Source organism: Caballeronia sp. LZ043 (genome assembly GCF_031451075.1).
GTDB lineage: Bacteria > Pseudomonadota > Gammaproteobacteria > Burkholderiales > Burkholderiaceae > Caballeronia.
On sequence record NZ_JARUXT010000003.1, the window covers coordinates 1,265,316 to 1,492,593 of the forward strand.

At 64.9% G+C, this 227,278-nt stretch carries 206 protein-coding genes and 1 pseudogene (1 of these 207 running past the window's edge); 81 read left to right on the plus strand and 126 right to left on the minus strand.

The genetic code is table 11. The annotated features are described in order from the left end of the window. Window positions 1-191: 191 nt before the first annotated feature. The 7 genes from QCE64_RS25845 to hutG are packed head-to-tail and all read left to right on the plus strand — an operon-like array spanning window position 192 to window position 5,986. Window positions 192-947, plus strand: coding sequence for an IclR family transcriptional regulator (locus tag QCE64_RS25845; protein WP_309933791.1), 756 nt, complete (start codon window positions 192-194; stop codon window positions 945-947). Window positions 948-989: 42 nt separating this feature from the next. Beyond that, complete coding sequence (locus QCE64_RS25850) at window positions 990-1,760, plus strand: transporter substrate-binding domain-containing protein (protein ID WP_309924496.1); 771 nt, start codon at window positions 990-992, stop codon at window positions 1,758-1,760. Between the two features lie 17 nt (window positions 1,761-1,777). Next, the gene (locus QCE64_RS25855) at window positions 1,778-2,446 is read left to right on the plus strand and encodes an amino acid ABC transporter permease (protein WP_309817295.1); all 669 of its coding nucleotides are present in this window, start codon (window positions 1,778-1,780) and stop codon (window positions 2,444-2,446) included. Then, a complete protein-coding gene (locus tag QCE64_RS25860) occupies window positions 2,443-3,207 on the plus strand; it encodes an amino acid ABC transporter ATP-binding protein (protein WP_310006967.1) in 765 nt (254 codons plus the stop codon). Before QCE64_RS25855 ends, QCE64_RS25860 begins: the two co-directional genes overlap by 4 nt. Beyond that, the gene (locus tag QCE64_RS25865; protein ID WP_309924500.1) at window positions 3,204-3,752 is read left to right on the plus strand and encodes a HutD family protein; all 549 of its coding nucleotides are present in this window, start codon (window positions 3,204-3,206) and stop codon (window positions 3,750-3,752) included. The genes QCE64_RS25860 and QCE64_RS25865 overlap by 4 nt, the downstream gene beginning before the upstream one ends. Further along, window positions 3,749-5,149, plus strand: coding sequence for a formimidoylglutamate deiminase (locus QCE64_RS25870; protein ID WP_310006969.1), 1,401 nt, complete (start codon window positions 3,749-3,751; stop codon window positions 5,147-5,149). Before QCE64_RS25865 ends, QCE64_RS25870 begins: the two co-directional genes overlap by 4 nt. A 27-nt stretch (window positions 5,150-5,176) precedes the next feature. Beyond that, window positions 5,177-5,986 carry an N-formylglutamate deformylase gene (gene hutG / locus QCE64_RS25875; RefSeq protein WP_309924505.1) on the plus strand — a complete coding sequence of 270 codons (810 nt, stop codon included), beginning with the start codon at window positions 5,177-5,179 and terminating at the stop codon, window positions 5,984-5,986. Window positions 5,987-6,001: 15 nt separating this feature from the next. Here hutG and QCE64_RS25880 read toward each other — a convergent pair whose 3' ends face one another. Further along, window positions 6,002-6,874: a LysR substrate-binding domain-containing protein gene (locus QCE64_RS25880; RefSeq protein ID WP_309924508.1), complete on the minus strand. Its 873-nt coding sequence runs from the start codon at window positions 6,872-6,874 to the stop codon at window positions 6,002-6,004. A 97-nt stretch (window positions 6,875-6,971) separates the two neighbouring features. Here QCE64_RS25880 and QCE64_RS25885 point away from each other — a divergent pair, with 97 nt between their 5' ends. Then, entirely contained in the window at window positions 6,972-8,168 is a 1,197-nt protein-coding gene (locus QCE64_RS25885; RefSeq protein WP_404987467.1) for a YbfB/YjiJ family MFS transporter, read from the plus strand. 6 nt (window positions 8,169-8,174) lie between these two features. Here QCE64_RS25885 and QCE64_RS25890 read toward each other — a convergent pair whose 3' ends face one another. Next, on the minus strand, window positions 8,175-9,368 hold the full coding sequence (locus QCE64_RS25890) for a GGDEF domain-containing protein (RefSeq protein ID WP_310006973.1): 1,194 nt from the start codon (window positions 9,366-9,368) through the stop codon (window positions 8,175-8,177). 343 nt (window positions 9,369-9,711) lie between these two features. On the opposite strand from QCE64_RS25890, the gene QCE64_RS25895 reads away from it, so the two are divergent. Beyond that, a complete protein-coding gene (locus tag QCE64_RS25895; RefSeq protein ID WP_309817314.1) occupies window positions 9,712-9,966 on the plus strand; it encodes a hypothetical protein in 255 nt (84 codons plus the stop codon). Window positions 9,967-10,026: 60 nt separating this feature from the next. Here the strand turns inward: QCE64_RS25895 and QCE64_RS25900 are convergent, their stop codons facing one another. Then, window positions 10,027-11,016, minus strand: a complete 990-nt coding sequence (locus tag QCE64_RS25900) for a molybdopterin-dependent oxidoreductase (RefSeq protein ID WP_310006975.1) — start codon at window positions 11,014-11,016, stop codon at window positions 10,027-10,029. Between the two features lie 140 nt (window positions 11,017-11,156). Between QCE64_RS25900 and QCE64_RS25905 the strand changes: the two genes are divergently transcribed. Beyond that, a complete protein-coding gene (locus tag QCE64_RS25905; RefSeq protein WP_310006977.1) occupies window positions 11,157-11,294 on the plus strand; it encodes a hypothetical protein in 138 nt (45 codons plus the stop codon). A gap of 2 nt (window positions 11,295-11,296) precedes the next feature. Here the strand turns inward: QCE64_RS25905 and QCE64_RS25910 are convergent, their stop codons facing one another. The 3 genes from QCE64_RS25910 to QCE64_RS25920 form a co-directional block, all read right to left on the minus strand. After that, entirely contained in the window at window positions 11,297-12,055 is a 759-nt protein-coding gene (locus tag QCE64_RS25910; protein WP_310006979.1) for an SDR family oxidoreductase, read from the minus strand. Between the two features lie 117 nt (window positions 12,056-12,172). Then, complete coding sequence (locus QCE64_RS25915) at window positions 12,173-14,926, minus strand: ATP-dependent Clp protease ATP-binding subunit (protein ID WP_310006981.1); 2,754 nt, start codon at window positions 14,924-14,926, stop codon at window positions 12,173-12,175. Window positions 14,927-15,095: 169 nt separating this feature from the next. Next, window positions 15,096-15,932: a helix-turn-helix transcriptional regulator gene (locus QCE64_RS25920; protein WP_309924522.1), complete on the minus strand. Its 837-nt coding sequence runs from the start codon at window positions 15,930-15,932 to the stop codon at window positions 15,096-15,098. A 92-nt stretch (window positions 15,933-16,024) separates the two neighbouring features. Between QCE64_RS25920 and QCE64_RS25925 the strand changes: the two genes are divergently transcribed. The 3 genes from QCE64_RS25925 (at window position 16,025) to QCE64_RS25935 (ending at window position 18,154) form a co-directional block, all read left to right on the plus strand. Then, the gene (locus QCE64_RS25925) at window positions 16,025-16,924 is read left to right on the plus strand and encodes an SDR family oxidoreductase (RefSeq protein WP_310006983.1); all 900 of its coding nucleotides are present in this window, start codon (window positions 16,025-16,027) and stop codon (window positions 16,922-16,924) included. Window positions 16,925-16,990: 66 nt separating this feature from the next. Then, window positions 16,991-17,689, plus strand: coding sequence for an SDR family NAD(P)-dependent oxidoreductase (locus QCE64_RS25930; protein WP_309924527.1), 699 nt, complete (start codon window positions 16,991-16,993; stop codon window positions 17,687-17,689). A gap of 207 nt (window positions 17,690-17,896) precedes the next feature. Then, the gene (locus QCE64_RS25935; RefSeq protein WP_309924530.1) at window positions 17,897-18,154 is read left to right on the plus strand and encodes a hypothetical protein; all 258 of its coding nucleotides are present in this window, start codon (window positions 17,897-17,899) and stop codon (window positions 18,152-18,154) included. Between the two features lie 84 nt (window positions 18,155-18,238). Here QCE64_RS25935 and QCE64_RS25940 read toward each other — a convergent pair whose 3' ends face one another. Next, complete coding sequence (locus QCE64_RS25940) at window positions 18,239-19,177, minus strand: AraC family transcriptional regulator (RefSeq protein ID WP_309924532.1); 939 nt, start codon at window positions 19,175-19,177, stop codon at window positions 18,239-18,241. Window positions 19,178-19,275: 98 nt separating this feature from the next. On the opposite strand from QCE64_RS25940, the gene QCE64_RS25945 reads away from it, so the two are divergent. Next, on the plus strand, window positions 19,276-20,019 hold the full coding sequence (locus QCE64_RS25945; protein WP_309924534.1) for an SDR family oxidoreductase: 744 nt from the start codon (window positions 19,276-19,278) through the stop codon (window positions 20,017-20,019). A 27-nt stretch (window positions 20,020-20,046) separates the two neighbouring features. Here the strand turns inward: QCE64_RS25945 and QCE64_RS25950 are convergent, their stop codons facing one another. The 4 genes and pseudogenes from QCE64_RS25950 to QCE64_RS25965 form a co-directional block, all read right to left on the minus strand. Next, window positions 20,047-21,942, minus strand: a complete 1,896-nt coding sequence (locus tag QCE64_RS25950) for a hypothetical protein (protein WP_309933810.1) — start codon at window positions 21,940-21,942, stop codon at window positions 20,047-20,049. A gap of 98 nt (window positions 21,943-22,040) precedes the next feature. Beyond that, a complete protein-coding gene (locus QCE64_RS25955) occupies window positions 22,041-22,835 on the minus strand; it encodes a hypothetical protein (protein ID WP_310006985.1) in 795 nt (264 codons plus the stop codon). A gap of 60 nt (window positions 22,836-22,895) precedes the next feature. Then, window positions 22,896-23,168 carry a hypothetical protein gene (locus QCE64_RS25960; RefSeq protein WP_310006986.1) on the minus strand — a complete coding sequence of 91 codons (273 nt, stop codon included), beginning with the start codon at window positions 23,166-23,168 and terminating at the stop codon, window positions 22,896-22,898. Next, window positions 23,144-23,399, minus strand: a pseudogene (locus QCE64_RS25965) (helix-turn-helix domain-containing protein); the annotation flags it as partial. The pseudogene QCE64_RS25965 and the gene QCE64_RS25960, both read right to left, overlap by 25 nt. A 198-nt stretch (window positions 23,400-23,597) precedes the next feature. Between QCE64_RS25965 and QCE64_RS25970 the strand changes: the two are divergent. Beyond that, window positions 23,598-24,968 carry a DUF308 domain-containing protein gene (locus QCE64_RS25970; RefSeq protein WP_309924541.1) on the plus strand — a complete coding sequence of 457 codons (1,371 nt, stop codon included), beginning with the start codon at window positions 23,598-23,600 and terminating at the stop codon, window positions 24,966-24,968. 13 nt (window positions 24,969-24,981) lie between these two features. Here QCE64_RS25970 and QCE64_RS25975 read toward each other — a convergent pair whose 3' ends face one another. The 3 genes from QCE64_RS25975 to QCE64_RS25985 form a co-directional block, all read right to left on the minus strand. Beyond that, a complete protein-coding gene (locus QCE64_RS25975) occupies window positions 24,982-26,187 on the minus strand; it encodes an NYN domain-containing protein (RefSeq protein WP_310006988.1) in 1,206 nt (401 codons plus the stop codon). A 77-nt stretch (window positions 26,188-26,264) separates the two neighbouring features. Beyond that, complete coding sequence (locus tag QCE64_RS25980) at window positions 26,265-26,654, minus strand: cupin domain-containing protein (RefSeq protein ID WP_310006990.1); 390 nt, start codon at window positions 26,652-26,654, stop codon at window positions 26,265-26,267. A gap of 95 nt (window positions 26,655-26,749) precedes the next feature. Continuing rightward, window positions 26,750-27,589, minus strand: a complete 840-nt coding sequence (locus QCE64_RS25985) for an AraC family transcriptional regulator (RefSeq protein ID WP_309933816.1) — start codon at window positions 27,587-27,589, stop codon at window positions 26,750-26,752. 147 nt (window positions 27,590-27,736) lie between these two features. Here QCE64_RS25985 and QCE64_RS25990 point away from each other — a divergent pair, with 147 nt between their 5' ends. Continuing rightward, window positions 27,737-29,899, plus strand: a complete 2,163-nt coding sequence (locus QCE64_RS25990) for a hypothetical protein (protein ID WP_404987439.1) — start codon at window positions 27,737-27,739, stop codon at window positions 29,897-29,899. 9 nt (window positions 29,900-29,908) lie between these two features. Here the strand turns inward: QCE64_RS25990 and QCE64_RS37990 are convergent, their stop codons facing one another. The 13 genes from QCE64_RS37990 to QCE64_RS26050 form a co-directional block, all read right to left on the minus strand. Continuing rightward, on the minus strand, window positions 29,909-30,103 hold the full coding sequence (locus tag QCE64_RS37990) for a hypothetical protein (protein ID WP_404987440.1): 195 nt from the start codon (window positions 30,101-30,103) through the stop codon (window positions 29,909-29,911). Between the two features lie 32 nt (window positions 30,104-30,135). Then, window positions 30,136-30,315 carry a hypothetical protein gene (locus tag QCE64_RS37995; protein ID WP_404987441.1) on the minus strand — a complete coding sequence of 60 codons (180 nt, stop codon included), beginning with the start codon at window positions 30,313-30,315 and terminating at the stop codon, window positions 30,136-30,138. A gap of 7 nt (window positions 30,316-30,322) precedes the next feature. Next, window positions 30,323-31,972 carry a DNA-binding protein gene (locus tag QCE64_RS26000; protein ID WP_310006992.1) on the minus strand — a complete coding sequence of 550 codons (1,650 nt, stop codon included), beginning with the start codon at window positions 31,970-31,972 and terminating at the stop codon, window positions 30,323-30,325. A 233-nt stretch (window positions 31,973-32,205) separates the two neighbouring features. Further along, entirely contained in the window at window positions 32,206-32,526 is a 321-nt protein-coding gene (locus QCE64_RS26005) for a DUF4148 domain-containing protein (protein ID WP_309924578.1), read from the minus strand. 193 nt (window positions 32,527-32,719) lie between these two features. After that, a complete protein-coding gene (locus QCE64_RS26010) occupies window positions 32,720-33,100 on the minus strand; it encodes a VOC family protein (RefSeq protein ID WP_309924585.1) in 381 nt (126 codons plus the stop codon). Between the two features lie 52 nt (window positions 33,101-33,152). Beyond that, on the minus strand, window positions 33,153-34,004 hold the full coding sequence (locus QCE64_RS26015; protein ID WP_309924593.1) for an amidohydrolase family protein: 852 nt from the start codon (window positions 34,002-34,004) through the stop codon (window positions 33,153-33,155). Window positions 34,005-34,027: 23 nt separating this feature from the next. Next, window positions 34,028-35,677: a class I adenylate-forming enzyme family protein gene (locus tag QCE64_RS26020; protein ID WP_309924601.1), complete on the minus strand. Its 1,650-nt coding sequence runs from the start codon at window positions 35,675-35,677 to the stop codon at window positions 34,028-34,030. Window positions 35,678-35,745: 68 nt separating this feature from the next. Further along, window positions 35,746-36,834, minus strand: coding sequence for an ABC transporter ATP-binding protein (locus QCE64_RS26025; RefSeq protein WP_310006994.1), 1,089 nt, complete (start codon window positions 36,832-36,834; stop codon window positions 35,746-35,748). Window positions 36,835-36,868: 34 nt separating this feature from the next. After that, window positions 36,869-38,458: an NAD(P)/FAD-dependent oxidoreductase gene (locus QCE64_RS26030; protein WP_310006995.1), complete on the minus strand. Its 1,590-nt coding sequence runs from the start codon at window positions 38,456-38,458 to the stop codon at window positions 36,869-36,871. A 17-nt stretch (window positions 38,459-38,475) separates the two neighbouring features. Continuing rightward, complete coding sequence (locus QCE64_RS26035) at window positions 38,476-39,327, minus strand: ABC transporter permease (RefSeq protein WP_309924644.1); 852 nt, start codon at window positions 39,325-39,327, stop codon at window positions 38,476-38,478. After that, window positions 39,324-40,157 (minus strand): ABC transporter permease, encoded by an 834-nt coding sequence (locus tag QCE64_RS26040; RefSeq protein ID WP_309924655.1) that lies wholly within the window; start codon window positions 40,155-40,157, stop codon window positions 39,324-39,326. The genes QCE64_RS26035 and QCE64_RS26040 overlap by 4 nt, the downstream gene beginning before the upstream one ends. 16 nt (window positions 40,158-40,173) lie before the next feature. Next, a complete protein-coding gene (locus QCE64_RS26045; RefSeq protein ID WP_310006997.1) occupies window positions 40,174-41,253 on the minus strand; it encodes an ABC transporter substrate-binding protein in 1,080 nt (359 codons plus the stop codon). A gap of 36 nt (window positions 41,254-41,289) precedes the next feature. Further along, window positions 41,290-42,783 (minus strand): aldehyde dehydrogenase, encoded by a 1,494-nt coding sequence (locus QCE64_RS26050; RefSeq protein WP_310006999.1) that lies wholly within the window; start codon window positions 42,781-42,783, stop codon window positions 41,290-41,292. 142 nt (window positions 42,784-42,925) lie between these two features. On the opposite strand from QCE64_RS26050, the gene QCE64_RS26055 reads away from it, so the two are divergent. Then, window positions 42,926-43,822, plus strand: coding sequence for a LysR substrate-binding domain-containing protein (locus QCE64_RS26055; RefSeq protein ID WP_309924683.1), 897 nt, complete (start codon window positions 42,926-42,928; stop codon window positions 43,820-43,822). Window positions 43,823-43,840: 18 nt separating this feature from the next. Here QCE64_RS26055 and QCE64_RS26060 read toward each other — a convergent pair whose 3' ends face one another. The 3 genes from QCE64_RS26060 to QCE64_RS26070 are packed head-to-tail and all read right to left on the minus strand — an operon-like array spanning window position 43,841 to window position 46,718. Continuing rightward, window positions 43,841-45,106, minus strand: coding sequence for a patatin-like phospholipase family protein (locus QCE64_RS26060; protein WP_309924691.1), 1,266 nt, complete (start codon window positions 45,104-45,106; stop codon window positions 43,841-43,843). 27 nt (window positions 45,107-45,133) lie between these two features. Continuing rightward, window positions 45,134-45,916, minus strand: coding sequence for a 3-hydroxybutyrate dehydrogenase (locus tag QCE64_RS26065; protein ID WP_309817389.1), 783 nt, complete (start codon window positions 45,914-45,916; stop codon window positions 45,134-45,136). 25 nt (window positions 45,917-45,941) lie between these two features. After that, entirely contained in the window at window positions 45,942-46,718 is a 777-nt protein-coding gene (locus QCE64_RS26070) for an acetoacetate decarboxylase (RefSeq protein ID WP_310007002.1), read from the minus strand. Window positions 46,719-47,053: 335 nt separating this feature from the next. Here QCE64_RS26070 and QCE64_RS26075 point away from each other — a divergent pair, with 335 nt between their 5' ends. Beyond that, window positions 47,054-47,236, plus strand: a complete 183-nt coding sequence (locus QCE64_RS26075; protein WP_309817394.1) for a hypothetical protein — start codon at window positions 47,054-47,056, stop codon at window positions 47,234-47,236. A 70-nt stretch (window positions 47,237-47,306) separates the two neighbouring features. Here QCE64_RS26075 and QCE64_RS26080 read toward each other — a convergent pair whose 3' ends face one another. From QCE64_RS26080 to QCE64_RS26090, 3 genes are all read right to left on the minus strand, one after another. Next, window positions 47,307-47,864, minus strand: coding sequence for a hypothetical protein (locus tag QCE64_RS26080; protein WP_310007004.1), 558 nt, complete (start codon window positions 47,862-47,864; stop codon window positions 47,307-47,309). A gap of 11 nt (window positions 47,865-47,875) precedes the next feature. Next, window positions 47,876-48,727, minus strand: a complete 852-nt coding sequence (locus tag QCE64_RS26085; RefSeq protein ID WP_309933832.1) for an oxidoreductase — start codon at window positions 48,725-48,727, stop codon at window positions 47,876-47,878. 130 nt (window positions 48,728-48,857) lie between these two features. Continuing rightward, window positions 48,858-49,472, minus strand: coding sequence for a hypothetical protein (locus tag QCE64_RS26090; RefSeq protein WP_309933833.1), 615 nt, complete (start codon window positions 49,470-49,472; stop codon window positions 48,858-48,860). A 430-nt stretch (window positions 49,473-49,902) separates the two neighbouring features. Here QCE64_RS26090 and QCE64_RS26095 point away from each other — a divergent pair, with 430 nt between their 5' ends. Further along, window positions 49,903-51,066, plus strand: coding sequence for a porin (locus QCE64_RS26095; RefSeq protein ID WP_309924736.1), 1,164 nt, complete (start codon window positions 49,903-49,905; stop codon window positions 51,064-51,066). A gap of 53 nt (window positions 51,067-51,119) precedes the next feature. Here QCE64_RS26095 and QCE64_RS26100 read toward each other — a convergent pair whose 3' ends face one another. Beyond that, window positions 51,120-51,755 carry a TetR/AcrR family transcriptional regulator gene (locus QCE64_RS26100; RefSeq protein ID WP_309817410.1) on the minus strand — a complete coding sequence of 212 codons (636 nt, stop codon included), beginning with the start codon at window positions 51,753-51,755 and terminating at the stop codon, window positions 51,120-51,122. An 86-nt stretch (window positions 51,756-51,841) separates the two neighbouring features. Between QCE64_RS26100 and QCE64_RS26105 the strand changes: the two genes are divergently transcribed. Beyond that, window positions 51,842-52,960, plus strand: a complete 1,119-nt coding sequence (locus tag QCE64_RS26105) for an MBL fold metallo-hydrolase (RefSeq protein ID WP_309924743.1) — start codon at window positions 51,842-51,844, stop codon at window positions 52,958-52,960. Between the two features lies 1 nt (window position 52,961). On the opposite strand, the gene QCE64_RS26110 is transcribed toward QCE64_RS26105, so the two are convergent. Together QCE64_RS26110 and QCE64_RS26115 are read right to left on the minus strand one after the other, a co-directional pair. Further along, a complete protein-coding gene (locus tag QCE64_RS26110) occupies window positions 52,962-53,570 on the minus strand; it encodes a TetR/AcrR family transcriptional regulator (protein ID WP_309933834.1) in 609 nt (202 codons plus the stop codon). A 14-nt stretch (window positions 53,571-53,584) separates the two neighbouring features. Continuing rightward, window positions 53,585-54,289, minus strand: a complete 705-nt coding sequence (locus QCE64_RS26115; RefSeq protein WP_310007006.1) for a glutathione S-transferase family protein — start codon at window positions 54,287-54,289, stop codon at window positions 53,585-53,587. 150 nt (window positions 54,290-54,439) lie between these two features. On the opposite strand from QCE64_RS26115, the gene QCE64_RS26120 reads away from it, so the two are divergent. Then, complete coding sequence (locus QCE64_RS26120) at window positions 54,440-54,898, plus strand: MEKHLA domain-containing protein (protein ID WP_310007008.1); 459 nt, start codon at window positions 54,440-54,442, stop codon at window positions 54,896-54,898. Window positions 54,899-54,904: 6 nt separating this feature from the next. On the opposite strand, the gene QCE64_RS26125 is transcribed toward QCE64_RS26120, so the two are convergent. Then, window positions 54,905-55,765 (minus strand): NmrA family NAD(P)-binding protein, encoded by an 861-nt coding sequence (locus tag QCE64_RS26125; protein WP_310007010.1) that lies wholly within the window; start codon window positions 55,763-55,765, stop codon window positions 54,905-54,907. Between the two features lie 175 nt (window positions 55,766-55,940). Here QCE64_RS26125 and QCE64_RS26130 point away from each other — a divergent pair, with 175 nt between their 5' ends. Continuing rightward, window positions 55,941-58,676, plus strand: a complete 2,736-nt coding sequence (locus tag QCE64_RS26130; protein ID WP_310007012.1) for an MGH1-like glycoside hydrolase domain-containing protein — start codon at window positions 55,941-55,943, stop codon at window positions 58,674-58,676. A 4-nt stretch (window positions 58,677-58,680) separates the two neighbouring features. Here QCE64_RS26130 and QCE64_RS26135 read toward each other — a convergent pair whose 3' ends face one another. The 6 genes from QCE64_RS26135 to QCE64_RS26160 all read right to left on the minus strand — a co-directional run bounded on the left by QCE64_RS26135 (window position 58,681) and on the right by QCE64_RS26160 (window position 68,413). Then, on the minus strand, window positions 58,681-60,138 hold the full coding sequence (locus QCE64_RS26135) for an NAD-dependent succinate-semialdehyde dehydrogenase (RefSeq protein WP_309924767.1): 1,458 nt from the start codon (window positions 60,136-60,138) through the stop codon (window positions 58,681-58,683). A gap of 108 nt (window positions 60,139-60,246) precedes the next feature. Next, entirely contained in the window at window positions 60,247-61,890 is a 1,644-nt protein-coding gene (locus QCE64_RS26140; protein ID WP_310007385.1) for a cation acetate symporter, read from the minus strand. A gap of 23 nt (window positions 61,891-61,913) precedes the next feature. Beyond that, a complete protein-coding gene (locus QCE64_RS26145) occupies window positions 61,914-62,219 on the minus strand; it encodes a DUF485 domain-containing protein (RefSeq protein WP_309924770.1) in 306 nt (101 codons plus the stop codon). 304 nt (window positions 62,220-62,523) lie between these two features. Beyond that, a complete protein-coding gene (locus QCE64_RS26150; protein WP_310007013.1) occupies window positions 62,524-63,471 on the minus strand; it encodes an ornithine cyclodeaminase family protein in 948 nt (315 codons plus the stop codon). 44 nt (window positions 63,472-63,515) lie between these two features. Next, on the minus strand, window positions 63,516-64,964 hold the full coding sequence (locus QCE64_RS26155; RefSeq protein ID WP_309924778.1) for a TIGR00366 family protein: 1,449 nt from the start codon (window positions 64,962-64,964) through the stop codon (window positions 63,516-63,518). Between the two features lie 59 nt (window positions 64,965-65,023). After that, window positions 65,024-68,413 (minus strand): molybdopterin-dependent oxidoreductase, encoded by a 3,390-nt coding sequence (locus tag QCE64_RS26160; RefSeq protein ID WP_310007016.1) that lies wholly within the window; start codon window positions 68,411-68,413, stop codon window positions 65,024-65,026. Between the two features lie 122 nt (window positions 68,414-68,535). Here QCE64_RS26160 and QCE64_RS26165 point away from each other — a divergent pair, with 122 nt between their 5' ends. The 7 genes from QCE64_RS26165 (at window position 68,536) to QCE64_RS26195 (ending at window position 79,187) form a co-directional block, all read left to right on the plus strand. After that, entirely contained in the window at window positions 68,536-69,444 is a 909-nt protein-coding gene (locus QCE64_RS26165) for a LysR family transcriptional regulator (RefSeq protein ID WP_310007018.1), read from the plus strand. Between the two features lie 379 nt (window positions 69,445-69,823). Next, window positions 69,824-71,065: an efflux RND transporter periplasmic adaptor subunit gene (locus tag QCE64_RS26170; protein WP_310007020.1), complete on the plus strand. Its 1,242-nt coding sequence runs from the start codon at window positions 69,824-69,826 to the stop codon at window positions 71,063-71,065. Window positions 71,066-71,098: 33 nt separating this feature from the next. Further along, window positions 71,099-74,260, plus strand: a complete 3,162-nt coding sequence (locus QCE64_RS26175) for a multidrug efflux RND transporter permease subunit (protein ID WP_309933848.1) — start codon at window positions 71,099-71,101, stop codon at window positions 74,258-74,260. A 1-nt stretch (window position 74,261) separates the two neighbouring features. Continuing rightward, a complete protein-coding gene (locus QCE64_RS26180; protein ID WP_310007022.1) occupies window positions 74,262-75,725 on the plus strand; it encodes an efflux transporter outer membrane subunit in 1,464 nt (487 codons plus the stop codon). After that, window positions 75,722-77,002 carry a paraquat-inducible protein A gene (locus QCE64_RS26185; RefSeq protein WP_310007024.1) on the plus strand — a complete coding sequence of 427 codons (1,281 nt, stop codon included), beginning with the start codon at window positions 75,722-75,724 and terminating at the stop codon, window positions 77,000-77,002. Before QCE64_RS26180 ends, QCE64_RS26185 begins: the two co-directional genes overlap by 4 nt. Beyond that, window positions 76,999-78,603 carry an MlaD family protein gene (locus tag QCE64_RS26190; RefSeq protein ID WP_310007025.1) on the plus strand — a complete coding sequence of 535 codons (1,605 nt, stop codon included), beginning with the start codon at window positions 76,999-77,001 and terminating at the stop codon, window positions 78,601-78,603. The genes QCE64_RS26185 and QCE64_RS26190 overlap by 4 nt, the downstream gene beginning before the upstream one ends. Next, window positions 78,600-79,187 (plus strand): PqiC family protein, encoded by a 588-nt coding sequence (locus tag QCE64_RS26195; RefSeq protein WP_309924800.1) that lies wholly within the window; start codon window positions 78,600-78,602, stop codon window positions 79,185-79,187. The genes QCE64_RS26190 and QCE64_RS26195 overlap by 4 nt, the downstream gene beginning before the upstream one ends. Here the strand turns inward: QCE64_RS26195 and QCE64_RS26200 are convergent. From QCE64_RS26200 to QCE64_RS26210, 3 genes are all read right to left on the minus strand, one after another. After that, window positions 79,181-79,660, minus strand: a complete 480-nt coding sequence (locus tag QCE64_RS26200; protein WP_309817462.1) for a hypothetical protein — start codon at window positions 79,658-79,660, stop codon at window positions 79,181-79,183. The two genes, QCE64_RS26195 and QCE64_RS26200, sit on opposite strands and share 7 nt — an antisense overlap. Before the next feature lie 124 nt (window positions 79,661-79,784). Further along, the gene (locus tag QCE64_RS26205) at window positions 79,785-81,017 is read right to left on the minus strand and encodes a Zn-dependent hydrolase (protein WP_310007027.1); all 1,233 of its coding nucleotides are present in this window, start codon (window positions 81,015-81,017) and stop codon (window positions 79,785-79,787) included. Next, window positions 81,017-82,315, minus strand: coding sequence for an L-fuconate dehydratase (locus QCE64_RS26210; RefSeq protein ID WP_310007029.1), 1,299 nt, complete (start codon window positions 82,313-82,315; stop codon window positions 81,017-81,019). Before QCE64_RS26210 ends, QCE64_RS26205 begins: the two co-directional genes overlap by 1 nt. A gap of 195 nt (window positions 82,316-82,510) precedes the next feature. On the opposite strand from QCE64_RS26210, the gene QCE64_RS26215 reads away from it, so the two are divergent. The 4 genes from QCE64_RS26215 to QCE64_RS26230 are packed head-to-tail and all read left to right on the plus strand — an operon-like array spanning window position 82,511 to window position 86,893. Then, window positions 82,511-83,272 carry a GntR family transcriptional regulator gene (locus tag QCE64_RS26215; protein ID WP_310007031.1) on the plus strand — a complete coding sequence of 254 codons (762 nt, stop codon included), beginning with the start codon at window positions 82,511-82,513 and terminating at the stop codon, window positions 83,270-83,272. A 58-nt stretch (window positions 83,273-83,330) separates the two neighbouring features. Further along, window positions 83,331-84,845, plus strand: a complete 1,515-nt coding sequence (locus tag QCE64_RS26220) for a sugar ABC transporter ATP-binding protein (RefSeq protein ID WP_309924805.1) — start codon at window positions 83,331-83,333, stop codon at window positions 84,843-84,845. A gap of 18 nt (window positions 84,846-84,863) precedes the next feature. Then, window positions 84,864-85,892, plus strand: coding sequence for an ABC transporter permease (locus QCE64_RS26225; RefSeq protein ID WP_310007033.1), 1,029 nt, complete (start codon window positions 84,864-84,866; stop codon window positions 85,890-85,892). Between the two features lie 59 nt (window positions 85,893-85,951). Beyond that, entirely contained in the window at window positions 85,952-86,893 is a 942-nt protein-coding gene (locus tag QCE64_RS26230; RefSeq protein ID WP_309933858.1) for an ABC transporter substrate-binding protein, read from the plus strand. 156 nt (window positions 86,894-87,049) lie between these two features. Here the strand turns inward: QCE64_RS26230 and aspT are convergent, their stop codons facing one another. The 3 genes from aspT to QCE64_RS26245 all read right to left on the minus strand — a co-directional run bounded on the left by aspT (window position 87,050) and on the right by QCE64_RS26245 (window position 91,017). Next, entirely contained in the window at window positions 87,050-88,750 is a 1,701-nt protein-coding gene (aspT, locus tag QCE64_RS26235) for an aspartate-alanine antiporter (RefSeq protein ID WP_310007035.1), read from the minus strand. Between the two features lie 136 nt (window positions 88,751-88,886). Then, window positions 88,887-89,651 carry a hypothetical protein gene (locus tag QCE64_RS26240; RefSeq protein ID WP_309924811.1) on the minus strand — a complete coding sequence of 255 codons (765 nt, stop codon included), beginning with the start codon at window positions 89,649-89,651 and terminating at the stop codon, window positions 88,887-88,889. Between the two features lie 556 nt (window positions 89,652-90,207). Then, window positions 90,208-91,017 carry a PAS domain-containing protein gene (locus QCE64_RS26245; RefSeq protein ID WP_310007037.1) on the minus strand — a complete coding sequence of 270 codons (810 nt, stop codon included), beginning with the start codon at window positions 91,015-91,017 and terminating at the stop codon, window positions 90,208-90,210. Window positions 91,018-91,368: 351 nt separating this feature from the next. Between QCE64_RS26245 and QCE64_RS26250 the strand changes: the two genes are divergently transcribed. Next, a complete protein-coding gene (locus QCE64_RS26250; protein ID WP_310007039.1) occupies window positions 91,369-92,526 on the plus strand; it encodes an acyltransferase in 1,158 nt (385 codons plus the stop codon). Window positions 92,527-92,548: 22 nt separating this feature from the next. Here QCE64_RS26250 and garD read toward each other — a convergent pair whose 3' ends face one another. Further along, window positions 92,549-94,141, minus strand: a complete 1,593-nt coding sequence (garD, locus tag QCE64_RS26255) for a galactarate dehydratase (protein ID WP_309933863.1) — start codon at window positions 94,139-94,141, stop codon at window positions 92,549-92,551. Window positions 94,142-94,331: 190 nt separating this feature from the next. Between garD and kdgD the strand changes: the two genes are divergently transcribed. Beyond that, entirely contained in the window at window positions 94,332-95,249 is a 918-nt protein-coding gene (kdgD, locus tag QCE64_RS26260; protein ID WP_309924816.1) for a 5-dehydro-4-deoxyglucarate dehydratase, read from the plus strand. Between the two features lie 142 nt (window positions 95,250-95,391). After that, window positions 95,392-96,744 carry an MFS transporter gene (locus QCE64_RS26265; protein WP_309933865.1) on the plus strand — a complete coding sequence of 451 codons (1,353 nt, stop codon included), beginning with the start codon at window positions 95,392-95,394 and terminating at the stop codon, window positions 96,742-96,744. 54 nt (window positions 96,745-96,798) lie between these two features. Here QCE64_RS26265 and QCE64_RS26270 read toward each other — a convergent pair whose 3' ends face one another. Beyond that, window positions 96,799-97,131, minus strand: coding sequence for a DUF2322 family protein (locus tag QCE64_RS26270; RefSeq protein WP_309925312.1), 333 nt, complete (start codon window positions 97,129-97,131; stop codon window positions 96,799-96,801). Window positions 97,132-97,199: 68 nt separating this feature from the next. Beyond that, a complete protein-coding gene (locus QCE64_RS26275) occupies window positions 97,200-97,676 on the minus strand; it encodes a hypothetical protein (RefSeq protein ID WP_309924819.1) in 477 nt (158 codons plus the stop codon). Between the two features lie 131 nt (window positions 97,677-97,807). Here QCE64_RS26275 and QCE64_RS26280 point away from each other — a divergent pair, with 131 nt between their 5' ends. Continuing rightward, window positions 97,808-98,332: a hemerythrin domain-containing protein gene (locus tag QCE64_RS26280; RefSeq protein WP_404987470.1), complete on the plus strand. Its 525-nt coding sequence runs from the start codon at window positions 97,808-97,810 to the stop codon at window positions 98,330-98,332. Window positions 98,333-98,378: 46 nt separating this feature from the next. Here the strand turns inward: QCE64_RS26280 and QCE64_RS26285 are convergent, their stop codons facing one another. Beyond that, window positions 98,379-98,576 carry a DUF2934 domain-containing protein gene (locus QCE64_RS26285; RefSeq protein WP_309924821.1) on the minus strand — a complete coding sequence of 66 codons (198 nt, stop codon included), beginning with the start codon at window positions 98,574-98,576 and terminating at the stop codon, window positions 98,379-98,381. A gap of 170 nt (window positions 98,577-98,746) precedes the next feature. Between QCE64_RS26285 and QCE64_RS26290 the strand changes: the two genes are divergently transcribed. The 6 genes from QCE64_RS26290 to QCE64_RS26315 all read left to right on the plus strand — a co-directional run bounded on the left by QCE64_RS26290 (window position 98,747) and on the right by QCE64_RS26315 (window position 104,504). Further along, window positions 98,747-99,166, plus strand: coding sequence for a DUF3597 domain-containing protein (locus QCE64_RS26290; protein WP_310007041.1), 420 nt, complete (start codon window positions 98,747-98,749; stop codon window positions 99,164-99,166). Window positions 99,167-99,271: 105 nt separating this feature from the next. Further along, a complete protein-coding gene (locus tag QCE64_RS26295) occupies window positions 99,272-101,551 on the plus strand; it encodes an FdhF/YdeP family oxidoreductase (protein WP_310007043.1) in 2,280 nt (759 codons plus the stop codon). A 14-nt stretch (window positions 101,552-101,565) separates the two neighbouring features. Further along, on the plus strand, window positions 101,566-102,624 hold the full coding sequence (locus QCE64_RS26300; protein WP_310007045.1) for an FUSC family protein: 1,059 nt from the start codon (window positions 101,566-101,568) through the stop codon (window positions 102,622-102,624). A 54-nt stretch (window positions 102,625-102,678) separates the two neighbouring features. Continuing rightward, window positions 102,679-103,347, plus strand: a complete 669-nt coding sequence (locus tag QCE64_RS26305; protein ID WP_309924827.1) for an HAD family hydrolase — start codon at window positions 102,679-102,681, stop codon at window positions 103,345-103,347. A 78-nt stretch (window positions 103,348-103,425) separates the two neighbouring features. Then, on the plus strand, window positions 103,426-103,890 hold the full coding sequence (locus tag QCE64_RS26310; protein ID WP_309924832.1) for a GNAT family N-acetyltransferase: 465 nt from the start codon (window positions 103,426-103,428) through the stop codon (window positions 103,888-103,890). Further along, complete coding sequence (locus QCE64_RS26315) at window positions 103,887-104,504, plus strand: NAD(P)H-dependent oxidoreductase (protein WP_310007047.1); 618 nt, start codon at window positions 103,887-103,889, stop codon at window positions 104,502-104,504. Before QCE64_RS26310 ends, QCE64_RS26315 begins: the two co-directional genes overlap by 4 nt. 2 nt (window positions 104,505-104,506) lie before the next feature. On the opposite strand, the gene QCE64_RS26320 is transcribed toward QCE64_RS26315, so the two are convergent. Next, window positions 104,507-105,973: a PLP-dependent aminotransferase family protein gene (locus tag QCE64_RS26320; protein WP_310007049.1), complete on the minus strand. Its 1,467-nt coding sequence runs from the start codon at window positions 105,971-105,973 to the stop codon at window positions 104,507-104,509. A gap of 103 nt (window positions 105,974-106,076) precedes the next feature. Between QCE64_RS26320 and QCE64_RS26325 the strand changes: the two genes are divergently transcribed. After that, on the plus strand, window positions 106,077-106,844 hold the full coding sequence (locus QCE64_RS26325; RefSeq protein ID WP_309924842.1) for an NAD(P)H-binding protein: 768 nt from the start codon (window positions 106,077-106,079) through the stop codon (window positions 106,842-106,844). A gap of 5 nt (window positions 106,845-106,849) precedes the next feature. Here the strand turns inward: QCE64_RS26325 and QCE64_RS26330 are convergent, their stop codons facing one another. Then, entirely contained in the window at window positions 106,850-107,956 is a 1,107-nt protein-coding gene (locus tag QCE64_RS26330; RefSeq protein WP_309933879.1) for a porin, read from the minus strand. Window positions 107,957-108,354: 398 nt separating this feature from the next. Then, window positions 108,355-108,579 carry a hypothetical protein gene (locus tag QCE64_RS26335; protein ID WP_310007051.1) on the minus strand — a complete coding sequence of 75 codons (225 nt, stop codon included), beginning with the start codon at window positions 108,577-108,579 and terminating at the stop codon, window positions 108,355-108,357. A gap of 425 nt (window positions 108,580-109,004) precedes the next feature. Between QCE64_RS26335 and QCE64_RS26340 the strand changes: the two genes are divergently transcribed. Together QCE64_RS26340 and QCE64_RS26345 are read left to right on the plus strand one after the other, a co-directional pair. Continuing rightward, window positions 109,005-109,196: a hypothetical protein gene (locus QCE64_RS26340; RefSeq protein WP_310007053.1), complete on the plus strand. Its 192-nt coding sequence runs from the start codon at window positions 109,005-109,007 to the stop codon at window positions 109,194-109,196. A 162-nt stretch (window positions 109,197-109,358) separates the two neighbouring features. After that, window positions 109,359-109,544: a LuxR C-terminal-related transcriptional regulator gene (locus QCE64_RS26345; protein ID WP_310007055.1), complete on the plus strand. Its 186-nt coding sequence runs from the start codon at window positions 109,359-109,361 to the stop codon at window positions 109,542-109,544. A 27-nt stretch (window positions 109,545-109,571) separates the two neighbouring features. Here QCE64_RS26345 and QCE64_RS26350 read toward each other — a convergent pair whose 3' ends face one another. Further along, window positions 109,572-110,318: an SDR family oxidoreductase gene (locus QCE64_RS26350; protein ID WP_310007057.1), complete on the minus strand. Its 747-nt coding sequence runs from the start codon at window positions 110,316-110,318 to the stop codon at window positions 109,572-109,574. Window positions 110,319-110,335: 17 nt separating this feature from the next. Next, window positions 110,336-111,082, minus strand: a complete 747-nt coding sequence (locus tag QCE64_RS26355) for a glucose 1-dehydrogenase (RefSeq protein WP_309924857.1) — start codon at window positions 111,080-111,082, stop codon at window positions 110,336-110,338. A gap of 157 nt (window positions 111,083-111,239) precedes the next feature. On the opposite strand from QCE64_RS26355, the gene QCE64_RS26360 reads away from it, so the two are divergent. Beyond that, window positions 111,240-112,139 carry a LysR family transcriptional regulator gene (locus QCE64_RS26360; protein WP_310007059.1) on the plus strand — a complete coding sequence of 300 codons (900 nt, stop codon included), beginning with the start codon at window positions 111,240-111,242 and terminating at the stop codon, window positions 112,137-112,139. A gap of 30 nt (window positions 112,140-112,169) precedes the next feature. Here the strand turns inward: QCE64_RS26360 and QCE64_RS26365 are convergent, their stop codons facing one another. Further along, window positions 112,170-113,084, minus strand: coding sequence for a LysR substrate-binding domain-containing protein (locus QCE64_RS26365; protein ID WP_310007061.1), 915 nt, complete (start codon window positions 113,082-113,084; stop codon window positions 112,170-112,172). A gap of 119 nt (window positions 113,085-113,203) precedes the next feature. Here QCE64_RS26365 and QCE64_RS26370 point away from each other — a divergent pair, with 119 nt between their 5' ends. The 3 genes from QCE64_RS26370 to QCE64_RS26380 are packed head-to-tail and all read left to right on the plus strand — an operon-like array spanning window position 113,204 to window position 116,153. Beyond that, entirely contained in the window at window positions 113,204-113,947 is a 744-nt protein-coding gene (locus tag QCE64_RS26370) for an SDR family NAD(P)-dependent oxidoreductase (protein WP_310007063.1), read from the plus strand. 18 nt (window positions 113,948-113,965) lie between these two features. Beyond that, entirely contained in the window at window positions 113,966-114,775 is an 810-nt protein-coding gene (locus QCE64_RS26375; RefSeq protein ID WP_309924866.1) for a TIM barrel protein, read from the plus strand. Between the two features lie 28 nt (window positions 114,776-114,803). Next, window positions 114,804-116,153: an MFS transporter gene (locus QCE64_RS26380; protein ID WP_309933892.1), complete on the plus strand. Its 1,350-nt coding sequence runs from the start codon at window positions 114,804-114,806 to the stop codon at window positions 116,151-116,153. Between the two features lie 94 nt (window positions 116,154-116,247). Here QCE64_RS26380 and QCE64_RS26385 read toward each other — a convergent pair whose 3' ends face one another. The 5 genes from QCE64_RS26385 to QCE64_RS26405 form a co-directional block, all read right to left on the minus strand. Beyond that, the gene (locus QCE64_RS26385; RefSeq protein WP_310007065.1) at window positions 116,248-117,534 is read right to left on the minus strand and encodes a hypothetical protein; all 1,287 of its coding nucleotides are present in this window, start codon (window positions 117,532-117,534) and stop codon (window positions 116,248-116,250) included. Window positions 117,535-117,643: 109 nt separating this feature from the next. Next, entirely contained in the window at window positions 117,644-118,183 is a 540-nt protein-coding gene (locus QCE64_RS26390) for a hypothetical protein (protein WP_309924875.1), read from the minus strand. 22 nt (window positions 118,184-118,205) lie between these two features. Then, window positions 118,206-119,135 carry a CsgG/HfaB family protein gene (locus QCE64_RS26395; protein ID WP_309924878.1) on the minus strand — a complete coding sequence of 310 codons (930 nt, stop codon included), beginning with the start codon at window positions 119,133-119,135 and terminating at the stop codon, window positions 118,206-118,208. A gap of 16 nt (window positions 119,136-119,151) precedes the next feature. Further along, complete coding sequence (locus tag QCE64_RS26400; RefSeq protein ID WP_309924881.1) at window positions 119,152-119,589, minus strand: curli assembly protein CsgF; 438 nt, start codon at window positions 119,587-119,589, stop codon at window positions 119,152-119,154. A 33-nt stretch (window positions 119,590-119,622) separates the two neighbouring features. Next, entirely contained in the window at window positions 119,623-120,216 is a 594-nt protein-coding gene (locus QCE64_RS26405; RefSeq protein ID WP_309924882.1) for a CsgE family curli-type amyloid fiber assembly protein, read from the minus strand. A 357-nt stretch (window positions 120,217-120,573) separates the two neighbouring features. On the opposite strand from QCE64_RS26405, the gene QCE64_RS26410 reads away from it, so the two are divergent. Together QCE64_RS26410 and QCE64_RS26415 are read left to right on the plus strand one after the other, a co-directional pair. Further along, a complete protein-coding gene (locus QCE64_RS26410) occupies window positions 120,574-120,792 on the plus strand; it encodes a hypothetical protein (RefSeq protein ID WP_309924884.1) in 219 nt (72 codons plus the stop codon). Between the two features lie 241 nt (window positions 120,793-121,033). After that, window positions 121,034-122,515 carry a SulP family inorganic anion transporter gene (locus QCE64_RS26415; RefSeq protein ID WP_309924886.1) on the plus strand — a complete coding sequence of 494 codons (1,482 nt, stop codon included), beginning with the start codon at window positions 121,034-121,036 and terminating at the stop codon, window positions 122,513-122,515. A 51-nt stretch (window positions 122,516-122,566) separates the two neighbouring features. Here QCE64_RS26415 and QCE64_RS26420 read toward each other — a convergent pair whose 3' ends face one another. Next, complete coding sequence (locus QCE64_RS26420) at window positions 122,567-124,534, minus strand: alkaline phosphatase PhoX (RefSeq protein ID WP_310007068.1); 1,968 nt, start codon at window positions 124,532-124,534, stop codon at window positions 122,567-122,569. 490 nt (window positions 124,535-125,024) lie between these two features. Between QCE64_RS26420 and QCE64_RS26425 the strand changes: the two genes are divergently transcribed. Then, the gene (locus QCE64_RS26425) at window positions 125,025-125,288 is read left to right on the plus strand and encodes a DUF4148 domain-containing protein (RefSeq protein WP_309924893.1); all 264 of its coding nucleotides are present in this window, start codon (window positions 125,025-125,027) and stop codon (window positions 125,286-125,288) included. Window positions 125,289-125,294: 6 nt separating this feature from the next. Here QCE64_RS26425 and QCE64_RS26430 read toward each other — a convergent pair whose 3' ends face one another. The 7 genes from QCE64_RS26430 to QCE64_RS26460 all read right to left on the minus strand — a co-directional run bounded on the left by QCE64_RS26430 (window position 125,295) and on the right by QCE64_RS26460 (window position 136,004). Continuing rightward, window positions 125,295-126,704, minus strand: a complete 1,410-nt coding sequence (locus tag QCE64_RS26430; protein ID WP_310007069.1) for a heavy metal sensor histidine kinase — start codon at window positions 126,702-126,704, stop codon at window positions 125,295-125,297. After that, window positions 126,701-127,378, minus strand: a complete 678-nt coding sequence (gene irlR / locus QCE64_RS26435) for a heavy metal response regulator transcription factor IrlR (protein ID WP_309924897.1) — start codon at window positions 127,376-127,378, stop codon at window positions 126,701-126,703. The genes QCE64_RS26430 and irlR overlap by 4 nt, the downstream gene beginning before the upstream one ends. Next, window positions 127,378-130,617, minus strand: coding sequence for a CusA/CzcA family heavy metal efflux RND transporter (locus tag QCE64_RS26440; RefSeq protein ID WP_310007070.1), 3,240 nt, complete (start codon window positions 130,615-130,617; stop codon window positions 127,378-127,380). The genes irlR and QCE64_RS26440 overlap by 1 nt, the downstream gene beginning before the upstream one ends. A 6-nt stretch (window positions 130,618-130,623) precedes the next feature. Next, the gene (locus tag QCE64_RS26445) at window positions 130,624-132,078 is read right to left on the minus strand and encodes an efflux RND transporter periplasmic adaptor subunit (protein WP_310007072.1); all 1,455 of its coding nucleotides are present in this window, start codon (window positions 132,076-132,078) and stop codon (window positions 130,624-130,626) included. Between the two features lie 10 nt (window positions 132,079-132,088). Next, complete coding sequence (locus QCE64_RS26450) at window positions 132,089-133,348, minus strand: TolC family protein (RefSeq protein WP_309925315.1); 1,260 nt, start codon at window positions 133,346-133,348, stop codon at window positions 132,089-132,091. 177 nt (window positions 133,349-133,525) lie between these two features. Further along, on the minus strand, window positions 133,526-133,786 hold the full coding sequence (locus tag QCE64_RS26455) for a DUF4148 domain-containing protein (RefSeq protein ID WP_309817561.1): 261 nt from the start codon (window positions 133,784-133,786) through the stop codon (window positions 133,526-133,528). 25 nt (window positions 133,787-133,811) lie between these two features. Then, window positions 133,812-136,004, minus strand: coding sequence for a heavy metal translocating P-type ATPase (locus QCE64_RS26460; RefSeq protein WP_310007074.1), 2,193 nt, complete (start codon window positions 136,002-136,004; stop codon window positions 133,812-133,814). Between the two features lie 72 nt (window positions 136,005-136,076). On the opposite strand from QCE64_RS26460, the gene cadR reads away from it, so the two are divergent. Then, on the plus strand, window positions 136,077-136,508 hold the full coding sequence (gene cadR / locus QCE64_RS26465; RefSeq protein ID WP_309817566.1) for a Cd(II)/Pb(II)-responsive transcriptional regulator: 432 nt from the start codon (window positions 136,077-136,079) through the stop codon (window positions 136,506-136,508). An 18-nt stretch (window positions 136,509-136,526) separates the two neighbouring features. On the opposite strand, the gene QCE64_RS26470 is transcribed toward cadR, so the two are convergent. The 3 genes from QCE64_RS26470 to QCE64_RS26480 are packed head-to-tail and all read right to left on the minus strand — an operon-like array spanning window position 136,527 to window position 140,449. Further along, on the minus strand, window positions 136,527-137,558 hold the full coding sequence (locus tag QCE64_RS26470; protein ID WP_309924906.1) for an alpha/beta hydrolase: 1,032 nt from the start codon (window positions 137,556-137,558) through the stop codon (window positions 136,527-136,529). A 39-nt stretch (window positions 137,559-137,597) separates the two neighbouring features. Next, entirely contained in the window at window positions 137,598-139,103 is a 1,506-nt protein-coding gene (locus QCE64_RS26475) for a M81 family metallopeptidase (RefSeq protein ID WP_310007076.1), read from the minus strand. A gap of 32 nt (window positions 139,104-139,135) precedes the next feature. After that, window positions 139,136-140,449: an MFS transporter gene (locus QCE64_RS26480; protein WP_309933910.1), complete on the minus strand. Its 1,314-nt coding sequence runs from the start codon at window positions 140,447-140,449 to the stop codon at window positions 139,136-139,138. Window positions 140,450-140,585: 136 nt separating this feature from the next. On the opposite strand from QCE64_RS26480, the gene QCE64_RS26485 reads away from it, so the two are divergent. Further along, entirely contained in the window at window positions 140,586-141,521 is a 936-nt protein-coding gene (locus QCE64_RS26485) for a LysR family transcriptional regulator (protein WP_310007078.1), read from the plus strand. A gap of 8 nt (window positions 141,522-141,529) precedes the next feature. On the opposite strand, the gene QCE64_RS26490 is transcribed toward QCE64_RS26485, so the two are convergent. The 7 genes from QCE64_RS26490 to QCE64_RS26520 form a co-directional block, all read right to left on the minus strand. Then, window positions 141,530-142,750 carry an MFS transporter gene (locus QCE64_RS26490; RefSeq protein ID WP_310007081.1) on the minus strand — a complete coding sequence of 407 codons (1,221 nt, stop codon included), beginning with the start codon at window positions 142,748-142,750 and terminating at the stop codon, window positions 141,530-141,532. Window positions 142,751-142,836: 86 nt separating this feature from the next. Next, window positions 142,837-143,463, minus strand: a complete 627-nt coding sequence (locus QCE64_RS26495; RefSeq protein WP_310007083.1) for a hypothetical protein — start codon at window positions 143,461-143,463, stop codon at window positions 142,837-142,839. An 89-nt stretch (window positions 143,464-143,552) separates the two neighbouring features. Beyond that, window positions 143,553-145,832, minus strand: a complete 2,280-nt coding sequence (locus QCE64_RS26500) for an EAL domain-containing protein (protein WP_310007085.1) — start codon at window positions 145,830-145,832, stop codon at window positions 143,553-143,555. A gap of 115 nt (window positions 145,833-145,947) precedes the next feature. Next, on the minus strand, window positions 145,948-148,062 hold the full coding sequence (locus QCE64_RS26505) for an ATP-binding protein (protein ID WP_309924921.1): 2,115 nt from the start codon (window positions 148,060-148,062) through the stop codon (window positions 145,948-145,950). 142 nt (window positions 148,063-148,204) lie between these two features. Further along, the gene (locus QCE64_RS26510) at window positions 148,205-148,843 is read right to left on the minus strand and encodes a PQQ-binding-like beta-propeller repeat protein (RefSeq protein WP_309933916.1); all 639 of its coding nucleotides are present in this window, start codon (window positions 148,841-148,843) and stop codon (window positions 148,205-148,207) included. Between the two features lie 53 nt (window positions 148,844-148,896). Then, a complete protein-coding gene (locus tag QCE64_RS26515) occupies window positions 148,897-150,117 on the minus strand; it encodes a helix-turn-helix domain-containing protein (RefSeq protein WP_310007086.1) in 1,221 nt (406 codons plus the stop codon). Window positions 150,118-150,189: 72 nt separating this feature from the next. Beyond that, complete coding sequence (locus tag QCE64_RS26520) at window positions 150,190-151,854, minus strand: PQQ-binding-like beta-propeller repeat protein (protein ID WP_309924924.1); 1,665 nt, start codon at window positions 151,852-151,854, stop codon at window positions 150,190-150,192. Window positions 151,855-152,360: 506 nt separating this feature from the next. Here QCE64_RS26520 and QCE64_RS26525 point away from each other — a divergent pair. The 5 genes from QCE64_RS26525 (at window position 152,361) to QCE64_RS26545 (ending at window position 158,424) form a co-directional block, all read left to right on the plus strand. Further along, complete coding sequence (locus tag QCE64_RS26525) at window positions 152,361-152,930, plus strand: SCO family protein (protein ID WP_310007088.1); 570 nt, start codon at window positions 152,361-152,363, stop codon at window positions 152,928-152,930. Between the two features lie 26 nt (window positions 152,931-152,956). Continuing rightward, a complete protein-coding gene (locus tag QCE64_RS26530; RefSeq protein WP_310007090.1) occupies window positions 152,957-154,921 on the plus strand; it encodes an RICIN domain-containing protein in 1,965 nt (654 codons plus the stop codon). Between the two features lie 21 nt (window positions 154,922-154,942). Next, window positions 154,943-155,356 (plus strand): hypothetical protein, encoded by a 414-nt coding sequence (locus QCE64_RS26535; protein ID WP_309924927.1) that lies wholly within the window; start codon window positions 154,943-154,945, stop codon window positions 155,354-155,356. Between the two features lie 260 nt (window positions 155,357-155,616). Then, window positions 155,617-156,591, plus strand: coding sequence for a glycosyltransferase family 2 protein (locus tag QCE64_RS26540; protein ID WP_310007092.1), 975 nt, complete (start codon window positions 155,617-155,619; stop codon window positions 156,589-156,591). Window positions 156,592-156,867: 276 nt separating this feature from the next. Then, entirely contained in the window at window positions 156,868-158,424 is a 1,557-nt protein-coding gene (locus QCE64_RS26545; RefSeq protein ID WP_309933921.1) for a methyl-accepting chemotaxis protein, read from the plus strand. Between the two features lie 64 nt (window positions 158,425-158,488). Here QCE64_RS26545 and QCE64_RS26550 read toward each other — a convergent pair whose 3' ends face one another. Beyond that, window positions 158,489-159,406 carry a LysR family transcriptional regulator gene (locus QCE64_RS26550; RefSeq protein WP_310007094.1) on the minus strand — a complete coding sequence of 306 codons (918 nt, stop codon included), beginning with the start codon at window positions 159,404-159,406 and terminating at the stop codon, window positions 158,489-158,491. Between the two features lie 105 nt (window positions 159,407-159,511). On the opposite strand from QCE64_RS26550, the gene QCE64_RS26555 reads away from it, so the two are divergent. Continuing rightward, window positions 159,512-160,612, plus strand: a complete 1,101-nt coding sequence (locus QCE64_RS26555; protein ID WP_310007096.1) for an NADH:flavin oxidoreductase/NADH oxidase — start codon at window positions 159,512-159,514, stop codon at window positions 160,610-160,612. A 12-nt stretch (window positions 160,613-160,624) separates the two neighbouring features. On the opposite strand, the gene QCE64_RS26560 is transcribed toward QCE64_RS26555, so the two are convergent. Genes QCE64_RS26560 through QCE64_RS26585 form a run of 6 tightly spaced genes read right to left on the minus strand, consistent with a single transcriptional unit; the run spans window position 160,625 to window position 166,109 of the window. Then, window positions 160,625-161,014, minus strand: a complete 390-nt coding sequence (locus QCE64_RS26560) for a hypothetical protein (RefSeq protein WP_310007098.1) — start codon at window positions 161,012-161,014, stop codon at window positions 160,625-160,627. After that, complete coding sequence (locus QCE64_RS26565; protein WP_310007100.1) at window positions 161,011-161,706, minus strand: substrate-binding domain-containing protein; 696 nt, start codon at window positions 161,704-161,706, stop codon at window positions 161,011-161,013. The genes QCE64_RS26560 and QCE64_RS26565 overlap by 4 nt, the downstream gene beginning before the upstream one ends. 8 nt (window positions 161,707-161,714) lie before the next feature. After that, complete coding sequence (gene ligK / locus QCE64_RS26570) at window positions 161,715-162,398, minus strand: 4-carboxy-4-hydroxy-2-oxoadipate aldolase/oxaloacetate decarboxylase (RefSeq protein ID WP_309817634.1); 684 nt, start codon at window positions 162,396-162,398, stop codon at window positions 161,715-161,717. Between the two features lie 2 nt (window positions 162,399-162,400). After that, window positions 162,401-163,426: an amidohydrolase family protein gene (locus tag QCE64_RS26575; protein WP_310007102.1), complete on the minus strand. Its 1,026-nt coding sequence runs from the start codon at window positions 163,424-163,426 to the stop codon at window positions 162,401-162,403. Window positions 163,427-163,444: 18 nt separating this feature from the next. Continuing rightward, window positions 163,445-164,794 (minus strand): aromatic acid/H+ symport family MFS transporter, encoded by a 1,350-nt coding sequence (locus QCE64_RS26580; protein WP_309924941.1) that lies wholly within the window; start codon window positions 164,792-164,794, stop codon window positions 163,445-163,447. 22 nt (window positions 164,795-164,816) lie between these two features. Next, window positions 164,817-166,109: a gallate dioxygenase gene (locus tag QCE64_RS26585; protein WP_309933931.1), complete on the minus strand. Its 1,293-nt coding sequence runs from the start codon at window positions 166,107-166,109 to the stop codon at window positions 164,817-164,819. Window positions 166,110-166,658: 549 nt separating this feature from the next. On the opposite strand from QCE64_RS26585, the gene QCE64_RS26590 reads away from it, so the two are divergent. Together QCE64_RS26590 and QCE64_RS26595 are read left to right on the plus strand one after the other, a co-directional pair. Then, complete coding sequence (locus QCE64_RS26590; protein ID WP_310007104.1) at window positions 166,659-167,294, plus strand: LysR substrate-binding domain-containing protein; 636 nt, start codon at window positions 166,659-166,661, stop codon at window positions 167,292-167,294. Window positions 167,295-167,786: 492 nt separating this feature from the next. Next, entirely contained in the window at window positions 167,787-168,137 is a 351-nt protein-coding gene (locus tag QCE64_RS26595; RefSeq protein ID WP_310007106.1) for a DUF4238 domain-containing protein, read from the plus strand. A gap of 432 nt (window positions 168,138-168,569) precedes the next feature. Here QCE64_RS26595 and QCE64_RS26600 read toward each other — a convergent pair whose 3' ends face one another. The 3 genes from QCE64_RS26600 to QCE64_RS26610 are packed head-to-tail and all read right to left on the minus strand — an operon-like array spanning window position 168,570 to window position 170,625. Further along, window positions 168,570-169,364 carry a shikimate dehydrogenase gene (locus QCE64_RS26600; protein WP_310007109.1) on the minus strand — a complete coding sequence of 265 codons (795 nt, stop codon included), beginning with the start codon at window positions 169,362-169,364 and terminating at the stop codon, window positions 168,570-168,572. Further along, window positions 169,357-169,791: a DUF2255 family protein gene (locus tag QCE64_RS26605; RefSeq protein WP_310007111.1), complete on the minus strand. Its 435-nt coding sequence runs from the start codon at window positions 169,789-169,791 to the stop codon at window positions 169,357-169,359. Before QCE64_RS26605 ends, QCE64_RS26600 begins: the two co-directional genes overlap by 8 nt. A 51-nt stretch (window positions 169,792-169,842) precedes the next feature. Beyond that, window positions 169,843-170,625, minus strand: coding sequence for a carboxymuconolactone decarboxylase family protein (locus tag QCE64_RS26610; protein WP_404987442.1), 783 nt, complete (start codon window positions 170,623-170,625; stop codon window positions 169,843-169,845). Window positions 170,626-170,775: 150 nt separating this feature from the next. Between QCE64_RS26610 and QCE64_RS26615 the strand changes: the two genes are divergently transcribed. The 6 genes from QCE64_RS26615 (at window position 170,776) to QCE64_RS26640 (ending at window position 177,877) form a co-directional block, all read left to right on the plus strand. Further along, window positions 170,776-171,687 (plus strand): LysR family transcriptional regulator, encoded by a 912-nt coding sequence (locus QCE64_RS26615; RefSeq protein ID WP_310007113.1) that lies wholly within the window; start codon window positions 170,776-170,778, stop codon window positions 171,685-171,687. Between the two features lie 175 nt (window positions 171,688-171,862). Beyond that, a complete protein-coding gene (locus QCE64_RS26620; RefSeq protein ID WP_310007115.1) occupies window positions 171,863-172,873 on the plus strand; it encodes an aldo/keto reductase in 1,011 nt (336 codons plus the stop codon). Window positions 172,874-172,997: 124 nt separating this feature from the next. Further along, entirely contained in the window at window positions 172,998-173,762 is a 765-nt protein-coding gene (locus QCE64_RS26625; RefSeq protein ID WP_309924951.1) for a glucose 1-dehydrogenase, read from the plus strand. Window positions 173,763-173,812: 50 nt separating this feature from the next. Then, entirely contained in the window at window positions 173,813-174,802 is a 990-nt protein-coding gene (locus QCE64_RS26630; RefSeq protein WP_310007117.1) for an aldo/keto reductase, read from the plus strand. A 666-nt stretch (window positions 174,803-175,468) separates the two neighbouring features. Beyond that, entirely contained in the window at window positions 175,469-175,816 is a 348-nt protein-coding gene (locus QCE64_RS26635; protein ID WP_310007119.1) for a hypothetical protein, read from the plus strand. A gap of 231 nt (window positions 175,817-176,047) precedes the next feature. Further along, a complete protein-coding gene (locus QCE64_RS26640) occupies window positions 176,048-177,877 on the plus strand; it encodes a hypothetical protein (RefSeq protein WP_310007121.1) in 1,830 nt (609 codons plus the stop codon). A 14-nt stretch (window positions 177,878-177,891) separates the two neighbouring features. Here the strand turns inward: QCE64_RS26640 and QCE64_RS26645 are convergent, their stop codons facing one another. From QCE64_RS26645 to QCE64_RS26695, 11 genes are all read right to left on the minus strand, one after another. Next, complete coding sequence (locus tag QCE64_RS26645) at window positions 177,892-178,164, minus strand: DUF4148 domain-containing protein (RefSeq protein WP_309924955.1); 273 nt, start codon at window positions 178,162-178,164, stop codon at window positions 177,892-177,894. 173 nt (window positions 178,165-178,337) lie between these two features. Further along, window positions 178,338-179,477: a porin gene (locus QCE64_RS26650; protein WP_309924956.1), complete on the minus strand. Its 1,140-nt coding sequence runs from the start codon at window positions 179,475-179,477 to the stop codon at window positions 178,338-178,340. Between the two features lie 213 nt (window positions 179,478-179,690). Beyond that, entirely contained in the window at window positions 179,691-180,743 is a 1,053-nt protein-coding gene (locus tag QCE64_RS26655) for a phage tail sheath C-terminal domain-containing protein (protein ID WP_309924958.1), read from the minus strand. 195 nt (window positions 180,744-180,938) lie between these two features. Next, window positions 180,939-181,706 carry a glutaredoxin domain-containing protein gene (locus tag QCE64_RS26660; RefSeq protein ID WP_309933947.1) on the minus strand — a complete coding sequence of 256 codons (768 nt, stop codon included), beginning with the start codon at window positions 181,704-181,706 and terminating at the stop codon, window positions 180,939-180,941. Between the two features lie 63 nt (window positions 181,707-181,769). Beyond that, the gene (locus tag QCE64_RS26665; protein WP_310007124.1) at window positions 181,770-182,861 is read right to left on the minus strand and encodes a TauD/TfdA family dioxygenase; all 1,092 of its coding nucleotides are present in this window, start codon (window positions 182,859-182,861) and stop codon (window positions 181,770-181,772) included. A gap of 33 nt (window positions 182,862-182,894) precedes the next feature. Beyond that, window positions 182,895-183,890 carry a DUF6282 family protein gene (locus QCE64_RS26670; RefSeq protein WP_310007126.1) on the minus strand — a complete coding sequence of 332 codons (996 nt, stop codon included), beginning with the start codon at window positions 183,888-183,890 and terminating at the stop codon, window positions 182,895-182,897. 33 nt (window positions 183,891-183,923) lie between these two features. Next, complete coding sequence (locus tag QCE64_RS26675) at window positions 183,924-184,820, minus strand: isocitrate lyase/phosphoenolpyruvate mutase family protein (protein WP_309924964.1); 897 nt, start codon at window positions 184,818-184,820, stop codon at window positions 183,924-183,926. Then, entirely contained in the window at window positions 184,817-185,656 is an 840-nt protein-coding gene (locus QCE64_RS26680; protein WP_309924966.1) for an ABC transporter permease, read from the minus strand. Before QCE64_RS26680 ends, QCE64_RS26675 begins: the two co-directional genes overlap by 4 nt. Then, window positions 185,653-186,453, minus strand: a complete 801-nt coding sequence (locus tag QCE64_RS26685) for an ABC transporter ATP-binding protein (protein ID WP_309817681.1) — start codon at window positions 186,451-186,453, stop codon at window positions 185,653-185,655. Before QCE64_RS26685 ends, QCE64_RS26680 begins: the two co-directional genes overlap by 4 nt. Window positions 186,454-186,501: 48 nt before the next feature. Continuing rightward, a complete protein-coding gene (locus tag QCE64_RS26690; protein ID WP_309924967.1) occupies window positions 186,502-187,254 on the minus strand; it encodes an ABC transporter permease in 753 nt (250 codons plus the stop codon). Next, window positions 187,251-188,210 carry an ABC transporter substrate-binding protein gene (locus tag QCE64_RS26695; protein WP_309924968.1) on the minus strand — a complete coding sequence of 320 codons (960 nt, stop codon included), beginning with the start codon at window positions 188,208-188,210 and terminating at the stop codon, window positions 187,251-187,253. The genes QCE64_RS26690 and QCE64_RS26695 overlap by 4 nt, the downstream gene beginning before the upstream one ends. 107 nt (window positions 188,211-188,317) lie before the next feature. On the opposite strand from QCE64_RS26695, the gene QCE64_RS26700 reads away from it, so the two are divergent. The 4 genes from QCE64_RS26700 to QCE64_RS26715 all read left to right on the plus strand — a co-directional run bounded on the left by QCE64_RS26700 (window position 188,318) and on the right by QCE64_RS26715 (window position 191,526). Beyond that, window positions 188,318-189,046 (plus strand): GntR family transcriptional regulator, encoded by a 729-nt coding sequence (locus QCE64_RS26700; RefSeq protein WP_309924969.1) that lies wholly within the window; start codon window positions 188,318-188,320, stop codon window positions 189,044-189,046. A gap of 68 nt (window positions 189,047-189,114) precedes the next feature. Then, window positions 189,115-190,509, plus strand: a complete 1,395-nt coding sequence (leuC, locus tag QCE64_RS26705) for a 3-isopropylmalate dehydratase large subunit (protein WP_310007129.1) — start codon at window positions 189,115-189,117, stop codon at window positions 190,507-190,509. Next, window positions 190,506-191,117: a 3-isopropylmalate dehydratase small subunit gene (gene leuD, locus QCE64_RS26710; protein ID WP_310007131.1), complete on the plus strand. Its 612-nt coding sequence runs from the start codon at window positions 190,506-190,508 to the stop codon at window positions 191,115-191,117. Before leuC ends, leuD begins: the two co-directional genes overlap by 4 nt. A gap of 22 nt (window positions 191,118-191,139) precedes the next feature. Continuing rightward, on the plus strand, window positions 191,140-191,526 hold the full coding sequence (locus tag QCE64_RS26715; RefSeq protein WP_310007133.1) for an ester cyclase: 387 nt from the start codon (window positions 191,140-191,142) through the stop codon (window positions 191,524-191,526). A 3-nt stretch (window positions 191,527-191,529) separates the two neighbouring features. On the opposite strand, the gene QCE64_RS26720 is transcribed toward QCE64_RS26715, so the two are convergent. The 8 genes from QCE64_RS26720 to QCE64_RS26755 all read right to left on the minus strand — a co-directional run bounded on the left by QCE64_RS26720 (window position 191,530) and on the right by QCE64_RS26755 (window position 199,867). Then, on the minus strand, window positions 191,530-192,300 hold the full coding sequence (locus tag QCE64_RS26720; RefSeq protein WP_310007135.1) for an ABC transporter ATP-binding protein: 771 nt from the start codon (window positions 192,298-192,300) through the stop codon (window positions 191,530-191,532). Window positions 192,301-192,311: 11 nt separating this feature from the next. After that, window positions 192,312-193,100 (minus strand): ABC transporter permease, encoded by a 789-nt coding sequence (locus tag QCE64_RS26725; RefSeq protein ID WP_309924974.1) that lies wholly within the window; start codon window positions 193,098-193,100, stop codon window positions 192,312-192,314. 10 nt (window positions 193,101-193,110) lie between these two features. After that, window positions 193,111-193,935, minus strand: a complete 825-nt coding sequence (locus tag QCE64_RS26730) for an ABC transporter permease (RefSeq protein WP_310007137.1) — start codon at window positions 193,933-193,935, stop codon at window positions 193,111-193,113. 22 nt (window positions 193,936-193,957) lie between these two features. Continuing rightward, complete coding sequence (locus tag QCE64_RS26735) at window positions 193,958-194,983, minus strand: ABC transporter substrate-binding protein (protein WP_404987472.1); 1,026 nt, start codon at window positions 194,981-194,983, stop codon at window positions 193,958-193,960. An 88-nt stretch (window positions 194,984-195,071) separates the two neighbouring features. Next, window positions 195,072-196,010 carry a TauD/TfdA family dioxygenase gene (locus tag QCE64_RS26740; protein ID WP_309933967.1) on the minus strand — a complete coding sequence of 313 codons (939 nt, stop codon included), beginning with the start codon at window positions 196,008-196,010 and terminating at the stop codon, window positions 195,072-195,074. Window positions 196,011-196,126: 116 nt separating this feature from the next. Further along, window positions 196,127-197,218, minus strand: coding sequence for a nitronate monooxygenase (locus QCE64_RS26745; protein WP_310007139.1), 1,092 nt, complete (start codon window positions 197,216-197,218; stop codon window positions 196,127-196,129). A gap of 25 nt (window positions 197,219-197,243) precedes the next feature. Then, window positions 197,244-198,158, minus strand: coding sequence for a LysR family transcriptional regulator (locus tag QCE64_RS26750; protein WP_310007387.1), 915 nt, complete (start codon window positions 198,156-198,158; stop codon window positions 197,244-197,246). Between the two features lie 197 nt (window positions 198,159-198,355). Beyond that, window positions 198,356-199,867 (minus strand): CoA-acylating methylmalonate-semialdehyde dehydrogenase, encoded by a 1,512-nt coding sequence (locus QCE64_RS26755; protein WP_309817720.1) that lies wholly within the window; start codon window positions 199,865-199,867, stop codon window positions 198,356-198,358. 111 nt (window positions 199,868-199,978) lie between these two features. Between QCE64_RS26755 and QCE64_RS26760 the strand changes: the two genes are divergently transcribed. Next, complete coding sequence (locus QCE64_RS26760; protein ID WP_309924979.1) at window positions 199,979-200,920, plus strand: LysR family transcriptional regulator; 942 nt, start codon at window positions 199,979-199,981, stop codon at window positions 200,918-200,920. A gap of 67 nt (window positions 200,921-200,987) precedes the next feature. Here QCE64_RS26760 and QCE64_RS26765 read toward each other — a convergent pair whose 3' ends face one another. Continuing rightward, window positions 200,988-201,290: a DUF4148 domain-containing protein gene (locus tag QCE64_RS26765; RefSeq protein ID WP_309924980.1), complete on the minus strand. Its 303-nt coding sequence runs from the start codon at window positions 201,288-201,290 to the stop codon at window positions 200,988-200,990. 258 nt (window positions 201,291-201,548) lie between these two features. On the opposite strand from QCE64_RS26765, the gene QCE64_RS26770 reads away from it, so the two are divergent. After that, entirely contained in the window at window positions 201,549-202,781 is a 1,233-nt protein-coding gene (locus tag QCE64_RS26770; protein ID WP_310007141.1) for an FAD-dependent oxidoreductase, read from the plus strand. Window positions 202,782-202,811: 30 nt separating this feature from the next. Here QCE64_RS26770 and QCE64_RS26775 read toward each other — a convergent pair whose 3' ends face one another. Both QCE64_RS26775 and QCE64_RS26780 read right to left on the minus strand, forming a co-directional pair. Then, complete coding sequence (locus QCE64_RS26775; protein WP_404987443.1) at window positions 202,812-203,714, minus strand: fructose bisphosphate aldolase; 903 nt, start codon at window positions 203,712-203,714, stop codon at window positions 202,812-202,814. A gap of 203 nt (window positions 203,715-203,917) precedes the next feature. Next, window positions 203,918-204,331 carry a hypothetical protein gene (locus QCE64_RS26780; RefSeq protein ID WP_309924983.1) on the minus strand — a complete coding sequence of 138 codons (414 nt, stop codon included), beginning with the start codon at window positions 204,329-204,331 and terminating at the stop codon, window positions 203,918-203,920. A gap of 311 nt (window positions 204,332-204,642) precedes the next feature. On the opposite strand from QCE64_RS26780, the gene QCE64_RS26785 reads away from it, so the two are divergent. Both QCE64_RS26785 and QCE64_RS26790 read left to right on the plus strand, forming a co-directional pair. Next, entirely contained in the window at window positions 204,643-205,815 is a 1,173-nt protein-coding gene (locus QCE64_RS26785; RefSeq protein WP_310007143.1) for a GAF domain-containing sensor histidine kinase, read from the plus strand. Window positions 205,816-205,946: 131 nt separating this feature from the next. Next, window positions 205,947-206,342: a response regulator gene (locus QCE64_RS26790; protein ID WP_310007144.1), complete on the plus strand. Its 396-nt coding sequence runs from the start codon at window positions 205,947-205,949 to the stop codon at window positions 206,340-206,342. Window positions 206,343-206,348: 6 nt separating this feature from the next. On the opposite strand, the gene QCE64_RS26795 is transcribed toward QCE64_RS26790, so the two are convergent. Together QCE64_RS26795 and QCE64_RS26800 are read right to left on the minus strand one after the other, a co-directional pair. Then, the gene (locus QCE64_RS26795; RefSeq protein ID WP_310007146.1) at window positions 206,349-207,437 is read right to left on the minus strand and encodes a catalase family protein; all 1,089 of its coding nucleotides are present in this window, start codon (window positions 207,435-207,437) and stop codon (window positions 206,349-206,351) included. An 81-nt stretch (window positions 207,438-207,518) separates the two neighbouring features. Beyond that, entirely contained in the window at window positions 207,519-208,403 is an 885-nt protein-coding gene (locus QCE64_RS26800) for an alpha/beta hydrolase (RefSeq protein WP_310007148.1), read from the minus strand. A gap of 102 nt (window positions 208,404-208,505) precedes the next feature. Between QCE64_RS26800 and QCE64_RS26805 the strand changes: the two genes are divergently transcribed. Next, the gene (locus tag QCE64_RS26805) at window positions 208,506-209,357 is read left to right on the plus strand and encodes a LysR family transcriptional regulator (RefSeq protein ID WP_309817753.1); all 852 of its coding nucleotides are present in this window, start codon (window positions 208,506-208,508) and stop codon (window positions 209,355-209,357) included. Here QCE64_RS26805 and QCE64_RS26810 read toward each other — a convergent pair. From QCE64_RS26810 to QCE64_RS26820, 3 genes are all read right to left on the minus strand, one after another. Beyond that, on the minus strand, window positions 209,335-210,396 hold the full coding sequence (locus QCE64_RS26810; RefSeq protein WP_310007150.1) for a phytoene/squalene synthase family protein: 1,062 nt from the start codon (window positions 210,394-210,396) through the stop codon (window positions 209,335-209,337). The two genes, QCE64_RS26805 and QCE64_RS26810, sit on opposite strands and share 23 nt — an antisense overlap. Before the next feature lie 1,258 nt (window positions 210,397-211,654). After that, window positions 211,655-212,581 (minus strand): UTP--glucose-1-phosphate uridylyltransferase GalU, encoded by a 927-nt coding sequence (gene galU / locus QCE64_RS26815; RefSeq protein WP_310007152.1) that lies wholly within the window; start codon window positions 212,579-212,581, stop codon window positions 211,655-211,657. Between the two features lie 77 nt (window positions 212,582-212,658). Further along, window positions 212,659-212,811 carry a hypothetical protein gene (locus QCE64_RS26820; protein ID WP_309817768.1) on the minus strand — a complete coding sequence of 51 codons (153 nt, stop codon included), beginning with the start codon at window positions 212,809-212,811 and terminating at the stop codon, window positions 212,659-212,661. A 152-nt stretch (window positions 212,812-212,963) separates the two neighbouring features. Between QCE64_RS26820 and QCE64_RS26825 the strand changes: the two genes are divergently transcribed. After that, on the plus strand, window positions 212,964-214,103 hold the full coding sequence (locus QCE64_RS26825) for an acyltransferase (RefSeq protein ID WP_310007154.1): 1,140 nt from the start codon (window positions 212,964-212,966) through the stop codon (window positions 214,101-214,103). Between the two features lies 1 nt (window position 214,104). Here the strand turns inward: QCE64_RS26825 and QCE64_RS26830 are convergent, their stop codons facing one another. The 3 genes from QCE64_RS26830 to QCE64_RS26840 are packed head-to-tail and all read right to left on the minus strand — an operon-like array spanning window position 214,105 to window position 220,301. Further along, entirely contained in the window at window positions 214,105-216,564 is a 2,460-nt protein-coding gene (locus QCE64_RS26830) for a glycosyltransferase family 4 protein (RefSeq protein WP_310007156.1), read from the minus strand. Beyond that, window positions 216,561-218,048 (minus strand): oligosaccharide flippase family protein, encoded by a 1,488-nt coding sequence (locus QCE64_RS26835; protein WP_404987473.1) that lies wholly within the window; start codon window positions 218,046-218,048, stop codon window positions 216,561-216,563. The genes QCE64_RS26830 and QCE64_RS26835 overlap by 4 nt, the downstream gene beginning before the upstream one ends. Before the next feature lie 30 nt (window positions 218,049-218,078). Continuing rightward, a complete protein-coding gene (locus QCE64_RS26840; RefSeq protein WP_404987444.1) occupies window positions 218,079-220,301 on the minus strand; it encodes a hypothetical protein in 2,223 nt (740 codons plus the stop codon). A 250-nt stretch (window positions 220,302-220,551) separates the two neighbouring features. Between QCE64_RS26840 and gmd the strand changes: the two genes are divergently transcribed. Both gmd and QCE64_RS26850 read left to right on the plus strand, forming a co-directional pair. Beyond that, window positions 220,552-221,595, plus strand: coding sequence for a GDP-mannose 4,6-dehydratase (gene gmd, locus QCE64_RS26845; RefSeq protein WP_309817780.1), 1,044 nt, complete (start codon window positions 220,552-220,554; stop codon window positions 221,593-221,595). Between the two features lie 6 nt (window positions 221,596-221,601). After that, window positions 221,602-222,519: a GDP-mannose 4,6-dehydratase gene (locus QCE64_RS26850; RefSeq protein WP_309933994.1), complete on the plus strand. Its 918-nt coding sequence runs from the start codon at window positions 221,602-221,604 to the stop codon at window positions 222,517-222,519. A 51-nt stretch (window positions 222,520-222,570) separates the two neighbouring features. On the opposite strand, the gene QCE64_RS26855 is transcribed toward QCE64_RS26850, so the two are convergent. The 4 genes in view from QCE64_RS26855 to QCE64_RS26870 are tightly spaced (at most 24 nt apart) and all read right to left on the minus strand, a layout consistent with a single transcriptional unit that may run on beyond the window. Next, entirely contained in the window at window positions 222,571-223,737 is a 1,167-nt protein-coding gene (locus tag QCE64_RS26855; RefSeq protein ID WP_310007161.1) for a glycosyltransferase family 4 protein, read from the minus strand. A gap of 24 nt (window positions 223,738-223,761) precedes the next feature. After that, window positions 223,762-224,946, minus strand: a complete 1,185-nt coding sequence (locus QCE64_RS26860) for a glycosyltransferase family 4 protein (RefSeq protein ID WP_310007163.1) — start codon at window positions 224,944-224,946, stop codon at window positions 223,762-223,764. Further along, a complete protein-coding gene (locus QCE64_RS26865) occupies window positions 224,909-226,435 on the minus strand; it encodes a glucose-6-phosphate isomerase (RefSeq protein WP_310007165.1) in 1,527 nt (508 codons plus the stop codon). Before QCE64_RS26865 ends, QCE64_RS26860 begins: the two co-directional genes overlap by 38 nt. Continuing rightward, window positions 226,432-227,278, minus strand: partial view of a glycosyltransferase gene (locus tag QCE64_RS26870; protein WP_309934002.1) — the 3' portion only. Its footprint extends 287 nt past the window's final position; 847 of the gene's 1,134 nt are visible here — the last part of the coding sequence; the start codon falls outside the window, past its right edge — the gene reads right to left on this strand; the stop codon is at window positions 226,432-226,434. Before QCE64_RS26870 ends, QCE64_RS26865 begins: the two co-directional genes overlap by 4 nt.

Below are 227,278 nucleotides of genomic sequence, written 5' to 3' on the forward strand. Positions count from 1 at the left end.
CCCCCCCCCCCCCGCGCCTGCACCCAAGGCGGGGCCCCCCCCCGCGCCCCCCCCCCCTTTCTTTTTTGCTGTCCGGATAAGCGTAAACCCTAAATCTAAATTTCCCACCCACCGAGAAACCGATTTTTGTCCAGCGGGAGCCGCATGGCATTCTCTGTCCATCGACATCGCTTCAAGCAACGACCAAAATCGTGAACAAGGAATCCAGCGTCATTGGGGCCGAGCGCCTGCTGCTCGTGCTGAGCGCACTCGCCAGCCACGGCAAGGCCATGTCCGTGAAGGACATGCTCGGCGCCACCGGTCTCGCGCAAAGCACGCTCTACCGGCAAGTCGCGCTGCTCAAGCGCTGGGGCTTCGTCTCCGAAGACGCCGGCTACTACGCGCCCGGCCCCATCAGTCTCCAGCTCGCGCTCGGCTTCGACGTCAACTCGATGCTCGTCGAAGCCAGCCGCGACAGCATGCTGCAACTCTCCCGCGCAACGCAGGAAAGCGTCGGTCTCATCGTCGCCGTGAACGACCAGGTGATCTGCCTCGAAATGATCGAGAGCACGCACTCGCTGCGCTGCTCCTTCGAGAAAGGCCGCGCCGTGCCGCTGCGTGCGGGGGCATCGGCGAAATCGCTGCTCGCCTTCATGGCCGACAAGACCCGCGCCGAAAGCCTCGAACGCCAGTTCGCCGACAACCCCGCCGCGCGCGCCGCCCTCGAAGCCGAACTCGACGCCATCCGGTCCCGCGGCTACGCGGTCAGCGACAGCGAGATCGATATCGGCGTGTGGGGCGTCAGCGCGCCCGTCTTCCGGCGTCCGACGCGCGGCAGCGGCGGCGGCGCGGCTGCGTCGATCACGCTGATGGCGCCCTCCTCGCGCGCCGCCGGCCGCGAACAGCAACTCGCCGACTGGACCGTGCGCACCGCCAACGCCATTAGCACCCAATTGCAGTCCACCTGACCGCTTCAAAACCACGACCGAACCACACCCGGAGCCCACACGATGAAACTCAAGAACCTCTTTACCGCCGCGAGCCTCGGCTTTGCGATCATGGCCGCCGTGCTGCCCGGCAGCGCCGCCGCCGAAGACTCGAAGGTGCTGAACGTCGCCACCGACGCCACCTTCCCGCCGATGGAATTCGTCGACAAGGGCCAGCGCACCGGCTTCGACATCGACATCATGAACGCGCTGGCGAAGGCAATGGGCAAGACGGTCCAGTGGACCGACATCGACTTCAAGGGGCTGATTCCGGGTCTCGTCGCGCGCCGTTTCGATGCCGCCATCTCCGGCATCTACATCACGCCGGAACGCTCGCAGGTCGTCGACTTCACGCAGTCTTACTTCGCGGGCGGCCTCTCGGCGCTGGTGAAGGCCGATTCGCCGATCAAGACCCTCGCCGATCTCAACGGCAAGAAGGTGACGGTTCAGGTGGGCACGAAGTCCGTGAACTTCCTGCGCGACAACTATCCGCAGGTGCAGCGCGTGGAAGTGGAAAAGAACCAGGAAATGTTCGATCTCGTCGGCATCGGCCGCGCGGACGCCGCCGTCACGGGCAAGCCCGCCGCATTCCAGTTCGTGCGCACCCGCCCCGGTTTCCGCGTGCTCGACAAGGAGCTGACCACGGAAGCGTATGGCATCGCCGTGCGCAAGGACGAGCCGCAACTGCGCGACCAGATGAATGCCGCGCTCGCCAAGATCAAGGCCGACGGCACCTACGACGCCATCGTCAAGAAGTGGTTCAGCACCACTGCCACGACCGCCAGCGCCAAGTAAGCCGACGGACCTGACCCATGCAACTCGACTTCACTCCCGCCTTCGCCGGCTGGGCCGACATCGCGCACGGCGCGCTGGTCACGGTGGAAGTGACCGCCGCCGCGCTCGTGCTGTCGTGCCTGCTCGGGCTTCTGATCGGCATCGGCCGGCTGGCGCCGCAGCGCCGGCTGGTCTACGGCTTCTGCACCGGCTATCTGATCTTCTTCCGCGGCACGCCGCTGCTCGTGCAGTTGTTCCTGCTGTTTTTCGGCCTGCCGCAGTTCGATATCCTGCTGCCCGCGTTCGTGTGCGGCATGCTCGGCCTCGGGCTGTATTCGGCAGCGTATGTGTCGGAGATCGTGCGCGGCGCGATTCAGTCGGTGGACCGCGGCCAGACGGAAGCGGCGCGCTCCATCGGCATGTCGTCCGGACAGGCGATGCGCGCGATCATCCTGCCGCAGGCCATCGTGCGCATGATTCCGCCGCTCGGCAACGAGTTCATCGCGCTGATCAAGAACTCGGCGCTGGTGTCGCTGCTGACCATCCACGACCTGATGCACGAAGGACAGAAGATCATCAGCGTCTCTTACCGGTCGCTGGAGGTGTATATCGTGATCGCGCTCGTCTATCTCGTGCTCACCCAGACGACCAACTACATTCTTCATCGCGTCGAGCGTCGGCTGCGCGCAGGAGGCATGGTGCAATGAACAGCGCTCAACCCATCGTCAGCATCCGCGAACTCACCAAGTCCTTCGGCACGCATCGCGTCCTGAACGGCATCGACTTCGATATCCAGCCGAGCCAGGTCGTCGTCGTGATCGGGCCGAGCGGTTCCGGCAAGAGCACCTTCCTGCGCTGCTGCAACGGCCTCGAACAGCCGGAACGCGGCACTATCGACATCTGCGGGCATCGGCTCGTCGATCACGGCACGATGCTCAAGGAGCGCCCGCTCAACGCGTTGCGCACCGAAGTCGGCATGGTGTTCCAGTCGTTCAATCTGTTCCCGCATCTTTCGGTGCTGCACAACATCACGGTCGGCCCGCGCATGCTGCGCGACATGTCGAAAGCCGATGCCGACACCGCCGCGCTCGCGCTGCTCAAGAAGGTCGGCCTCGAACACAAAGCGCATGCGATGCCCGCAAGTCTCTCGGGCGGACAGAAGCAGCGCGTCGCGATTGCCCGCGCGCTGGCCATGCAGCCGCGCGTCATGCTGTTCGACGAACCCACGTCGGCGCTCGATCCGGAACTCGTCGGCGAAGTGCTGCAAGTGATGAAGCTGCTCGCCGCCGAAGGCATGACGATGCTCGTCGTCACGCATGAAATGGGCTTTGCGAAGGAAGTGGCGGATGTCGTCGTCGTGATGGACGGCGGCGAGATCGTCGAGGCGGGTCCGCCCGCGCAGATCTTCTCGACGCCCACGCAGCCGCGCACGCGTTCGTTCCTGCAAGCCGTGCTGACGCGCGCATGAACCTCGCTCTGATACGCGGCGACGCGCTCGTCGCCTCACCCTGGAAGAACGGCGGCGGCATCACGCGCGAAGTCGCAGCGCAGGCCCAGGCGTGGCGCGCGAGTGTCGCGGATATCGACCGGCCCGGGCCCTTCTCGCGCTTCGACGGCATCGATCGTGTGCTCGTATTGCTCGACGGCGCGGGTCTCGTGCTCGGCGAACAGGTCGTCGGGCAGGCGTTGGAGCTGGCCCGGTTCGCGGGCGAAACACCCATCGACGCGCAGCTCACCGACGGCCCCGTCCGCGTGTTCAACCTGATGACGCAACGCGATGCCGCGCGCGCATCGGTGGATATCTGGCACGCGCCGGGCACGCGCGTCGTGCGCGGCGACACCGTGCTGCTGCACTGCGCGCGCGGCACGCTCGACGTGCGCGTCGGCGAGACGCATATCAGTCTGACGAAGATGGACACGCTGCGCATCGAAGACGCGCGCGCCATCGAAGTCGGGATGCAGGGCGACGGCGCGTTGCTGTGCGCGTCGCTCGAAACCCAAGTCCGATCATGAACTCATCGAACTCAATGCTTTTTGCGGCGCACGCGCTGCTGCCGGACGGCTGGCGCACCAACGTGCTGCTGGAGTGGAATGACGCGGGTACGCTCGTCGCCGTGACGCCCGACACGCGCGAGATACCCGCGAACGCGGCGCGCGCGGCAGGACCGGTCGTGCCCGGCATGCCGAACCTGCATTCGCACGCGTTCCAGCGCGCGATGGCGGGCCTCACCGAGTATCGCGCGAACCCCGCCGACAGCTTCTGGAGCTGGCGCGACCTGATGTACCGCTTCGCGCTGCGCATCACGCCCGAGACGCTCGGCGCCATTGCGCGCTGGCTCTATGTCGAGATGCTCAAGGCGGGCTACACGTCCGTTTGCGAGTTCCACTACGTGCATCACGCCGAAGACGGCACGCAGTACGCGCAACCGGCGGAACTGGCGCTGCGCGTCGTGGATGCGGCGCGCGAGACCGGCATCGGCATGACGATGCTGCCCGTGCTCTATCAGCAAGGCGGCTTCGATGCGCAGCCGCCGCGCGCCGACCAGCGCCGCTTCATCAATTCCACGGAAGGCTATCTCGACCTGCTGCGCAGCCTGCGCACGGCGCGTCCGGAAGACGGCGCGCTGCGTTACGGTGTCGCGCCGCACTCGTTGCGGGCGGTGTCGGAGGCTTCGTTGCGCGCGTTGCTCGAGGGCCTCGACGCCATGTCGCCCGGCGCGCCCGTGCATATCCATATCGCGGAGCAGACGGCGGAAGTGGACGCATCAGTGGCGGCGCTCGGCGCGCGCCCGGTGCAATGGCTGCTCGATCACTTCGACGTCAACCCACGCTGGTGTCTCGTGCATGCCACGCACGTCGATGCCGGCGAAACGCTCGCGCTCGCCCGCAGCGGCGCGATCACCGGGCTGTGCCTCACGACCGAGGCGAATCTCGGCGACGGCTTCTTCCCCGTCGCGGAATATCTCGACGCACAGGGCGCGTTCGGCGTCGGCTCGGACAGTCATATCGGCGTGGACTGGCGCGCGGAACTGCGTCTGCTCGAATACGGCCAGCGGCTCCAGCGGCGGCAGCGCAACGTGCTCGCGTCGCCGGACACGGCGCAGGTCGCGGACCGGCTGTTCCACGGCGCGCTCGAAGGCGGCGCCCGCGCAACGGGCCGCACCACCGGCAAGCTCGAAGCCGGCGCGCGCGCCGACTGGCTCGTGCTCGACGCCAATCATCCGAATCTCGCGGAACAAACGCCCGCGACGTGGCTCTCTTCCGTGGTCTTCTGCGAACATGGCGAAACGCCGGTGCGCGATGTTTTCGTCGGTGGAGAATGCGTGGTTCGCGAGCGTCGTCATCGGGACGAAGCGCGGCACTACGCGGACTATCGCCGGGCGCTCTCGCAACTGCTTGCCGACGCCTGAACGTCGGCCAACCCAGGACGCAAGCTCATGAACGATCTCTTTTCTCTCGAACGCGGCGATGCGCCGCTGCTCATCTCCATCCCGCACCTCGGCACGCAGATTCCGGACTCACTGCGCAGCCAGTACACCGACGTCGCGCTGACGGTCGCGGATACCGACTGGCATCTCGACCGCCTTTACAGCTTCGCCCGGACGCTCGGCGCGACGATTCTGGGCGCGCGCCTGTCGCGCTATGTGATCGACCTGAACCGGCCGCCGAGCGACGAAAGCCTGTATCCCGGACAGACGACGACTGGCCTGTGCCCCGACCTGACCTTTCGCGGCGAGCCGGTGTATCGCGAAGGCTGCGTGCCCGATGCCGCCGAGAAGCAGCGGCGCGTCGCGGCGTACTGGCAGCCGTATCACGACACCCTGCGCGCCGAATTGAAGCGTCTGCGCGAGCGGCATGCGAACGTGCTGCTGTGGGAAGCGCATTCCATCGCGAGCGTGCTGCCGCGTCTCTTCGACGACAAGCTGCCTGATCTCAACATCGGCACGCAGGACGGACGCACGGCGGCGGCTTCGGTGCAGCAGGAAGTGGAACGCGCGGCTGCGGCGGGTCCGTTCACGTGGATCGCCAACGGCCGCTTCAAGGGCGGCTATATCACGCGGCACTTCGGCGCGCCCCAGGACGGCGTGCACGCGGTCCAGCTGGAGATGTGCCAGTCGACCTACATGAACGAGGCCGCGCCGTTCGAGTATCGGCCCGAGGTGGCGCAACAGGTCGAGCCGGTGGTCGAGAACATGGTGAGCGGCGCGCTGCGGGCGGTGGTCGCGCTGAGCACGGCGGCCGGCTGAAAAAGCGGGCGTGATTCACGCGCCATCGAGGAGCAGGTCGCGGAGCGCGTCGAGCGCCGCTGAGTAATGGCCCTTGCGCCAGACCAGCAGCGTATCCACCTGCCCCAGTTCGCCGAGCGGATGGACATCGACGTCATCGTCGAGACGCGCCAGTTCCAGCACCGAGCGCGGCGCCACCGCGACGCCCGCGCCCGCCGCCACGCACGCGATGATCGCGTGGTACGAGGCCAGTTCCAGCACCCGCGCAGGACGGATGCCCTGCTGCTCGTACCAGCGCATCGCATAGGAGCGATAGGCGCAGCCGCGTTCGAACGCTACCAGCGTGAGGCCGGCCGGCTCCTGCGCCAGGGCTGTCGGATCCTGTCCGCGCGGCGTGACCAGCGTCAGTTCTTCGCGGAACACCGGCACGGTGTCGAACTGCCCGGCGCCGAGCGCGTCCGGTTCGATCGGCCGCGCCATCACCGCCGCATCCACGTCGAAGGTGCGCACGCTTTCGATCAGCGCGCGCGTGACGCCGGTCGCCAGTTCCAGCGTCACCTGCGGCCAGCGCCGGTGATACGCCGCGAGCACGCGCGGCAGACGGCTCGCCGCCGTGCTTTCCATCGTGCCCAGGCGCAAGCGTCCTTGCGGCCGGTTCTCGCTGATCGCATGACGCGCTTCCTCGGCCAGCGCGAGCAGGCGTTCGGCGTAGGGCAGCAAGGTCTCGCCGGCGGGCGTCAGCACGAGGCGCCGGCCATCGCGGACGAACAACTCCGTGCCGAGCGTTTCCTCCAGCTGGCGAATGCGCGTCGTCACGTTCGATTGCACGCGGTTCAGCTTGAGCGCGGCGCGCGTCACGCCGTTTTCGCGGACGACCGCCCGAAAGATGGTGAGCGCAGCCAGATCCATGATCTTTCCTGAAGATTGATTCCATCTCGATTATTCATTTTTCAAGATGGATAGGTCAAGGTAGGATCAGCAGACCCTCGCTCTGACTTTCATGCTCATGGCATCGCCGCTGCCCGTCTCGTCCGCCTCCGCTCAACCCGCCCGCGATGCCGCGCTTGCCTGCGCCGTGGTGCTGGCCGTTGCGCTGGGCGTCGGGCGCTTCGCGTTCACGCCGTTGCTGCCGCTGATGCTCCACAGCGGCGCGCTCGACATCCGGCACGGCGGCTGGCTCGCGTCGGCCAACTACGCGGGTTATCTGATCGGCGCGCTGTCCTGCGCGGCGATTCGCATCGATCACGCCCGCATGGTGCGGTTCGCGCTCGCCGCGACCATCCTGCTGACCCTCGCGATGGGCGTCGTTCATCTGTTCTGGCTCTGGACGGCGATCCGCTTCGCGGCGGGCGTCGTCAGCGCGTGGGCGTTCGTGTTTGCATCGCAATGGGGCCTGCGGCGGCTCGCGGAACTCGACGCGCACGGCTACGGCGGCGTGATCTATGCCGGGCCGGGTGTCGGGATCGTCGCAACCGGACTGCTCGGTGCAGGTGCCGCTGCGCTCGCCGTGCCGGCGCCGTGGGTGTGGGATGGCTTCGCGGTGTGCTCGGCGCTGGCCGGCCTGGCCGTCTGGAAGACCTTCACGCGGCAGGCATCGGCCGCGCATGGCCGCGCGACGCATCACGGCGGCAGCGAGACCGGCGTAGCGCGCGCCGATTCGATCGGATTGATCGGCCTTTATGGACTCGCCGGGTTCGGCTACATCATCTCGGCGACCTTCCTGCCCGTCATCGCCCGGCAAGCCTTGCCCGGTTCAGCGTGGCCCGACTTGTTCTGGCCAGCCTTCGGACTCGCGCTGATCGCCGGCGCACTGCTCGCCGCGCGCCTGCCGCTGTCTTGGGACAACCGTCTGCTGTCGGCCGGGTTGTATCTGATTCAGGCGCTGGGCATCGCGTCGGGGATCGTCTTTCCTACCGCGCTCGGATTCGGCATCGGCAGTCTGCTGCTGGGGTTTCCGTTTACCGCGATCACTTTGTTCGCGATGCGCGAGGCGCGCCGCCTGCGCGGCGATGCGGCCGCCGGATTGATGGGCTATGCCACTGCTTCGTATGGATTGGGGCAGATCGTCGGGCCGCTGGTCGCGGCGCCTATCGCCGAGCACACGGGTTCGTTCTCGGCCGCGCTGTGGATCGCGGCGGCGGCGCTGGCGGCAGGGGCTATCGGATTGGTCTGGCTGGGGACGCGTGCTTCGGCCCGGCGCTAGAAGAGATCAGCAGGCCACGCTGTCGCGCGGCGCTTGAGAACGCGCCGCGGGTTGCGCGAGTTCCACCCGGTTGCCGCCGAGCGACTTCGCCCGGTACAACGCGCGGTCGGCGATGGTCAGCAGATCGGTCAATGCAGCGCCGGCCGTGCCGCATTGCGCCAGACCGATGCTCACGGTCGCGCGGATCTCCACCCCCGCCCCGCCGGGCGTGCCCGCTTGCGCGAAACGCCGGACCACGGCTTCCGCCGTCGCGCGGGCGCGATTGCAGTCGCGTCCCGGCAGCAGCGCGGCAAATTCCTCGCCGCCGATGCGCGCAAAAATCGCCTCGGGCCCCAGCGCGTCCTGCGCGATCGACGCGAAGGTCTTGAGCACGGCGTCGCCCGTTTCATGACCGTGGCGGTCGTTGATGGCCTTGAAGTTATCGAGATCGAGCGCGATCAGGCAGACCGGCTGTCGTGCATCCGCGCGCCGGATAATGCGCATGCCTTCCTCGAAGAACCAGCGGCGGTTGCCGAGCCCCGTCAGGTAATCCGTCCGCGATTCCTTCAGCAATTCACCATGCGCCTCGTCGCGCACGAAGCGCAGCAGGGTCATCGGCAGAATGACGGAATAGAGCACGCCTTCGTACATCGTCGCCTTGGCGATCGCCGACAGCATGCCCGGCCCGAGCGACGCTGCCAGCCACGGCAGGATCAGCGCGCGTGCGGCATAGAAGAGCCCGTGAAAGCCCGCGACGAACGCCGCGATATCGCGCGACTGCAGGCGCCGGGCGCGATCGCCGCGCAGCAGTTCGCGGGCGGTCATGCCGCTGGCGAAAGCAATCGGGATGGCGCTGACGTAGTTCCACATCGGCACTTCCCAGCGCACGCCGGCGATGACCCACGCGAGCGCCACGCCGGCCAGCACGCCGATGGACAACGCCCCATGACGCCGGCCGTTCATGATGGCGACGCCGCGCAGCAGCAGCAGATAGCCCGAGACCATGATGAGGTTGCTCAGCGCCGATCCGATGGCGCCGGGCAGCGCGTGGCGCACGGCGACGGCCGCGCAGCCGGCGGCGAGCGTCGCGTAGCCGGCGGCCAGCGTGGCCAGCTCCTGCCTGCGTCCGGCATGACCGCGGCGTTCCCACAGCGTCATCCCGCAACTGGCGAGGAGCGTGCCGATGGCAAGCAGATAGATGGTAATGAGATCGACATGCATGCTGTCGCGTGCCTGATGTGCCCGAAAGACTTTTCCGTGCGACTGTTAACGGCAGGCAAACGTCAAACTTGAAGTGAATCGCTGATTCGTTCTTCACGCGGCCCGTGGGCGCGCACTGTTGGATCGGCTGCAACGCGCCACGCGCGCCCGTTCTGTCGCCGCCAACACCTCGCCGCATGACGAGACTCGTGGCGGGTACCGCCGAGTACCGCCTTTCCCTTTCTCATCAACGGCTTGCACGATCTTCACGCCCGCGAAACGTCTCCTGGCACGGCTCTCGCAATGAATGTCGCGAGCGCAACGACACGCGCTCCCCACCCAACCGGAACCCAGGAGATTCACCATGAAGATCGACAACCTCGCTGTCAGCAAAGACCTCGCCCGTGAAGAGATGGAAGCCATCGTCGGCGGCAGCGTTTTCCAGAACAACGGCGTCAACGCCAACCTCGAGGCCGGCGGCGTCTCTTTCGCGAGCCCGCAGACCAACGTCGCGCCCGTGACGCAAGTGGATGCCTCGACGCACACGGACGTCGACCTGAAGAACATCACGAAGTCGGTCTCTTCGGTGGGCAGCCTGATTCAAGGCATGAAGATCTGAAGCACGCAATCCGGCGAGCGAAGGATTCGGGGATCCTTCCCTCGCCGGACGCGGCGTCGCTCAGCGCGGCGCCGATACCACTTCCAGCGCGAGCAGATTCGATACGTAGCGGCCCGCCTTGCCATCGCCGGGAATGACGAGCCGCGCGAAACCGGTCGTCGTCAAGGGCGCACCGTTCATCTCATACGCGACGATGTCCGGCTGATTGCCGAAATCGGGCGACAGCTCGGCCAGCGACAGGATCACGCGATAACCATCGCTGCCCGTCGCGATCAGGTAGAAACCCAGCAGATCGTTCTTGATCGTCGAACTGGCCTGGATGTCCGCCGCATTCAGCAGATTCCACAGGCTCACGCCCGTGTAGGTCGTCGTGCCGACCGTGCGCGTCACCGCGGGAAGCGCCTGAAGCGCGGCGAGATCGAAGCTTGCCGGCGTCGCCACCGCGCCGGACAACTGGAACTGCGTCGTGGTCCCGCCGCCCGCGACGTGAACCGCCGACACCGCCGTGCCCACCTTGAGCGTCACAAGGTTCGACACGTAGCGGCCGCCCTTCACGTCGCCCGGCGCGGTGACGCGCAGCGGGCCGTCGGTCGAGGACAACGCGGCGCTCGTGCCGTTGATCGTCTCCGCATACACCACCTGATTGCCGCGATTGCCGAAGTCCGGGCTCAGCTCGCCCATCGCGAACAGCGCGCGGTAGTTGTCGCTGCCGGTCGCGATCACGTACTTCGCGAGCACATCGTTCTTGACCGCCGCGTTCGTCGTGATGCCGATCTGGTTCAGCATGCTCCAGAGGCTCGCTCCGGTGTACACATGCGTCTGCTGACCCGTGCCGCTGCCGAAGGACACGGTTTGAGTCGTCGCGGGCTGAGCCTGGATCTGCGCCAGTGTGAACTGGGTCTGCGTCGTGACGTCGCCGGAAACCGACAGTACGGTCTTCGGCGGCGGCGTATCGTCGTCACCGCCGCCGCAGGAAGCGGCTGCGAACGGAAGCAGGCTGAGCAGGATGAGCGGCGATGCCAGCCGCTTCAGAACAGGGGAAAGCGTCATTGTCGGTACTCCCTCCGGTCAGCGGATCGACGCCCGTCGTGCAGCGCAGTGCGCGCGATATCCCGCTCGTTATGTTTATGCGGATACAGCGGCGATCACATTCGCAGAATCGCGTGCAAAAGGCAAGACGGGGTCGTGCGATGAACGGCTCGGCGCGGCGCGCGGCCTTCATGTCTGGCGAATGGACGGAAGACTTCAAGCGCCCGGTGGAAGAAGGCGCGCGGGAGATCGCGAAGGTGGCGACCGTCCTTACCGACGGCGGACAGCCGCAGCCATGACGTCAGATCGCCATGCCGCCCGATACCTCGATGCGCTGCGCATTGATCCAGCGACTGTCCTCCGACAGCAGCGACGCGATCATCGGTCCGATGTCGTCGGGCAGGCCCGGGCGGCCGAGCGCCGTCATCTCGGTGACGCGCCGGTTGACCTCGGGGTTGTCGCGCACGATGCCGCCGCTGAAGTCGGTCTGGATCGCGCCCGGCGCCACCACGTTGACCGCGATGCGGCGTGGCGCCAGTTCCTTCGCCATGTATTTGGTGAGCACTTCCACCGCGCCTTTCAGCGAGCCATAGGCCGCGCTCTCCGGAATGATGATGCGCGTGAGGCCCGACGAGATATTGACGATCCGGCCGCCGTCGTTGATGAGCGGAAGCAGCTTCTGCGTGAGAAAGAACACGCCCTTGAAGTGGACGTCATAGAGCGCGTCGAGTTCGGCTTCCGTCGTCTTCCCGATGCTGTTGTGATGCGACGTGCCCGCATTGTTGACGAGATAGTCGAAGCGTTCGGCCTGCCATCCGGCGAGCGTGCGGCGCACATCATTCGTGAAGGCGTCGAACGCCGCGACCTTGCCGGTATCGAGTTGCAGCGCGGCCGCCTTGCTGCCCGTCTCGGCGACGAGCGCCAGCACCTTGTCCGCTTCCGCGCGATTGCTGTGATAGGTAAAGATGCAATCGACGCCGCGTCGCGCGAGATTGAGCACCGTGTTCCGACCGAGCCCGCGGCTTGCGCCGGTCACGATCGCGATCTTGCTGGCAGACATGGATGACCTCCCTGTGAAGTGAATCCACAGGATAGCCATTCGAGTGCGTTCGAATAATCCATGCAACGTTGCACGGGCTGTGCTGGCATGCGAACAATGACGCATGCCAGCATGAGATCAAGGCGTAGGCGGCGTGCCTTCGCCCGGCTGGTTGGCGAGACCGGCGCGCGTCACGTCGAACGCCAGCTTCTTCCTGCTCTCGTCATAGCGGCAGCGCACCTTCGCGCCTTCGCCGACCTCGCCGCCAAGCATTTCCCTCGCGAGCTGGTTCTCGATCGACTGACGAATCTGCCTGCGCAACTCACGCGCGCCGAACTCGGGCCGATAACCGACTTCCGCGAGATGATCGACGACGGATTCGTCGAACTCGAGCGCGATGTCCTGGCTATGCGCGAGACGTTGCACCTGATCGAGCATCAAGCGCACGATCTGCCGCACTTCGTCGCGGCCAAGGGACTTGAACAGGATGATGTCATCGATCCGGTTCAGGAACTCCGGCCTGAAGTGCTGTTGCAACACCTTCATCACGCCGCTTTGCAACGAAGCATCCGCATCCGACGCCGTGCTCGTGAAGCCCAGCACGCCGCGCTTCTGACCGGCAATCACATCGGAACCGAGATTGCTCGTCGCGATGATCAGCGTGTTGCTGAAGTCGACGACGCGGCCCTTGCCATCGGTGAGGCGTCCGTCGTCGAACACTTGCAGCAGCACGTTGTAGACATCCGGATGCGCCTTCTCGATCTCGTCGAGCAGGATCACGCTGTAAGGCCGGCGACGCACGCGCTCGGTCAGCTGGCCGCCTTCGTCATAGCCCACATAGCCCGGCGGCGAGCCGATCAGCCGCGACACCGCATGGCGCTCCATGTACTCGCTCATGTCGACGCGCAGCATCGCGTCTTCGTCGCCGAACACGACTTCCGCGAGCGCCTTCGCCAGCTCGGTCTTGCCGACGCCCGTCGGCCCGAGGAACAGGAACACGGCGATCGGCCGATTGCGCCCTTGCAAACCGGTACGCGCGCGGCGCACGGCGTCGGACACGGCCTCGACCGCTTCGTCCTGGCCGATCACGCGCTTGTGTAGACGCTCTTCCATCTGCAACAGGCGCGCGCGCTCTTCCTCGGTCAGTTGCGCGACCGGAATGCCCGTGAGCGTCGCGACGATCTCCGCGATCTGCGCGACCGTCACCGTCGACGTATTCGTGCCGACACGCTTCTTCCACGTGTCGGTGGCTTCGTCGAGTTCCTTTTGCTTCTGTTCGAGTTCGCTGTCGAGCGCATGCGCGCGGTCGAACTGCTTGCGCGATGCCGCGTAGTCCTGCTCGCGCCGCAACTGCGCGTGCTCCGCTTCCAGTTCGAGGATTTCGGCAGGACGTGAAGTGGCCGAGAGATTGACGCGCGCGGCGGCCTGATCGACGAGATCGATCGCCTTGTCGGGCAGGAAGCGTCCGGTGATGTAACGGTCCGACAACTCCGCCGCACCGACGATCGCATCGTCCTGGATGGTCACCTTGTGATGCGCTTCGAGACGGTCGCGCAGGCCGCGCAGGATGTTGATGGTCTGCGCGACGGTCGGCTCCGCCACCAGCACCGGCTGAAAGCGCCGTTCGAGCGCCGCGTCCTTCTCGATGTGCTTCTGGTACTCGGCGAGCGTGGTTGCGCCGATCAGGTTCAGCTCGCCGCGCGCCATGGCCGGCTTGAAGACATTGGCGATGTCGAGCCCGCCTTCGCCGCCGCCCTGCCCCGCGCCGACGATCGTATGCACCTCGTCGACGAACAGCAGCAGCGTGTCGCGATTCGCGCCGATTTCATCGACGACCTGCTTCACGCGCTCCTCGAACTCGCCGCGAAACTTCGCACCCGCGACCATCGAATTCACGTTCAGTTCGACGAGCCGTTTCTCGCGCAGCGACTCGGGCACGTCGCCGTTCACCATGCGCTGCGCCAGCCCCTCGACCACCGCCGTCTTGCCGACGCCCGGTTCGCCGATCAGCACCGGATTGTTCTTGCGGCGGCGCGCGAGCACTTCGACCATCGTCTCGATCTCGCGTGCGCGCCCGATCACCGGATCCAGATGTCCTTCGCGCGCGAGTGCGGTGAGGTCGCGGCTGAACTTGTCGAGATTCGGCGTACGCGAAGGCGGCGTATCGCCGCCGCGCGGCGGTGCGCCCGCGCCGACCGTCTGCGCGGTCTGCTGCCTGAGCGCCTGCGGATCGACGCCGAGCTTGCCGAGCAGTTGCCCGGCGAAGCTGTCGGGCACGTCGGCGAGACCAATCAGCAAATGCTCCGGCGCGACATAGCTGTGCCGCAGTTGCCGCGACGCGAGCAACGCGCGGTCGAGCGCGCTCTTCAGACGCGGCGACACGCCGATCATGCCGTCCGCCGGCGGCGGCGACGTGCCGTAGCAGCCTGGCGCGTTGGCATCGATATAGGCGCGGATCTGCGCGGGATCGAGCCCGAGGCTCTTCATCAGCGACTCGATCACCGCATTGTTCGCGAGTTCGTAGAGCAGGTGTTCCGTATCGACCTGTGAACATCCGGATTGCACGGCGCGCTCGGCCGCGCGCATCAGCATCTCTTTCGCGCCGTCGCTGAAATAGCGGTCGATGTTCGCGCCTTCGGCTTCGTTGCGCCGGGCGCTGGGGGTTGGCGCTGCATCGGCGGACGGGGGCGGCATGGCTGCGCCGGATGGGTCAGGCTGCTCCGGCGCGCCACCGAGAAACAGCGATTCCAACGGCGAGAGCGCACGCTGATGCCGTGTCAGCTGGGCATAGTGAAAGTCGCATACGTCGATGACATGCCGCTGCCCGTTGCGCAAGACGGCCAGCCGCACCGTGGCGGGACGCGCGGCGCAAACGTCGCACAGATGAGCCATGTTCGGTTTCCTTACATGAGGGCATGCGCCCGGCCAGGCATCGATGCAACCGCTATTCCTGATCCCTGGCCTTGCAAGTGCCGTGAACAAGATCGGGCAGTCATGGTACTGCGCAAGCCGCCCTGCATGCGGGAACGATGTTTGCAGTAGGCCGTGCCGATTGCGCGATCTACGCGGACCTTGCTTGCTCGCCCGCCGCCAGCGTCTTGATACGCCCGGCCACTTCGGCATCGAGCGGCGTATAGACGATCATGCCGAGGTCAGGCCGGCCATCGACCGCGAAGGCCGAATACTCGAGTTCGACGGGACCGAGCAGCGGATGCTGCAGGCGCTTGATGGCATGCACGTCCGAATGACCGAGCACATCGTTGTCGCGCCACAGGGCTTCGAACTCGGGACTGGCGCTGCACAGTTCATCGACGAGATCAGCGGCTTCCGACACGATCCCCGCGCGCGCCACGTCCGCCCGAAACGCGCCGACGACAAAGCGCGCGACGTTCTCCCAGTCGTGCTGCTTCGCGCGCACGGCGGGATGGCGGAACAGGAACTTCAGGATATTGCGCTGGCCCGGCGGCAATGCGCCGTAGTCGGTCAGCACAACGGCCGCCGCGCGGTTCCACGCCACCACATCCCACGTGGCTGTCTTGATGAGCGCCGGACTGGCTTCGAGCGAGTCGAGCAGGCGCTGCAAGCGCGGATTCACGCCTTCCACGCTTTGATAGCGGACTTCCGGCGGCCTGCCGAGGCCGAGCATGAACAGGTGCTCGCGTTCGGTATCGGTCAGCAACAACGCGCCGGCGATACGTTCCAGCACGTCCGGCGAAGGCGCGCCGCCGCGTCCCTGTTCGAGCCACGTGTACCAGGTGGGGCTGATGTTGGCACGCTGCGCCACCTCTTCGCGGCGCAGTCCGGGCGTACGGCGGCGGCCCGTGAAGCCGAAGCTGGCCGGATCGAGACGCGTGCGCCGGCTTCGCAGGAAATCGCCGAGTGAGCGCGGTGTGTTCAAGGGGTTAGTCGGTTTACCATGATGTCGTCACTACTTTAACGGGATAAGAAAACGCAGGATAGTGCATGGGTTCGATCAAGGAGAACCACACCATGCGAATCTTTCTGACCGGCGCGACCGGTTTCATCGGCTCGGCGCTCGTTCCCGAACTCATCGCGGCGGGTCATCGAGTCATCGGCATGACGCGTTCCGATGCCGGCGCGCAAGCCCTCAAGGATGCCGGCGCCGATGTACACCACGGCACGCTCGAAAACCCCGCCAGCCTCCGCGACGGCGCAGCCGACGCCGACGCCGTCATCCACACCGCCTTCGACCACGACTTCTCGCGCTTCGTCGAGAACTGCGAGAAGGACAAGCGCGCGATCGCCGCGCTCGGCGAAGCGCTCGCGGGCTCGGACCGGCCGCTCGTCATCACGTCGGGCACGGGGATCGGCATCGGCGAACAGGGTGGACTGGCAAGCGAGGACATCGTCAACCTGAAGCACCCGAATCCGCGCATCGCGTCGGAGATCGCGGGGCAGGCGTTGCTCGATCAGGGCATCAACGTGTCGGTTGTACGGCTGCCGCAGGTCCACGATCCATTCCGCCAAGGGCTCATCACGCCGCTCATCGGCATCGCGCGCGAGAAAGGCGTATGCGCGTATGTGGGCGACGGCGCCAATCGCTGGCCGGCGGGGCATCGTTCGGATGTCGCGCGCTTGTACCGGCTCGCCATCGAGAAGGCCGAACGCGGTGCGCGTTATCACGCGGTCGGCGAGGAAGGCGTCAGCGCGCGCGACATCATGGAGTCGCTCGGGCGCGGCATGCAGCTGCCGGTCGTATCGATCACGCCCGCCGAAGCACAGGATCACTTCGGCTGGATGGCAATGTTCATGGCCCTCGACATGCCCGCCTCCAGCGCGCAGACACAAGCTCGACTCGGCTGGCAACCCACAGGGCCGACGCTGCTGTCCGATCTCGATCAGGCGCGTTACCTGGAACAGTCTGCCTGAGCGTCGGGCGAGGAAAGTGGCTTGCGTTTATGATCGTTCGGCGCCCACCCCTTCGAGCAAACATCCATGAGCGACTTTCCTTATCGCAGTGCGCTGATCGTCGGCGCCGGAGCGGGCATCAGTGCTTCGCTCACGCGGCGCCTGCGCGCCGAGAACATTCCTGTCGTGATCGCGGCGCGCAACGTCGACAAGCTGGCCTCGCTGGTGGATGAAACCGGCGCCGTCGCCCTGCCCGCCGATGCCGCCGATGCCAGCCAGATCGACGCGCTCTTCAGCGAGACTGAAGCGCGCATCGGTGCCCCGGAGATCGTCGTGTACAACGCCAGCGGCCGCGTGCGCGGGCCGCTGGCCGAACTGGATGCGGCGGCGGTGGAACGGGCCGTCGCGGTCTCCGCGCTGGGCGCCTTCCATGTCGTGCAGCAGGCGGCGCGGCGCATGATGCCGGCCGGTCACGGCGCGATCCTGCTGACCGGCGCGACCGCCGGCGTGAAGGGCTTCGCACTGTCCGCGCCGTTCGCGATGGGCAAGTTCGCGCTACGGGGTCTTGCGCAAAGCGCCGCACGCGAACTGATGCCGAAGGGCATTCACGTCGCGCACTTCGTCATCGACGGCGGCGTGCGCGGCGCGCATCCCGAAGCCGCCGACGCGCCCGACAGCATGCTCGATCCCGATGCGATCGCACAGTCCTATATCGATGTGCTGCGTCAGCATCGCAGCGCGTGGACGTGGGAGATGGAACTGCGGCCATGGGTGGAAAAGTTCTGAGTCGGCGCTGCACCGACAGGTTTCTCTGCTTCGTCGGGCGCACGCCGACATATCCGCCGCGCCCGCAAGCTCGCCAAAACCGCGCTTTCCTTTGCTGACAAGGACTTCAACGTTCTCCACACATCGCTGGCACAGCTCTCGCACAGGTAGCTGCGAGCGCAACGAATGATGCTCAACCAACCCAACCAGCCATTCAGGAGAACCATCATGTTGAAGATCGACAACCTCGCCGTCAGCAAAGAACTCGACCGTGCCGAAATGGGCGCCATCGTCGGCGGCAGCGTGTTCCAGAACAACGCCATCAACGCCAACGGCCAGCTCGGCGGCGTGTCGTTCGCCAGCCCGCAAACCAATGTCGCGCCCGTCACGCAAGTGGATGCCTCCACGCATACGGACGTCGACCTGACCAACGTGACGAAGTCGCTCACCGCCGTCGGCAGCCTGGTTCAGGGCATGAAGCTCTGAGCATCGCTGCAACAAGAGCACGGGCACGAGATGGGACGGACTGCTCCGTCTCCTCTCCCGGAACCTTGGCCCGCCTCGCCTCGATCACGCCGAGGTTCCCGGAGAGGACTGCTGGCTTGCCGGCGGCCTCTCGTGCTGCTGTGCGTAGTGCGTCGGCGGCACGCCGACATGACGCGTGAACGCGACGCTGAACGCACTCGCCGATCCATACCCCACGCGCTCCGCCACCTTCGCGACACTGCCTTCCTTCTGGCGCAGCAGCTTCCTCGCCAGCGCCATGCGCCACGACAGCAAATATTCCATCGGCGCCACACCCACCGCACGGCTGAAGCGTTCGAAAAACGCCGAGCGCGACAGCGCCGCCGCCCGCGCCAGCTCCACGACAGTCCAGGCACGCTCGGGACGTTCGTGCATCTGCCGGATGGCCTGCGCCAGACGGGCATCGGCGAGACCGCGCACCAGCCCCGGCGATGCCGCCGTGCCCGTGGAGCGCAAGGCCTCGATCAACAGCACTTCCAGCAGGCGCGCGAGCACCATGTCGCGCGCGGGCCGCTGCGCGCGCGATTCTTCCCGGACGAGCTTGACGAGCGTAGCCAGCCGGCGCTCGCCGCGCACATGCACGAGTTCCGGCAGCAAGGAAACCAGCAGCTCCGCATCCGGCGAACCGAACACGCAATGACCCACGAGAATCTGGATATCGCGCGGAGCGGTTTCCGCGCCGATCCGGAAGCCGCCGTCGGCCAGCGCGACCGGAACGGCATCGGCTTCGTCGGCTTCGGGCGGTTCGAGACTCGACATCGTGAATTCGTCCAGTTCCGGGACCAGCACGAAGTCGTCGGTCTGCAGGGTGACGGGCTCGCGGCCGTTGGCCACGAGACGGCACGCGCCTTCGAGCACCACGCAGTAGAACGGCAAGTGCGCGTCCGAGCGCCGCACGCGCCACCGGCCACTGCCGCTCACTACCTTCGAGAACGCCGCGACCGGCTGCAACAAGGTGACGACGTCCGCGAACGGATCGATCATGGCCGGACTTCCTCGAATGAAAACTGGACGTTCGATTGTAGCAAGTCCGGCCTGGTCGACTTATCGTGAGAACTCATTCACTCACCTGCGGATTTGCCATGCCCACCGTATTGATCACCGGATGCTCATCCGGTTTCGGCCTCGAAATCGCCCGTTATTTCCTGGAGCAGGACTGGAACGTTATCGCGACGATGCGCACGCCGCGCGAAGACATCCTGCCGAAGTCCGACCGCCTGCGCGTCATCGCCCTCGACGTGACGGATCCGCACAGCATCAGCCAGGCCATCGCGAGCGCGGGGCCGATCGACGTGCTCGTCAACAACGCGGGCATCGGCTTTCTCAATGCGGTCGAAGCCACGCCAATGGCCACGGCGCGCGAGATCTTCGAGACCAACACGCTCGGCACCATCGCGATGACGCAAGCCGTGCTGCCACAGTTTCGCGAGCGCCGCTCAGGCGTGATCGTCAATGTGACCTCCACCGTGACGCTGCGGCCGCTGCATCTGCTGTCCGTCTATACGGCCAGCAAGGCGGCGGTCAACGCGTTCTCGGAATCGCTCGCGCTGGAGCTGGAACCGTTCGGCGTGCGCGTGCGGATCGTGCTGCCCGGACGGTCGCCTGAAACGAAGTTCGGCGACAACGCCCGGACGCGCATGCAAAGCGGCTTCCCCGAGCCTTACGCGAAGCTCGCGCAAACGGTGTTCGAGCGCTTCGAGAACGACCCGACCGTCACCTATTCGCGCGATGTCGCCGAGGGCGTGTGGCGCGCGGCCACGGACCCGTCGAGCCCGATGCGCATTCCCGCCGGCGCGGATGCCGTCGAATGGGCGAAGGCGGGTTGAGGCAGGCGACGTCTTGGCACGCCGCCTTTATTGGCCTGCGCCCGTGCGCCGCATGTGCATCAGCAACTCGTCGGTCGATAGGGTCGGCGGCAAATGCTCGCGGCGCTCATAGTCTGAAATGGCGGCGCTCGTGCGCGGACCGGGCCGGCCATCCGCATCGCCGCGCAGGATCTTCCTGCTGATCAGGATGCGCTGCACTTCCTGCAGGGTCTCGCGATGCGTCAGCGGCACCGGGGCGGGCGCATCCGCGCGGGGCGCCGCGAGACGGATCAGATAGCGGTTCGCCATCGAGCCCGGCTCGGTGTGGCCGACGACGAAGCCGGTCGCAGCCTGCGCGGCCTGTGGCACGGTCGGCAGCCAGCCCAGCGCGCCGCCGAGGCCCACCATCACGCCGGTCAGCGACATCGCCATCGTGAAGCCGCAGGCCCGCTTCAACGGCGCCCAGTTGCGCACGCGCTGGCGATACTCCCGGGGTACCCGCAGCCGCCATGCGTAGCTCACCAGGCTGCTGAGCAGCCAGCCGGCCGGCGAGACGATCAGCATGGCGCACAGCGCGCCAATGAGCGTCACGAAGAACGGAAGCACCGCCGACCACGGCGCATGCAGCGAGAAATGATTGAACAGGCGGGCCGCATAAAGGAACGACGCGCCCGCCGGAACCAGCGCGACGAGACTCCACGCGAGGTGCGAATGCGTGGGCGAGACCTTGTCGAGCACATTGCAGGCTGCGCGGCCGAAGGCCTCGGCGGCCGTCGGCGAGATGAACCCTTCGGCGACTCCAACGATGGCGGACGCGGGTTCCACCGGCCCTTTCCGGTCGAGCTTCGCGACCGCGCGCAGACCGGCGTCCAGCACCGGAACCGCCCGAAACGCGGCGAACAGCGCTTTGGCCTGCCGTTGCACCTGCGCTTGCCCGCGCTTGCCGGTGGCGACCGCCGCAAGCCGCGCCATTTCCGCCGACAGCAATTGATCGAACACGGGCGGCGTGACGATCGGAACGGGCACCGCGCCCGCCGCCGCCACGCGATACCGCTGCTTCAGCACAGTCAGTTCGAGCGCCACCACTTCGGCCGTGCCGTCGTACTGCACGACCCAGTTGTCGCGCTCGTCGTAGCCGGTCCGGCATAAATCGAGCGCGACGAGTGCCGGCGCGCCGGCGGACCCTCGGGCACGCAGCGACGCGGCGAGCGCATCGCCCGCCAGGCCCGTCGCGGCCGGAACGCTCCACACCGGACGGGCGACGGCCTGGACCCGCGAGACATCGGTGAAGAAGCCGTGGCCGGCGCATGAACCGCATTGCCGATGCCCCGATCCGCCACATCCGGTACAGACCACGCGTCCGCCGCCCAGGCATCGGACGCATCGCTCCCTGATGTGCTGCGAACAGGTTTCGTTGTTTCGTCCGTTCCAGCGCGTATGCGTGACGGTGCGGTTATGGCCGCCCGCGCCTCCGCATCCGCCGCAGGTGCTCTTGCCCGCGCCGCCGCAGCCGCCGCAACGAACCTGCCCGCGTCCGGCACAGGTGCCGCACTGGCGGAACACGGACCAGGCGCCGAAGTCGTGGACAGGTTGGGCCGCGTTCGACCATGCCAGCGCCTCCTTCCTCGCGGCGTCCACACGCTGCATGAACGGACCGCGAATGGCGCGGTCCCGCTGGGCTTGCTGGAAAAGCCGCTGCAAGTGAGCCTGGAAGTCACCGGTCCGGTAATCGAAATGGCCGCCCTTCACGGCGGCATTGCCCGCGCAGGACTGCGTCGTCACGCTGTGATGGAACTGCCAGGATACGAACGCCGATACTCGGTAGACATCGTTTTCTTCCGCGACGGACTGGATATCCGCCGGGTTGCAATGATTGCCGCCGAAGAGTCGCCGCAGATTGCCAAGCAGCCGCTGGCCTCGATTTCCAGATGGTTGGTCGTGCATGGTCCGATGCCGTGAAGATTGTCCGCTCCGTAGAGCGCTCCACGCATATCGGCAATTGTAAGAACCTCTTTAATTCGCGTCGGCTGCGTCGGACGGCCTCACTCGGCGGCCGCGACCGCCGTTTCAACGCCCTTCGGCCGGCGCATCACGGCAAGCCGCTTCGTGCAGGCCTGAACAAGCATCGCCAGCGCCGCCGACTCCGCGAAAGCGAGCGCCGTCGGCTGGCGCGTCAGCGAGAACGACAGCAGCAGGCAGAACGCGGCGAACGAGAAGCGGCCGAGCACCATCCCGCGCAGCAGCGAGATGACGAAGTCCGGTCCATGCGCGCGATGCGACGACACCGACAACACGATCCCCAGCAACGGAAACACCGCGAGCAGCCCGCTCCACGAGGCGCCGGCCCAGTCGGACAAGGCGGTCACCGCCAGCGTCAGCAAGGCGCCGGCGGCCATCCGTCCGATCAGGTCGCCCCGTCCGAGCGGGACGCCCGCCGCAACCGCCGCACTGTGCGGCAGGAACGACTGCCCGAAGCAGACCGCGCCCAGCGCCACCGCCGCAGCCCATACCGGCGACGCGGGCAGCATCGACAAGCCCCACGCCGAGACGAACCACGCACCCAGCCCGGCGCTCAACGCGACCGGCCAGGCGCGCGAACGGCAGGTCCACGCATAAGCGAAGTTGAAGGCTTCCGACGCGAAGATCGCGGAAAGAGAAAGGATCGCGGCGTGCGCGCCGAACGCGGGTCCATGCGCGAGCACGAGCAGCCAGAGAATGGGGCCGGCGACCACCGGCAAGCCGGCGAGCCATCCCGCAACGGACGGGCCCCACCATCTTCCCGACATCGACACGATCAACAGGAACAGCGGAACCAGCGTGAGCTTGAGCGCGAGCATCGCAAGGCCGTGCGAAGGTAAAGCCGGATCATACCTTTGCGCCTGAGCCGTGCGTGGCGCTTATCGCGGCATCGCCTGGTCGAGCACCGACGCCAGGATCATCGCGCCCGCATTGGACGGCACCGGCCGCGAGTTCGGCGCATAGACCGGATCGCCGTAGCTGCCACGCGTGACGTCGTGCCATTCGATCGTGGCGGTGGCCTTCGACTGCCGCTCGATCAGCTTCACGGCCGCAAGCCGTTCAACTGAAAGATCGTACGTGCCCCATGGATTGAGGCGATTGCCGGTGCGGCCATGGACCGTCGTGAATGCGCCTGCGAGCGGAATCCGCAACCCGGCGCGACGTCGAGCATGCTGTGCCGCGACGTGCGCAACAGCGCCTGCGCACACTCGACGCGCTTCTGCAACAGGAACTCATGCGGGCGTATGCCCGTCGCGCGCCGGAACTGCGCGGCAAAATGCATGCGCGTGAGGCCGGTGCTCGACGCGATATCGGCCCAGATGCGCGTCGACGAATTCGGCAACGCGCTTGATGCGCCATTGCGGCAACGCCGACGGCACCCGTCCTTCGGCAGCCGAGGCACGCTGAACCCTTCCGATCGAAACCGGAACCGATTGCCGCCGTCATCGAAGACGCGTTTTCCTCTGCGCATTCGCCGCGCTTGCCGCCTGCACCTTCGATGCCTTATATAAGGAGTGGCCGCGCCTGCCCTACGCGCGGCCGCCCCGTACAGGACATGAATGATCAGACGGAGGAACGCGATGGTTCGTCTCGTGATGATTCTGCTTGGCGTCGACTATCTGCGCTCCCGCTGGCGTTCGCTGCTGACGCTCGGCTTCCTCAGCATCCTGCTGGGCGGCGTCATCTTCACCGATGCGCTCGACGGCTCGCTCTACTTCCCGATCATCCCGTTCGCGCTGCTGATGCTGCTGGAAGGACTCGCGACGCTGGCCGTCGCGTGGACCGGCATGGGCGGACAGCGCACGCTGCGCTACGTCAAGGGCGCGACCTTCTGCCTGTCGGCGCTGCTCGTGCTGATTGGCGGCGAACACGGCAACTTCGCGCTCTCGCTCATCTTCGGCACGCTGTTTCTCGTCGATGGCGCGTTGCAGATCATCTCCGCGCGCGTAGTCCGGTATCGCCGCTGGCGGCTGGCAGCCGGTATCGGCGCCGTCGAGATCGCCATTGCAATCTTTTTCTATCAGCCCTATCCGGATCACTATGCGGGCACGGTGGCCTATTGCGTCGCGTTCGGACTGTTCTTCGCGGGCTGGAACATGATCCTGCTCGCATCGCGGGTGCGCGGCATGGCGGCGAACCCGGCCGCCGAAGGCGCCGTGCAGCGCGCGACGCAGAAGCCGACAAGCACGCCCTCGTTCGCGAACGCCGTCTACGACGGCCCGCCCGCGGCCGACGAAGCGGCCTTGACCGTGCATGTGTGGACGCCCGTCGGCACGGCGAAGACGCAGGCGAAACGGCAGTTGATCGTGGACCGCTACATTGCAGCCATCGACAGGAACGGCACCATCTCCACCGGCCACGCCGCGCTGGAAACGCCCGAGGGCGTGTACATCAGCCTGTATCCGGCGGTGGAGATCGATCGCTCGCCGAACGAATTCTCGCGCACGCTGCGGGCCACGCGCGAGAACGATGTCCCTGGACTCTTTCAACCCGACTACGCGACCGAATCGACGGCCTGGTGTCCTTCGACCCAGCAGGTCCGCATCCGCAATTACGATCCGCAACGGCTGGCGCGTTTCTGGGACGAGTATCGGCGCGACGCGACCTACAACCTCACTTATCGCAACTGTTCGAGCACGGTGGCGCGGGCGCTGGAGGCGGCGATCGAAGGGGCATCGGCGCGCGTGTGGGGTACGGGCGGCGGATGGCGGCCGCTGGTGCGTATCATGACGACGCCCGAGCTATGGGTGGCCGCGCAGGTGCGCAAGCGCGCCGCCACGATGGCCTGGACGCCCGGCCTCACGCTGGACTACGCGCGGGCGCTCAGCATGCTGGCGGATCCGCGTCCGTCGGGCTGGGTGAAGATGGCGCGCATCGCGCTGGCGACGATGTACCGCTCGCGGCAGCGCTGGCGCGCCGAGGAACATGCGGCGGCGCGCCACGGGTCGTGACTCGGCCCGACGCTTATTGCTCGACGGGCTTCTCTTCGGACTTGCGCGAGCGTCGCGCGCGTGACGGCGCGCGAGACGACGATTTGCGCGAAGACTTCTTGGCGGGCGCGGGTTCCTCGACGGGCGCGTCAGTCGGCGGCGCGCTGGCTTCGGGTGCTTGTGTTGCGATTGGCGCTTGCGGTGCTTGCGGCGTTTCCGCCACCGCCTGCCGCGCGGCGCTCTTGCGCGTGCGACGCGGCGCTGCCGCCTTCCTTTTCTTCGCCTTGCCTGCGCCTTCGGCCGTTTCAGCCTCGCTGACCGGAAGCGCTTCGTCCGCTTCCACCGATACGTGCGTCACCGGCGACGGCACCACCACCGGCTCCGCCTGCGTCACTGCCGGAACCTCTGCCGGACGGACATCGGCGGAAACCGCCACCGCCGAACGGAACACGAAGGCGCCGGACTTGTCGTCGCGTCCGACTTCCAGCAGCCCGCGCGATTGCGCTTCATCCAGCAGATTGCCGAAGGCCTTGAAGCCATACTGGGTTTCGCTGAAACCCGGCTTGCGGCGCTTGATCGCGCTCTTCAGCACCGATGCCCAGATCTTGCCGCTCTCGCCGCGCTCGGACGCGAGCGCCTCGAAGGTTTCGACCGTGATGGCGATTGCCTGCGATTTGCGCGCCTCCGTTTCCTGCTTCGGCTCCGATGCGCGCTTCGGCTCGCGCGTTTCGCGCGACTCGCGCCGGGCGGCCGCACGTTGCTGCTCGCGGACGAGGTCGTCGTAAAAAATGAACTCGTCGCAGTTCGCGACCAGCAGGTCCGACGTGGAATTCTTCACGCCGACGCCAATCACCTTCTTCGCGTTCTCGCGCAGCTTCGAGACGAGCGGCGAGAAGTCGGAGTCGCCGCTGACGATGACGAAGGTATCGACGTGCGACTTCGTATAGCAGAGATCGAGCGCATCGACGACCAAGCGGATATCCGCCGAATTCTTGCCCGACTGCCGTACGTGCGGAATCTCGATCAGCTCGAAACTGGCTTCGTGCATCGACGCCTTGAAGCTCTTGTAGCGATCCCAGTCGCAATACGCTTTCTTGACGACGATGCTTCCCTTCAGCAACAAGCGTTCGAGCACGGGACGGATGTCGAACTTGTCGTAATTCGCATCGCGTACGCCCAGCGCGACGTTCTCGAAATCGCAGAACACCGCCATGCTGACGCTTTCCTGAGGTCCAGCCATATGGTTCTCCGGCCTGTGCGGCACATTTTGCAATGCGCACATGATAGCTTGCCGGCGCGGTTCCAGAGGCGGGCGCGTCAGATCCAGAGGTCGTTGGGCACGGTGCGGTCGCTGGGTGCATCGCCGGTGTTCACCACGCCGCGCGGTTCGATCAGCATGATCTTCACCTCGGTCGCGGCAAACGGCTTGTGCTCCATGCCCTTCGGCACGACGCCGATTTCGCCCGCGCGCAGCGTCATCGCACCGTCCCGGAAGTCGATGCGCAGTTCGCCTTCGAGCACGATGAAGGTCTCGTCGGTATCCGCATGACGATGCCAGACGAACTCGCCTTCGAGCCGCGCGACCTTGAACTGGTAGTCGTTCATTTCGGCGATCACGCGCTGTTGCCAGAAGCCGTCGATGCGGCGCGCCTTGTCGAGCGGATCGATGGCGATGCCTTGTCCGCGTGTGGAGGGAATGGCCTGCATGATGTGACTCCGTGCTGTCGTGAATATGAACGGAGCCTACTGTGCGCGCATCCGGCGGCGAGGTCTTGAACGATCGTGCAGGCGTGCGATGCCCGTCAACGCTGCGGTGCGATGGCCCGCCAGCGCGCGGGCGGCATGCCGTAGGCGCGCGTGAACTGGCGCGTCATGTGGCTCTGGTCCGCGAAACCCGCCTGCGCGGCGACGTCGGCGAGCGGCGCGCCGGCGAGCATCAGGCGGCGCGCGAGGTCGAGCCGGCGCAGCGTCAGGTAGCGATACGGACTCGTGCCGTAGAACTTGCGGAAATCGCGCGATAACGCGAAGCGGTCGCGCCCTGTCACGCGTTCGAGTTCATCGAGTGTAATGATGCGGTCGCAATGCGCGTGCAGGAAGTCATGAGCGCGCACGGCGCTTGCGTAGTCACCGGTGTCGTCGGCGAATCGCGTGCCGGAAGCCTGCGCGAGCGCCAGCGCCAGTTCGGTGAGCGCATCGTGCCGTTCGAGCGGTTCGAGCGGTGGCAACGCGCCTTCCGTACGCTGCAAAAGGGCTTCCGTGGCGCGGGACACGCGCGGGTCGGTGGTCAGGCCGCCGTCGATGAACGGCAGCGCGCGGCCGCCCAGCACGGCCTGGATGAGCGCCGGATCGACGTACAGCATGCGATAGCGAAAACCTTCGCCGGTGCCGGCCTGGCCGTCGTGCGCTTCGTCGGGATGCAGGACCATGGTTTGTCCCGCGATGCTGTTGCGCAGGCCGCGCCGGTAATTGAAGCTCTGCACGCCGGCCAGCGTGCGGCCGATCGCGTAGGTATCGTGCCGGTGCATGCCGTACGCCTTGCCGCCGAACCAGGCTTCGATGCGCTCGATGCCCTCGCCCGGCACGGCCCGCCGCACCCAGTCCGACCGCTTGTCCTTGCCGCGTCCATCCATGTCCATTCCCATCTCAACGCTCGCGCCGATGTCCGGTCCAAATCCGAGTCGAATACTAGCCGATGCGCACCGGATCCGTGCTTCGGCGTCTCTGTCTCAAGCATCGCTTCAGCGCGCCGACAAGCAGACTGGACGCGACATCGAGCAAAGGAACACGCAATGAAACGCTTGACTCTGCTTCTGGCCTGCCTCGTGGCGAACTCTGCGCTTTCCGGCCCGCTCGCTTATACGACCTCATGGCTCGGCAACACCTGGGGCTACGGCGACGGCAAATGGATGCAGCAGGACATCCAGGCGCTGCACGTCGCCGCCGACGGCACCGTCTACACGAACTCGCCGTGGGACGAAAGCGGCGCCGAGATCGCGGCGTATCGCAACGGCGACCGCCTTGCGGTTGCCGGCGCGACGCATGGCTGGGGCGCAGCGGGCGGCCACGCCGTGACGTCCAACGGCGCGTATCTTTACGCGGCGATGTCGATCGGCAATCAGAACGGCGGCCTCACCGGCGCGGACTATCCGCCGAATGGCTATACCTGGTTCGGCATCACGCGCCGGTCGACCGGCAACATCGCGCAGGGCGCGCCGTTCGCGGGCGGCGTGGGCAACAGCGCGAATGCGTCGAAGAACAGCTTCCTGATCGTCGATACGGTACCCGCCGGCACCGATGCCGGCATTCGCGGACTGGCCGCGAACGACACCGAGCTGTTCGTCGCCGATCAGTACGCGAACCGCATCATCGTGTTCGATGCCGTGACGATGCGCCGCAAGCGTTCATTCGACGTGGCATCGCCGGGACGCATGGCGCTCGACAGCGACGGCTCGCTCTGGGTCATCGCCGGCGCGCTGACCGGGCAGCCGGCCATCGCGCACTATGCGGCGAGCGGCGCCCTGCTCGGCGGCGCGCCCGTGCTGCCGGCAGGCACGGTGCCGGCGGATATCGCGATCGCGCCATGGGGCGATCTGTATATCGCCGACATCGGCCCCGGCCAGCAGATTCTTCCGTACCGCAGGACCGCATCGGCGTTTCATGCGCTGACGCCGGTCGGCACGCTGAACGGCGTGAGTCATGCCGTGCCCGGAACCATCGAGCCGGGCCGCTTCAACTTCATCACGGGCATCGGCTTCGACGCCGCGGGCAACCTGTACGCGGGCCAGAACGGCGAAGGCCCGCGCGCGCTGAATTCGGCGTCGGTCGGTTCGGGCGCGGTCCTGCAAGCCTTCAAGGGAACCTCCCGCGCGTTGCTGTGGGAACTGGACGGCCTCGTGTTCGTCGACGGCGCCGACTTCGATCCCGGCGCGCCCGACACCATCTACACCGGTTCGAAGATCTTCACGATGGACTGGATCCAGGCGCCCGGCAAGCAGTGGAAATACGCGGCCTACACGGTGGACCGCTTCGCGTATCCCGACGATCCCGAACTGCATATCGGCCGCGACGTGCGCGGCGAGCCGATGGTGCGGCGTCTCAACGGCAACCGCCCGTATCTCTACACGCTCGATCCTTATTCGCACGAGTTGTACGTGCATCGCTTCGACGCGGCTCACGGCAAGATCGCGATTCCATCGGGCATGTTCGCGGAGAGCTTCATCTCCGGCGGCTATCCGGCGAACCAGCCGGCCTATGGTGAATGGCTGTGGCGCGACCTGAACGGCGATGGCCGGATGGACGATGGCGAATACACCGGCAATCCGTCGACGGGCAGCACGGTGGGCAACAGCTTCATCTGGGTCGATGCAGCGGGCGCGGTGTGGTTCGGCACGCCGACGAGCGGCATCCGGCAGATGCCGATACAGAGCTTCGACGCGTTCGGCAATCCGGTCTATGCGTACGCCGCGTCGAAGACTTACGCGATGCCCGCGCCGTTCACGCGCATCGGGCGCGTGCTGTATGTCGCGGCCACCGACACGATGTATGTCTCGGGCTTCACGCAGAACATCCCTTACGATGCTTCGCGCTGGAAGGAAGCCGGCCCGGTGCTCGCGCGCTACGACAACTGGAGCGGCGGCGCGCCGGTCATGACCTGGTCGATCGCGCTGCCATGGAATACCGCGAGCACGCCGCCCGTGACGACGGTCGGTCTCGCGACGGCGGGTGACTATGTGTTCGTCGCGGAGCTGTACACGCAGAAGGTCGATGTCTACGACGCGCGCACCGGAGCGGCGGTCGGCGTGATGACGCCGGGCGCCAATGTCGGCGGGACGAGCGGCTATGTGGACGTGGAACTGGGTATCAGCGCGACGCGCCGGGCCAATGGCGAATATGTCGTGCTGGTGGAAGACGACGCGCGCGCGAAGATTCTTGTGTACCGGTGGACGCCTTGAGGATGAAGGCTATGCCGAACCATGACGCGCGGCGAGCGTGGCGAGGTCGCGGCGGACCCAGTCGGCATCGGCGGCGAATTGCTCGTCGGACATGCCGGGCTGCTGGAACAGCGTCAGCAGCACTTCCGCGCCCGCGCCGTTCGGAATCACGCGCAAGGGCATGGTGATTTCGTGGCCGTCGGGCAGCGTCACCTGATGATCCATTACGCCGAACGCATTGTGCGCGGTGAAGCGGATCAGGACGTCGCCCTCGGGGCGCGTGCGCGCCAGTGATCGCCCTCGGCTTCGAGCGTCGATTGCGCGAGTCCCGAAGCCCAGGTCGGAAAGACTTCGGGACGCCAGATCGCCTCGTAGAGTTCGCGCCAGTCGCGCGCGATGGACACACTAAGCGTCGTGGCGTGCATCGTCGCGCTCATGGCCGTGTCAGCCTTCGATCTTCGACATGACCGCCGTCGCCGGATCGTAGCGATAACCCTTCTGCGCGAGCTGTTGCGACATCTTGTCTCCAATCAGCTTCTGCTGCGCCTCGCGGAACACGAGTTCATGATCGGGTTTCATGCGCTCCAGTTCCACCGCGAGACGTCGCATGAGCGCGACTTCGCCGGTGCTGCGGGCATCGATGAAGAGGATTTTTTCGTTGGCCACGTCGAGACGCTGACGCAAATCCTTGGCGTACGTGACCCACTGCTCCGCGTTGCTGCGCAGTTCGTCGTAGGACTTCGAATGCGCCTTGGCCTGTGCGGCGACCTGACGCTGCAGCGACGCCAGTTCCGACTCTTCGCCCTGCTCTCTTTCGACGAGACGCCGCGCGAGTTCGGTGGCGTTCTTCTCGGCGGTTTCGGCGCGCTCGCGCAGGGCCGTGACCTCGTTCGACACGCGCGAGAGTTCGGCGCTTTCCGTCGCCCGCTCTTCGGTGATGCGGTTGAATTGCGTGCGCGCTTCTTCGAGTTCGCCTTGCAGGCGGCTCACCTGCTCGCGCTGCGCCGAGGCTTCCTCGCCACGCGCGGACGCCGCTGCGCGTTCCGCCGTCAACGCGGCGCCCGCTTCGCTCAGTTCGGCTTCGAGGGCGGCGATGCGCTGGAGCGTTTCGCTGGCGCGCGCTTCGGCGGCTTGCAGCTGGGCGCTGGCTTCGTCGGAACGGACTTGCGACGACTGGCTGAGCGTCGCGTGGTCCTGGCGAGCCGTGTCGCGTTCCTGCGCGATACGCGTCAGTTCTTCGTCCTTGCCGGAGATGAGCGCTTGCAGGTTCGCATGCTCCTGACCGATGCGAGCAATTTCCTCGTCCTTGCCCGATACCAGCGCCTGCAGGTTCGCATGCTCCTGAGCGATGCGCGCGATTTCCTCGTCCTTGCCCGACATCAGCGCCTGCAGGTTCGCATGCTCCTGACCGATGCGCGCGATTTCCTCATCCTTGCCCGCAACAAGCGCCTGCAGGTTCGCATGCTCCTGACCAAGGCGCGCGATCTCGTCATCCTTGCCCGCGAGCATCCCGCTGAGTGTCTCGTTCGCGCGGCGCTGTTCTTCGAGCGATTCCTTCACCGCCTGCAATTGCGACTGCTCCATCGCTGCGCGCGCCTCGATCGCCTGCAAGCGCGCGCTCGCCTGCGAAAACTCTTCCTTCAGCTGCACCGCCGCTTCCTCCGAAGCACGCAGGCGGCTGTTGGCTTCCTCGGCTTCCCGTCGATAGTTCGCGGCTTCGTCGCCGGATTTCTGAATTTCGGCGAGCGCCTCGTCGCGGTCCGAAAGGGCTGTCGCGAGCCGCTGGCTCACCACGCTCAGATGCTGCCCGGACAGGCGTTCAGTTTCGTCGCGCGAGACGGTCCACAGCCGCCGCGCCACGTTGACGAGCGTTTCGGCGAGGTCGTCGGGCAGGCCGCTCGGGGCCTGCTGCGGCGGCACCTCGGGCTGACGCGCCTCGCGCCAGCGTTGCAGGCCGGCCGCGATCGCGACGATCGACGCGCCGGGCAGCTCTGCCCGGACGGTCAGCGGGGAAACCTTGCGGCCTTCTTCGGTGAGCCGAGCGGCGATGGACGCGATCTGCTCGTCGGTGATGGTGTCTACGTCGTTGGGCATATGCGCCTCGAAAATCAGTGGCGTCGCACGCAAGAGTCTGCGATGCGTTGTTACATTTGGCGAATTCGCCGCCGGAGGACATGGATGATACCGATTTTCCGTGAAGCGCTTGCGGTGCGGAACCGGTTCGGCGGTGCGCAACGCGGCTTTCTGCTGGTCCCGACATGCATCGAGCCCGGACGGCATAGGCCGCCCGGGCTCGAAGAAGAACGCCGGGATACCGCCAGGAACGCTTACGGCCTGGCGTACACCGAACCGAGGCCGATGACCGTCGTATCGCCCGAAGCGGCATTGGAGCGCGCGCCCGACACCACGCCGGTATCCGCCACCGCGCCGTATGCCGAACTGCCTTTCGCGGCGTTCAGCCGTGCTTCGGCCGCCTGGATGTTCTGCGGATATTGCGTCTGGTCGCTTGCCGGATCGTAGCCGGCCTGTTGCAGTTCGACGAGTTGCGCCCGGACTTCGGCACGCGTCAGCGGCTGGTTCGACTGCGCGAACGACAAAGCGGGAAGCGCGACAGCGGCGGCGACGATCAGCGACGAGATGAGTTTCATGACTTACCTCCAATGGATTTGTTGGGAAGAGCCTGTTGTGATCCGCTGTGTGTTTCGGATCGTTCGGGCCTGGAGGTATTTGAACTGCGGGACGTATCTGCCGTGTTTCGCCGACGGGCGGTTGTGAATCGACGTGTATCGTCGCGACGGGCGGATACAGTGAGATACAAAAGGACGGCGGCGATTCAGCCGTTCACTGCGTCGCCACCCACCAGGTAGTGCCGGCGGCGTCGCGAAAACCGCCGCGCAGATCATCGTCGTCACGCTTGCGGCCGGGCGCCTGCACGCTTTCCGCGCCCTGCCGCAGCGCGCGCTCGTAGACCGCCTGCGCATCGCGCACGTACACATGAACATGCGTTCCCGCCGACACCTGCCCGGCCGCCCCGCCGCCGATCATCACGATACTGTCGTCGATGCGCACTTCCGCGTGCATCAGCGAGCCATCGGGCCGGTCGAAGCGGCGCACGAGCGCCGCTTCGAACACCTGTTCAAGGAAGTCGATGACTTTCTCCGCCTGCTCGCACACCAGATACGGGCTCACCGACGGATACGACGCGGGTTTCCATTCGCTCATGACTGCTCCTTTCGCGCGAAGAAGAGCCGTCAGCGTAACGCAAAAACCGCCGTCACAAACCGAGATATGCCAGCGCGTTATGGCAGCGCCAGTCCTCGCGAACTTCGTCGGCCATCTCCAGCGCATCGAACTCTTCCAGCGCGCGTTCAACAGGCATCATCGGAAAGGCGGAGCCGAAGATCATGCGCTTCTTCAGCACGGTCCGGCCGTATTGCAGCAAGGCTTCATAGCCCGAATGCGCGGTGGCCAGCAGCTTCGGACGCACCGCCACCGTGCCGATCCACACGCCCGGATGCCGCCACGCCACCGCCAGCAGTTCCTGCACCCATGGCCAGCCCGGCGGCGACGCGCACACGCGCAGGCCGGGATACGCCATCATCACCCGGTCGAGCGCGGCCGGATGACCGTACATCATCGACGTATGGGTGGAAAAGTTCGCGCCGCAATGGATGTTCACCGGCACGTCCAGTTCCACGCACTTCGCATACAGCGGAAACAGCAGCGGGTCGTCGATGGCCAGCCGGTGTTCGAAGCCCTGCACATTGAGGCCGCGCAGGCCGAGCTCGCGCACGGCGGTCTCGAACTCGGCGACGGCCGTCGCGCCCGCATGCGGATCGACACCCGCGAAACCGATATAGCGCTCGCCATGCTTACGGCAGAACGCGGCCACATCCTCGTTCGATATCTTCACGCCGAACGTGCTGGTCAGGTCGCGCGCCTTGAGCACGACGTGCCGCGCCTGAAGCCGCTCGTAGATCGCGAGGTAGTCGGCGAGCGGATCGTGACACACGGTGCTGGCCGCCTGCGCCTCGGTGCCCTGATACACGCGCCGGTAATTCGACAGATGGTCCGCAGGCCCGTTGAACTGCAACACGGGCGGACGACTCGAAAAGTCCACGAACATGAGAGACTCCTGCACAAATCAGGTCACCGCCAGCGCGCTTCCTGGCGGTCGTAGGTGTTCACGAAGGGATCGGCCGTCTCGGCAATCAACCGCTTCTTGGCGATCTTCCTCGAAGGCGTGCGCGGAAAATCGCCTTCCATGTACTGGAGATAACGCGGCACCTTGAACGCCGCGAGATGCCGCGCGCAATGCTCGAACACGGCAGCGGGCGTCACCTCCGCGCGCGTGAAACCTTCGCGCAGCTTCAGATACGCCTTCACTTCCTCGCGACGCAACGGATCGGGCACGGGCACGACGGCAGCTTCGTCGATGGCGTCCATGCTGCGCAGCACGGTCTCCACTTCCGTCGCCGAGACGTTCTCGCCCGCGCGCTTGATCATCTCCTTGATGCGGCCGACGATGTAATAGAAGCCGTCGGCATCGCGCCGGAACAGGTCGCCGGTGCGGAACCAGTCGCCGTCGAAACTTTCGGCGTTGGCTTCGGGCCGCTTGTAGTAGCCCCACAAAATACCGCGTCCGCGTATCCACAATTCGCCGACTTCATCGACCTGCGCGGGGCTGCCGTCTTCCCGGCGAATCTGCAGCTCGCGGAACGGCGCGGGCAGGCCGCAGGTGCGTTCCAGCGCTTTCTCGCCCGCCCACGCCGGCACCAGCGCGCCCGTCCCGACCTCGGTCATGCCGAAGCCTTCACGCGCGATCACGCCGAAGCGCGCCTGCACTTCCTCGCGCGCCGGCCGGGTCCAGCCATAGATGCTGATGTACTTCAGGCACACGGCGGCATCGCCCGGACCGCGCGGATGCTGGCTCAATGCCGGCTCCGGAAAGATGCAGTAGTGAATGCGATAGTCGATCAGCCAGGACATGAAGCGCGTCAGGCTCATGCGCTCCGCAATGTAGGCGGTGCCGCCGAGCTTCAGCGTCATCAGGAACTGCCACAGCGGGTCCATGTAGAAGAACGGCGCCCAGATCAGCACGTTCTCGATGCCCGCGTCCGCGCCCCGGCGATGCCGCGCCGCGCCGTGGCAGTGAATCATCCAGTAGTCGTGGCTCAGCATGCAGCCCTTCGGGAAACCCGTGGTGCCGGAGGTGTACTGGAGGTTCAGCAGATCGTCGCGGGAGACATGCGCCGGCGCCGCGAAGTCCGCGCGCCCCGAAGCCAGCAGCGTTTGCCATTGCAGCAGGTCGGCGCGCGCGCCGTACGCTCCGCTCACGATCACGCGTTCCCATGCCAGCAGTCCGGGCAGTGCGTCGAAGCCTTCCAGGCGCGGGACGTATTCCTCATCGATCACGAGATACTGGACGTCGGCGTCATCGAGCACGAAGCGCATTTCATCGCGCGTGTAGGCGGTATTCACCGGCACCATCACCGCGCCGATGCGCCCGAGCGCGATCCACGTCACCGGGAACTCGGGCGCGTTCTTCAACATCAGCGCCACGTGACAGCCCTTGCGCACGCCGCGCCTGACGAGCGCATCGGCAAGCTGCGACGCCGCGCGATCGAGTTCGGCGTAGGTCATGCTGACCCCGCGCTCGAACCACACGGCCGCGGTCTTGCCGCCGTAGAGCGCGGCCTGCTCGCGCACGAACTGCCCGAGCGACTCGGGCAACGCGAGCTGTTCCTGCCGTTTTCGACGGACGAGTTCGTCCTCCACGGTCGGCGACTGTGTTGTCATCGTGTTCTCCTGAAACCCATCCTCGTAGCGCGGCGCACTGCACGCCGCGGGTCTGGCCCTGGCTGACGCTAGTCCTGCGCGATCACCTGACAATCCTCCGGCGCCCAGTCGAGCATCACCGGCGCGCCCCGCGCATGAGCCGCGCCGTGCCTGCCGCCCTGCTGCTGCACGACGATCTGCATGTCGCCCGGCAGGCGCACGTGATGGCGCACCACGCTGCCGAGCGTGATCGAATCTTCGAGCGTGCCGGCGTGGCGCGGCTCCCGTTGCGCCTCTTCGCCGGATGCGGCCGGCATCATCCGCACGCTCTCCGGACGCACCAGCAACTTGACCGCCGCGCCGCGCGACACGCCGTTCCCCCCGCGCGCCGCGCGCAGCATGCCGAGCGCGGTCGACACCACGATGTGCTCGTCGCCGCTTTCCTGCACCGTGCCCGCAATCAGGTTCGCCGTGCCGATGAAGCTCGCCGCGAACGCCGTCCGTGGCGCGCGATACAGCTCGTCGGGCGTCGCGATCTGCTCGACGCGTCCTTCGTTCATCAGCACGATGCGGTCGGACATCGAAAGCGCTTCGTCCTGATCGTGCGTCACGTTCAGCATCGTGATGCCGAGCCGCGCATGCAGCCGGCGAATCTCGAACTGCATCTGTTCGCGCAGCTTCTTGTCGAGTGCGCCGAGCGGTTCGTCGAGCAGGATCAGCGCCGGGTTATAGACGATGCAGCGCGCCAGCGACACGCGCTGCTGCTGTCCGCCCGAGAGTTCCTTCGGCTTGCGCGCGGCCAGGTCCGGCAGGCGCACCATGTCGAGCACCTCGTGCACACGGCGGCGGATCTCGTCCTTCGGCACTTTGCGCACACGCAGCGGAAACGCGATGTTGTCGAACACGGTCATGTGCGGCATCAGCGCATAGTTCTGGAACACCATACCGAGGCCGCGCGCGCTCGGCGGCGCGTTCGTGATGTCGACGCCGCGCACGAAGATCTGTCCCGACGAAGGCTTCACCATGCCCGCGATCAGATTGAGCAGCGTCGTCTTGCCCGAGCCGCTCGGTCCGAGCAGCGTGACGAATTCGCCCTGCTTCACGCTGAAGTCCAGCGGCGCGAGCGCCTGCACGTCGCCGTAGCGCCGCGAGACCTGCTTCAGTTCGATCATGTTCATCGTCGGAATCCGCTGTTCGTTGCTTCGTTGCCGCTCAATGCCGCTCGCAGCCCATCACGACCTGCGCCGCGTTGTGCCCCGGCACCCCCGTCACGCCGCCGCCGGGATGCACCGACGCGCCGCATTGGTAAAGCCCTTTGACCGGCGTCCGATAGTCCGCCGCGCCGCGCACCGGGCGTCGGAAGAAGATCTGGTCGGCGCTGAGTTCGCCGTGATGCACGTGGCCGCCCGGCAGCGCAAAGATCCGTTCGAGATCGACGGGCGACAGCACCTGTGCCGCGTCGATGCATTCGCGAATGTCAGGCGCGTACTGCGCCAGCGTATCCAGCACGATCTCGACCAGCCGCTCGCGCTGCGTGTCCCACGATCCTTCGCGCAACGCATAGGGCGCGTGCTGGCCGAAGATGCTCATCAGATGCTTGCCCTCGGGCGCGACACCCGGATCCACCACGCTCGGACTCATCACGACGAGCGGCGGATGCGGCGCGATCTCGCCATACTTGGCGGCGTCCCACGCGCGTTCGAGATACTCGACCGACGGCCCGATGCGCACCTGCGCCGGGTAATCGAAGCCGGCCGCGCGTGCGTCGAAGTCCTTGAAGACGGGCAGGCGATTCAGCGCGAGATTGACCTTGAACGCCGTGGAACGGTCGCGGATCTGTGCGACGCGCGTGCGGAATTCCGCCGGCACATGCTCCGCGCCGACCAGTTGCTGGAACAGCACCTTGGTCGCCACATTCGAGATCACGCAGCCCGCCTCGATCAGTTCGCCCGATGCAAGCCGCACGCCGGTCGCGCGCTCGCCCTTCACTTCGACCGAGGCCACCGGCGCATCGCAGCGCACTTCCATGCCGTGCGCCTTGCCCGACGCGGCAATCGCCTCCGAAATCGACCCCATGCCGCCGCGCACGAAACCGGCAGGACCGGCGGGCGTCGTGTGATCGCGGATGAAACCGCGCAGCAGCACATACGCCGATCCCGGCGAGCAGATGCTCGTGGCCGCGCCGCCGCAGGAGGCGTAGAAGCCCATCGCAGTGATCATCTCGTCGGATTCGAACCAGCGCGCGAGGTAGTCGCGCGCGGAAAGCGTCAGCACGTCGTAGAGGTCGTAGAAGCGCTCGCCCATGTCCCGGAAGCGCCACGCAAAGCCGAGCAGACGGCTTCGTGCGGCGAGCGCGCCATCGGCGGGATCGGGCGGGATTTCCCACAGCATGTCCGCCACCAGCTTGCCGAGCTTCGTCATGTGCGCGCGATACTTGCTGTAGGCGTCGGCGTCCTTCGCGCTGAAGCGCGCGATGTCCTCGAACAGACGCGGACCTTCCGCACGCACGATCAGGCTGCGCCCGCCGCCGTACAGGTGTGTCATCGGCGGCGGCACGATGATCTCGTAGCCATGCTTCGCCAGTTCCAGTTCCTCGATGATGCGCGGTTGCAGCAGCGCCATCGTGTACGACGCCACCGACACGCGATACCCCGGCCACACGGCCTCGCTGACCGCCGCGCCCCCCGCCAGCCCGCGACGCTCCAGCAGGCACACCTTGAAGCCCTTGCGCGCGAGATAAGCGCCGCAGACCAGGCCGTTGTGGCCCGCACCGATGATCACCGCGTCGTACTGGTTCGCCATGATGGTTGTCAGAGAGATTATTCGGCGGGCGCGTCGCGCCGTTGCAGGGCCATGATGCCGAGACACACGGCGAGCGAGACAAGCGTCAGCAGCGTCGATACCGCCGCCAGCACCGGCGACACTTCCCAGCGGATCGCGCTGTACATCTTGACCGGCAAGGTGGTTGTCTGCGGGCCGGAGATGAAGTACGCGACCACGACTTCATCGAAGGACAGCAGGAACGCGAACAGCACGCTCACGGCCACCGACGCACGGATCTGCGGCAACACCACCTGGAAGAAGATGCGCACGCGGCTCGCGCCCATCAGCATGGCGACCGCTTCGAGCGCCGGGTCCGCGTGCTTGAGCCCCGACCCCACCGCGATCACGACGAACGGCACCACCAGCACCGCATGCGCCAGCGCGATGCCCCACACCGTGTTGACCAGCGCCAGCATGGAAAACTGCTTGTAGATGCCGAGGCCCAGGACCACGACGGGAATCAGCATCGGCGTGATCGCGAAGGTTTCCAGCACGCGGCGGCCGGGGAAACGTCCGCGCGCCAGCGCATACGCGCCCGGCACGCCCACTGCCACGGAAATCGCCGAGGCCAGCAGCGCGACCATCACGCTCGTGAGCGCCGAGCCCCACCACGCGGGATCGGTCAGGAAGCGGTGGAACAGTTCCAGCGAGAAGGTCTTCGGCGGAAAGCTCAGTTCGTTGCCGCCGCCGAACGACACCGGCACGACCACGAGACTCGGCAGCAGCAGGAACAGATAGCCGCACCAGCCGCCGAGCGCGCCGAGCACGCGCCACATGCCGCGAAAATCACGGCGGCGCGGTTCCGGCACCGCAAAGTCCTTGCTGACACGGGCGGCGGTGGACGTCATGCGAAAGCCTCCTGGCCGCGCTGCACGCGTCCGAGCAGCGCGATCAGCACGCCGGACAGCACGAGCAGCATCATCGCGATGGACGCGGCGAGCGTCCAGTCGAGCGTCTGCCGCGTGTAGAAGTCGATCAGGTTGGCGAGCATCATGTCGCGCGGTCCGCCGAGCAGTGCGGGCGTGATGTACATGCCCATCGAGAGCGTCAGGCACATCAGCACGCCGGCGATCACGCCGGGCATCGAGAGCGGCAGCGTGATGCGCGCGAAGATCAGCCACTGGCCCGCGCCCATCATCTCCGCCGCGAACTTGAGGTTGCGGTTCTGCGCGGTGAGGCTCGTCAGGATGGGCAGCACCATGAAGGGCAGCAGATAGTTGCTCATGCCGATCACCACGCCCGTACGGTTGAACATCAGGTCCGGATGCCAGGCGTCGCCGCTGATCCATCCCGCCAGCTTTGCGATGATTCCCGCGCTGCCCAGCACCACCGTGAACGCATAGCTCTTGACGAGGATGCTGGTCCAGAACGGCAGCATCACCATCACGAGATACGGCGTGCGCTTCGACGCGGGCAGCCGCGCCAGATGCAGCGCGACGATATAGCCGAGCACGAGACTCGCCACCGTCGCGGTCACGCTGATGACGAGCGTATTGCCGAGCACGCGATGAATCAGCGGATTGCTCAGCACCTGCGCATAGCCGCGCAGGGTAAAGCCGTTCTCCCAGATGCTCGACCAGCCCACCAGACCGAGCGGCCAGAGAAAGAACACCGCGAGCAGCCCGTAGAGCGGCAGCAGCATGACGATGACGGACTTCAGGTTCAGCGAGTAGTTCATCGCGCGCGCCGGGGGCTCAGGTCAGCATCCAGGTGGTGAAGCGGTTCTGCAGCGCATCGTAGTGATCGCCCCACCACTGGTCGTTGATGACGATGCTGTTCGCATCGTGCATGTCCGGCATGCGCGCCTTCGCGGCGGCCGAGACCAGCGGCAGCGCGGCGGCCGTGTTAGGCGCAAATTCCACCAACTCGCAGAACGCCGCCTGCCGGTCCGGACGCAAACAGAACGCCACGTACTGCATCGCGGCCTGCGTGTTCTTGCCGTACTTCGGCACCGCAAGATATTCGAGGCTGTTGAGGGTTTGCTTCATCGACATCTGGATGGACGTGCCCGCGCGCTGGGCCGGCAGCACGCGGCTCAGATAGGTGTAGGTGAAGTCCAGTTCATTGCTGGCTATGAGCGTCACGGTTTCCGGCGTGGTCTCGATCCACTTGCGCACCGCCGGCTTGATGCGGTCCATCGCCTTGAAGGCGCGTTCGACGTCGAGCGGATAGAGCTTGTCGGGCGCGACGCCATCGGCGAGCAGGGCCATCTCCAGATTCTCGCTGACGCGCGGACGCAAACCGCGCCGCCCCGGATAGCTCTTCACGTCCCAGAACTCGGCGTAGGTGGTCGGCGGCTTGCCGCTGCGCTTCGGATCGAAGCCGATGCCGCCCGCATACGAATACGTGCCGACAAAATCCGCCCCGGTCTTCGTGATGAGGCCATCGGTCTTGACGATCGCCGGATCGAGCCTTTCCCACATGCCCTGGCGCGAGCCGGTGACGATCTGCGGCCCGATGCTGTCGAACACGTCCCATGAGACGTTCTTCGACTCAACCTGCACCTTCATGCGCGCGAGGTCCGCGCTGTTGACGAGCGTCACTGCAATGCCGGTCTCCTTCGTGAACGGCTCGGCGAACGCGCCGCGTATCGCGGCTTCGTAGGCGCCGCCCCAGCAGGTCACGGCGATGCTCTTCGACTGCGCGCGCACGATGGCCGGCGCGCCGAGCAGCGCGGCCCCGGCGAGCGCGCCCGCCTGTTGCAGGAATACGCGGCGCGCGGGCGCCGGGGCGTCGGCTTCGGCTTCGGGTTGCTGCGGGACTTGCGCTTTCATGTCGGTCTCCCTGAGTGGTCGGGTCGGGGCGATGCTTTATCCGGCGATCCAGATGGCCTTCCAGTCCATGTATTTGTCGAAGGCGTGCATCGACTTGTCGCGGCCGAAGCCGGATTGCTTGAAGCCACCGAACGGCGACGACATCGTGCCGCGGTCGAAGCAGTTGACCCACACCACGCCCGCCTTCAGCTGACGCGACACCTGCTGCGCGCGCGTGATGTTCGAGGTCCAGACGGCGGCGGCTAGGCCGTAGATGGTGTCGTTGGCGATGCGCACGGCTTCCTCCGGCGACTCGACGGTGATCGCCGCCAGCACCGGCCCGAAGATCTCCTCGCGCGCGATCCGCATGGTGTTGCTGACCTGGTCGAAGACGGTCGGCTCGATGAAGAAGCCGCCCGATTCCGTCCGCGCCGCGCGGCCGCCCGCGATGACCTGCGCGCCATCGGCCCGGCCGGCGTCGATATACGACATCACCGACTCGTGCTGCACCTGGCTCACGATCGCGCCCATCTTCGTGGCGGGATCGAGCGGATCGCCGGGCACGAGATCGCGCGCGATGGCCGCGACCTTCTCCAGCAGTTCATCGCGCACGGCGGCGTGGACGATCAGACGCGAGCCCGCATTGCACACCTGTCCGCTGTTGGCGAAGATGCCCGCCGCGACGGCGCGCGCGGCGGCGTCGAGGTCGGGACAGTCGTCGAGCACGATATGCGGGCTCTTGCCGCCGCATTCGAGGCCCACGCGCTTGATGTTCGACTGTCCGGAATACTGCATGAACAGCTTGCCCACAGCCGTGGAGCCGGTGAAGCCGACGGCATCGACGTCCATGTGCAGGCCGAGCGCACGCCCCGCCGTCTCGCCGTAGCCCGGCAGCACGTTGAGCACGCCGGGCGGCAAACCCGCTTCCGCCGCGAGCGCGGCAATGCGGATGGCGCTCAGCGGCGACTGCTCGGCGGGCTTCAAAATCACCGAATTGCCCGCAGCCAGCGCCGGGCCGAGCTTCCAGCTCGCCATGGACAGCGGATAGTTCCACGGCACGACCGCCGCCACCACGCCGAGCGGCTCGCGCACGATCATCGTGGTCATGTCGGGGGCGGCGGGCGCGGTTTCGCCATAGAGCTTGTCGATGGCCTCGCCGTACCACTGGATGCAGGTCGCCGAACTGACGATGTCGCCGTTATAGGCGTTCGCGATGGGCTTGCCGACATCGAGCGATTCGAGCAGCGCCAGTTCCTCGCGATGCTCCATCATCAATTGCGCGAAGCGCAGCATCACGGCCTTGCGCTCGGCGGGCGCGCGGCGCGACCAGACGCCCGTTTCGAACGCGCGCCGCGCGCTGGCGACCGCCACGTCCACGTCCTCGCTGCCGCACTCGGCAATCTCCGCGATGACCCTGCCCGTGGCCGGATTCACGGTGGCGAAGGTCTTGCCGGAGAGCGCGGACACGTATTGCCCGTCGATGAACGCCCGCCCCTCGGGCCGGAGTGACTCGGCGCGTGCGCGCCACACCGTTGCGTCGGGAATGCTCACAGCAAGGCTCCTTGAATGTCAGTTCGATTGGCTCATGCGTTCATGCGACTGAAATCAGTGTACGGTTTCAAAAGTATGAAAACCAATACATTCTGCTAAGCTTGTTCCTGCCGAAAAGTTATACCTTTTCCCGGTGCCCGCCATGCTCAAAGTGCGTCATCTCGAGATCTTCCGTGCGGTCGTGAAGGCCGGCAGCGTGTCGGCGGCCGCGCGGCTGCTGTATGTGTCGCAGCCCGCCGTGACCAAGACGCTGCGCATGCTGGAAGAAGAGATCGGGCTCACGCTCTTTCTGCGCGTGAAAGGCCGGCTGGTCTGCACGCCCGAGGCCGAGGCCATCCTGCCGGAGATCGAACGGCTGTTCGGCAGCGTGCAGTCGATTGCGGAAACGGCGCGCGAGATCCAGCAAGGACAGCGCGGCTCCATTCGCGTATCCACCGTGTCCATGCTCGCCACCACCATCGTCGCGCGGGCGGTCGGCGAGTTTCGCGAGACGCATCCGTCTGTCGAATTCGATATCCGCGCGCTGCCCACGCGGCACGTCGTCGAATACGTGAACAACAATCAGGCGGACTTCGGCATTCTCGATGTGGCCGCGCCGTCAGGCACGCTCGAAGTGGAAGAGTTTTGCAGCGCGGAGCTGCGCTGCGTGATGCGCGCCGGGCATCCGCTGGCGGATCGCAAGACCGTGACGCCGCGTCTGCTGGACGCCGAAATGCTCGCCACCTTCGGCGAGGACACGCTGACCGGCTGGCGGCTGCGCGAGGCGTTTCGCGCGCAAGGCAGGAGTTTTTCGAGCGCGTTCGTCTCGAACAGCACGCCGGTGCTGTGCGCGCTGGTGCGGGAGGCCAATGCCGTCGCGCTGGTCGATCCGTTCGCGCTGATGGGCCGCTCGTTCCCCGATCTCGTCTCGCGACGCTTTTCGCCGGCGGTGCCCGTGGAGCCTCGGTTCCTGTTCGCGCCGGGCAGGCCGAGATCGGTGATCGTCAATCAGTTCGTCGCACAGCTGAAGGAGACCGCCGCGCGCATGGCGGCGGGCTGAGGCGCACTTTCTCGTGGTTCAGGCGTCGGCCGGAATGTCGTCTTCCAGCGGCTTCGACACCGCTTTCGGCAACTCGGCCACGGCTTGCGGCGCGGCCTCGAAGCGATGCACGTCGTGCGTGACGAAACCCAGGTCGTGACTCGGAATCTCGAACCATTCCGGATGGCCGAACGACCGCCGGATATCTTCGAGTCCGCTCGCCCAGTGCTCGTCCATTGTGTCGTTGCTGAACTCGTAGTCCTTGTAGTGGCCTTCGAAGAACTTGTTCTTGTAGATCAGATGCACGATGTTCACGGCGCCGCCGTCCGCGACCTTCTGCGCCTCGCGCAGCAGCGGATGCGAACGCCGCACCTTCTCCGGCACGTGTTCGAGCAATTCCTTGATGAGCCGCGCGTGCTTCTGATTGTGCGAGACGAAATCGGTAATGGCGCGGGTGCGGCTCGAATACTGGATGTCCTTGGTGCGCTCGCTCACGTCGAGGAAATCGCCCGGCAAGGTGCCGCGCGCGCTCCACAGATCCACCTGGAACACGAGCGTGTCCTTGTGCTGGCTCTCGCGGATGATCTCCGTCAACGGCGTGTTCGAGACCAGCCCGCCGTCCCAGTAGAACTCGCCGTCTATCTCCACCGCCGGAAAACCCGGCGGCAACGCGCCCGAGGCCATGAAGTGCTCGGGCGCAAGACGCATTTTGGTGTTGTCGAAGTACACGAGATTGCCCGTGCGCACATTCACCGCGCCCACTGACACGCGCATGTTGCCGTCGTTGATGCGGTCGAAGTCGGCGAACTTCAGCAGCGTCGCGCGCAATGCCGAGGTGTCGTAATAGCTGACATTGCTCGGGAGCTTCGCCTGCGCGTCCGGAACGAGCGCCGGCACCTGCACGCGCGGCGAGAAGAAGCCGCGCTGGCCCTCGGTCAGCGCACGCGCCGCCGCCCACATGCTCGAAAACGTCCGGCCCATGTTCGCGAAGCCGAACGCGGCGGGCACGAACGCGCCCACGTGCCCGATCAGGTCCGCCGGCTGGCAGATGGTGTTCCAGAAGCCGCGCAGCGCCGCCACGCGGTGTTCAGGCGCATTGCCCGCGACGATCGCCGTATTCAGCGCGCCGATGGAAATGCCCGAGGTCCAGCTCGGCTCGACGCCCACCTCGGCCAGCCCTTCGAATACGCCCGCCTGGTAGGAACCCAGCGCGCCGCCGCCTTGCAGCACGAGACAGACCTCGTCGTAGTCCGGCAGCGCGACGTGGTTCGCCTGCGTGAGTGAGTTGCGTTGACTGCGGCGCATGGATTCTCCTTGTCGTTGTGCTCGTTTTTATTGCATGAACCAGCCGTGACTCACGACCACCGACTGCCCCGTCAGCGCGTTCGATTCGAAGCCTGCGAGGAACGCGACCGTGTTCGCGACATCGGCGACGGTGGTGAACTCGCCATCGACGGTTTCCTTCAGCATGACGTTCTTCACGACTTCTTCCTCGGAGATGCCGAGCGCCTTCGCCTGTTCGGGAATCTGCTTCTCGACGAGCGGCGTACGCACGAATCCGGGGCACACCACGTTGGCGCGCACGCCGCGCGGGCCGCCTTCCTTCGCGACGACGCGCGCCAGACCCAGCAGGCCGTGCTTCGCGGTGACATAGGCGGACTTCAGCTTCGATGCTTCATGCGAGTGCACCGAACCCATGTAGATGATCGAGCCGCCCTTGCCCGACGCGTACATGTGCTTGATGGCGGCCTTGGTCGTGAGGAACGCGCCGTCGAGGTGAATGGCGAGCATCTTCTTCCAGTCCGAGTACGCGTACTCCTCGATGGGCGCGACGATCTGGATACCCGCGTTCGACACCAGCACGTCGATGCCGCCAAGCTTGGCCACCGTGTCTTCAATGCCCGCGTTCACCGCTTCCTCACTGGTGACGTCCATGGAGACCGCGATCGCCTTGCCGCCTTCCGCGACGATGCTGTCCGCCACCTTCTGCGCGTTCGCGAGGTTCAGGTCGGCGATGACGACAGCCGCGCCGTCAGCGGCGAGCTTGCGTGCCGTCTGTTCGCCGATGCCGCTTGCAGCGCCCGTGACGAGCGCGACTTTTCCTTGCAGTGCCATGTGCCTGCTCCTTGTTCGATGAGAGTTATTGATTGACCGCGAGCTTCAGTTCGCCGGGGGCGAGATAGTCGTAGGCGACTTCGCCGATGTCCAGCGTCAGGTTCGCGATCACGTGCCGCGCGCCGACCACCTTGCGCACCGGCAGATCCGCGACCGGCGCGAGCGCGTGCGCGTTGAGTTCGAGCGCGGCGGGGCCTTCCCATGCGCCGAGCACGCTGACGTCGCGTAGGAAGAAACGCACCAGTTCGCACACGCGCGCCGTGCCGTCGACGTGCGGCAGCACTTTCAGCAGATAGTTGGGCGTGTCGGCGAGCTTCTTGCGTTCGGTTTCGGGATCGAGCGGACGATACTTGTAGCCCATCGTGCCGGTGGCAATGCGCTGCGTGCCGTAGTCGAGCGTGCCGAGCAGCGTGTCCTTGCCATCCACCGAAAGACGCGGCGACGCCAGCTTCTTCGGAAAGCCCCAGATCTCGCGGCCGCCCGCGATCGGGCCTTCATCGTCGAGATACATTGCATGGGTGTAGCTGGCCTTGGCGCCGTCCGGATCGATCACCGAGATCACCTGGCCACTCTCGGTGTAGTCGCCGAAACCGGATGAATCCGGCATGCGAATGAATTCGTAATGCACGAGGGCGCTGTCGACTTCGAGCGGCTCCGGCACCACGGCGCGCAAGGCATCGAGGTCCGTCTCGTACGAGATGATGAAGTACTCGCGATTGAGGAAGCGGAACGGCGGACGCGGATACGCCGGGTTATGCACCGGCATGGCGAAAGCGTTTCGGCGGATGTCGTCTTCTTTCACTGGATCGTCCCTGAGTTGAGAGCAGGCACGATAGTAGATGCAGAACATGACAGTTGTCGCGGACCACCGGCAGCTTGATGACCCTCAGGCCAGCAGTGCGAACCGACAAAAGTTTTGTCGCTTCAAGAGCTTATGGATACCTACTGGATGATTGCATTTTTTTGTGCAATATACTGTTGCCTGAGCGCGCGGCCATCTCCAGGCGCCGCGCGGTCGCATGAGCGCCGGATTTCATGGTTGCGGTAGTGCTTGTGGTCTTGTATTTTTCGGAACGCAACGCGGCGGGACATGCGTTGCATGCAGGTTCAGGCCATCTCCTAAAAAGCGAGTCTCCGATGAAAACGTCTTTGAAGAAGTCCCTCGTGCTCCTGGTGCTGGCGGCTTTCGCGGCGCCTACTCTGACTTACGCTGCTGCGGATTACCCGGACAACAAGCCGCGTCCCGCGTATCACAAGAAGGGACAAAAGCATAAGCACCACAAGAAGTCGTCGACGCCGCCCGCCGCGCCGGCACAGTAAAGCTTCATTTTTGTCATGGAAGCACGCACGTCCGCATCAGGACGTGCGTGCTTTTTCGTTTCTGCCGGTTTCAATCGTTCGACCTGAGCCGGGCGCGCATGGCATCGAGCCGCGCGGTGTCGATACGGCCGCGCGTCGCCATCACTTCCAGCGCCTGCAACGCCAGCGATGCGCCGTGGATCGAGGCCGCTTTGGCGTCGGCATCGAGTTCGAGGGCCGTGCAGCGTCTCGCGGCATGCGTGCGCCAGATTCTCCGCGACGCAAACAACGCCAGCACCACGCCGATGCCCGGCGCACTCACGCGCCACAGCTCTTCCTCGGGCGAGGCCGCGAACAACACGCACGGCACCGACAGCAATGCCGCCATGAGCAGCATGGCCCGCGCGAGGTCGAAGAGCATGGTCCTGCGCTGCGTCGCATGACCGACTTCATGCGCGATCACCACATTCAGCAGCGGCTCGGGCAAGGCGAGCGTGGCGGCGTCGATCTCGATGCGGTTGAACAGCGCCTCGTAGCACGGCCCGCCGCCGGGCGTCACGAAGCGCACGCGCGGCGGTGCGACGTGCAGCACGGCGGCGTCGGCGGCGATCAGCGCGCGGACATGGGCGCGGGCTTCGTGCGGGTTCATCGGCGGGTGCTTCAGCTCGGGTTGTCGGTCCAGGCGCTGCGTTCGTGCCACGTGTCGATCTCGGCCGTGAGGCGGGCAAGCTTGCCGCGCACCAGTTCGAGACCCGGACCGCCGAGCACCAGATGTCCCGGCGGCTCGGCCGCGGTCACCGCCTCGATGATTACCTGCGCGGCGCGCGCCGGATCGCCCGGCTGCCTGCCGCTGCGTTCCGCGATCGCCGCGCGCCGCGTGCCCGCGCCTTCGGCGTAGTCGTCGATGGAATGACGCGTCTGCTTCAGCGAGCGCCCCGCCCAGTCCGTACGGAACGGACCGGGCTCGACCGCCGTCACCTTGATGCCGAGCGTCTCGGTCTCGCGTGCCAAGGCCTCGCCAAGACCTTCGAGCGCGAACTTGGTCGCCGCGTAATAGCCGCTGCCCGGATTGCCGACCAGCCCGCCCACCGACGTGATATTGACGATGTGTCCCGAGCGCCGCTCGCGCATGCGCGGCAGCACGGCGCGGATCATCGCCGCCGCGCCGAAGAAGTTCGCTTCGAACATGGCGCGCACTTCGTCATCCTCGCCTTCTTCCACCGCCGCGAGATAGCCGAAGCCGGCGTTATTGACGAGCACGTCGATCCTGCCGAATGCTTCATGCGCCTGCGCGACGGCGGACTGGATTTCATCGGCACGCGTGACGTCCAGGCGCACCGCGATGGCGCGGTCCGCGGCACGCGCGACGAGATCCGCGACGCTGTCGGGGTTGCGCGCCGCGACCACCGCGCGCCAGCCTTTCTCGATGACCGCGGCGGCCAGTTCACGGCCGAAGCCGGTCGAGCAGCCGGTGATGAACCAGACAGGGGTATCGCTTGACGATGCGGACATTGCGCTTCTCCATGGGATGCGCGCGGCGCGGTCAGGGTGCGGTCATGCAAGTGCGCGCACGCGGCTTGAACGTTGAACACCTTCAACGCCATCTTGAAGGAAATGACGCAAACGTGCTGCGCGCCGAAGTTCAGCCCGCATCGCCCGAACTGATCGCGCTCTGCATGCTCTTCAGCAGCTTCGTCAGGTAACGCAGCAGACCCACCGTATCGCCGAACTCCATGAAACCGGGCTTGACGCCATCGCTGAAGAGCAGCGTGCCGTCGAGCGTGGCATCGACGATCAGGCCGGCATAAGCGGCGTGCGGCATGTATGTGTCGGCGATGGCGAAGGTATTGCCGTTCACGGCCGCGTCGCGCACCCGCATCAGGAACTGCACCTCAGGCGCGCGCGACGCCGACAGCCGATGCACATCGAAGTACTCGGCGACCGCGAGCAGCGCATTCGTGCACGGCACGATCAGCGCGAATGCAATGCGCTGGTCCGGGGTATCAAATGACGGCCATGCAAGATCTTCGTCAGGCGGCGGCGCTTTCATCGGCGTGCCGGCCTCGCTATGCGTATGAGCCTCGGGATGCGAACGCCGGCGTGCCGTCAACAGAGCCGCCTTGCTGAAGTCGGGCGGCGGCGCACCGCGCTCGATCCAGTCCGACAACAACGCGGCATAAGCATGCAGCATGGTCAATTGCCCTTCAATGAACGCGACGCCGATCCGGCATGCATCCGGGTGACTGTGCTCTGACATTTCATCTCCTCCTGATAGCCGCTGATAAAAAGCATGCGTCTGCTGTTGCAACAAGCGCGCCTGTATAAGGAGGCAAGAAAAATCGACAGTTAGTTGCCTGATAACTTCGGAATAAACGTAGCTTTGTGACAGCCATGTGGAAGAAAGACTACAAACTGCATGGGAGATATTTACCGGACACTGACGATCCGCTATATTCCGTTCGCTACAGCGTCAGTCATCGGCGGCAAGGCGCCGGGGCAACGCCATCCGCCCGCTTCCATCGGGAGCGGGACATCAGCCCCTTCGTTTGACGATCATTTTTTTCTCAAAGCACTCGACCTTCGCAGGCATGTCTTGCGAAGCCGGGAAGGTCGCGTTCGCGCGCTGAAAACGTCGCGCCGCGTACTGCCCACACCGTGTCGAGCGGACAACCTCAAGGAAAACAACAATGAAGAAGCACATCGTAGCGGCGGCCGCGCTCGGCCTGTTCACGCTGTTCGGCACGGCGGCCCATGCACAAAGCAGCGTCACGTTGTACGGCATCATCGATGCCGGCATCACCTACGCCAACAAGGTCGCCACCACGCGCGGCCATGACAGCGTCGTCAAGTACGGCGACGGCGTGGCGCAAGGCAGCCGCTGGGGCCTGCGCGGCGCGGAAGATCTGGGCGGCGGCCTGAAGGCGATCTTCGTGCTCGAGAGCGGCTTCAACAGCGGTGACGGCACGCTCGGCCAGGGCGGCGCGGAATTCGGCCGTCAGGCCTATGTGGGCATCTCGAAGAACGAGATCGGTTCGGTGACGTTCGGCCGTCAGTACTCGTTCTCCACCGACTACCTCGGCGGCAGCTATACGATGGGCAGCCAGACGCCCGCCGGCAACTACGCGTATCACATCAACGACCTCGACCAGTTGACGGCGAGCCGCATCAACAACGCGGTCAAGTTCAGCAGCGCCGACTTCCACGGCATCACGTTCGGCGCCATGTACGGCTTCTCCAACTCGACCAACTTCGCGGGCTCGCCCACGACGGGCACCGGCGCGAACGCGGTGCAGGGTTCATCGAGCGCCTACAGCTTCGGTTTGAACTACAAGCAGGGTCCGCTCGGCGTCGGTGCGGCGTACACCAACATCCGCTTCCCGAACGGTGCGACGCCGGCATTCAGCGTGAGCATCGCGAACATCAACACGACCGGCCTGCGCGACCTGGAAACCTTCGGCGTCGGCGCGCGCTACACCATCGCGGCCGCGCTGATCTGGGCGAACTGGACGCACACGAAGTTCGAGCCGATCACGGCCGGTTCCTCGACGCTGAACAACTATGAAATCGGCGGCAAGTACACGTTCACGCCGGCTTTGAGCGCGGGCCTCGGCTACACGTTCTCGGACCTCGACGGCAACTTCGACGGCCGCTGGCACCAGGTCAACGGCGTCGTGGACTACGCGCTGTCGAAGCGCACCGACGTCTATGTGATCGGCGCCTTCCAGAAGGCATCGGGCAGCAACCGGGGCGTGCCGGTGCAGGCGGAAATCGGCTCGTCGTCGTCGTTCGTCGGCAATGCGGGTGCGAATACGCAGCTCGTGACGCGTGTGGGGCTGCGTCACCGCTTCTGATCGAAGTCTGGTTCAGCGAAGCGCGATGCCCTTGCAAAAGGCATCGCGCTTTTTTATTGGTCGGACGCCGCGCGTGCGTAACGCGCGAGGAACATGTCTGCGGCGGCTTCGGCGACCTTCTTCTGCTCGTGCTTCGTCAGCGTGGGCTGGCCCATCGCCACTTGCGGCCAGAAGGCAAAGCCCTTCACGATGCCATGCAGCTGCTGACCGGCGAACACGGGGTCGGTAACGCTAAGGCGGCCATCGGCGGCGGCCTTTCTGATCCACACGGTCAGGTCCTCTTCCCGTTCGCCGATACGCGCGACGATATCGCGCGCCCGTTCCGGCGAGTGAATGCCCGCCGATATCGCCATGCGCGCCACCGACAGGAACGACTCGTCGTTCATCAGCCGCAGCTTGCGCGCGAGCAAGGCCAGCAACTGCGCGCGCAAGGGTTCGCTGCTGCTGTAGGCGGGGGCGTCGCCGGCATCGCTTTCGTCCCAGAGACGCAGCAGGATGGCCGCGAACAAGGCTTCCTTGCTCGGGAAATGGTTGTACACCGTGCGCTTCGAAACGTCCGCGCGCGCGGCGATGCGGTCCATGCTGGTGGCGTCGTAGCCGGCCGCAATGAACTCCTCGACCGCCGCGTTCATGATGGCGGCGCGCTTGCGATCCGTCAGGCGCTGGGGAATGTCGTCGTTCGAACTCATCCGTTTATTTTACACCGCACGGTTTACTTTCCTGACGAGATTAAACTACACTGTGCAGTGTACATTTTGCGTCGGATGCCATTCTCATGAGTTCCTTTACTGATCGCATCAATCGTGCCCTCGGACTGGCCGCCGCACGGCGTGGCCGCGAGATGTCGAGCGCGTCGCCGCAGCATGACGGCGCGCGCTTTCGCAACGTGAAGCCGCGTCCGTCCGAAGGAATCGGCAAGACCCTGCGCATCATGTGGAACATGCTGTTCAACAAGCCACGCAATACGGTGCCGGCGCAGGCGCCTGTCGTCGAGTCGCTCACGCGTGAACAGCTGGACGCCGCGCCGGATCGCAGCCTGTATCGGCTGGGGCATTCCACCTTGCTGTTCAAACTGCGCGGCGCGTACTGGCTCACGGATCCGGTATTCGGCGAGCGGGCGTCGCCGTTCAAGCGCGTCGGTCCGAAGCGGTTTCATGCGCCGCCCATCACGCTGGAAGATCTGCCGCCCCTGCGCGGCGTGATTCTCTCGCACGATCACTACGATCACCTCGACCGCGACACCGTGCTCGCGCTTGCCGCAAGCACCGAAGTATTTCTGACGCCGCTCGGCGTCGGCGATCGTCTGATTGAATGGGGCATCGATGCCGCGAAGGTCCGTCAGCTCGACTGGTGGCAGAGCGCGGAAATCGACGGCCTGACCCTGACCGCCACGCCCGCGCAGCATTTCTCGGGGCGCAGTCTGTTCGATGGCAACAGCACGCTGTGGGCTTCATGGGTCATCGCCGATGACGCACTGCGCGTGTTCTTCAGCGGCGACACCGGCTACTTCGAAGGCTTTCGCGCCATCGGCGAGAAGCTGGGTCCGTTCGATGTCACGTTCGTCGAAACCGGCGCCTATGACGCGCAATGGCCCTACGTGCACATGCAGCCGGAACACACGGTGCAGGCGCATATCGACTTGCGCGGACGCTGGCTCGTGCCGATCCACAACGGCACCTTCGACCTCGCGATGCATCCGTGGCAGGAGCCTTTCGAACGCGTGACCGGGCTCGCATTGGCGCGCGGCGTCGCGGTGGCTACGCCGCGCATGGGCGAGCGGCTCGATCTGGAAGCGCCGCATCGCGGCGAGCGCTGGTGGCGCGAGACGGCGGCTGAAGAACCCAATGCACCTGCATGGCGGATGTGCGCGTCGCGCACGCAGGACGCCAAGTAAGTCAGTGCTTGCGGCGCGCAGTCGCGTCCACGCCGAGCAACGCGAGCACCGGCCGCAGCGCGCCTTCGAGCAGCTTGCGCTGTGGATTGACCCGCGCGAGCACGCGCAGCCCCATCAACGAGGCGAGCAAGGTCTTCGCGAGGTCGCCGGCCTCGAGATCGCGCGGAATGGATCCGTCTTTCTGACCCGCGCGCACGCAACGCAGGAAGAACCCTTCCATGTCCTTCAGCACGCCGTTCAACGCGTGATGAAACGAATCGTCGTGCGGCGCGAGCTCCAGCGCCGAGTTGACGATCATGCAACCCCGCCGATGCGGATCGTTCACCGAGAGCTTGATGATCTCGTCGAAGAACATCGCGATGGCATCGCGCGGCGGCACGCTGTGCTCCAGGCGCTGCACCCGCGCGCGAAAGCCGCGTTCCACATAGCGTTCGAGCACGCGTTCATAGAGCGCGCGCTTGTCGCCGAAAGCGTTATAAAGACTCGCCGATGTCAGGCCCATGGCCGTGGCGAGATCACGCACCGAACTCGCCTCATAGCCGCGCGACCAGAATTGCGTCATGGCCGCATCGAGGGCGGCATCTTCATCGAACTCACGCGGACGCGGCATACGCTGGCTTCCTCTCAGGCCGTCTTCGGAAAGTTCGACGGAAACAGCGAGCGCTTCGTCTCTTCGTCGTTGACGCTCTTGAACGCGTGTGTCTTGTTGACGGCGCGCGCACGAGCGACGGCGGGACGCGCGTCGATTTGCGCGAACCAGCGCTTCAGTTCGGGATAGGGACCGAGCGGATCCTCGCTGTTCTTGAGCACCCGCGACGCGCGATCCAGCCAGCCCCACGCCGACATGTCGGCAATCGTATAAGCATTCCCGACGATGAACTCACGCCTCTTCAAGTGATCTTCGAGCACCTGATAATGCCGGTCCACTTCGCGGCGATAGCGGTTCACCGCGTAATCGAGGCCTTCGGGGGCGGCGTACTGGAAATGGACCGCCTGCCCCGAGAACGGGCCGAGGCCGCTGGCGATGAACATCAGCCATGAAAGCAGTTGCGGCCGGTCTTCCGGCGCGCCGATGAACTGACCGCTCTTCTCCGCGAGATAGAGCAGGATGGCGGTGGAATCGAACACGACAGCGCGCGTGCCGCCGGGGCCTTCCGTATCCACGATGGCCGGCACCTTGCCGTTCGGATTGATGGCGCGAAACGCGGGCAGATGCTGCTCGCCCTTGCTCGTATCGACCGGTTTCAGCGTGTAGGGAAGCCCCGACTCTTCGAGAAAGAGCGCGATTTTCGCGGGATTGGGCGTCGGGTGGAAGTAAAACTCGATCATGCCGGTCGTCTCCTGGAGTGCGCTTGATGGGTCAGCCGGCGTATTTTAGATCGACCGATATAAAACCTGCAATCCTCTGCCTCCATGCTGCGCGAATTCCTGCGAACGGGTATGGTTGCGACTTCGGCCTCAACCCTGCTTTCAAGCACAATGCAGCCCACCGATTCCAACTTCTTCACGCTTCTCAGCGAAAGCTACGCGCGCCTGCTGAACACGCCGCTGGTTGCCGACACAAGCCTGACGCCCGCCGAAGCCGCGCGCTGGCTCTATGAAGACGCGCCTTGCGGCATCCTTGCACACGACACGCAAGCGGACCCGGTCTTCGTGTACGGCAACCTGCGGGCGCAGCGGCTCTTCGGCTATACGTGGAACGAGCTGACCGCGCTGCCCTCGCGTCTTTCCGCCGAAGCGCCCGAGCGCAGCGAGCGCCAGGCATTTCTCGAACAGGTGACGCGCGATGGTTATGTCGATGGCTATCGCGGCGTGCGTGTCAAGAAATCGGGCGAGCGCTTCTACATTGAACGCGCCACGGTCTGGCAGTTGTTCGACCGCGATGGCGACTATCGCGGACAAGCGGCGATCATTCCGCAAGTCAGCGATATCGCCTGAGCTCGCTCAGACCGCGCTCAGCTTGCGAATCACCTCGACGAGCGGCGTCGTCCCCTTGACGATATTCTCGCGACGCCCTTCGAAGTCGATCCAGCCTTCGTTGAAGCCGTCGAGCATCTGCATGCGCGGCAGCGGGTGGCGCATGCCCTGACTCGTGAACAGCGCTTCCCACGTGTCGCGCAGCACGATCTCCACGCGTACCAGCTTGCCAAGCACCTCCGAGAACGCGGCGGCGATATCGACGGGACGCACGCGCGCCGGACCCTCCAGTTCCACCACGCGCACGCCTTGCCATTTCTCCTGCATGAGTTGCGCGGCGAGTCGCCCGATATCGTCGGTGGCGACCATCGGGATGGCGTGCTCGGCCGGTTGCAGGAACGAGCGCACGACGCCTTCGTCACGCGCCGAGGCCACGTCCCACGCGCAGTTCTCCATGAACCACGCCGGACGCAGGAACGTGACCGGAACCGGCTGCTGCCGCAGCGCCTCTTCCAGCAATGTGCGCTGGGTCAGCAGATTGGTCTGCGTGGCCTGCGCGCCGACGGTCGAGAGACACACGATCCGTCCCGGCCGGGCACGCGCCACGGCAGCGACGATCGTATCGATCACTTCACGCGCTTCCGGAAAACCCGGTTCCGGATCGAACTCCGAAGGCGGCAGCAGGAATACCGCTTCGGCACCCTCGAAGGCGCGGGCGAGCGCGTCGGCGTCGGTCATCGTGGCGAGCGCGATCTCGCAACCGCGCGCCGCCCACGCTGCGCCCTTCTGTTCGTCGCGCACCACCGCGCGCACCGCCTTGCCCTGCTGCAACAAGGCGTGTCCGAGCGCGCCGCCGACTTGTCCGGTAATGCCTGTGATGACGTACATGGTGTGACTCCCTGGTTCGTTTGAGATCGATGAGTCGAATGTTAAGGAACGGGATTACATGAATAAATGGCGTGGCAGTTATGAGATTGATGACGCGGCGGCATTAACCGGCACGCCAGCGCGCCGAACATGCCGGACGCGCTTATCATCGAGCTTCACTCGCCCCGGAGGTCCCATGCCGCCGCTACGCGCAATCCATCTGCTGCAAACGACGGAAGGCTCACGGCTGCACGGCACGGACCGCGAGTCATGGCGGCGCTGGGGCCCTTATCTGAGCGAGCGTCAATGGGGCACGGTGCGCGAGGACTACAGCGAATACGGCACCGCGTGGGACTTTTTCCCGCACGACCATGCGCGCAGCCGCATGTATCGCTGGGGCGAGGACGGCATCGCGGGCTTCGGCAACGACCCGCTCGACTGGTGCATCTCGCTCGCGCTATGGAACGGTCGCGATCCGATCCTCAAGGAACGGCTCTTCGGTCTGACGAACGAACAGGGCAATCACGGCGAAGACGTGAAGGAGCTGTACTTCTACGTGGACGGCACCCCCACGCATTCGTACATGAAGATGCTCTACAAGTATCCGCATGACGCGTTTCCCTATCAGGATCTGATCGACGAAAACCGGCGGCGCGGCGCCGATCAACCCGAGTACGAAGTGCTCGACACCGGCGTGTTCGACGCCGACCGTTACTTCGACGTCTGGGTCGAATATGCGAAGCACACCGCCGACGACATCGTCATGCGCGTGACCATCGAGAACCGCGCGAACGAGGCCGCCACGCTGCACGTGTTGCCCCAGTTCTGGGCGCGCAATCGCTGGGCGTGGTCGACGAGGCACGGGAAGCCGTCGCTGACCCTGCACGGCAACGCGGGCACGGACGAACATGTAGTCGCGCATCATCCGGCGCACGGCACCCTGCACGTGAGCGCCACCGCCGACGTGCCGCTCGAATGGCTCTTCTGCGAGAACGAGACGAACGTTCGGCGCATCTTCGGCATCGAGGGCGAGGGACCGTTCAAGGACGGCATCAACGACTATCTCGTCGATGGCGATACCACCGCCATCCGCCGCGACCACGGCACGCGCGCGGCCGCGCATGCGCGTCTCGAACTCGGCCCGCATCAGCGGGCGGTGATGACCCTGCGCTGGCGGCCCGCCGCGCAGGACGCGCCGCTCGATACGGATGCGCTGGTCGCGCGCCGTCAGGCGGAAGCCGACGAGTTCTACGCGACGCTGCAACACGACATCGACGACGCCGATGCGCGCCTCGTGCAACGTCAGGCGCTGGCTGGCATGTTGTGGACGAAGCAGTATTACCAGTTCGACGTCACGCGCTGGCACGACGGCGATCCCGGCCAGCCCGAGCCGCCGAAGCAGCGCCGGCACGGCCGCAATGCGGACTGGCGCCACATGTGCAACGGCGATGTCGTGTCGATGCCGGACAAGTGGGAATACCCGTGGTACGCGTCGTGGGACCTCGCGTTTCATGCGGTCGCGTTCGCGATGATCGACCCGGACTTCGCGAAGAAGCAGTTGCTGCTGCTCGTGAAGGAACGCTACATGCATCCGAACGGGCAATTGCCTGCGTATGAATGGGCGTTCGGCGACGCCAATCCGCCGGTGCATGCATGGGCCACGTGGCGCGTGTACGAACTCGACCGCGAGATGACCGGCATCGGCGATCACGCCTTTCTCGAAGTGATGTTCCACAAGCTGTTGCTCAACTTCGCGTGGTGGGTGAACCGCAAGGACGCCGATGACCGCAACATATTCCAGGGCGGCTTTCTCGGGCTGGACAACATCGGCATCTTCGACCGCTCGCAGCCGCTGCCGACCGGCGGACGCATCGATCAGGCCGACGGCACCGCGTGGATGGCCTCGTATGCCCTCGACCTCATGCAGATCGGCCTCGAACTCGCGTTGAAGAACGACGCGTACGTGGAGATCGCCGTCAAGTTCTTCGAGCATTTCCTGTATATCGCGGAGGCGGTCAGTTGCGGCGACGGCTGCATCACCGGTTTGTGGGACGGAGAAGACGAGTTCTTCTACGACGTGCTGCATCTGCCCGACGGCACGCGCGTGCCGATGCGCATCCGTTCCATCGTCGGCTTGATTCCGTTGTTTGCGGTGCACGTGCTGGAGGAAAGCGTGTATGGCGAACTGCCCGGCCTGCGCGAACGGCTTGCCTGGTTTCTCGATCACCGGCCGAATCTCGCCAGGCTGGTCTCGCGCTGGATGGAACCCGGCAAGGCCAACACGACGCTGCTGTCGCTGCTGCGCGGACATCGGATGAAGGCGCTGCTGCGGCGCACGCTCGATCCCGAGGAATTCCTTTCCGATTACGGCGTGCGCGCGCTAAGCCGCGTGCATTGCGACAAGCCGTATTTGTTCGATCGCGACAACGTGCATCTGTGCGTGCGCTATCTTCCGGCGGAATCGGATTCGCGCGTGTTCGGCGGCAATTCGAACTGGCGCGGTCCGATCTGGATGCCGGTCAACTATCTGCTGATCGAATCGCTATACGAGTTTCACCGCTATTACGGCGACGCGTTCCGCATCGAGGACCCGGCGCAACCCGGGCGCACGTGTTCGCTGAGCGAGATCGCCGATAACCTGTCGCGGCGCGTGACCACGCTGTTCCTGAAGAACGCCGAAGGCAAGCGGCCCGTCATGAGCGCCTATCCGCAGCTTCAGGCGGACCCGCGCTCACAGGATCTCGTGCTGTTCCACGAGTACTTCCATGGCGATACGGGCCGTGGCGTCGGCGCATCGCATCAGACGGGCTGGAGCGGGCTGGTGGCGCTGCTGTTGCAGCCGCGTCTGATGAAGCTGGCGCATGCGCGGCCGGAGGCGCCGGTCATGTCGGTGCGTCTGCATGAAGATCCAACGGCTGCGATGGCGCGCTAGTCCTTCAACGTTCCAGATTGCCGAAGCACACATACTTGGCTTCGAGATATTCCTCGATGCCCGATGACGCGCCCTCGCGCCCCATCCCCGATTCCTTGATGCCGCCGAACGGCGCGACCTCGTTGAACACCAGGCTGTCGTTCACGCCGACCACACCGCATTCCAGCGCCTCCATCACGCGGAATGCCCGGCTGATGTCGGCCGTGTAAAAGTAGGCCGCGAGGCCAGTGCGCGTGTCGTTGGCAAGCGTGATGACGTCGTCCTCGTCGCGAAACGGCAGCACGCTTGCCACCGGTCCGAGCACTTCGTCGCCGCACACGCGCATGTCGGGCCTGACGTCCGTGAGCACGGTCGGCCTGAAGAAGCCCGAATCGGGACGCACGCGCACGCCGCCCGCCGCGACCGTCGCGCCCATGCTCACGGCTTCACCGATCAACGCCTCGATGCGCGCAACCGCTTCCTCGCTGATGAGCGGACCGATCTGCACGCCTTCGTCGAGCCCGTCGCCCACCTTCAGCAGCGCGACCTTTGACACGAGCTTCGCCACGAAAGTCTCGTACACGTCCTCATGCACGAAGAAACGGTTCGCGCACATCGCGGCCTGGCCGGTATGACGGAAACGCGCGTCGAGCGCGCCCTTCACGGCGAGATCGATATCGGCGTCACTGAACACGATGAACGGGCAATTGGCGCCCAGTTCCAGCGACATCTTCTTGACCGTCAATGCACACTGCGACATCAACTGCTTGCCCGCTTCGATCGGTCCGGTGAACGACACCTTGCGCACGTCGGGATGCGCGAGCAGCGTGCTGCGGATCGGGTCGGCTGCGCCGGTCAGCACGGAAAGCACGCCGCGCGGCAAGCCGGCGTTCTCGCCGAGCGCGCACAGTGCAAGCGCCGAAAACGGCGTGCGGGGATCGGGATGAAGAATGACGGTGCAGCCCGCCGCAAGCGCCGCGCCGACGCGCCGCGCGACCATCGATGCCGGAAAGGTCCACGACGTGATGGCGCCGCAGATACCCACCGGCTGATGCAGCACGCGGATGCGTTGATTGCGCCGCGGTGCGGGAATGTTGTCGCCATAGATGCGGCGCGCTTCCTCGGCGAACCAGTCGAGATAATTGGCGGCCTGCGTGATCTCGGCGCGCGCCTCGTGCAGCGGCTTGCCCTGCTCGCTGCACAGGATGATGGCGAGGTCGTCGCGATGATGTTCGACCAGACGGCCCCACTCGCGCAGCACCGATGCACGCTCGCGGCTGCTCCAGTTGCGCCAGTCCTGCAAGGCCGCCTGCGCGCATTCGACAGCATGCGCCACCTGTTCCTCCGTCACCTGCGGCACCGAGCCGATGACGGTGCGCGTCGAAGGATTGGTGACCGGCACGCGCGGCAGCGCGGTCTCGTCCACCCATGCGCCGGCGATGTAGGCGGATTGCTCGAACAGACTTGGACACTGTAGTTCCATGGTGTGCTCCCATGCGTTGAGCGCTTCGTGCAAGCGTCACGAGCTTAACGCATTTTCCGGGCGCTTCCGCCCGCATCCGGCGATGGCCGGTATACGGGCGCGTGGAACTCAGTGAGACGCGCCCTCTACCGCACCGATGCCGGTTTCCGAGCGCACGGTCTGCGCGTCGAAGCCTGCCTGGTCGATGCGCGCGCGTGCCGACTTGTCCGTCACCGAGAACAGCCAGATGCCGGCAAAGCCGATGGCCATCGAGAACAGCGCCGGCGACGCATATGGAAACGGCGCGCTGGCGTAGTGAAAGACATCGACCCAGACGGCCTTGGAAAGCACCGTCAGCACGACCGCCGACAACAGCCCCATGAAGCCGCCCAGCGCCGCGCCGCGCGTCGTGCAGCCGCGCCACAGCACCGAGAGGAACAGCACCGGAAAATTGGCCGACGCCGCCACCGCGAATGCCAGCGACACCATGAACGCAATGTTCTGCTTCTCGAACACGATGCCCAGCACGACCGCGACGATGCCGAGCACGATGGTCGTCATGCGCGATACCTTGAGTTCGCTCTTGCTCGACGCCTGGCCCTTCTTGAAGACGGTCGCGTACAGATCGTGCGACACCGCCGACGCGCCCGCGAGCGTCAGCCCGGCCACCACGGCAAGGATGGTCGCGAACGCCACCGCCGAGATGAAGCCGAGAAACACGTTGCCGCCCACGGCGCTCGCCAGATGCACGGCCGCCATGTTGGTGCCGCCGAGGAGCTTGCCGCCTGCGTCCTTGAAGACCGGATTGGTGCTCACCAGCACGATCGCGCCGAAGCCGATGATGAACGTGAGAATGTAGAAATAGCCGATCCACGTCGTCGCCCAGAACACGGACTTGCGCGCTTCCTTGGCGTTGGGCACCGTGAAGAAGCGCATCAGGATGTGCGGCAGGCCCGCCGTGCCGAACATCAGCGCGATGCCGAAGGAGATCGCCGAGACAGGGTCCTTGATGAAGTTGCCTGGACCCATGATCGACGCCTTCATTGCGTGCACGTCCACGGCTTTCGCGAACAGCGCCTCCGGGCTGAAGTGGAACTTCCATAACACCATGAAGGCCATGAACGAAGCGCCCGCGAGCAGCAGGCAGGCCTTGATGATCTGCACCCACGTGGTCGCCGTCATGCCGCCGAACAGCACGTAGACCATCATCAACGCCCCGACGATCACCACCGCAATCCAGTATTCGAGCCCGAACAGCAGCTTGATGAGCTGTCCCGCGCCGACCATCTGCGCAATCAGATAGAACGCGACGACGACGAGCGTGCCCGATGCGGCGAACGCGCGGATCGGCGTCTGTTTGAAGCGGTAGGCGGCGACGTCGGCGAAGGTGAAGCGGCCCAGGTTGCGCAGCCGCTCGGCCATCAGGAAGGTGATGATCGGCCAGCCGACCAGGAAGCCGATCGAATAGATCAGGCCGTCATAGCCATTCGAATAGACCGCCGCCGAAATGCCCAGGAACGACGCCGCCGACATGAAGTCTCCGGCAATCGCAAGGCCATTCTGGAAGCCCGTGATGCCGCCGCCGGCCGTGTAGAACTCGGCGGCCGAGCGGGTTTTCTTCGCGGCCCATCTGGTGATGAAGAGCGTCGCGATCACGAACGCGATGAACATGCAGATCGCGGTCCAGTTGGTCGGCTGCTTCACGGCCTGGCCGAGATCGCCGCCGGCCGCGAACGAAACGGCGGAGGTCGCGAGGAGCAGGCCCGCGAGCATCAACGATGAAAGTCGTGACGGTGTCATGCAGCCTCCCGCTTGATCTGGTCGGTGAGTTCGTCGTAGGTGCGGTTGGCGTGGCGCACATACAGGCCCGTGATGACGACCGTGAAGACGATCACGAACAGGCCGATCGGCATGCCCCAGGTCATCACGCCCGCGCCCAACTTCGCGGACAGCAGCTCCTTGTTGAACGCGATCAGCAGCACGTAGCCGTAGTACACGATCAGCACGAACGCCGTCAGCGTCCAGCCGAGCCTCGAGCGCTTGCGCACCAGTTCGCCGTATGCAGCGCTCGCTTTGATTCTCTCGACAACCTTCAAATCCATCTGTGTCTCCTGTTCGCGCGCACGAACGCCTGCGTCCTGCGCGGCGCGCGGACGGGCGGCGATGCGATCGAGGCTGTTGCAACGGGAAAGCCCTCGTTCAGGGAGGGCAAGGGCCGCGCACGCGCATGCTTTTCAGGCGAGTGCTGCGTGAGTTGCGCTGGAGACTAAGGTAAAAGGATCCGCTTACCCGTTTCTTACGGCATGCGGAATATTCGGCCGGGGTTTACGCGAAGCGTTGCGCTTCGTCATGCCATGAAGGAGGGAGCACGACGCGGACCGTAGCCCGCGCCGTGAAGAATGCGTATCAGGCGGCCAGCGGTTCTGCGCACCGCTCATACACCAGCGCAGCAGCCGCCAGATCTTCGAGCGCGGTGCCCACCGCCTTGAACAGCGTGCGCTGCGTGTCGCCGGTGCGGCCCGGCGCTTCGCCGCGGCACAGGCGTTCGAGCGTCGGCCAGTGTTCCGGGCCGCTGACGACACCCCGTTCGAGCGGCCCGAGCAGATCGCCGGACTTCTGGAACGCCTCAGCCGTATCGACGAACACGCGCGCGCCGGCGAAGCACACGTCATCGGCTTCGCGCATGGCCGGCGTGAAGCTGCCGATCAGATCCAGATGCGAACCCGGCGCAAGCCATTCGCCTTGCACGACCGGCTGCGTCGCAAGCGTCGCGCAAGTCACGACATCGGCGCATGCCACGCTCGCGGGCAGGTCCTGCACCACGCGCGCGCCGAAGCCCAGTTCGGAAAGCCGCGCCACCAGACGCTCCGATGCCGCCGGATTCGCATCCCATACATCGACTTCGCTGATCGGCAGCACGCAGCGGTAAGCCTCCGGCACCAGACTGCCGACACGTCCCGCGCCGAGCAGCGTCATCCGCGTCGCATTCTTGCGCGCCAGGAAGCTCGCGCCCAGCGCCGAAGCGGCAGCCGTACGGCGCGACGTGATCTCGTTGCCGTCCATTTGCGCGAGCGGTGCGCCGGTGCGCGCGTCGTACAGCACATAGGTCGAATGCAGGCCCGGCAATCCAAGCGCCGCATTGCCGGGATACACGTTCACGGTCTTGATGCCGAGATAACGCCCTTCCTGCCACGCGGGCATGATGAGCACCGTACCCGCATCGCTCTCCGTTTCGATTCGGTGGTTATGCCGCAGCGGCACCGTGCAGCCTTCGACGAACATCGCCCGCAAGGCCGCGATCAGCGCGGGGAACTCCAGTGCGCCGCCCGTCGTGGCGGCATCGAACATTTTCATGACATCACTCGCTTGTCGTTTCAACTGGACAGAGCCTCAAAGACTCAGGGCATGACCGGCGCGTGATAGGTCAGCGTCGGCGCGAGCACCCACAGCATGAACACCACCAGCGGCGTATGGATCACCAGCTGCGTGAACGTGAAGCCCACCACGTCCTTCGCGCGCAGTCCGAGCACGCCGAGCAGCGGCAGCATCCAGAACGGATTGATCAGATTCGGCAGCGCCTCGGCCGCGTTATAGACCGTGACCGACCAGCCCAGATGCACCTGCAGCGCCTTGGCGGCCTCGATCACATACGGCGCCTCGATGATCCACTTGCCGCCGCCCGACGGCACGAAGAAGCCCAGCACCGCCGAGTACACGCCCATCACGGCGGGGAACGACGCCTGCGACGAAATCGCGACGAAGAAATGCGCGAGATGCTCCGAGAGCGGCAAGCCGCCCGGCGCGGCCGCCTTGGTCAGGATGAACGCGATGCCGCCATACAGAGGAAACTGGATCAGCACGCCGGCCGTCGAGGGCACCGACTTCGCCACCGCGTTCAGGAAGCGGCGCGGACGCCAGTTGAGCAGCATGCCCAGCAGGATGAACACGAAGTTGTACGTGTTGAGGTTCGAGATCGCCAGCAGCGGGTTCCTGGTCGTGAACTCATGCCCGATCCACACGAGCCCGAGCGCCACCAGCAGCACGGTCACGACAGGGCTGTATTCGAGCCACTCACCGGGACGCGTGGGCTTCTCCATCTTGAGATCGATGTCGTCGAGCGAGACGCCCAGGTCCGCCGCCGTGCGCGCACGCTCGCCGACCGGCGCCGAGAAGCCCGCGATCAGCAGCGAGGCGATCATCAGCACCGCGACCATCAGCATCGATTGCGGCAGGAAGATGGTTTCCGAGAACGGGATCACGCCAGTGATCGCGAGGAGTGTCTTCGGCAGACTGTCCGGATTGGCCTGCAACTGCGCCGCCGCCGAACTCAGGCCGAGCGCCCAGGTCGCGCCCATGCCCAGATACGCCGCCGCGCCCGCCGCGCGGTAGTCCATGCGCATGTCGGTGCGGCGCGCGAGCGCGCGCACCAGCAGGCCGCTGAACACGAGGCTGATGGCCCAGTTGAACAGCGAGGTCGCGATGCTGATGAACGCGACGAACATCACCGCGCCGCGCGCCGTCTTCGGCAGGCGCGCGAGCGCCGCGATCATCTTCGAGGCCGGCGGCGACACCGCGACCACATAGCCGGAAATCGCAACGATGGCCATTTGCATCGTGAACGGAATCAGGCTCCAGAAGCCGTCACCGAACGCAATGCCCACGCGTTGCGCCGGCGCGCCGACGGCGAGCGCGCCGATCGCGACGACGATCACCGCGACGGCGGCGAAGATATAGGCATCCGGGAACCATGCTTCGGCCCAGCGCGTGACGTTGGCCGCCATGCGTTCCATCAGGTTGCCCGGCCCCCCTTCGGGCCGTAGCGCTTTTGTCCGTGTGACCTGTTCCATTTTTCCCTCTCCCCTGTGCGCGCGTTGGCGTGTTTAAGCAAAATCAGTTGATGACGCCGTCATGCATCGACGACGAGGTCCGACAGCGGAATCGCCTGGCACGCGAAGCACATGTCGGGTTCGTCGGGCGCATGGCCCGACAGGTGATCGGTCGAACCGCGCGCGATCCGCACCGCGCAGCTTTCGCACTGGCCGACGCGGCAGCCGCTCGGCATCGCGACGCCCAGTCCCTCGGCGAAGGACAGCAGGCTGCCGTCCACCGGCGTCCATTGCGCGACCTTGCGCGAGCGCGTGAATTCGACAGTGAAGCGCTGCGCCGCGTCGACGCGCGGCGCGGACGGCGAGCGGAACGCTTCCTTGAAGATGTCGAACGCGGGCACGCCGCGCGCGATCAGGCCGTCGGTCAGCGCGGTCATCATCGGTTCCGGACCGCAGAAGTAGAAGCGCGCGCGGCGGCGGATCAGGTCGTCGCTCACGGCTGACGCGTCGAGATAACCCGCGCGGTCGTAGTCGCGGCCCGCCATGTCCACGCCCTCGCGCGGATGCGCATAGCAGTCGAACACATGCAGGCCGGGCCACGCCGCGCGCAACGCATCGATGCGCTCGCGGAACGCATGCGCCGCGCCGTGGCGGTTCGCATAGAAGAGCCACACCTCGGGCCGCCGGCTGACGGGTTCGATCGCCGCCAGCGATTCGAGATACGAGATGAACGGCGTAATGCCGATGCCGCCCGCGAACATCACCACCGGCTGACGCGAGCGCAGCGGCAGCACGAAAGTGCCGCCGGGCGCGCGCAGATCGACGCGATGCCCGATCTCCAGCGCCTCGTGAATGTGCCCCGACATCGCGCCTTGCGGCTGCTGCCGCACCGAGATGGTGTAGGTGCGCCGCGCCGGTTCGCTGGCGGCGCCGACGAGCGAATAGGCGCGCGTCGTGCCGCGTGCGCCGAGCGTCGGCACGTGTACCGTCACGTGCTGGCCCGGCTGGTAGTCCGGCAGCGTGCTTTCGTCCTTCGACGTAAACGTGACCGTGCGCACGCCTTCGGCTTCGTCGTGCAGATTCGTCACGACGAATTCGCGCCAGCCTTGCCACGCGCGCCGCGTGCGGTCGAATGACGGATCGGGTTCGATGTCGCAGGCGAGCGCGCGCATCGGCATGGAGCCGCTCAGCGGATCGTGCCGCGCCGACGACACCAGAGTGCTGAAGTTGCTGTTGATCTCGCCGAGCGCCGGAAAGCCCGGCATGCCGAGTTCGTCGCAGGCCTGCCACCAGCCGTATTCGGCGATCAGCACGTCGTCCGCGAGCGCTTCCTCCACACGCGCGACGAAGCGCGCCTTGCCCTGCGCCGTGCGCAGGATGACCCAGTCGTTCGACTCGACGCCCTTCTTCAGCGCCAGCGCGCGGCTCATCTCGACCACCGGATACGGCGCGCGCTTGCGCAGGCGCGTCACGCCGCGATGCTGGCTGTGACAGTAGTAGCCGTTCTTGGTCGAGGTCAGCACGTACGGATACGCGGCATCGCAAGCCGGAGCGGCCTGCGGCTCATGCACCGGCACGGGCGGATAGCCATGGCGCAGCAGCTTTTCCGAATACAGCTCGACCTTCAGCGTTTCCGTACGGAAGCCGCGCACGCCGTCGGGGGTGGTCTTCGCGTACTGCTGCTCGCGCTGTTCGAGCGGCGGGCGGATGCCTTCGGGATGCGCCCGCAGCGTGTCGACGTCGAGCCCGAGCGGCGCGAGCATGTGATTCCAGCCCGCCTCGATGCTGCCGCCAAAGAACGCGTCCTGCATACCGAGCCGCTTGGCAAGCTCGAACACGATGTCGTAATCGGCGCGGCTTTCGCCACGCGGCGCCACCATGCGCTGACGCAATTGCACGAGTTCCACCGCCCGCTCGTCGATCTCGAAGCCGATGCGCAAGCCCTCGCGTTCCCACGGCGTGTTCACCGGCAGGAAGATGTCGGCGTAGCGCGACGACGGCGTTTCATACAGATCGCAATGCACATGGAAATCCAGCGCGCTCAGTGCTGCGTGTGCCCGATCGGTGTCGGGCTGCGACACCAGCGGATTGGTGCCAAACGCGAACAGCGCGCGCACCTTGTACGGCTCGCCCTCGATCATCGCGCGATACATGTCGCGCGCCGTGACCCAGCCTTGCGCGGGCGGTCCGAGCGGGCGTTCGGCCAGGCCCAGCGCCTTCTCGCGCTGCTGCGGCGACAGCAACGCATACGTGCTCACCGCATTGGCCGGCTGCTTGACGAATTCGCGGTTCGCGCCGCGCTTGTCAAAGGCGCCGGTGAGCGCGTAGAGCGTGGCGATGGCGCGTTCGGTCTGCGTCGCGTTGGCCTGCTGGCCGACGCCCGACCACGCGTGATAGGCAATCCGCCGGCCTGGCGCGAGCAGTGCGGCGGCGCGCTTCAGGTCCGCCACCGCGACGCCGGTGAGCGTTTCGACATGTTCCGGCGTGTAGGCATCGAGCGCGCGCACATAGCAGGCAAAGGCCGGTTCGCATTCGACCGATGCCGCCACATACCGTCCCGCCAGAGCGAAATCGTCGGGCGAGGTGGCGGCTTCTTCGCCCAGCGCCTCCGCACGGCCGCGCGTGCCGTTCCAGATCACATAGCGGTTCTGCTGAGCGTGCGGATCGAGATCGCGTTCGCGCAGGAACAGCCCGGTATCGCGCCGCACGAGCAGCGGCGCGTTGGTCCACGCGCGCACGAAACGCTCGTCGATGCCCTGCGTCGCGACCATCTCGCGCGCAATGCCCAGCGCCAGCGCCGCATCGGTGCCGGGACGCACGCGCAGCCAGACATCGGCTTCGCGGGCGAGCGCGGTCGGACGCGGATCGGCAACGATCAGCCGCGCACCGTTGCGGCGCGCCGCCGCGATCGCGTCCGCCTGCGCGAGCCACGTGTTCGCCGGGTTCGTGCCCCACAGCATGATGACTTCCGAGTTGCGGTAATCCGCCGTCGGCATTCCGCAGCCGAACGTGAAGATGTGCGCCACGTCCTTGTGCCAGTTGCAGATCTCCGTGGCGTAGCAGATGTTCGGGCTGCCGTACGACCAGATGAAACGCTCCACCCAGTCGATGCTGTCGCTCATCGGCGTGCCGCTCGGCGTCGTCACGCCGAACGCCACGGTTTCCGCGCCGTGCTCGCGGCGCAGCGCGTCGAGTTTCGTGGCGATCTCGTCGAGCGCCTCGTCCCAGCTGATGCGCACCCAGCCCGGATCGGCGGCGCCCTTCGGCGCGGTGCGGCGCATCGGATGCAGGACGCGGTGCGGGCTGTGGACGAGTTCAGGCGCGGACTTGCCCTTCAGGCACATGGCGTGGCCGGTCGGGTGATCGCGGTCGGGGCGCACTTCCGCGAGCATGCCGCCGCGCACGACGTTGACCGTGCCGCAACGCGAGCGGCACAGCGTGCAATAGCCCTTTTGTTCCTGAACTTCCATCTCGTCTCCGGATTTCATAGTCGCGATGCTATGAAATCAAAATGCAATGAAGAATTCATATTTCCGATTCAGCGATATAGAATTTTTAGATATTGCTCGCTTTTAAAACCCGGATCGCCCCTATGCCTCGTCAAGTCACCCTGCGCCAGATCGAATATTTCGTGTCCGTGGCCGACACCGGGCAGATCTCGCGTTCCGCGAATCTGTGCAGCGTGTCGCAGTCGTCCATGACGATCGCGTTGCAGAACCTGGAGGACACCGTGGGCGTGGCGCTGCTTGCGCGCCACGCCAAGGGCGTGCGGCTGACCGAAGCGGGCGTGCGCTTCCTGCGCCATGTGCAGCAGGCCCGGCAATCGGTGGACCACGCGGTGCTCGCCGCGCAGGAGGAACCGGGGCAGATATCGGGGATGGTGCGGATCGGCGTGACCGAGACCATTTCCGCCTACCTGTTGCCGTCGATGATGGCCACGCTCACGCGCCGGTTCCGCAATCTTCAGGTGGAGGTAATCGAGCGCGAGCGGGAAGTCGTCGAGCAGCAGTTGCTCGCCGGCGATCTCGACATGGCGTTGCTGCTCGTCTCCAACACCGCGCTGCACGACGATCTCAAGGGCGAGACCATCGTGCGCTCGCCGCGCCGCCTGTGGACGCCGCCGGATCATCCGTTGCTCGACGCACAGCGCGTCACGCTCGACGACGTCGCGCGCGAGAACTACCTGCTGCTCGACATGGACGAGCACATCCAGACGGTTGCACGCTACTGGGGCAAGTTCGGCGTGGAGCCGCGCGTGCGCATGCAGAGCAAGTCGATCGAAGCGGTGCGCAGCCTCGTCGCGTTCGGCGAGGGCGTGACGATCCTGTCGGATCTCGTCTACCGGCCGTGGTCGCTGGAAGGCAACCGCATCAGCAAGCGCGACCTGAGCGTGCCCGTGCCGACCATGGATGTCGGCGCGGTCTGGCGTCGCAACGACCCGCCCGGACGGCAGGTGCGCACGCTGCTCGACGTCTTCAGGGCATGGAAGCGCGCGGACTGAGCGCGCCAAAGCCTGCAAATTCATGCGAACGCTATGGCGTTTTCAGCCGTCTTCGACTATTAGTAATTGGGTCACGCACACCGCGTCCGTTGATTGAATGGCGCGGGCATTCGAGGCATGACGCATCATGCGCCGCTCTCTTACAGGCATTCGACCGACAAGACCGGAGGCAGCCACGACCCATCACTTCCATCAGGCTCGCGCGCGCTGACGTTGCATGCTGGCCTGTCCAGCGCGTTCTCATCGCAAGGCGACACGGTCATGCACGCGCGCATGACCGCGAATGCGCTCGCCTCCGCCTGAAGCGGGCCGCCGTGGCGCATGTGTCGGATTGCGCCGCGCCGCTCAACTGTCGGCCGTCCCAGAAGGGGAGGCGCCTATGGCGTTCGTGTCGGAATGGATACTGGACTGCTGCCGGTTCGCCCCACGGTCGGGCACCGGGCAAGCCGTGCGGATGGCGTCGCTTGCCGCGTTCGTCCTGCTGGCGCTGGCCGCCTGCAGGAAGCCGCCTCCCGAAGCACAGAAGCCTCCGGTCGATGTGACCGTCGTCACGGTCGCCGCCCAGTCCACGCCTGTCGAGTTCGAGTTCACCGCGCAGACGCAGAGTTCGCGCGAGGTCGAGATCCGCGCGCGCGTGGACGGCTTTCTCGAGAAGCGCCTGTACACCGAAGGCGCGCTCGTCGCCGCCAACCAGATCATGTTCGTGATGGACAAGCGGCCATTCGAGGCCGCGCTGCAAACCGCCAAGGGCGCGCTCGCGCAGCAGCAGGCGCGGCTCTACGTGACGCAGCAGAACCTGGCGCGCGTGAAGCCGCTCGCCGCGATGAACGCACTGAGCAAGAAGGATCTCGACGACGCCCTCGGCAACGAAAAGCAGGCCGAGGCCGCCGTCATCTCGGCGAAAGGCGAAGTGCAGAGCGCCGAGCTCAACCTGAGCTACACGACCATCCGCTCGCCGCTCAAGGGCCTCTCCAGCTTCGCGCGCGTGCAGGAAGGGAGCTACGTGACGCCGACGCAATCCGGCCTGCTCACCTACGTCTATCAGCTGGATCCGATGTGGGTGAACTTCAGCATCTCGGAGAACGAGTTGCTGACGTATCGCGAGCAGATCCAGAAGGGCCTGCTGCGCTTTCCGCCCGAGAACAAGTTCGACGTGACGATCATCCAGGCAGATGGCTCCGTGTACCCGCAGACGGGCCGCATCGACTTCACGAATCCGGCCTTCAGCACCGACACCGGCACCTTCCTGGTTCGCGCGGTGTTCGCCAATCCGAAAGGCATTCTGCGACCCGGCCAGTTCGTCAAGGCGCGCGTGGCGGGCGCCGTGCGGCCGAATGCCATCCTGCTGCCGCAGCGCGCCGTGCTGCAGGGCGCGAAGAGTCATTTCGTCTGGGTGCTCGACGAGCAGTCGAAGCCGCGTCAGCGCGTGGTGGAAGTGGGCGAATGGCATGGCGACGACTGGTTCATCACGAGCGGCCTGCGCGCGGGCGAGCGCGTGATCGTGGATGGCGCGATCCGCGTGTCCGCCGATTCGCAACTGCACGTGACCGGCGCTGCAGCCGCTGCGGGCGCGTCCGCCGCCGGCGCAACGACCACCGCAGCCAGCGAGGCCGGCCAGTGATTTGATTGAAAGCTCGTCGCGCGGAAGAGGCCAATGAACATTTCCCATTACTGCATCGACCGCCCGATCTTCGCCTCGGTCATCTCGATCGTCATCACACTGGGCGGCGCGCTGTCCATGCTGGCGTTGCCGACCGCGCAGTATCCCGACATCACGCCGCCGCAGATCACCATCTCCGCGACCTATCCGGGCGCGAGCGCCGACGTGGTCGCGAACAACGTGGCCGCGCCGATCGAGCAGCAGGTCAACGGCGCGGACAACATGATCTACATGAGCTCGTCGAGCTCATCCACGGGCAACCTGACGATCAACGCGTACTTCCAGATCGGGACGAATCCGGAACTCGCGCAGGTGGACGTGCAGAACCGCGTGAACCTTGCGCTGCCGCAACTGCCGCAGTCGGTAACCTCGCAGGGCGTGCAGGTGCAGAAGAAGTCGCAGGCGTTCATGATGGTGATCGCGATCTATTCGCCCGACGAACGCTACGACGCCACCTACATTGCGAACTACGCGAACGTCTATGTGCTCGACGCGCTCAAGCGCATTCCCGGCGCGAACCAGTCGAGCATCTTCGGCACCCCCGACTACGCGATGCGCATCTGGCTCAAGCCCGACCGCATGGCGCAGCTCGGCATCACGGCCGCCGACGTGCAGCGCGCCGTCTCGAACCAGAACCAGCAGTTCGCGGTCGGCCGGCTGGGACAGTCGCCGACCGGCGCGCCCGTCGAACAGTCGTTCGCCGTGACGACCTCCGGACGCCTCACCGAGCCTTCCGAGTTCGAGAACATCATCATCCGTGCGCAGTCGGGCGGCGCGGCCATCGTGCGGCTGCGCGACGTGGGCCGCGCCGAACTCGGGCAGAAGGACTACTCCATCCGCAGCCGCTTCCAGGGCAAGCCGGCGACGGTGCTCGCCGTGTACCAGCAGCCGGGCGCCAACGCGCTCGACGTGTCGAAGCTGGTGCGCGCGCAGCTCGCCGAGATGAAGAAGACCTTCCCGGAAGGCATCGACTACCAGATCGCGATGGACACCACGGAGTTCACGCGCGCGTCCATCACCGACGTGGTGCATACCTTCTTCGAGGCGGTCGTGCTGGTGGTGATCGTCGTGTTCGTGTTCCTGCAAAGCCTGCGCGCGACGCTCATTCCGGTGCTGGCGGTACCGGTGTCGATTGTCGGCACCTTCATGGGCATGGCGGCGCTGGGCTTCTCGATCAACATGCTCACCTTGTTCGGCATGGTGCTCGCCATCGGCATCGTGGTGGACGACGCGATCGTCGTGATCGAGAACGTCGAGCGCAACATGACGGTGTTCAAGCTCGATCCGAAGACCGCCGCCAAGAAGGCCATGGACGAAGTGGCGGGACCGGTGGTCGCCATCGTGCTCGTGCTGTGCGCGGTGTTCGTGCCGGTGGCTTTCCTCGCCGGCATCACCGGGCAGATGTACAAGCAGTTCGCCATCACCATCGCGATCTCGGTGGTGATCTCGGGGCTCGTGGCGCTGACCTTGTCGCCGGCGCTCGCCGCGCTGCTGCTCAAGCCCGGGCATCACGAGAAGAAAGGCTTCTTCCGCTGGTTCGACCGTCAGTTCGAACGCATGACGCACGGCTATACGCGCGCCGTGCAGCTCGTGATCCGGCGCTTCGTGATCGGGCTGTGCATCTTCGCGGGCGTGATCGCGCTTGCCGTCGTGATGATGCGCGACATTCCCACCGCCTTCCTGCCGCCCGAGGACCAGGGTTATCTGCTGGGCGCGGTCATCATGCCGGACGCGGCCTCGCTCGACCGCACCGGCGCGGTGTCCGAGCGCGTCACCGACTACTTCATGAAGCAGCCGGCGGTGGGCAGCATTACAACGGTCGATGGCTTCAGCATTCTCGACAGCCAGAACAAGAATAATTCGTCGACCTTCTTCGTCGGCCTCAAGAGCTTCGACGATCGCTATACATCGGCCAATATCCGCACCGAGAATGCACGCGCCGTGCTGATCGACGCTTACAAGCATCTCTCGCAGATTCGCGAGGGGATCGTCGTGCCGCTGAATCCGCCGTCGATACCTGGTCTCGGCACGACCGGCGGCACCGAAATGTGGATCCAGAGCAAGGGCGATGCGCCCATCGCGCAATTCGCGGCGCTGGTGCAGGACTTCGTCGAGCGGGCGAAGCAGCGGCCGGAACTGACGGGCGTGACGTCCACGTTCAACGCATCGTCGCAGCAGTTGCTCGCGGACGTGGACCGCGACAAGGCCGAGACGCTCGGCGTGCCGGTGGAGGACGTCTACAGCGCGATGCAGACCATGTTCGGCTCGCTCTATGTGTCGCAGTTCAACCGTTCCAGCCGGCTGTGGCAGGTGATCCTGCAGGCGGAGCCGTCGTATCGCATCAAGCCCGACGATCTCACGCAGATCTTCGTGAAGAGCAAGAACGGCAACATGGTGCCGCTCAAGGCCGTGGTCAACACGCGCTATGTCACCGGCCCCGATCTCATCACGCGCTTCAACAACTTCCCGGCGGTGAAGATCACGGCGAACGCCGCGCCGGGTTATGCATCGGGTCAGGTGATCCAGGCGCTCGAAGCGGTCGCGGCGACGCTGCCCACGGATTACGGCATCGCATGGAGCGGCGAGGCGTATGAAGCGAAGCAGTCGGGCAGCAGTTCGGCGCTGGTGTTCGTGTTCGGTCTCGTGATGGTCTTCCTGATCCTCGCGGCGCAATACGAGAAGTGGAGTCTGCCGATCGGCGTGCTGATGGCGGTGCCGTTCGCGATCTTCGGCGCGCTGCTCGCGATCCTGCTGCGCGGCCTCAACAACGACGTGTACTTCCAGATCGGCCTGACGATGCTGGTTGCGCTCGCGGCGAAGAACGCCATTCTCATCTTCGAGTTCGCCGTGCTGAACCGCGAGGCGGGCAAGTCGGTGTTCGACGCCACCATGGTCGCCGCCGAAGAACGCCTGCGCCCGATCGTGATGACGTCGCTCGCGTTCATTCTCGGCTGCGTGCCGCTCGCCATCGCGACCGGCGCGTCGGCGAACAGCCGGCATTCCATCGGCACGGGCGTGATTGGCGGCATGCTCGGCGCCACGGTGATCGCCGTGTTCTTCATCCCGATGTTCTTCTTCGTGCTCGAAACGCTGTCGGAACGCTCGGAGAAGAAAAAGAAGAAGGACAGTGTGCCGCCCAAGGAACAGGGAGACTGACATGCGCCGGTTTCCCATCGCCCTGTCGGTTCTCGTCGTGACGCTGCTGCTCGGCGGCTGTCTGCTCGGGCCGGACTATTCGCGTCAGCCGGTGGAAACGCCCGCCAACTGGCGCTTCTCCTCGGGCGAAGCCGCCGACACCGCCAACACCGAATGGTGGAAGCAGTTCGAGGATCCCGTGCTCGATGAACTGATCGACACCGCGCTGGCGAACAACAAGGACGTGAAGATCGCGGCGGCGCGCATCGATCAGTTCATGGGCCAGTTCGTGACCACGCGCGCGGCATTGTTCCCGCAGGTCTCGGCGGGCGCGACGGCGGCGCGCCAGCGCGCTTCGCAGGCGGGTCCGCAGCCTCTGGCCGGCTTCGGGCCGGTCTACAACAGCTACGAGGTGTCGGTGTCCGCCGCCTGGGAACTCGACGTGTTCGGGCGCAACCGGCGGCTGACCGAGTCGGCGCGCGCGAACCTGCTGTCGAGCGTCGAAGGGCGGCGGGCAACGATCCTCTCGCTGGTGGCGTCGGTGGCTTCGTCGTATCTGAACCTGCGCAGCCTCGACAAGCAGCTTGAGATCGCCAAAGCCACGACCGACAGTCGCGCCGAATCCGTGCATGTCTTCACGCTGCGCTTCGAGGGCGGCGAAGTCTCGCAGATGGAACTCGCGCAAAGCCAGTCCGAATACGAAGCCTCGCTCGCGACGATTCCGCAGATCGAAACCTCCATCGCGCAGCAGGAGGACGCGTTGTCCGTTCTGCTCGGCGACAATCCCGGCCCGATCCTGCGCGGCCGCACGCTCGGCGAGATGCAGACGCCGGTGATTCCGGCCGGCCTGCCGTCCGACCTGCTGGAGCGCCGGCCCGATCTGCTTCAGGCCGAACAGGATCTGATCGCGGCCAATGCGCTGATCGGCGCGGCGCGCGCGCTCTACTTTCCGCAGATCTCGCTGACCGGCCTGCTCGGCACGGCGAGCGGGCAGTTCTCGTCGCTGTTCACGGGGCCGTCGCGGGTCTGGTCGTTCGCGGGGCAGATCACGCAGCCCATCTTCACGGCGGGCAACATCTCGGGACAGGTGCAATCGGCCGAAGCGCAGCAACGCGCCGCGCTGCTGACCTATCAGAAGGCGATCCAGGTTGCGTTCCAGGAAGTCGACGACGCGCTCATCGCCTCGACCAAGCTGCACGAGCAGCTTGAGATACAGGGCCGTCAGGTCACGGCGCTGTCCACCTATTCGCGTCTGGCGCGGGCGCGCTATGAAGGCGGCTACACGAGCTATATCGAAGTGCTCGATGCCGAACGCAGCCTCTTCAACGCCCAGCTCTCGCTGACGCAGACGCAGGCGGCCGCGCTCGTCTCATTCGTCACGCTGTACAAGGTGATGGGCGGCGGCTGGGTCGTCGCCGCCGACAAGCTCACGACGCAGCAAGGCGCCGCGCCGTCCGCGTCATCCACTCCGCAGACGGTGCAATGAACACGCCCGCTCCCGGCCGCGCGCTGATCGCCTGCCCCGAGTGCGATCTGCTCCAGCATGAACACGCGGTGCCGCCGGGCGGCACGCTGCGCTGCTGCCGCTGCCGCGCCGTGCTGTACCGCAGGCGCGCGCCGGGCTTCGAGCGCGCTCTCGCCTTCGCACTCGCGGCCTGCGTGCTGTGGCTCATCTCGAACGCATGTCCGATCGTGGGCCTGTCGGTGAACGGCGATCTCGTGGAGACGACGCTCATCGGCGCCGTGCGCGTGCTCTATCGCGACGGCATGTGGCCGCTCGCCGCGCTGATCTTCTTCACGACGATCCTGATGCCCGCGTTGCAGGCCATCGGCATGGTGTGGCTGGTGTTGCCGCTGTTTCTCGGGCGCGTGCCATGGCACGCGGATACGGTGTTCCGCCTGCTGCGCGTCGCGCGCGAATGGGGCATGACCGAAGTGCTGATGCTCGGCCTGCTGGTCGCGCTGGTGAAGCTCGCCCATATCGCGTCGGTGGTGACGGGGCCCGCGCTGTGGTCGCTGGCGGCGCTGATGGCCTTGCTGGTCGCGGCGGCCTCGGCCTGTGACGAACGCGCCATGTGGATGCGCATCGACGGCGCGCCGCCCGGTCTGCCCGCCGGCACGCCGCTGCGTGGACCCATCGCGGCGGCGAGCGGCATCTGCGTCTGTCACGATTGCGGCCTCTCTACCGCTGGTACGCGCAGGCACGAAAGGCTCGTTTGCCCGCGCTGCGGCGCGCATCTGCATCTGCGCAAGCCCGGCAGCCTGTCGCGCACCTGGGCGTTCCTGAGCGCGGCGGCCCTGCTCTACATCCCCGCGAACCTGCTGCCGGTGATGAACACCAGCTCGCTGTTCGGCGCGGAAAAAGACACGATCATGAGCGGCGTCGCGTATCTGTGGCACTCGGGCTCGTGGCCGCTTGCCATCGTCGTGTTCATCGCGAGCGTCGCGGTGCCGATGCTCAAGATCCTCGCCATCGGCTATCTCGCCGCCAGCGTCAATCTGCGTTCGACGCAGCGCAGCCCGCTGCGGGCGCGCATCTACCGGATCGTCGAGTTCGTCGGGCGCTGGTCAATGCTCGATATCTATGTGATCGCCGTGCTGGTCGCGCTCGTGCAGTTCAGCGCGCTCGCCACCATTGCGGCAGGGCCCGCCGCGATTGCGTTCGGCGCCGTGGTCGTGCTGACGATGTTCGCCGCCATGTCGTTCGATCCGCGCCTGATCTGGGACCCGCCGCCGGACGCGCACCCGGAGGCATCGCGATGAACACGCCGAACGACATGCCCGACGCCGAAGTCGTGCCAAGGAAGCGCTGGCGCATTCCATGGGTGTGGGTGGTGCCGGCGGTCGCGCTGTTGATCGGCGCGTGGCTGGCGGCGCAGGCCGTGCTCGAGAAAGGTCCGACCGTCACCATCACCTTCAAGAGCGGCGAAGGACTCGAGGCAGGCAAGACCAAGATCAAGTTCAAGGACGTGGACATCGGCCAGGTGAAGTCCGTCACGCTCTCGAAGGATTACACGCACGTGGTCGCAACGGCCGATCTCACGCGCGACGCCGCCAACATGCTCGTCGACGACACGCGCTTCTGGGTCGTGCGGCCGCGCGTGGCGGGCGGCTCGGTGTCGGGCATCGGCACCTTGCTGTCGGGCGCGTATATCGGCATGGATATTGGCAGGACCAAGCGCGACCGGCGCGATTATGTCGGACTGGAAACGCCGCCCGTGTTCGCGAGCGACGTACCGGGCCGTCAGTTCGTCCTGAAGGCCAGCGATCTCGGATCCGTGGATGTCGGCACGCCGGTGTTCTTCCGTCGTCTGCAAGTGGGACAGGTGACGTCGTTCGAACTCGACCGCGACGGCAGCGGCGTCACGCTGCATGTGTTCGTCAACGCGCCCTACGACCGCTATGTGAACGCCGATTCGCGCTTCTGGCAGGCGGGCGGCATCGACGTCACGCTCGGCACCGACGGCCTCAAGGTCAACACGCAGTCGCTCGTGTCGATCCTGATTGGCGGCCTCGCGTTCGAAACGCCAGCGGTCTCGCTCAGCTGGGCCGAAGCGCCCGCCGATACCGTCTTCAATCTCTTCGGCACGCGCGCCGATGCGCTGCGCGTGCAGGAACGCATCGTCGAAACGTATGTGTTCAACTTCCAGGGCTCGGTGCGCGGGCTGGCCGTGGGCGCGCCCGTGGAGTTTCGCGGCATTCAGATCGGCGAGGTGTCGGCCATCTATACGCGCTTCGACCCGGCGACGAAGCAGATCAGCATACCGGTCGAAGTGAAGCTGTATCCGGAACGCTTCACGTCGCGCTTCGCGAATGCGCCCCCGAAAAGCGGCCGCATGGTCAGCGACCCGAAGGCGCTCGCGGACTTTCTCGTCGAACGCGGGCTGCGCGGGCAGTTGCGCACGGGCAGTCTGCTGACGGGGCAGTTGTATGTAGCGATGGACTTCTTCCCCGCCGCGAAACAGGCGAGCGTCGACTGGAGCCGCACGCCGCCGGAACTGCCGACGACGCCGAGCGGCCTCGATTCATTGCAGGACTCGATCAACCGCATCATGACGCGCATCGACAAGCTGCCGATCGAGCAACTGACCGCGAGCGCACAGAAGACACTCAACGCGACGAGCCTGCTGATGCAGGGCCTCAATACCGATGTGCTGCCACAAGCCGCCGCGACGCTCAATGCCGCCCGCAGCGCGCTCGATGCCGCGCACGCGACGCTCAGCCCGGATTCCGGCTTGCAGCAGGACACGGCGGAAGCGGTCCGCGAACTGACACGCACGGCGGCATCGTTCCGCAATCTCGCCGATTATCTTCAGCAGCATCCTGAAGCGCTGCTGCGCGGCAAGCCGGAGGAGAAACCATGACGCCGCGTGTGATCGTGCTGCTGGTCGTCGCGACGATCTGCGCGGGCTGTGCTTCGCCACGCGCAAGCTTCTATCGATTGAGTCCGGATGCGGCTTCGGACACCGCAGGCGCAAGTGCGATCCAGCAGGCGGTGATTGTCGGGCCGGTGACGGTGCCGGAACTCGTCGACCGGCCGCAGATCGTCACGCGCAGCACGAACAACGAAATCTCGATCAACGAATATGCGCGCTGGGGCGAACCGCTGAAGAGCGGCATCGCGGATGCCATTGCCGGCAATCTCGGCCTGATGCTAGGCTCGGACCGTGTCGCGGTGGCGTCGCGCGCCCCGGCCGATGCGCGGGCGTGGCGCGTGCGCGTCGATATCCAGCAGTTCGAGTCCGTGCCTGGCGAGGCAGTCGTGATCGACGCGCGCTGGTCCGTGCGGCGGGACAACGACAGCGGCGCTGTCACCGACGCCAGTGGCCGGTCCTTCGTGCGCGAACCGGTGAATGGCGGCGACACCGACGCGCTGATCGCCGCGCATGACCGTGCGCTCGCCCGCGTGAGTCGCGACATTGCGACGGCCATCCGCAGCGGTCACTGAATGGTGTAGCCGCGTCCCTGCATGCACGCCGACCACGCGCGATAGTACGTCGACATCGCGCCCTGGCTTTGCGACTGGGCGTTCGCCTGCTCCGCGCGCTTCGCCTGCCGCGCACGCGCGCCGCCCGCCATCGTGCCCGCGACTGCGCCGGCGGCGGCGCCCTTGCCCGCATCGCCCGCGATGGCGCCAATGGCCGCGCCGCCCGCCGCCCCGCGCGCCGCACCGCCCAGACGCTGGCCGCCATGCCCGGCTTGCGCGCTCTGCGAGCTTTGCGCGCCAGTCGTGGCGGGATTGGCGGGATCCACGCCCGTGTTGCTCTTCGCCCAGCTATAGCAGGCGCCGTCGTCACTCTGCTGTTGCTGCGCGCTCTGCCCTTTGGCGGGATAGGCAATCGGCTTGCTTTGCGCGATGACATCGAGCGCGATCATGGCCAGCACGATCGCGCAGCACGTCCGTACGTTCCTTGCTCTCATGGCGACTCCTTGCGTGAGTGGCGGAGGCCCGATGGTCTGTCACGGTCGTGCGCGCCTGTGTGCTTGAAGTGATGTTGAACTGATAGTGCCGTGCGTCGCCCATGTCAATGGGCGACGCAGAAGGTCAGCGCGCCATGCCGCGCAGGATGTCCGCCGCCGCACGAGCGGCCACTTCGCAGCCCAGCACGAGATCCGCCTCGGACGTGTCTTCGATGAAATCGTGACTGACGCCGCCGATGCTCGGCACGAACATCATGCACGCTGGGAGATGCGGCGCGAGCACCTGCGCATCGTGCGATGCGCCGCTTGGCATGGCTTCCCAGCGCCCCGGCGCGAGCGCTTCGGCAGCCTCGGCGAGTTGCGCTTGCAGTGCTGCGTCCATCGTCACGGGATCTTCGGGCGGTTCGGTATCGAGAAACTCGACTTTTACTTTTTCCTTCGCGTTGAAGTCGCGTACCAGCGAGGCCAGCGCAGCTTTCATCGCGTGCAGACGAGCCAGGCTCGCGTCCCGGAATTGCAGAGACAGGTCAGCGCTGCCCGGCACGATGCTGAACGATCCCGGATCGAGATCGATGCGGCCGACGGTCCACACGGTATCGGCATCGGCGAGCTGACGGAACTCTTCGTCCATGCGCCCGATGAACGCCACCAGCGCAGCGCCCGCATCGCGGCGGATTGACATTGGCGTGGTGCCCGCGTGATTGCGCTGTCCGGTGAAGCGCAGCCTGAGCTCGCGAATGCCGACGATGGTTGTCACCACGCCAATCGACTTGCCATGTGCCTCCAGCCGTCCGCCCTGCTCGATATGCGGCTCGAGATAGGCTCTGTGTCGCGTCTTGTCGAGCTGTACGCGCGGCCGGCCTGCGAGTCCCGCCTGAGCGATGGCATCGCGCAGCAGCAGGCCGTCGCGATTGCGCGCGTGGTCGAGTGCATCGTCCACGGATGCGCCCACGAAACTGCGGCTGCCCAGAAAGCCCGAGAAGCTGCCTTCCTCATCCATCCACGACGCGACATCCAGCGCGAGATGACGCGTGCTTTCGCACTCAGCCAGCGCCCGCGCGATCTCCAGGCCGTAGATCACGCCGAGCGCGCCGTCGAGCCAGCCGCCGGTGGGCTGCGTGTCCGTGTGCGAACCGATCAACAGCGCCGGACCCGGATGGCGCGATTGGCCGAAGACGTTGCCGACGCCGTCGATGGTCGCGGACAGCCCCGCTTCCTCCATGCGCTGCGCCAGCCAGCCCCGCGCGTCCATGTCGACTGGCGAGAGCGCCAGCCGCACGACGCCGGTTCCCGTCGCGCCGAAGCTGCGCAAGCGTTCGAGGTCTTGGATGAGCCGCTTGCCGTTAATCTTCGGCATCAGCTTTGCCATGCGGCGCCGTCCGGATAATGATGACGCGCGAGCGACTCCGCCTTCATCTCGATGCTGTAGCCCGCACGCTGCGGCGGCATGTAGCGGCCGTTGCGGATCACGACGGGATCGAGGAAGTGCTCGTGCAGATGATCGACATATTCGAGCACCCGGTTCTCCAGCGATCCCGACACGCAGATGTAGTCGAACAGCGAGATGTGCTGCACGTATTCGCACAGGCCCACGCCGCCCGCATGCGGGCAGACGGGCACGCCGAACTTCGCCGCCATCAGCAGCACGACAAGCACTTCGTTCAGTCCGCCGAGACGGCAGCTGTCCACCTGACAGAAGTCGATGGCCTGCGCCTGCAGCAACTGCTTGAACATCACGCGGTTCTGGCAATGCTCGCCCGTCGCCACGCCGATCGAACCCAGCCGGCGACGTATCGATGCGTGGCCGAGGACGTCGTCGGGACTCGTCGGCTCTTCGATCCACCACGGGTCGAACTCCGCGAGACGGCGCATGTTCGCTACCGCCTCATCGACTTCCCAGACCTGGTTCGCGTCCATCATCAGCTTCGAACCGGGACCGATCTCTTCACGCAGGATGCGCGCACGCCGCACGTCTTCTTCCAGATTGCCGCCGACCTTCTGCTTGAAATGCGTCCAGCCCTGCGCGACGCCTTCGCGCGCGAGGCGGCGAATCTTGTCGTCGTCATAGCCGAGCCAGCCCGCCGATGTGGTGTACGCGGGATAGCCCTGTTCGAGCATTTCCTTCTCGCGCTGGCCGCGCGTCTTTTCATGGCGGCGCAGCAGCGCAATGGCTTCGTAAGGCGTGATGGCGTCCGTCACGTAGCGGAAGTCGAGGCAGCGCACGAGCTGTTCCGGCGTCATGTCCACCAGCAGCTTCCACACCGGCTTGCCTTCCGCCTTCGCCCACAGATCCCATGCGGCGTTCACGACGGCTGCGGTGGCGAGATGGATCGCGCCCTTGTCCGGACCGATCCAGCGCAACTGACTGTCCGATGTGAACTCGCGCCAGAACGCACCCATGTCCGACGTGATCTCCTCCAGCGTCTTGCCGACGATCAACGGTGCAAGCGCCTGCACCGCCGCCACGCAGATCTCGTTGCCGCGTCCGATGGTGAACGTGAGACCGTGACCGGTCAGGCCTTGCGGTGCATCGGTGGCGAGCGTGACGTAGGTGGCGGAGTAGTCCGGCGCAGCGTTCATGGCGTCGGAGCCATCGAGTGAACGCGACGTGGGGAAACGGATGTCCTGCACGGACAGGCCGGTGATCGTAGTCATCTGAATGCGCTCCTGAGCGAAGACCTGAACGAAGACGAAGCGGAAGAACCGGATTGCATCTGCGGGAAAACACCATGCGCCGTGCGCTAAAACACATGCTTTCCCAAACTGAGAGATACGCCATGACTTCGAGCATGCCTTAGCGGGTTTATACGCATTCGGCACGCGTTGACAAGGCTGCTCCGGCTTCCTAGCATGCTAGCATCTTCATCGCAAAGCAAGCATGCCGTGAGTACTTCCTCCGATACCGCGAGCGTCATCAGCAATCCCTACGATGCGTTGCACAAGATCAAGAGCGGCGACCGGGGCAGCCTCACCGACGCCGTCGAGGCCGCATTGCGCGAAGCCATCGTGACGCTGGCGCTGGAGCCCGGGCTCATGATCGACAAGCTCGCGGTCTGCGACCGCATGGGCGTGTCGCGCTTTCCGGTATCCGCCGCGCTGGCGCGCCTCGAACATGCGGGGCTCGTCGAAGTCCTGCCGCAGCGCGGCACGCGTGTGAAGCCCATCGCGCTGGAAGATATCCGTCAGCATCTGTTCATTCGCAGCGCGCTCGAAGTCGAGACCGTGCGCGGCGTTGCGAAGCTTCGTGACAGCGCAGTGCTCGATGCCCTCGCGCTCAATCTCGATCAGCAGCGCAGCACGATCGGCAACGGCCAGCGTCTTGAGTTTCATGAACTGGATCTCGCTTTCCACGAGATCCTGCTCGACGCCATCAAGCTGCCGCGCGTGAAGGAGATTGTCGCGGTGTCGCGCAGTGCGCTGGATCGCGCGCGGCAGTTGCTGGCGAGTCCGGAGCGTGTCGCGCATACGTTCGCCGAACACGAACGCATCTTCGAAGCCATTCGCAGCGGCAAGGCCGAAGCCGCGGGACGGGCCATGCATGACCATCTGGATCAGGTGGTGGCCGAGCTGCGGCGCTCGGCGGCGGAACGGCCGGACCTGTTCGCGCCGTGAGCCTGCGTGAGCGCCATCATCGACGATGCCAAACCGGAACAGGACTCGAAGCCACTCCATGACACCCCCGCTCATATCGGTCAGCAAGCTCTGCAAGCGCTTTCCCGGCGTGCGCGCGCTGCATGAGATCCAGTTCGATCTCAAGCCAGGCGAAGTCCATGCGTTGATGGGCGAGAACGGCGCAGGCAAGTCGACGCTCATGAAGATTCTCGCTGGCGTCTACACGCGCGATTCGGGCGACATGCTGCTCGACGGCCAGCCCGTGGAGTTCACGAGTCCACGCGAGGCGCAGGCGCTGGGCATCGGCATCATTCATCAGGAACTGCAACTGATGAACCACCTGAGCGTCGCGCAGAACATCTTCATCGGGCGTGAGCCGCGCAAGTGTCTGGGCTTGCTGCTCGACGAAGACAAGCTCAACGCCGCCGCGCGCGAGATCCTCGCGCGCATGCATGTGAAGCTCGATCCGCGCACCATCGTGGGCACGCTGACCGTCGCGAGTCAGCAGATGGTGGAGATTGCGAAGGCGTTGTCGTTCGATTCGCGCGTGCTCATCATGGACGAGCCGACCTCCGCGCTCAACGATGCCGAAATCGCCGAACTGTTCCGCATCATTCGTGAACTGAAGGCGCATGGCGTGGGCATCGTCTATATCTCGCACAAGATGGACGAGCTCAAGCAGATCTCCGACCGTGTCACCGTGATGCGCGACGGCGAATATGTTGCGACGGTTCACACGGCTGAGACGAGTGTGGACACGATCATCGGCATGATGGTCGGACGGACCCTCACGGATTTGACCTCGTTCCTCGGCGGCTCGGATCAGGGCGAGATTGCGCTGGAAGTGAAGCATCTGAACGCGGGGCCGCTGGTGCGCGACGTGAGCTTCACGCTGCGGCGCGGCGAGATACTCGGCTTCGCGGGCCTGATGGGCGCGGGCCGCACCGAGGTGGCGCGGGCGGTGTTCGGCGCGGATCCGGTGCAGTCCGGCGAGATTGTCGTGAAGGGCGTGCCGGCGAGCATCAAGAAGCCGAGCGATGCAGTGCGGCGCGGCATCGGCTATCTTTCGGAAGACCGCAAGCGCTTTGGCCTCGCGACGGGCATGGACGTGGAATCGAACATCGTCATGTCCAATCTCGGCAAGTTTTTAAGCGGCCGTGTGTTCCTGCGGCGCTCGAAGATCCGCAAGACCGCCGCACATTTCATTCGCCTGCTCGCGATCCGCACGCCCTCGCCCACGCAACCGGTGCGGCTGCTTTCGGGCGGCAACCAGCAGAAGATCGTCATCGCGAAGTGGCTGGAACGCGATTGCGATGTGCTGTTCTTCGACGAGCCGACACGCGGTATCGACGTCGGTGCGAAGAGCGAAATCTACAAGCTGCTGCGGTCGCTGGCGCAACAGGGCAAGGCGATCGTGATGATCTCGTCGGAACTGCCGGAAATATTGCGCATGAGCGACCGCATCGTCGTGATGTGCGAGGGGCGCATCACCGGCGAACTGTCTTCGGGCGACGCGACGCAAGAGCGGATCATGGAGCTCGCGACGCGGCGTGAATCTTTGCAAGCGGCTTGAGCCGCAAAGGTCGATCACATGACACAACCCACGGAAACCGCCGCGCTCGCCAGCGAGGGACGCGCAAGCGGCCTGCGTGCACGGGTCTTCACGCCGACGGCGCTGCAGAAGCTGCTGGCGTTCGCCAGCCTGATCCTGCTGCTGGTGTTTTTCAGCTTCGCATCGCCCGCCTTCATGCAGATGGACAACATCCTCGGCATTCTCCAGGCCACGGCGGTGAATGGTGTGCTGGCGATTGCGGCCACGTTTGTCATCATCACGGGCGGCATCGATCTGTCCGTGGGCACGCTGATGACCTTCACCGCGGTGATCTGCGGCGTGTTCCTCACTTACTGGCACATGCCGATGACCATCGGCGTGATTGCCGCCATCATCACGGGCGCGATCTGCGGCACCGTGTCCGGCACGCTGACCGCGAAGATGAAGATTCCGCCGTTCATCGCGACGCTCGGCATGATGATGCTGTTGAAGGGGCTCTCGCTGGTGGTGTCGTCGGACAAGCCGATCTACTTCACCGACACCGAGAACTTCTACATGATCTCGCAGGATTCGCTGATCGGTTACTTTCTGCCGAGCGTACCGATTCCCAATGCGGTGTTGATCCTGTTCTTTCTTGCCATCGTCAGTTCGATCACGTTGAATCGCACCGCGCTCGGACGCTATACGTTCGCGCTCGGCAGTAATGAGGAAGCCGTGCGGCTGTCCGGGGTGAATGTGGATCGCTGGAAGATCGCTATCTATGGGCTGGGCGGTGCGATATGCGGCATCGCCGGGCTGCTGATTGCGTCGCGGCTGAATTCAGCGCAGCCGGCGTTGGGGCAAGGTTATGAACTCGATGCCATTGCGGCGGTTGTGATCGGAGGGACCTCGCTTTCCGGGGGATCGGGGACGATTCTCGGGACCATCATCGGTGCGTTCATCATGAGCGTTCTCACCAATGGATTGCGCATCATGTCCGTCGCGCAGGAATGGCAGATCGTCGTGACGGGACTCATCATCATTCTCGCGGTGTATGCGGATATCTTGCGGCGCAGGAAAAGCAGTTGAACGTTATGTGCCTGTCAGACCAACAAAGGGAAACATCGAAACCAAGGAGGAGACGCATCATGCTGAAAAGAACCATCATCGGAGTGCTGGCGGGCGTGTTTGCCATGGCCGGAACGGTTGGCGTCGCGCAGGCGGACGAGCCGTATATTCCGCTTATTTCCAAAGGCTTCCAGCATCAGTTCTGGCAAGCCGTGAAGGCAGGGGCGGAGCAGTCGGCCAAGGAACAGAAGGTCAGGATCACCTTTGAAGGACCGGAAACCGAGGCTATGGTCGACAAGCAGATCGATATGCTCTCGGCTGCGCTGGCGAAGAAGCCGCAGGCTATCGGGATCGCGGCGCTGGATAGCAAGGCGGCTATTCCCTTGCTGAAGCGGGCGCAGAACAACAAGATTCCAATCATTGCGTTCGACTCGGGCGTGGATAGCGATATTCCTTTGACTACCTGCTCCACCGATAACCTGGCGGCTGCGGCGCTTGCTGCTGACAAGATGGCTGAGGCGATCGGGAATTCAGGGGAAGTCGGGGTGATCGTGCACGATCAGACCAGCCGTACGGGGATTGATCGGCGGGATGGGTTCTTGAATCAGATGAAGGCCAAGCATCCTGGGATCAAGATCGTTTCCGTGCAGTATGGCGGAGGCGATCACTTGAAATCCGCCGAAATCGCTAAAGCGATGCTTCAGGCTAATCCAAACATCAAAGGCTTGTTCGGGGCGAATGAAGGGTCGGCTGAGGGTGCGGCTATTGGCGTGAAGGAGTCGGGGAAGAAGCTCGTGCTGATCGGGTATGACTCGGGCAAAGAGCAGAAAGACGACATCATGTCCGGGTTGATGTATGGGGCGATTACGCAGAATCCAATCGGGATCGGGAAGTGTGTCGTCGATTCGGCTGTGAAGGCGATGAAGGGCGAGAAGCTGCCGAAGAAGATCGATACCGGGTTTTATTGGTACGACAAGGGGAATATGAGTGATCCGAAGATCAAGGCGGTTTTGTATGATTGAAGCTTGACGGTAGCAATCGAGCACGCGAAGCAAGCCCCTGTTACGAGGGGCTTCTTCTTAGGTCGCAGCCTGCGTTTGATACGTTCCGATCTGCCCTGCGGCGTGGGTCCCGCCCAAAGCCTAAGTTCTCCGCCCCGACAATGAGCGTGTTTCCTGTCAGCTCAGCAGCGCCACGATGACTGTCCCCCACAGCGCCAACAGTACATTCCCCACCGCATAGGCCACGCCATAGCCCAAGGTCGGTACCGCGCTTTTCGCTGCCTCCTGCACCGCTGCCAAAGCCGGCGTGGCAGTCGAAGCGCCTGCGCACACCCCGAGCATGACACCCGGATGCATCTTCATGATCTTGTGCCCGACGAATACGCCGACCAGCATGGGAATACTCGAGGTCAATACGCCTGCAAGCAGCAGCGAAAGTCCGCTCGATTGCAGTCCTTTGACGAAGTCGGGCCCGGCGTTCAAGCCTACGATGGCGACGAAGCCCGTCAATCCAATCGATTCGAACACCCACAACGTCGGCCCGGGAATACGCCCGAAGAGGCGCGGCTGCACTGAACGCAGCCAGCCACACACCAATCCGCCCAGTAGCACGCCCACGCTGAGCGACAGGCCGATCTCTACCCCGCCGACAACCAGCGCCGGGACGCCTATCAGCGCGCCGGCCACGATACCGAGCGACACCAGAACCATGTCCGTCGCATTGCTCGCGCGGTCGGCCACGCCGAGTTTGCCGACGATCGCTTCCACGCGGGACATGCTGCCCACGAGCGTGAGCACATCACCACGGTTGAGCACGGTCTCCGGCGAGATCAGCATCGGCGTGCCCGCGCGCGTGAGGCGTGATACGAATACGCCGCGTGCGGCCTGCTCCCGCGCCAACTCGCCAAGTCGGCGGCCGTCGATCGTCCTGGATGTGACCACCACATCGAGCGCTTCGGCCTCCACGTCCAGTAACTCGCGGTCGTCGATCTCACGCACGCCCGAAGCCTGCCCTGGCATGTGTTCGACCAACAAGGTGCGCCGTCCGGCGGCACTGATGATGTCGCCTGCGCGGAGCACAGTGTCGGGGGCGGCGTTCATGACTTGGCCGTCACGTCGCATCCGGTCTATGAAGAGACGCTGATCGCCCATGTTGGCTTCCGTGTCCGATATCGACGCACCCGCCAGCGGCGAACCTTCCTCAATGAAATAGGCGCGCAGCTCGAACTCCCGTCTCACGGGAATACCTTGCGCGCTGCCGCCTTGCATCTTGTCTTCGAGCTCGCGGCAGGCCGCAGGCAAGTTCACCCCGATGAGCTTGGGAGCCAGTTGACTCAGGATCCACGCCGTACCGATCACACCTATCAGATAGGTAACAGCAAAGGCGACTGGAATCTGATTGGTCAGCATCTGCCGATCGGCGTCGGACAGGTTCAGCCGTGTAATGGCGTCGGTGGCAGTACCGATGGTGGCGGACTCGGTGAGCGACCCGGCTACCACGCCCGCCGCGGTGCCGGCCTGATAACCCAGGAACTTGCTCACGATGAACGCCACCGCAAGGCCGGTCGTGGCCACGATCGCAGCCAGGAACGCTTGCTGCAGGCCGTCGCGACGCAGGCCGCGAAAGAACTGGGGGCCGGTGCGAAATCCGATGGAAAACAGAAAGAGCAGAAAGAAACATTGCTTCACTTCGCCGGAGATCCTGAACTCCAATTGGCCCACGAGCACTCCCGCCAGTAACGTGCCGGTGACCGCGCCTAACGTGAAGCTGCCGATCTTCAGTTTGCCGAGCGCATAACCGAAGCCCAGGACCAGGAAGAAAGTGACTTCGGGATGGATTCGAAGCACGTGCTGAAACCAATTGAACGCGACGCTCATCGATAGCTCCCTGACATGGCTCCGAGCCGGTTTGCAAAGCACGCAACCAGACAGTCCCGCAATTTCCAGGGGCGGCCCTCTTGCGTAGCGGCCTGTCGCACACGCGACGGGCGTCCATGCGTTTCACGAAGCGTCGTCACGGCGCGATCGACTGCAAGAGCCGTGTGAGATCGCGCGGCTCCACGCGGATGATCCCGCCCTTCGGGCTGTCGATGTCCGCGATGAGCGCAAGAGAAAGCGCGACGGTCGCGGGAAGAATGGTGATGAGCAATCCCTTTCGCAGACTGCCTTTCGCGCCGTAACCCTGAACGACACATCCGAGCAGTGCGATGATGATCATCAGATACCACGCTCCCAGCGGGATATGATTGATTCGCGCGGCCTCCGAGTAATCCTGTGAATTCAGAACATCGTTCATGCCTGCGACGACAAGCGCCCCGATTGGCGTCGGCTGCGCTTTCGCGACCTGGGTCGTGAGCGCCCAAAGTTCCGTCTCGGTATTCGCCATGTCGCGGTTGATCTTCGCCAGTTCCACCGGATCCCGCATACGGTAACTCGCGAGTCTCAGCCTCGTATAGTGAACCAAGGCGGTCTTGATCTTTCCACCGACCGCCGCATCGGCGAGATCCGCACGCGAATACTCGGTGCCGATGGCATTCGCTTCGCTTTCTTCCAGCGTCTTGCGAAGGTCGTAGCGGTTCACCGCCATCGACAGGCTGAAGCCGACCAGGAGCGCAAGCAACGTCAACGTGGATGTCTGAATGATGTTGAAGTCCTCCCGGTCCTCGGCAGGCAGCACGGCCATGCGACGCAACACGTAGGCGCCGAACGCCACCGCGCCGATGAGCATCAGGAGAAGCGCCACGAACAGGAGAGCGGGATGATCGACGAATGCGGTCATTTCATGCGCCTCTCGCGCAGGGTGCGGTCGCGGGTTCGAGTGAAGAGAAGGAATCGAGGTTCACCATGGTTCACCTTGCCTGGCCCCGTGACGACGCGCCGGCGCGACCTCCGTCGCAGCCGGCGCCGGTTTCACCTCACGGCCGTGGCGTCACGATCGGGAAGAGCGGATGGAAGGTGTCGGTCAAGGACAGCAACTCCGATATCTGCTGCGGATCACCCGGCTTTTGCCTCATGTCAATGGGCGATCGTGCCGCGCAAGCAATGCGGCCAGCACAAAGCATGCGCCCGCGAAAACATCAGAAATCTTCATCGAGCTTGAAGCATCGACCTCGGTTCACGCTCCGTTGCATGCCAGATTACTTCCAGCAGTCGATCGTTCATCGTCGCGAGTCAGTTGGGAAATTCCAGGTATCGTTCCCCGTGTGAAGCGAACGTGACCTTGATGACCGATATCGCTAACCCGCTCGATTGGCAAGGAGTTTCTATCGGAAAGCAGATAGGCAGCTGACCTTCGGGCTATTCGATAGAACCGCGCCAGTGGCGCCACGGCGCCCTCATCCCGGCAGGCTCGCCGGCTGAGCCTGCAGATGCCGCCAGATGATGATGCCGGCGGTTTGTGTGAAGGCGGCAGCGAGTTCCATATCGATCTGGTCGGGTTCACGCGGGTTCTCGAAGTACATCGCAAGCGAATTAACCAGATTGCCTTCCGATGTCTCGACCGGAAACGACCAGCAGCCGCGATAATTGAACTGTCTCGCAAGCCAGGTCCAGGGTTGCCAGCGCGGCTCGTCGATACGTAGGGAAAAGACCTTTCTGAGCAGGCAGCGGCCTTCGCCACTGCTCACCAGCGCTTCCCGCGCCTCGCTTTCGCAAAGCACATCTTGAATGTCGTTGATGAGTTGCGCGTCGCGAAACGCTGGCACGAAGTCCGTGATGCGCCGGCCGGCATCGCCCGCCTTGAGCGAGAACATGGCCTGCATCGAAGGCGTGAACCAGCGAAGCTTCAAGTCCCGGTCCAGAAACAGTGTCATCACCGCGCCGGATTGCAGCACACGGCTTTGCATCGCCATCTGCGTGACGTTCTCCTGCAGATGGAGATTCGCATTGTTGAGATCCGCATTACTTTCATTCAACTGCTCGTTGGACGCTTTCAGTTCCTCGTTCAATGCCAGCAACTCTTCACGCGATGCCTCGAGTTCTTCACGCGAGACACGCGCCTCGTTCTCCCAATCCGTACTGATAGCAAGCTCCGGATGCTGAACTGTTGCCTGGCGCTCGCACGTGACGGACTTGAGATGGGGATCCTCGTTGCGAATGAAGGAGACCGGAATCCGGTCCCACTCGTCGCCGAATGCCCGCTGCAATGGCGTAACCCGCACGCATTGAAGGGACGGAAAAGCACCCCGCGCATTGGCGATCGAGACCCTTGAGCATGTCACCTTCGACGAGCGAGTTACGCGCGAGGATCGGGAACAGCAAGCCAGGCTGGCTGACCCGATCAAGGATACTCGTGCGTCGGACAAGCGTGGGCGGAGTGTGAGCGGATGACATGACGTTCGTTCAGCAATGTCTGTATCGTTCCGCAGTTCAGATAAACCGCTTCCCCGCCTGCGCCAAGCTCGCCCCAAGTGTTGCCCGCCTCACGCTCGCCCCGGCAATTCTTCCGTATAGTTCAATTAAAAAAAGGAAGTTATTACGGTACAAGAGGGGACGCCATGCACACGCACAATCCAGCCGACAACATCGGACAACTTGCCAGACCCACGCATAACAACGATATCCGCCCTTTGACAGGCCTTCGCGGCGTCGCCGCCTTATGGGTGGTCGTGCATCACATGTTATTGCTTGCGCCGCTTCCGGCTTCGCTCGACACCCTCGTGCATCACGGTTATCTGGCGGTCGATATCTTCTTCATGCTCAGCGGCTTCGTCATGTCGTTGACGTATGAGCGCATGTTCAGAACCCGCTTGCTCGGCAGAGGCTATGCAATCTTCCTGCTCAGACGCCTGGCGCGCGTGTACCCGCTATACGTCGTCACGCTATTGGCCGTCGCCGCGCTCAATCTCGCCGGCTTCAGCCATTCCTGGTCAGGCGGATTTGCAAACTTCGTCTTCAACGTGCTGATGATTCACGGATGGGGATTCTATGACTCCATCAATTCGCCGGCATGGTCTATCAGCACGGAATTCGCCGCCTATCTCCTCTTTCCCGCGTTCACGCTTCTCGTATTGCGACAGCGGTGGCTGCGCATCGCCTCCGTGACGCTGTTCATCGCGGGCATCGCATTGATGTCATGCGTATCGCTGCATCAAGGCGCCCAGAACGGCCCGCTCGATATCGCCAACGAAGCGACCATTTTTCCGCTGCTTCGTTGCCTGTGCGAATTCGGTATCGGCATGGCGGTCTATGTCGCGGCGAGAGATCCGCGCATTGCCAAGGCGTGCTCGGGCAAGCTGGTATCGGCGTTCATCGTGATCGCGTTGCTTGCCTGCCTGCTGACGCCAGGAAGCGATCTGGTCGTGGTTCTCGCGACGCCTTTCGTCATCGTCATTGCGGCGACTTCAAGAAAGGCACCCGTCAGCAGATTCCTGGGCTCTGCTCCCGTCTTCTTTCTCGGCGAGATCTCGTACGCGATGTATCTGCTCCACTCGCAGTTCTTGCGGATCTACCGGCTCGGACCGCTGATTCTCGAACGACATCACATGCCGCATACGCTCGCGCTGCTGATCACCGTCGCCGCGTTGTTCGGCAGCCTGATTACCGCGAGCTATCTGGCCTTTCGTTATCTGGAAGTACCGGCGCGCAATGCAATTCGCAGGCTCGAAGGCAGATTGCAGCCGCGCGTTGCGAACGCGGTTGCGGTCCAGTCCTGAAGAAAGAAGCACCCGAGGAGGATCAGGTCACCGGCGCCGGATTGAAAAGCACCAAGGCGTTATGCAGCTTGAGCGCCTCGGCCTTGGTCTGCTTCTTCCCGCTGGCGACATCGAGCATCAGCCGGAACAGTTCCCAGCCCACATCCGCAATGGTGGCCTCACCGGTAGCGATGGTGCCCGCATTGACGTCCATCAGATCATGCCAGCGGCGCGCCAGGTCCGAGCGCGTCGCGACCTTCAGCACCGGCACTTCCGCAAGGCTATAAGGCGTCCCGCGCCCCGTCGTGAAGACATGCAGGTTGATGCCTGATGCCAGCTGCAAGGTCCCGCAAATAAAATCACTGGCAGGCGTCGCAGCATAGATGAGCCCCTTCTGCTTCACCTTCTCCCCGGGCGACAACACACCGGAGATCGTCGAACTCCCTGACTTCACGATGGACCCCATCGCCTTCTCGACGATGTTCGACAAGCCGCCCTTCTTGTTCCCCGGCGTCGTGTTCGCGCTCCGGTCCGCCCCACCGCGCTTCAGATAATCGTCGTACCACTGCATCTCGCGGATGATCGCCTGCGCCACTTCGCCGTTCGCCGCACGCGCCGTCAGCTGTGCCACGCCGTCGCGCACTTCGGTCACTTCCGAGAACATCACGGTTGCGCCCGCGCGCACCAGCAGATCCGTCGCGAAGCCCACCGCCGGATTCGCCGTCAGCCCGGAAAACGCATCGCTCCCGCCGCACTGCACGCCAACGACGAGATCCGCCGCCGGACACGTCTCACGACGCCGGTTGTCCAGCCGCTTCAGATGCGTCTCCGCCATGCGCATGATCGAATCGATCATCGACTGGAAGCCCACATGTTCCTCGTCCTGCAACACGACCGTGCCGCCGTTGCCGTCGAGCGTGTTGTCGCCGATATCGGCCACGTCTTCCGTCTGCGCCGAAGCCGCGGCGATGGGAATCGTGCCCGCCGGCATCAGCCGCTCCGGCTGCAGCTTCTCGCAGCCCAGGCTCACCATCATCACTTCGCCGCCGAAGTTCGGATTCAGCGCGATGTTGCGCACCGTGCGGATCGGCACCATGGCGTCCGGCGCGTCGATGGCCACGCCACACCCATAGGTGTGACCGAGGCTCACGACATCGTCGACGTTCGGGTACTTCGGCAGCAGTTCCGCCTTGATGCGCGTCACGGCGTGCTGCACGACGTCCGCCACGCACTGCACGGTGGTGGTAATGGCGAGGATGTTGCGCGTCCCGACCGACCCGTCCGCATTGCGATAACCCTCGAAGGTGAAGCCTTCGAGCGGCGATTCGTCCGGCGCCTTGATGGTGGCGATGGGCAAGTCGTGCAGTTCGGGCGGCGTCGGCATGCGCGTGACGTGCTCGTTCACCCAGCTTCCCTTCGGCAGGAACCGCGTCGCATAGCCGATCACCACGTTGTAGCGGATCACGGCATCGCCTTCCGCGAGGTCTTTCAGGGACAGCTTGTGGCCCTGCGGCACGCGTTCGCGCAGCACGAGGCCATCGGCAAACGTGGCGCCTTCGCCCAGGCCGCCGTCGTTCACGACGATCGCGACGTTGTCGTCCGGATGCACACGTATATACAGAGGGGACTGATTCATTCTGACGTTCCTTCGGCACGCAACGGGCCGCTTAGAGTTATGTCATCCTACAACATAGCCGCGTTATACGGATAAGTATTTACCCTATCCATTGATTCCATTGCAATAAATCCATTGTCGACCGCCAACCTATGTTGTACGATGACTTATAAGCTCGGCAACCGCCGGTCGCTGCTCAACGGACATTCTCATGACGACTCCGCAAGAACTGAAGCACATCGTTTCCGAAGGCCTGCTCTCCTTCCCCGTCACCGACTTTGACAGCCAGGGCAACTTCCGCGCCGACACCTACGCGCAGCGCCTCGAATGGCTGGCTCCGTACGGTGCGTCCGCGCTGTTCGTCGCGGGCGGCACGGGCGAGTTCTTCTCGCTGACGCAACCCGAATACTCGCAGATCGTGAAGACGGCCACCGAAGTGTGCCGCGGCAAGGTGCCCATCCTGGCGGGCGCGGGCGGTCCGACGCGCACGGCCATCGCCTTCGCGCAGGAAGCCGAGAAGCAAGGCGCGCAGGGCATCCTGCTGATGCCGCACTATCTGACGGAAGCCTCGCAGGACGGCATCCGCGCGCACGCGGAGGAAGTGTGCCGCGCCGTGCCGAACATGGGCGTCATCATCTACAACCGCGCCAATTCGAAGCTCAACGCGGACATGCTGGAGCAACTGGCGGAACGCTGCCCGAACCTGATCGGCTTCAAGGACGGCGTCGGCGAAATCGAGAACATGGTCACCATCCGCCGCCGTCTGGGCGAGCGCTTCTCGTACCTCGGCGGCCTGCCGACGGCTGAAGTCTACGCAGCCGCATACAAGGCGCTGGGCGTGCCGGTGTACTCGTCGGCGGTGTTCAACTTCATTCCGAAGACGGCGATGGAGTTCTACCGTGCCATCGCCGCCGACGACCACGCGACCACCGGCCGCCTGATCGACGAATTCTTCCTGCCGTACCTGAAGATCCGCAATCGCAAGGCGGGTTATGCGGTGTCGATCGTGAAGGCCGGCGCGAAGCTGGTCGGCCACGACGCGGGCCCGGTGCGCGCGCCGCTGACGGATCTGACGGGCGAGGAAATGGAGCAGCTGGACGCGCTCATCAAGAAGCTCGGCGCGCAGTAACTCCACGTTGCAGCGGAAGTACAAGCCGACAGGCGCAGCGCGGCATCGCCGGACGCTTCGCCGACGAGGGCCGCGCGAGCGGCCCTCCGTGTATCGGCACGCCTGAATCCGTGCAGTGCCCAATCGAAGCAAGGGGACGTTCATGTCGATGAGCCGCGCCGCGAATCCCGCGGACCTCATGAAGCGCAGCAAGACGCGCTATCTCATTCTGTTGCTGATCTTCGTGATCACGACCTTCAACTACGCCGACCGCGCGACCCTCTCGGTCACCGGCTCGGCGATGCGTGCCGAATTCGGCTTCGACGCGATCCGCATGGGCTATATCTTCTCGGCCTTCAGCTGGGCGTATGTGTTGTCGCAGTTGCCGGCCGGCTGGTTGCTCGACCGCTTCGGCGCGCGGCGCGTGTATGCGGCGAGCATTTTTCTGTGGTCGCTCTTCACGCTGCTGCAAAGCTCCATCGGCTTGCTGGGCAGCGCGGCGACCGCCGTCACGGCGCTGTTCACGCTGCGCTTCATGATGGGCGCGGCTGAAGCGCCCGCCTTCCCGGCCAACGCAAAAGTGGTCGCCAGCTGGTTCCCGACGAAGGAGCGCGGCACGGCATCGGCGATTTTCAACTCGGCGCAGTATTTCGCGGCCGTCGTGTTCACGCCGTTGATGGCCTGGCTCACGCACGCATTCGGCTGGCATCACGTCTATATCGTGATGGGCATCGCCGGCTTGCTGCTCGCGCTGACGTGGCTCTCCGTGATGAAGAATCCGGCGGATCATCCGCGCGTGAACCGGCAGGAATTGGAATATATCGAGGAAGGCGGCGGGCTGGTGCACGGTCACCGGCGCGGCTCGGCGGGCGGCGCGGCGCGGTCCGGGCAGATCGGCTGGCCGGTCGTCAGGCAACTGCTGACCAACCGGATGCTGCTCGGCGTCTATCTCGCGCAGTACTGCATCAACGTGCTGACGTACTTCTTCCTGACGTGGTTCCCGATCTACCTCGTCCAGGCGCGCCACATGACGATCCTGAAGGCGGGCTTCGTTGCGTCGCTGCCGGCCATCTGCGGCTTCGCGGGCGGCGTGCTCGGCGGCGTCATCTCGGATGCGCTGCTGCGCCGCGGCACGTCGCTGACGGTGGCGCGCAAGCTGCCGATCGTTGGCGGCATGCTGCTGTCGTCGTGCATCATCGGCTGCAACTACGTGGACACAGACTGGCTCGTGGTGGCGCTGATGTCGCTGGCGTTCTTCGGCAAGGGCATCGGCGCGCTGGGCTGGGCCGTGGTGGCGGATACGTCGCCGAAGGAAGCCATCGGGCTGTCGGGATCGATCTTCAACATGTTCGGCAACGTCGCCGGGATCGTGACGCCGATCGTGATCGGCTATCTCGTCGCCGAGACCGGCTCGTTCAACGGCGCGCTGGCGTTCGTCGGCATCAACGCGCTGGTGACCGTGTTCAGCTATCTCGTGATCGTGAAGGACATCAGGCGCGTGGAACTGAAGATTTAAGTCTCTTCAGGCGTCAAGCCCGTTCTGTTTGCGACAGAACGGGCTTTTGTTTTTTCAGGCCGCGTGAATCACGTCGATGCGCAACGCCTCGCCGCCTTCGACGATCGCCAGCAGACGGTCCACATTCGGATGCGCACCGGGACGGCTGCGCGCGTCCGCGGTGTGTTCGGCGAACACGGCGAGCGCGTGTTCGGCGGCACGGGCGTCGAGCGTGCCGAACGCCTGCTGCAAGTAGTGATACACCGCGAGCGAGCCCTGCTTGCCCGGCTTGTTCTCGATGCTCGCCACCACGTTGCCCGCGCCGTCCACGAGATCGATGCGCTCGATGCCGTCGATGGCGGGCAGTTGGGCGAGGTTGTCCTTGAATACGTTGCTCGGTTGGATCACGGGTTGAATCACGGGCTGAATCACGAAAGGCACTCCACGTTAGAAGTCAAAAGCCGGGGCGCCGTATCTTAGCCGATCGTCGGGCGAGCGCGCGGCATCCTGACCAGCGCGGCAATCGCGAAGCCCGCAGCGAGCGCGACGTAAGTCATCGCCAGCGAGCGTTTCGAGAGATGCACTTCGAAGCCCGGCGTCACGCGCTTCGGCACGACGTGATAGTCGACGACATACGCTATCAGCGCGCTGGCCCCGGCAGCGGCAACAATGCCCACAGGGCCGGCGCGGCGTGGACAGAGCGCCTCGAACAGCACGCCCCAGAACACTGCACTGCCCATGTGAATGCCCGCGCCGAGCGCCGTGTACTTGATGCTAAACGTCTGTTGCCGCTGTGCGTCGCGCCACAAGCAATGCGTGACGGCATTGAGCGCCGCGCTCGCGCCGTGACCCGCGCGCACCGCGCCGGTCGAAGCCGCACTCGCCGACGCAAGTCCGGCGGCCGAGCCCGAGCACAGGGCGCGGACAAGCAGTTGATCGGCGGAAACTTTCATGATTCGCTCCTCAGGTGACGAGAGGACTTGAGCATCGCGTGTTCCAAGCCATACCGCGGACCCGGGTCCGCCCTTTGCTCGATACCGGAACCCCTCAATAACCGGAGATCACCATGTCCCGAGATACCCAGATGAGTTCGAGCACGAGCGCATCGGCCAAGCCGGCGCGCAGCATCGACGCGACCAAGTTGCTCACCGAAGATCACCGCGCCGTGCAGAAATTGTTCGATGCATTCGAGAAGGCAGGCGACAACGATCTGGACGCAAAGGGCACGCTGGTCCGCCGCGCGTGCGAAGAATTAACGGTGCACGCCATGATCGAGGAAGAACTGCTCTATCCGGCCGCTCAAAAGGCGTTGCCGGAAGACGAAAGGCCGGACGTGGAAGAAGCTTATGTGGAGCACTTCCTGGTCAAGGTGCTGATCGAGAAGTTCGCCACGCTGAAGCCCGGCGATACAGGTTTCGACGCGACCTTCAAGGTGCTGAGCGAGATGGTGAATCACCACATCGAAGAAGAAGAGTCGGAGTTGTTTCCGAATCTGCGCAAGTCAGGAGCCGACCTCGAAGAACTCGGCGGCAAGATGATGAAGCGCAAGGAGGAACTCGAAGCAAAGATTCCGAAGGACGCGGGCGACAACACCATGCGCCTGCATTGATTCCGCGCTGCGCGCCGGTCCCCTTACGAGAGGACCGGCGTTGCCGTTATTTCCCCGCTGGAGAAACAGCGGCGCCTTCCGACGCCACCGCAGGCGTTACCACTGTTCCCTGCGCATCTTCCTCTTCCAGCGACGTTTTGGCCTGCTCCCAGAACTCCTCCGCACGGCCATCGGGACTTCCTTCACGCTCCCAGATTTCATAGGCGCGACGTCGAATCCGGTCCTGCTCTTTCTGATCTTCCATGACAGTCTCCCAGTGACACGATGACGAGTCCGCCTGGCGCTTGCCCGGGCGTTCCAGATGCTCACTCGCATTAGCAACCGCCGTGCCCTCGCCAGCACGATTGCGCAGGCGAATCCGGCATGACGCTTGCGCCATGACAAGCCCTATCGTCTGTTTGAACAGGAGGCGTCATGAGCATTTTCTCTTCGATCATGGGCAAGATTTTTGGGCACCACGACAGCGCAACCGCCGCGCAACCCGGCTCGGCCACGCAGCCGTCCAGCACTACTGCAGGCGCTCCTGCTGCACCTGCCACGGCGGCGCCGGCCCCGGCGCAGTCCACGCCGCCGCAGCAACCGGTCGACGTTGAAGCCGTGCTCACCCAAATGCAGTCGAGCCATAGCGAGCAACTGAACTGGCGCACGTCGATCGTGGATCTGATGAAACTGCTGGGCCTGGACAGCAGCCTTTCCGCGCGCAAGGAACTGGCCGCTGAACTGCACTACAGCGGCAACACGGAAGATTCGGCTGCCATGAACATGTGGCTGCACAAACAGGTAATGCAGAAGCTGGCCGAAAACGGCGGCAAGGTGCCCGACGACCTGAAATAAGTATTGGAGCAAGGGCGGCGCGCGTCGCCGCCCTGCTGTGCGTCCGATGAATGGAACGCTCATTGCTGTTGACTGCATCACCCGTTCCACGCTTCGGATTCCACCATGAAACCCGCCGACAAACCTTCCAGCTATCCTTTCGCCTCCGGTGGATGGGGCTCGCTCAAGGCCGTGACCCAGATCGTCACGCAGGAGAAAGTAGCCCTGAAGGACGGCCCCATTCTGCTCAAGCAGAACAAGCCCGAAGGTTTCGCCTGCGTCAGTTGTTCCTGGGCCAAGCCGGCCCATCCTCACACCTTCGAATTCTGCGAGAGCGGCGCGAAAGCCACGGCCTGGGACACGACCAAAAAGCGCATCACGCCCGACTTCTTCGCGCAGCACACGGTGACCGAACTGCTCGACTGGCACGACCACGATCTCGAGGAAGCCGGCCGGCTCACCGCACCGATGAAGTACGACCACGCCACCGACAAGTACATCGAGATCAGTTGGGAACAGGCGTTCGACGAGATCGGCCGGGAAATGTGCATGCTCGATCCGCACAGCGTCGTTTTCTACACGTCGGGCCGGGCATCGCTTGAAACGGCTTACATGTTCCAGTTGTTCGCGCGCATGTACGGCTGCAACAACCTGCCCGACAGTTCGAACATGTGTCACGAAAGCACCAGCGTGGGATTGACGGAAGCAATTGGCGTGGGCGTCGGCACCATCGTGCTGGACGACTTCGAGAAGACCGACCTCATGTTCTTCTTCGGCCAGAACGTCGGCACCAACAGTCCGCGCATGCTGCATCAGCTACAGGACGCCCGCAAGCGCGGCGTGCCGATCATCACGTTCAATCCGCTGCGCGAGCCGGGGCTCGTGTCCTTCGCGAATCCGCAGTCGCCCTTGCAGATGCTGACGCCTGCCGAGACGCGCATCAGCACCCAATACCATCAACTGAAAACCGGCGGCGACACGGCTGCGATCCTGGGTATTTGCAAGGCCGTCATCGAAGCCGACGATCGCGCCCAGGCCGAAGGCCGGCCGCGCAAGATCGATGTCGAATTCATCGAGCAGCACACGACCGGTTTCGACGATTTCGCCGCCCATGCCCGCAGCACGGAATGGCGCGATATCGAACGTGTAAGCGGCCTGCCGCGCGTCGCGCTGCTTGAAGCCGCCGACGAATACATGCACGCGCAAGCCGTGCTCGCGCACTTCGGCATGGGACTGACGCAACACCGGCTCGGCGTGCAGAACGTGCGCATGGTGTGCAACCTGCTGCTCCTGCGCGGCAATATCGGCAAGCCGGGCGCCGGTCCTTCGCCGATTCGCGGACATTCGAACGTACAGGGACAGCGCACCGTCGGCGTGACGGAGAAGCCGGAACTCGCGCCGCTGGATCAACTGGCGAAGCAGTTCTCCTTCGAGCCGCCGCGCGACAAAGGCATGAACACGGTCGAGGCGTTCGAAGCCATGCTCGAAGGCAAGGTCAGCGCGGTGCTGAATCTGGGCGGCAATCTCGTGCGCTCCGTGCCTGACCGCGACCGCACCGAACCGGCGTGGAGCAAGCTGCAACTCACGGTGAACGTGGCGACCAAGCTCAACCGCAGTCACCTCGTCAATGGTAAGAACGCGTACCTGCTGCCGTGCCTGAGCCGCATCGAAATCGATCGTCAGGCCAGCGGCGAACAAGCCGTGTCGATGGAAGACAGCACCGGCTGCATGCATGGCTCGCGCGGCGTGACCGAACCCGGCAGCGACGACACGCGCTCGGAGCCGTTCATCGTGGCGGGCATCGCGAAGGCGGCGCTCGGCGCGCGTTCGACGGTGGACTGGGATGCATGGCGCGACGATTACGCCATCGTGCGCGACGAAATCGCCACGACCTATCCCGACATCTTCCATGACTTCAATGCGCGCATGTGGCAGCCGGGCGGCTTTCATCGTCCGTTGCCGGCGCGTGAACGCGTCTGGAAGACGAAGTCCGGCAAAGCCGGTTTCCTCGTACCTGAATCGCTGGGCGAGGATCCGGACATGCCCGAGACCACCCCCGATGCGCTGCGCCTGATGACCCTGCGCAGCGACAGCCAGTTCAATACGACCATCTACAGTCTCGACGACCGCTTCAGGGGCGTGAAGGATACGCGCATGGTGATCCTGATGAGTCAGGCCGACATGGCGAAGCGCCAGTTGCAGGAGGGTCAGGAAATCACCTTGCAGACGCTCTCGAATGACGGTTTCGACCGCAGGCTCGGCGGGCTCCACGTCAAGGCGTATGACATTCCCGAGGGCTGCATCGGCGGATATTTTCCGGAGTGCAATGTGCTGCTGCCGCTGTGGCATTACGCCAAGGAAAGCAAGGTGCCGGGCGCGAAGTCGATTCCGGTGCGCGTCATCTGACAGTTCGAGCACGCGTGAAAACGAAGGCCAGGCGGCGGATAGGCCGCTTCGACGCGCTGCGCATGTGCGTGCAGTCCCTCATCGCGAGCGGGCTGGCCTACGGCTGCATGCAGTTCGTCGCATCATCGAACCTGACGTGGGGCGTCTTTGCGAGCCTCTTCACGCTGCAAGTCAATTTCGACCGCAGCCTGAAACATGGCGTTGGCCAGATGATCGGCGCGGCAGTGGGAACGGCGGTCGGCCTCGCGGCGCTGCACTTCTTTCCCGGCGCCGATGCAACCCTGCCGCGCCTCGCGCTCGCCACGCTCGTCACCTGCCTCGGCGCAACGCTCTTTCCGACCACCAATTACAGCATCGTCGTGGCGGCGGCGCTGGCGCTGGAACCGTCGATGAGCATCGACGGCGCCTTCTCGCGCGCCGAAGCCATTGTGCTCGGGTCGGCTATCGGCATTGCGGTGTCGGTGAGCGTGTGGCCGCAACTGGCCCGCTCGCGCGCGTTCGACATCATGGCCGAACTGCTCGACGACTGCCGCGCGCTGCTCGCCACGCTGCCGATCCTGCATCCGGCCGAAGACCGGCAGACCGTGGACGCGCTGCATGAACGCTTCCTGCGTCATCTGGTCGATGCCCGCGCGGTCTGCTCGGAGACGCGTGTGCGCGCCCGTTTCGCGACCGGCCCCACGCTCAACGCCGCGCTCAATGCCTTCGAGACGTTGTGGCATGGACTGGTGCTGCTCGATCGCGCCGGACAGGTGCAGGAGGGACTGTCGGCGTCCGAGCGGGAGGCGTCGGCCGGGCACATCCGCACCGTCAGCGATTGCGCCGGCGCCTATCTCGAAGCCCTCGCCGGATGGCTGCGCGACACTGACTCGCAACCGCCGACCGAACGCTTTCTGGCGCCGCTCCACGACGCCTCCGCGGCAATCAAGGCGAGCGTCTCGCACATCATTGCGTCATGCCCGCCTGACTCGCCGCGCGTTCAGCGACTCTCCACACTGACGTTCGCGCTGGAGCAGATCGAGTCGAATCTGGCGAACATCGGGCAAGTGCTCGAAACGCGCTTTCACGCTTAGCGTGCGACGGCATGCAACATGCTCGCGTGCCTATCGACACCGAACGGAGGACTCATGTTACGCGCCGCCATCTTCGATATAGACGGAACGCTGGTCGATTCCGTGGACCTGCACGCCCTCGCATGGCATGAAGCATTCAAGCACTTCGGACACGATGTCAGCGTCGACGCGGCGCGCAGCCAGATCGGCAAGGGCGGCGACAAGCTGTTGCCCGTGTTTCTTTCCGAGGATCAGATCCGCGATCATGGCGAGGCACTCGAAGCGTGGCGTGGCAAGCACTTCAAGGCTCATTACCTGTCGCTCGTACGACCGTTCTCGGCGGTGCCCGCGCTGTTGCAGCGACTGAGCGACCAGGGCACGAAACTCGCCGTGGGTTCGTCGGCGAAGAAGGACGAGCTTCAGGTGTATCTCGACATCGCCGGCGTGGCGGACCGGTTCGAAGTCACCGTGTCGTCGGAGGACGTGGAAAGTTCGAAGCCCGATCCCGATGTGTTCCAGACCGCGCTGCACAAACTCGGCGTGCAGGCCGGCGAAGCCATTGCCATCGGCGACTCGCCCTACGATGCCCAGGCTGCCGGGCGAACGGGCGTGCGCACGATCGGCGTGCTGGCGGGCGGCTTTTCGGAGGCGTCGCTGAGAGAGGCTGGCTGCATCGACGTCTACACGGGCCCCGCAGGCTTGCTGGCCAAATTCGACACCTCGCCGCTCAAAGCCATGGACTAGTTCATTGTCCGATTCTTGGCCCTTCTGACTGAGACATCGAGCCGGTATCGTGTAAATCATGCAATGTGGAGAACACGCATGAACACGACAATCGATTTCCGGCATCTCGATTCACCCGACGAATGGGCCCGCGCTTTTCCGGTCATGAAGGAACTGCGCCCGCATTTGCCGGACGCCGCTGCGTTCGTCACGCGCATGCAGGCTCAACGCGAAGAGCGCTACCGCCTGCTGGCTGCCTGCGAAGCGAATGGCGCTATCCTCGGTCTCGCCGGCTATCGCTTGCAGACGAACACGCTGTATGGACCCTTCCTCTATGTTGACGACCTCGTCGTCACCGCGCGGCTGCAACGCGGCGGCGTCGGCGCGCAGTTGATCGACCAGGTGCGCGACATTGCGCGCCGTTCGGAGTGCGCGCATCTTGTACTCGATACCGGCCTGCACATGGCGCTCGCACAGCGCTTCTATTTCCGCAACGGTCTGCTCGCGCGAGGCATGCATTTCGTCGAGCCATTGCACTCCACCCACGAGGAGGCCGCGCAATGAAAGTGCTGTTCATCAACGCGAGCCCGCACAGCGCGGCGAGCCATGGCTACCGGCTGGCGCTCGACATGATCGGCAAGCTGGGCAGGCGTGCGCGCGTGCAGATTGTCGAGCGCGACCTCGCCGCGCAGCCGCTGCCGCCGGTCACCGTCGACTACGCGCGCGCCATCACGTCGCGCGAACCGGACACGCGCCACTTCGACGTCTCCGAAGAACTGATAAGCGAGATCGAAACGACGGACGTGCTCATCATCAACACGCCGATGCACAACTTCACGGTCCCCGCCGCACTCAAGCTGTGGATCGATTACGTGCTGCGCATTCATCGCACGTTCGCGTCCACGCCGCAAGGCAAGGTGGGACTGATGCGCGACCGGCCGGCTTTCGTGATCGTCGGGTCGGGCGGACATCACAGTGGCGAGCAGGCGTTGCAACAGGATTTCCTGACGCCTTACCTGCGCTATGCGCTGGGTTGCATCGGCGTGACGAGCGTGCATTTCCTGCTGCTGCAAGGTCTCGTGCGCGGCAGCGATGCCGTGACGGAAGAACTCAACGCGGCACGCGACGAATTCGAACAACACGCCCTCTTCACGTCCGACCACGCCATCACCCACTAGCCTCAGCCGTCGTACGCGCGCCGCAGCAGGCGCGCGAGCCGTGCCGCTTCGGCTTCGTCGGCGACATTCGCGAAGCCCAGCACCACGCCGCGCAACGTGCGCTTCGTGCGCGCGCCGATATGCCACGACGACAGCGCGCTCACCCCCAGCCCCGCTTCCTGTGCGCGAGCGACAATGGCGACGTCATCGACAGGACCGGTGCGGCCGTTGCTGAACAGCATGACGAGATGCATGCCGCCCGCGGGCCGCTCGATGCGCGCCTTGTCGCCGAACGCTTTCTCCAGCGCCCGCGCGCAGACTTCGCGGCGCTCCGCATAGAGCGCGCGCATGCGCTTCAGGTGCCGCGCGAAATGCCCCTGCGCGATGAAGTCCGCGACCGCCGCCTGCAACAGATAGGGCGGCCCGGCGTTCATGCTCGTCGTGAGCTGCGCGAAGCACGCAATGGCCCGTTCGGGCGCCACCACGTAGGACAGCCGCAGACCGGGAAACAACACCTTGCTGAAGGTGCCGCAATAGATCACGCGGTCGTCGACGTCGAGGCTCTTCAGCGCCGGCAACGGCCGCCCGGCATAGCGGAACTCGCTGTCGTAGTCGTCCTCGATGATCCAGCTGCCCGCCCGTCCCGCCCATTCGAGCAGCTTCATCCGCCGCGCCAGCGAGAGCGTGGCGCCGAGCGGACTCTGATGCGAAGGCGTCACGATGGCAAAGCGCGCGTGCGGAGCGAGCGCCTGCCCGGCATCGACATCGAGCCCGTCGCGATCCACCGGCACCGGCGCAAGCTTCAACCCCGCCTGATCGAGGAAATCGCGCGCCAGAAAATAGCCGGGTTCCTCGAACCACGCTCTGTCGTCCGGCTTGGCGAGACTGCGCAGGATGAGCTCGAGCGACGCGCGATAGCCACTGGTCACGAACACCTGTTCCGGCGCGCACTCCACGCCGCGCGACAGTCCCAGATACGTCGCGATGCGCTCACGCAGCGGCCCGAAGCCCGCTGGATCGGGGTACGTGAGCGAAGCGAGATCCACGCTGCGCGCCCGGTGCGCGATGATGCGGCTCCACACCTTGCGCGGAAATGCATCGAGCGCGGGCAGTCCGGGACGCAGCGGCCGCGCTTCGTGACCGGGCCCGGCTGCGGGCGCCGGTTTCGCGTGCGGCACGCCGCTGCGTTCGCGTCCCCGGCGCGCAGCCGGCTTCAGCACCGAAGCCGGCAACGACGACGACACGAAGGTGCCCGCCGCCCCGCGCATCTGCAGATAGCCTTCGTCGACGAGAATGTCGTAGGCCATTTCCACCGTGCCGCGCGCGGTGTTCAGCTGCGTCGCGAGACCGCGCAGCGCGGGCACGCGGTCGCCCGGCTTCAGGTGTCCCGCTGCAATCGCAGCCTTGAAGCGCTCGCAGATCTGCAAGTAGACCGGCAGCGCATGGTGCCGGTCGATGTCGATCTTCAGCGCTTGTTCCGGGTTCGGCATGACAGGATCCTTGGACTAGTCCAATTGATGATTCTTGTCCCTTCTGGCTAAGACATGATTGTCACACAATGACTTCACTTTCACGAACCAAACGAGGTGTGTCATGAAGATCGTCGTCATTGGCGGGACCGGGCTGATCGGTGCGAAGGCCGTGGCCTTGCTGCGCGAGAAGGGGCATGAAGCCGTCGCCGCATCGCCGAGCACGGGCGTCAACGCCATCACCGGCGCGGGCCTCGACGACGCGCTGCGCGGCGCGCAAGTCGTGATCGACGTGACCAATCCGCCGACGCACGACCGCGAAGCCGTCATGCCCTTCTTCCGCGACACCACGCGCAATCTTCTTCAGGCCGGGCGCGAAGCAGGCGTGCGGCATCATGTCGTGCTGTCGATCGTGGGTGTGGACCGGATGGAGGGCAACGCGTATTACGCGGCGAAGTGCGTGCAGGAACAGCTGATCGCTGAATCGGGCGTGCCGTATTCAATCGTGCGCGCGACCCAGTTCTTCGAGTTCCTCGGCACCATCGCCGACCTGAGCACCGTCGACGGCACGGCGCGGCTCTCGCCGCATCAGTTCCAGCCCATCGCCGCCGACGACGTCACGGCCATCATCGCGGAGATCGCGCTGGGCGCGCCGCTGAACGGCATCGTGGATATCGCCGGTCCCGAGCAGGGTGCGATGCATGCGTTCATCGGCACTTACCTGCGAGCCATGCGCGATGCCCGCCGCGTTATTGCCGACGACAAGGCCACCTACTTCGGCGGCGTGATGAAGGAACGTTCGCTGGTGCCGACGGGCGCGGCGCGGCACGGCCGCACGAGTCTCGGCGACTGGCTCGACCGCGCCCGCATGAAGCCGCTCGCCACGGCCTGACGCGTCTAGAAGATGTGCATCATGCCGACATACGCGCCGGTCTGCGACTCGCCCGCGAGCGGACTGGTGGGGCTGGACGCGTCGCGCGGCGTCGCGAACACGGAGAACGTGCCGTTCGCGCTGTTGCGCACGTAGGCCACCGTGCCGTACAGGAAGGTGCGCTTGGTGAAGTTGTAGGTGGTGCCGAGCGCATAGAGGGTGGCGTGGCTCGCGGGATCGTGCGCCGCGTCGCCGCTGCCCGCGCCGACGTGAATGTAAAAACCCGCCGCCGTGACGGCCCATGCGGGCGTTGCCTGATAGGTGGCGCCGAGCCAGTAATGATCGGCGCTGTCGGCCAGGCCTGCCGGCGAGTCGGGCGCGGCGTAGTGCGTGTAGGCCGCCTGCACCTTCCACTTGTCCACTTTCAGATTCGCGCCGACGAAGTACTCGCGCGAGGCCTGGAAGATGTTGTCGAGCTTGCCGTCCTGGCTGCGGAGTTCGTCGTAGATGCCGCGCAGGTCGAGCAGCGTCGAATGGTAGCTCAGCATGATGCCTTCGGAGCGGCCGAACTCGCCCGGCGCGCCGCGATTGAACGCGCCCGGCTGGTTGCCGAACGCATACTGCCCCTGCACGTCGATGCCATGGAACACCGGGCTGTGGTACTCGACGTTATTGCTGGACTGCTGCCAGTTGCGGCCCCGCACCAGCGAGGCCGACGACACCGCTTCCTGGACGAACGGGTCGAATTCCCAGACGCCGTCGCTGTCGATGAAGAGATTGCGACCCGCCTGGATTTGCCCCCAGGTCGTCGAGTTCAGGCCCGCGTAGGCACGGCGTGACCACAGGCGCCCGCCGCCGGTCGTGCCATTCATGATTTGTATGGCCGTTTCGAGATCGAAGACCGCGCTCAGGCCGCCGCCCAGATCCTCTTGGCCTTTCAAGCCCCACATGCTGGTGCCCCAGTCGCCGCCTTCCGCGCTCCAGCGCGAGGCGCTGCCGTTGGCGCCGTTTGCAATGTGGTTCAGGTATTCGATGCCGCCGTCAATGCGGCCGTACATCGTGACGGTGGACTGGGCAAAGGTGGCGGAGGTGAACAGGAGGAGCGGCGTGGTGATCCAGACGTACGGTTTCATGAGCGAAGCGTCTCCGTTCGGATTCTGTCCTTGGGCGGGGCAAGGGGACGGTTCACGGGAACATAGCACTATCCGGGGGAGAGGGGTGTGTTTGGTGCAGCGCTTCGGGAAACCAGGGGCAACCGGGGTTCGTCAGGCGGCGCGGTGACGTCCGTGTTGCGTCAAAAGCCGCCCTCTCCGGCGGCATTCTTCTCCGCTCATGACGATGCGAAAGCCCAGATGCCGGTCTGACGTCCAGTGCGATAACCATTCGCCTGCAGACCGGCATTGGGCCGATCACTATCCTCGGACATCAACCTGACGCGCCCTGCAATCCGTACTGAACGTGCGTATCACGCGCCCGGCCTGCGTCAGCGTGATGCTGACCTTGCAGGCATCGCCCTTGACGGACGTGACCTTCAGCGTCGATACCGCATGGCTCTCGCCATCGTGCTGTCCGTGAGCGCGCGCTTCGTCGCGAGCGGCCTCACCTTGGTCAGCGGAGCCGGCGTCGGCGGGTTGAGCAGCGTGACGAGCGCACGCGCTTCATTTCCGGATGCGGAGCCATGCGCGCTCACGGGGGAGTCCGCGTCCAGCGCATCCTGCGCATGAACCCTGACGCTCAGCACACTGCCGATCAGCACGGCAATGAGCGCAATCCTGGCAGACGCGTGCCTGTGCCGACTGGAGCATCGCATTGCATCGACGGCGTATTGCATGCGCGTCTCCCCGTGTGTGTCTGGTTCTTGTTTTGGTCTGTGAGCATTCTCACGTTGGGGCATCAACGACGTCCAGAGTTCAAATGAACACCTCGGGCCAGTCGATGGATGACTTGCGTCCCGTGTCACGGCAAAACGTTACGGTGTTACGGCAAGGCTGCGCCACGCACCGCGGTTTATTCCGCCCTGATTCACGCGGAAACGCCAGCCACAAGCGGTTTCGATAACTGGCATACGTTCTGTACCTTTGCGACCCACATCACAGGAGCGAGTGCGATACCAGAACGCTCGCCCAACAACCAAAAAGCAGCGTTTCATGAAAAACGCCAATGAGAGAACCGCAGAGGGGAATGGAAATGCTGGAAGTTTTCGGGGATTTGCAGGTCGGCGACGAAGGTCTGGCGATCGCGCAGGAAAGTCTGGCATCCATGCCGCCCACAGAGATTGCCGCGCTGGATGACACCATCCAGTGCGACGCCGCCGCGCTGATCGAATACTTGCTCAACGAAGAGACGACGGTCATCGCAGCGACGCCGAACTGAACGTCAGGTGCCAGATGTCGAACGCCGCGTCGCTTCTGACGGAAGGCGCAGGTCTGTCGATTCTTGATGGGCGGCTCACGCATGAGGACGCGGGCGTGGGCTCGCAAAGGCGCTCGTTCCCGGCATGCCCTGTTCAATCGTGCTGCCGGGAACGTGGGGAGCTTGCGGCTATCGCAAGCAGAGACGCGCGTACTGTCCGAGCTGATCTGCGGTCATAGTGTGATCGAATGCGCCGCGATTCTCGATCTCTCGGTGGCCACCGTACGCAAGCACCTCGCCGCGACGCTCAAGAAAACCTGCTGCTCGCGTCAGTCGGAACTGATGCGGCTCGCGAGCATCGTCATGTGAGTGAGCGGCGGGGTTCCGCTCGCTCCATCAAAGCTTCGATCCCCCATCCACGCGCAAGGTATCGCCGGTGATCCAGCGGGCCTCGTCGGAGGAGAGGAACGCGACCGCCGCGCCGATGTCGCCAGGGTCGGCCATGCGCTTCAGTGCCTGAATGCCGAGCGCGAAATCCCGCCCCGCGTCGGTCTTCGCGAAGCTGGACATATCGGTCGGCACGATGCCGGGGGCCACCGCGTTGACGCGGATGCCGCGCTCGCCCAGCGTCGCGGCGAAGTGCTTCACCAGCGTGTCGATCGCGCCTTTGGTCGCGGCATAGGCCGCCAGCGTACCGAGCGCCGCGTGCGCCGCCAGCGATGAAAGCAGCACGATGCTGCTGCCCTCGCACAGCACCGGCAGCAACTGCTGCACGATGAAGAACGGCGCACGTACGTTGACCGCGAACAGATCGTCGAACTGCTGGACCGTGGTCTCTTCGATCGTCGCCGAGCCGGCAATGCCGGCATTGGCCACGAGGATGTCGAGACGGCCCCCGACGATCGCACGCGTGCGCTGTGCCAGCAGATGCGGGCCGTCGGCGGCGCGCAGATCCGCGGCGATCTTCTCCGAGGTGCCGCCTGCCCGGCGGATCTCGTCGACCACCGTATCGGCTTCCTGCTCGGCGCGGCCATAGTGCACCAGCACCTGCGCGCCCGCTCGCGCCAGCGCCAGCGCACTGGCCCGGCCGATGCCGCGTGATGCGCCCGTCACCAGCGCGGTCTTGCCATTAAGCGTATCCATGTCTGCTCCCTGAATGATCAGCCTGCGGTCTTGCCGCCATCGACCGTGACGATCTGCCCGGTCACGAATGCAGCGCCTTCGGACGCCAGATAGAGCACTGCCGCGGCGATGTCCTCCGGTGCGCCGATCCGTGCAAGCGGCACACGGCCCGCGAGGGCTGCCTTGCGCTCGGCGGTGCCGGTGAAGCGGTCGAGCATGCCCGTGTCCGTCGGTCCGGGCGCGACGGCATTGACGCGCACGCCGGTGCTGGCCAGTTCGAGCGCGGCCGATTTCGTGATCCCTTCCACCGCGTGCTTGCTGCCCGCATAGATCGCCGCATAGGCCGCGCCTTCGTGGCCATAGGTCGACGAAATGTTGATCACGCTGCCCGACCGTTGTCCCGCCATGATTCGCAATTCGTGCTTGAGGCTCAACAGCACGCCCAGCACATTGGTGTCGAAGGTCTCCGCATAGCTCTCCGGCGAGACATCGGTGATCGGGCCCGGCGTGCCTTCCGTGCCGGCGTTGTTGACGGCCACATCCAGCCGGCCGAAACGGGCGAGCGTCTGATCGAAGAGATGGCGGACTTCGTCGTCATGGCGCACGTCGGCCTGGACGAACAAGGCCTCGGCGCCGAGTTCGCGCAGTTCGGCTTCGAGCGCGGCGCCTTCGGCCGGACGACGGCCGGACACGACAAGCCGCGCGCCGGAGCAGGCGAAGGCAATGGCGGTGGCGCGACCGATGCCGGTCAACGCGCCGGTGATGAGAACGACGGGCTGGCTCATGGTGAAACTCCTGTAAGGTATCGCTGCGATGCATGGCTCATGAGTCATGTACGCGGCTGGAATGAGTTGCGACAGGAGTCAATGTAGGCGTCCGTCGCACCGATGAGAAAGACTTTCGAGGCGGGTGGGCATGCCTCGCAGGCATGGAGAAAGAGCGATGGAACTACGGCATTTGCGCTACTTCATTGCGGTCGCCGAAACCGGCAGCCTGACCGAGGCAGCCGCCAGCCGCCTGCACACGTCACAGCCGTCGCTGAGCCGGCAGATTCGCGATCTCGAGGATCGGGTCGGCACCGCGCTGTTGCAGCGGAGTGCGCGCGGCGTCGAGCTGACCGACGCGGGTCGCGCGTTCCTCGACCATGCGCGGCTCGCGATGGCCCAGGTGGATGCCGCCGTCGAAGCCGCGCGACGCGCCGCGCAGCCCGCCAAGGCGCGCCTGGCGCTGGGCTTCCTGACCGGTCAGGAGATGACCTGGCTGACCGAGGCGATGCATCTGTTGTGCGACGAGTTGCCGAACCTCCAGGTCACGGTCACGAGCGACTACTCCACGGAACTGGCCAGCGCACTGGCGCACGGCAAGCTCGACGTCGCGTTCATGCGCGCCGAACCCGGCTATGGTCTCGAGTACCGGGTCATCGGCGAGGAACCGCTCGTCGTGCTGATGCCGAGCGATCATCCGTTGGCCGCGCGCAAAGCCGTGCGGCCCGAGGACCTTCGGCAGCAGCCGTTCATAGCAATGGCGGACAAGGCGAAGGTGCTGGGTCAGGTCATCGACGGCTATCTGGCGAAAACGGGCGTGGAAGTGGATGTCACGCAACGGGTCGACAACCCGGCCATGGTGATGTCGTTGATCGCATCGACGCGGGCCGTCACGTTGATACCCGCGTATGTGCAGAACCTGATGCCGTGGTCCGTGGTCAGTCGGCCATTGCAAGGCGAAGCGCCGACCATCGATCTGGTGGTCGGCTACAGTCCGGGCAACGCGGCGCCCATCGTCAAGCTGTTCTTGTCGCGACTTGAAGAGTTGAAGGCGAATACCACGCCGCGTAAGGAGTAAAACTGGCGTGACGACGAGCCCGTCGCAGCGTCATTCGGGCACGAAGGCATCCGGAATCGCACGTTGCAGAAGCGTCGCCTGCCTGTACACGGACTGCATGAACACGCTGGCATTGCGCGACGGCGGCGCGAATCGTGAATACACGAAGTGCGCGGTCAACCCGATGGCTTCACGCAGCGGCCGAATGACCAGCGCGCTTCCCGTGGTCGCGAAATTGTCGACGATCGTCACGCCCAGCCCGCCTTCCACGAGGGCGAGCGCCTGATCCGCGCGCATCACATCGATGGTCGATCTGAGTTCGACGCCGGCTTGCTGACAGGCCTGTGCGATCACCGTGCCGAAAGGAATGTCGCGCTTGAACAGCACGACGGGCTCGTTGGCCAGATCCGCGAACGACACCTCTTGCCGATGCGCCAGCCTGTGTCCCGCCGGCATCGCGCAGACCATGTTTCCCACCATGAACGGAACGTTTTCCAGGTGCTCGTGCAGAACCGGCATCGCGGCGATGGCGACCTCCGCTTCCTTGCTCAGCAGTTCCATCGGCATGTCGGCCATCAGCGTGGTTTGCCAGCTCACCGTCAGCGCAGGCAGCCGCCTCTTCAGTTCGACCAGCGCCGGCGCAACCACGCTCATCGCCAGCGACGCACTGCACGACACACGCAGCAAGCTCGACGGTCCGAGCGCAAGCGCATGCGCGAACTCGTCCACGCGCACCGCCGCCTGATACACCTGCTCGACCTCCCTGAACAGTGCGTGGGCCTCGGCCGTCGGCACGAGGCGGCCTTTGGAGCGCTCGAACAGGCGCAGGCCGAGCGTCGTCTCGACATGGGACACCAGCTTGCTGACGGCGGGCTGTGAGACGAACAGCAACTTCGACGCCGCATTGATTGATCCGGTCAGCATGACCGCACGAAAGACTTCCATGTGGCGGAGTTTGAAGCGCATTGCAGCCGTCCGGACGATTAACCAAACGTTATACGTTAGCTGACTTTCGGCATACGACAAAGCAGGCGTTAGTCCCTAGTATCGGTTCAAACGATTTCGAACCCTCGGAGACAGAAAGGATGAACCAGCTGGATTTGCATCATCGTGTGTGTGTCATCACCGGCGGCTCCGGTGCGATCGGCTATGCGATCGCGGAGCGATGCGTCGCGTCCGGCGCCAAGGTAGTGCTGTGGGATATCGATGGCGCAGCCGCTCATGCGGCAGCCGAAAACGTTCGTGCTGTGTCATCCGCTCAGGTGGACGTGACGGACGCCGCCAGCGTGGCTGCCGCAGCGAAGGCCGTCGCCGAACACCATGGCTCCATCGACATCCTCATCAACGCTGCGGGCATCAACGGCCCGATCGGCCCTGTCGAAACGTATTCGATCGAGGCCTGGCGGCAGGTCATCGACATCAATCTCACGGGCGTGTTCGTCTGCTGCCGCGAAGCGCTGCCGTATCTGCGCCGCGCGCGGCATGGGCGCATCGTCAACCTGTCGTCGGTAGGCGGCAAGGAAGGCAATCCGAATCAGGGGGCGTACGGCGCGTCGAAGGCCGGCGTGATTGCACTGACCAAGTCGCTCGGCAAGGAACTCGCGGACACGGAGATTCGCGTCAATTGCGTCACGCCGGCGGCCATCGAGTCGGAGATGCTCCGCAACATGACGGCCGACGCCCGCAATTTCGTGCTCGCGAAGATTCCGCTCGGACGCGCGGGCCGGACCGACGAAGTGGCGTCGATGGTCGCGTGGCTCGCAACGGAAGAGTGCTCGTTCACGACCGGCGCCGCGTTCGATCTGACCGGCGGACGCGCGACCTACTGAGCCCCGGGACGTGATGCGATGAAACGACTCTCCCTGGCTCATCTCACGGTGCTCGACGTCGGGCCGCCGGATCTGATCTCACTGGCGGCGCAAGCGGGATTTAGAGCGGTCGGCATCCGCCTGTGTTCTCCGGTTCCCGGCGGGCTGGCTTATCCGCTGCGCGCAGGATCGCCCGAATTGCGCGACACGCTGCGTCTGATGGACGCGCACGATGTCGCTGTGTCGGATATCGAGGTCATTCGTCTCGGCGCCGATACCCGCATCGACGACTATCTCCCCGTGTTCGAGACGGGCGCGGCACTCGGCGCACGGCGCGCGTGCATCAATATCGACGATCCGGAGCGTGCGCGCGTGACCGACCGGCTGGGCGCGCTATGCGATCTCGCCCGGCCGTTCAACCTGGCGCTCGACATCGAATTCATGATCTGGCGACCGGTCGCGCGGCTCGAAGACGCAGTCGAGGTCGTCAAGGCGGTCGACAAGGACAACGCCTTTGTGCTGATTGACGCGCTGCATCTGTTCCGCTCGGGCGGCACGGTCGAAGCGGTGGCGGCACTCGATCCCGCGTGGATCGGCAGCGTCCAGCTGTGCGATGCGCCGCTCGAAGCGCCGGCGCCTGACGGCATTGTCGACGAGGCGCGCGGCAACCGGCTCTTGCCGGGCGAAGGCGGCCTGCCCTTGCGCCGGCTGCTCGATGCGTTGCCCAAGGATGTGCCACTGGCGGCGGAAGTGCCGCTCGCCCGCGAACCGGATGCGACGAAGCGCGCAACCTTCGTTCGACAGGCCACCGGCCGGCTGCTCGAACACAGTGCGTGGCCGCTGATTTGAAATATCCAACAAATAAACGGAGACAGACATGACGACAAACACGATACGCAGCGGCGACACGACAGCATCCGCACCAGCCGACAGCAGACGGCAGGCGAGAAAGGCGGCCATCGCCGGATGGATCGGCAGTGCGCTCGAATACTACGATTTCTTCATCTACGGTACGGTGGCCGCGCTCGTCTTTCCGCGCATCTTCTTTCCGCCCGGCGACCTGGCCGCCGCGACGCTCGCCTCGATGGCGACCTTCGGCGTCGCCTATGCGGCACGTCCCCTCGGCTCGTTCCTGATGGGACACTATGGCGACCGTCTGGGCCGCAAAGTCGTGATGGTCGGCACCTTGCTCCTGATGGGCATTTCCACGTTTCTGGTCGGCTGCCTGCCGAGTTATCAGGGCGCAGGACTGCTCGCCCCCGCGCTGCTCGTGCTGTTGCGCATTCTCCAGGGCATCTCGGCGGCGGGCGAACAGGCCGGCGCGAATTCGATGTCGTTCGAGCACGCACCCGCGAATCGCCGCGGCTACTACACCAGCTGGACCTTGAGCGGCACGCAAGGCGGACAGGTGCTTGCGCCCGCCGTCGTGCTGCCGCTCGCTGCATTGCTGTCGGAAGATCAACTGCTGTCATGGGGCTGGCGGGTGCCGTTCTGGCTGAGCGCGGCGGTGGTCGTCGTCGGTTTCATCGTGCGTTCGCGGCTCGAAGAGACGCCCGCCTTCCAGAGCGAGGCGTCGCATGGCGACGTTCCGCGCGCGCCGCTCAAGACGCTCCTCACGACGTACCGCAAGGAACTGCTGCAAGTGTTCTTCGCCGCGCTGATCGCATCCGTCGGGACGACGTTTGCCGTGTTCGCGCTGTCGTTCTCGCGCACGATGGAACATCACATCAGCACATCGACGATGCTGTGGACGGCGATCATCGGCAATCTTATCGCCGTGTTCACGATTCCGGTCTATGCAACGCTGTCCGACCGTATCGGGCGGCGTCCGGTGTTCATTGCGGGCAACGTCCTGTGTGCGATGGCCGCCGCGATCTTTCTCTGGTCGATCACGACCGGAAGCGACGCGCTCGTGTTCGCAACGGGCGTCTTGCTGGGCGGCGTCGTCTACAGCATCACGAATGCCGTCTGGCCCGCAACGTACGCCGAGCGCTTCCCGACGCAAGTCCGGCTCTCCGGCATGGCGATCGGCACTCAATTCGGCTTCGCGATCGCCGGCTTTGCGCCGCTGATCGAAACGGCGCTGATCGGCAAGTTCGGCACTGCGCCGTGGGTGATGCCGGCCGTCTTCACGGCGTTCGTGTGTCTGTTGTCCGCGGTGTCGATCCATTCGATGCGAGAAACGTATGACGTTCCGCTGGAGCGTCTTGGGAAGCATGCGGGCTGAAGCAGATCAACCCGTCCGACACAGCCCCTTGAAAAAAACGGGCGGGAAGCCCAGCTTCCCGCCCGCCTGCCATCCTCCAGCCTTCAACCGTCGCTTACTTCTGGACGATCACAGCCTTGTTGAACGAGCCGCCCTGCGCGATCGACGCCGAGTTGCCCAAGCCGGTCTGCGACACCACGCCCAGGTTCGAATTGCCGACTTGCGTGATCGACGCGCTGTTGTAGCCGCCGTCCTGCGATGCATACGCGCCGTTGAAGTTACCCACTTGCGCCAGCGCCAGCTCTTCACGCGTACCCGACTGCGATGCCTTCATGTCGTTGTGGAAGCCGCCCTGACCGGCCAGCAGCGTCGACTCGAACGCGCCTTGTTGCGTCAGATCCATCGTGTTGGTCGAACCGACCTGCACGGCCAGCGCCGTGTTGCCGCGACCATCGGCCTGATGCACGGCTGCCGTGTTGCGATCGCCGTCCTGGATCACGAGCGTGTGATCGTTGGCTTCGCGGAACTGGTCCACATAGGCCGTGTTGTAAGCCGAACCCGTCTGCATGATGGTCGTCTTTTCGTTGACGGCGTTGCCTTGCGTGACTTGCGCGTAGTGCGGTGCGCCCGCGCCGCTCTGGTTGATCGTCGTCGTGTTGCCGCCGCCGTTCTCCGAGTGCACCTGGGCACGCGCGAAGTCACCTTGCTTGATCGACACCGAATCGCCGATTTCCGAGATCTGCTCGATCTTGCCGTCGGTGTGACCGCCGGTCTGTTCGATGCGCGCGCCGTTGTAGCCGCCGCCCGTCTGCGTCACCGTCGCGATGCCGTTGTCCTTGCCTTGCAGCACATCGACGCGGTTGCCGATGGTATTCGTCTGCGTCACGGTGGCTTTGGCGCCGTCGCTCGTGCCGGCGGTCTTGTTCGTGCCCTGATCGATGTTGACCGTGTTGAAGCTCGAACCGTTGCGGGTGATCGTGGCCGACGCGTTCTTGCCTTCCTGCTTGACGGTGTCTTTATCGAAAGCCGAGGCCGTTTGCGACACGGTCACGCTGTTGTCGTGGCCGGTCTGGCGCACCGTCGTGCGTTCGCCGATAGCCTGCTGTTGCGTCACGTCCGCGCTCAGGTTCGACGCGCCGCGTGCGCCTTGGCCGATCTGCTTGATGTCGGTGACATTGCCGCCGCCGTTGCTCGACTTGACGTTGGCGCTGGCGCCATCGGCGTTTTGCAGCACGTTGACCTGGTCATAGCTCGAAGCGGTCTGCTTCACGCCGGCCCAGTTGCCGTTGCCGATTTGCTCGACCGCTGCGCTTTCACCGACCGAGCCCACGCTCGCGGCGAATGCCGACGTCGAAACCAGTGCTGCCAGACCCATGGCGATGACGATTGCCTTGACTTTCATTTTTATGCCTCGTTGGTTTGTGTTTTGATGACTTTCGGTCTCACGACTTGCCTTGAATCAACCCCGACGACGGACAGCCCCTGCCATCCGCCGGTCCCGCTCCTTCTGCCTACTTCATCAACACCGCCGCTCTCGCTCCGTTGCCGGTCTGCGTGACCGACAATCCAGAGCCATTGCGGTTCTGCAGAATCGAAATCTCGTTGTTGTTGCCGTACTGCGTGACTTGCGACGACATCGCGCTGCCAATCTGCGTCACCGTCGCGTCATTGCCGCTGCCGTTCTGTACCGCGCTCGAACGGTTCAGCATGCCGGCCTGATAACCGGCGTACTGGTTGGCCGTGCCGCTCTGCTGCAACACGGTCCAGTTGTCATTGCCCGCCTGCGCGGTCGCGGCGGCATTCGCCACGCCCGCCTGGTTCGCCATCAGTCCGTTCTGCCCTGTCTGAACGGCGCTCAGCCGGTTGCCCGCGCCGTTCTGCACGACGCGCGCCACTTGCGTCGCGCCGCCGAAGCCCGGCTCGGTCGGACCGAAGTCCGAGACCGGCGAGAGATCGGCTGCAAAGACCGCCAGCGACAGACTCACGATCGCGCTCAGCCCCGCACAGAACGCGATCTTGGATGCGCGCCAGGGCGCACGCGGTGGATTCATTCGTGTCTCCTTCATGGTCGGTTCAGCCGCCCAGCGAGCGGGGCGGATCGATCTTCACCGGGCTGTACGGCGCGTTCGCGTCTTCCATCGTCTGCACGTAGCCCTGGTTCTCCTGCAGATAGCGCTGCATCGTCGGGTCGTACCAGTCCTTCATGTCGGCGAGCGACCACGACTGGTTCGCCACGCCCTGCACGATCAGATGCACCAGCGCGGATTCGATCGCCTCGTTCACGCACAGCTGCTGCGGCTCGTTGCGCGTCATGCCGAGTTCGGCCTGCAACAGATCCTTGAAGCCGATGAAGCGATACACGCCGGTATCGACCTGGATCGAATAGATGGTCTTGGTCGTCGAGACGCTGTTGAGGATCGTGCCGTTGCGGATATCGACAGCGCGCAGGTTCACCGTCACCTGATCCACGCGATACTGCTGCGACGCCGAGATGCCGAGATACGCGACGCCCGCGCCGCCAGTGCGGATGTTCGTGTCATACGCGACGATGCCGCCTTCCAGCACGATGCTCGCCGGCGCCAGCGCGCCGATCTGCGGCAGGTTCGAGCCGGCGCGGTTCTTGTCGTCGGGCGTTTCCAGCGCGCGCATGATCTTGCGTTCGGTGAGCAGATCCTGAAGGTTCTCGCGCTCCACCGGCGTGAACCAGCCCGAATCGCGCATCGCCTTTACGAGGAAGGAGGCGCCGCCCTGCGTCACCTGCGACGAGAACGAGCTGTCCGGCGAAGGCTTGTATTGCCCGGTCAGGTCGCGGAAGCCGTACACGGCCGCGACGATCCTGCCCTTCGGCGGCGGCAGATGCGTGAGGTCGCGCGTGATGCGGGTCGGCGGCGTGAGCGTGGCGTTGCTCGCGGGCGGCATCGGCGCTGTCACGCAGCCGGTGAGCAACATCGTGGCGATGACGGCGGCGCCCAGCGCGGTCCTTTTGATTGCGTTCGTGTTCATTGCTCGTGTGCCCGTCTCACTGTCCATTGCCGACGACGAAGGTCGTCGATGCGCCCGAGGTCTTGTCGGTCGTGGTCACCTGCAGGTTGCCGCCGGTAACCTGGGTGATCGCAATCGAGAAGTTGCCCGTATTGATCGTGCCCGGATGCAGCGTGCCGTCCGCGCCGACGATCGAGCTCGAGATCGACGAGGCCACCCGCGAAAGAATCGCCTGCTGCAGCTGGTTGTTGAACTGATCGAGCGTCGACTGGCTCGAGCCGAGGTCGCTCAGCGACGGGTCCTTGTATTTGTTCTGCGCGTTCGCTTCATTGAGCAGGTTCGTGCCGTTCAGCGGACTGCCGCCGAAGTTCGGATTCACCGGCTCGTAGACGAGCTGCGTGGCATGGGCCGCGGCGAGCGGCAGCGTGAGCGCGCAGGCGAGCACCGCCCTGCGGACAAGCGCATTCGTTTTCATCGTGTGTTCCCCGTATTGGCCTTGGAGCTTTTTTTAGAGTTCGTCGGTCGCCATGTCGGCGTCGCGAAACAGCAGGCGTGTCAGGTCCGCCTGCATGACGTTCTGGAAGGCGATCTGCGCGGCATTCTCGGCAACCGGCCGCACATTGGCGCGGGCGATGGGCAGGAACGCCTGGAAGACGCGGCGCTGCCCGAACTCCACCCACACGAGACTGCCGTAGCGCGCCGACGGCCGTTCGTGCACCGAGACGATGTAGCGGTCCGACAGCGGGATGCCGCTCCAGGCTTGCGCGAACCAGGTGTAGAAGTCCTGGCCGGCGAGCGTGACGGTATCGGTGGTGACGACGCCGCCGAGCGCGTCAGCGAGCGGCTGCTGGCCGGTGACGTCGGCGGTGCGCGCCCGCGGCGTGCCGGCGAGCGTGGCGCTCTGTTCGAGCGCAGCAGCGCCGTTGAGCGTCCCGCGCGGCGTGAGCGGCGCGCCGTTGGCGGACGACAGCGGCGCGCTCCGGTTGACCGGGCTGGGCGTCGGCGTGCTCGGCAGCGAGATGAGCGGCTGAGCCTGATTCGCCGATTCCGCCTGTGCCGCGGCCGGCGTTTCAGCATCCTGGGCGTAAGCACCCGGAACCATGGTTGAAACTGCGATGCACACTGCGATTGCATGCCCGCTCGCGGGCAGGATCTTCCTTCGCTGCATGACTTCCCCGTATGCCTCGACCTCTGGTTGCGCGGCCTTGTCGGCGTTGTTTTTATTTGTCTGACGGGATGGATTGTGCGCAAGGTCAGCAAACGCTTATGTTGCGCACGCCACATTCCTCACATGAATGACGAAAGAATCGAAATGCGCGTTGAAAGCCGGCCGAAACCGCGAATAGTGGTGCTTTTAAGCGGCAGCGTAAAGAACCGCCCGCCCCTGCCGATAACGTGAAGCAAAGGGGGCCGGACAACCGTTCGACCCGATCCGCAGCGCTTTCAGGGAGAGAACGAATTGGTCTTCAGCTACAGGGACATGATGGTCACGCCGGCAGCGGTCCGGCACGGCGACATGTTTGCCGCGACGGCGCGCATCCAGGATCTCGACGGCACCGAACGTTCCGTGCGCCTGCCGGGCGCTTTCCCGAATGTGGAAGACGCGATCCGTTTCGCGATTGCCGCCGGCTTTGAATACATCGACTGCGCGCCCCGCTGCGGAGCCGCTTCACGCTGATCGAGCCGTAAAACCGGGCGCACCGCCGATCGGTTAAAATCCCCCGCTTCCCCTCCTTCAGTCACGCCCAGACACCTATGTAGCGTATCGCGAGCCTCCTTCGTCACATCCATCTGACCGACAGGGGTTCGCGGACCTATGACGTGCGTCGCCGGCCATCGTCCAAACGATCGCCGCGCAGCGCATGCATCGCCTTGCCGCGCCCGCGGTCGTTGCACTCATTCTCCATCCAGGTTCACCCATGAAGACTCACACATTGCGCGAGGAATGGCTCTCGAACGTGCGCGCCGACGTGCTTGCCGGCATCGTCGTCGCGCTGGCGCTGATTCCCGAAGCGCTGGCTTTTTCCATCATCGCGGGCGTCGACCCCAAAGTCGGGCTGTACGCCGCGTTCAGCATCGCCGTGGTCTCGTCGATCGCGGGCGGCCGGCCCGGCATGATCTCGGCGGCCACCGGCGCCGTCGCGCTGCTGCTGTCATCGCTCGTGAAGACGCATGGCGTCGAATACGTGCTGGCTGCGGGCATCCTCGCCGGCATCCTGCAGATCGGCGCCGGATTCGCGCGGCTCGGCGCGCTGATGCGCTTCGTGTCGCGCTCCGTCATCACCGGCTTCGTCAACGCGCTGGCGATCCTGATCTTTCTCGCGCAGTTGCCGCAGCTGAACGCGCAGCCCTGGTATGTCTACGCGATGGTCGCGGGCGGTCTCGCCATCATCTATCTGCTGCCGCGCCTGACCAGGGCGGTGCCGTCGCCGCTCATCTGCATCATCGTGATGACGGCCATCTCGATGGCCCTGCATCTGCAACTGCGCACGGTCGGCGACATGGGCCAGTTCCCCGACCGCCTGCCGGTGTTCGCATTCCCGCAGGTGCCCTTCTCGCTCGATACGCTGCGCATCGTCTTCCCGTACTCGGTGGCCATTGCCATTGTCGGGCTGCTCGAATCGCTGATGACGGCCGCCATCGTCGACGACTACACCGACACCCCCAGCGACAAGAACCGCGAATGCCGCGGCCAGGGCTGCGCCAACATCGTCGCGGGCTTTCTCGGCGGCATGCCGGGCTGCGCGATGATCGGCCAGACGGTCATCAACATGAAATCGGGCGGACGCCAGCGCCTGTCCACCTTCGTCGCAGGCGCGTTCCTGCTGGTGCTGGTGGTGTTCCTCGGTCCGTGGGTCAAGCAGATTCCGATGGCCGCGCTCGTCGCGGTCATGATCATGGTGTCGATCAGCACGTTCAGCTGGAAATCGATCGGCAATCTGCGCACGCATCCGAAAAGCTCGTCGGCGGTGATGCTGGCGACCGTGATCGTGGTCGTGGCAACCGGCAATCTGGCGATTGGCGTCGGGGTCGGCGTGCTGCTTTCGGCGTTGTTCTTTACGTCGAAGGTGCGCAGCGTGCTGGCGGTGGAATCCACGCTCGATGAAGCCGCGAGCGAGCGCCGCTACGTGGTGCGCGGGCAGGTGTTCTTCGCGTCGTCGGAAGCGCTGGTAGCCGAGTTCGACTTCAAGGAAAGGGTGCGCGCAGTGCGGCTCGATCTGTCGCACGCGCACTTCTGGGACATCACCGCTATCGATGCGCTGGACCGTATCGTGAACAAGTTCCGCCGCAACGGGATTGCGGTGGACGTGACGGGTTTGAATCGCGCGAGCGCGACGATGATCGAGAAGTACGCCACGCACGACAAGACGTCCGCGACGCACTTCGAACCCACGCATTGACACGCAGGCAACGCAGCGAAGCATGGCGCTTCGCTGCTTCCACGAGCTCGCTCAGCCGAGCTTGATCGAGGTCGGATCGGCGGTCAGGTAGCCCACCGCCGCGCCGAAGCGATCCTTGTAGTTCGCGCGGACCAGCGGATCGAGCGTCGCCTGCACCTTCGCATGCAGCGGCAGTTCCCAGTCGCCGGCGTGCTGGAAGTTGCTCATGATATAGGTCCAGCCGTTGATCTCGTCGACGGCATGCAGGCCCGTCGATTCCGCGCCCGCCGGCGCCGAGAGAATCCGCGTCAGCGATTTCGTATCGACGTTGTACGCCCACAGGAAGTTGTTGACGTGCCGGCCGCTGTCCTCGCCGATGAACAGCGTGCGCAGCTTCTCCGAGAACTTGAGGTTGTCCGGATTCGCCACCTTCTCCGGATTGCCGATGTTGCCGAGCTCGTCCGCCGTGATGTCCTCGCCGACCAGCGCGGCAGGCGCGCCGATATCCACCGGCACCCACTCGCTGTCGATGGCCGCGCCGCTCAGGTCGCGCTGGCCGCCCTTCAGGTTGAACGCATACACGGCGCCGGAATTGATCGCCTTGTCCACGGCGAAGTCACCGGCGTGCGTATCGCCCTTGACCATCGACTTGACGATCTGCGACATCGCCGAATAGACGATCTTGTCTTTCGCGTTGACCGTCGTGCCTTCGAGCTTCGTGAAGGTCATGCTCGCGCCGCGCAGCGCGGCATAACGGTGCGTTTCCAGGAACGCGGCGGCCTTCTCCATGCCCGGCTTCACGCGGATCCAGTTGAACGCGCCGTTGAAGTTGATGCGCGTGTAGCTGGCATCCAGCGTCGCGCCGACGGTCGCGTCGCTGACCACGTCCATGATGTCGGCGAGCGTCAGCGTGTTGGCGAGGTTCTCGATTTCATCGCTGGTTGCGTGACCGAGGTTGAGCCACGTGAGCGTCGCCGCGCCCGCGCCGGCCGTCGAGGTCTGCGTGCACTTCGCCACGTAGAGCGTGCCCGCCGAGAGATCCGCCTTCTTGTCCGCGACGAACATGAACACGCCGCCATTGGTGGCGTCGTCGCCCATCATCACGGTGCGCTCGTCCGGCAGCACCTGGATCAGCTCGTGCGAGATCCGGCCGAGGCAGTAGTGCTTCTTGATCGTGCCGGTGCCGTCCGGATGCACGGTGACTTCCGGCAGATGGCCGTAGTGATACGGACGCCCCTTCGTTTCGTCGCCATAGAGGTTCTTGCTGTAGGCGAGGAACTGCGCGTCCTTCGAGCCCAGCGCCGCGTCCGGCTCGTACTCTTCGCTCGACAAGTGCGTGTTCCACGGCGACAGGCTCGCGCCGCAGGTGATCCACAGGCCGTTCGCCTTCGAGGTATCCACGTTGGCGTAGCTGACCAGCGAGAGCTTGCCGGTGGCCGGATCCTGGTCCAGCGTCAGCACCGCGATCGGCGACGGCAGGCGGCCGTACATGCTGGCCGCGTTCTGGTCGCGCGTGGTGTATTCGAACTGCACGACCGCGAACACGGCATTGCCCTTCACGCCCTTGACGGTCGGGTTGTCGAGCTTCAGCAGCGAGGTGCCGTCCGGGCAATCCGAGAAGAACTGGCGCTCCTTGCCGGCCACCGAGCGATCGATGATCGGCTGGTTATTGATGTCGAAATAGCCGCCCGCGACGATCGTGCCGCCGGCCGTGTTCGGCACCGTATCGCCGGTGACGAAGAACGGCTGGTAGGCCAGCTTGTAGGCGCGCGCGCTGCCGTCGCTGAATTTCACGGTCATCGACGAAGCGACGGTCGTGGTGGCCATCGCGTTCGGCGTGGCCAGCGTGGGCGCCGCCATGCCGGTGAAGGCCGCTGTGGTGAAGGCGGCGGTGGGCTTGGGCGTGGCCGGGCTGCTGTCGCTGCCGCCGCAGGCCGTGGTCAGCAGCGCGGCGGTCGCGGCGCCGCCCAGCGGCAGCATCGGTGCGCCGGCGAGAATCTTGAGGGCTTTGCGGCGGGAAAGGTCGGTGGGCAGCGCCATGTGTGGGTTCGAGTCCTGTGTGTGGTTGTGGTCATTGCATCGCGGGCCGGATGCGGCCCTGGCGTGCTGATCGACGCGCTACTTTAGGAAAAGATTGTGAAATCAATTTGACAGGCTTTGGTAATTTTTTTGCCTCGCATCCGAAAGAATGGGGCGGTATGCGTCACGGCAGGCGCTCACCATTCGCGAAACGAGAAGGCCGCCTTCCGCATGCGGGTCATTCCGCCGGGCGGCTCCGGCGCACAGGATGATGCGTACCGCGCCAGGGTCGGCGCCGGAGTTCATGGCTGCGCTGGACTTCGGCTATGCCAGGCTGATCACGGCGCAGGACTTCGTCGGGTCGCGCCGGAAAGCAGCGGCCTGATCCCTGCCGCAGACCGGCGGCGAGTCTTGCGCAATTCTCATCTGCGCGTCATCTTCAGGCACCGCGCGCCTTCCATACTGCCTCTCAGGCTCGGCCAGCCGGCCGGCTGCACTCAAGGAGGCTCACATGAAGAAGTCGCTTCTCGTCGCCATGCTGGTTACTTCGTCGATGGCGCTGGCGCTTGCATCGGGCGCCGCGTCCGCGCAAGGCAAGTCGCGCGATCAGGTCAGGCAGGAACTCGTGCAGGCTCACCATGACGGCGACGTGCCGTCGGGCAAGACCCAGTACCCGCCCTCGGAGCAACTGGTCGCGCGCAACAAGGAAGTGCATGCATCGGCGGTGCATGCGGGCGAGAAGTCCCCTTCCATCGATCAGCACGACAAGCGTTGATCCGTCTCATTCACTCGCAGCTGCCGCGTCGGCTTGCAACGCGGGATGCGGACGGCGCGGGAACGCCATCCAGAAAGTCGTGGCCACGTGCGGCACGCTGCGCACGCCGCACGCTCCGCCGTGCCGTTCCATGATCGACTTGACGATGGCCAGTCCCAGGCCCGTTCCCGCCGCCGAGTTGGAGCGTGCCGGATCGACACGATAGAAGCGGTCGAAGATCCGGTCCAGATGCGGCTGCGCAATGCCCTGGCCGGTGTCCGACACGCTGACCTTCGTCATGTCGGCGCCGTCCAGCACGCAGACCTCGCAGTCGATCCTGACCACCGAACCCTGCGGCGCATGCGACAGCGCGTTCGAGAGCAGATTGCTCAGGGCCCGCTGGTAGAGCAGCAGATCCGCATCGACGACGGCCGCGCCGCGTACCTCGATGCTCACGCACGCCTCCTCCGCCATCGACTCGTAATAGCCCGCCACGCGTTCGGCTTCGGCAGCGGCATCGAGCGCGCGCACGGCGAGCAGCGCGCCGGCCTGTTCCGAGCGCGCCAGGAACAGCATGTCCTCCACCATCGTCGTGAGCCGGCGATATTCCTCGAGGCTCGACTCGATCACCTCGCGATACTCATTCGCCGTGCGTTGCTGTGACAGCACCACCTGCGCCGCCGCCTGAAGATTGGTCAGCGGCGTGCGCATGTCATGCGCGAGATCGGACGAGAACTGGCTCAGCAGCGTGAACGATTCGTTCAGCCGCCGCAGCATGGCGTTGAACGCGCGTTCCAGTTCCGCCAGTTCGCCCGCCGCGCCGAGCGCCGGTAACGGCTGCGCGAGGCGGTTCACGGAGATGGCCTCGGCATGCTCGACCATGCGCCGCAACGGGCTGATGCCGACCATCGTGATGCCGTAGGCGAGCGCGGCCGCCAGCAGCACGCCGAGCGCCTGGATCAACACGATGGTCCGCGCCTGCGCGCCCAGCAACGCGATATCGCTCGTGCGGTCGTAACGCACCACTACTTCGACGGAACGCGGGCTCGACCCGAGCGGCACCATCGCCTTCAGATAGCGGTAGCGCACGGTCGAGTTGTCGGGCTTCGCATCGTCGGCGCCGCGCCGGAAACCCGGCGTCGAGATCAGCAGGCGTCCGTCGACCCCGAGGATCGCGAGATCCACGTTGGCGCGCCCGTGGAGCGTTTCGGTCACGGCCGCAATGCCGGCTTCGGGCGTGCCTTCCGGCACCGCCTCCGCGAGATGCGCGCGCACTTCCTGCAGCGTGCCCGTCATCTCCGCCGACGAGGTCGCTTCGAGACGGCCCTTCAGCGTTTCATAGACCAGCACGCCGGTCGAGGCGAGCACCAGCGAAGTCGACAGCACGATCAGCACCGTCAGGCGCGCGCGCAGCGTGCGCGGCAGGAAGCACGTCACTGGAAGCCCCGCGCTTCCAGCACGTAGCCCATGCCGCGCACCGTGTGGATCAGCTTCGGGTGATAGTTGTCATCGACCTTGGAACGCAGCCGGCGGATCGCCGAGTCGACCACGTTCGTATCGCTGTTGAAGTTCATGTCCCACACTTGCGAAGCGATGGTCGCGCGCGGCAGGATCTCGCCCGTGCGCCGCATCAGCAGCCACAGCAGCGCGAACTCCTTCGCCGTGAGCAGGATCGTGTCGCTATTGCGCACGGCCTTGCGCCGCACCAGGTCGAGTTCGAGATCGTCGACGCGCAACGTGGTGACCTCGCGCGGCTGGCCCCGGCGCAGAATCGACTTGACCCGCGCCAGCAGTTCGACGAAATCGAAGGGCTTGACCAGGTAATCGTCCGCGCCGAGTTCAAGACCCTTGACGCGGTCGTTCACGTCGTCGCGCGCGGTGAGGAACAGCACCGGCAGCGACTTGATGCGGCGCAGGTTGCCGAGCAGCGTCCAGCCGTCCTGACCCGGCAGCATCACGTCGAGCACCAGCAGGTCGTAGTCTTCCACCTCGGCCTGATGCTGGCCGGCAATGCCGTCGCTCACCCAGTCGACCACATAGCCCGCCTCCGTCAAGCCTTTCTGCAAATACGCGCCGCTCTTGGGCTCGTCTTCCACGATCAGAATCCGCATCAGTCAACACTCCGTGCAGGCCCGGCGCGGTGCGTGAGCACGCGGGGCAGGACACGCGCGAGCGCCGCGCGCAGCGATACCTGATGACTCAGGCGATACAGCACCGGCAACACCAGCAGCGTGAGCGCCGTCGAAGAAAGAATCCCGCCGATCACCACCGTCGCGAGCGGCCGCTGCACCTCGGCGCCGGTGCCGGTCGCGAAGGCCATCGGGATGAAGCCCAGCGACGCGATCAGCGCCGTCATCAGCACCGGCCGCAGCCGGGTGAGCGCGCCTTCGCGAATGGCGTCGTCGAGCGTCGCGCCCGCGTCGATCAGGTTGCGAATGAACGAAATCATCACGAGGCCGTTCAGCACCGCCACGCCGCACAGCGCGATGAGGCCGACCGCCGCCGTGATCGACAGCGGCATGCCGCGCAGCCACAGCGACACCACGCCGCCGCACAGCGCGAACGGAATGCCGGTGAACACCAGCAAGCCGTCCTTCATGTCGCCGAACATCACGAACAGCAGCACGAGCACCAGGAACAGCGCCAGCGGCACGACCAGCTTCAGGCGTCCGACCGCGCTCTGCAATTGCTCGAACTGTCCGCCCCACGCGAGCCAGTAGCCGGCCGGCAGGCGCACGCTGTCGTCGATGCGCGCCTGCGCTTCCGTGACGAACGAACCGACATCGCGGCCGCGCACATTGGCCGTGACCACCACGCGGCGCCTGCCGTTTTCGCGGCTGATCTGGTTCGGCCCCACGCCGACCTCGACCTTCGCGAGCTCGGCAAGCGGGACATACAGCGTGCGTGCAAGCGGCGCGCCCCCGACGCCGGACGCCGCACTGTCCGCCGCCGCACGCGCCGTCACCGGCAACGCGACCGGCAGACGCTTGATCGCCTCGATGTCCGAGCGCAGGTCATCGGGCAGCCGCACGACGATGTCGAAACGCCGGTCGCCCTGGAACAGCGTGCCGGCTTTCTGTCCGCCGACCGCCGCGAGCACGGTGTCCTGCACGTCGGCGACGCTCAGTCCATAGCGGGCCAGCTTGTCGCGCTCCAGCTGCACGCCGAGCACCGGCAGCCCCGAGGTCTGCTCGACCTTCACCTCGATCGCGCCCGGCACCTTCTGCAACGCGCCCGCCACCTTGTCGGCGTTCTCGCGCAGCACGGTCATGTCCTCGCCGAAGACCTTCACGGCGACATCGCTGCGCACGCCTGAAATGAGCTCGTTGAAACGCAACTGGATGGGTTGCGAGAACTCGTAGACATTGCCCGGGAAATCGGCGAGCACGGCCTCGACGTCTTCGATGATCCGCTCATGCGGCTTCTTCGGATCCGGCCACGCGGACGGCGGCTTGAGCATTACGTACGCATCGGAGAGATTGGGGGGCATGGGATCAGCGGCGATCTCGGCCGTGCCGGTGCGCGCGAACACGCGCTCGACTTCGGGCACGCGCGCCTTCACCGCGCGCTCGATGGCCTTCTGCATGTCCACCGACTGCGACAGGCTCGTCCCCGGAATCCGCAGCGCCGCCACCGCCAGGTCGCCTTCGTTCAGGTTCGGAATGAATTCGCTGCCGAGCCGCGTGGCCAGCACGAGCGTCAGGGCGACGATCCCCGCCGCGCCCAAAAGCACGCCGCGCGGCCGCGCCATGAAACGCGTCAGGGTGGGCTCGTAGACGTGCCGCACGGCCCGCAGCAGCCGGCTTTCCTTTTCCGCGACGCGCCGGTTCACGAACAGCGCGACCGCCGCCGGAATGAACGTGACGGTCAGGACCATCGCGGCGGCCAGCGCCATGACGACGGTGATCGCCATCGGATGGAACATCTTCCCTTCGACACCGGTGAGCGCGAAGATCGGCAGATACACCACCATGATGATGAGCTGCCCGAAGATCAGCGCGCGGCGCGCTTCCTGCGAGGCTTCGAACACTTCGGCGAAGCGCTCCTCGCGCGTGAGCGCCCGGTTCGCGGCGCCCTGCGCATGCGCGAGCCGCCGCACGCAGTTCTCGACGATCACCACCGCGCCGTCGATGATGATGCCGAAGTCGAGCGCGCCGAGACTCATCAGGTTGGCGCTGACGTGCGCGTTCACCATGCCGGCGAAGGTCATCAGCATCGACAGCGGAATCACCAGCGCGACGATCAGCGCCGCACGCAGGTTGCCGAGGAACAGGAACAGCACCGCGATCACCAGCACCGCGCCTTCGAGCAGGTTCTTCCGGACCGTTCCCACCGCCTTCTCGACCAGCCCGGTGCGGTCATACACCGGCACGGCGCGCACGCCCGGCGGCAGCATGCGGTTCACCTCGGCGAGCTTCGCGGCCGCGGCCTTCGCGACCGAGCGGCTGTTCTCGCCCATCAGCATGAAGACCGTGCCGAGCACCGTTTCCTCGCCGTTCGAAGTCGCCGCGCCGGTGCGCAGTTCGCGCCCGATGTCCACGCGCGCCACGTCGCGCACGCGCACCGGCACGCCGCCCGAATTGGCGAGCACGATGTTCGCGAGATCCTCGGTGGAACCTGCCTGACCCGGCACGCGCACCAGATACTGCTCGCCCCGTTTCTCGATGTAGCCCGCGCCGACGTTCTCGTTATTGCGCTCGACGGCGCGCACGATATCGGCGAGCGTCAGGCCATAGGACATGAGGCGGCCCGGATTCGGCGCGATGCGGAATTCCTTCACATAGCCGCCGATCGAATTCACCTCCGTCACGCCCGGCACGTTGCGCATTTGCGGGCGCACCACCCAGTCCTGGATCTCGCGCAGGTCCGCGAGCGTGTAGCGGTTGCCATCGGGCTTGCGCGCCGCCGCGCTCGCCTCGACGGTCCACAGGAAGATCTCGCCGAGTCCCGTCGAGGTCGGACCCATGGCGGGCACGACGTTGCCCGGCAGCTTGTCGCGCGCCTCCTGGATGCGCTCGTTGACGAGCTGGCGCGCGAAGTAGATGTCGGTGCCGTCCTTGAAGATCACCGTGACCTGCGAGAGGCCGTAACGCGAAATGGAACGGGTCTGCTGCAGGTTCGGCAGGCCGGCCATCGCGGTTTCGACCGGGAACGTGATGCGCTGCTCGGCTTCGAGCGGCGAGTAGCCCGGCGCGGACGTGTTGACCTGCACCTGGACATTGGTGATGTCCGGCACGGCGTCGATGGGCAATTGCCGGTAACTGAACACGCCCCAGCCGGCTGCCGCGAGCGTCGCGAGCAGCACCAGCCAGCGGTGCGCAATGGCAAAGCGAATCAGCTTCTCGAACATGCGACGTCACTCCTCGGCGCTGGCCTTGCCCAGCTCGGCCTTCAGCACGAAACTGTTCGCGGCGGCGTAGCGCTGGCCGGGTACAAGGCCGCTCACGACCTCGACCGTATGCTCGTCCTGGCGGCCCACCGTCACGGGCTGCGCGACGAATCCCTGGTCCGACTGCACGAACACCGACGCGGCGCCCTCGACGTCCTGCAACGCGTCCTTCGACACGGCCACCGTGACGCCCGCGCGGCGCGCTTCCACCGCGACGTTCACGAACATGCCCGGACGCCAGACGCCATCCGGATTCGGCAGCACCACGCGCGCGACCGCCGAGCGCGTTTCTTCGCCGAGCAGTTCGCCGACATAGGACACGCGTCCCGTCGAACTCGAATCGAACGCGGCGGCCTTGACCGTTGCCGTGCGTCCGATCCGCACCTCGTCGAGCTGTTGCGGATTGACGGCCATCTCGGCCCATACGGTGGAAAGGTCGGCGAGCGTGAACACGTTGGTGTTGGCGGCAATGGCCTCGCCCGGCGTCACATGCCGCTCGACGATGGTGCCCTCGAACGGCGCCCGCAATTCATAGCGGTTGAGCGCTTCGCCGCCGAGCGGCGCGCCGATCGCCTCGAGCTTCTGACGCGCGCCGCGTGCGGCAATCTCCGCCTCGCGCAACTGCACTTGCGCCTGCAGATAGTCCTGTTCCGCCGAAATGCGTTCGAGCCACAGGGTCTTTTCGCGCTCATAGGCGACCCGCGCGGCGGTCAGCCTGCGTTCCGCCGTCAGCAGTTCGCTGCGCCGGTCGGCCAGATCGGTGCTGGCGATCACCGCGAGCAGCTGCCCCTTCGTCACCCGCTGCCCCACCGACACCGGCACCCGTTCGACCACGCCGCCGACCCGCGGCCCCACGTGCGCCGTGCGATCCTGGTTGAAGCGGATTTCGCCCGGCAGTTGCAAGGTCGTCACGACTTCGCCCGGACCCGCGCTCGCCAGTCCGATGCGCGCAGCGTTCACCTGCTGCGGGCTCAGCTTGACGAGGCCGTCCTTGCGCGCAAAGACGAACGACGCCGACTTGCCTTTCCATGAAGCCTTCAAGGTCGCGTCGAAGACGTGCGGCCTGCCGACCGATTGCGACGAAACCAGATCGGCGCCTGACGGCACGAAGCGCAGGGACTGCGGCGGCGTGAACGGCCGCGCGAGCGAGCCCGTGATGCTGACGCCCTGCGTGACGGGCTTGCCGTTCGAAAAGGCGGCGACGATCAGGCGCGGATCGCCCGCCTGTTCCGACAACCCGACTTCGATGACCAGACCCAACAGCCGATATTGGTCGAAGCCGGGCCGGGACGCATTGCCGGAGACCGATGCCGTCGCCGGCTGGAGGGAGGAGTGTCCAGGGGAAAACAGCAGCGAGTCGAGCACGAAGCCCGCGCCGATCCCGCCGGCCACCAACGCTACATAGAGAAGTTTGCGCAACATGAACTGACCTTCAGGGAAGAACTGCAACCGGCGACGCGCCGGACAATGCGGAGGATGTCGACAAGTCCGGGGACGACGGCAGCGGCGTGCCTTCGAGCCGTCCGAGTTCCGCGTATGCCAGATGCGCGGTCGTCAGGGCCTGCACATAGCGCGACTGCTCCTGGTACAGCGTGCGCTGCGCGTCGAGCACGTCGAGGAACGCGAACTTGCCGAGGTCGAAGCCGCGCGACATCGCCGTCAACGTGTCGCGCGCGGCGGGCAGCACTTCGGACCTGAGCCGTTGCGCTTCGGCGGCGGCATTCTGGAAATTCGTGTACGCCGACGAGAGTTGCAGCCGCAAGCTCGCCTTCTCATTGTCGAATTCGGCTTCCGCCTGCTCCGCGTTATGCGCCGCTTCGAGCAGCGCGCCCTTGTTGGTATCGAAAAGCGGCAGCGGAATGGACACGCCGATCACCGCCTGATTGAACGGCACGCCGCCCGTGACCACGTGCTTCATACCCGCGCTCACCGTGATGTCCGGCACGCGCCGCGCGCGTTCCACCTGGATCGCCGCATCCGAGCGCAGCATCTGCGCCTTCGCGGTGCGCACCAGCGGCGCGCTGTCGGTTCGCGCGACCATCTCGGCAAGCGGTTCGGGCGTCGGCAGGGTCTCGATATCGCCCGCGACGGCACGCTCGCGCACCGCGGACGCGCCGGTGATCGTCGCGAGCCGGTCGGCCTGCACGTCGGCTTGCGCGCGTGCCCGCTGCAATTCGATCTGCGCACCCGCTTCGGCCACGCGCGCCTTGCCTGCCTCGACCGGCGAGATCTTGCCGGCCCGCACCCGCTTGTCCGCGGAATCCAGCGTGCGGCGCGCGATGTCCGCCGATTCGGTCGCCACCTGCAACTGACGTTGCGCCGCGAGCAGACCGTAGAACGCGTCGATGACCTGAGCCCGAAGCGCCGCATTGCGTGCGTCGAGACGGGCGAGCGCGGCCTCGCGGCCATACGACGCGACGTCGAGACGCGCGCCGCGCTTGCCGCCCAGTTCGATGCGCTGGCTCACGAGGCCGGTGCTGGTGCGCTCGGACGGACCGAAGCCTTCCTGGAGAAACGACACATCGGGATTGGGCCGCATGCCTGCCTGGAGGAATGCGCCTTCGGTGGCATCGGCGCCCGCGCGCGCGGCACGCAGCGACGGATTCGCCACGGCCGCAGACGCCAGCAGCGCATCGAGCGTCAGCGGCGCATCGGCCGGCAGCGGCTCGGCGCCGGCACGCGACAGGGCCATCGAGAGAATGAGAAAAGAAGCAGTGCGCTTGAGCATGGGGAAGCGTGACCGGTGGAAGTCCTGTATTTCGACGTTTCACATAATGTTAGGGTGACTACCCAATCTGAGGATGATCGTCAGATGATGTTTTCGTCATTTGAGTCGCGCAACCTGGCTGTGTCTTTCGCGCGATGCCTGTCAGTTGCCCGTCTTCGCCGGTGCAATCGCGGCATCCTGGGGATGTTCGATCGCATGCCGCTGCTTGTTGCGCGCAATGCTTGCCGCAGTAGGCGGATATTCACTGTCGCGATGCGGCAGAAAGCCGTCGCGCCAGGCCTGTTCCAGCGGGTCGATGGCCTGCGCCGTGGTCCTGCCCGCGTCGGGTCCATCGCCATGCGCAAGGACCGGCGCGGACGCCGCGCCCAGCAACAGCGCCAGCCCGATGATCGTGTGTTTCATGGATGAATCTCCTGGTTTCCGGCTCTTATTGAAGACGCGTGCGCAACAGCCGCAGCCCGTTGGCGATGACGATCAGGCACGTGCCTGTATCGGCGAAGACGGCCAGCCACATCGACCCATGTCCTCCCAATGTCAATCCGATGCACACCGCCTTGATTCCCACCGCAATCGCAATGTTCTGCAGCAGCGTTGCGTGCATCGCCTTCGACAGGCGGATGAACGCCGGAAGCTTGCACAGGTCGTCGTCCATGAGCGCGACGTCGGCGGTATCAAAGGCGGCGTCGGTGTCCATCGCGTTCATGGCGAACGTGATGTCCGCGCGCGCGAACGCCGGCGCGTCCTTGAGGCCGTCGCCGACCATGCCGACCGGCGCACTGCGCCCGAGCGTCTCGATGATCCGCAGCTTGTCTTCCGGCAGGAGTCCGCCCTGGGCGCGATCGATGCCGGCCTGCTTCGCGACCGCGCGCGCGAGATGCGGGTTGTCGCCTGTCAGCACCACCGTGCGCACGCCCACGGCGCGCAGCCGCGCCACGGCGTCGCGGCTCATCGGCCTGAGCGTGTCGGCCACGGCGAAGAGCGCCAGCACGCCGGCATCGCTGGCGAAGATCACGACGGTGCGCGCCACGCATTCCTGCGCCTCCACGCGCCGCCGCAGGTTGTCTGCGTCGTGGCCGATCTCGGCCATCAGACGCAGGTTGCCGAGCCAGTACCGCCGTCCGCCGATGAACCCGAACACGCCGCGTCCCCGCACCGAACCGAAGCGGCTCACCGCGAAGCGCGGAATGTGTTCGTTCCTCGCGGCCTGCGCGATGGCCCGCGATGCCGGATGCGGCGAACGCCCCGCCAGGCTGGCCGCGAACGCGCGCACGATGCTCTGCTCGAAGCGCGCGTCGAGCAGTTCGAAGGCGGTCTGTACCGGCGTGCCGTGCGTGAGCGTCCCCGACTTGTCAAGCGCGAGCCAGCGCAGACGCCGGCCGCGCTCGAGGAACGCGCCGCCCTTCACCACGATGCCGTGGCGCGCGGCGCGGGCGAGTCCGCTGACGATCGTCACGGGTGTGGAAATCACGAGCGCGCAGGGACACGCGATCACCAGCAGCACGAGCGCCCGATGAACCGAGGCGAACCATTCGCCGTCCAGGGCCAGCGGCGGCAGCAAGGCCAGACCGAGCGCGCCGAGCAGCACAGCCGGCAGCCACGTGCGCACGACGCGTTCGAGCAGACGCTGCGTCGGCGCCTGCAACATCTGCGCTTCCTCGATCGCATGGACGATGCGGGCGAGCGTCGAATCGTTGATGCCGCCGGTCACGAGCATGTCGAGCGTGCCGGTCTCGTTGAGCGTGCCCGCGAACACGGCGTCGCCCTTGCCCTTGGCGACCGGCCGGCTCGCGCCCGTGATCGGCGACTGGTTCACGGTGGAGCGGCCCCTGACCACCTCGCCGTCGAAGGGAATGCATTCGCCCGCCTTGACGCGCACGATCTCGCCCGCTGCGATGCCGTCCACCGCGCACTCGCTCCAGGCGCCATCGGCTTGCAGGACGGCCGCCCTGGCCGGCAGCGACTTCAGCAGCGCGGCGGTGGCATTGCGCGCGCGCCGCAGCGAATTCTTCTCGACCCAATCGGCGATGGCGAAGCACACCGAGATCATGGCCGCTTCCGGCCATTCGCCGATCAGCAGCGCAGCCGTCACGGCGATACCCACCAGCGCGTCGATGGTGAAGTGGCCGCGACAGAGCGCGAGCAGACCCGCGCGATACATCGCCAGGCCCGAGGCAGCCACGGCACTGAGCGCAAGCATGACGATGGTGCTGGTCTGCGCATCGAACCAGCTCGCGGCCTGCGACGCCATCGCGACGGCGCACGCGCAGCCGAGCAGGCAGATGGACACGCGATCCGTCGCGCCGGTTTCCGGCACGAGCCGCGGATCGAATCCGAGCGAGCGCAGGCCGGCAAGAATCGGCCCGAGTGCTTCGACTTCGTGTTCGATGATCAGCATGCGGCGCAGCAGGTCGAACTTCATCGACGTGACATCGCGCATGCCGCCGAGCTTCCTGCGGATCAGCGCTTCTTCGGCGACGCACTCCATCTGTTCGATGTGGATCTGCGTGCGTGCCGCGCCGCGGCTCCGGATGCCGGACACGCCTGCTTCGGCCGGCCGGGCGTCCTGCATCGCGCTGCGAGAACCGAGGCGCGTGTTGCCGATATCTTCTGGCCGTAACATACTGACGTCCTTACTCGATCAAGCGCCAAGTAGAAACCTTGGAGCCGCTCAAGAGTCAAGAAGGATCAGCACATGAAGATAGGCGAATTGGCGCGCATCGCGAAATGCACACCGGACACGATTCGTTTTTATGAAAGAGAAGGTTTGCTTCAGCACGCGGAACGCACTGAAGCGAATTACCGCACGTACAACGCCAGCCACGTCGAACGCCTGCGCCTCATCCGCAACTGCCGCGAACTGGACATGACGCACGATGAAGTGCGTGCGCTGCTGCGTGCCATCGATGAAACGGCAGATAGTTGTCAGCCAATCAATTCACTTGTCGATGAGCACATTCATCATGTGGCTGAACGCATCGATGAACTGATCGGTTTGCAAACGCGGCTGCTCGCATTGCGCGAGAAGTGTCAGGGCGAACAGCTGGTGGATGACTGCGGCATCATGCACGAGCTGACATCTAAAGAGGCCGCCAGCCGGAAGACGAAGAAGTCGCATCTCGGCTAGCGGTTTGCATTGATGGGATCAAGCCTTCATGCGGTCGGCGGCGACGATCGCATCCGCGAAATCGCGCGGCGCTTCCTGCGGCAGGTTATGCCCGATGCCGCCCGTCACGTTCCGGTGCTGATACGGGCCCGTGAATTTCTTCGCATAGGCCGACGGATCCGGATGTGGCGCGCCGTTGGCATCGCCTTCCATGGTGATCGTCGGCACGTTGATGGTCGGCGCGGCGGCCAGGCGCTGTTCGAGTGCGTCGTACTGCGGTTCGCCCTGCACGAGCCCGAGACGCCAGCGGTAGTTGTGAATCACCACCGCCACATGATCCGGATTCGCGAATGACTGCGCTGAACGCTCGTAGGTGGCGTCATCGAAGCGCCATTGCGGCGATGCCAGTTGCCAGATGAGCTTGTTGAAGTCATGACGGTTCGCCTCGTAGCCGGCCTGGCCGCGCTCCGTCGCGAAGTAGAACTGATACCACCACGCGAACTCGGCCTTCGGCGGCAGCGGCGCGCGATTGCCCTGCTGGCTGCCGATCAGATAGCCGCTCACCGACACCATCGCCTTCACGCGCTCGGGCCATACCGCCGCGATGATGTTCGCCGTGCGCGCGCCCCAGTCGAAGGCGCCTAACACGGCTTGCCTGATCTTGAGCGCATCCATGAGCGCGATGATGTCCACCGCGACCACCGCCTGTTGTCCGTTGCGCGGGGTATCGGCGGAGAGGAAGCGCGTCGTGCCGTAGCCGCGCAGATACGGCACGATCACGCGATAACCCTGCGCCACAAGCAACGGCGTCACTTCGACGAAGCTGTGAATGTCGTATGGCCAGCCGTGCAGCAGGATGACGACGGGGCCATTGGCGGGGCCTGCCTCCGCGTAGCCGACGTTGAGCGTGCCCGCGTTGATCTGGCGCAGCGCGCCGAAGCCGGCCTGCGTCACGGGGCGGGTCTGGGCCTGCGCCAGGTTGCCGAAGCCCGCTTGCAGCAGGCCGATACTGGCGCTCGCCAGCGTGGCGCCCAGCAGGCGGCGGCGCGACGTGTCGATGATGTCCGTCATGATGCGGTTCTCCTGTTCCACTGTTTTAGAACGAAGCCGTCACGCAGCCGACGCACGCAACCCGGCGAGCGTCGGGCCCATCGGCCGCACGCGCATGTGGGCGGCAAGATTGCGCCAGGGCAGATCGGCGGGGTCGGCGGCCATCGGGCCCGGTGCTTTCGCGACCAGTATGCGCGACGCGATCGGTTCGAAGTCCGCGCGAAAATGCACTGAGCTCTTGTTGACCAGAATCTTCACGCGCGCGGGTTCGATACCCGCGACGCGAAAGAGATTACGGTCGAAGACCTGCATCTTGATGCTGCTGACCGCAATGCGCACGCCTTCGATACGCAGGCACGCCGTGGGACCGAGTTCGCCGCTCATGCCGTTGAGCATCGGGCCGTCGAAGCGGAAGCGGCCATCGGAAAGATGTTCGACTTCGAACTCGCCTTCGAGCGGCGAATCGCCCGGCACGTTCGAACCGCCGCCCAGCGCCAGCCGGATGCGCGCGCCGACACCCGCCCGATGCGCCGCGCGTGCCGCAGGCTCGTCCCAGATGACGCCCACAGCCGCCTCGCGCGCGCCGTGCCGCAGCAGCGCGCGGACCATGCCCATGGTGTTCGAGTCGCCGCCGACGCCCGGGTTGTCCTGCGTGTCCGCGATGATCACTGGACCTTTTGCATTGCCGCTTGTCGCGATGGCCTCGCGCGCCGCTTCGTCGGGCGACAGGAACGGCACGTCCCAGCGCGCTTCATCGTCGACGAGTTGCGTGTACAGCGCGTGCACCACGCGATCCGCTGCTTCCTGTTCGACCGCATAACCCCAGATCACCGGCCCGCATTCCTCGAAGTCCGACGCCGGAAACCCCGGCGCGAACGACAGCGACACGGCCTCCTTCTCCAGCCTCTCCAGCGCGTCATACATGCCGCGCGCCGGTTCGACGAGCGTACACATGCCGTTCACCGGAATCAGGAACGGCACGCGGCGCACGGCGCGCGCCAGCGGTTTGTCATGCGCGATGCGCTGTGCGAGCAGATGTCCCGCGCGCAGGCCGGTTTCCGCCATGTCGACGTGCGGATAGGTGCGATACGCGACCAGCGCATCGGCGAGTTCGATCATGCGCGCCGTGACGTTCGCATGCAGATCGAGGGAGACGACGAGCGGCATGTCGTCGCCGACAATCTGCCGCACGCGCGCCAGCAGCTCGCCTTCGCCGTCGTCGAGATGCTCGGCGACCATGGCGCCGTGCAGGTCGAGATAGATCGCATCGAAACCGCCGGCGCGCACGCGTTCGACGATCGCGCCCGCAATGCGCTCGTACGCGTCTTCCGTCACATGCGCCGATGCACTCGCCCCGGCCCAGATCACCGGCAGCAGTTCGTGCCCTTGCGCTTCGGCCCACTGGATGAAGCCGCCGACCGGCACGTTCACGTCGCGCAGCTTCAGCACGTCGGCGCCGTGGGCCATCGGCGGAAAGCCTTCGCCCTGGATGAAGCTCGGGTAGCTGGCCCGGGTCGGCGCAAAGGTGTTGGTTTCGTGCTGGAATCCCGCGATCAGGATCTTCATGATGGTCATCCTTTGTCTTCGATGAAAAGATGTCAGGCCGCGCGCGTCTTCGCGACGGCCACGGTGCAGCGGTTCGCCAGGATCAGCACGCAGGCGAGCGCGGCCATGCCGGCCATCGCGTACAGGCCGCCGTTCGTGTTGCCGGTCGCGGACTTGACCCAGCCGAACACCGCTGGTCCCCAGAACCCGCCCGACAGACCAATGGTGTTGATCAGCGCGATTCCGCCTGCCGCTGCGGGGCCGGAGAGGACTTCGGAAGGAATCGCCCAGAACACCGTGTACGCCATCCACATGCAGGCGGTGGCGAGCGTGAGCAGGACCAGCGTCGCGGCGAGGCCGCCGGAGGCATACGGCGTCATCACCAGCAATGCGGCCGCGGCGAGCGCCGGCAGCGCGCTGTGATAGCGGCGCTCGCCGAGCGCGTCCGACCGGCGGCCCGCGCCGTACATGGCCACGGCTGCGGCGACGTAGGGAATCGCGACATACCAGCCGAGCTTCAAGGTATCGTGCGCGCCCTGCTCCTTCAGCAGCGTGGGCAGCCAGAAGCTGATGGCGTAGATCGGAAAGATGATGCAGAAGTAGGCGAGCGCCAGCACGAGAATGCGCGGGTTCCGGGCGATCTCGCGAAACGATGCGATCCGGTGCGACCCGCCGCCATGCGCGCCGGCCTCGGCCTCGACGAGACGCTGTTCGTCGCGCGAGAGCCAGCGTGCTTCGGCGGGACCGTTGGCGAGCGTGAACCACACCAGCGCGCCGAGTGCGATGCACGGCAGGCCTTCGACGAGGAACATCCACTGCCAGCCCGTCAGTCCGCCGACGCCCGCGAGCGAGGTCATCAGCCACGCCGACAACGGCCCGCCGACCACTCCGCCCAGCGGCCCCGCGACGAACACGAGCGCGATGGCGCGCGCCATGCGCTTCGGTCCGTACCAGCACGAGAGGTAATAGATCATGCCGGGCGCGAAGCCCGCTTCGAAGACGCCGAGCAGGAAGCGCATCGCGTAGAACGCGGGCACGTTGCGCACGAACAGCATGCACGCCGACGTGATGCCCCACAACACGAGGATGCGGCTGAAGGTGAGGCGCGCGCCGATCTTCGGCAGCATCAGGTTGCTGGGAATCTCGAAGAGCACGTAGCCGATGAAGAAGATGCCCGCGCCGACGCCGTATGCGGCGTCGGAGAAGCCGAGATCGCTTTGCATCTGGAGCTTCGCGAAACCGACGTTCACGCGGTCCAGATACGCGAACAGGTAGCACGCGATGAGCAGCGGCAACAGCCGCCGGTTGATCCTGCTGTAGAGCGCCTGGACGGCAGCGCCGCCCGGCTGGGGTTGAATCGTCGACATGCGCGTCTCCTTGTGGTCTTCCCCTCTCCGGGTGAAACCATGGTGAGCGCGTTCGACTGTGCCAGCAAGAGCAACCAAGTTCACGTATCGTTGCTCTGTGAGCAACACTGTCTTCTCATGTTCCGGAGCCGTCGAGATGCGTGAAATCAATCAGCAACGCCTGCGTTACTTCCATGAAGTGCTGTCGCACGGCACGATGCGCGGGGCGGCGGACCATCTGAACACGTCGCCGTCGGTGATCGCACGGCAGATCAAGTTGCTCGAAGACGAACTCGATACCACGCTGTTTGAACGCGAGGCGCGCGGCGTGCGGCCCACCGAGGCCGCGTTTCATCTATTGGAGTTCTGGCGGGGTTATCGCTCGCAGCAGGAGCGGCTCGAAGACCAGCTGCACGCGCTCAAGGGCTTGCAGCAAGGACAGATCCGGCTGTCGGTGAGCGAAGGCTATGTCGATACGCTCGTTGATGACGTGCTCGCGCCGTTCTGCGCGCGCTATCCGCGGCTCGAGATCGACGTGCAGATGCTCGCCGTCGACGACCTGCTCGACGAAGTCGCGCAGAGCCGGGCGCATATCGGGCTCGCGTACAACCCGCCGCCGCATGAGCGGATCGAGATTCGGGCAAGCTGCGCGCAGCCCGTCGTGCTGCTGATGCGGCGCGATCATCCGCTGGCGCGGCGCGGAGGCGCGGCACGGATTCACGATCTGCTCGATTACCCGCTCGCGCTGATGCCGCCGAGCTTCGGCATCGGACATGTGGTGAAGATGCTCGAAACGACGGACGGTCTGTCCATTCGACCCGCCCTCACGACCAATTCGCTAAGCGCGCTGAAGCGGCTCGTCGCGGCGGAGCAGTTCATGACGCTGATCGGCGAGTTTGCCGCGTATCGCGAGCTGGCGAGCGGCGAGCTGACCCTCGTTCCGGTCGCGCATCCGCTGTTTGAAAGCGCGCAGGCGCGCGTGCTGGTGAAGACCGGCCGGCCGCTCGCGGCGGGACCGCAGGCGTTGCTCGAATCGATCCTCGAACGGATGCCGATGTTCGGCAAGAAGCCGCGCCGTAAGACGAAGCGGTGACGCGTGATTCACGCGCCCCGCGCGCCTTCCGGCACGTCATCCAGCCGCGCCACCCGCGACGCCGCAATGATCCCCGCCTGCACGACGAAGCACACGGCCGCCGCCGCAAGACACGGCCCGGTGCCGAGGCGCGCGCTGATCGCCGCGCCCAGCAGCGCGCCGAGCGGACGGGCGCCGTAGGTCGCCGTGCTGTTGAGCGCGGAGACGCGGCTCAGCATCGAGGCGGGCGTGATGGCCTGGCGCAGTGTCGTGGAGCCGACGGTCCACAGGATCGGGCCCGCGCCCAGCAGGAAGAAGCTCGCGGCCGCCAGCCAGAACGACGGCGCGGCGAGCGTCGCGACCAGCATCAGCGAAGCGGCCAGCCCGCACAGCGGCCCGACCATCAGCATCCGGCCGAAGGTGATGCGGCGTGCCACCGCCGACGCCGCCAGCGCGCCGCACACCATGCCGATGCCATAAGCGGCAAGCGTCATGCCGATCGCCGATGCATCGAAACGCAGATGCTGCGCCGCGTATGGCACATACACCGCCTGCACGATGAAGAAGCCGAGATTGAAGAACACGGCGGTGGCGAGCATCGGACGCAGCAGCGCGTCGTGCGCAACGAAGCTCGCGCCTTCGCGCAGTTCGGCTAAGAAATGCCGTTTGGCGGCGTGCTGGCGCGGCGGTTCGCGCAAGCGTGCGAGCAGTAGCGCCGCGCAGGCCGAAAGGCCGGCCGCGCAGCCGTAGGCCCAGCCCGCGCCGGTCCATCCGACGAGCAGTCCGCCGAGCGCCGGCCCCGCCGAACAGGCGACGCTGCGCGCGAGTTCGATGCGTCCGTTCGCGGCGGCCAGCGCGGCGCGTTCGACCAGCGCGGGCACGAGGGCGGGCGCGGCGACGTTGTAGGCGACAGTGCCGGTCGCGCCGAGAAATCCGAGCAACGCGAGCAAGGGCAGCGTCAGCGCGTGCGCATGCACGAGCAGCAGGACGGACAGCATGGCGAGCGCGCGGGCGCATTCGGCGCAGGTCATGAGCGTGCGACGCGAGCGGTGGTCGGCGATAACGCCGAGCGGGATCGACAGCAGCAGGAAAGGCAGCGTCTGGGCGCTTTGCAGCAGGCCGGTGTCGGCTGCCGAGGCGCCGAGCGCGAACACCGCGACGAGCGGCGTGGCCGCCAGGCCGATCTGCTCGGCGGACTGCGCAAGAAGGTTCGACCAGGCAAGTTGCTGGAAGGCAGCGGGGAACGGCATCGACGGGCTCCGGAGCGAGAAGATGGCCCATGGTCGCGGGTGAGGCGCGCGGGGGCACTCCGGGGCTTGCGGTGTGATTCGGCAGGTCAGGGCTCGCTGCCCAGTCTCTTTTGCTCCGTGACGATCCCGTCGGCGATCTTTCCCGCCAGATCGTGGAGTGACGACGCCCCTTCCACCTTGTTGATGACGAAGCGCGCGGCCGCGCCGTAAGGCTTGGGCGCCGCCGCCGATTTCTGCCCCTTGAGTTCGTCGCTGGTGTCGATGCGCGCCGACGCCTGGCCGGCCGGCGCCGACAGACTCGCGAGTTGCACGGTGACGTGCGTGTTGGGCGGCGTGTCGGAGGAATTCATCGAGGGCAGCGCGGCGCCCGGACCGGCCGGGATGGATTCATCGAATTCGCCGGTCACGAGCCAGCCCGATGCGGGCAGCGGGCCCTGCGACTGCGCCCGGCACGCATTGACACCTCGCGCCTGGAGCGTCTTCACGATGTCCTCAGCAAGTGCGGACGCATTTTGGTCGACTTTCATCGTGTTGCGCATCGAGCGCAGGCGGGAGCCGGGAAGGCGCGACTCGCCGCCCTGGCTCACGGCCGTGAAGTCACGCACGACAACAGGCACGCCCGCGCTGCTGCATGGTGGAGCATCCTGCGCGACGGCGCACGGACCCGCGAAGAAACCGAGCACGATCAACCGCCATGACGCCGATGTCTTCATCGCACCCTCCGGCAAAGGATCAGCGGTTCTGCCGCCCGACGATGATACTGCCACCCGCCGTGGGGCCACGCGTTTCCTGTCCGGGCGTTTCAATGCGCCACCGCCGTCCCCACCGACCCCGCCCGCTCCATCAGCACCGCCAGCGGAATCGGCCGGCTGAGCAGGTAGCCCTGCACCTTGTCGCAATGAACGGCGCGCAACGTGTCGAGCTGATCCTGCGTCTCGACGCCCTCCGCCACCACCGTCACGCCGAGCTTGTGCGCGAGGCCGATCACGCCTTCCACCACCGTGCGCACCATCTCGTCGGTGGCGATGTTGTCGACGAAGGACTTGTCGAGCTTCAGTACGTCCGGACGGAAGCGCGCCAGATAGCTCAGGCTCGAATACCCCGTACCGAAATCGTCGATGGCAATGCGCACGCCCATGTCACGCACCTTCGACAGCACCTCCTGCGCATCGTCCACATTGTCGATCAGCGCGGACTCGGTGATCTCCAGCATGATGCGGCTCGAGTCGATGCCCGCGCGTCTGATCGCTTGCCGCAGCACATGCACGAGACGCGGATCGCGGAACTGCTTCGGCGACACGTTGAGCGCCACGGAACACACCGCCGGCAGCGCGCCGGAGAGCCGCGCCGCCGACTGCACGGCTTCGCGGATCACCCAGTGCCCCGCCTCGACGATCAACGCGCTTTCCTCCAGCACCGGCACGAACGCGCCGGGCGGGAGCATGCCGAGCGACGGATGATTCCAGCGCAACAGGGCCTCGACGCCCACGAGCGCGCCTGACTTGACGCGATATTGCGGCTGGTAATGCAGCACGAACTGGTTGTCGCGAATTGCGCCATGCAGTTCGGATTCCAGATGCGCGCGCGCGAGGTCGTCCTTCTCGCGCTCGCCGAACACGCGGAAGGTGTTGCGGCCGGCGCGCTTGGCGGCGTACATCGCCATGTCGGCGCTGATGAACAGTGCTTCAGGCGTGCGCCCGTGTTCCGGATACAGCGCGACGCCGATCGAGCAGGTCATCGTCACGCTCTTGCAGTCGACCTTGATCGGCCGGTGACAAGCCGCAGCCAATTTGCGGCATGCGCGCTCGATACTTTCCTGATCGAACGGACCGGGCAGGATCACCGTGAACTCGTCGCCGCCCGGACGCGCCGCCACCGCGCCGCCCGGCAGCGCCTCCTGGATGCGCCGCGCGATGGTGCGCAATACGGCATCGCCGGCAATATGGCCGGCCGTATCGTTGATCGACTTGAAGCGGTCGACATCCACGAACAGATAGGCGAACGCCGTGCCCGCTTCACAGCGGCCCACGAGCGTTTCCATCATCGCATTGCGGTTCGCGAGGCCCGTGAGGCTGTCCGTATTGGCGAGCCGGTGCAGTTCCTGAAGCCGCTCGCGTTCGTCGGTGGCGTCCACGCACACGCTCACCACACGCGACACCGCGCCATCCCCGGTCACCGGATAGATATCCGCGCGCACCCAGCGGGTCCGCTCATGCGGCAGGCACAACCTGAAATAACTTTGCTTCGCGGAGCCGGTCTGCACCGCGCTGCGCATTTCGACGCGCAGCGCGCCGATATCGTCAGGATGCACGCGCTGCGACCACGCGGTCTGGTCGGCTTCGAGCGCGGACATCGGCATTTCCCACATGCGCTCGAACGCAGAACTCACGTGCAGCAGTTCGCGGAAGTCGTGCGTGGCGGTCCAGAACACAGCATCGACGTGATCTTCCATGTCCTTCTGCACGCGCGCGTTGCCGCGCAGTTCATCGATGAGATTCCTTTCGGCCGTGATGTCGCGCGACTTGCACAGCACGGCCGTCACGCGGCCATGCTCGCCGTACACGGGCGCGAAGGTCGAGGTCCACCATTTCAGCGTGCCGGTCATGGTGCGGCACGCGCCGGAGAACGAGGTCGATTCACCCGCCTTGGCGCGTTCGAAGGCCTGCCGCGCGTCGGGACCTTCCCAGAGCGCGAGCCAGTCTATGTCGATCAGCGCATCCGCGCATTCCGCCTCGATCAGATTGCGGCCCACGTCCGAAATGCACATGATGCGGCCGTCGAGACTCAGCAGCTTGAGGCAATCCTCAGCGATGGCGAGCAGCGCGTGCGCCACCTGACGCGCGACGAAGATTTTCCGGTGCGCGGCCTGCATGCGATGCACGACCAGCGTGAGCGCCAGTACCAGCGCCGCCAGCGCGATATTCCATGGCATCGGCACGAAAAACGTGCCGCAGGCGGCAATCAGTACGCCGAGCGGAGCCAGGCCGAGGCCATCGAAGCGGCGCGCGTATTCGAGGTACGGCAACTTGCTGGCAACGTTCTCGCCAATGGTTCCGAGAAAGTCGGTCGGTTCTCTCTGCACCGCTTTGACCCTGTTCTGCTAATTGTACGATCGTTGTTTATCGGCGCAGCATCTGGGGTCTTTAGTGCCGCGGAACTAAACGATGCCCGCCGCCGCGGCAAGTGTTACGGCATGCTCAGCCATTCAAGGCCGCCGCGATCTCGCGCGCGAGCGTTTCAGCCCGATATGGCTTGTTCAGCAGCGTCACGTTCGGCCTGAGCACGCTGTCGCGCGAAATCATGTCGCGGGTATAGCCCGACGCGTAGATCACCGGCACCGGACGCGTTTGTGAAAACGCCCATTCGGCCAGGTCCGCGCAGCTCACCTTGCCCGGCATCACGACGTCGGTGAGGATCAGGTCCACATGCACGCCGCTTTCGAGCACGCTCATCGCAGCGTCGCCGTTGGCCGCGCGCAGCACGGTATAGCGCATCACCTCCAGGATCGCGACTGTCGAGGACAACACCGAAGCATCGTCGTCCACGACGAGCACCGTCGCGCCGCTGGTCTGCGTCATCAGCGCATCGGCGCGCGGCATCGCGGTTTCGTCGTCATGGCTGCGCGGAAAGAAGATATCCACGGTGGTGCCTACATCCACCGTGCTCGACACCGCGATATGTCCGCCGGACTGCTTGACGAAGCCGAATACCATCGACAATCCCAGTCCCGTGCCATGTCCTTCCGGCTTGGTCGTGAAGAAGGGTTCGAAGGCCCGTTCGAGCACCTCGGGCGGCATGCCGGTTCCGGTGTCCGATGCGGACAGCCTCACGTACTCGCCCGGCCGCAGTTCCTTGCCTTCGCAGGCCGCCGCGTCGAGCACTTCGTTCGAACTCGCGAGCATGAACTTGCCGTCGCCGCGCATGGCGTCGCGGGCGTTGATCGCCAGGTTCAGCAGCGCGTTCTCCAGCTGGTTGCGGTCGACGCAGAAATTCCACGGTTCGTCGACGATCATCGTGCCGATCGTCACGGACGCGCCCACCGCGTGCTGGAGCAATTCGCGCAGTTCGTCGAAGAGCCGGCGCGGATTGATGACCACCGGCGACTGCGGCTGCCGCCGCGCGAAGGACAGCAGTTGCGAGGCGAGCTTCGCGCCGCGCTGCACCGCGTCCATCGCGGCCTGCAGGCGCTCGGGCACGCGCTTGTCGGCGGGCGGCAGATATTGCAGCAGTTGCAGGTTGCCGCTGATCGCCTGCAGCGTGTTGTTGAAGTCGTGCGCGACGCCGCCCGTCATCGCGCCGAGCGCCTCCATCTTCAGGCTCTGGCGCAGTTGCGCCTCGACCGCCGTGCGCGCCGCCACCGCCTCCGCGATCTTGTCCTCGAGGTCATGCGTCAGCTCCCTGAGCTTTTCCTCGGCCACCTTGCGGTCGTGAATGTCGATGATGACGCCGGGAAACCGCATCGGCCGGCCGGTTTCGTCGTATTCGCAGCGGCCCGACGCCATGATCCACGTCCAGCCGGATTCGGCCGTGCGAATGCGGTACTCCGCCCGATACGACGTGTTCTCGCGCACCGTCCGCGCGATCAGCGAGGTGATGCGCTCGACGTCGTCGGGATGGATGATCTCGAACGCCCGTTCGATCGGCAGGCCGGCCGTCACCTGCTCCAGCGAGAACAGGAAGGTGCGCGCGAAGCGCTCGTCGCCCTTGACGCGGTTGTGCTGGATTTCCCAGACGAAGGTGCCGAGCACGGCGCCCGAGTTGAGCGCGAGCTGCAGGCGTTCGTCGGCCGCGCGGAATGCCGCTTCGGCCTCGGCGCGCGTGCGCTCCAGCGTAACCCGCACGGTGGTTTCGACGACCACCGCCAGCACGCCGAGCGGCACGCCCTCGTCGGAGGCGACCGGGCTGTAGTGCAGGTCCAGCCAGACGTGGGCTTCGCGGCCCGCGCGCGGCAGCACGAAATCGATGTCCAGGTAGGACAGCGTTTCGCCGCGCAGCCCGCTTTCGACCACATTGCGATTGAACGCCGCCGCCTCGGGCCAGGCGCGTTCGATCGGCATGCCGAGAATGCCCGGATGGCGGCCGCCGGAAAACTGCGCATAGGCGTCGTTGTAGAGCAGCGTGCCTTGCTCGCCCCACAGCACGGCCATCGGCAGTGCATTGCGCAGCATGATCTGCACGGCGGAACGCAACACTTGTGGCCATGTGTCGATGGGGCCGAGCGGCGTCGTGCTCCAGTCGAAGTCGCGTATGGCGCGCGCGGATTCCCCAATCCATGAATCGAGCTGGCGGGGGTCGACGGTGTTCGAGGTCAAACGGCGGTTCCTTGTGGGTCGGGGCGTGGGGCGCGCGATACAGCGCCCCACAGCATGAGGGTTCGGCCGCTGTTTCCCTGGCGCCGGAGACCCCGTATCCGCCATTTTGCCCCACCCGGCAAGGAACCAGCCCGCCGCCGCCTTACTCGCGCTTCGGCCTGCGTATTGCACGAACCTTGCCCGTCCGGCCGCCGCCGCAGAAAAAGCGCTCCCCGCCGTCCGATTCGAGCCCCGATACCGCCGCGCCCTCGGGCATGTCGAGCCGCTCCAGCACCTCGCCGGATTGCGGGTCGATGCGGCGCAATTCGCTTTCGTCGCCTTCCCAGGTCGCATGCCAGAGTTCCCCGCCGACCCACGTGACGCCGGTGACGAAACGGTTCGATTCGATGGTCCGCAGCACCTTGCCGTCCTGCGGATCGACTTGATGAATCTTGCGCGCCTTGTATTCGCCGACCCACAGCGTGCCTTCGGCCCACGCGAGGCCCGAGTCGCCGCCGTTGCCCGGCGCGGGAATCGTGGACAGCACGCGCCCGGTCTTCGGGTCAATCTTCTGGATGCGGTCTTCGGCAATCTGGAACAGGTGCTTGCCGTCGAATGCGGTGCCGGCGTGCGCCGCGATGTCGAGCGAGCGGCGCGGCTCGCCGCTGGCCGGATCGAACGCGTTGAGCGTCTCGCCGGCGGCGAACCAGACGTTCTCGCCGTCCCAGGTGACGCCGTGCACGCCTTCGACGCCGGCAAACGGCCCGTATTCGCGGATGATTTCCGCCTTCGCGCGTTTCATGTCGATGTCCTCCCGATTGACTTCATGATTAATTGAGCGACGACGGCTTCATCCTAGTCATTCGCCAGCGCCGCGGGGAGTAACAAGACCGTCGTGAATCCGGGCATCGGCGGCATGGTCCAGCGGCGCGCCCGGCCGCGCCCGAAGGATTGCACCTTGCCCGCCGCGCCGAGCGCATCGAGCGCGCGCTGCACGGTGCGCTGGCTCGCGCCCAGCGCAAGCGCCAGCGCGGAGCTCGACCACGCCTCGCCGTCCGCCAGATGCGCGAGCAGCGGCGCGTGCTCGTCCTCGACCGGCAGCGCGAGCACCGCGACCTCCCGCGCATGCAGCGGCTGCAGCGCGAAACCGCGCGACGTGGCCTCGATGAGCGCATGCGGACGCAACAGCCCGCGCAGCCGGCCCAGCTCGACGCGCAAGCGCGCGCGATGCGTTTCGTCGGCTTCACGGAGGCGGAACGCGCGGGCGATCAGCGCATCGCGGGGGACATCGCCGGGCCAGGCATCGGCGAGCATGCGCACGAGCGTGAAGAGCACGGGGCGCGTCGCCAGCGATACCGCGCTGCCCGCTTCGCGCACGCACAGACGGCAGGCATCGACGACGAAGGTCTGCGATGCGAACAGCGCTTCCACTTCGTCGAGCAGCAAGAGCCGCTCGCCGTCGCGTGCGATGAGACGCGCGGCCGGCGTCCGCAACAGCCGCCACGCGCTTTCGACTTCCGCCGCGAGCGCCGGAATGCCCGCCTGCTTCGCGGCTTCCCGTGCGAGCCCGAGCGCGTCGCGTGCGTCCCGCGTGCGCAGTCGGCGCAGTGCAAGTCCCGCTGCAAACAGTTCGTGCGCCGCGCGCAGCGCCGCAGGCAGCGCCGCGGGATCCAGGCTGGCGAGCATCTGCCCGGCGTCATCGAGCTGGCCGAGCAGCAACGCGCGCCGCACGTCGAGATAACGCGCGTGGGCGGCGTTGACGTTGTCGCCGTGTGCTTCGAGGATGGCGCGGGCCTGATGCAGCGTCTTTTCCGGCCAGCCGAGATCGCGCGACGCCAGTGCAATCTCCGCTTCCGCGACGATGCAGCGCGAGCGCGCCAGCGCCTCTTTCGCACCGAAGGCGCGTGCCGCGCGCCTGACGAGCACGCGCGCGCGGGTGAAGTCGCCAAGCTGGGCCATCGCGATGCCGCGCAACGCGAGCGCCCCGGCATCCTCGCGCAACGCGATGCGGTTCAACGCGCCGAGCGGATCACCCGCCGCGAGCGCCCGGGCTGCGGCAGTGATCAACGAATCCATGCGAATGCCGGCACGCGCGTCACTCCCGGAGGGTAGAGGTCAGCGACCAATCTACCACCGTGCCGCGGCCGGCTATCTTCCCAGCAAGCCGAACACGGCCACGCCGCTCTTCGTGCCGACGTACACCTTGCCGTTCGCGATCATCGGCGTGATGAACTTGTTGCCGGGGCCGAACTGGTCCCGGCTGCCGGCGTCGTTGCTGCTGTAGAGCGCGTTGCGGAGATTGGTCGCGTCGAAGGCGCGCAAGACCCCCGTCGCGCCATTTTCCGCTGCCCACAAAATGGCGTTAGCCGTGCCGTTCGCCGAAATGGCCGGCGTCGCGCCCGGGTAACCGAATGTGATGTACGTCTGGCTCGTCGGCGTCCGCGACAGCGAAGCGTTCGACACCGCGAACGCCTTGATGCTGTCGCCGACCGCGCCGAAATAGACCGTGTTGTTGAAGTACGCGGGCGCGCCGAACATCGGGCCGGTGATCTGACCGACCAGCTCCTGATAGATGTGATCCGCGTTCGAATCGAACTTGCCCATCGAATAGCGGTTCACGACATAGATGGTCGCGTTCTTGCCCGCGCCCACCGCGAGATGACGCACGGTGCCGTTCACATCGACGAGATCGGGCAGAACCATCGCGCCGCCCGAGCCGAGGTCTTCATCCTCGTTCGTCAGTTGCACCGTGTTCGACGGCTGGAAATAATCCTGCACGCGCAGCGGCGAGAGATTGAGTCTCAGGAAGCCATTGCCGTAGTTGCCGTTGATCGGCATCTCGTGTTCGTTCTGCGTGGGATCGAAGGTGCCATTTCCATCGAGCAGATAGATCGCTTCTCCGTCCGAGGCCGGTCCCGCGCCGCTCATCCAGATCGCGCCCATCTGGCCGTTCGGCGTGACGTTCAGCACGCTCGCCTGTTGCAGCGTGTTGGCGTCGTAACCCATGACCCAGCCGGTGTACGGCAGGAAGTCGCAATGCGACGTCCACGCGGTGTAGATGACGCCGTTCAGCATCAGCAGGGACGCGCGCTCGACGTACTGGCCCGGATCGAACGTGAGCGTGCCGTTCACGCTGCCCGATCCGTTGCCGGGATAGGTCGCGCGAATGTCTGTCGGGCCGTTGAACAACTCGGCGCCGGTGGCGAGGTCGAGTGCGTGGATGCGCTGGTGATAAGCGCCCGCGCCATCCTTCGACACACCCACGACATAGATCGCGCCATTCGGCCCGCGCGTGCGGTCGATGACCGGCGTCGCCGTCACGCCGATGCGCGGCGTGATCTGGCCGCAATTATGGTCGTCGCTCGGATTCTCGCCGCTGCGCAGCGTCGAGACGCGCCAAAGCACTGTGCCGCTGTCGGCGTCGAAGGCATAGACGCTCGCGTTCTCGGTCGCGACGTACACCACGTTATGCGTGCCGCCCGCGATGTTCACGCCGGCGAGAAAGAGCGGCTGGGCATCGACAGGGCCATCGGCAGCGAAGATCGCGAGCTTGCCGAACGTACCGGAACGGACGTTGGCGGGCGTGAGGACTTTCTCGGCGAGTTGCTGGCCGGTGCGTGCAATGTCGTTGTGCCAGGTGAGGACATCCATGGGATTGGCAGCGGCATTCGTGCTCGCTTTTGAAACGCTGGCCGGCGTCTTCGCTGCCGATGCCGGATCGCTGCCGGAGTCGCCCCCGCTGCACGCGCCGATGATTACCGTGATCAGCACGGCGCCGAGTGCGGCGGTACAAGCGGATAGACGCGCATTCATTTGCAATCTCCTTCAGCGGAAGGCATGGACGGTTCAAACGGCGTGGAGCGACGACGGTGTCTGAGTAAAGCAATCGTAATGCCCCGTATTTTTGTGTCCTGATCGATCCCCGCATTACGTGATGGTGTACGAAAGCTGGCACTTTCGCTTCGCCGAACGTTCGGTTTGAAAGAAGTGAGCACGCGTGACGTGCTCCAGATTCGCAACACAGTGTTCAGTCACCACATACGAATGTGCCCGAGTGCACATAATTCGCCATTCATTTCGCTTACCGAACGGTTATTCCCTTTGCGGATTGCTAACCTTCGATCCAGAGTCTTTTCAGCACGTCTCGCGCTCATCAGGCTGCGTCTTTCGAAAGTCCCTCCACCCCGAGTGCTCTCGACGGGGATCGTGAAGCCGTCGCCAAGGACGGCTTCGGAAAGTCAGCCAAGGTGCGAAATCAAGTGGATTCCGGCGTGCATGCGTGTGCTCCCTCGCGGACCCGACGCTCCCTGCTGTGGGGCATGGCCGCACTCGCTTCGGGCGTCACGCCTTCATTCGCTCACGCACAACACGGCGGGCCGGGGCTCGTCACGCCGCCCGTTCGTCTCGACGATGTCTGGCTCGTCGATCAGACCGGCAAGAACCGCCGTCTGAACGACTGGCTGCGCGGCGGCATCACGGCGCTGCAAACGGTCTACACCGGATGCGGCACGGTCTGTCCGCTGCAAGGCGCGCTCTTCAGCGCGGTCCAGGAACGGCTGCCAGGCATCCGGGCGCCTCGCCGCGTGCAATTGCAATTGCAATTGCTATCGATTGGAATCGATCCGCTCTCCGACTCACCCGCCGCATTACGCGCCTGGCTCGCCCGCTTCGAGGCGGGACCCGCGTGGAATGCGGCGACGCCGGCGCTGGCGGATGTGGACCAGATGCGCGTGACGCTGTCGGGCAGCAAGACACCCCTCGGCAACCTCGCGGACCATTCGACGCAGGTCTATTGCTTCGATGCCGGCGCGACGCTGCGCTGGCGAAGCGCGGACCTTCCTCGCGTCGCTGACGTCTGCGAGGTACTCGGCGCGCTTGCACGTGCATAACGGAGTCATTCACGGGGAGCAAGATCATGCGAGGCATCCGTTCGACGAAGAATGCGACTGACTGGCTCAAGCGCTGCATGCGCGTGCTGCTGGCAATCACGCTGCCGCTGGCTTGTGCATGCATGCCGGCCACGGTCCGCGCGCAGACCTACGGCCCGCTCACCGTGAACGGCACCAACCTGTGCGCCGACGTGAGCGGTGCCTCCGTCACGCAAGGCGCGCCCGTGCTCTCGTGGACCTGCTGGGGCGGCAACAACCAGCAATGGCTCCCTTCGGCCACCGGCACCCGCTATAACCTCATCAACCGGAACAGCAACCTGTGCATGGACGTCTCGGGGCGCAGCCTGAACCCCGGTGGCGTCATCATCCAGTGGCCTTGCAGCGGTGGGCCCAACCAGGCCTTCTCGATGGTGCCGCAAGGCGGCGGCTATGCGATCGTCGTGCAGCAAAGCGGCCTGTGCGTGAGCACGTCCAGCACCACCACGCAGGGTCCGCAGCTGACCCAGCAGATCTGCGACGGCAGCGCCGGGCAGACCTGGAGAGTCGGCGGCCTGCCGACACAAAAGCCGCCGCTGGTCTCGAAGTGGACGGCGCCCATCACGCTGCCCATCGTGCCGGTGCAGGCGGCCAATCTGCCCGACGGCACCGTGCTGGTCTGGTCCGCCGACAGCGCGCTCAACTTCACCACCGGCGAAGTCACGCCGGGCAAGACCTACACGGCGATCTTCAATCCCTCGACCGGCAAGAGCCGGCAGGTGATCGTGACCAACACCGGGCACGACATGTTCTGTCCGGGCATCGCCAACCTGCCGGATGGACGGATCTTTGTGACAGGCGGATCGGACACGCGCAATACGAGCATCTATTCGCCTTCGACGAATTCGTGGTCATCGAGCAATCTGATGAACATCCCGCGCGGCTATCAGGGCAGCGTGACACTGAGCAACGGCAGTGTGTTCCTGGTGGGCGGCTCGTGGAACGGCGGCCTCGGCGGCAAGACCGGCGAAACGTGGACGTCGGGTTCGGGCTGGCAAATCAACGGCGCGATCACCGACGACATCATCCTCACCAACGACGCCGCCGGCATCTTCCGCTCCGACAATCACGCGTGGCTGTTCGCAGTCGGCAATGGACGCGTGTTTCATGCGGGACCGAGCCGCGCAATGCACTGGTTCGATACGGCGGGCAACGGCAACGTCACCGCGGCGGGCAATCGCGGCAACGACAACGACGCGATGAACGGCAACGCGGTCATGTACGACATCGGCAAGATTCTCGCGGTCGGCGGCGCGCCGAGCTACGACCAATCGCAGGCGACGTCGAATGCCACGCTCATCGACATCAGCAGCGGCACGGCGGTGACGCGCGCCATCGCGCCGATGAGCTACCAGCGCGCCTTCAACAACAGCGTGGTGCTGCCGAACGGCCAGGTCGTGGTGGTGGGCGGGCAGACCTTCGCGGCGCCGTTCTCCGATGACAACGCCATCCTCACGCCGGAGATCTGGGACCCGGGTACCAATGCCTTTTCGCCGCTCAATCCGCAGGCCGTGCCGCGCGTGTATCACAGCATTGCGCTGCTCCTGACCGATGGACGCGTGCTGAGCGGCGGGGGCGGACTGTGCGGCACCTGCGCGACGAATCACACCGATGTGGAGATCCTGACGCCGCCGTATCTGCTCAACGCAGACGGCTCCGCCGCGTCGCGTCCGAGCCTCACGTCCGTGCCCACCGACGCGCAACTCGGCACGACGATCGTGGTCAACGCCAGCAAGGGCGTGAGCGCTTTTGCGCTGATGCGCTCGTCGTCGGTCACGCATTCGCTGAACAACGAACAACGGCGCGTGCCGCTGTCGTACAGCGTGGGGACTGCGGGCGAATATCACCTGAACGTTCCCGCCGATCCCGGCATCGTCGTGCCGGGCTACTACATGCTGTTTGCGCTGAACGCGAAGGGCGTGCCGAGCGTCGGGCGCGTGCTGCGCGTGCATTGAATGAGGCAGCTATGCGGTGGCATGGCGAGCGCGCTTGCGCTCGCTTGCCTGGCCCTTGCCGCTCATGCGCAGCAGACGTGCAGACCGGGCGACCTCGGCTGTGCGATCTTCATTGGCGAACACCCGCTGCACGCTCATTTGCGCGACGACACTCGCGCGCTGCCTTCGGCGACGACCCGCTGCGTCAATTGTCACGCCGCGACGCCGGGCGCAGCGGCCTCGGCGGCCTTCGCGCCGCCGCTCACGCATGACGCGCTGCTCGGTGAGACGCGTCGCCGGGGCGGACCGCCGAGCCACTATGACGCCGCGGCGTTCTGCCGTGCGCTTGAAAACGGCGTCGACCCGGCTGGCGTGATCCTGCGCAAGGCGATGCCGCGTTATCAGCCAAGCGACGCCGAATGCGCGGCGCTGTGGAGGTTCGTCACGACTCGTTGAGACTTCATGTGTTCGGCTTCGGCCCAACCTGGATCGAGGCACGAGGAAATCAACGTGTGCTGATCCTTCAACGAGTCAAAGCCTGGCTGCCTCAGCTGATCCGATAAGTCCTTCGAGCCATTTTTTTTTCATTATTTTTCGTCGTCTTTCTTCTACCTTGCTGACATTCGCGAAACATTTCGTATTATGAAGCGCCTGCTGAACAAGAGCGGGACAAGGGCGCGACTTCATCCCGACCACAGAAGACGACAAGGGACGACATGGCCAGCACACCGACCGTTTCCATCTGCCTGCCAAGCTGCGACCGGCCGGAATTGCTCGTCGAATGTCTCGACTCATGCCTTGCGCAGAGCTACCCGCACATCGAGATCCTGATCGGCGACGATTCGCGCGACGAGGCCACGCAGCGGCTGATCGACACCCGCTATGCAGACGACGCCCGCATCCGCTATGTCCGCAACGATCCGCCGCTTGGCCAGGCGCGCAACGTCGCGAGTCTCTTCGAGCGCGCGTCCGGCACGCTGGTCATGCTGATTCACGACGACGATTACCTCGCGCTCACCGCCGTCGAACGGCTGGCGTCGTTGTGGGATCTCTACCCGTATCTCGAAGTGGCATTCGGCGACCAGCATGAAGTCGATGCCGCGGGCGTCATCGACCCGCAGCGCAGCGCCACGCTCAATGCCGCGTTTCATCGCACGCGCACCGCGCGCGGCATGCAGCCGCTTGCCGGACGAACCGGCCTCGTGCAGATGTTCCCCAACAATGGCTGGATGGCGCTTGCGCCGCTGGTCCGGCGCGTCGGCTATCGCGAAGAAGCGGCCGCCTGCTGCGACTTCGTGTTCGGCGTCGAGTTATGTCTCGCGGCATCGCATGTCTATTACCTGCACGAATACGTGTCGTATTACCGCAAGACGGCTGTTTCCATCTCGAACAGCACCCGCCTGTCGCCGCGCGCCGCCGCCCTCGTCGCCTGGTCGTTCGTGGTCGGCCTGCCGCTCGACGCTTCACTCGAACCGGCTCGCGCCATGGCGTTGCGCAGGCTCGCGCCGATCGTCGTCTCGCTGCGTGCGCGACAGGATGCGCCGCGCGCCGCGCTGCGCATCGCGCTTGCTCATCCGGATGCCTATGCTTATGGGCTGAGTCCGCGTCTCTACTACCATCTCGCGCTGATTGCGCGGGCGCTGCTTGCACGCGGCGTGCGCCAGCGTTCGGGGGCGCCGCGCTTTCCGTGAGAACGTCCGGCATTCCGAATGACCGTGCTAAACATCTTGTAAGAAATCCTGCCTGCGCCCTTCAGCTTGCGGGCAAACCCTCATAGAAAAAGAAGTCCTTGTTAACAAGGACCTTTTTCGCTCACCTACCCGCCCCGCGCCTTCGTGTCCTAAAGGGCATCGTTTCACGGTCGATATATAAGCGGCTGATGAACAACATCCGCCGCGCGGCGGGCGAAGCCTCTTCGTCCGCCATCGCGCCCCGCGCCCAACGATGCAGCCCACCTAGAGATACCTATGTTTTCGACCATCAAAGGCCGTCTGGCCTTGGCCATGACCATGCTGAGCGCGCTTCTGATCGCGATCGGCGTGGTCGGACTGATCGGCATGAGCCGCTCCAACACCGTCACCCACGACCTGTTCTCCAATCAGATGCCCAGCGCCGTGTCGGTGGGCAACGCCGAAATGTTCATGGCGCGCGAGCGGCTGAGCTTTGACCGCGCCGCCCTCAACGTCGGCACGCCGGCGGCCGAGGAAGCCATCGGCCGGGGCGCGCTGATGCGCAAGATCTCCGACGACGCCTGGACCAAGTATTCCGGCCTGCCGCAAGCTCAGGGAGAAAAGGAACTCGCGGACAAGTTCAACACGGAGCGCCTCTCGCTGCAAAAGCTGATCGACCAAGGCTATGCCGACATTCGCGCGAAGGACCAGGCGAAGATCATCGACGATGCCAGCGCCATGCAGGCATCCTTCAACCAGTTCGCGAAAGCGGGCGTCGACCTGCGCAAGCTCCAGTTCGAACAGGCCAATCAGGCGTACGACGCCGGCCAGTCGACCTTCGACCTGTTCCGCACCGTCAACATCATCGCCATTCTCGTGGGCGTGGCCGCCGCGTTCTATACGTGGATCTCGCTGCGCAGCCGCATCTCCCGCCCGCTCGACGCCGCGCTCGCACAGTTCGACGCCATCGCATCGGGCGACCTGCGCCGCAGCGTCAGCATCACGTCGAACGACGAAATGGGCCAGTTGCTGCGCGGCCTCGCGGCCATGCAGTCGAGCCTCATCGACACCGTGCGCACGGTACGCGGCGGCAGCGAGTCGATTGCATCGGCGACCAAGCAGATCGCGGCAGGCAACATCGATCTGTCTTCGCGCACGGAACAGCAGGCTTCGGCGCTTCAGGAAACCGCATCGAGCATGGATGAGCTGACCGGCACCGTGAAGCAGAACGCCGACAACGCGCGTCAGGCCAGCGTGCTCGCGGCCAATGCTTCGGACATCGCCGGCAAGGGCAGCCAGGTGGTCTCGCAAGTCGTGACCACGATGGGCGAGATCAATCAAAGCTCGTCGAAGATCGCGGACATCATCACGATCATCGAAGGCATCGCGTTCCAGACCAACATCCTTGCATTGAACGCGGCAGTGGAAGCGGCACGCGCCGGTGAGGAAGGACGCGGCTTCGCCGTGGTGGCGGGTGAAGTGCGATCGCTCGCGCAACGCTCGTCGGCGGCGGCGAAGGAAATCAAGGAACTGATCGACAACTCGGTGGAACGCGTGCAGTCGGGCACGGCGCTCGTCGATGAAGCCGGCCGCACGATGACCGAAATCAGCACGGCCGTGCAGCGCGTGACGGACATCATGGGCGAGATCGCGGCGGCCTCCGAGGAACAAAGCAGCGGTATCGATCAGGTGGCGCGCGCCGTCACGCAGATGGACGAAGTGACGCAGCAGAACGCGGCGCTCGTCGAGGAAGCGGCGGCAGCGGCGCAGTCGCTCGAAGACCAGGCCGGCGCGCTGCGCACGGCGGTGGAAACCTTCCGCCTGCAGGACGAAGGCATGCGCGCAAGCGCCTGAGCCTTTAACTGCAAGCGGTGACCCGCGGCTCGCGTTCCGAAGGAAACGCGGGCCGCGTCTGCTTTCAGACCTTGACTACGCGCTTGCGCTTCGCTTCGCACTTGATGACCGGCACGGAGACGCGCTCCCGCAAGTACTCCACCGTGCGCGCGCAACGTGCGGGCAGCGGCCATTCGGCGCGATGAATGAGCCATAGCGTATCGATGACCGGCGCGCCGCACTCCATGACGCCGATCTCCTCCTCCCGGCCAAACGCAATGCGCGCGTAACGCGGAATCACAGTGAAGCCGAGCCCGCGCGCGACGAATTCGAGGATCAGGCTGATCTGATTGCTGAAGCCCTGCCGCCGCAGACTGCCGACGCCCGGATTGCCCGGAAAGCGCCGGCTCAGCAGACGGCTGGCGGTGGCGTGCGCTTCGGGATAGTCGATGAAACCGAGCCGTTCCAGATCGCTCCATTCGTGCACGTCTTCATGCGCGGGCACGACGAGTTCCAGCGGCTCCTCGATGAAACGGCTTGCGGCAAGACGTGGATCGTCCGGCTTCAGCGCGACGATGCCGAGGTCGTAGCGGCTTTCCAGCACGGCGTCGAGCACTTCCGAATCCGGCGCGAAGCGATGCCGCATTTTCCATTCGGGCCGTTGCTGTTGCAGGTCGAGCAGCAACGGAAACAGCACCAGCCCGATGCTGCCCGGCGTAATCAGTCCAACTTCACCCGCTTCGTCTTCCTGGTCGGACAGGCGCGATGTGAGCCGCCGGTCGGCCAGTTCCATCTCGCCGCAATAGTCGAGCAGCGCGCGGCCCGCCGGCGTCAGCTCGATGCCACGCGGCCGGCGCACCACCAGCAAGCCGAGCTGATCTTCGAGATGACGCAGATGCTGGCTGACGGCGGCCTGGGTCAGATCCAGCCGTTCAGCCGCGCGCGTGAAGTTGCCGAGTTCGACGAGCGCAAGGAAAGTACGAAGCCACTGTGGATTGAGCATTACAAAATCTTATTGAAGCGATAATCGTCGGATAGTTTTAATTATAACGAGGTAAGGGTAATCTCGGATGCCTCAACTCACTCGACCGCTTTCAGGGAACTCCGGATGTCAGCACTTTTCACTCCCTTCACATTGAAGGACGTCACGTTGCGCAACCGCATCGCCATCCCGCCGATGTGCCAGTACAGCGCCATCGACGGCTTCGTCAACGACTGGCACCTCGGGCATTACACGAGTCTTGCACGCGGCGGCGCGGGCCTCGTGATCGTCGAGGCGACCGCCGTGTCGCCGGAAGGACGCATCACGCCGGGCTGCACGGGCCTCTGGGACGATGCGCAGATCGAAGGCATGAAGCAGATTGCGTCGGCCATCAAGGCGGCGGGCGCGGTGCCCGGCATCCAGATCGCGCATGCGGGACGCAAGGCAAGCGCGAACCGTCCGTGGGAAGGCGACGACCACATCGAAGCCGGAGATTCGCGTGGCTGGGACACGATCGCGCCGTCGGCGGTGGCGTTCGGCGGCGGTCTGCCGAAGGTGCCCGCCGCGATGACGCTGGACGACATCGCGCGCGTGAAGGCGGACTTCGCCGCCACGGCGCGCCGCGCCCGTGAGGCCGGCTTCGAATGGCTCGAACTGCACTTTGCGCACGGTTATCTCGCGCAGAGCTTCTTCTCCGTCGATGCCAATCTGCGCGACGATCAATACGGCGGCGACTTGGCCGGCCGCAGCCGCTTCATCGTCGAGACCTTCGACGCCGTGCGCGATGTCTGGCCAGAGAACCTGCCGCTGACGGCGCGCTTCGGCGTGATCGAATACGACGGCCGCGACGAAGTCACGCTCGTGGAATCGATCGAACTGACGAAGACGCTGCGCGGCAAGGGACTCGACCTGATGAGCGTGAGCGTGGGCTTCTCGACGCCGGATGTGAGCATTCCGTGGGGTCCGGCATTCCTCGGGCCGGTGGCGCAACGCGTGCGACAAGAAGCCGAGGTCCCGGTGGCGTCCGCATGGGGTTTCGATTCGCCGCCGAACGCGGAACACGCGGTGGCATCCGGCCAGCTCGATCTCGTGATGATCGGCCGCGCGCATCTCTCGAATCCGCACTGGCCGTATCACGCGGCGAAGCAGTTGAAGGTCGAGAAGCCGTCGTGGGCGCTGCCTGCGCCGTACGCGCACTGGCTCGAACGCTACGCCGTCGCCGAGTGACCAACGCTTCGGCTAGCGTGCCTTGCGGATCGCAGCGCGGGCCGCTTGCGCCGCGAGGTCTGCATACAGCTCGGCCCACTTGCCAAGCAGCGATCCGTCGTTGGTGAGAAACAGCGGCGCGGTGAGCCAGGCGTTCACCGTGCCGTCGCGCGAACTGTCTTCGAACACGCGCAGATCGCGATCCTCGCTGACGCCCGCCCGGGCCAGTTCGGCGAACGACAATGCCTCTTCCACGCGCGATTCATGCAGCGGTACGTCGCGCAGCATCGACAACGCGGTGCGCGCCCGGCGCGTCGCGCTCTCGCGGTTCTCGGCAAGGATGAAGATCACCAGCGCGGCAGGCGTCGCCATCCGCAGGCGATAAAGCTGCGCACGACAGCGTTCGCTCAGTTGCGTGCTCATCGGACCGGCTCCATGCCGTGACGCGCCTTGACGGCGTCCGCTTCGGGAGAAGCGGCGTAGGCGAGAAACTCGCGTGCGAGTCCGGGCGCGCTCGCCGTGGCCGCGATTGCACCCGTGAAGACCGTAAGCGTCTGGATGGAGGCCGGCAGCATGCCGAGCACATCGATGCCCGCGATCCCGATCATCTCGCTCATCTGCTGGAATCCCAGTTCCACGTCGCCACGCGCGATCAGCGTGCCGACCGCGACACCCGGCTGCGCCTGCACGCAGCGCGCCGCGATACGCTCGGCAATGCCCCAGCGCTCGAACAACTGCGTCAGATAGACGCCGCTCGGACCGGTCGAATAACCGATACTGCGCGCCGCCAGCACCGCTTCGCGCACGTCGGCTTCATCGTGCATGCGCGGATGCGGCGCCCCGGCCTTCACGGCGACCGCCACGCCCGAGAGCGCGATCGGCACGCGGCTTTGCGGATCGACGTGACCCGCCGCAGCGAGCTGGTCGATCACGTTCGACGCCAGCACGACGATATCCATTGCCTCGCCTTCCTCGACGCGCTTGCGCGCCGCCACGCCGCCCACGGACCCGATGACGACGCGCCGGCCCGAGTGCGCCGTGAAGGACGCGGCAAGCTCGTCGAGCAGACGGCGCGTGGCCATCGACGAAAGGCCGTTCAATGCAACATCGGTCATTGCTCGAATCAGTCGATATAGCGCAGACCCGCCCGTTCGAGCGGCTCGCGCATGCTGTACATGTCTAGCCCGAGTATGCCACTCGCGAGTTTCTCGCGCTTTCCGGCTTCGAGCGCCTCGCGCGCGGACGCCTTGTCGAGCACCTGACGCGCGGACGCGGCCGGCACCACGACGACGCCGTCGTCATCCGCGACGATCACGTCGCCCGGCGTCACCAGCGCGCCCGCGCAGACCACCGGCACGTTCACCGAGCCGAGCGTCGCCTTCACGGTGCCCTTGGCCGAAATGGCCTTGCTCCAGACCGGGAAGTTCATCTCGGTCAGCACGCGCACGTCGCGCACCCCGCCGTCGATGATGAGCCCCGTCGCGCCGCGCGCCTTGAAGCTGGTCGCGAGCAGGTCGCCGAAGAAGCCGTCCGTGCAGTCCGCCGTACAGGCCGCGACCACGATGTCGCCGGGCCGGATCTGTTCGGCCGCGACGTGCAGCATCCAGTTGTCGCCCGGTTGCAGCAACACCGTTACCGCCGTGCCGCTGGCCTGAGCGCCGACGAAAACCGGCCGCATATACGGCTTCATCAAGCCGACGCGCCCCATGGCTTCATGCACGGTGGCCGAGCCGAGCGCACAGAGCTTCGCGGCGGCTTCCGCATCCGCGCGTTCGATGTTGCGATACACCACTCCCAGTTCAAACATGATCAACGTCCCTTTGCCTTGAGCGCCGCATCCAGACGCGGATATACGCGGCGCGCGTTGCCTTCGTAAATCTTGTAGCGCGCTTCGGGCTCGATCTGCGCGGCCTCGACATAGCGCTTCGTATCGTCGAAATAATGCCCGGTTTCCGGATCGATGCCACGCACCGCGCCGATCATCTCGCTCGCGAACAGGATGTTGTCGACGGGAATCACGCGCGTCAGCAAGTCGATGCCCGGCTGGTGATACACGCAGGTGTCGAAGAACACGTTGTTGAGCAAATGATCCTTCAACAAGGGCTTTTTCAGTTCTTGCGCGAGACCGCGGAAGCGGCCCCAGTGATACGGCACCGCGCCGCCGCCATGCGGAATCACGAACTTGAGGGTCGGGAAATCGCGGAACAGGTCGGACGTCAGGCACTGCATGAACGCCGTGGTGTCCGCGTTCAGGTAATGCGCGCCGGTGGTGTGGAAGCACGCGTTGCAGCTCGTGCTGACGTGGATCATCGCGGGGATGTCGTACTCGACCATCTTCTCGTACAGCGGATACCAGCTGCGGTCCGAGAGCGGCGGGCTGGTCCAGTGTCCGCCCGACGGATCCGGATTCAGGTTCACCGCCACGTTGCCGTATTGCTCGACGCACTTCACCAGTTCGGGAATGCATGTCGCGACATCCACGCCCGGGCTTTGCGGCAGCATCGCGGCCGGCACGAAAGAGTCGGGAAACAACTGGCTCACGCGATGGCACAGCTCGTTGCAGATCGCGGCCCACGTGCTCGACACCTCAAGGTTGCCGATGTGATGCGCCATGAAGCTCGCGCGCGGGCTGAACACGGTGAGGTCGAGGCCGCGCTCGCGCATCAGGCGCAGTTGGTTGCTTTCGATCGACTCGCGCAGTTCGTCGTCGCTGATGCGCAGTTCCGAGACGGCGGGTTTTTCCGCCGGGCTCCTGATGCCGGCGATCTGCCGGTTGCGCCATGCTTCGAGCGCCTTGGGCGCGGTGGTGTAGTGACCGTGTATGTCGATGATCATCCGTGATTGCTCCTGGAACTAGTGTGCTGCGGTGGTCTGCGCATGCGCTTCGTCGACGTGCGTGCGTTGCGCGACCAGAATCGAAATGGCGGCGAGCGTCGCGGGCACGGCGAGCATCGCGAGGATCGCGCCGAATTCCCAGCCGAGGCCCAGCAGTGCGCCGCCGAAGGCGGAACCGAAGATGCTGCCGAAGCGGCCCATGCCGAGCATCCAGCTCACGCCGGTGGCGCGCGCGACGGTCGGATAGCGGCTCGGCGCGAAGGCGTTGAGGCCGGTCTGCGCACCGCTCATGCAGAAGCCCGCCGCGAACACCAGCACCGCGAGCGACGACGACAGCGCGCCGATCCACGCCAGGCCCAGCACGCAGATCGCTCCGCCGAGGTAGGCGGCGCTGATGACCGGCGCGGGCCGCGCCCGGTCCATGATCCAGCCGACCAGGATCGCGCCGATCGTGCCGCCGATCTGGAACATCGCGGTGACGTTGGCGGCCGCCGAGACCGTGAGGCCCGCGTCCTTCATCAGCGTCGGCAGCCAGCCCGTCAGCAGGTAGATCACCAGCAGGCCCATGAAGTACGTGACCCACAGCGCGGCGGTCAGCAAACCATAGCCGTGCGAGAACAGCACGCCGATCGGCTTCTTGGTGGGCAGCGGCGGCTCTTGCGACACGAAGGTTTCGCTGCCGTCGAAGCGCTCGCCGCACACGCGGCCCAGCACCTTGCCGATGCGTTGCGCGGTCGCGCCGCGCACGGCGAGCAGACGCGCCGACTCGGGCAGCAGCCACATTTGCAGCGGGATCAACACGAGCGGCAACGCGCCGCCGAAGATCAGCACCGAACGCCAGCCATGCACCGGGATCAGCGCGCCCGCGACGAAGCCGATCAGCGCCGAGCCGAGATTGAAGCCCGTGAACATGATCGTGATGAGCAGCGCGCGCTTGCGTTGCGGCGCGTATTCGGAGAGCAGCGTGGTGGTATTCGGCATGGCGGCGCCGAGGCCGATGCCGGTCAGCAGGCGCAGCAACGCCATGCTGGCGGGCGAGTTCGTGAACGCGGTCGCGATGGTGAACACGCCGAACAGGAACACCGAGGTGATGAGCACCCACTTCCGGCCGATGCGGTCCGAAGCCGGTCCCGCCGCCAGCGCGCCGATCACGAGGCCCAACGGCGCCGCGCTCATGACGAGCCCGAACGCGGGCCGCGAGATGTGCCAGTCCGCGATGATCGAGGGCGCGACGAAGCCCATGATGGCCACGTCCATGCCGTCCGCCGCGACGACCAGAAAGCACAGCGCCACCAGCAGCCACTGGTAGGCGGAGATCGGGCGCTCGTCGATGAAGCGCTTGATGTCGATGGTTTTACCGTTTGTCATGTCTGTCTCCTCCACGTGTCGTTCAGTTCTTGGTCTGGTCCCAGTCGAGCTTGTCGGCGCTCTTGCCCGCGACCGAATACAGCGCACCGGGCGCATTGCGGGTCTTCTGGAATTCCTCGAGAGTTTCGCCGCGCATGGCGGCATAGATATGCAGGTTCGAGATGCCCGTTACCGCGCCGAGCTTTTCCAGCATGAAGAAGATGACGCCGTAGTGCAGCAGGCCGCGCCAGTCGCGGCGGCGGATCAGGTCACGTTCCTCTTCGGAAAGGCCGGCTGCTGCGAAGCTCGCTTCTTCATCGGCCTTGAAGGCTTCACGATGCGCGGGCTCCACCATGCGATGGAGGTAATCGTTGATGCGATAAGCGCGCACGGCGGTTTCGATGGAGAACGGATAGGTGCCTTCGAGCTTCTCGACATCGGTGAGCTCGACCGCCATCTTCTGGCGATGACGCTCGATGATCGCGGGCTTGGTCTCGCTACCCTCGCCTTCGTAGATCGCCGTGGCGATGCCGGCCATCGACGGCAGGTAGTAGCTGCGATGCTTGCACACCACATTCGAAGACAACGCGCCGCGCATCGTGAGCCACATGATGACTTCGGCGCCTTCGTAGCCGCCGAGCGTCGCGTACTCAGCGAGCGTCATGTTCGCCAGTTGTTCGGGATCGCGCTCGAACAGGTCGAGGAAGCGCGCGTCCCACTCCGTGTTGTTGAAGCCCGCGCGTTCGCCGTGAACCTGATGCGAGAGGCCGCCGGTCGCGAGAATCGCCACCTTGAGGTCTTCCGGATAGCTCTCGATGGCGCGACGCAGCGCCTGCCCGAGCTTGTAGAAGCGGCGCGCGCTCGGCACCGGCAATTGCAGCACGCCCATTTGCAGCGGCACGAGCTTGACCGGCCACTCGGGCTTGTGCGGACACAGCATCGAGAGGGGCGAGAAGCAGCCGTGATCGAGCGGCTTGTTCTGGAAGAACGACATGTCGAACTCGTCGCTCATCAGCGACGTGCCGATGTGCGCGGCCAGTTCCGGATGACCCTTGATCGGCGGCAGGTCGCGCGCGCCGCCGCCTTCGTCCGCGACGCTCCATTCGGGACCGACGCCCAGCGTGAACGCCGAGTAGTGATCGAAGAAGAACGACGTGACGTGGTCGTTGTAGATCGAGATGATGACGTCAGGCTTTTTCTCGGCGAGCCAGTCGGCGAGCGGCGCGAAGTTTTCGAAGATCGGCGCCCAGACGGGATCGTCGCGCTTGTTCTTGTCGAACGCGAAACCGATAGTCGGCGTGTGCGAGGCGGCAATGCCTCCAATGATCCGTGCCATGTGCGCTACTCCTTCGAAATGCGTCGCCGGGCGGGCTTGCTTCAGGGAAAACTGAATTCGAAGGGTAGCGGAGATTGCGTCTTTTCTGGGACTACGCGTTAACCAGAAGATAGCTTTTATGGAAGCTTGCTGATGCGCCCGGAACGGCGCTGCGGCGGGCCTTTGCGGCAGTTTTTCACGAGCCGCTTTCCGCGTATCGCGATAAACAAAACAGATGGCGGGTGAAGCAGGACGCAAGGACGGGCGTGGAATTGGTTGTTTGTAGACGAAACCTGAACTGGTGCAAAGAAACCTGTCTTGGCGGAATTTCGCAAATAAACCTGTACTGGATCCATCTCTTTGCCATCTCTTTGCAAACAAAGCTGTTTTCAGCGCCCTAACTCTCTGTTTTTACGGATAGTTTTCCCCTGCTCTCGCACGTCCATGTTTGCAACACCCGCTCGGCGCCAAATATTTGTATCTGCGTCCAAGCGCACCCGGCCTTGCTTCCGGTCGGCTCGCAGCGCATTCTGATGCTGCCGACGTGGCTTCTTCCGAGACCATGGCAGCGTGCAGGCTTTCACGGTCACGGTTCCCGCCGCCTTCGCCGACAAGTGCCTGTTGCGACGCGTGGACTGCTTTCAGCAACGGCATCCGTATTACGACCTGCGCATCGATACAAGCAATCGACTCGTCGACTTTACATCTGACCGGGTCGATGTCGGCATTCGCTACGGCGCCGGCACATGGTCCGGACTTACCTCCACGTTCCTGTTGAGAGACAAGTTTTTTCCGGTGTGCAGTCCCGCTCTGTTACGCGGCAAACAGAAATTGAAGACGCCAGCCGACTTACAGCACCATCTCCTGATTCAGGATGCGTCGATGCGGTCGTCGGGCGTGTTTCCAACATGGCGCTCATGGCTCCAGAAAGCCGGTTGCCGGAATGTTGTCGATTGCAATCGCGGCATCCGGATAAACGACTCTGCAGCCGCCTACCAGACGGCCATTTCGGGCAACGGCGTTGCGCCGGGACGGACGACCCTCGTCGAGCATGACCTGAAAGAGGGGAAGCTCGTGAAGCCGTTCGATGTCGCGCAGAGCTGCGAGCTTGCGTACTACCTGGTGCACAAAAAACGCAGTGAAAGCGCTCCGCCGATCGTTACTTTCAAGGAATGGTTGATAGCTGAGGCGGGAAGCCGCGCATAGCGATCGCATTCGCCGTCGATATGAAATTCAGGTGAGCCCTTCTCCGGGGTTCTTAGGGACGTTTTAGCTCGCGAGATGGTGCGTTATCGTTCGGCGACTTGAGACTGGTTCGACTTCGCGTATAGCGTTCTCCTTCCTACTCTATCCCGCACATTGATTCCACGCTCCTGACCTTATTCCGCCAGACCTCGGAGCATTACGCGCATGACCGCTCAGGATCACAATTTCATCCCGCAATGCTAATGAAAGGCATTCGCCCGCAATTCGAGCAAGAATTCGAAGCTGCTCGCCATAGACCTCGAATCAAAGACCGCATTCGTAACCTGAAAACGTTGCAGTACAGCGCGATGTCAAGCGCGTAGATCGCGACGGCCTGCCGATAGACGCGCTTGAACAGGACTACGCAAAGCTAGAGGGGCGCGTTGCGATTTTCCGTTTGAAATCATAAAAGCCCACGTCGACGACGGTCAATACTCGGTCGAACTCGCGACGATGCATCACATCGAACAGGAACTGCCGATGTATCGCGAGATTTTCCCGTACCTGCGGGATCGCCAATGGAGATTGTGGATCGCACCGGAGAACGGCGGCGGCTTCGTGACATCTGATCGTCCCGTGAGCATCGTCTGGCAGGAACGTCCTACTGTCGGCAGCATGCTGGGGTTCGCATCTCCGAAATCGTCCCTGGCCTTTCCGCTTTCAAGGACCATGGCCATTGCCGGGCATTTCGACGCTCAGGATGGCACTTATGTCGCATCGCACGAACAGGTGGCAACTATCAATACAATTGTCATCTGCTTTGCAGATCGCCAGGTATATTCGGATGATGAGCAATTCAGATAGATGCTGGACAGACAAATCAAGACGAACAGCGAGGCCGACCTCCGCAATGACCTGCTTGCCATCCGTAAGGGTGATGCCCGATAGTCAGCGCTATATGATTGCTTCATCGAAGCAACACGTCATAAGCGGCTTGGTTGGATCGCGCGTCTGTGCCGATGCACCGAAAAGATCGTTGCCAAATCTCAGGCCTTGTTGAGGATTGTTCGACGCCTGCCTCTGCCTGACGCAACATCAACTTCGTGAACCTGTGACCGGCAGCACGAGACCCGCTTCGGCCAGTTGCCGGCGAGCAATGAACGTCAGAAACTATCCCGCGACCGGACACTCAGACAGGGCACGATGTCGGAGCGGGTTCGCTAAATGCTCTTCGCAGTAACTGGCAACGCCGAAGCGCGCTTTTCCCGGTGGGCGATCAAACCACCGGCGTCGGATTTATTCACCCAACAGAAATACAAGCATCATTTCCTGCACGGCTTCGACCATCTGAACGCCGTTCGCCGTCTTGCAACCCGCCGCTCGCGCCGCCGCCAGAAGCGGCGTGACTCCATGCCCGGCAATCACGTCGCCAACGAACATTGACGCATCGAGTAGATCGCGCCGCAGGGGAAGCGGATCATCTCCGTGCAGCCCCATGGGGGTTGCGTTGAACACGAGGGTGCATCCTGTCGGATTGGCTGGACCAACGCGCACGCGGCGCCGGTCGGGCTCTCCAAGTTTTCCGGCGAGCCAGGCCGAACGAGCTTCGTCAGCGTCGTGAATGATGAGTTCACTGATGCCTGCCTCCAGCAAAGCGATGGCGATCGCGCTCCCAGCCGCTCCAGCGCCGATCAGCAATGCCCGGCCGTCACTCACGTGTGCACCGTGATCGGTCTGGGCCTTTACGAACGCGAGCCCGTCGAGCATGTCGCCGTGCCACGTTCCGTCCGCGTTCCGTCGCATGACGCTGACCGCACCCAGCAACCGTGCAGTATCGGAAACGCTGGCGCAATAAGCAAACGCCGACTGCTTATGTGGCATCGTGACAAGCAGTCCGTCGACGTTTGCGGTCAACGTCAATGCACGCATGACCACGTCTAGGTCGTCGTTGGCAACCTGCATGGGCAGGCAAAGCGCATTGTGGCCTCGCGCGACGAAGCCACGAGTCAGCTTCTGCGGCGATTTAACGAAGCTGATCGGATCGCCGATGATCGGAAACAGCCGTGTAGCGCCGTTCAATTTCTCAGTCATCTGGCTTACCTTGTGTCATACCGGTTGTCACGTTCGCTGCGTTCTCCGCGGTCGCGCCGCACGGAGAGATCTTGACCGTTGCATAAGGCGCCTGCCGGCTTGTCCTGGAGTTGAGATACCAGCTGTTGCGGTATTTGATCCCGTATGCGTCGTCGACCCTGTCATTGAGCGCATTCGCTGCTGACTCGAAGCTCACGTCTCGCGTCATGCCGGCAACGCGAATTCTTCCGCCCCGCTGCGGCAGGGCGGCCTGATACCAACGGGATACCAGGCCGTTGTAGGCGCCCACGTAGAGATCGCCGTCGACGACGACCGACCAGATCCATGTCGGCGTGCCATGCGTGACACTATCGTCGCGCAATGGCGACACGTGAAGATCGTCGCTCGCCGCGATCGCCGCAAGCTCATCCGTGGACCATGATGTCATTCGATTACCTCGGCATATCGGGCGATCGGTGCGGCACGCCGTGGCGGGACATCAACCCGGGCGGTGCGCAAGGACGTCCTTTACAACGGGCAGCGCTGTAAAGACATTGGGCCAACCGGCATAGAAGGCCAGTTGAGTCATCACTTCGGATGCCTGTTCCGCGGTCAAGCCATTGTCCATCGCGCGGTTCAGGTGATAGGTGAGTTGCGCGACCTGTCCCGATGCAACCAGCGCGCTGACGGTGACAAGACTGCGATCCCGTGGTGCCAGACCGGGTCTTAACCACAAGTCATTGAACAGCGTGTCGCGGGTGAATTGAACGACCCCAGGCGACACCATCCCGAAGTTCTGTTGCACCGTGCTTTCTCGCTGCGCCTCTGCGGCTTTGTCGAGAGGAAGAAGCTCGACGGTCGAGCTTGGCAACTGTGCCGCAGTGATTCCCCGTCTCTCGAATACGGTACTCGTCACTCTCGCAGCAGCGGTGGCGTTGGCCCAACCGGAATAAAACGCGAGGTGAGTGATGATCTCCGAGATTTCACTGGGTTTGAGTCCGCTGTCGAGCGCGAGATCGAGATAGAACGGCAACTCGGTGCTCTGATTTCGGACAGTCAGCACGGAGAGCGTCACGACGCTTCGGTCTCGTGCAGACAGTTGCGGACGCTTCCACAGATCGCCCAGCAGCACTTCGTTCGTGTATTGCTCGAGCGCAGGCGACACTTTGCTCATCGCGGCGAAGGCGGGGGTGGAGGTCGAGGTATCCCGACTGGACATATCAGGTTTCCTTTCGAGTTGCGAGCAGGCAGCAGTGCCGAGCGCCAGGGACAGTATTGCCATCGCACATATCCTCATTGACTGGATCTCCGGTAGCCTGGCCCGCATTGAAGTCATTCGATCAGCGCATCGCGCTTTGGCAGAAATCTATCGCGACCCGCTGTCTGCGACTAGAGGCTAGAATCGGCAAACACCTATGAAGTGAGTTCATCAATGCGACGCGAAAGCTACAACGACCTACTTGCACTTATCGCCGTCGCGCGCGAGCGCAGCTTCACGCGTGCCGCCGCGCAGCTCGGTGTATCCCAATCCGCCCTGAGTCATACCATCCGGGCGCTCGAAGCGCGGCTCGGTATGCGGCTACTGACCCGCACGACGCGCAGCGTGGCGCCAACTGAGGCTGGCGAGCGGCTCATCCGGACCGTCGCACCGCGTTTCGAAGAGATCGATTCAGAACTGGCGGCCGTGTCGGAGTTCCGCGACAAACCTGCGGGCACGATTCGCATTACCGCAACCGACCACGCGACAGAGACGATCCTGTGGCCCAGGCTGGCACCGGTCCTGCATGACTATCCGGACCTCAAGGTGGAAATCATCACCGACTATGGGCTCTCGGATATCGTGGCAGACCGCTTCGACATCGGGGTTCGACACGGCGATCAGGTCGCCAGGGACATGATCGCCGTTCGCCTCGCGCCGGCCATGCGCATGGCGATTGTCGGCACGCCGCAATACCTGAAGACGCGCGCGTCGCCCAAAAAGCCCCAAGACCTCACCGCACACAACTGCATCAATCTTCGCTTACCGACTTTAGGTAGCTTCTACTCGTGGGAGTTGAAGAAAGGCCGTCGCGAGGTGCAGGTTCGCGTCGACGGCCAACTCGCTTTCAGCGGCACCTACCAGATGCTGGCTGCGGCGTTGTCGGGCTATGGCCTCGCCTATGTTCCCGCGGACCTTGCCCAGCCGCACGTTGAAGCGGGGCGCCTCGTCAAAGTGCTGGATGACTGGTGTCCCACGTTCCCGGGCCTGCATGCGTGCTATGCAACCCGCCGCGAGTTCTCGCGCGCGATGACCGTCGTGATCGACGCGATCCGCTATCGCAAGGGTGATCCTGACCACGGGTAACGAAATTTATTCATGAATTCACTTCATGAGGTTTTGCCGTTTTACATGCTTTATCGCTAGAAACCCCTGCCCTATCATTTTCATACGGACGGCGCGAAACGCGCCAGTGAGCACGTCCCTTCACGATGTGCACGCAACGCTAACCGCAGGCACTGCCTGTATGGAGATGATGAGCATGCACTACCGACACCTAGGGCGAAGCGCCCTGAAAGTTTCGCCCCTGTGTCTGGGCACGATGATGTTCGGCGGCGAAACGGATGAAGCAGGCTCGCGCCGGATCATCGACAAGGCATACGATCAGGGAATCAATTTTCTGGACACTGCAGACGTCTATCACGTGGGTCGATCCGAGGAAATTGTTGGGCGCGCAATCGCGGAGCGGCGCAACGACTGGGTCGTGGCGACCAAGTTCGGGTATCCGGCTTCGGCGAACGCTCGCCCGAACGAGCAGGGGCAGTCGCGCAAATGGATCTGCCAGACGGTCGACGCCAGCCTGAAGCGCCTGGGCACCGACTACATCGATGTTCTCTATTTTCATCGCTCCCTGGTCGAGGCCCCGCTCGAAGAAGGGGTTCGTGCCATCGGCGATCTGATCCGCCAGGGCAAGGTGCGTTACTTCGGTCTCTCCAACTTCCGTGCGTGGCGTGTCGCGGAAATCGTGCGCCTGGCCGATCAGATGGGCATCGATCGACCCGTGGCGATCGAGCCGGTCTACAACCTGGTCGACCGTACCGCCGAGCTAGAACTGATGCCTGCAGCCGGCCATTACGGCATCGGCGTCGTGCCCTACAGCCCGCTCGCGCGAGGCGTACTGACCGGCAAATACTCGCCCGATGGCGCGCCCCCGGCCGATTCGCGCGTTGCGCGTGGCGACAAACGCATCCAGCAGACCGAGTGGCGTCCTGAGTCGCTCGCCATCGCGCAAAACGTCGCGGCGCACGCCGCCGCGCGCGGCACCCATGCGATTGCGTTCGCGATCGCATGGGTGCTCCGGAACCAGCTGGTCAGCTCGGCAATCGCCGGGCCGCGCACGGAAGCGCACTGGGATAGCTACATGGACGCTTTGACGCTGCAACTGGGACCGGACGACGAGAAGTTTGTCGACAGTCTGGTTCCTCCCGGCCATGCATCGACACCAGGTTATACGGATCCCAACTATCCGGTTGAAGGCCGCCGCGTCGGTTGACCCGTCCGCGCGTGAATCGTCGCGAACGCGGCGAATGCCCAACACGTGCAGGTGCGAGTCAGGGTCGGCAGCGACTCACATCATTGTTGAAGCCCCGTATCCGTAGAGGTCGGAGGAAAACATCTTGAACATCACTTTTGAAAACAAGGTTGCACTCGTCACGGGTGCGGGCTCCGGGCTCGGTCTCGCGACCGCAAAGGCGTTCGCCTTGTCGGGAGCCGCGGTCGTGCTGGCAGACCGGAACCGCGACGCAGTGCAGTCTGCCGTCGATGCATTGAAGGAGCTAGGGGCAAGGGCCCTCGCCGTGCAGTGCGATGTATCCGACGACGTCCAGGTGGAAGCCATGGTCGCGCAGACCGTGTCGACGTTCGGTCGGCTCGATGTCGCTTATAACAACGCCGGGGTACAGAACATTCTCGCTGAAACGGCCGACTCTCCGCGCGACGATTACGACCGCGTGATGTCGATCAATCTGCGCGGCGTATGGAGCTCCATGAAGTTCGAGTTGCAGCAGATGCGAAAACAGGGGAATGGTGCAATCGTAAACTGCTCGTCGCTCGGCGGTCTTGTCGGCGGTGCGGAGCGAGGCGCCTACCACGCGGCGAAACATGGCGTGCTTGGGCTCACAAAGAGCGCGGCGCTCGAATATGCGGCGCAGGGTATCCGGGTCAATGCCATCTGCCCCGGGTTGATCTGGACTCCCATGGCGGACCAGATGGTCGCGGGTGGCCAGGGGGCGGCACTCGAAGCCATGACAGCCACCATTCCGATGGGCCGTCACGGACGTCCGGAGGAAATCGCCGATGCCGTTTTGTGGTTGTGTAGCGAAGCATCGAGCTATGTGACAGGTCAGTCCATTTCCATCGACGGCGGCTTCATCATGCGATAAGAAGTTCTGCGCTGAGAAACCCACGCCAGTTGGGTTGAAGGAGAGAAGAGATGGAAAAACGCAAGCTGGGCCAAGGCCTGGAAGTGTCGGCGCTGTCACTGGGCTGTATGGGCTATGGCGTCGCCAGAGACATCCCGGACCGCACTGAAATGATTGCGGTCATCCGGACAGCAATCGAACGCGGTGTCGACTTTTTCGATACCGCGGAGGTCTACGGGCCCTTCACCAACGAGGAGATGGTCGGAGAAGCAATTGCACCGCTAAGGGACAGGGTGAAGATTGCAACCAAGTTTGGCTGGGATGTCGATGTTGATACCGGCGTTCATCACGGTGGCGTCAACAGTAGGCCTGCACACATCCGGGCTGCAGTCGATGGCAGCCTGAAACGGCTCAATGTGGATTACATCGATCTTCTCTATCAGCACCGGGTGGACCCTGCAGTCCCGATGGAAGAGGTCGCGGGCACGGTCAAGGATCTTATCCGCCAGGGGAAGGTGCGATATTTCGGCTTGTCCGAAGCGGGCGTGACGTCGATCCGGCGTGCCCACGCGGAGCAGCCCGTTGCAGCACTTCAGAGCGAGTATTCGCTGTGGACCCGGGAGCCGGAAGCCGAGATTATTCCCGTGCTCGAAGAGCTTGGCATAGGCCTGGTACCGTTCAGTCCCTTGGGTAAGGGGTTTCTCACAGGAAAGATCACGGAGGCAACGCATCTTGGCAGTGACGACTTTCGCAGCAAGATTCCGCGATTTGTACCTGAGGCCCGAAAGGCCAACGCAGTTCTGATTGGATTGCTAAGCAGTGTCTCGCAGCGGCACGAGGCGACACCGGCACAGATCGCCCTTGCATGGCTCCTGGCGCAGAAGCCTTGGATCGTGCCACTGTTCGGCACGCGCAAGGTCGAGCGCCTCGACGAGAATCTCGGCGCGTTCAAGATAAAGCTGAGTGCGGCGGATCTGGACGAAATTCAATCTGTCGCGTCTGAAATCGAGGTTCAGGGCGCCCGATATCCCGAGGCGATGATGAGGCTGTCAGGTCTATAGCGCGCTGTTACCTGTTGGGAGTGTCGCCGCTGTCGCCGAGAGATGTCTGGTGTCTTTTGCACGCCGGAAAACAGCCGTTCACCTGCGGCAGTCGAATGTCGGATTGTGGCCGACTCTCGTCCGACACGCATGTAAAGTTCATACCGACTCTCCCGTCCAACTACAAGGAGGCCGACGCCCGTTTCGGTTGCTGGCAGTGTTCATGCCCCAGCTTGCGAGCGATTACAGTTCTCCCTAGGCATTCGCATCTGATACGGCGTAATCCACTCTGCTGCCCGCAGACCGAGCTACATTGGTGCCAAGATGCGACCGGGCATGACTCGGTCGACAGGCCAGATTCTGTTTGCAGATCCCGATTTCCTCATACACACAGCCAGTACAGAAGTATTTGCATCGGGACGCACCGCGTTTGCGGACCAAAACCCATTAAATCAATTAGTTAGCCAAATCTCATAGAACAGTTTTGTTTTGCAACGAACCAGAATCCCTCGTCTGCACGAAAAATCCGCACGACCGGCCGTCAGACCCTGCAAGACACGGATGCCGCGCCATTTAAACGTCACATTGTTGACGCAACACCGACGCACCATGCTCACTGCACACCTCGCTCGATACGGCGCCATCCCTTGTTCCGAGCCCCGGCGTCATTGACCTGTGGAGTCGACCATGAATGGCAAGCCGGCCCAGCCCCCGTTGCAAGGCGCCCCGCGGACCTTTCCGCCGCGGCGCGATTTCTCGTCGCTCTCCGTACTCGATCTCCTGGAAGCCCGGGAAGCCCAGCACGTGCAGTTGTCGAATCTCGACAACGTCGTGGCCACGGCGATCGGCCGGTATCTCATTCATGAAGACGACTGGTACGCCGTCCATTCGCCGGAAGAGCCCCGCCCCGCCGATGTCGCGAAAGCATCGGCGTCGTGCGCGCGTGGTCGTGGCCTTGCGTGCTTGTCTTCGTGCGCGAGTGGGTCGAGTCCGAGCGCCTGGGCGGCAATGTCGTTCCTCGCGCGCTGTATCTGAGCGACGGACGCGTCGTCCCGACATGCGTCGTCCTCGCTCCCGCCGATGAAGAGGGCCGGACCGCCCTCCCCCGGCCCGTCCCAGGTGAGCCCGATGGTCGGCGGCGGTTATGCCTGCCTGCGAACCGATCAAGGCATCGAACGGATGGGCACGTTCGGATGCATCGTGAACAAGGACTGATCGTTCTACGCCTTGACGAGCCGGCATGTCGGCGGCGAGCCGGGACAGCCCGTGAGCGCTTACGTCGGCGATTCCACCCGGGAAGTCGGCGACGCCGTGAACCTCGGCCTCAGCAAACTCGCCTTTTCCGAAGCCTTCCCGGAGTTCCCGGTCCTGAAGGGCATGCTCAATTTCGATGTCGGCCTGGTTCGCATCAGCGATGTCTCGAACTGGACCTCGCAGGTCTTCGGCATCGGCGAAGTGGGCGAGAGCTATCAGGCGACGGCGGCGTCATTGACGCTCGACCTGATCGGCGCGCCGTTGCGCGCGTTCGGCGGCACGTCCGGCGTGATGGAGGGCGAGATCAAGGCGCTGTTCTTCCAGCCGCGCGGAACGGGAAGCATCGAGTATTCGACGGATGTGCTGATTGGTGCCCGCAAGCAAACCGGAACGCGGACGCGCCCTCAGGAACCTCCCTTCACCCGGCCTGGAGACTCGGGAACGTTGTGGTTCTACGATCCGCCCGGGACACCTCGCGAAACTCATCCCGATCAGCTCGTGCATGAGCAGGCGCCGGAACGCGGCGCCCTCGCACGGCGGCTGCGCCCGGTCGCGGTCCAATGGGGCGGGCAACGCTTCCGGCTCCCCGACGGCAAGGCCAGCGCCTTCGCGCTGGGCAGCTTCCTGTCCACCGTCTTGCGCGCGCTGGACCTGGAGCTCGAGCACGAATGGAGCACCGGTCACGACGAATACTGGGGCAAGCTCGGTCACTTCGCCATCGGCTGGAAGGCCTGCGAACTGCTGCAAGGCAAGCTCTCGACACTCATGCTGGCGAACCAGGCGCGGATCGGCTTCGATGACGCGACATTGGGACAAGGCAAGGCATTCAAGATGGGCAGCAATGCCTTCGTGCCGCTCGCCGATGTCCCCGACTACGTCTGGGTGCATGCTCGTCCAAACGAGCCGATACAGCATTTCGCGGACATCGACATCGTCGATATCGACGGCGGCAAGAGCATGCTGGACCGTTGTCATCAGGACAAGCGCAATTGTTCCGCGACGCAGTGGAAGGCGTATTTCGACGGCTTCGCCAAGGCAGGCACGGGGCCGGAAGAAGGTGCGCTGCCCTTTCGCGTGTGGCAGATCTGGGAGGCGATGGTGGCCTATCTCGAAGACGGCGACGTGCTGCGCTTCGTCGCCGCCGCCGGGATACTGGCGCACTACGTGGGCGATGCGTCCCAGCCGCTTCACTGCTCGTGGCTGCATCACGGCACACCGCCGCTCGTCGAACATGATGGCCGGCAATATCCCGTCCCGCGCAGCGCTGCCGCATTCAAGACCTTCTCCGGCAGCGCTGCCGCAAAGATTCACAGCATCTACGAGGAAGGCATGCTCGAAGTGGACCCGGTGGCGATGCTGGAAGGGGTCAACAAGGCCATTGCCGGCAGCGAGGCCGATGCAGGCGTGGCGGCCACCGGTCATGACGCCGCAAGCGCAACACTGGATCTGATGTACGCGGTCCACCAGCGCCTGAGCCCGCAACGCATCATCGATGCCGATGACCCGGCGCTCAATGTGCCGCAGCGGCAAAAGCGCCTGTGGGCGAACGATCCGATCCGGAAAGCCACGATCGCGTCGCTCGCCGACAGCGTCAAACTGCTCGCTTCACTGTGGGCGTCGGCGTGGGCGGCGGGTTCCGGCGATGCATGGGCGAAGAACAAGTTGATCGCGTTCTCCGAGTCCGAGCTCGCCGACATCTACCGGCACGACGAGAGCCTGATCCCTAGCCTCTCGCTGGATGAGATGGCGTCCAGCGGCAAGTTCGAACCCCCGGCGGCCACCGAACCCCATGGCGACGGCGCGCTTCCTGTGAAAACGCCGGCAAGAAAGAAGCGCGCCTGATGCTGCTCGCTCGCTCAACGGGCGATGGCACCCGCCTGCGACACACCGTTCCAGTCGGCTCCATACCCGCCGACGGCAGCCTGATGCGCCGCCTTGTGGAATTCCGCGGCCTGCATCTCGCCTTCGGGGAAATAGGCCCAGGCAGTCGGGCTATAGCCGGCTTTCTCGGCCTGGACCAGGTCGGCGCGCACTTGCGCGCGGGTGAGCGGCTGTGAATTTGCCTGCGCGAAGGTGATGGCCGGAGCGGCAACGGCCAGCGCAATGACGGCCCTGATGAGCGATTTCATGGCAAACCCCTGTGTTGCGGCGCGCTGCGCCCACGGTGTACTCGACTCGTGGGAAAAGCTTAGCAGCGCGCCGGGACAGGGTAAATGCCGGAGCGGTCAACCGCATCGGGAAGTCAGCGCGGCGTCATTCGATCGAACGTTCATGAACAGCTTCGTGACAGCATCGCGAGGCTTCAGAAGGTATGCCGGATACCCGCGATGATCGAGATCTGGCCGCCGCCGGCCGGCGGACTGGCCGTGGGCGACAAGGTGGTCGCCGCGAGTGCGAGGGTGCCCGAGTTGTTGATGTGCTCGCCGGTCAAATAGACCAGGGTCCGCTTGGACAACAGGTACTCGCCGCGCAGCACTTCGACGAGCGCCTTGTTGGGCGACTGATCGTATCTGAGCTGGGCCACCATGCCGTCGATATGAAAGAACGGATTCACCGGCACGGTGCCCGACACCCAGAACAGATTGCTTCGGGGCGTCGCGATGCCGTCATCGAGGCGCCGTATCCAGCCGACGCCCAGCTTGGTGCCGTGGAACTTGACGTAGCCGCCCAGCGTGATGCGGGCATCGGCCTTGTCGGGCGAGGTGAGACCGCCCCACGTCGCCGCCGTGCCGCCGTAGTTACGCTCGTAGGAGGTGGCCACGCCCCACGTGTGCGCGTCGTACTTGAGCAGCGCCGACCATTCCCGGCACTGGTTCGACGGCGTGGTCTGCCCGGGACAATTCGTGGCGACCGAACTGTTGCCCGCCACGGCGTCGCGGCCAAAGCTGTAGTTCACGCCGCCTTCGAAGTCGCCGAGGAAGTAGCGATAGCTCACCGAGTTGTCGGCCCGCGCGTTGGCAATGCCGTTGTCCAGCGTCGTGATGCCTTGCGCACCCGTACCGAACGGGTTGATGAACGACACGCCATAGAAACGCATCGTGTACTGGCGGCCGAAGGTGAGCCGCCCGTATTTCCCGTCGATGCCCACATACGATTGACGCCCGAACAGGCGGCCGCCCTGCCGCGAGGCGCCGTTGGTCGGCTGAAAACCGCCTTGCAGGTCGAAGATGGCGCGAATGCCGCCACCGAGATCCTCGACCCCGCGAATGCCGAAGTAGGAGGTCGCGGTGCCGTCGCCGGTGCGCCAGCTGTTGGTGGTGGCGTTCTTGCCTTTCGCCACGTTGTTGACGAACTCCACGCCCTGATCGATCAGGCCATAGATGGTGACGGAGCTTCCGCCCAAGGGCAGCGGTGCGCCCGAAGTCGGGACTTCGGCATTCGCCCATGTGGGAGCGATGCTCATGCATGCTGCGCAGGCCCACGCTGCGGTCGGGTAATTCATGATCGACGCTGTCTCCTTGACGGGATCCGTGCTTGACCTCGCCGGCGCGACAGCAATCGCCTTCAGGTATGGATCACGTTCTTTTCATGTGTGTTTGTAACGCACTGAAATTCTGCCAGCGGGAGACGACGTCGAGATTGAATAAAACTGCGTGTCGATTGAAGGAATGGTTAAGGCGTGGGTCCGTCCGGAAGGCGCCGCTTCATGAGGCGTTCAAGCGGCTTCCACGGTCTGCGTGAATTGCAGGACGATGAACTCGGCAGGCCGCGTCGCCGCCAGACCGATCTTGACGATCATCTTGCCTTGAGCGATGTCGTCGGCCGACATGGTGATGTCCTTGCCGATCTGCACGAAGTACGCTTCGTCGTCGGATTGGCCGGCCAGCGCGCCCTGCTTCCACAACTGATGCAGATAGCTGTTGATGGCGGATCGCACCTTCTCCCACGTCAACGGCGTGTTCGGTTCGAAGACCATTTCCTTCATGGCGTTGTCGACATCGCGTTCGACGCTGTTGAACAGACGGCGTACCGGGATGTAGCGCCAGTTGTCGCTGTCCTCCAACGTACGAGCGCCCCAGACTACCGGAGCGTTATCGTTGAACGAGCGGATCATGTTGATCGCGCGGCCGCTGGTGTACTGCGCCTGGAGGTCGTCCGTCACTGTGTAAAGCGGTGTATAGCCAGCAGGCAAGGGCATGTTGGCCGGCGCCTTCCAGACCCCTCGCTGGCGATCGTTCCTGCAGTAGAGGCCGGCCATGACGGCGCTGGGAGGGATGTCCGCTGTACTCCAGTTCGTCTTGAGGAAAGGATAGTAAACCGCCCCGCAAGGATTCGATGGATAGCCGTCGGTCGCATTGGCGCCCGTTATTTCGTCCTTGGGTCCATCCAGAATCTTGAAAAGCGAAACCGGCAGGTGGTCGAGGTGGAATCGCATGTCCTCCATCTTTTCGCCATTCGCAACCACCAGCGTAACGACCGACTCAAGCGCCTTGGCTGCGGTGACCAAATCATAGTAGTTCACCGCATAACAAGGCCCGCCGCCTGATTCGAAATAGGCCCTCAGACCCGCGAACTTTGCATTATTCAGGTCGACGTTGTCGGACTGGTACAAGGTCACGTCAAGCCAGTTATTAAAGCGAATTGGCGCCTTCGAGAAATAGGCGCTCATGCATATCAACGGCACCGCCGTCGAGAGCGTGTTGACCGTTGCAGCAAATGAAGCGTTTTCCTGCACGTAGACACCGGGGTAACTCGTCACGACGGTCATGGGATCGATCTCCGCCTAAAGTGGTGACATTCATTATGCGAAGATCCGCGGACAACTCCTAACCAGCAGCACAAAATCACGCTTTTGCGCAGAGTCTTGATTCTCCTTCCGATTCCGAATCTTTCTCAAGACAATGCCGGAAGATTTCAACCAAAGCAGTGATGCTCTGCATGCCACTACTCAGGCAGCACGCCCTCACCCCCACACTTCCTCCGGCAGCGGCAACCCTTCGAGATCCCCCGCGCTCAACGGCCCATCCGGCGTCACGCCCTGCGTCTCCAGCATCAGCATGATCTGCCGCGTGTGCTGCGTGGCGTGCCATGCCGTGCGTTCCAGCACTTCGTGGAAGGGTCGCGTGCCGTAGTAGGTCTGCACCGTGTAGTTCACCCCGGGGTCCGCTTCAGCGGCCCACCATGCATCGAAGCGGCGATGCACGTCGTCGCCCCAGCGGCGGATGTCGTCGGCCGTCCAGGTCTCGGGCGGTATCTCGTCGAAACTCTCGAAGCGCAGCAACATGCCCTGCGACGCTTCCATGCCCATTTCAGCGATGCGATACACGTGATAGCACAACTGCGCGGGCGTGCGACGCCGGTCGCGAAACGGTTCGTGCAAATGCTCAGGCGCGAACTGGACCACGTAACGCGACACGGCGCTCATCACCGTGTCGAGCCGTTGCACCAGCATGCGCGGCGGCAAGGGCTCCGCGAGCGTCGTGCGCAGGTCGAGAAACTTCACCACGTCCTTGAGCGACTGCGCGAACGTATAGCGCGCGCCGATGGACACCACCGGCACGCTGCGCACGCCCAGCGCGAACAACTCGGCCTGCGCCTCGGGATCGTTATGCACGTCGCGCGATTCGAACTCGACGCCCTGCTGGGTCAGGAACTCCTTCGTGCGCAGGCACGACGAGCAGCCCGGCTGCCAGAAGACCTTGATGCGCGCACTCGTCGCGATATCGTTCATGAGTCTCCTCCGTTGCGTTGCAATGCATCGCGCGAGATCAGGCCACTCAACCACGCACCCGCGCTAGTCGTAAATGCGCATCGCCATCTCGTGATGCGCGGCGATGCGCGCCTCGAACGCGCGCGTCGCCTCCGTGATGTTCACGCCGCGAAAACCGCCGCGCACCGCCTTGCTCGCCACGTCCTTGTAGGTCGGCAGAAGGCCCTGAGCGAGCGGCTGCGCATCCGGGATCGCCAGCCATAGACGATACAGCAGACGGCGCCGCCCCGGTTCCGGCCAGTCTTCGTAGCTGGTGCGCGAATGCAGTTGCGTATGGTTGTTGAGGAACTGCATGTCGCCCGGCTCGAGATGCATCGAGAAGCGCACGTCCTCGCGCGCGAGGATTTCGTCGAAGAGATCGAGCGCCTCGATTTGTGCCTGCGTCAGGCGCGGCAAGTCGGGAAAGCCGTCCTGCGCGCCCTTGATATGGTTGCGCACATGACGGCACGCAAAGTGCCCTTCCGTCACCGAGAACACCGGCGACTCGTACCACAGCCCTTCCTCCGGCGCCTGCTCGCCCTGCCGGCTGAAGATGAACGGCTCGTACAGCACCGCGACGAGATCGGGACGTTGCTGAAGCATCACGTTATGGGCATGCACCGAACTCGCGATCAGGCTCTCGCCGCCGCGCTTTGCCGCATTCACGCACATGAGCCCGACGATGTCCGCATTGTCCGCATGGAAGTCGAGCTTCGAGTTCGTGTTGTAGCCGCGGCCCGTGGTGCTGCGGTAGGTGCCGCCGGCATCGGTGACGTCGGACATGAACTGGCTCTGCTTGCCCTGCGGACGCGGCACGCCCATGTGCAGGCCGAGCCCCCAGAACAGCAGGCGCAGATGCGCCGGCTCATGACGCGCCACCGGAAAGCCGCGCAATACCATCACACCGAGTCCCTGCTGGGTCTCGTCATGCACGACAGCGAGCGCGGCGCGCCCGGCGGCGCCGAGCGGAAAGTCTTCCACGCCCAGATCGAACAGATCCTTGCCCGATGCCACCGCCGTGCGCATCGCCGTTTCGAAATCGGCGATGGCGTCGTCCGACAAACGATGAAACCACGCCTCGGTCTGCGCGAGGTCCGGTCCTTTCCAGCCCGCGCGGCTTGCAACCTGCTGAATCATGAAGCTCGTCTCCTTTTATCGGTCCAGGTTCGCTCAAATCGCAAGCTGTGCCGCACGGTACGCGTCCTGTTCGGCGTCGAGCTTCGCGAGCCGGTCCGCATCCATGCCGAGCATGCGCGCCGGATTCTCGCGCACCATCTTGCGCACCGCCGTCTCGGACATGCCCAGTGCGAGGAACGTGCCGATCAGCATGCGCATGGTCTCCGGACCCGGCGGCGACCATTCGAAGAAGTAGTCCGTCGTCAGGATGACCTTGTCCTCGCCGATATCGCCCACCACATCGGCGAAGTCCTTCGGCTTCATGCGCATCAGCGGCGGCAGGCAGCCGAGCGCGCAGAACTCGCACACTGCGCCGAGCGCGCACATGTCGCGGATTTCCTGGCGGTTCGCGCCCACCGAGTTGCTGTCCGGATGCGAGAAGATCACTTCGTTGATGCCGTAGTCCTTCGCTTCCAAAGCGAGCGCGATCGACTCCGTCGGCGAAACGTGTCCCGTGCAGATGGTCATGCCGTACTGGCGCGCGCAGTCGAGACACTCGCGGGTTTCCTGCAGCAGCTTGCCGTTGGAACCCGTCAGGCGGATGCCCTTGCCCGGCCGCAACGTGCCTTCCGCGCGGTCGAGGAAATGCCGCAGATGCCGGCTCATGCCGCCGCGCTCGATGTCATGCTCGGCGCTCCAGGTCGGCATGAACACGACCTTGGCGCCCTGCTTCGCCGCGCTTTCGATCGCCAGCGGATTGAGCCCGCCCACCGCGTAATTCAGCGTGATGCTCGGGAAGATCTCGATGCCCGGCACCAGGTTGCTCAGGTGATACGCGCGGCCCACGGTCGGGAACATGTGCGACTTCAGCACGATGCCGAGCATGCCGGCATTGCGTGCGATCGACATCTCGTCGATGTCTTCCAGACGCGTCTTCGCCTCGAAGCTGATCTCCGGGAAGCCGTGATGATGCAGGTCGATGGCGCCCTTCAGGATGCGGTCAGTGGCGGTGGCGCCGCCCGGCGGATACGGATAGTAGTTCGATGTCATGCGTGGGGTCTCCAGTATCGTTCGCTACGTGCGTTACGCGAGACGCTTCTTCACGTCCGCGAGAATGTGGGCCTCGAACTCGCGCATCGTCTCGATGCCGAGCGCGCTGTTGGTCTGCGCGAGGCTCGCCATGCGATCGACCCATGCGCGCGAGTCGCCGCTATGCTTGAGATCGGCAAGAAAGTCCTCGACGATGCGCACGGTCAGGCGCACCGTGCTGCTCGGGAACAGCGCGATGGCAAAGCCAAGCTCCTGCAGTTCCGCCGCGGAAAGCAGCGGCGTCAGCCCTGATTCCGACATGTTCGCGACCAGCGGCCCGCCCGCCAGTTCGCGTCCGATGATCTCGAGTTCCTCGAGCGACTGCGGTCCGTCGACGAACACGACATCCGCGCCCGCATCGCGGAACATGCGGCAGCGTTCGAGCGCTTCGTCCAGCCCGTGCGGACCGCGTGCATCGGTGCGCGCGATGATCACGGTGCCGGGATCGTTGCGTGCTTCGAGCGCGGCGCGCAGCTTGCGCAACGCCACCTCGCGCGACTCGACGATCTTCGCGTCCATGTGGCCGCAGCGCTTCGGCCAGGCCTGATCCTCGATCTGGATCGCGGCCACGCCCAGGCGCTCCATGCCCTGCACGGTGCGGATCATGTTGGTGACGTCGCCGTAGCCGGTGTCGCAATCGACGATCAGCGGCACGTCGGCGACGCGCGTCGTGGCGAGCACGGCGTTCTCGATCTCGCCGTACGCAACCAGCCCGATGTCCGGCACGCCGTAGCGCGAAGCCGCCGTGGCATAGCCGCTGAGATACGCGGCTTCGAAACCCGCGCGCGCGATCATGCGGATTTCCAGCGGCGAGCCGCCGCCCGGCACCACGACGATGTCCTTCCGTTGCAGACGTTCGCGCAACACGCTGGCATGCGATGCAGATTTCATGACTTGTTTTCAGGTTGGGGATAGCGCCGCGACGCGATCCGTTGCAGGAAATTGACGAGCTGATCGAGGGCCACAGCGAGCACCAGCACGAGCAGCACGCCGAAATAGACGTTGGGGGTATTGAAGAGCGTGCGGTTCTGCGTGATGACGAAGCCGATGCCCGAGGTCGCGGCCATCATCTCCGCGACCACCACGCCGATGGCCGTCATCGCGCTGCCGAGACGCATGCCCGACAGCACCGAAGGCACCGCGGCGGGCAGCATCACGTGCCGCACCAGCTGCATGCGGCGCGCGCCCATGCTGCGCGCCGCCACGAGCAGTTGCCGGTCCACCGTGCGCACGCCGGCGGCGGTGGCGAGCAGCATCGGAAAGAAGCCGTAGACCGCGCCGAACACGATCTTCGATTCCATGCCGATGCCGATCCACGCCGTCAGCAGCGGATAGAGGATCACGAGCGGCACCGCATACAACGACGACGCCAGCGGCAACAGCGTGTCGCGCAGCGCGGCCACGCTGCCGAGCAAGAGCCCGCACGCGCCGCCCACCACGAACACGATGGCCAGCGCGGCCGCCATCTCGGCCACCGTGGACGCGAGGTTCATTGCGAACATCGGCCCGTTGTCGAAACCGGCCACGAGGGTCGACGACAGTGGCGCGAGCATCACTTCGGGCACCCAGCCGAGACGCGGCGCCAGTTCCCAGAAGGCGAGCAGCAACACGATGCAGACGAGCCGCAGCGCCGCTGCACTCAACGCGGGACGGCGCGGCGCGCGTTCGGCTGCTGCTTCTGCGGCGGCGGGCGCGTGCTTCGTGCGGACCAGGGGCTGCGAGATCATGCGTGCTCCACGGTACGGATGAGTTCCCAGATCTCGTCGCGCAGTTCGCCGAAACGCGCGGTCGCCATCGTCTTGAAGGTGCGCGGACGCGGCAGGTCGATCTGGATGCGCTTGATGACGCGCCCCGGACGCGCCGCCATGACCACGACTTCATCGCACAGATAGACCGCTTCCGTGAGGCTGTGCGTGACGAATACCACGGTCTTGCGATGCTGCTCCCAGATGGACAGCAGTTCGTCGCCGAGCGAGAGACGCGTCTGTTCATCGAGGGCGGCGAACGGTTCGTCCATCAGCAGCACGCGCGGGTTCTGACAGAAGCCGCGCGCAATCGCCACGCGCTGCTTCATGCCCCCGGACAGTTCGTGCGGACGGCGGTCGAGGAAGTCCTTCAGCCCGACGCGCGCCAGCATCTCGCGCGCGAGCGGCCGGCGCGTCGCCACGTCGATGCCGCGCAGTTCCAGCGGAAACTCCACGTTCTCCAGCGCGGTCTTCCACGGCAGCAGGCTCGACTCCTGGAACACGACGCCGATTTCCTCCGGCTCCGGCTGCGTGATGCGCCGCTCGCCCACGCGGATGCAGCCCGCGCTCGGCGCGAGCAGGCCGGCCATCATCATCAGCAGCGAGGACTTGCCGCAGCCGCTGGGACCGACCAGGCCGATGAACTTGCCGTTGTCAATGCTGAACGATACGTCGTCGAGCGCGTGGACCGGCCCGCTCTTCGATTGATAGGTTTGCGACACGCCGTCGATGTGCAGCGCGGCGGTCTCGTTGCGAGAGAGTGCGTTCGGTGTGCTCATGCGAATTGTGTGTGGTCGTGGGGTTGTGCGGATTTCCTGAGCCGCGCGTCAGCCGCGCCAGGCGCCGACCCGATGCTCGTACCAGCGCAGTGCTTCGTTCACCATGATCGACACGAGGCTCGCGAGGACGATGCCCGCCAGCAGGCTGACGATGTCGAAGTTCATGCCCCAGTTGGCGATCAGGTAGCCCAGCCCGGCGCGCGACACGTACATCTCCGCGAACAGCACGCCGGTGATGTTGAAGATCATGCCGAGGCGCAGGCCTTCGAGAATCACCGGGAGCATCGCGGGCAGATACACATGGCGATAGATCTGCGCACGCGTCGCGCCGAACGAACGGGCCGTGCGCACGTAGTCCACCGGCACGCTCTGCGCCGCCGCGATGGCCGCGACCACCAGCACGAAGATCGCCTGGAACATGCCGAACGCCACCTTCTGCGAGAAGCCCATGCCGAGCGCGAGAATGAAGACCGGCAGGAACACCGACTTCGGCACGCTCGACATGAAGTAGAACAGCGGCCGGAAGGCCGCGCCCCAGTACGCGTTCTCGCCGAGGAACAGGCCCAGCGCGATGCCCACCGGCGTGACCAGCACCACCGCCAGCATCACCTCGCCGAGCGTCACGCCGAGGTGATGCAGCGATTGCGCATCGCCGAGCAGATGGATCATGCGCGCGAAGACTTCGGCGGGTCCGGGAAGCAGCATCGGATCGACGAAGCGGCCCGCCACCGTCAAATGCCACGCGAGCACGAAGCCCGCGATGATCGCCGCCTGCGTGAGACGTCGTGCCCAGGGGCTCATGGCGTCACCGTCTTCACCGGCACGAAGCGCGTGGTGAACAGGTCCTTCGCGGGCGGCGTGTCGTTCATGCCGGCGAGCTTCGCGAGCTTGAGCGATTCCTCGACCCATTCGGCCTTGATCGAACCGTCAGGCGAGAGGCCCTTGATGGTGTTGTCGTATTCCAGCTTGGCGATTTCCGGCGGCAGGCCGGTCTGCTTCTGGATGAACGCAATCGTCCACTCGGGGTGCGCCTGCATGTAGACCACCGCGCTGTACAGCGCGATCAGCGTCTTCTTCACGCCGTCGGGATTCTTCGCGAGGATGTCGTCGGAGGCCATCCACACGTCGGGCACGTTGGCCGGCATGGCCTTGCCGAAATCGACCAGACTGCGGCCCGTGCCCGCCTGCAACACCTTGTAGCTGAGCGGCGGATACGCGACGATCGCATCCACGTTGCCCGACAGCAGGTTCGGCACCATGCCCGGACCGCCCACCGGAATGCGGTTCACCGGCGCGCCCGCTTCGTTGGCCGCCCACAGTCCGAAGAAGTCGGTCGTCGAGCCGGTGGCCGAGATGCCCACCTTCTTGCCCGCGAGATCCTTGACGGTCTTGAGCGGCGAATCCTTCTTGACGATCACGTCCCAGCCGCGCGGCGTCAGCGAATCCGCACCGACGATGGTCGCCTTCACGCCGCGCTTCTTCGCCAGCGCGAGGCCCGGCGGAAAGAAATTGACGATATCCACTTCGTTGGCGGCCAGCGCCTCCATGCAGGCCGCGCCGCCGGGAAAGCCGGTGAACTGCGTCTGCACGCCGACCTTGTCGAACAGCTTGAGCTCCTGGGCGGCCATCACGGGCAGCACCGGCCCGTAATTGCTCGTCCCGCCGATACGCACCACGTCCGCCGCATACGCGCCCGCCGCGCACATCCACCCCGATACCGCCAGCGCCACCGCGCCCAAGCGCATCAAACCCTTCATGTTGTCTCCGAATTTGTAGTGTTGTGGATCAAAGTGTCGAACACTTTTGTTTGAATTAAATGTTAAAACGTATGGCGCGTCAACGGAAACTGTTGGACAATCCGCTCATGGACTTCCCTCATATCCCCCTTCCCGCCGCTGCCGAAGCCGACATCGAAAGTGCCGGCCGCTCGGGCGAAACCGTCGAGCGCATCGCGGCCGAACTGAAAAGCCGCATCCTCGAAGGCCGGCTCGTGCCGGGCCAGCGGCTGATTTCACGCGACATCGTCGAGCAGCTCGGCATCAGCCGTGGTTCGCTGCGTGAAGCGTTCCGCCGGCTGGAAGCGGACGGTCTGATCGATGTCGTGCCGAATCGCGGCGCGGTGGTGCGCAGTCTGTCGGCGGCGGAAGTAGCGCACGTCTATCAGATTCGCGAGGCGCTGGAAGGCTATGCGGCCCGCGTGGCGGCGCAGAACATCGATGTCGGCGACAACCGCGCGCGCCTGGTCGCGGTGCTGGAGCAGGGCCGCGTGCACAACGACCGGCCGGACTTCCAGCGTTTCATCGTCGACAACCGGGCGTTCCATCAGGAAATCGTGCACATGTGCGGCAATCCGCAACTGGGCGAACTGATCGACAAATATCAGCTGCCGGTTTTCATGATCCAGTTGCGCCAGCAGATCGGCAGCGCGCAGATGATGAAGAACGCGCTCGCGGAACATGAGGACATCGCCGAGGGCATCCTCGCGGGCAATGCGGACATGGCCTATCAGGCCATGAAGCGCCATCTCTGGCATTCCGCCGACCTGATCCTGCAACTGCCCGCGCTCGCGGGCCTGGGTGCGCCGCTGAGCTGAGATCGCAGTCTGAAGGAGGAGGAGACAACCATGACATCCCACATAACAACTCATCAGGATGGCGAAGAATGAGCGCGCAAACGATGTTCGACAAGGTCTGGAACGCGCACGTCGTCGAGGAATTGAGCGACGGCACCACAGTCCTGCATATCGATCGCCATCTGCTGCATGAACTGACCGCCGTCGAAGCGATCCGCGTACTGGAGCGGCGCGGGCTCGGCGTGCGCGACGCGAAGCTGACCTTCGCGACGCCGGATCACGTGATATCGAGCGCGCCGGGACGCCGTGCCGGCGACCAGCCGTGGGCCACCGAAATGGTCGAGGCGTTCCGCGAGCAGACACAGCGTCTGAAGATCGAGCGCTTCGATCTGGACGACGCGCGCCAGGGCATCGTCCACGTCATTGCGCCGGAACAAGGCTTGACGTTGCCCGGCACCACGCTCGTCTGCGGCGACAGCCATACCTGCACGCATGGCGCATTTGGTGCGATGGGCTGGGGCATCGGCTTGTCGGAACAGGTGCAGGTGCTGGCGAGCCAGACCTTGCGCCAGCGCAAGCCCGCACGCATGCGCGTCACGCTGCGCGGCAGGCCCGCGCGGCGCGCGACGGCCAAGGACGTCATCCTGCATGTGATCGGCAAGCTGGGCGTGGCGGGCGCGGTGGGTCACGCGCTCGAATTCGCCGGCGACGCAGTGCGCGGCTTCGACATGGAAGCGCGCATGACGCTCTGCAATCTCGCGATTGAAATGGGCGCGCGTCTCGGCATGATCGCGCCCGACGACGTCACCTTCGACTATCTGCGCGGCCGTCCCTTCGCGCCGCAGGGCGATGCATTCGACACCGCCGTCGCCGCCTGGCGTCAACTGGCAACCGACGCCGACGCGATCTTCGACAAGGACGTGGACGTCGATATCGAAGGCATCGATGCGCAGATCACCTGGGGCACGACGCCCGAGCAGGTGGTGTGCATCGACGGCTATGTGCCCGATCCCGCCGCCGAACCGAACCCGCAACGGCGCGCGCAATCGGAAGCCGCGCTTGGCTACATGAAGCTCAAGCCCTTGCAGCGCATGGAGGGCACGCGTATCGACCGGGTGTTCATCGGCTCGTGTGCGAACAGCCGCATCTCCGATCTGCGCGCCGCTGCGCAAGTGGTGCGCGGTGCGCGCGTGGCGAAGCACGTGAACGCGTGGGTCGTGCCGGGCTCGCTGCCGGTGCGCCAACAGGCCGAACGCGAAGGACTCGACCAGATTTTCCGCGACGCGGGCTTCGAATGGCGCGAGCCGGGCTGCTCGATGTGCGTCGGCGCCAACGGCGATCTCGGCGCCAGCGGCGAACGCTGCGTGTCCACGTCGAATCGCAACTTCGTCGGACGGCAGGGACCGGGCGTGATGACCCATCTCGCCAACCCGGCCACCGCCGCCGCTTCGGCGCTTGCAGGCGAAATCCAGGGAGCCGCATGAAAGCCTTCGACGTGTGCACGGGACATGCCGCGGTGATCGACCGCGATGATGTCGATACGGACCTGATCGTGCGGATCGAGCGCATCTCGCAACTGAAGCGCGGCGAGTTCCAGCCTTGGGCGTTCGAGACGCTGCGCTATCGGCCGGACGGCACCGAGAACCCGGATTTCGTGCTGAACCAGCCGCCGTTTCGCGAGGCGCGCATTGTCGTGACCGGCAAGAATTTCGGCTGCGGCAGTTCGCGCGAAATGGCCGTGTGGGCGCTCGACGAGTTCGGCATACGCTGCGTGATCGCGTCGAGCTACGGCGACATCTTCTACAACAACTGCTTCCAGAACGGCGTGCTGCCCGTGCGGCTCGCGCCCGAAGAGATTGCCACGATCATGCCGGTCGCGGCGCGCGGCGAGTTGCTGACGGTGGATCTGCAAGCCTGTCAGGTGCGTGTTCCGGGGCTCGAACCGTTTGCGTTCAACCTGCCCGAGTCGCAGCGCGTCGCGTTGCTGAACGGCCAGGACGATGTCGATCAGGCCGTGGCGCGGGAAGCGCGCGTCGCCGAGTTTCAACGCGCCGACCGCGCGCGGCGTCCATGGGTTTATGCTTCGGCGTGATCCTCACGCACACACCGACACCATGACACCGGACGAACTCTCGGCACTCTATCGCGCATATATCGACTGTCTGAATGCACGGGACTGGGACCATCTCGGCAACTTCGTCGATCAAACCGCACAACACAACGGCCGTGCGTTCGGCCTGGCGGGTTATCGGCGGATGCTGGAGCAGGACTTCCGCGATATTCCCGACCTGCGCTTCAACATCGAGTTGCTGGTGGCGGAACCGCCGCGCATCGCCAGCCGTCTGCGCTTCGACTGTTCGCCGCGAGCGGACTTCATGGGCCTGAAGATCGACGGCCGCCGCGTGACGTTCTGCGAGAACGTCTTCTATACGTTCCGCGACGGCAAGATTGCCGAGGTCTGGTCGGTGATCGACAAGGCCGCGATCGAAGCGCAGCTTTAGGCTCTAGACGCCATCCGTGAAGAACCGGCCGACGATCTCGTCGCGCAGCCTGCCGACGCCCTGATCGCCCGGCTTGCGCGGCCTCGGCAGCGTGACATCGATCACGTCGCCGATGCGTCCCGGCCGCGCCTCCATCACGACGATACGGTCCGACAGCAGCACGGCTTCTTCGACATCGTGCGTCACCAGAACCATCGTGATACGTTCATGCGCCCAGATGCGCTGCAATTCGGCTTGCAGACGCGAACGCGTGAGCGCGTCGAGCGCGCCGAAGGGTTCGTCGAGCAACAGCAAGCGCGGCCGGTTGACGAGCCCGCGCGCAATCGCCACACGCTGCGCCATGCCGCCCGACAACTGATGCGGATAGTGCCGCTCAAATCCTTCGAGTCCGACGAGCGCGACATGCTCCGCAACCGCACGCGCCTTCTCCACCCGTGTAAGGGGTGCATTGCGCAGCGCTACCGCCACGTTCTGCGCGACATTCAGCCAGGGAAACAGCCGATGATCCTGGAACACGATGCCGCGTGACAGATCCGTCGTGACGACGCGTTCTCCGTCAAACTCGATTTCGCCGTCATGCGCGGGATCGAGCCCGGCGATGAGGCGCAGCAGCGTCGACTTTCCGCAGCCGCTGGCGCCGACGATGCTCACGAACTCGCCGCTCGCAATCGACAGCTCGATGCGATCCAGCACCGGCGGCGCGGTGTCGTCGTTGAAGCGCTTGCTCACGTGCCGCAGCGTCAGGCCGCTTTCCTGTTCGATCAGGCTTGCCATGTTCATTCTCCTCAAACCGCACGCGCCGCGCCGAACCAGCGGCGCTGCACGCCGCGCGCAAGGGCGTTCAACGCCCATCCCGTGATTCCCACCACGATCACGCCGAACACGACGAGATCCATGCGGAACTGTTCGCTGCCGTCCACGAGCAGATTGCCGATGCCGCTGCCCGCCACGAGCAGATATTCCGCGCCGAGCGTCGCGAGCCACGAATAGATGAGCGCGAGATAGACGCCCGTGAAAATGGACGGCAAGGCGGCGGGCAGCACGACGAACGCCAGCGTCTGCAATCGGTTATAGCGATAGGCGCGCGCCACGTCGAGATACATTGGAGACACGGCGCGAATGCCGTCGCTGGTGTGCACGACGACCGGCACCAGCGCCGCCAGCGAGAGGAACACGACCTTCGCGACATCGCCGAGTCCGAACCAGACGGAGATCAACGGAATCCATGCGAACAGCGAGACCTGCTTGAACGTGTTGAAGCTCGGCGCGATGGCGCGATTCGCCAGCTTCGACACACCGAGCAGCGCGCCGAGCACGAGTCCGAGCGTCGCGCCGATGGCGAAGCCCGTCAGTTCGCGCGCCAGCGAGGCCGAGAGCGCACGCATCAGTGCGCCGCTGCGGGTTTGCTCGACGGCCGTCTGCCACACGCGCGCCGGCGAGACCAGGATGCCGTGATCGGCCTGGGCGTGACGCGCGAGCCACCACCACAGCGCGAGTCCCGCGACCGGCAGCACGGCGCCGCGCCATGAGCCCTTGACCGCACTCGGTTCCTGTTCCAGTTCCAGCGTGGACATGTTCTTCTCCTCAGTGGGCGCGGCCGCGCTGGAGCCTGCGCTCGAACGCAGTGAGCAGCCGGTCCGCCGCATAGCCGATCGCGCCGACGATCAGCACCGAAGCCAGCACGAGATCGAGCTGAAACAGTTGCCGTCCATAGACGATCAGATAGCCGAGCCCTTCCGACGACGCGACGAGTTCCACCACCACCAGCGTCAGCCATGCCTTCGTGAACGCGAGCCGCACGCCGGTGCCGATCACCGGAATCGCGGCGGGCAGCGTGACGCGCGCAATCACTTGCCAGCGCGTATAGCGATACGCCGCGGCCACTTCCCGCAAGCCGCGCGGCGTGTTGCGAAAGCCTTGCAGCGTGGAGAGCGTGACCGGCACGAGCGCCGCGTGGCCGATCAACAGATACTTCAACGGCTCGCCGATGCCGACGACGATCATCAGGAACGGCAGCCAGCCGAGCACCGGCACCTGCACGATGGCGTTGAAGCTCGGCAGCACCCACGCTTCGAGCGTGCGCGACAGACCGAGCGCGCCGCCCAGCAGCACGCCGAGCACGACGCCGCCGCCGAAGCCGACTGCCGCGCGCGTCATGCTCGCGGACAGATGCATCCACAACTCGCCGCTCTTCACCAGCGCGGCCAGCGTGTCGAAGACGAGCGCGGGCGGCGGCAGCACTTGCGCCGAGATCCATCCGTAGTGCGACCCGAGCACCCACAGCAGCGCGCAACTCGCGGGCAGAAGCCAGGGCAACGCGGTCCAGCCGGCGGCACGCAGCGCGTCGATCGAAAGCGTCCGGTGCGCGCGCGGAGCGGGCAGCGCGACACGGGTCAGGGTACGGGCCATATTGACTGGTCTCCTCGAAGCATCAAGCGGTGGGTTTGCCTGCCGCATCGAAACGCGGCCAGTACCCTTCGAGCTTCAGCGACTTCAACGCCTGGTCGAGATACTTCGGCTCGAACCAGCCATTCACGCTCACGGGCTGACGGATCAGGTTGAGGCGCAGCGCATCGTCGGCGACGGACTGGTAGCGCGCGACCAGGAACGGATCGATCAGCGGCGACATGCGGTCCTTCAACGGCTGCTTCGCGTACTCCGCCTGCCATGATTCGGTCGGCACGCCGCTCTTCGCCCACAGCGTGAAGAGCGCATCGCGGTTGGCCTCGTCGGATGACCATTGCGCCGCCTGCACGACCGCCGTCACCACTTTCTGCACGATCTCGGGGTGCTTCTGCTCGTAGTCGTCGAGTACCAGCAAGTGCGCCTGCCGCGTGAGCTGCACGCCGTCATCGCGCGATGCGTAGACGATCTTCGCCAGCCCCTGGCGCTGCAGCTTGAACAGCGAGTAGTCGAGAAACACCGCATCGACGCCCTTCGACGCCAGCGCCGCCTGTGCGGCAGCCGTGTCGAGATTGATGACGCGCAGATCGCGTTCGCTCAGGCCGTTTTCCTTGAGGACGTTGTCGGCCACGAGTTGCAGATTGGTCCCGCGAAACAGGCCGACGCGCTTGCCTTTCAGGTCCTTCACGCTCTTGATGCCGGAATCCGGCGGCACGGCCAGATACACGCCCGTGCGCACGTTCGACGCCAGCAGCAGATGCGTCTTCAAGCCGTTCGCGCGGCCCAGCACTGAAGGCAGATCGCCTTGATAAGCGAAGTCGATCTGCTGGTTCGCGAGCGCCTCGTTGACGGCCGGCCCCGCGCCCTTGAAGAACAGCCATTGAACCTTGGCCTGCCCGGACAACGCATCTTCCACGCGATGCTGCAACTGCGCGGTCGCGGCCGGTGAACCGCCGAACGTGGGCGGATCGCCGCTGCCCTGTTGCGCCACGCCGATGCGGACCACGGCGGGATCGGCGGCTTGCGCAGAACCGTTGAACACGGCGAACAGCATCGCCGTGAAGGCGACAAACTTGAATCGTGAGGTCATCTTGCTCAGGCTGAAGAAGGGTTGACGCGGCGATGGCGCGAGGCGAAGCGCGTCAGGCGGCGCGCGTTTCCTGCTTGACGATGCGGCTGCGGCGTCCGTCGATGCCCACGGGCACGTCGCCATGAACCGTCGCGCGGCGCACGACGCGATGCGCGTCGCCATAGTCCGCCACCGCGTAATGTTGGGTCGCGCGGTTGTCCCAGATCGCGACATCGCCTTGCGTCCAGCGCCAGCGGACGGTGTTCTCCAGACGCGTGACGTGATCGTGAAAGAGTTCGGCCAGCCGGTCCGAATCGCGCTGCGACAAGCCGATGAAGCGCTGCACGAAGTGACCCAGCACGAGCGTGCGTTCGCCTGTCTCCGGATGCACGCGCACGACCGGATGCTCGGTCTCATAGAGCGTCGAGGTGAACTGCCTGCGATACGCGCGCTCGGAATCGGTGTCGGGCACGTTGCGTGTCGCGGCGTAGTCATAGGCGTTGGAATGCAGCGCCCATAATGCGTCGGCGAGCGCGCGCAGCGGTGGCGGCAGGTTGTCGTAGGCGGCCGCCGTGTTGGCCCAGACCGTGTCGCCGCCGGCGGGCGGAATCACCACGCCGCGCAGGATGGAGATCTTCGGATAGGCATCGACGAAGGTCACGTCGGTATGCCAGGAGTTCGCGCGCGTCCCGTGTTTCGAATCGAGTTCGAGCAAGCGGCTGCTGCCCGCGCGCGAAGGCACTGTCGGATGCGCCACCGTCTCGCCGAAGCGCGCGGCGAAGGCTTCCTGCGCGGCGTCGTCGAGATGCGACTGGCCGCGAAAGAACAGCACCTTGTGTCGTAGCAGCGCCTGGTTGATGGCGCCGATGGCGGCATCGTCGAGGTCGGCGGACAGCGTCACGCCGCGCACTTCAGCACCGATGCGTCCGCCTATGGGACGCACCTGGAACGGTTCATTCGACGTGACGGGTTCGCGCGCGGCCTCGGCGGCGAGTGTGGGGCTCGTGGACATCGGGACACTCCGTTGGGTTGCGTTTGTCGGATGCAGCCGCGTTCAGCGCGACGGAATCATTGAAGCATCGACAGCACATTCGACCAACGAAGCGTTTCGACTAAGCTTTACAGCGATCAGCGCGATTCATATTGACGCAGGCCCGCGATGCTTTCCTGCAACTCCTCTTCAAGCCGCGCCATCAGTTCGGCTGCCGGCAGTTCGCGCACCAGCGCGGCCGCCTGTCCCGCCCATTGCGCGCCATAGCCGAACTCGCCCTGCGCCTTCGCGGCCGCATGCAGCGCCTTGCCGGCGTCGTAGGTGACCGGATAGTCGGGAATCGCGGGCGCCTGCGCGCTGCGGCCAAGTTCGGTGAAGCGGTTGACGAGGCTGCGCGCCTCGCGTCCCGAGATCGCGGTGGTGAAGGTCGTGCGGCGCGCCGCATCGCTCAGCAGGGCGCGCCGGTAGCCCGCATCGATCGACGTCTCCTTGCACGGCACGAAGGCCGTGCCGAGTTGCGCCGCCTGCGCGCCCAGCGCCAGCGCCGCCGCGATGCCCGCGCCGTCCATGATGCCGCCTGCGGCGATCACGGGAAGGTCGAAAGCGCGCACGAGGAGACGCGTGAGCGCCAGCACGCCGAGCTTGTCGTCTTCTCCGGCGGGATCGAAGAGGCCGCGATGCCCGCCTGCCTCGATGCCCTGCGCCACGATGGCGTCCACGCCCGCCTTCGCCACCTGTTCGGCTTCCCGCAAACTGGTTGCGGATGCAATCAGTTTGATGCCCGCGCCGCGCAAGGCGTCGATCGCACGCTGCGACGGCAGCCCGAAGTGGAAACTCACCACTGCCGGCTTCTCTTCGACGAAAACCTGGAGCATCGCTTCATCGACGACAAAGCTCGGGTAGATCTCGCTCAGCGTGGCGGGCGGCGTCGCGCCGTATTGCGCGAACACCGGCGCGAGCCAGTCGGTCCATGCCTTCTCCACCGCCACGTTGGCGGTGGACGGCGCGTGACAAAAGACATTGACGTTGAAGGGCCTGGCGGTCAGTGCACGGGTCTCGCGAATGACCTTGCGTGCGCCTTCCGCGTTCATCGCGCCGACGCCGAGCGAGCCCAGCCCGCCGGCTTCCGATACCGCCGCGGCCAGCGCGGGCGTGCTGACGCCGGCCATCGGCGCCTGGATGATCGGCGTCCGGATGCCGAGTAGCGATGTCAATGGGTTCGTGCTCATGTTGATCGTCCCTTGAAGGTTGCATTCAGCGCGTGCCGAGCTTCTCGACGACGAAGTCGACGAACGCCCGCACGCGCGACGACAGATGCCTGCCGTGCGGATAAAGCAGGATGAATGGCCGGCTGCTTCCGCCGGCCTCGCGCAGCACTTCGACGAGCGTGCCCGCGCGCAGTTCCTCGGCCACCGCGAAGCGGTAGGTCTGGAACAATCCCGCGCCGTGCAGCGCGAGCGGAATGCCCGCGAGCGCGTCGCCGGAGGTGCCATAGACGGCTTCCACCACCATCTCCACGGCCTCGCCGTTCTGCATGAAGCGCCACGGCACGGGCCGGCCGGTGCTCGGCATCTCGAACTGGATGCAGTCGTGATGACGCAGATCCTCGATGGTATGCGGCACACCCGCCCGCTTCAGATAAGCGGGCGAAGCGACGATCACGAGTTCCGCGTCCTCGAGCTTGCGCGCGATCAGGTTGGAGTCGCGCGGCGCGCGGCCACGGATCGCGAGGTCGAAGCCTTCCTCGGCGAAGTCGATATTGCGGTTGCTCAGATGCGCTTCCACCGTGACATCGGGATAACGCGCGCGGAATTCCGCAAGGATGGGCAGCATGCGGAAGTGCCCGTAAGGCGTCGGCATGCTGATGCGCAGCACGCCCTTGGGCGTGGTCTGCTGGCCGGTGGCTTCGCGCTCGGCTTCGGCCAGACGATTCAGCGCGTCGCGGCATTGCTCGAAGTAACGGCGGCCGGCATCGGTCAGGCGGATCTGGCGCGTCGTGCGCACGAACAGCCGCACGTCGAGGCGCTTTTCCAGCCGCGCGACGGCACGGCTCACGGCAGCAGGCGTGACGCTCGCAGCCGTCGCGGCCAGCGTGAAACTGCCGAGTTCAGCCGCGAGGCAGAACAGCTCGATGCTGCCAAGAAGAAGGTCGTCGAATTGCCGCTGCATGTCGGTGGACACTATGTCCCGGTTCACTGTGCTGCATCTTCGCCATGCGCGGCCCGCGAGTCAATCGACGCGCATGCATTTGACTTGTGACTGCGCGGAACAGATGCGCCGGTTCAAGCCGAAAAAAAGCCCGCTTGTCCGGTCAGGAGAAAGCGGGCGTTGCTTGCAAGCGTGCCATCGGAATGGCAGGCGATGCCTTACTTCGCGGTCGGCATCGCGAATTCGGCGCCCTTCTCGGTGCTTTCGGGCCAGCGCTGCATGATCGACTTCTGCTTCGTGTAGAAACGCACGCCTTCCTCGCCGTACGCGTGCATGTCGCCGAAGAGACTGCGCTTCCAGCCGCCGAAACCATGCCATGCCATCGGCACCGGAATCGGCACGTTGATGCCCACCATGCCCACCTCGATGCGGCGTCCGAACTCGCGCGCAATGTGGCCATCGCGCGTGTAGCAGGCCACGCCATTGCCGAACTCGTGCTCGTTGACCAGATCCACGGCTTCGCTGAAGTCCTTCACGCGCACGCAGGCGAGCACCGGTCCGAAGATCTCTTCCTTGTAGATGCGCATTTCCGGCGTCACGTGGTCGAACAGCGTGCCGCCCGTGAAGAAGCCGTCCTCATGACCCGGCACCTTGAAGCCCCGGCCATCGACGACCAGCTTCGCGCCTTCGTCCACGCCCATCGCGATATAGCCTTCGATGCGCTCCAGCGCCTGACGCGTGACGATCGGGCCCATTTCGGCATCGTCTTCCATGCCGTTCTTGATCTTGAGCTGCTGCGCGCGCTCGGCGAGGCGCGGCACGATCTTGTCCGCGACATCGCCCACCAGCACCGCCACCGAAATGGCCATGCAGCGCTCGCCCGCCGAGCCGTAGCCCGCGCCGATCAACGCATCGACAGCCTGGTCGAGATCCGCATCCGGCATCACGACCATGTGATTCTTCGCGCCGCCGAGCGCCTGCACGCGCTTGCCGTGCTTCGCGCCCGTTTCGTAGATGTAGTTGGCGATCGGCGTCGAACCGACGAAGCTGATCGCCTTCACTTGCGGGTGCGTGAGCAGCGCATCGACGACGACCTTGTCGCCCTGCACGACGTTGAAGATGCCGTCCGGCAAGCCGGCTTGCTTGAGCAGCTCGGCCATGAACAGCGACGCCGACGGATCGCGCTCGCTCGGCTTCAGGATGAACGCATTGCCTGCCGCGATGGCGACCGGGAACATCCAGCACGGCACCATGCACGGGAAGTTGAACGGCGTAATGCCCGCGACGATGCCGAGCGGCTGGCGCGTGGTCCAGTTGTCGATGCCGGTGGACACCTGTTCGGTGTAGTCGCCCTTCAGCAGTTGCGGAATGCCGCAGGCGAATTCGATCACGTCGATACCGCGCGACACCTCGCCCTGCGCATCCGAGAACACCTTGCCGTGCTCGGCGGTGATGATGGCCGCGAGTTCGTCGCGATGCTTGTTCATCAGCTCCAGGAACTTGAGCATGACGCGCGCGCGGCGGATGGGCGGCATGTCGCGCCAGGCCGGGAACGCCTGCTTCGCGCTGGCGACCGCAGCGTCCACGTCGGCGGCTTCGCCGAGCACGAGCTTGCGCGGACGTTCGCCCGTTGCGGGGTTGAAGACCGGCTGCGTGCGCGTGGCCGAGCCGTTCGTCCGTTGACCGTGGATGTAATGGACCACGTCGGCGGTATCGTTGAACGCTTGCATCTCGTCTCCTTCACTGAATGTTTGGGCAATGGTCACAGTGTAGGAAGCATCGGGCTCCGCGCAAAGACGCTATGATTGAACTCATTGTTTATTCTGGCAAACAATGAGCAGATGGAAGAGCAAAAGATCGAGGCTCTCTGGACCCATTTGCACTGGCTCACGGTGCTCGCGGAACAGGGCAGCTACACGGCGGCGGCCGCCCGCCTGAATGTCTCGAAGGCGGCCATGAGCCAGCGCATCGCGGAACTGGAGCGCGCGGCGGGCGTGCCGCTCGTCACCCGCACCACGCGCAGCGTGCGCTTCACCGAGGCGGGCCGCCGGCTCGTCGACGACACGCGCGAGCAGTATCAGCACATCGCGTCGAGCTTTCTGAGCGTAAGGGAGATGGCGGGCGTCGCGCGCGGGCTGATCCGGATGACCGCGCCCATGGCGTTTTCACGCCAGCAACTCGTGCCGAAGATGTCGGGGTTCCTGCATGCGCATCCCGAAGTGCGCGTGCAGCTGGAAGCCGCCGACCGGCTCAGTTCCATCGCCACCGAGGGTTTCGATCTCGCGGTGCGTCATAGCGCGCAGGTCCCCGACACGCACGTGGCCTGGAAACTGTGCGATACCTATTCGGTGATCGTTGCCACCCGCGCCTATCTCAAGCGGCGCGGCACGCCGCAGACGCCGAACGATCTCGCCACGCACGACTGTCTCGTCTATCCGCGCGCGCAGTCTGCGAGTATCTGGTCGTTTCAGCGCAAGGGCGGCCGCAAGAGTTCGGCGGGGCCGCACACGCTGGCCGTCAGCGGACCGTTCGAAGCCAATAACAGCGAGGTGTTGCGCGACGCCGCGCTCGATGACCTGGGCATCGCGTTGCTGCCGGACTTCACTGCGCAGGCGGCGGTGCAGACGGGCAAGCTGGTGGTGCTGCTGCCGGAATGGCGTCCGGTCGGCGCGTTCGCGGATCAGCTTTTCGTGGTGCGGCCTTATTCGCCGCATGTGCCGCGGGCCGTCGCGTTGTTCATCGGGTATTTGCGCGAGACCTTTTCGGGCGGGTTTCCGCTTTGATTTACGAACGCCTGAATGCAAACGCGCCCGCATGGTTGCGGGCGCGTTGCTTGATGAGGCTGCTTGCTTAGTGATGCGCGAACGTCGACGTCACGTCGTTTTGAATCGCAGTGACACGTGCGCCCGATTGCGAGCCGCCGTCCGCCACACCGCCGTAGGCGCTTTGCGCCGCGACACGCGCTTCGGCTGCCTGGATGTCGGCGGGATACGTGGTGTCGTTGACGACGCCCGGGTTGTAGCCTGCCTTTTCCAGTTGAACGATCTGCGCGCGGACTTCAGCGCGCGTCACGGGTTGGTTCGATTGCGCGAAAGATGCGACCGGAGCGGCGAAAGCGAGAGCGACCGCTGCAATACCGATGAGCTTGTTCATGATTCATTCCTCCGTACCTTGAGTTTTTGGGTTGTCGCTCACGCTGCCTTTGCCTGACTTGCTGCTTCGTTTGCGACCGTTGAGGCAAGTTTAGGGATCGCTCCATCTAGGGTAAATACCTAATCTGCGAAATCACTTTTGGCGAAAAACCGACTAATCCGGGCACATGCGAAGCCGGACGACGGCGCTCCATATCGGCTATAAAGAAGAACGAAGGTGGCCTTTGGTGCGAACGATCGTTTAGACAGGAGAATCGCCTTGAAGCGCATCCTGGTAATCGGCGCGGGTTTCGCGGGTCTGTGGAGCGCGCTGTCCGCCGCGCGCAAGCTCGATGAAATGGGCCCCGTCGCCGGCGAGACCGAAGTGGCCATCGTCAATCCGGCGCCCTTCCACAGCGTGCGGGTGCGCAACTACGAGCAGCCGCTCGATCCCACGCTCGTCCCGCTCGATACCGTGCTCGGTCCGGCGGGCGTGCGCCTGATCCAGGCGAAGGTGACGGACATCGACAGCCCGAACCGGCGCGTAACCGTCGCGCATGACGGCGCGTCCGAGACGCTCGACTACGACCGGCTGATCCTGGCCGCGGGCAGCGTGCTGGTGCGCCCGCCGATTCCCGGCCTCGACCACCATTCCTTCGATGTCGATACCTACGCCGGCGCGTGCCGTCTGCAGGCGCATCTGCTGACGCTGCCCGCGCTGCCCGATACGCCCGGCCGCTACACGGCGGTGGTGATCGGCGCGGGTCTGACGGGCATCGAACTCGCGGCGGAACTGCCTGCGCGGCTGCGCGAGATCGTCACGGAAGGCGAACGCGGCCGCGTACGCGTGGTGCTCGCGGATCGTTCGACGCGAATCGCCCAGGCGATGGGCGGCGCGCAGCCGGTCATCGAAAACGCGTTGAACACGCTGGAAGTCGAGTTGCGGCCGGGTGTGTCGCTGGAATCAGTCGATGAACGGGGCGTCACGCTCACGCAAGATGGCTCGCGCGAAACCATCGAGGCCGCGACGGTCATCTGGTGCGGCGGCATGCATGCGAATGCGCTGGCGGCGCAGCTACCGGTGACGCTCGATCCGCTCGGCCGCGTGCCCGTCGATACCTTCCTGCGCGCGGAAGGCGTGCCCGGCGTGTTCGCGGCGGGCGACTGCGCGCGCGTGCTGATCGACGGCACACGGCCTTCGGTCATGTCGTGCCAGCATGGCCGGCCGATGGGACGCTATGCCGGGCACAACGCCGTGTGCGATCTGTTCGGTGTCGAGATGTTGCCGCTGTCGATCGACTGGTACACGACCATCTGCGATCTCGGGCCGTGGGGCGCGGTCTATACGGAGGGATGGGACAGGCAGCTCGTGTCGCAAGGCGAGGCGGCCAAGCAGACGAAGCGCACGATCAACGGCGAGCGCATTTATCCGCCGAGGAACGGCACGCGCGAGGCGCTGTTTCAGGCGGCGGCGCCCGTGGTGCAGACGCCGCCGCCGACGCATCGCAGCTGACTCGCTGCGATGCGGTGAAGCTGGGAAGCGTCAGACCTTCTGCACGGACGCGTCGTAGATCTCGTTGATCGACTCTTCGAGCGTCTTGTCGAACTCGCTGTCGCTCATCGACTTCTTCAGCTCGTTGATGAGCGCGCGCGAGAAACTCGCGATCATGCCGTGGTTCTCCGCGAGCTTCTTGCAGGCGTCGGTACGCGTATAGCCGCCCGACAGCGCCACCACACGCACGACACGCGGATGCTCGATCAGCGGACGATAGAAATCCGCTTCGTCCGGGATGGTCAGCTTGATCATCACCTGGCTGGATTCAGGCAGTGCGTCGAGACCCTTGAGCAGTTCGTCGCGCAGGATCTTTTCCGCGCCCTTCTTGTCCGGGCTCTTGATCGAGACTTCGGGTTCGAGGATCGGCACGAGACCATGCTTGATGATTTGTGCGCCAACTTCGAACTGCTGTTTCGACACAGCGGCGATGCCCTTTGCGTCGGCCTGATGGATCACCGAGCGCATCTTCGTGCCGAACACACCCAGCTTGGCCGCGCGCGCGAGCAGTTCATCGAGACCGGGGATCGGCTTCATCACCTGCACGCCGTCCGCTTCCGCCTCCAGACCCTTGTCGACCTTCAGGAACGGCACGATGCCGCGGTCTTCCCACAGGAACGTCGGCACCGGCTTGCCGCCGGCTTCGCCGTCCATCGTGCGCTCGAACAGAATGGCGCCGATCACTTTCTGGCCCGTGAACGAAGGCGCCGTCATGATGCGCACCCGCATTTCGTGCATCAGCTTGAACATTTCGGCGTCGCCGTCATAGGCGTCTTCCGGAATGCCATATTGCTTGAGCGCGCCCGGCGTCGAACCGCCGCTCTGATCCAGAGCGGCGATGAAACCATTCTTCTCAGCCATTTGCGCGAGCATCTTTTCGTTAGCCACGAACATTTCCTCCTCGAAGTTCAAACACCGGGTTCGGCGCATTCGAATTCACGCCTTTACCCGGGCTTATGGTTCAACTTCCTCAAGTGTAATGGTTTTGACGGATGGAAAAGGCGCGCGAAGCCGCCTTTCGTGAGCAAAGCGGCCGCGAAAGGGCCGCTATCGTGCGTTAGCGCACTTGCTTCAGTGATTTTGTCGCGCGATGAGGCTCAGGAGGCGGCCGATTCGAGATCGCTTGCCACGACGGGCTTGACGCCTGTGCGCCAGAATCGCATGGCTCGACGCAGGACCGAAGGCGCGTGCGCGAAATCAGCTGCTTGCGGGAGTTCCGCATGATCGTTCGACGTGACGCTGAGCGTTTCACTCGATGGCGCCGGTGCCGTCACTTCAGGCTCGGGAACCGGCGCGAGTCTTTCCCTGGCGTCGCCGCAACGCGCGTTGAGCTGGCGGCGTATCTCGGAGTCGTCGATCAAGGCCTGCGCACTCGACATGCCGCGCTCGAATTGCAGCGCATAAGCGATGTCGGTGAAGTTTTCATAGCGGCCGGTGTCGGCCAGTTCGAACGCCAGTTCCGCGGTGCGGCGGCGCTTCCATGTTTCGAGATCGTCTTGGCCCGTGCTCACGAATGTCCTCTTATGAGCGATGAGGTGCCGACGATGTTAGCCCGCCGCCAAACGTTTTACCGTTGTCGCGTCACAACAAGCAGACGAAAGACGCTCAACAAATCGCACAAAAAACGCTTGCCTTGCGCATGGGATTCGCTTAGCCCGCGCACAACGTGCGCTTGATGACCGTGTTTCCGCTGCCGGCATGTTGTATTGCTTGCAATTGCGCCAGCCGGAGCGGCATCATCCGGGCACCTCATCAGTTCGCTGCTGTCTTGCGAGCCTTACCCACAGCAACCATCAAGCGAATGGAACACGAGTCGAGAGAATTGATCCTGCGGGATCTTGGCGCGGTGGCCCGCATCAATGCGGTGCCTTCGATGCTCGAGATGATCTGCAGTGAATCCGGCATGGGATTCGCCGCCGTTGCGCGAGTCAGCGACCTGACCTGGACCGCTTGTGCGGTGAAGGACAACATCAGTTTCGGCTTGCAGCCCGGCGGCCAGCTCGACCTTCACACGACGCTGTGTCATGAGTCCCGTGAGGCTCGTGTCCCGATCATCGTCGACGATTTCGACACCGATACCCGCTATGGCGGGCATCACACGCCGACCCTCTACAAGCTGCGCAGCTATATCTCCGTGCCCATCGTGCTGCCGGACGGCGAGTACTTCGGCAATCTCTGTGCAATCGACAGCCGGCCCATGCACGTGTCCGATCCGCGCGTGGTCCGCATGTTCGAAGTCTTCGCCAATCTCATCGCGTTGCAACTGGACAGCGACAAGCGGCAGTGGTCCACCGAGAATCTGCTTTCCAGCGAGCGCGAAAGTTCGAAGCTCCGCGAGCAATTCATCGCGGTGCTCGGTCATGACTTGCGCAGTCCGCTGGCGGCGATCAGCGCGAGCGCGGAATACCTGCAACTCAAGGCGGAGTCGCCCGACATGACCGCGGTGGCAAAGCGCCTGAGGTCGAGCGCTTCCCGCATGTCGAAGCTCATCGACGACATCATGGACTTCGCGCGCGGCCGGCTGGGCAACGGCATTCCCGCGCGTATCGAACGGGTGGAGAATCTCGGCCCGTACCTGCAGACGGTCGTCAACGAGATCACGCAGGCCAACGAAGACCGGAAGATCTTCGCGACACTGGCCATCGAGCGTCCCGTCGATTGCGATCCGGCGCGTCTGCAGCAACTCCTCGCGAATCTGCTCGCCAACGCCGTGACCCACGGTAGCTCCGATGCGCCCGTGCGCGTGTCGGCCAACACGGATGCGACCCATCTGGTCATCGAGGTAGCGAATCAAGGCGATTCCATCGCGGAGGAGTCGCTCGCGAAAGTGTTCGAACCGTATTGGCGCGCGGCGAACAAGACGCCCGGCGAAGGTCTGGGTCTCGGGCTGTATATCTGTCAGCAGGTCGTCAACGCACACAAGGGAACGATCGAGGCGTGTTCGTCGCAGGCGAACGGCACGTGTTTCACCGCACGCATCCCGCTGGTTGCATGATGACGGGATCAGGTCCGAACCATGCGCTCATGGACGATAGATTGTTTTTCCAGCCCGACAGTACGATGAGGACGCCACGCAGCATGAACGGCCAGGCAGCAAACCCACAATGCGTCATCTGGACGCGCCGGATGAAAGATGCGCTCGATGCCCCGCGCGTGCTCGTTGTCGACGACTTCACGGATACCGCGGACGCGATCAGCATGGTGCTGGCCATCGGCGGATTCGATTCGAATGCCGTCTACAGCGGACGCCGTGCGATCGACACCATCGGTCAATGGCGCCCGCAGATCGTGCTGCTGGACATCTGGATGCCGGATATGTCGGGACTGGAAGTCGCCGCGCAGCTGCGGGCCAACGCGAGCACGTCGGATACCGTATTGATCGCGCACTCGGCGGCGTCATCGGCGTCCGACCTCGAACGCGCGAAGCACGCGGGCTTCGACGCTTTCTGCGCAAAACCGACGGACTCCGCGATCCTTGCGCCGCTGTTGCGGCATTTCGTTCCGGACGCTTCGGCGAGTTAGCGAAAGCTACAAATCGACGCGTTCGCGCGGTTCCCGCATCGGACAGCCGTTACGCTCGCCGCGAAAGTCCGACGACACCTCGTACGACATCCGCCGCGCGCGCATCACGCCACCCAGCGGCCGATGCGCCGCCACGCCATGCCACGGACTGAAGGCCATGCCGTCGTCGATGCCGCGCTCGCGCTGCGGGTTCCACGTGCTCTGCGGCGCCACGCGAATGCGCGCCACCGTCACATAGGGACTCTCGTCTTCCGGCCATTGCACCGAGGCATCCTCGATGGGCATCTTCTCGATGTCGGTCGCCAGTTGCACGCGCACTTCCCATTCGGCGCCGTTCGCCATGAAGAACTCGCTGACGGCTTCGCGCAGGCCATCGGGACGGTCCTTCAGATCGACGGGGGCGTCCGTCAGCGCCGTCAGTTCCGCCGATACGGGCGCGACGCTCAGCTTGCCAAAGTACCGGCCATGGAGAAGCGGCACGGCTGTATAGAAGGTCTCGCCCAGAATGTGCGTCTCGGGATGACCGCCCAGGCTCTTGATCATGCCGCTCTCGCCGCCCAGCTTTTCGATCAGCGCTTCCGTGCCGCGCAGCATCGCCGACAGCGCCTTCTTGCCGCCCGGCATCTTGTCGGTGGTTTTTGCGAGCAGCTTGAGATTCGAGAGGAACTTCTTCGGCGTCGCGGCCGTGAAGGCCGGGGCGTTGATCATCACCAGATCCTGCGTGCGATCGCCTTCGCTGCCCGGCAAGCGCTCGCCCTCGACGCCGATGATCTTCACGGCAAGTCCGCGCGGGGTGGAGACGTTGTCGTCGAGCACGTCGCCGGGATTCGTCGACAGACGAAGCACCACGGGAAAGCTCGCAGGCTGCGCGAAGATGCCTTGCGCGAGTTCAGGCGGCAGGCCGGCATTCACCTGCATTTCGCCGGTCAGCAGGCCGTGGCTTTTCGCATGCACGCTGCGGATCGCATGTCCCGAGTCGGCGTAGGTCTTCTCGGTGATGCCGCGCATCGTTTCCGCGAGTTCCCTCGTGGTCTCGGCTTCGTCGTCGGGGATCTGTTCGAACGCGGGATCGAACGGCAGCGCGGGATTGGGCATGGAAGCTCCGGTCTGTGGGTGTTTTGAACAACACCCAGCAACCCCTGTGCCGTCGCGCGTGGACCGGTCAGATTGCGCCGCTCACCACGCTCCGGCAAACGCCAGCACCGCGCGATTGAACGCGCCAGGGCTGGCGACATTCATCCCATGCGACGCCCGCGCGATCGTCTGGCGCTCGGCGAACGCAATCCACTCCGTCAGCTTCTCGACGTTGTTGCGGAACATGCGCGGGCTCTTCTCGCCGTCGATCAGCAGCGTGCGGCATTTGATGTCGCGCGCCAGGTCCCGCGTGTAAGCGGGCAGCGGATCGCGGAATTGCTTCGGCAGCGTCAGCGCGTTGTCGAGCGCCATGCGGCGGAAGCTCTCCGTGCTCTTCTTCCAGAAGCCAGGCATGCTCACCGAATCGACGAACATCTCCAGGCCACGGTCGAATTCGCCCTGTTCGATCAACTCGGCCACGCGCGCGCGCAGCGCATTCGTGGCGGGCGGCAGTGCGGCAGGTGCAGCAGGTGCCGAACGCGACTTCGTTTCCAGTTCGAGCGGACCGCCCGGATCGGCCAGCGTGAGCGTCTTCACGAGGCGCGGATACTCGCGCGCCAGATGAAACGCAATCGCGCCGCCGCGCGAATGCCCGACGAGATGAACGGGTGCCAGTTCCAGCGTCTCGATGAACGCCGCCATTTCCGCCACGTGCGCTTCCCAGCCGAACTCCCCCTGCACGAAGGCATCGACGGCCGGCCAGTAATGCGACAGGCTCGGCACGATCACGCGGAATTGCTTCGCGAGCGGCAGGACTTGCGCCTCCCAGTACCGGTAATCGCACAGCGATCCGTGGATGAGTACCATCGGCTCACCCTCTCCGCACGCGATATACGGCACGGAAATCCCGGACGCGTTCGTGGCGAACGACGGCTCAGGCAGGCCTTGCACGGCGGTGAGGACGGAAAGATCGGTACGGGCGTTCATGGATAGGCTCCTTGACTGCATCATGCGCCCCGCTCAGGTAAAAGAAAAACGCATAATCTTGATAGAATCGTTCAGATTTTCTGATACCGAGCCTGTCCGACCATGAAAGCACTCGACCTCGATGTCCTTGCGATGATCGTCGCCGTGGCCGATACCGGCAACATCAGCCGGGCGGCGGAACTCGTGCATCGTTCGCAATCGGCGGTGAGCATGCAGATCAAGACGCTGGAAACCGCGCTCGGCAAGCCGCTGTTCGTGCGCAAGCCGCGCAGCGTCGTGCCCACGCAGGACGGCGAGGTGCTGCTCACCTACGCGCGCCGCATGATCGCGCTGCGCGACGAGGCGTGGGCGGCCGTCGTGCGGCCAGACGTGACGGGGCGCGTGGTGATCGGCGTGCCGGACGATTACGCGTCGTCGCTTTTCCCGCCCATTCTGAAGAAATTTTCCGCCACCTATCCGAAGGTCGAGATCCAGGTGGTCGGCCTGCCGAGCGTCGCCCTTGCGCCGATGGTGAAGGACGGTTCGGTGGATCTCGTCTGCGCGACGCGGGTCAAGGGACTGTCCGGCGACTTCGTGCGTCACGAGCCGATGGTCTGGGCCGCCGCGCCCGGCGCCACGGATATCTGGAAGGAACGCCCGCTGCCCATCGCGGTGTTCCTGCCGGGCAGCGTCGCGCGGGAGAACGCGATCCGCAGCCTGGAGCACGCGCGCATCGGCTATCGCACGTCGTATGAGAGTCCGAGCCTGCTCGGTCTGCTGACGATGGCCGAAGCCGGCCTCGCCGTGACGCCGCTCGCGAAATGCGCGGTGCCCGCTCACTTCACGCTGCTCGGGCCGCCGCAAGGTTTGCCGGATATCGGCACGCTGGAAGTGGTGCTGGCGAGAAGCGCGGCGTCGAGACGACCGCCGTGCGACTTTCTCGCCGAACGCATCATGGCCGACTTGCGGCGCTGATGCGCGCTTCTATCGCTTGCATGCGCTTCGTGCTCCAGTTGCGCAGCGCCGCGTCCGATACCACCATTGGCAGCGAAGCCGCGATGATGCGATAGACATCGTTGCGGCGCACCTTCGAGATGCGCGCGGGATCGAGCCATGCGCGGTTCTCCGCGAGCAGCACCAGCGTATCGAGGCCGATCATGATCGGCCACAGGCAGGCCAGCCGCAAACGCACGGCGCCCGGCGCAATGGCCAGCGTGTAATCGACGGCGTCCTGGTACAACGCCAGCGAAGTGCGCAACAGCTCGAACAGCACGGGCCGTGCGCGCACCGACGCCTGCGGGTCCAGCAGATCATGCGGCGCGAGGCCATGACGCGCGAGCATCGTTGCAGGCAGATAGCAGCGTCCGATGCGCAGGTCGCGCGCGCAATCGCGCAGCACGTTGGTCATCTGCAAGGCCTTGCCGAAGCGCACGCCGAGCGCCAGCATGGTGTCGAGCGGCGCCTGAAGCTTGCCCGGCTGATGCGCCACCGTCATGCGCGTCCAGAATTCACCCACGCACCCCGCTACCAGATACGTATAGCGGTCCAGTTCGTCGAACTCCTTCAGCGCGGCGATCTGCCCGGACGTCTCGTCGGGAAACGTGCGCAGGTCGAATTCCATGCCGGTGCTGAGCGTCGTCACGATGTCGCGCACCGCCGCGCCGACCCGCGCATCCAGTTGTGGCAGGATCGCCAGCGCCGCGCCGAGCGCTTCGAGCAACGCCCGCTCGTCCGGCTGCGCCTGCTGCTGCGCCACTTCGCCGGCAATCCGCGCGAGCGCGCCGTCATCGGCGGCGCCGTTCACCTGTGCGCGCAACGACAGCAAGAGTTCGAGGCGGCGTTGCGGCGAGATCAGCGAGGTATCGGCGATGGTGTCCGCCGCGCGCGCCAGCAGATACGCGAGCCCGATAGGATCGCGCATGCCGGCGGGCAGGATGCGCAGCGTCAGGTAGAACGAGCGCGACACACTCTTGAGTAGCGGACCGAGCAGGACGGTCCGGGATGAAGTGTTCATGACTTAGACACGGAAGAGACTGGCGAGCGGCGCGATACAAGCGCGCTGCGGCATTGTAGCGGTCGTCGGCAGAATCGGACTCTCCGCATGGGGCGCGTCTTGGGCCGAATTGAGAAAACGCGAGCCAGTCAGGCAACGCTTGCCGTGCGAATGACATGTGCCGGCCGATGATCATCCCACTGACGGCCATCTTTCTCTGCGGTCAAAGTGCGACTTGAAGGCGAAGGAATATGCCGATCACAAAAGGATGTTTCGGTCCGGGTTTCCCCCCTGCCTGATAACGCGGGATAAGCCCGTTGAAATGTTTTCGTTGAATATACGGAGATCTTTGTTTCGTTTCTTTGCCCAAAAAAAGTTGTCACTAATTCTCGCCAGCCTGGCACGAATTTTTGGCCCATAGATTGGCAAAGAGCCCGCGGGTATTGACGCGTCTACAACCCAAAGTAATTCGCCTTCGTTCCATTCCGATGGATGGATCGGGCGCCCTACCCCTGAAAGCCTTATCAGCTACTTCCGGTGTTAGCAAGGCCCACATGAAGTATCTGACAGGATTTTTATCGATTATTCCTTCACGCAGATAATTCTTTGTGTTGCAAAAAGAAGCAGAATGGCCGCCACTGCGTTCACAATGGACCTTTGCATTTGATTCACGCTCAGGTACACACCCAATTTTTGCAGCACAAAATCAACTGCAATATAGAAAATCGCGACCAGCAAAACGGAGAATAGAGTTCGTAAAATCTTTTTCTGCAAGAGTAACAAACATTGAAAGTTCAAGATCTCGTCCATAGGAATGTCCGAGAGCGCACCACCATGACAGCAATGCTAGCACCCCAAATCTCGTTCATTAGCTCTTTGTTCTAATTGCCCGCGTTTTCAGAATTATCAACAAAGGTGGGTACGAAACGAATCAGTCCGATTAGCAATGGCGGCTGAATCATTTCACATCCCCCAAAGAATCGCGCCAAGGAAAGCACCAATCCAAGATACGCTCGTCGGAGCGGAGTGAAAGAGGCCCATAGTCGGGCCTTGCACACTAACGAGGAAACACGCGTGAGTAGTTCGCGTGGAGGGGAGAGCGACTATGACCGCTTCAGCGAACGCGATGAGCCGAACTCAAAGATGGCCGAACCACTTCGAAGCCATCGTACCCAGTCAAGCAGGCGCGCCGGCGACCTTGTTTCAATTCCTAAGAACACCGCCCGCATGCTTGTGCGTTACAGGATCGTTGAGTCGCGCCTCAGGGAGGTCTCCTGCGTCAAGTCGGTACCGACTCCGCCTGCTCTCCCTCCTCCCCAATCAACTCCGGCATCAACGCCCATACTTCCGCGCGCAGATACTGCTCGAAGTCCTTGCGCACTTCGGGATGCTGCAACGCGAACTGGATCGTCGCCTTGAGATAGCCGAGCTTGCTGCCGCAGTCGAAACGCGTGCCGAAATAGCGATACGCGAGCACCTGTTCCTCGCCGAGCAGCGCGCCGATGGCGTCGGTCAGCTGAATCTCGCCGCCCGCATTGGGCCGTGTCTCGCGCAGATGCCGGAAGATGCTCGGCATCAGCACATAGCGTCCGACCACGCCGAGATTCGACGGCGCGAGCGCCGGCTGCGGCTTCTCGACGATGCTCGACATCTTGATGACATCCTCTTCCCATTCGCGCCCTTCGATCACGCCATACGAAGCGCTGTCCTCGCGCGCGATGCGTTCCACGCCGATCACCGAGCTGTGATAGTGATCGAAGACGTCGACGAGCTGCTTCATCACCGGCTGCGGCGCGTGCAGCAGGTCATCGGCGAGCATCACGGCGAAGGGCTGCTGGCCGACGAGCCGTTCCGCGCACAACACCGCGTGACCGAGACCGAGCGCGGACGGCTGGCGCACATAGAAGCAATCGACGTTCGCCGGCTTGATGCTGCGCACGGCGTCGAGCAGGGCTTCCTTGTTGCGTGCCTCGAGTTCGGCTTCAAGTTCATAGGACTTGTCGAAGTGATCTTCGATGGCGCGCTTGCCGCGGCCGGTGACGAAAATCATCTCCGTGATCCCGGCGGCGACGGCCTCTTCCACCGCGTATTGAATCAGCGGCTTGTCGACCACCGGCAGCATTTCCTTGGGACTGGCCTTGGTCGCGGGCAAGAAGCGTGTGCCGAGACCCGCGACAGGAAATACGGCCTTGGTCACCTTGAGCATGAGTCTTTCCTCCAGATCGAAACCCGTGATTGAGATGTCCCCGGACCCGGTGGTCCGCTGCAGCGCTCGGGCGGCGCTTATTCCGCGTCGTCCATCTGAGGCGCCGGGACGCGATTCGAGCCGCGCTTGCGCAACGGGCTCAGGGGGTCGTTGCGCAGTGCGTCCCGATAGGCCGAGGCGGCCACCAGCACGAGCAGCACCGCCACGCCGGCAATCGCATGCATATCCATGATCCGCATCCATTCGACGTTAGACAGGCATCGACCGTAACAGAAAAAAATCGATAAAAAATGAGCGCCCGTGCCGCGAATTATTTCGTTATTCGTGCCATTTCTGCTGCCCTAAGATCGACGCATTCTTTTCTCGCGCGACCTTCCACTCCATGAGCGATTCTTCTCTCTTCACGCCCGCTGCCGCACGTCATGAAGGCCTCCTGTCGGACAGCCAGGATGTCGCCATCGACGCATGGCGCGGCGCGGCGGCCTTGCTCGTTGCGTACTTTCATTGCCGGCAGGTAACGTGGATCGGCATGCAGCAATTTCATCGCAGCCTGCATGGCCTCGACGCGAATGCACTCATCAGCTATCTGACCTTCCCGATTGCCTGGGGCTCGGCGGGCGTGCCGGTGTTCTTCGTCATCAGCGGCTATTGCATCCATCGCGCGATGGCCCGCAAGCTGATCGCCGACCCGCTCGCTCCCTTCGATAGCGGCAACTTCCTGCTGCGTCGTTTCGTCCGCATCTATCCGGTGCTGATCGCCGCGCTGCTGCTGACGCTCGCGCTCGATTCGCTGAGCAGCACGTTCCTGCCTGTCAGCCACAAGATCAATCCCTTCGACCTGAGCGCGTTTCTCGTCAATCTGTTTTCGTTGCAGGGCATCGCGGGGAAGACCTTCGGGTCGAACGGCGCGCTCTGGACGCTTTCAGTGGAAGTGCAGTTCTATCTCGTGTATCCGATGCTGATCGCGCTGCGGCGGCGCATCGGCATGGGCGGCGTGATGGCGGGCGTCGGCGTCATCAACGTGCTGTCGGCGCTGGTTTTCGCGCCGCGCGGCATCGTCGTGTTCACGTCCTACTGGTTCGCGTGGATGCTCGGCGCATGGATCGCGGAAGCGAAAGCGCGGGGAATCGAAGCGCGGCCGCGCATGGGAATGCTGGCCGGCGTGCTCACACTGGCCGGATGCGGCGCATTCAGCCTCGCGCAATATGCGGCGTTCCAGTTGTGGGCATTCGCCTTCGCCGTCTACCTGCACGGCGCGCTGGATACGCCGATGCGCGCATCGCCCGTGGTCCGCTTCCTGTCCTGGCTGGGCACGTTCAGCTTCTCGCTGTATGTCGTGCATCTGCCCATTTTCGTGCTGCTGGGATCGGTGCTGTTCAGGTCCGCGCTACAGACCGACATCTGGGCTTCGTTCGGCTTCACTGCCGTTGCGGTGTGCGTGGCGCTGGTCTTCCATGCCGCCGTGGAGAAGCCCGCGATGGCGTGGTCAGCGGCGCTGCGGCGCACGCGCCGCAGGCGCTGACTCAACCGCGTTTGCGCGAACGCTCCGCGACATCGACGAGAATCTTCTCCACGCTCTCGACATAGCGCTCGGTGCCGAAGCGGCTCGTCGCATTCTCATAACCTTGCTCGACAAGTCGCTCGCGCAACGGCTGATTCTTTCTCAGACGGTCGAGAATGCGCGCCAGCTCGGCGGCGTCGCCGGGTGAACAGAGAATGCCGTTCTCGCCGTCCTCGACGATATCCATCACGCCGCCTGCTCGCGTCGCCACGACGGGCCGCTTCGACAGCATCCCTTCGATGATCACGCGCCCGAACGGCTCCGCCATGATCGAGGTATGCGTGACCACGTCCACCGCTTTCATGCAGGCGGCGATATCGTCCTGGAAGCCGAGGAAATGCACGCGGTCCTGCAAGCCATGCTCGTCCACATAGGCGCGCAATTCGGTTTCATAGGCGTCTTCACCGAACAAGGCCGCGCCGACCAGCACCGCATGCATGTCCGGCGACTCCAGCAGCGCCTCCAGCAGCACATGCTGACCCTTCCAGCGCGCGAGCCGGCTGAAGCAGCCGACCAGGAACGCATCGCGCGGCAAGCCGAAACGCGCGCGCAGTTCGTGTTGCGCGACGGCTTCGATATCCGTGAACGGTTCGGCCGAGATGCCGTTGAACACGACATCGAGCCGTTCCTCGCGCAACCGCGTCAGTGCCGTGACGGCGGCGGCCGATGCGGTCGAATTGGCGATCACGTGTTCCAGCATCAGCTTGGTGCACCACTTGATGACCGCTAGTTGCGTGCGGCCGAAGTGTTCCTCGCTGACGATGTCGCGCAGATGCCAGACCACCGGTCTGCGCGAGATCAGTCCCGCAATCGCGCCGATGACCATCGCGCGCTGCGTGTTCACGTAGATCACGTCGGCGTTGCGCGAGCGTTCCAGCGTGCCGCGCAACAGCTTCAGCATGCCGCCCAGCATGTTCATCCCAGGCCGCGCCTTGCCGTCCTTGCGCATGCCGTCGAGCGACTTGCCGTCGAGCACGTCCACTTTCACGCCGACCGCTTCCAGCGCGATGCGGAACGGGCCATCGTCGAACAGGACGGTCTGCACGTCGCCGCGCATGTTCTTCACGACTTCGAGCATCGACAACTCCGCGCCGCCCAGCGCCCCGCTCTGGTCGACGGCCAGCACTTTCAAGCCCGCTTGCTGCATCTCGTCGATGGCAGGCGGCTCGGGCGCCTCCTCCACCGGCAGCGGCGGCAGCACGAACTGCGGCGCCATCCGCGAGATATGCGCATGCAATGCCTCGCGGAAGCGACTGTTCGAGAAACGCTCGGCGTTCGCGCGGCAATCGGCGGGATCGAAGGTGAGCGCGCCGCTGTCGAAGGCATCGATGGCGTCGATGATCGCCTGCGGCGTCTGGCTGTTGAAGAACAGTCCGGTGGGCCGTTCGTGCGAGGCATCGAGCACCGTTTCCAGCGCGCCGCCCTTGCCGTACGCGATCACCGGCGTGCCGCACGCCTGCGCTTCCACGACCGAAATCCCGAAGTCCTCTTCGGCTGCGAACACGAAGGCTTTCGCGCGGCGCATCCGGTCATGCAGCACGGCGAACGGCTGATAACCCATGATCTCCACATTGGGCGTCGCCTTGGCGCGGATCTTCGCCATGTCCGGGCCTTCGCCGATCACGACCAGCTTGCGCCCCGGCATGCGCGCGAACGCTTCCACGATGAGATCGATTTTCTTGTACGGCACCATGCGCGAGGCGGTCAGATAGAAATCTTCCTTCTGCTCGCACACTTCGAACGAGGCCACATCCACGGGCGGAAAGATGACCTTGGACGTACGCCGATACACCTTGTGAATCCGCCGCGCAATGAAATCCGAATTGGCGATGAAGTGATTCACCGAATTCGACGTGCGGATATCCCAGTTGCGCATGTAGTGCAGGATCAACCGCGCGAACAGCGACTTCGCGCCCGCCGTCAGATTGGATTGCTTGAGGTATTGGTGTTGCAGGTCCCACGCATAGCGGATCGGCGAATGCACGTAGCTCACATGCACCTGGTCGGGTCCGGTCAGCACGCCTTTCGCCACGGCGTGGCTGCTGGAAATGACGAGGTCGTATCCGGAGAGGTCGAGCTGTTCGATCGCGAGCGGCATCAGCGGGAGATAGGCGCGATAGCGCGTCCGGGCGAACGGCAGCTTCTGGATGAACGACGTCGCCGCCTGCTTGCCGCGCAGGAAAGAGCGGTCTTCGAGAAAGTCCACGACGCTGAAGATGTCCGCTTCCGGAAAGCACGCGATGATCTGTTCCAGCACGCGTTCCGCTCCGGCATACGTGACGAGCCAGTCATGCACGATCGCCACGCGCGGCATGCCGGGCTGGCGTGTCACGGCGCGCGGTTGCGGCGCGGGACCGTCATCGCGCAGGAAGTGACGTGTCTTTGCGCGTCCGACAAACGCGTCTTCGAATTCAGTGCTCATGCGTCACGCCTCGCTTTCAGAGGTGAAGGGGTCCTGCCGATGAACTTGCCCGCCAGGGTCAGCGCCAGCGCACGCAACGAAGGACGTGTCGCCACGGACCATGCTGCGTTGACGAAGGTGAAGAGCGCCGCTGCCGTGACAGCCTGGAGGGGATGCGCCATTGCATCGATTGCGCTGCCGACGGCAAGCGCGACGAGCAGAAACGCGAGATGCGCAAGCATGTCGAGCGCGATGGGCCGCGCGCGAATCCGCGACATCCAGAGCAGGACCGCATAGTCCGCGAGCGCGCGCACTGCGACCACGCTTGCGGCGCCCACCGGCCCGTAGCGTTCGATGCCGAACCAGAGCAAGCCGACGAAAAACGGCAATTGCGCCAGTCCCGCACGCGCGGCCTTGGCGGGATCGACCTGTGACTGAATCAGGATGCGCGTCACGCCCGCCTGTCCGACGAGCCACACGGCGATCACGAGAATGCGGCCCACCGGCGCGCTCTCCACGGCGAGGTCCGCGCCGATCCACAGATGCAGGAACGGTTCGAGCACGAGCATCGCGAACAGCGCGAGCGGTGTGAACACGCCGTTCAGGAAGGTGAGCGACGTCGCGGCCATGCCGTTCGCGTCGCTTCGATCGATGGCCGAAAGACGCGGGAACAGCGTGCGCACCATCGCGTTGGGCAGCATGTTCAGGCGCGTGACGAGGTTTTGCGGCACCGTGTAATACGTGACGAAGCGCGCGCCGAGATGCGCGCCGAGCAGCACGCGGTCGAGCGAATCGGTGAGCATCGTGGTGATCGACGACACGAGCATCCAGCCGCCGAAGCGGAACAGGCCGCCCGCGACCTGGCGCGTCGGCCATTCGATGCGGCGGATATCGAGCAGCCTGAGACTCGCGCGGGCGAGCAGCAGCGCCGCAAGCAGACGCGCGACGACCGCGGCCGCGATCACGGTCTGCAGGTTCGGCGCGATCCACCACGCCGCGCCCAGCGGCAAGAGCTGAAACAGGAAGGTGCCGAAAGTCTGGTTCGCGTTATAGACGCCGAAGCGTTCCATCGCGTTGATGGCGCCCGCAAAAACCCAGGAGACGTTCGCGAGCGGTATCGCGAGTGCAAGCCACGGCAACGCGCGATACACCTCCTGCTGCAACGCCGGCGCGGAGTGCGCGACATAGGCCGTATAGGCGAAGGCGCCGGTGTAGATCGCCACGCCGCCGAGTACGCCGGTCGCGAAGTTGAGCCATACGGCGCTCCAGAACACGCGCGTGCGCTGCGCGACATCGCCGGCCGCCTGCGCCTTCGCGATCTGATGTTGCGCGGCCATGCTCATGCCGAGATCGAGAATGCTGAAATAGCCGATCAGCGTCCATACGAGACTGATGACGCCATAACGCTCGACGCCCACGAGCCGGATATACGCGGGCACCGTCGCGAGCGACACGAAGGTCGGCAGGATCAACCCGATGAAGTTGATTCCCACGTTGCGCACCATGCTTCTTTCCATTCGTCGTTCCTCGCGCGTTCAGCTTGACGGGGTCCAGCGGTACATCGTCACCTTGCCGCGCGCATCCTCTTCGACGAACACGAGGTATTCGCCGTTGCCGCGCCGGTGTGCGCTGATGCCGTTGGGCACGTCCACCCAGCCGGATGCCCGGCCCACTTCCGGCCCGGGCCGGATGACGCCTGCTTCCTTGCCGGAGTCCTTGTCGTACACGTGCATCTCGCCGACCGGTTCCACCGCGAACACGTATTGCCCCTCCACGGTCACGCCGATGACCGTCGCCAGCGGTTTCGCCTGCGTGTCCCACGGCAGGTCGATCGCATAGCGCAGGCGCGCGCCATTCGACCAGTTGTCGTAGCGCACCAGACGACGGCCCACTTCCTTCCAGTAACGGCGGTCGAAGGGCGCGTCGGCCGTGTAGCCGGTGAGGTACATCGTGTCGGTCGCGGCGTCGTATACGGCACGGCGCAATTCCGTGAAAGGCGCCGGCACCGGATAGGTCTGCATGCGCGCGTAGTCATAGATGGGATTGCCGTGCGCATCGAGGCCGCCGAAGCGGATGCGATGAATGCCCTTCACATCGCTGGTGCGCCAGATGTCGCCCTTCGTATCGACCCACCAGCCCCATCCGCCGGTAATGCGCGCGGTGCCCGGATTGCGCTGGAATTCGCCGGCCTCGAAGCGGCCATCGCCATCGAGATCGCGCCAGATCCATTCGCCGCCTTCCGGCCGGTTCGGCACGTTCTGCACCGGACGCGGCCGCCCCGCGATGAAGCCCGAAGGAATCGCCAGTTCGCCGTCGCGTTTCGCGTCGAAGCGATAGATCTTCAGGTGATCCGCGTACATGTCCGTCAGGTACAGGAAGGTGCGGCCTTCGAGCCGGCGCGCGATCGGCAGGCCGGGCCATTGATCGACGTGGAACACCGGATCGTCGGGATACTTGAAGCGGCCCGACAGGAAGCCCGCGTAGCGCCATTCCTGTCCCGGCGGCTTCGACAGGTCCAGCTCGAAGCGCTTGTTGCCCGTGTACACGCTGTCGGGCCGGGCGGGATCGATCCACGCGCCATCGACGAACAGCAGACCTTGCATCTGCCAACGCAATGCACCGGCCGGGGAATAGCTTTCGAGCGTCGCGCCGAGACCCGCGCCGATGCTGCCGTCGCGCGCACCGATGCCGTTGCCCGACACATAGACGTTGCCCGACGCATCCACGCCCACGCCCGTCAGGCCGTTGAAGCGCTGCGGTCCCGGCTTGCCGGGCACGCCTGAAAAAATACCGCCGCGTTCGCCCAGCGTGCCGGTTTCGCGATACGCGCCGCCCTGCTTCGAGAACAACAGCACTTGCTGACGCGGGCCGTTATCGGCGACGAGCAGGCGCCCCTGACGGTCGAGCGCGATATCGACGGCGATCGTCTCGTCGGCGAGGTGCGGTGCGTCGTCCAGCAATGCACCCGAAGCACTGAAATGCGCGATCCGCGGATGCGCGCCGAGACTCTCGACGATGCCCCACAGCGAGCCGTCCTGCGCCAGCGCGATGCGTCCCGGCTGCGGCGCGCTCCATTGCGACTTCGGTTGCATGGAGCGCGCGTCGTAGCGCTCAATACGATCCCGCGCCGTATTGGCCACATACAAGAGCGCATCGTTCGCCGCCAGCCCGCCGATGTCGCCACGCGCGGCATCGTCCGTGGTGTCGGCGATCTTCAGGAAGCTGCGCGCGAGCGTCGCGGCCGGGTCGTCGGCGCTCACGAGCGCTTTGTCCGCATCGGGCGCGCCATCGAAGGGCATGGCGCGTTTCGGATCGTCGATGTCACGCCGCGACACGCCAATCCAGTGCCGGCCCGCAGGCGGCCACACACCCGACCTGACGAGCCGACCTTTTTCGTTACCTACGCCCACCGCGACGAACACGCTGTGCGCATTCACCGCCACCGCGTTGCCGCCGGATGCGCCCCAGCCATGCGTGCCGCCCGCATACGAGAGCATCTTGCCGTCGCGATACACGCTTGCTTCGGCACCGCTTTCGTCCCACGGCGAATTGGTGAACACGCGGCCGTCGGGCGCGACGGCAATCGCGGTGATATTGATCTGCGTCCAGGTGCCGTCGCCGAAGCCGGAGGTATTGCCGATCCACGACGTCCTGGCGTCGAGCACGCGCGGCGCCGCGGCCGCCGCGTACGATCCCGCCAGTGCGGACGCGACGCAGAGGACCGTGCAGATCAGTTTCGACGACACAATGCGCGGCAATCTTCCCTCCCCTGAGCACGGTCTGGACGACCCGTTTGGACGACTGGAGGTTAGAGGCCAAATAAAGCTAAAAAAACGAAAATATTGTCTGCACGGTGAGGCCTTCTTTAATCGCTCCCGCGTCGTGCCACGTTCAAAAAAGATCTCGCGCATTAAAAAAAGCGCGCATGCCGGAAATGAAAATCCCGCGGATATTTTTTCGATTTCTTTTCCCTAGAATCGGCTCATGACATCTTCAGGAGCGGAACTCATGGCCTCGCAGCTCAAAGCGATCATCACCGGCGTGTCAGGACAGGACGGCGCGTATCTCGCCAAGCTTCTGCTCGACAAGGGATACGAAGTGGTCGGCACGTATCGCCGCACGAGTTCGGTGAACTTCTGGCGCATCGCCGAACTCGGTATCGACCGTCATCCGAAACTGAGCCTCGTCGAACACGATCTGACCGATCTCGGCTCCAACCTGCGGCTGCTCGAAACGGCCGAAGCCAGCGAGTTGTATAACCTCGCCGCGCAGAGCTTCGTCGGCGTGTCCTTCGATCAGCCGTCGACGACAGCGGGCGTCACCGGTCTCGGCGCGCTCAATCTGCTGGAAGCGATCCGCGTGATCGATCCGAAGATCCGCTATTACCAGGCCTCCACGTCGGAAATGTTCGGCAAGGTGCAGGCCATTCCCCAATGCGAGGAAACACCGTTCTATCCGCGCAGCCCGTACGGCGTCGCCAAGCTGTTCGCGCACTGGACCACCATCAATTACCGCGAGTCGTATGGCATCTTTGGTTGCAGCGGCATCCTGTTCAATCACGAGTCGCCGTTGCGCGGCCGTGAGTTCGTGACCCGCAAGATCACCGATACCGTCGCGAAGATCCGCCTCGGCAAGGAAGAACTGCTCGAACTCGGCAATCTCGATGCGAAGCGCGACTGGGGCTTCGCGGCCGAATATGTCGAGGGCATGTGGCGCATGTTGCAGGCCAGCGACCCCGATACCTATGTGCTCGCGACCAACCGCACCGAGACCGTGCGCGACTTCGTGCGCATGGCGTTCGGCGCGGCGGGCTATCAGCTGGAGTGGGCGGGCAAGGGCGAACGCGAGCGCGGCATCGATGTCGCCACCGGCCGCACGCTGGTGCGGGTGAATCCGAAGTTCTATCGCCCGGCTGAAGTGGATCTGCTGATCGGCAGCGCGGACAAGGCGCGGGAGAAGCTCGGCTGGCAGCCGAAGACCACGCTGGAGGAACTGTGCAGGATGATGACCGAGGCGGATCTGAAGCGCAACGAAACCCAGCCCGGCTTCTGACGCGCCATGGCAAGACGCGCACTCATCACCGGCCTCAACGGCTTCACCGGCCGGCACATGGCCGCCGTTCTGACGCAGTCGGGCCATGACGTCTGGGGCACGGTCACGTCCTCTCCTGAGGACGACGTGCCGAACGCTGTCGGCATATCCGTCGATCTGCTCGACATGGAGGCGCTCAAGTCCTTCGTCGCCGATGCCCGTCCGGATGTGGTCGTGCATCTGGCCGCCGCCGCCCATGTCACGGCCAATGCGCCGGGCAAGACGTATATGGTGAACATCGTCGGCACGCGCAATCTGCTTGCCGCGCTCAGCACGCTCGACAAGAAACCGCGCGCCGTGTTGCTCGCGAGCACCGCGAACGTGTACGGCAATGCGGCCGTCGAGACCATCGACGAAGAAGTGCCCATCCAGCCCGCCAACGACTACGCCGTCAGCAAGCTGGCGATGGAGCACGCGGCCCGGCTCTGGCTCGACCGCCTGCCGCTGGTCTTCGTCAGGCCGTTCAACTACACGGGCGTCGGGCAGAGCGAGGACTATGTGCTGCCGAAGATCGTCGGGCATCATGCGCGGCGGGAGGCGCGCATCTCGCTCGGCAATCTCCACGTGAGCCGCGATTTCTCGGATGTGCGGGATGTCGTCGCGACTTACGCGAAGCTGCTCGACGCCGCTCCGGCAGGCCAGACCTTCAACGTCTGCTCCGGCCGCAGCCATTCGCTCGGCGAGATGTTGCAGATGCTCGCGCGCATCGCGGGCTATGAGATCGACGTGTTCGTCGATCCGCGCTTCATGCGGCGCAATGAGATTGCGCGGCTGGTCGGTTCGAATCGCAGGCTGCGGCAGGTGATCGGCCAGGTGCCGCATACGCCCATTCATGACACGCTCGAATGGATGTACGACTCGATGAGCGCACAAGTCGCGGCTTAGTGGGTGCTTCAGACTTCAGGCCGGCCTTTCCCAAGGCCGGCCTGGAGCACGTCAGTGCATCGGTCCTTCCGCAATCGCTTCCTCATAAACCGCTGCCACGCGCTTCGCGATCACCGAGCGGTCGAAGTGCTCCCACGCATAGCGCCGGCAAGCCGCTTCGTCCGGCAGGTCGAGCGTGCCGTCGAAGGCCGCGATCAGGCCGTCCGCAATCGCATCGACGCCCGTCGACGCCAGCACCAGATCCTCCGACAGCCCGCGCACCGCTTCCGGCAGGCCGCCCACCGGCGTCACCAGCACCGGCGTTCCCGATGCCAGCGACTCCACCGTAATCAGCCCGAAGCCTTCGAGCGCCACCGTCGGCACGATACTGAGGTCCGCCGCGCGATACAGCGAAGCCAGCTGCTCGTCGGGAACGAAGCCGAGCAGGCGGACGTTGTCGTCGAGACCGGCGGCATCGATACGGGCCTGCAACTCTTCCGCAAGCCGCCCCTTGCCCGCGATCAACAGCAGCACATCGGGCACCTTCTGCTTGACGCGCGTGATGGCGTCGATCAGCGATTCGAGCCCCATGCGCCGCACCAGCCGCCGCACCGCAAGCACGATCGGCCGCCCCGCCGGCAACTGCAATTTCCGGCGCGCTTCCGAGCGGCTCAGCTTCTGGTCGAACTGCGCGACATCGACACAACCCGGCACCACGCGGATGCGTTCTTCCGGCACGCCGTAACGCGCGCTCAGGATCTGCCCGAACGCTTCCGAGAGCACGATCAGCCGCGACGAACGCGCATACACGCGCCGCTCCAGCATCAGCTTCGCGCGCTGACCGAGCGTGTCCGCGCCTTCGACATGACTCTCGTCGGCCCACGGCCCCTGGAAGTGCGAGACCTGCGCGATGCCGCGCGTCACATCGAGTCCGGGAAACGTGTACAGCGCAAAGTGCGACGAGACGACGTCGGGCCGCTCCATATCGAGGCTGGCGCGCAAGGCGCTGCGTGCGTTCATCAGGCGGCGCGGCAGCGACTGCGCGGCCGGACCGAAACCACGGATGGCGCCGCCCGAATCGACCGCCACGCGCGGCGAACCGGCAACCACACCGCGCACCTCGACGCCCGCCGCCGGCAGCGCGCCGACCAGCGTGTAGTACATGCGGTCGAGGCCGCCCGCGCGCTCCGGAAACCAGTGCATGCCGATTTGCAGGGACTTGATGGATTGGGTGCTCATGGCTGTTTCCTGTTCGGGTTGATGTCAGACGCGCGATTGCGCGGATGCCGCCTTCAGTGTCGTCACGTTGTCGCTGCGCTCATGCCGCGCGAAGCTGCGATAAAGATCGAGATAACGCCGCGCCATGCGCGCCCAGTTGAAGTCCGCCGCGAGCGTGCGCGCCGCCGCGCCCATGCGCACGCAGCGTTCGCGCGACGCCGCCAGTTCGCCGATGGCGCCCGCCAGCGCGACGGCGTCGTCGGGATCGGCGAGCACGATGCCGCAGTCCTCGCCGATGATCTCCGCGCCGCCCGCCGTGCGCGCCGTGATGACCGGCAGGCCGGCGGCGAGCGCTTCCAGCAGCGAAAGGCTCATCGCTTCATAGCGCGACGGGAACACGAAGGCATCGACGGAATGCATCAGCGTCGGCATGTTCTTGACGAGCCCGAGAAAATGCACGCGGTCCGCAATGCCGAGCGCGCGCGCCTGCTCCGGATAAGGACTGCCCGCCAGATACCCCGCGACGACGAGCTGCACATGCGACGGCAGCGATACCAGTGCGTGCAGCACGGTTTGCAGGTTCTTGCGCGGCGTGCGCAGGTCGCCGACGAACAGCAGCAGGAACGCATCGTCCTTCAGGTTGAACGCCGCGCGTTCGGCAGAGGCCGCCGCGAAGGCTTGCGTATCCACGCCGTTGTAGACGACCTGCACGCGCTGGCTCTCGATGCCGCCCGCGCGGATCTCGTCCGCCACCTTCTCCGATACCGCCGCGATCACCCGCGAACGCCGGTACGCCCAGCCTTCGAGCCAGGCATTCAGGCGGCTGTAGATGACCTGATACGCCGACCACGCGCCGCCGCGCAGCCGGAACGGGTAATACGGGCTGCGGGTCCAGCCGCCATGCACGAAATGCGCGGTGTTGACCTCGGCGCGCGCCCAGGTGATGAAGCCGTTCACGTGCAGGACGTCGTAGGCATCGCGATGCGCGCGCAGCCACAGTGCGCTCTTGATCGCGAAGACCTGTTGCTTGACGAGGCGCGTCGGCCAGAAGCGGCCGGCGATCACCGGCACCCAGCGCAGCCGCGCGTGAGCGAGCAACTCGGGCGCGACGTGCGATGCCACGAGAATCACCTCGTGCCCTTCGGCCAGCGCCGCGCGCGCGATTTCGTAGTTGACGCGGCCCTGGCCGTCGTTATGCCGCACCACGTGGGTGACGATCGCGATTCTCATTGGCTAGCCTTTGATGTTGAAAGAAGAGAGATTCGCGGCGGCGCACGAGCTTCGCATGATGGCGCGCGGCGATGATCGCAAACAGGCTCGTGAACAACAGCGATCCGCCGGTGCTGACGAAGGTGTTGGCGAACAGCAGGATGCCGATCATCGAAAAGGCCAGGCTCAGCGCGGCCTGCGCGAACTTGTCGTCGCGCAGCGAGAACGACGCGCGCCACGCCCGCACCAGCAACAGCGCGACGCCCGCCATGTAGAGCAGGCCGCCCGGCCAGCCCAGCACGAAGGGCACGTTCATCACGCCGCTGTCGAAGCTGCCGTACTTGCCGAGATCGCCGTTCGCGCTCGCCAGTTTCGTCGAGGTGCCGGTGGCGCCGAAGCCCTCGCCCGTGACATCGGTGAAGGCGGTCACCATGAAGTTCGTGTAGAACTCGTTGCGCGCGGCATAGCTGCTGTCGTTGCTCAGGTTGGTCATGGTCTGGAGGCGTGTGCCGAGCTTGTCCGCCACCGGCCCGATGGTCAGCAGCGGCACCGACAGCCCGACGAGCACCACCGCGCCGAGCACGATGCGCAGCCGCACGCGGTTGCTCGCCTTGAGCAGTTGAAGCATCATCGCGATGATCCAGCCGCCCCACGCCGAACGCACCATCGACAAGGCGAAGGAGACGAAGCCGAGCGCGCCCGCCAGCCAGCGCGCGCGCTGCGTGCCGGCCATCACGAAGGTCAGCCCCGCCATCACGACGAGCGCGAACGGGCCGGACGAGTTCATCGTGCTGAAGACCCGCACGCCGAGCGGCACCGGCTCGCCCTGCGAGGCCATTTGCGAGCCGATCATCCACAGGGCGTCCCAGGCCGGCATGATGAAGAACTGCACGATGCCATAGGCGCCCATCAGCAACAGGCCGTAGACGAAGGTATCCAGCAGCACCTTGCGGTACTTCGGATACTCGTGTGCGTTCACCATGATGTGAAAGCCGATGAGCACCGGATACAGCCAGTTCGCAAGGTCGTAGGTCGCCGCCATCGGGCCGCTGGACGCCACGCCGATCAGGTAGGCATACGCGATGCCGAGCAGCATCAGCAGCATCGGCAGGCCGCGCCGCTGGGCCAGCACCCTGTACTGGCGCAACAGGGTGAGGCCGCAGATCATCGTGACGACGAGCGGTGCGATCTGGATCAGGCTCGTCGGCGTGAACGCGCCGCGGCTCCAGTCCGCGAGACGCCGCACTTCCGGGCTCAGGAACCAGACCCACCACATGAAGCCGATGTACCGCGACGGGCTGCGGAAGTAGAGGTAGAGCGCCGCGCACGTCGCCAGCAGCGGAAAGGCCAGCGTGAGCACCGTCCCTTGGCGCGCCAGCACCAGCAGCGCGGTCAGCCCCCAGACGACCGCCTGCGCGGTCCATTCCGGCGGACCCTTGCGCGCCCGGCGCACGGTCTTGACCCGGCCGGCGAGGTCGCGTGACATGGGAGGCAGCGGCGCGGCGTTCATCTCGTCAGCTCGCGCGGCGCGAATACCGCCTGCCCGTTCGGCGCGGCATCGTTCGCGCCTTGCGCGTGTTCCAGCGCGGCGCGCGTCAGCCGCACATGCTGGAGCGCGAACTCGCGTGTCGTGTAGTCGCGGGCGATGAAATGGCGCATGGCGGCCTGCGCCCGCGCCAATGCGAGCGCGGGATTGCCGCGCAGTTCATCGAGCGCGCGGCGCAGCGCCGGCGCATCGTGCGCGGGCACGTAGGACACGTGTCCGGTGCCGAAGTAATCGCGCAGACCGCCCACATCCGTGACGATCACCGGTTTGCCGAGCGCGACGGCTTCGAGCAGCACCGTGAGTCCCGAAGCATGCGTGTTCGCGCGCAAGGGCACGACGATCACATCGGCCCAGTCGTACAGTTCGCGCGCCGCGTTCAGCCCGATGGCCGGTGCGATGCACACGTTGTCCGCGTGCAGCGAGGCCGGCACGCGACGGCGCGTCGCGATGCGCACGTCGTAGCGTGCATCGTCGCGCAGCGCCGTGGCGAGCGTACGCCAGTCGCGGTCGCGGTCATTGCCGATCGCCCCGACGCGCAGCGGTGTATGCGGCGTCCATGCGCGCGGCTCGGCGAGCGCGAAGTCCTGCAGGTTCAGGCCGTAGAAGACCTGCTCCGCCTCGCGGCCGAAGTACTCGCGCACCAGCGCGGCATTCACGCTGGAATGCGTGGTGAGGATATCCGCGCGCGCAATCAGCTTGCGATAGATCCAGCGGCGCACCGCGCCATAACCGGGCCATTTGTCGAGCAGCCAGATCGACTGCGCAAGCAGCAGCGGCCTGCCCTGCGCGCGGCCCTTGAGCAGCAGC

Bases quoted from the DNA above. Each gene is read 5' to 3' on its own strand.
- QCE64_RS26580 (WP_309924941.1), bottom strand. From the start codon at position 164,794: ATGACAAACGGTAAAACCATCGACATCAAGCGCTTCATCGACGAGCGC.
- QCE64_RS25890 (WP_310006973.1), bottom strand. From the start codon at position 9,368: ATGCATGTCGATCTCATTACCATCTATCTGCTTGCCATCGGCACGCTC.
- QCE64_RS26665 (WP_310007124.1), bottom strand. From the start codon at position 182,861: ATGATTCAGCAGGTTGCAAGCCGCGCGGGCTGGAAAGGACCGGACCTC.
- QCE64_RS26140 (WP_310007385.1), bottom strand. From the start codon at position 61,890: ATGCTCGCGGGCCTGCTCCTCGCGACCTCCGCCGTTTCGTTCGCGGCC.
- QCE64_RS25870 (WP_310006969.1), top strand. From the start codon at position 3,749: ATGAACTCATCGAACTCAATGCTTTTTGCGGCGCACGCGCTGCTGCCG.
- QCE64_RS26565 (WP_310007100.1), bottom strand. From the start codon at position 161,706: ATGACCGATGTTGCATTGAACGGCCTTTCGTCGATGGCCACGCGCCGT.
- QCE64_RS25885 (WP_404987467.1), top strand. From the start codon at position 6,972: ATGGCATCGCCGCTGCCCGTCTCGTCCGCCTCCGCTCAACCCGCCCGC.
- QCE64_RS26760 (WP_309924979.1), top strand. From the start codon at position 199,979: ATGGAAGAGCAAAAGATCGAGGCTCTCTGGACCCATTTGCACTGGCTC.
- QCE64_RS26730 (WP_310007137.1), bottom strand. From the start codon at position 193,935: ATGGCCCGTACCCTGACCCGTGTCGCGCTGCCCGCTCCGCGCGCGCAC.
- QCE64_RS26135 (WP_309924767.1), bottom strand. From the start codon at position 60,138: ATGGAACTACAGTGTCCAAGTCTGTTCGAGCAATCCGCCTACATCGCC.
- QCE64_RS25925 (WP_310006983.1), top strand. From the start codon at position 16,025: ATGCGAATCTTTCTGACCGGCGCGACCGGTTTCATCGGCTCGGCGCTC.
- QCE64_RS26680 (WP_309924966.1), bottom strand. From the start codon at position 185,656: ATGATCTCGCAGCCCCTGGTCCGCACGAAGCACGCGCCCGCCGCCGCA.
- QCE64_RS26575 (WP_310007102.1), bottom strand. From the start codon at position 163,426: ATGATCATCGACATACACGGTCACTACACCACCGCGCCCAAGGCGCTC.
- QCE64_RS26850 (WP_309933994.1), top strand. From the start codon at position 221,602: ATGGCAAGACGCGCACTCATCACCGGCCTCAACGGCTTCACCGGCCGG.
- QCE64_RS26535 (WP_309924927.1), top strand. From the start codon at position 154,943: ATGGCGAGCGCGCTTGCGCTCGCTTGCCTGGCCCTTGCCGCTCATGCG.
- QCE64_RS26375 (WP_309924866.1), top strand. From the start codon at position 113,966: ATGAAACGACTCTCCCTGGCTCATCTCACGGTGCTCGACGTCGGGCCG.
- QCE64_RS25970 (WP_309924541.1), top strand. From the start codon at position 23,598: ATGGTTCGTCTCGTGATGATTCTGCTTGGCGTCGACTATCTGCGCTCC.
- irlR (WP_309924897.1), bottom strand. From the start codon at position 127,378: ATGCGGATTCTGATCGTGGAAGACGAGCCCAAGAGCGGCGCGTATTTG.
- QCE64_RS25850 (WP_309924496.1), top strand. From the start codon at position 990: ATGAAACTCAAGAACCTCTTTACCGCCGCGAGCCTCGGCTTTGCGATC.
- QCE64_RS26360 (WP_310007059.1), top strand. From the start codon at position 111,240: ATGGAACTACGGCATTTGCGCTACTTCATTGCGGTCGCCGAAACCGGC.
- QCE64_RS26340 (WP_310007053.1), top strand. From the start codon at position 109,005: ATGGAAATGCTGGAAGTTTTCGGGGATTTGCAGGTCGGCGACGAAGGT.
- QCE64_RS25880 (WP_309924508.1), bottom strand. From the start codon at position 6,874: ATGGATCTGGCTGCGCTCACCATCTTTCGGGCGGTCGTCCGCGAAAAC.
- QCE64_RS26365 (WP_310007061.1), bottom strand. From the start codon at position 113,084: ATGCGCTTCAAACTCCGCCACATGGAAGTCTTTCGTGCGGTCATGCTG.
- QCE64_RS26100 (WP_309817410.1), bottom strand. From the start codon at position 51,755: ATGAGTTCGAACGACGACATTCCCCAGCGCCTGACGGATCGCAAGCGC.
- QCE64_RS25855 (WP_309817295.1), top strand. From the start codon at position 1,778: ATGCAACTCGACTTCACTCCCGCCTTCGCCGGCTGGGCCGACATCGCG.
- QCE64_RS26865 (WP_310007165.1), bottom strand. From the start codon at position 226,435: ATGAACGCCGCGCCGCTGCCTCCCATGTCACGCGACCTCGCCGGCCGG.
- QCE64_RS26670 (WP_310007126.1), bottom strand. From the start codon at position 183,890: ATGACATCGAACTACTATCCGTATCCGCCGGGCGGCGCCACCGCCACT.
- QCE64_RS26595 (WP_310007106.1), top strand. From the start codon at position 167,787: ATGCATCACATCGAACAGGAACTGCCGATGTATCGCGAGATTTTCCCG.
- garD (WP_309933863.1), bottom strand. From the start codon at position 94,141: ATGAATCAGTCCCCTCTGTATATACGTGTGCATCCGGACGACAACGTC.
- QCE64_RS26825 (WP_310007154.1), top strand. From the start codon at position 212,964: ATGAGCGATTCTTCTCTCTTCACGCCCGCTGCCGCACGTCATGAAGGC.
- QCE64_RS26600 (WP_310007109.1), bottom strand. From the start codon at position 169,364: ATGACTGAGAAATTGAACGGCGCTACACGGCTGTTTCCGATCATCGGC.
- QCE64_RS26715 (WP_310007133.1), top strand. From the start codon at position 191,140: ATGACACCGGACGAACTCTCGGCACTCTATCGCGCATATATCGACTGT.
- QCE64_RS26555 (WP_310007096.1), top strand. From the start codon at position 159,512: ATGTCAGCACTTTTCACTCCCTTCACATTGAAGGACGTCACGTTGCGC.
- QCE64_RS26155 (WP_309924778.1), bottom strand. From the start codon at position 64,964: ATGGAACAGGTCACACGGACAAAAGCGCTACGGCCCGAAGGGGGGCCG.
- QCE64_RS26485 (WP_310007078.1), top strand. From the start codon at position 140,586: ATGCGTGAAATCAATCAGCAACGCCTGCGTTACTTCCATGAAGTGCTG.
- QCE64_RS26175 (WP_309933848.1), top strand. From the start codon at position 71,099: ATGAACATTTCCCATTACTGCATCGACCGCCCGATCTTCGCCTCGGTC.
- QCE64_RS26475 (WP_310007076.1), bottom strand. From the start codon at position 139,103: ATGAAGATCCTGATCGCGGGATTCCAGCACGAAACCAACACCTTTGCG.
- QCE64_RS26220 (WP_309924805.1), top strand. From the start codon at position 83,331: ATGACACCCCCGCTCATATCGGTCAGCAAGCTCTGCAAGCGCTTTCCC.
- QCE64_RS26725 (WP_309924974.1), bottom strand. From the start codon at position 193,100: ATGTCCACGCTGGAACTGGAACAGGAACCGAGTGCGGTCAAGGGCTCA.
- QCE64_RS26495 (WP_310007083.1), bottom strand. From the start codon at position 143,463: ATGAAGACATCGGCGTCATGGCGGTTGATCGTGCTCGGTTTCTTCGCG.
- QCE64_RS26775 (WP_404987443.1), bottom strand. From the start codon at position 203,714: ATGTTCGTGGCTAACGAAAAGATGCTCGCGCAAATGGCTGAGAAGAAT.
- QCE64_RS26790 (WP_310007144.1), top strand. From the start codon at position 205,947: ATGAAAGATGCGCTCGATGCCCCGCGCGTGCTCGTTGTCGACGACTTC.
- QCE64_RS26195 (WP_309924800.1), top strand. From the start codon at position 78,600: ATGACGCCGCGTGTGATCGTGCTGCTGGTCGTCGCGACGATCTGCGCG.
- QCE64_RS25865 (WP_309924500.1), top strand. From the start codon at position 3,204: ATGAACCTCGCTCTGATACGCGGCGACGCGCTCGTCGCCTCACCCTGG.
- QCE64_RS26620 (WP_310007115.1), top strand. From the start codon at position 171,863: ATGCACTACCGACACCTAGGGCGAAGCGCCCTGAAAGTTTCGCCCCTG.
- QCE64_RS26735 (WP_404987472.1), bottom strand. From the start codon at position 194,983: ATGCTGTTCGCCGTGTTCAACGGTTCTGCGCAAGCCGCCGATCCCGCC.
- QCE64_RS26830 (WP_310007156.1), bottom strand. From the start codon at position 216,564: ATGAGCACTGAATTCGAAGACGCGTTTGTCGGACGCGCAAAGACACGT.
- QCE64_RS25935 (WP_309924530.1), top strand. From the start codon at position 17,897: ATGTTGAAGATCGACAACCTCGCCGTCAGCAAAGAACTCGACCGTGCC.
- QCE64_RS26035 (WP_309924644.1), bottom strand. From the start codon at position 39,327: ATGACGTCCACCGCCGCCCGTGTCAGCAAGGACTTTGCGGTGCCGGAA.
- QCE64_RS26145 (WP_309924770.1), bottom strand. From the start codon at position 62,219: ATGGATTTGAAGGTTGTCGAGAGAATCAAAGCGAGCGCTGCATACGGC.
- QCE64_RS26160 (WP_310007016.1), bottom strand. From the start codon at position 68,413: ATGGAAGTTCAGGAACAAAAGGGCTATTGCACGCTGTGCCGCTCGCGT.
- QCE64_RS26060 (WP_309924691.1), bottom strand. From the start codon at position 45,106: ATGCGCCGCAGTCAACGCAACTCACTCACGCAGGCGAACCACGTCGCG.
- QCE64_RS26400 (WP_309924881.1), bottom strand. From the start codon at position 119,589: ATGAAAACGAATGCGCTTGTCCGCAGGGCGGTGCTCGCCTGCGCGCTC.
- cadR (WP_309817566.1), top strand. From the start codon at position 136,077: ATGAAGATAGGCGAATTGGCGCGCATCGCGAAATGCACACCGGACACG.
- QCE64_RS26000 (WP_310006992.1), bottom strand. From the start codon at position 31,972: ATGCCCAACGACGTAGACACCATCACCGACGAGCAGATCGCGTCCATC.
- QCE64_RS25930 (WP_309924527.1), top strand. From the start codon at position 16,991: ATGAGCGACTTTCCTTATCGCAGTGCGCTGATCGTCGGCGCCGGAGCG.
- QCE64_RS26520 (WP_309924924.1), bottom strand. From the start codon at position 151,854: ATGAATGCGCGTCTATCCGCTTGTACCGCCGCACTCGGCGCCGTGCTG.
- QCE64_RS26585 (WP_309933931.1), bottom strand. From the start codon at position 166,109: ATGGCACGGATCATTGGAGGCATTGCCGCCTCGCACACGCCGACTATC.
- QCE64_RS26265 (WP_309933865.1), top strand. From the start codon at position 95,392: ATGTCGATGAGCCGCGCCGCGAATCCCGCGGACCTCATGAAGCGCAGC.
- QCE64_RS25910 (WP_310006979.1), bottom strand. From the start codon at position 12,055: ATGTCTGCCAGCAAGATCGCGATCGTGACCGGCGCAAGCCGCGGGCTC.
- QCE64_RS26660 (WP_309933947.1), bottom strand. From the start codon at position 181,706: ATGAACGATATCGCGACGAGTGCGCGCATCAAGGTCTTCTGGCAGCCG.
- QCE64_RS26675 (WP_309924964.1), bottom strand. From the start codon at position 184,820: ATGAAATCTGCATCGCATGCCAGCGTGTTGCGCGAACGTCTGCAACGG.
- QCE64_RS26305 (WP_309924827.1), top strand. From the start codon at position 102,679: ATGTTACGCGCCGCCATCTTCGATATAGACGGAACGCTGGTCGATTCC.
- QCE64_RS26700 (WP_309924969.1), top strand. From the start codon at position 188,318: ATGGACTTCCCTCATATCCCCCTTCCCGCCGCTGCCGAAGCCGACATC.
- QCE64_RS26015 (WP_309924593.1), bottom strand. From the start codon at position 34,004: ATGTTCGTGGACTTTTCGAGTCGTCCGCCCGTGTTGCAGTTCAACGGG.
- QCE64_RS26355 (WP_309924857.1), bottom strand. From the start codon at position 111,082: ATGAGCCAGCCCGTCGTTCTCATCACCGGCGCGTTGACCGGCATCGGT.
- QCE64_RS25860 (WP_310006967.1), top strand. From the start codon at position 2,443: ATGAACAGCGCTCAACCCATCGTCAGCATCCGCGAACTCACCAAGTCC.
- QCE64_RS26460 (WP_310007074.1), bottom strand. From the start codon at position 136,004: ATGTTACGGCCAGAAGATATCGGCAACACGCGCCTCGGTTCTCGCAGC.
- QCE64_RS26085 (WP_309933832.1), bottom strand. From the start codon at position 48,727: ATGTCCGCATCGTCAAGCGATACCCCTGTCTGGTTCATCACCGGCTGC.
- QCE64_RS25980 (WP_310006990.1), bottom strand. From the start codon at position 26,654: ATGCAGGCCATTCCCTCCACACGCGGACAAGGCATCGCCATCGATCCG.
- leuC (WP_310007129.1), top strand. From the start codon at position 189,115: ATGAGCGCGCAAACGATGTTCGACAAGGTCTGGAACGCGCACGTCGTC.
- QCE64_RS25895 (WP_309817314.1), top strand. From the start codon at position 9,712: ATGAAGATCGACAACCTCGCTGTCAGCAAAGACCTCGCCCGTGAAGAG.
- QCE64_RS26530 (WP_310007090.1), top strand. From the start codon at position 152,957: ATGCGAGGCATCCGTTCGACGAAGAATGCGACTGACTGGCTCAAGCGC.
- QCE64_RS26405 (WP_309924882.1), bottom strand. From the start codon at position 120,216: ATGGTTCCGGGTGCTTACGCCCAGGATGCTGAAACGCCGGCCGCGGCA.
- QCE64_RS26090 (WP_309933833.1), bottom strand. From the start codon at position 49,472: ATGTCAGAGCACAGTCACCCGGATGCATGCCGGATCGGCGTCGCGTTC.
- QCE64_RS26230 (WP_309933858.1), top strand. From the start codon at position 85,952: ATGCTGAAAAGAACCATCATCGGAGTGCTGGCGGGCGTGTTTGCCATG.
- QCE64_RS26020 (WP_309924601.1), bottom strand. From the start codon at position 35,677: ATGACAACACAGTCGCCGACCGTGGAGGACGAACTCGTCCGTCGAAAA.
- QCE64_RS26820 (WP_309817768.1), bottom strand. From the start codon at position 212,811: ATGGATATGCATGCGATTGCCGGCGTGGCGGTGCTGCTCGTGCTGGTG.
- QCE64_RS26080 (WP_310007004.1), bottom strand. From the start codon at position 47,864: ATGAACCCGCACGAAGCCCGCGCCCATGTCCGCGCGCTGATCGCCGCC.
- QCE64_RS26165 (WP_310007018.1), top strand. From the start codon at position 68,536: ATGCCTCGTCAAGTCACCCTGCGCCAGATCGAATATTTCGTGTCCGTG.
- QCE64_RS26325 (WP_309924842.1), top strand. From the start codon at position 106,077: ATGAAGATCGTCGTCATTGGCGGGACCGGGCTGATCGGTGCGAAGGCC.
- leuD (WP_310007131.1), top strand. From the start codon at position 190,506: ATGAAAGCCTTCGACGTGTGCACGGGACATGCCGCGGTGATCGACCGC.
- QCE64_RS26655 (WP_309924958.1), bottom strand. From the start codon at position 180,743: ATGACCGTCGTGACGAGTTACCCCGGTGTCTACGTGCAGGAAAACGCT.
- QCE64_RS26740 (WP_309933967.1), bottom strand. From the start codon at position 196,010: ATGTCCACGAGCCCCACACTCGCCGCCGAGGCCGCGCGCGAACCCGTC.
- QCE64_RS26490 (WP_310007081.1), bottom strand. From the start codon at position 142,750: ATGCCGTTCCCCGCTGCCTTCCAGCAACTTGCCTGGTCGAACCTTCTT.
- QCE64_RS26295 (WP_310007043.1), top strand. From the start codon at position 99,272: ATGAAACCCGCCGACAAACCTTCCAGCTATCCTTTCGCCTCCGGTGGA.
- QCE64_RS25985 (WP_309933816.1), bottom strand. From the start codon at position 27,589: ATGGGAATGGACATGGATGGACGCGGCAAGGACAAGCGGTCGGACTGG.
- QCE64_RS26455 (WP_309817561.1), bottom strand. From the start codon at position 133,786: ATGAAACACACGATCATCGGGCTGGCGCTGTTGCTGGGCGCGGCGTCC.
- QCE64_RS26755 (WP_309817720.1), bottom strand. From the start codon at position 199,867: ATGCAAGCGTTCAACGATACCGCCGACGTGGTCCATTACATCCACGGT.
- QCE64_RS26315 (WP_310007047.1), top strand. From the start codon at position 103,887: ATGAAAGTGCTGTTCATCAACGCGAGCCCGCACAGCGCGGCGAGCCAT.
- QCE64_RS25900 (WP_310006975.1), bottom strand. From the start codon at position 11,016: ATGACGCTTTCCCCTGTTCTGAAGCGGCTGGCATCGCCGCTCATCCTG.
- QCE64_RS26630 (WP_310007117.1), top strand. From the start codon at position 173,813: ATGGAAAAACGCAAGCTGGGCCAAGGCCTGGAAGTGTCGGCGCTGTCA.
- QCE64_RS26130 (WP_310007012.1), top strand. From the start codon at position 55,941: ATGCCGCCGCTACGCGCAATCCATCTGCTGCAAACGACGGAAGGCTCA.
- QCE64_RS26010 (WP_309924585.1), bottom strand. From the start codon at position 33,100: ATGAGCGAATGGAAACCCGCGTCGTATCCGTCGGTGAGCCCGTATCTG.
- QCE64_RS26560 (WP_310007098.1), bottom strand. From the start codon at position 161,014: ATGAGCACGCAACTGAGCGAACGCTGTCGTGCGCAGCTTTATCGCCTG.
- QCE64_RS26650 (WP_309924956.1), bottom strand. From the start codon at position 179,477: ATGAATTACCCGACCGCAGCGTGGGCCTGCGCAGCATGCATGAGCATC.
- QCE64_RS26110 (WP_309933834.1), bottom strand. From the start codon at position 53,570: ATGCCGCGTCCGCGTGAGTTCGATGAAGATGCCGCCCTCGATGCGGCC.
- QCE64_RS26395 (WP_309924878.1), bottom strand. From the start codon at position 119,135: ATGAACACGAACGCAATCAAAAGGACCGCGCTGGGCGCCGCCGTCATC.
- QCE64_RS26075 (WP_309817394.1), top strand. From the start codon at position 47,054: ATGAAAACGTCTTTGAAGAAGTCCCTCGTGCTCCTGGTGCTGGCGGCT.
- QCE64_RS26205 (WP_310007027.1), bottom strand. From the start codon at position 81,017: ATGCCGAAGATTAACGGCAAGCGGCTCATCCAAGACCTCGAACGCTTG.
- QCE64_RS26425 (WP_309924893.1), top strand. From the start codon at position 125,025: ATGAAGAAGTCGCTTCTCGTCGCCATGCTGGTTACTTCGTCGATGGCG.
- QCE64_RS26380 (WP_309933892.1), top strand. From the start codon at position 114,804: ATGACGACAAACACGATACGCAGCGGCGACACGACAGCATCCGCACCA.
- QCE64_RS26470 (WP_309924906.1), bottom strand. From the start codon at position 137,558: ATGACGGACATCATCGACACGTCGCGCCGCCGCCTGCTGGGCGCCACG.
- QCE64_RS25955 (WP_310006985.1), bottom strand. From the start codon at position 22,835: ATGCTCGCGCTCAAGCTCACGCTGGTTCCGCTGTTCCTGTTGATCGTG.
- QCE64_RS26105 (WP_309924743.1), top strand. From the start codon at position 51,842: ATGAGTTCCTTTACTGATCGCATCAATCGTGCCCTCGGACTGGCCGCC.
- galU (WP_310007152.1), bottom strand. From the start codon at position 212,581: ATGCTCAAGGTGACCAAGGCCGTATTTCCTGTCGCGGGTCTCGGCACA.
- QCE64_RS26765 (WP_309924980.1), bottom strand. From the start codon at position 201,290: ATGAACAAGCTCATCGGTATTGCAGCGGTCGCTCTCGCTTTCGCCGCT.
- QCE64_RS26515 (WP_310007086.1), bottom strand. From the start codon at position 150,117: ATGGATTCGTTGATCACTGCCGCAGCCCGGGCGCTCGCGGCGGGTGAT.
- QCE64_RS26615 (WP_310007113.1), top strand. From the start codon at position 170,776: ATGCGACGCGAAAGCTACAACGACCTACTTGCACTTATCGCCGTCGCG.
- QCE64_RS26440 (WP_310007070.1), bottom strand. From the start codon at position 130,617: ATGTTCGAGAAGCTGATTCGCTTTGCCATTGCGCACCGCTGGCTGGTG.
- QCE64_RS26835 (WP_404987473.1), bottom strand. From the start codon at position 218,048: ATGGTGCGCAACGTGGGAATCAACTTCATCGGGTTGATCCTGCCGACC.
- QCE64_RS26525 (WP_310007088.1), top strand. From the start codon at position 152,361: ATGGCCGCACTCGCTTCGGGCGTCACGCCTTCATTCGCTCACGCACAA.
- QCE64_RS26045 (WP_310006997.1), bottom strand. From the start codon at position 41,253: ATGAAAGCGCAAGTCCCGCAGCAACCCGAAGCCGAAGCCGACGCCCCG.
- QCE64_RS26605 (WP_310007111.1), bottom strand. From the start codon at position 169,791: ATGACATCATGGTCCACGGATGAGCTTGCGGCGATCGCGGCGAGCGAC.
- QCE64_RS25945 (WP_309924534.1), top strand. From the start codon at position 19,276: ATGCCCACCGTATTGATCACCGGATGCTCATCCGGTTTCGGCCTCGAA.
- QCE64_RS26215 (WP_310007031.1), top strand. From the start codon at position 82,511: ATGCTAGCATCTTCATCGCAAAGCAAGCATGCCGTGAGTACTTCCTCC.
- QCE64_RS26040 (WP_309924655.1), bottom strand. From the start codon at position 40,157: ATGAACTACTCGCTGAACCTGAAGTCCGTCATCGTCATGCTGCTGCCG.
- QCE64_RS26855 (WP_310007161.1), bottom strand. From the start codon at position 223,737: ATGAGCACCCAATCCATCAAGTCCCTGCAAATCGGCATGCACTGGTTT.
- QCE64_RS26805 (WP_309817753.1), top strand. From the start codon at position 208,506: ATGAAAGCACTCGACCTCGATGTCCTTGCGATGATCGTCGCCGTGGCC.
- QCE64_RS26065 (WP_309817389.1), bottom strand. From the start codon at position 45,916: ATGGCACTGCAAGGAAAAGTCGCGCTCGTCACGGGCGCTGCAAGCGGC.
- QCE64_RS26480 (WP_309933910.1), bottom strand. From the start codon at position 140,449: ATGTCGACGATTCAACCCCAGCCGGGCGGCGCTGCCGTCCAGGCGCTC.
- QCE64_RS25990 (WP_404987439.1), top strand. From the start codon at position 27,737: ATGAAACGCTTGACTCTGCTTCTGGCCTGCCTCGTGGCGAACTCTGCG.
- QCE64_RS26445 (WP_310007072.1), bottom strand. From the start codon at position 132,078: ATGTTGCGCAAACTTCTCTATGTAGCGTTGGTGGCCGGCGGGATCGGC.
- QCE64_RS25975 (WP_310006988.1), bottom strand. From the start codon at position 26,187: ATGGCTGGACCTCAGGAAAGCGTCAGCATGGCGGTGTTCTGCGATTTC.
- QCE64_RS26310 (WP_309924832.1), top strand. From the start codon at position 103,426: ATGAACACGACAATCGATTTCCGGCATCTCGATTCACCCGACGAATGG.
- QCE64_RS26545 (WP_309933921.1), top strand. From the start codon at position 156,868: ATGTTTTCGACCATCAAAGGCCGTCTGGCCTTGGCCATGACCATGCTG.
- QCE64_RS26170 (WP_310007020.1), top strand. From the start codon at position 69,824: ATGGCGTTCGTGTCGGAATGGATACTGGACTGCTGCCGGTTCGCCCCA.
- QCE64_RS26550 (WP_310007094.1), bottom strand. From the start codon at position 159,406: ATGCTCAATCCACAGTGGCTTCGTACTTTCCTTGCGCTCGTCGAACTC.
- QCE64_RS26290 (WP_310007041.1), top strand. From the start codon at position 98,747: ATGAGCATTTTCTCTTCGATCATGGGCAAGATTTTTGGGCACCACGAC.
- QCE64_RS26685 (WP_309817681.1), bottom strand. From the start codon at position 186,453: ATGAGCACACCGAACGCACTCTCTCGCAACGAGACCGCCGCGCTGCAC.
- QCE64_RS26385 (WP_310007065.1), bottom strand. From the start codon at position 117,534: ATGAAAGTCAAGGCAATCGTCATCGCCATGGGTCTGGCAGCACTGGTT.
- QCE64_RS26415 (WP_309924886.1), top strand. From the start codon at position 121,034: ATGAAGACTCACACATTGCGCGAGGAATGGCTCTCGAACGTGCGCGCC.
- QCE64_RS37995 (WP_404987441.1), bottom strand. From the start codon at position 30,315: ATGAGCGCGACGATGCACGCCACGACGCTTAGTGTGTCCATCGCGCGC.
- QCE64_RS26690 (WP_309924967.1), bottom strand. From the start codon at position 187,254: ATGAGCCCCTGGGCACGACGTCTCACGCAGGCGGCGATCATCGCGGGC.
- kdgD (WP_309924816.1), top strand. From the start codon at position 94,332: ATGACGACTCCGCAAGAACTGAAGCACATCGTTTCCGAAGGCCTGCTC.
- QCE64_RS26745 (WP_310007139.1), bottom strand. From the start codon at position 197,218: ATGAGCACGAACCCATTGACATCGCTACTCGGCATCCGGACGCCGATC.
- QCE64_RS26860 (WP_310007163.1), bottom strand. From the start codon at position 224,946: ATGAGAATCGCGATCGTCACCCACGTGGTGCGGCATAACGACGGCCAG.
- QCE64_RS26025 (WP_310006994.1), bottom strand. From the start codon at position 36,834: ATGAACATGATCGAACTGAAGCAGGTCTCGCGGCGCTACGGCGACGTG.
- aspT (WP_310007035.1), bottom strand. From the start codon at position 88,750: ATGAGCGTCGCGTTCAATTGGTTTCAGCACGTGCTTCGAATCCATCCC.
- QCE64_RS26210 (WP_310007029.1), bottom strand. From the start codon at position 82,315: ATGACTACGATCACCGGCCTGTCCGTGCAGGACATCCGTTTCCCCACG.
- QCE64_RS26180 (WP_310007022.1), top strand. From the start codon at position 74,262: ATGCGCCGGTTTCCCATCGCCCTGTCGGTTCTCGTCGTGACGCTGCTG.
- QCE64_RS26610 (WP_404987442.1), bottom strand. From the start codon at position 170,625: ATGGCAATACTGTCCCTGGCGCTCGGCACTGCTGCCTGCTCGCAACTC.
- QCE64_RS26005 (WP_309924578.1), bottom strand. From the start codon at position 32,526: ATGAAACTCATCTCGTCGCTGATCGTCGCCGCCGCTGTCGCGCTTCCC.
- QCE64_RS26330 (WP_309933879.1), bottom strand. From the start codon at position 107,956: ATGAAACCGTACGTCTGGATCACCACGCCGCTCCTCCTGTTCACCTCC.
- QCE64_RS25905 (WP_310006977.1), top strand. From the start codon at position 11,157: ATGAACGGCTCGGCGCGGCGCGCGGCCTTCATGTCTGGCGAATGGACG.
- QCE64_RS26720 (WP_310007135.1), bottom strand. From the start codon at position 192,300: ATGGCAAGCCTGATCGAACAGGAAAGCGGCCTGACGCTGCGGCACGTG.
- QCE64_RS26810 (WP_310007150.1), bottom strand. From the start codon at position 210,396: ATGAACACTTCATCCCGGACCGTCCTGCTCGGTCCGCTACTCAAGAGT.
- QCE64_RS25940 (WP_309924532.1), bottom strand. From the start codon at position 19,177: ATGATCGATCCGTTCGCGGACGTCGTCACCTTGTTGCAGCCGGTCGCG.
- QCE64_RS37990 (WP_404987440.1), bottom strand. From the start codon at position 30,103: ATGGATCATCAGGTGACGCTGCCCGACGGCCACGAAATCACCATGCCC.
- QCE64_RS26030 (WP_310006995.1), bottom strand. From the start codon at position 38,458: ATGGCGAACCAGTACGACGCGGTGATCATCGGTGCGGGCCACAACGGC.
- QCE64_RS26240 (WP_309924811.1), bottom strand. From the start codon at position 89,651: ATGACCGCATTCGTCGATCATCCCGCTCTCCTGTTCGTGGCGCTTCTC.
- QCE64_RS26695 (WP_309924968.1), bottom strand. From the start codon at position 188,210: ATGAAGGGTTTGATGCGCTTGGGCGCGGTGGCGCTGGCGGTATCGGGG.
- QCE64_RS26190 (WP_310007025.1), top strand. From the start codon at position 76,999: ATGAACACGCCGAACGACATGCCCGACGCCGAAGTCGTGCCAAGGAAG.
- QCE64_RS25915 (WP_310006981.1), bottom strand. From the start codon at position 14,926: ATGGCTCATCTGTGCGACGTTTGCGCCGCGCGTCCCGCCACGGTGCGG.
- QCE64_RS26095 (WP_309924736.1), top strand. From the start codon at position 49,903: ATGAAGAAGCACATCGTAGCGGCGGCCGCGCTCGGCCTGTTCACGCTG.
- QCE64_RS26055 (WP_309924683.1), top strand. From the start codon at position 42,926: ATGCTCAAAGTGCGTCATCTCGAGATCTTCCGTGCGGTCGTGAAGGCC.
- QCE64_RS26510 (WP_309933916.1), bottom strand. From the start codon at position 148,843: ATGAAACGCGCGAAGGCGGAAATCATCCGCGAATACGGGCCGTTTGCC.
- QCE64_RS26800 (WP_310007148.1), bottom strand. From the start codon at position 208,403: ATGAACGCCCGTACCGATCTTTCCGTCCTCACCGCCGTGCAAGGCCTG.
- QCE64_RS26280 (WP_404987470.1), top strand. From the start codon at position 97,808: ATGAGTTCGAGCACGAGCGCATCGGCCAAGCCGGCGCGCAGCATCGAC.
- QCE64_RS26200 (WP_309817462.1), bottom strand. From the start codon at position 79,660: ATGAGAGCAAGGAACGTACGGACGTGCTGCGCGATCGTGCTGGCCATG.
- QCE64_RS26795 (WP_310007146.1), bottom strand. From the start codon at position 207,437: ATGCCCAATCCCGCGCTGCCGTTCGATCCCGCGTTCGAACAGATCCCC.
- QCE64_RS26540 (WP_310007092.1), top strand. From the start codon at position 155,617: ATGGCCAGCACACCGACCGTTTCCATCTGCCTGCCAAGCTGCGACCGG.
- QCE64_RS26450 (WP_309925315.1), bottom strand. From the start codon at position 133,348: ATGGCCCTGTCGCGTGCCGGCGCCGAGCCGCTGCCGGCCGATGCGCCG.
- QCE64_RS26390 (WP_309924875.1), bottom strand. From the start codon at position 118,183: ATGAATCCACCGCGTGCGCCCTGGCGCGCATCCAAGATCGCGTTCTGT.
- QCE64_RS26750 (WP_310007387.1), bottom strand. From the start codon at position 198,158: ATGCAGCGGCAATTCGACGACCTTCTTCTTGGCAGCATCGAGCTGTTC.
- QCE64_RS25950 (WP_309933810.1), bottom strand. From the start codon at position 21,942: ATGCACGACCAACCATCTGGAAATCGAGGCCAGCGGCTGCTTGGCAAT.
- QCE64_RS26115 (WP_310007006.1), bottom strand. From the start codon at position 54,289: ATGATCGAGTTTTACTTCCACCCGACGCCCAATCCCGCGAAAATCGCG.
- QCE64_RS26370 (WP_310007063.1), top strand. From the start codon at position 113,204: ATGAACCAGCTGGATTTGCATCATCGTGTGTGTGTCATCACCGGCGGC.
- QCE64_RS26150 (WP_310007013.1), bottom strand. From the start codon at position 63,471: ATGAAAATGTTCGATGCCGCCACGACGGGCGGCGCACTGGAGTTCCCC.
- QCE64_RS26350 (WP_310007057.1), bottom strand. From the start codon at position 110,318: ATGGATACGCTTAATGGCAAGACCGCGCTGGTGACGGGCGCATCACGC.
- QCE64_RS26420 (WP_310007068.1), bottom strand. From the start codon at position 124,534: ATGGCGCTGCCCACCGACCTTTCCCGCCGCAAAGCCCTCAAGATTCTC.
- QCE64_RS26635 (WP_310007119.1), top strand. From the start codon at position 175,469: ATGAATGGCAAGCCGGCCCAGCCCCCGTTGCAAGGCGCCCCGCGGACC.
- QCE64_RS26320 (WP_310007049.1), bottom strand. From the start codon at position 105,973: ATGCCGAACCCGGAACAAGCGCTGAAGATCGACATCGACCGGCACCAT.
- QCE64_RS26285 (WP_309924821.1), bottom strand. From the start codon at position 98,576: ATGGAAGATCAGAAAGAGCAGGACCGGATTCGACGTCGCGCCTATGAA.
- QCE64_RS26275 (WP_309924819.1), bottom strand. From the start codon at position 97,676: ATGAAAGTTTCCGCCGATCAACTGCTTGTCCGCGCCCTGTGCTCGGGC.
- QCE64_RS26250 (WP_310007039.1), top strand. From the start codon at position 91,369: ATGCACACGCACAATCCAGCCGACAACATCGGACAACTTGCCAGACCC.
- QCE64_RS26120 (WP_310007008.1), top strand. From the start codon at position 54,440: ATGCAGCCCACCGATTCCAACTTCTTCACGCTTCTCAGCGAAAGCTAC.
- hutG (WP_309924505.1), top strand. From the start codon at position 5,177: ATGAACGATCTCTTTTCTCTCGAACGCGGCGATGCGCCGCTGCTCATC.
- ligK (WP_309817634.1), bottom strand. From the start codon at position 162,398: ATGTTTGAACTGGGAGTGGTGTATCGCAACATCGAACGCGCGGATGCG.
- gmd (WP_309817780.1), top strand. From the start codon at position 220,552: ATGGCCTCGCAGCTCAAAGCGATCATCACCGGCGTGTCAGGACAGGAC.
- QCE64_RS26225 (WP_310007033.1), top strand. From the start codon at position 84,864: ATGACACAACCCACGGAAACCGCCGCGCTCGCCAGCGAGGGACGCGCA.
- QCE64_RS26125 (WP_310007010.1), bottom strand. From the start codon at position 55,765: ATGTACGTCATCACAGGCATTACCGGACAAGTCGGCGGCGCGCTCGGA.
- QCE64_RS26645 (WP_309924955.1), bottom strand. From the start codon at position 178,164: ATGAAATCGCTCATCAGGGCCGTCATTGCGCTGGCCGTTGCCGCTCCG.
- QCE64_RS26185 (WP_310007024.1), top strand. From the start codon at position 75,722: ATGAACACGCCCGCTCCCGGCCGCGCGCTGATCGCCTGCCCCGAGTGC.